Source organism: Glutamicibacter sp. MCAF14 (assembly GCF_052114325.1).
GTDB lineage: Bacteria > Actinomycetota > Actinomycetes > Actinomycetales > Micrococcaceae > Glutamicibacter > Glutamicibacter arilaitensis.
Map to the genome: position 1 here is coordinate 517,950 of NZ_JBFREO010000004.1, position 224,219 is coordinate 742,168.

The 224,219-nt window shown below is 59.7% G+C and carries 231 protein-coding genes and 1 tRNA gene (2 of these 232 cut by a window edge); 71 read left to right on the plus strand and 161 right to left on the minus strand.

Annotated features, from left to right (window positions below):
• A protein-coding gene (locus AB4Y71_RS09900) for an undecaprenyl-diphosphate phosphatase (protein WP_441720081.1) crosses the window boundary here: on the plus strand, positions 1 to 664 show its 3' portion. It extends 161 nt beyond the left edge of the window; only the last 664 of its 825 coding nucleotides appear in the window; its start codon lies off the left edge, out of view; its stop codon occupies positions 662 to 664.
• Between the two features lie 127 nt (positions 665 to 791).
• Positions 792 to 2,054, plus strand: a complete 1,263-nt coding sequence (gene mshC / locus AB4Y71_RS09905) for a cysteine--1-D-myo-inosityl 2-amino-2-deoxy-alpha-D-glucopyranoside ligase (protein WP_441720082.1) — start codon at positions 792 to 794, stop codon at positions 2,052 to 2,054.
• Positions 2,055 to 2,087: 33 nt separating this feature from the next.
• Here mshC and AB4Y71_RS09910 read toward each other — a convergent pair whose 3' ends face one another.
• Entirely contained in the window at positions 2,088 to 2,996 is a 909-nt protein-coding gene (locus AB4Y71_RS09910; protein ID WP_134780156.1) for a proteasome assembly chaperone family protein, read from the minus strand.
• A gap of 84 nt (positions 2,997 to 3,080) precedes the next feature.
• On the opposite strand from AB4Y71_RS09910, the gene AB4Y71_RS09915 reads away from it, so the two are divergent.
• From AB4Y71_RS09915 to AB4Y71_RS09990, 16 genes are all read left to right on the plus strand, one after another.
• Positions 3,081 to 3,794: an HAD family hydrolase gene (locus AB4Y71_RS09915; RefSeq protein WP_013348977.1), complete on the plus strand. Its 714-nt coding sequence runs from the start codon at positions 3,081 to 3,083 to the stop codon at positions 3,792 to 3,794.
• The gene (locus AB4Y71_RS09920; RefSeq protein WP_441720085.1) at positions 3,791 to 4,918 is read left to right on the plus strand and encodes a site-2 protease family protein; all 1,128 of its coding nucleotides are present in this window, start codon (positions 3,791 to 3,793) and stop codon (positions 4,916 to 4,918) included. The genes AB4Y71_RS09915 and AB4Y71_RS09920 overlap by 4 nt, the downstream gene beginning before the upstream one ends.
• Positions 4,919 to 4,960: 42 nt before the next feature.
• A complete protein-coding gene (locus AB4Y71_RS09925) occupies positions 4,961 to 6,022 on the plus strand; it encodes a tRNA (adenine-N1)-methyltransferase (RefSeq protein ID WP_102597648.1) in 1,062 nt (353 codons plus the stop codon).
• 220 nt (positions 6,023 to 6,242) lie between these two features.
• Positions 6,243 to 7,880 (plus strand): proteasome ATPase, encoded by a 1,638-nt coding sequence (gene arc, locus AB4Y71_RS09930; RefSeq protein ID WP_441720589.1) that lies wholly within the window; start codon positions 6,243 to 6,245, stop codon positions 7,878 to 7,880.
• On the plus strand, positions 7,877 to 9,496 hold the full coding sequence (dop, locus tag AB4Y71_RS09935) for a depupylase/deamidase Dop (protein WP_441720088.1): 1,620 nt from the start codon (positions 7,877 to 7,879) through the stop codon (positions 9,494 to 9,496). Before arc ends, dop begins: the two co-directional genes overlap by 4 nt.
• 66 nt (positions 9,497 to 9,562) lie before the next feature.
• Positions 9,563 to 9,748, plus strand: a complete 186-nt coding sequence (locus AB4Y71_RS09940; protein ID WP_013348982.1) for a ubiquitin-like protein Pup — start codon at positions 9,563 to 9,565, stop codon at positions 9,746 to 9,748.
• A 78-nt stretch (positions 9,749 to 9,826) separates the two neighbouring features.
• Positions 9,827 to 11,203, plus strand: a complete 1,377-nt coding sequence (gene pafA / locus AB4Y71_RS09945) for a Pup--protein ligase (RefSeq protein WP_134780149.1) — start codon at positions 9,827 to 9,829, stop codon at positions 11,201 to 11,203.
• Between the two features lie 118 nt (positions 11,204 to 11,321).
• A complete protein-coding gene (locus tag AB4Y71_RS09950) occupies positions 11,322 to 12,257 on the plus strand; it encodes an FKBP-type peptidyl-prolyl cis-trans isomerase (RefSeq protein WP_441720090.1) in 936 nt (311 codons plus the stop codon).
• A 16-nt stretch (positions 12,258 to 12,273) separates the two neighbouring features.
• On the plus strand, positions 12,274 to 12,669 hold the full coding sequence (locus AB4Y71_RS09955) for an FKBP-type peptidyl-prolyl cis-trans isomerase (protein ID WP_013348985.1): 396 nt from the start codon (positions 12,274 to 12,276) through the stop codon (positions 12,667 to 12,669).
• 93 nt (positions 12,670 to 12,762) lie between these two features.
• Positions 12,763 to 14,766: a helix-turn-helix transcriptional regulator gene (locus AB4Y71_RS09960; RefSeq protein WP_441720093.1), complete on the plus strand. Its 2,004-nt coding sequence runs from the start codon at positions 12,763 to 12,765 to the stop codon at positions 14,764 to 14,766.
• A gap of 3 nt (positions 14,767 to 14,769) precedes the next feature.
• A complete protein-coding gene (locus tag AB4Y71_RS09965) occupies positions 14,770 to 15,129 on the plus strand; it encodes a hypothetical protein (protein WP_134780146.1) in 360 nt (119 codons plus the stop codon).
• 32 nt (positions 15,130 to 15,161) lie between these two features.
• Complete coding sequence (gene tatA, locus AB4Y71_RS09970) at positions 15,162 to 15,377, plus strand: Sec-independent protein translocase subunit TatA (protein WP_060701596.1); 216 nt, start codon at positions 15,162 to 15,164, stop codon at positions 15,375 to 15,377.
• Between the two features lie 9 nt (positions 15,378 to 15,386).
• A complete protein-coding gene (gene tatC / locus AB4Y71_RS09975) occupies positions 15,387 to 16,256 on the plus strand; it encodes a twin-arginine translocase subunit TatC (protein ID WP_441720097.1) in 870 nt (289 codons plus the stop codon).
• A 28-nt stretch (positions 16,257 to 16,284) separates the two neighbouring features.
• A complete protein-coding gene (locus tag AB4Y71_RS09980) occupies positions 16,285 to 19,068 on the plus strand; it encodes a DEAD/DEAH box helicase (protein ID WP_441720100.1) in 2,784 nt (927 codons plus the stop codon).
• A gap of 56 nt (positions 19,069 to 19,124) precedes the next feature.
• Positions 19,125 to 20,732, plus strand: coding sequence for an amidohydrolase (locus AB4Y71_RS09985; protein ID WP_441720103.1), 1,608 nt, complete (start codon positions 19,125 to 19,127; stop codon positions 20,730 to 20,732).
• Positions 20,733 to 21,146: 414 nt separating this feature from the next.
• A complete protein-coding gene (locus tag AB4Y71_RS09990) occupies positions 21,147 to 21,875 on the plus strand; it encodes a polyprenol monophosphomannose synthase (RefSeq protein ID WP_441720105.1) in 729 nt (242 codons plus the stop codon).
• A gap of 216 nt (positions 21,876 to 22,091) precedes the next feature.
• Here the strand turns inward: AB4Y71_RS09990 and AB4Y71_RS09995 are convergent, their stop codons facing one another.
• From AB4Y71_RS09995 to zapE, 6 genes are all read right to left on the minus strand, one after another.
• The gene (locus tag AB4Y71_RS09995; RefSeq protein WP_013348993.1) at positions 22,092 to 22,439 is read right to left on the minus strand and encodes an RNA polymerase-binding protein RbpA; all 348 of its coding nucleotides are present in this window, start codon (positions 22,437 to 22,439) and stop codon (positions 22,092 to 22,094) included.
• Between the two features lie 184 nt (positions 22,440 to 22,623).
• On the minus strand, positions 22,624 to 23,562 hold the full coding sequence (locus AB4Y71_RS10000) for an SPFH domain-containing protein (RefSeq protein ID WP_013348994.1): 939 nt from the start codon (positions 23,560 to 23,562) through the stop codon (positions 22,624 to 22,626).
• A gap of 57 nt (positions 23,563 to 23,619) precedes the next feature.
• The gene (locus AB4Y71_RS10005) at positions 23,620 to 24,096 is read right to left on the minus strand and encodes an NfeD family protein (RefSeq protein ID WP_441720108.1); all 477 of its coding nucleotides are present in this window, start codon (positions 24,094 to 24,096) and stop codon (positions 23,620 to 23,622) included.
• Between the two features lie 104 nt (positions 24,097 to 24,200).
• On the minus strand, positions 24,201 to 25,052 hold the full coding sequence (locus AB4Y71_RS10010; RefSeq protein ID WP_441720111.1) for a putative RNA methyltransferase: 852 nt from the start codon (positions 25,050 to 25,052) through the stop codon (positions 24,201 to 24,203).
• Positions 25,052 to 25,693, minus strand: coding sequence for a peptide deformylase (def, locus tag AB4Y71_RS10015; RefSeq protein ID WP_441720113.1), 642 nt, complete (start codon positions 25,691 to 25,693; stop codon positions 25,052 to 25,054). The genes AB4Y71_RS10010 and def overlap by 1 nt, the downstream gene beginning before the upstream one ends.
• A complete protein-coding gene (gene zapE, locus AB4Y71_RS10020) occupies positions 25,690 to 26,742 on the minus strand; it encodes a cell division protein ZapE (RefSeq protein ID WP_441720116.1) in 1,053 nt (350 codons plus the stop codon). The genes def and zapE overlap by 4 nt, the downstream gene beginning before the upstream one ends.
• 322 nt (positions 26,743 to 27,064) lie before the next feature.
• Between zapE and AB4Y71_RS10025 the strand changes: the two genes are divergently transcribed.
• The 3 genes from AB4Y71_RS10025 to AB4Y71_RS10035 all read left to right on the plus strand — a co-directional run bounded on the left by AB4Y71_RS10025 (position 27,065) and on the right by AB4Y71_RS10035 (position 28,876).
• Positions 27,065 to 27,412 (plus strand): ArsR/SmtB family transcription factor, encoded by a 348-nt coding sequence (locus tag AB4Y71_RS10025; protein ID WP_441720119.1) that lies wholly within the window; start codon positions 27,065 to 27,067, stop codon positions 27,410 to 27,412.
• A gap of 195 nt (positions 27,413 to 27,607) precedes the next feature.
• Positions 27,608 to 28,078 carry an SRPBCC domain-containing protein gene (locus tag AB4Y71_RS10030; protein WP_441720121.1) on the plus strand — a complete coding sequence of 157 codons (471 nt, stop codon included), beginning with the start codon at positions 27,608 to 27,610 and terminating at the stop codon, positions 28,076 to 28,078.
• A 336-nt stretch (positions 28,079 to 28,414) separates the two neighbouring features.
• Positions 28,415 to 28,876 carry a DUF3817 domain-containing protein gene (locus AB4Y71_RS10035; RefSeq protein ID WP_013349001.1) on the plus strand — a complete coding sequence of 154 codons (462 nt, stop codon included), beginning with the start codon at positions 28,415 to 28,417 and terminating at the stop codon, positions 28,874 to 28,876.
• 133 nt (positions 28,877 to 29,009) lie between these two features.
• On the opposite strand, the gene AB4Y71_RS10040 is transcribed toward AB4Y71_RS10035, so the two are convergent.
• On the minus strand, positions 29,010 to 29,984 hold the full coding sequence (locus AB4Y71_RS10040; RefSeq protein ID WP_441720123.1) for an arsenic resistance protein: 975 nt from the start codon (positions 29,982 to 29,984) through the stop codon (positions 29,010 to 29,012).
• A gap of 144 nt (positions 29,985 to 30,128) precedes the next feature.
• Between AB4Y71_RS10040 and AB4Y71_RS10045 the strand changes: the two genes are divergently transcribed.
• Entirely contained in the window at positions 30,129 to 30,503 is a 375-nt protein-coding gene (locus AB4Y71_RS10045) for a DUF3054 domain-containing protein (RefSeq protein ID WP_013349003.1), read from the plus strand.
• Here the strand turns inward: AB4Y71_RS10045 and AB4Y71_RS10050 are convergent.
• Both AB4Y71_RS10050 and AB4Y71_RS10055 read right to left on the minus strand, forming a co-directional pair.
• Positions 30,492 to 31,034: a hypothetical protein gene (locus tag AB4Y71_RS10050; RefSeq protein WP_441691335.1), complete on the minus strand. Its 543-nt coding sequence runs from the start codon at positions 31,032 to 31,034 to the stop codon at positions 30,492 to 30,494. The two genes, AB4Y71_RS10045 and AB4Y71_RS10050, sit on opposite strands and share 12 nt — an antisense overlap.
• The gene (locus tag AB4Y71_RS10055) at positions 31,035 to 31,631 is read right to left on the minus strand and encodes a sigma factor-like helix-turn-helix DNA-binding protein (RefSeq protein ID WP_013349005.1); all 597 of its coding nucleotides are present in this window, start codon (positions 31,629 to 31,631) and stop codon (positions 31,035 to 31,037) included.
• 165 nt (positions 31,632 to 31,796) lie between these two features.
• Between AB4Y71_RS10055 and AB4Y71_RS10060 the strand changes: the two genes are divergently transcribed.
• Positions 31,797 to 32,078 (plus strand): Lrp/AsnC family transcriptional regulator, encoded by a 282-nt coding sequence (locus AB4Y71_RS10060; protein ID WP_041648761.1) that lies wholly within the window; start codon positions 31,797 to 31,799, stop codon positions 32,076 to 32,078.
• A gap of 87 nt (positions 32,079 to 32,165) precedes the next feature.
• Here AB4Y71_RS10060 and trpD read toward each other — a convergent pair whose 3' ends face one another.
• Positions 32,166 to 33,233: an anthranilate phosphoribosyltransferase gene (gene trpD / locus AB4Y71_RS10065; RefSeq protein ID WP_441720126.1), complete on the minus strand. Its 1,068-nt coding sequence runs from the start codon at positions 33,231 to 33,233 to the stop codon at positions 32,166 to 32,168.
• A gap of 287 nt (positions 33,234 to 33,520) precedes the next feature.
• On the opposite strand from trpD, the gene ctaE reads away from it, so the two are divergent.
• From ctaE to qcrB, 4 genes are all read left to right on the plus strand, one after another.
• On the plus strand, positions 33,521 to 34,159 hold the full coding sequence (ctaE, locus tag AB4Y71_RS10070) for an aa3-type cytochrome oxidase subunit III (protein ID WP_013349008.1): 639 nt from the start codon (positions 33,521 to 33,523) through the stop codon (positions 34,157 to 34,159).
• A gap of 76 nt (positions 34,160 to 34,235) precedes the next feature.
• The gene (qcrC, locus tag AB4Y71_RS10075; RefSeq protein WP_134780134.1) at positions 34,236 to 35,030 is read left to right on the plus strand and encodes a cytochrome bc1 complex diheme cytochrome c subunit; all 795 of its coding nucleotides are present in this window, start codon (positions 34,236 to 34,238) and stop codon (positions 35,028 to 35,030) included.
• Positions 35,031 to 35,100: 70 nt separating this feature from the next.
• The gene (gene qcrA, locus AB4Y71_RS10080; RefSeq protein ID WP_013349010.1) at positions 35,101 to 36,150 is read left to right on the plus strand and encodes a cytochrome bc1 complex Rieske iron-sulfur subunit; all 1,050 of its coding nucleotides are present in this window, start codon (positions 35,101 to 35,103) and stop codon (positions 36,148 to 36,150) included.
• A 2-nt stretch (positions 36,151 to 36,152) separates the two neighbouring features.
• Entirely contained in the window at positions 36,153 to 37,823 is a 1,671-nt protein-coding gene (qcrB, locus tag AB4Y71_RS10085; RefSeq protein WP_441720128.1) for a cytochrome bc1 complex cytochrome b subunit, read from the plus strand.
• 790 nt (positions 37,824 to 38,613) lie between these two features.
• Here qcrB and AB4Y71_RS10090 read toward each other — a convergent pair.
• The 6 genes from AB4Y71_RS10090 to AB4Y71_RS10115 form a co-directional block, all read right to left on the minus strand.
• Positions 38,614 to 39,396: a GntR family transcriptional regulator gene (locus AB4Y71_RS10090; RefSeq protein ID WP_013349012.1), complete on the minus strand. Its 783-nt coding sequence runs from the start codon at positions 39,394 to 39,396 to the stop codon at positions 38,614 to 38,616.
• A 113-nt stretch (positions 39,397 to 39,509) separates the two neighbouring features.
• Positions 39,510 to 39,911, minus strand: a complete 402-nt coding sequence (locus tag AB4Y71_RS10095; protein WP_013349013.1) for a cytochrome c oxidase subunit 4 — start codon at positions 39,909 to 39,911, stop codon at positions 39,510 to 39,512.
• Positions 39,912 to 39,913: 2 nt separating this feature from the next.
• Entirely contained in the window at positions 39,914 to 41,632 is a 1,719-nt protein-coding gene (gene ctaD / locus AB4Y71_RS10100) for an aa3-type cytochrome oxidase subunit I (protein ID WP_134780131.1), read from the minus strand.
• 2 nt (positions 41,633 to 41,634) lie between these two features.
• The gene (ctaC, locus tag AB4Y71_RS10105; RefSeq protein ID WP_134780130.1) at positions 41,635 to 42,516 is read right to left on the minus strand and encodes an aa3-type cytochrome oxidase subunit II; all 882 of its coding nucleotides are present in this window, start codon (positions 42,514 to 42,516) and stop codon (positions 41,635 to 41,637) included.
• Positions 42,517 to 42,730: 214 nt separating this feature from the next.
• Positions 42,731 to 43,105: a HesB/IscA family protein gene (locus AB4Y71_RS10110; RefSeq protein WP_441720132.1), complete on the minus strand. Its 375-nt coding sequence runs from the start codon at positions 43,103 to 43,105 to the stop codon at positions 42,731 to 42,733.
• Between the two features lie 134 nt (positions 43,106 to 43,239).
• Positions 43,240 to 44,649 carry a dipeptidase gene (locus AB4Y71_RS10115; protein WP_441720135.1) on the minus strand — a complete coding sequence of 470 codons (1,410 nt, stop codon included), beginning with the start codon at positions 44,647 to 44,649 and terminating at the stop codon, positions 43,240 to 43,242.
• 69 nt (positions 44,650 to 44,718) lie between these two features.
• Here AB4Y71_RS10115 and AB4Y71_RS10120 point away from each other — a divergent pair, with 69 nt between their 5' ends.
• Positions 44,719 to 45,312 (plus strand): DUF3043 domain-containing protein, encoded by a 594-nt coding sequence (locus AB4Y71_RS10120; RefSeq protein ID WP_441687583.1) that lies wholly within the window; start codon positions 44,719 to 44,721, stop codon positions 45,310 to 45,312.
• 368 nt (positions 45,313 to 45,680) lie between these two features.
• On the opposite strand, the gene AB4Y71_RS10125 is transcribed toward AB4Y71_RS10120, so the two are convergent.
• Positions 45,681 to 46,745, minus strand: coding sequence for a quinone-dependent dihydroorotate dehydrogenase (locus AB4Y71_RS10125; RefSeq protein WP_441720137.1), 1,065 nt, complete (start codon positions 46,743 to 46,745; stop codon positions 45,681 to 45,683).
• Between the two features lie 60 nt (positions 46,746 to 46,805).
• On the opposite strand from AB4Y71_RS10125, the gene AB4Y71_RS10130 reads away from it, so the two are divergent.
• Complete coding sequence (locus AB4Y71_RS10130; RefSeq protein ID WP_441720139.1) at positions 46,806 to 47,843, plus strand: alpha/beta hydrolase; 1,038 nt, start codon at positions 46,806 to 46,808, stop codon at positions 47,841 to 47,843.
• Between the two features lie 6 nt (positions 47,844 to 47,849).
• Here the strand turns inward: AB4Y71_RS10130 and AB4Y71_RS10135 are convergent, their stop codons facing one another.
• The 3 genes from AB4Y71_RS10135 to leuA form a co-directional block, all read right to left on the minus strand.
• Positions 47,850 to 48,656, minus strand: coding sequence for an isoprenyl transferase (locus AB4Y71_RS10135; RefSeq protein ID WP_013349021.1), 807 nt, complete (start codon positions 48,654 to 48,656; stop codon positions 47,850 to 47,852).
• Positions 48,653 to 49,402 carry a DNA repair protein RecO gene (gene recO / locus AB4Y71_RS10140; protein ID WP_441720142.1) on the minus strand — a complete coding sequence of 250 codons (750 nt, stop codon included), beginning with the start codon at positions 49,400 to 49,402 and terminating at the stop codon, positions 48,653 to 48,655. Before recO ends, AB4Y71_RS10135 begins: the two co-directional genes overlap by 4 nt.
• A 103-nt stretch (positions 49,403 to 49,505) precedes the next feature.
• A complete protein-coding gene (gene leuA / locus AB4Y71_RS10145; RefSeq protein ID WP_441720143.1) occupies positions 49,506 to 51,245 on the minus strand; it encodes a 2-isopropylmalate synthase in 1,740 nt (579 codons plus the stop codon).
• A 292-nt stretch (positions 51,246 to 51,537) separates the two neighbouring features.
• Between leuA and AB4Y71_RS10150 the strand changes: the two genes are divergently transcribed.
• Positions 51,538 to 52,719: an FAD-dependent oxidoreductase gene (locus tag AB4Y71_RS10150; RefSeq protein WP_441720146.1), complete on the plus strand. Its 1,182-nt coding sequence runs from the start codon at positions 51,538 to 51,540 to the stop codon at positions 52,717 to 52,719.
• Between the two features lie 778 nt (positions 52,720 to 53,497).
• Here AB4Y71_RS10150 and era read toward each other — a convergent pair.
• The 4 genes from era to AB4Y71_RS10170 are packed head-to-tail and all read right to left on the minus strand — an operon-like array spanning position 53,498 to position 57,242.
• Positions 53,498 to 54,460 (minus strand): GTPase Era, encoded by a 963-nt coding sequence (gene era, locus AB4Y71_RS10155; protein ID WP_013349025.1) that lies wholly within the window; start codon positions 54,458 to 54,460, stop codon positions 53,498 to 53,500.
• A complete protein-coding gene (locus AB4Y71_RS10160; RefSeq protein WP_013349026.1) occupies positions 54,453 to 55,739 on the minus strand; it encodes a hemolysin family protein in 1,287 nt (428 codons plus the stop codon). Before AB4Y71_RS10160 ends, era begins: the two co-directional genes overlap by 8 nt.
• Positions 55,740 to 55,743: 4 nt before the next feature.
• The gene (gene ybeY, locus AB4Y71_RS10165; protein WP_102597620.1) at positions 55,744 to 56,217 is read right to left on the minus strand and encodes an rRNA maturation RNase YbeY; all 474 of its coding nucleotides are present in this window, start codon (positions 56,215 to 56,217) and stop codon (positions 55,744 to 55,746) included.
• Positions 56,214 to 57,242 (minus strand): PhoH family protein, encoded by a 1,029-nt coding sequence (locus AB4Y71_RS10170; protein WP_013349028.1) that lies wholly within the window; start codon positions 57,240 to 57,242, stop codon positions 56,214 to 56,216. Before AB4Y71_RS10170 ends, ybeY begins: the two co-directional genes overlap by 4 nt.
• A gap of 293 nt (positions 57,243 to 57,535) precedes the next feature.
• Between AB4Y71_RS10170 and AB4Y71_RS10175 the strand changes: the two genes are divergently transcribed.
• On the plus strand, positions 57,536 to 58,462 hold the full coding sequence (locus AB4Y71_RS10175) for a GerMN domain-containing protein (RefSeq protein WP_441720148.1): 927 nt from the start codon (positions 57,536 to 57,538) through the stop codon (positions 58,460 to 58,462).
• A gap of 295 nt (positions 58,463 to 58,757) precedes the next feature.
• Here AB4Y71_RS10175 and AB4Y71_RS10180 read toward each other — a convergent pair whose 3' ends face one another.
• From AB4Y71_RS10180 to hrcA, 3 genes are all read right to left on the minus strand, one after another.
• The gene (locus AB4Y71_RS10180) at positions 58,758 to 59,531 is read right to left on the minus strand and encodes a 16S rRNA (uracil(1498)-N(3))-methyltransferase (protein ID WP_441720150.1); all 774 of its coding nucleotides are present in this window, start codon (positions 59,529 to 59,531) and stop codon (positions 58,758 to 58,760) included.
• Between the two features lie 2 nt (positions 59,532 to 59,533).
• Positions 59,534 to 60,658 (minus strand): molecular chaperone DnaJ, encoded by a 1,125-nt coding sequence (gene dnaJ / locus AB4Y71_RS10185; protein ID WP_013349031.1) that lies wholly within the window; start codon positions 60,656 to 60,658, stop codon positions 59,534 to 59,536.
• Between the two features lie 66 nt (positions 60,659 to 60,724).
• Positions 60,725 to 61,738: a heat-inducible transcriptional repressor HrcA gene (gene hrcA / locus AB4Y71_RS10190; protein WP_441720153.1), complete on the minus strand. Its 1,014-nt coding sequence runs from the start codon at positions 61,736 to 61,738 to the stop codon at positions 60,725 to 60,727.
• Between the two features lie 127 nt (positions 61,739 to 61,865).
• On the opposite strand from hrcA, the gene AB4Y71_RS10195 reads away from it, so the two are divergent.
• Positions 61,866 to 62,738 (plus strand): DUF3097 domain-containing protein, encoded by an 873-nt coding sequence (locus AB4Y71_RS10195; protein ID WP_441720156.1) that lies wholly within the window; start codon positions 61,866 to 61,868, stop codon positions 62,736 to 62,738.
• Between the two features lie 88 nt (positions 62,739 to 62,826).
• Positions 62,827 to 63,228, plus strand: coding sequence for a DUF4870 domain-containing protein (locus AB4Y71_RS10200; protein ID WP_193057657.1), 402 nt, complete (start codon positions 62,827 to 62,829; stop codon positions 63,226 to 63,228).
• A gap of 16 nt (positions 63,229 to 63,244) precedes the next feature.
• Here AB4Y71_RS10200 and hemW read toward each other — a convergent pair whose 3' ends face one another.
• A complete protein-coding gene (gene hemW, locus AB4Y71_RS10205; RefSeq protein ID WP_102597613.1) occupies positions 63,245 to 64,474 on the minus strand; it encodes a radical SAM family heme chaperone HemW in 1,230 nt (409 codons plus the stop codon).
• Positions 64,475 to 66,322: a translation elongation factor 4 gene (lepA, locus tag AB4Y71_RS10210; protein WP_441720159.1), complete on the minus strand. Its 1,848-nt coding sequence runs from the start codon at positions 66,320 to 66,322 to the stop codon at positions 64,475 to 64,477. It abuts the gene before it with no gap.
• Positions 66,323 to 66,434: 112 nt separating this feature from the next.
• Here lepA and AB4Y71_RS10215 point away from each other — a divergent pair, with 112 nt between their 5' ends.
• Positions 66,435 to 67,004 carry a type II toxin-antitoxin system PemK/MazF family toxin gene (locus AB4Y71_RS10215; protein WP_441720161.1) on the plus strand — a complete coding sequence of 190 codons (570 nt, stop codon included), beginning with the start codon at positions 66,435 to 66,437 and terminating at the stop codon, positions 67,002 to 67,004.
• 170 nt (positions 67,005 to 67,174) lie between these two features.
• Entirely contained in the window at positions 67,175 to 67,435 is a 261-nt protein-coding gene (rpsT, locus tag AB4Y71_RS10220) for a 30S ribosomal protein S20 (RefSeq protein ID WP_013349038.1), read from the plus strand.
• A 154-nt stretch (positions 67,436 to 67,589) separates the two neighbouring features.
• Here rpsT and holA read toward each other — a convergent pair whose 3' ends face one another.
• Genes holA through leuS form a run of 5 tightly spaced genes read right to left on the minus strand, consistent with a single transcriptional unit; the run spans position 67,590 to position 74,981 of the window.
• Positions 67,590 to 68,582 carry a DNA polymerase III subunit delta gene (holA, locus tag AB4Y71_RS10225; protein WP_441720164.1) on the minus strand — a complete coding sequence of 331 codons (993 nt, stop codon included), beginning with the start codon at positions 68,580 to 68,582 and terminating at the stop codon, positions 67,590 to 67,592.
• A gap of 34 nt (positions 68,583 to 68,616) precedes the next feature.
• Complete coding sequence (locus AB4Y71_RS10230; protein ID WP_441720167.1) at positions 68,617 to 70,884, minus strand: ComEC/Rec2 family competence protein; 2,268 nt, start codon at positions 70,882 to 70,884, stop codon at positions 68,617 to 68,619.
• A complete protein-coding gene (locus tag AB4Y71_RS10235) occupies positions 70,881 to 71,528 on the minus strand; it encodes a helix-hairpin-helix domain-containing protein (RefSeq protein WP_441720169.1) in 648 nt (215 codons plus the stop codon). The genes AB4Y71_RS10230 and AB4Y71_RS10235 overlap by 4 nt, the downstream gene beginning before the upstream one ends.
• Before the next feature lie 15 nt (positions 71,529 to 71,543).
• A complete protein-coding gene (locus tag AB4Y71_RS10240; protein ID WP_134780114.1) occupies positions 71,544 to 72,482 on the minus strand; it encodes a DegV family protein in 939 nt (312 codons plus the stop codon).
• A 9-nt stretch (positions 72,483 to 72,491) separates the two neighbouring features.
• Positions 72,492 to 74,981: a leucine--tRNA ligase gene (leuS, locus tag AB4Y71_RS10245; protein WP_441720171.1), complete on the minus strand. Its 2,490-nt coding sequence runs from the start codon at positions 74,979 to 74,981 to the stop codon at positions 72,492 to 72,494.
• Between the two features lie 288 nt (positions 74,982 to 75,269).
• Here leuS and AB4Y71_RS10250 point away from each other — a divergent pair, with 288 nt between their 5' ends.
• Positions 75,270 to 77,120, plus strand: a complete 1,851-nt coding sequence (locus AB4Y71_RS10250; protein ID WP_441720173.1) for a hypothetical protein — start codon at positions 75,270 to 75,272, stop codon at positions 77,118 to 77,120.
• Positions 77,121 to 77,210: 90 nt separating this feature from the next.
• Here the strand turns inward: AB4Y71_RS10250 and glpK are convergent, their stop codons facing one another.
• Genes glpK through AB4Y71_RS10265 form a run of 3 tightly spaced genes read right to left on the minus strand, consistent with a single transcriptional unit; the run spans position 77,211 to position 81,216 of the window.
• Positions 77,211 to 78,731 carry a glycerol kinase GlpK gene (glpK, locus tag AB4Y71_RS10255; protein WP_441720175.1) on the minus strand — a complete coding sequence of 507 codons (1,521 nt, stop codon included), beginning with the start codon at positions 78,729 to 78,731 and terminating at the stop codon, positions 77,211 to 77,213.
• Between the two features lie 17 nt (positions 78,732 to 78,748).
• The gene (locus AB4Y71_RS10260; protein ID WP_134780619.1) at positions 78,749 to 79,477 is read right to left on the minus strand and encodes an MIP/aquaporin family protein; all 729 of its coding nucleotides are present in this window, start codon (positions 79,475 to 79,477) and stop codon (positions 78,749 to 78,751) included.
• Between the two features lie 59 nt (positions 79,478 to 79,536).
• A complete protein-coding gene (locus AB4Y71_RS10265) occupies positions 79,537 to 81,216 on the minus strand; it encodes an FAD-dependent oxidoreductase (RefSeq protein WP_441720177.1) in 1,680 nt (559 codons plus the stop codon).
• A gap of 106 nt (positions 81,217 to 81,322) precedes the next feature.
• Between AB4Y71_RS10265 and AB4Y71_RS10270 the strand changes: the two genes are divergently transcribed.
• On the plus strand, positions 81,323 to 82,330 hold the full coding sequence (locus tag AB4Y71_RS10270) for a sugar-binding transcriptional regulator (RefSeq protein WP_441720180.1): 1,008 nt from the start codon (positions 81,323 to 81,325) through the stop codon (positions 82,328 to 82,330).
• Between the two features lie 9 nt (positions 82,331 to 82,339).
• On the plus strand, positions 82,340 to 83,212 hold the full coding sequence (locus tag AB4Y71_RS10275) for an alpha/beta fold hydrolase (protein ID WP_441720183.1): 873 nt from the start codon (positions 82,340 to 82,342) through the stop codon (positions 83,210 to 83,212).
• Here the strand turns inward: AB4Y71_RS10275 and AB4Y71_RS10280 are convergent.
• The 35 genes from AB4Y71_RS10280 to AB4Y71_RS10450 all read right to left on the minus strand — a co-directional run bounded on the left by AB4Y71_RS10280 (position 83,209) and on the right by AB4Y71_RS10450 (position 116,495).
• Positions 83,209 to 85,170, minus strand: coding sequence for a primosomal protein PriA (locus AB4Y71_RS10280; protein ID WP_441720186.1), 1,962 nt, complete (start codon positions 85,168 to 85,170; stop codon positions 83,209 to 83,211). The genes AB4Y71_RS10275 and AB4Y71_RS10280 overlap by 4 nt on opposite strands.
• 9 nt (positions 85,171 to 85,179) lie before the next feature.
• Positions 85,180 to 86,385 (minus strand): methionine adenosyltransferase, encoded by a 1,206-nt coding sequence (gene metK / locus AB4Y71_RS10285; RefSeq protein ID WP_441720189.1) that lies wholly within the window; start codon positions 86,383 to 86,385, stop codon positions 85,180 to 85,182.
• A 100-nt stretch (positions 86,386 to 86,485) separates the two neighbouring features.
• Positions 86,486 to 87,688, minus strand: a complete 1,203-nt coding sequence (gene coaBC / locus AB4Y71_RS10290; protein WP_441720191.1) for a bifunctional phosphopantothenoylcysteine decarboxylase/phosphopantothenate--cysteine ligase CoaBC — start codon at positions 87,686 to 87,688, stop codon at positions 86,486 to 86,488.
• Positions 87,689 to 87,785: 97 nt separating this feature from the next.
• Positions 87,786 to 88,046: a DNA-directed RNA polymerase subunit omega gene (gene rpoZ, locus AB4Y71_RS10295; protein WP_013349053.1), complete on the minus strand. Its 261-nt coding sequence runs from the start codon at positions 88,044 to 88,046 to the stop codon at positions 87,786 to 87,788.
• 8 nt (positions 88,047 to 88,054) lie between these two features.
• Positions 88,055 to 88,621 (minus strand): guanylate kinase, encoded by a 567-nt coding sequence (gmk, locus tag AB4Y71_RS10300; protein ID WP_441720194.1) that lies wholly within the window; start codon positions 88,619 to 88,621, stop codon positions 88,055 to 88,057.
• A 3-nt stretch (positions 88,622 to 88,624) separates the two neighbouring features.
• Positions 88,625 to 88,960 carry an integration host factor, actinobacterial type gene (gene mihF, locus AB4Y71_RS10305; RefSeq protein ID WP_013349055.1) on the minus strand — a complete coding sequence of 112 codons (336 nt, stop codon included), beginning with the start codon at positions 88,958 to 88,960 and terminating at the stop codon, positions 88,625 to 88,627.
• Positions 88,961 to 89,106: 146 nt separating this feature from the next.
• Entirely contained in the window at positions 89,107 to 89,949 is an 843-nt protein-coding gene (gene pyrF / locus AB4Y71_RS10310) for an orotidine-5'-phosphate decarboxylase (protein WP_441720197.1), read from the minus strand.
• On the minus strand, positions 89,942 to 93,220 hold the full coding sequence (gene carB, locus AB4Y71_RS10315; protein WP_441720200.1) for a carbamoyl-phosphate synthase large subunit: 3,279 nt from the start codon (positions 93,218 to 93,220) through the stop codon (positions 89,942 to 89,944). The genes pyrF and carB overlap by 8 nt, the downstream gene beginning before the upstream one ends.
• On the minus strand, positions 93,220 to 94,389 hold the full coding sequence (gene carA / locus AB4Y71_RS10320; protein ID WP_102597601.1) for a glutamine-hydrolyzing carbamoyl-phosphate synthase small subunit: 1,170 nt from the start codon (positions 94,387 to 94,389) through the stop codon (positions 93,220 to 93,222). Before carA ends, carB begins: the two co-directional genes overlap by 1 nt.
• Positions 94,390 to 94,896, minus strand: a complete 507-nt coding sequence (locus tag AB4Y71_RS10325; RefSeq protein ID WP_013349059.1) for a PH-like domain-containing protein — start codon at positions 94,894 to 94,896, stop codon at positions 94,390 to 94,392.
• Complete coding sequence (locus AB4Y71_RS10330; RefSeq protein ID WP_441720203.1) at positions 94,889 to 96,193, minus strand: dihydroorotase; 1,305 nt, start codon at positions 96,191 to 96,193, stop codon at positions 94,889 to 94,891. The genes AB4Y71_RS10325 and AB4Y71_RS10330 overlap by 8 nt, the downstream gene beginning before the upstream one ends.
• An 11-nt stretch (positions 96,194 to 96,204) precedes the next feature.
• Positions 96,205 to 97,167 carry an aspartate carbamoyltransferase catalytic subunit gene (locus AB4Y71_RS10335; RefSeq protein WP_013349061.1) on the minus strand — a complete coding sequence of 321 codons (963 nt, stop codon included), beginning with the start codon at positions 97,165 to 97,167 and terminating at the stop codon, positions 96,205 to 96,207.
• Positions 97,164 to 97,733, minus strand: coding sequence for a bifunctional pyr operon transcriptional regulator/uracil phosphoribosyltransferase PyrR (pyrR, locus tag AB4Y71_RS10340; RefSeq protein WP_013349062.1), 570 nt, complete (start codon positions 97,731 to 97,733; stop codon positions 97,164 to 97,166). Before pyrR ends, AB4Y71_RS10335 begins: the two co-directional genes overlap by 4 nt.
• Before the next feature lie 264 nt (positions 97,734 to 97,997).
• Positions 97,998 to 98,387 (minus strand): mycothiol transferase, encoded by a 390-nt coding sequence (locus AB4Y71_RS10345; protein WP_441720591.1) that lies wholly within the window; start codon positions 98,385 to 98,387, stop codon positions 97,998 to 98,000.
• Between the two features lie 283 nt (positions 98,388 to 98,670).
• Complete coding sequence (nusB, locus tag AB4Y71_RS10350; RefSeq protein WP_013349065.1) at positions 98,671 to 99,081, minus strand: transcription antitermination factor NusB; 411 nt, start codon at positions 99,079 to 99,081, stop codon at positions 98,671 to 98,673.
• Positions 99,081 to 99,641, minus strand: coding sequence for an elongation factor P (efp, locus tag AB4Y71_RS10355; protein ID WP_102597598.1), 561 nt, complete (start codon positions 99,639 to 99,641; stop codon positions 99,081 to 99,083). Before efp ends, nusB begins: the two co-directional genes overlap by 1 nt.
• Before the next feature lie 125 nt (positions 99,642 to 99,766).
• A complete protein-coding gene (locus tag AB4Y71_RS10360; RefSeq protein WP_102597597.1) occupies positions 99,767 to 100,297 on the minus strand; it encodes a tetratricopeptide repeat protein in 531 nt (176 codons plus the stop codon).
• Positions 100,298 to 100,301: 4 nt separating this feature from the next.
• Positions 100,302 to 101,393: a 3-dehydroquinate synthase gene (gene aroB, locus AB4Y71_RS10365; RefSeq protein WP_441720206.1), complete on the minus strand. Its 1,092-nt coding sequence runs from the start codon at positions 101,391 to 101,393 to the stop codon at positions 100,302 to 100,304.
• A gap of 79 nt (positions 101,394 to 101,472) precedes the next feature.
• Positions 101,473 to 101,961 (minus strand): shikimate kinase, encoded by a 489-nt coding sequence (locus AB4Y71_RS10370; RefSeq protein WP_134780103.1) that lies wholly within the window; start codon positions 101,959 to 101,961, stop codon positions 101,473 to 101,475.
• Positions 101,962 to 101,974: 13 nt separating this feature from the next.
• On the minus strand, positions 101,975 to 103,174 hold the full coding sequence (gene aroC / locus AB4Y71_RS10375) for a chorismate synthase (protein ID WP_441679513.1): 1,200 nt from the start codon (positions 103,172 to 103,174) through the stop codon (positions 101,975 to 101,977).
• Between the two features lie 29 nt (positions 103,175 to 103,203).
• Positions 103,204 to 104,043 carry a shikimate dehydrogenase family protein gene (locus AB4Y71_RS10380; RefSeq protein ID WP_441720209.1) on the minus strand — a complete coding sequence of 280 codons (840 nt, stop codon included), beginning with the start codon at positions 104,041 to 104,043 and terminating at the stop codon, positions 103,204 to 103,206.
• Between the two features lie 71 nt (positions 104,044 to 104,114).
• The gene (mltG, locus tag AB4Y71_RS10385; RefSeq protein ID WP_441720592.1) at positions 104,115 to 105,560 is read right to left on the minus strand and encodes an endolytic transglycosylase MltG; all 1,446 of its coding nucleotides are present in this window, start codon (positions 105,558 to 105,560) and stop codon (positions 104,115 to 104,117) included.
• 45 nt (positions 105,561 to 105,605) lie between these two features.
• Entirely contained in the window at positions 105,606 to 106,079 is a 474-nt protein-coding gene (gene ruvX, locus AB4Y71_RS10390; RefSeq protein WP_013349073.1) for a Holliday junction resolvase RuvX, read from the minus strand.
• The gene (gene alaS, locus AB4Y71_RS10395; RefSeq protein ID WP_441720212.1) at positions 106,072 to 108,762 is read right to left on the minus strand and encodes an alanine--tRNA ligase; all 2,691 of its coding nucleotides are present in this window, start codon (positions 108,760 to 108,762) and stop codon (positions 106,072 to 106,074) included. The genes ruvX and alaS overlap by 8 nt, the downstream gene beginning before the upstream one ends.
• A 19-nt stretch (positions 108,763 to 108,781) precedes the next feature.
• On the minus strand, positions 108,782 to 108,991 hold the full coding sequence (locus tag AB4Y71_RS10400) for a hypothetical protein (RefSeq protein WP_013349075.1): 210 nt from the start codon (positions 108,989 to 108,991) through the stop codon (positions 108,782 to 108,784).
• A gap of 80 nt (positions 108,992 to 109,071) precedes the next feature.
• Positions 109,072 to 109,443, minus strand: coding sequence for a DUF948 domain-containing protein (locus AB4Y71_RS10405; protein ID WP_134780098.1), 372 nt, complete (start codon positions 109,441 to 109,443; stop codon positions 109,072 to 109,074).
• A gap of 304 nt (positions 109,444 to 109,747) precedes the next feature.
• Entirely contained in the window at positions 109,748 to 109,897 is a 150-nt protein-coding gene (locus AB4Y71_RS10410) for a hypothetical protein (RefSeq protein WP_441720215.1), read from the minus strand.
• 665 nt (positions 109,898 to 110,562) lie between these two features.
• Complete coding sequence (locus AB4Y71_RS10415; RefSeq protein ID WP_441720218.1) at positions 110,563 to 111,042, minus strand: hypothetical protein; 480 nt, start codon at positions 111,040 to 111,042, stop codon at positions 110,563 to 110,565.
• Between the two features lie 442 nt (positions 111,043 to 111,484).
• The gene (locus tag AB4Y71_RS10420) at positions 111,485 to 111,730 is read right to left on the minus strand and encodes a hypothetical protein (protein WP_441720221.1); all 246 of its coding nucleotides are present in this window, start codon (positions 111,728 to 111,730) and stop codon (positions 111,485 to 111,487) included.
• A 12-nt stretch (positions 111,731 to 111,742) separates the two neighbouring features.
• Positions 111,743 to 112,681 carry a hypothetical protein gene (locus AB4Y71_RS10425; RefSeq protein WP_441720223.1) on the minus strand — a complete coding sequence of 313 codons (939 nt, stop codon included), beginning with the start codon at positions 112,679 to 112,681 and terminating at the stop codon, positions 111,743 to 111,745.
• 2 nt (positions 112,682 to 112,683) lie between these two features.
• Entirely contained in the window at positions 112,684 to 112,818 is a 135-nt protein-coding gene (locus AB4Y71_RS10430; RefSeq protein ID WP_441720224.1) for a hypothetical protein, read from the minus strand.
• Positions 112,819 to 112,892: 74 nt separating this feature from the next.
• Positions 112,893 to 113,249, minus strand: coding sequence for a hypothetical protein (locus AB4Y71_RS10435; protein ID WP_441720227.1), 357 nt, complete (start codon positions 113,247 to 113,249; stop codon positions 112,893 to 112,895).
• Positions 113,250 to 113,945: 696 nt separating this feature from the next.
• On the minus strand, positions 113,946 to 115,766 hold the full coding sequence (locus AB4Y71_RS10440) for a hypothetical protein (RefSeq protein WP_441720230.1): 1,821 nt from the start codon (positions 115,764 to 115,766) through the stop codon (positions 113,946 to 113,948).
• Complete coding sequence (locus tag AB4Y71_RS10445; RefSeq protein WP_441720232.1) at positions 115,767 to 116,258, minus strand: hypothetical protein; 492 nt, start codon at positions 116,256 to 116,258, stop codon at positions 115,767 to 115,769.
• Between the two features lie 30 nt (positions 116,259 to 116,288).
• A complete protein-coding gene (locus tag AB4Y71_RS10450) occupies positions 116,289 to 116,495 on the minus strand; it encodes a hypothetical protein (RefSeq protein WP_441720235.1) in 207 nt (68 codons plus the stop codon).
• A 29-nt stretch (positions 116,496 to 116,524) separates the two neighbouring features.
• Between AB4Y71_RS10450 and AB4Y71_RS10455 the strand changes: the two genes are divergently transcribed.
• On the plus strand, positions 116,525 to 117,073 hold the full coding sequence (locus AB4Y71_RS10455; RefSeq protein WP_441720238.1) for a DUF732 domain-containing protein: 549 nt from the start codon (positions 116,525 to 116,527) through the stop codon (positions 117,071 to 117,073).
• Here AB4Y71_RS10455 and AB4Y71_RS10460 read toward each other — a convergent pair.
• The 16 genes from AB4Y71_RS10460 to AB4Y71_RS10535 all read right to left on the minus strand — a co-directional run bounded on the left by AB4Y71_RS10460 (position 117,070) and on the right by AB4Y71_RS10535 (position 129,957).
• Entirely contained in the window at positions 117,070 to 118,263 is a 1,194-nt protein-coding gene (locus AB4Y71_RS10460) for a hypothetical protein (RefSeq protein WP_441720241.1), read from the minus strand. The two genes, AB4Y71_RS10455 and AB4Y71_RS10460, sit on opposite strands and share 4 nt — an antisense overlap.
• Positions 118,264 to 118,265: 2 nt before the next feature.
• Complete coding sequence (locus AB4Y71_RS10465) at positions 118,266 to 119,243, minus strand: hypothetical protein (protein ID WP_441720244.1); 978 nt, start codon at positions 119,241 to 119,243, stop codon at positions 118,266 to 118,268.
• A gap of 132 nt (positions 119,244 to 119,375) precedes the next feature.
• On the minus strand, positions 119,376 to 119,771 hold the full coding sequence (locus AB4Y71_RS10470; RefSeq protein ID WP_441720247.1) for a hypothetical protein: 396 nt from the start codon (positions 119,769 to 119,771) through the stop codon (positions 119,376 to 119,378).
• 346 nt (positions 119,772 to 120,117) lie between these two features.
• The gene (locus tag AB4Y71_RS10475) at positions 120,118 to 123,366 is read right to left on the minus strand and encodes a phage tail tape measure protein (protein WP_441720249.1); all 3,249 of its coding nucleotides are present in this window, start codon (positions 123,364 to 123,366) and stop codon (positions 120,118 to 120,120) included.
• Between the two features lie 23 nt (positions 123,367 to 123,389).
• Positions 123,390 to 123,608 carry a hypothetical protein gene (locus AB4Y71_RS10480; RefSeq protein ID WP_146112890.1) on the minus strand — a complete coding sequence of 73 codons (219 nt, stop codon included), beginning with the start codon at positions 123,606 to 123,608 and terminating at the stop codon, positions 123,390 to 123,392.
• 131 nt (positions 123,609 to 123,739) lie between these two features.
• Positions 123,740 to 124,393 (minus strand): hypothetical protein, encoded by a 654-nt coding sequence (locus AB4Y71_RS10485; protein ID WP_441720252.1) that lies wholly within the window; start codon positions 124,391 to 124,393, stop codon positions 123,740 to 123,742.
• A 21-nt stretch (positions 124,394 to 124,414) separates the two neighbouring features.
• Positions 124,415 to 124,633, minus strand: coding sequence for a hypothetical protein (locus AB4Y71_RS10490; RefSeq protein WP_441720255.1), 219 nt, complete (start codon positions 124,631 to 124,633; stop codon positions 124,415 to 124,417).
• Positions 124,634 to 124,724: 91 nt separating this feature from the next.
• Positions 124,725 to 125,243 (minus strand): phage tail tube protein, encoded by a 519-nt coding sequence (locus AB4Y71_RS10495; protein WP_441720258.1) that lies wholly within the window; start codon positions 125,241 to 125,243, stop codon positions 124,725 to 124,727.
• A gap of 2 nt (positions 125,244 to 125,245) precedes the next feature.
• On the minus strand, positions 125,246 to 125,464 hold the full coding sequence (locus AB4Y71_RS10500; RefSeq protein ID WP_441720260.1) for a hypothetical protein: 219 nt from the start codon (positions 125,462 to 125,464) through the stop codon (positions 125,246 to 125,248).
• Between the two features lie 12 nt (positions 125,465 to 125,476).
• Positions 125,477 to 125,899: a hypothetical protein gene (locus tag AB4Y71_RS10505; RefSeq protein ID WP_441720263.1), complete on the minus strand. Its 423-nt coding sequence runs from the start codon at positions 125,897 to 125,899 to the stop codon at positions 125,477 to 125,479.
• Positions 125,899 to 126,264 (minus strand): HK97-gp10 family putative phage morphogenesis protein, encoded by a 366-nt coding sequence (locus tag AB4Y71_RS10510; RefSeq protein WP_441720266.1) that lies wholly within the window; start codon positions 126,262 to 126,264, stop codon positions 125,899 to 125,901. Before AB4Y71_RS10510 ends, AB4Y71_RS10505 begins: the two co-directional genes overlap by 1 nt.
• Positions 126,265 to 126,464: 200 nt before the next feature.
• On the minus strand, positions 126,465 to 126,878 hold the full coding sequence (locus tag AB4Y71_RS10515) for a DUF6093 family protein (RefSeq protein ID WP_441720269.1): 414 nt from the start codon (positions 126,876 to 126,878) through the stop codon (positions 126,465 to 126,467).
• Positions 126,878 to 127,249: a hypothetical protein gene (locus tag AB4Y71_RS10520; RefSeq protein WP_441720272.1), complete on the minus strand. Its 372-nt coding sequence runs from the start codon at positions 127,247 to 127,249 to the stop codon at positions 126,878 to 126,880. The genes AB4Y71_RS10515 and AB4Y71_RS10520 overlap by 1 nt, the downstream gene beginning before the upstream one ends.
• A gap of 75 nt (positions 127,250 to 127,324) precedes the next feature.
• A complete protein-coding gene (locus tag AB4Y71_RS10525; RefSeq protein ID WP_441720275.1) occupies positions 127,325 to 128,404 on the minus strand; it encodes a phage major capsid protein in 1,080 nt (359 codons plus the stop codon).
• A gap of 17 nt (positions 128,405 to 128,421) precedes the next feature.
• Complete coding sequence (locus tag AB4Y71_RS10530) at positions 128,422 to 128,766, minus strand: capsid cement protein (RefSeq protein WP_441720278.1); 345 nt, start codon at positions 128,764 to 128,766, stop codon at positions 128,422 to 128,424.
• A 12-nt stretch (positions 128,767 to 128,778) separates the two neighbouring features.
• Positions 128,779 to 129,957, minus strand: a complete 1,179-nt coding sequence (locus tag AB4Y71_RS10535) for a hypothetical protein (protein ID WP_441720280.1) — start codon at positions 129,955 to 129,957, stop codon at positions 128,779 to 128,781.
• A 26-nt stretch (positions 129,958 to 129,983) separates the two neighbouring features.
• On the opposite strand from AB4Y71_RS10535, the gene AB4Y71_RS10540 reads away from it, so the two are divergent.
• Positions 129,984 to 130,151 carry a hypothetical protein gene (locus AB4Y71_RS10540; protein WP_441720282.1) on the plus strand — a complete coding sequence of 56 codons (168 nt, stop codon included), beginning with the start codon at positions 129,984 to 129,986 and terminating at the stop codon, positions 130,149 to 130,151.
• Here AB4Y71_RS10540 and AB4Y71_RS10545 read toward each other — a convergent pair.
• From AB4Y71_RS10545 to terL, 3 genes are read right to left on the minus strand one after another with little or no spacing between them, the layout of a single operon-like run.
• Complete coding sequence (locus AB4Y71_RS10545; protein WP_441720283.1) at positions 130,131 to 131,183, minus strand: phage minor head protein; 1,053 nt, start codon at positions 131,181 to 131,183, stop codon at positions 130,131 to 130,133. The two genes, AB4Y71_RS10540 and AB4Y71_RS10545, sit on opposite strands and share 21 nt — an antisense overlap.
• A 12-nt stretch (positions 131,184 to 131,195) precedes the next feature.
• On the minus strand, positions 131,196 to 132,728 hold the full coding sequence (locus tag AB4Y71_RS10550; protein WP_441720610.1) for a hypothetical protein: 1,533 nt from the start codon (positions 132,726 to 132,728) through the stop codon (positions 131,196 to 131,198).
• A 15-nt stretch (positions 132,729 to 132,743) separates the two neighbouring features.
• A complete protein-coding gene (gene terL / locus AB4Y71_RS10555) occupies positions 132,744 to 134,249 on the minus strand; it encodes a phage terminase large subunit (protein WP_441720286.1) in 1,506 nt (501 codons plus the stop codon).
• Positions 134,250 to 134,275: 26 nt separating this feature from the next.
• On the opposite strand from terL, the gene AB4Y71_RS10560 reads away from it, so the two are divergent.
• The gene (locus AB4Y71_RS10560; protein ID WP_441720289.1) at positions 134,276 to 134,953 is read left to right on the plus strand and encodes a hypothetical protein; all 678 of its coding nucleotides are present in this window, start codon (positions 134,276 to 134,278) and stop codon (positions 134,951 to 134,953) included.
• Positions 134,954 to 135,151: 198 nt separating this feature from the next.
• Here AB4Y71_RS10560 and AB4Y71_RS10565 read toward each other — a convergent pair.
• The 7 genes from AB4Y71_RS10565 to AB4Y71_RS10595 form a co-directional block, all read right to left on the minus strand.
• Positions 135,152 to 135,224, minus strand: a tRNA-Trp gene (locus AB4Y71_RS10565).
• Positions 135,225 to 135,629: 405 nt separating this feature from the next.
• Positions 135,630 to 136,424 carry a hypothetical protein gene (locus AB4Y71_RS10570; RefSeq protein WP_441720292.1) on the minus strand — a complete coding sequence of 265 codons (795 nt, stop codon included), beginning with the start codon at positions 136,422 to 136,424 and terminating at the stop codon, positions 135,630 to 135,632.
• Positions 136,405 to 137,049: a hypothetical protein gene (locus AB4Y71_RS10575; protein WP_441720294.1), complete on the minus strand. Its 645-nt coding sequence runs from the start codon at positions 137,047 to 137,049 to the stop codon at positions 136,405 to 136,407. The genes AB4Y71_RS10570 and AB4Y71_RS10575 overlap by 20 nt, the downstream gene beginning before the upstream one ends.
• Before the next feature lie 9 nt (positions 137,050 to 137,058).
• Positions 137,059 to 137,322 carry a hypothetical protein gene (locus tag AB4Y71_RS10580; protein ID WP_441720297.1) on the minus strand — a complete coding sequence of 88 codons (264 nt, stop codon included), beginning with the start codon at positions 137,320 to 137,322 and terminating at the stop codon, positions 137,059 to 137,061.
• Positions 137,319 to 137,582, minus strand: a complete 264-nt coding sequence (locus AB4Y71_RS10585) for a hypothetical protein (protein WP_441720299.1) — start codon at positions 137,580 to 137,582, stop codon at positions 137,319 to 137,321. The genes AB4Y71_RS10580 and AB4Y71_RS10585 overlap by 4 nt, the downstream gene beginning before the upstream one ends.
• Positions 137,579 to 138,277 (minus strand): hypothetical protein, encoded by a 699-nt coding sequence (locus tag AB4Y71_RS10590; RefSeq protein WP_441720301.1) that lies wholly within the window; start codon positions 138,275 to 138,277, stop codon positions 137,579 to 137,581. The genes AB4Y71_RS10585 and AB4Y71_RS10590 overlap by 4 nt, the downstream gene beginning before the upstream one ends.
• Positions 138,267 to 138,617 (minus strand): hypothetical protein, encoded by a 351-nt coding sequence (locus AB4Y71_RS10595; RefSeq protein ID WP_441720303.1) that lies wholly within the window; start codon positions 138,615 to 138,617, stop codon positions 138,267 to 138,269. The genes AB4Y71_RS10590 and AB4Y71_RS10595 overlap by 11 nt, the downstream gene beginning before the upstream one ends.
• 118 nt (positions 138,618 to 138,735) lie before the next feature.
• Between AB4Y71_RS10595 and AB4Y71_RS10600 the strand changes: the two genes are divergently transcribed.
• A complete protein-coding gene (locus tag AB4Y71_RS10600) occupies positions 138,736 to 138,996 on the plus strand; it encodes a GlsB/YeaQ/YmgE family stress response membrane protein (RefSeq protein ID WP_105661338.1) in 261 nt (86 codons plus the stop codon).
• A 21-nt stretch (positions 138,997 to 139,017) separates the two neighbouring features.
• Here the strand turns inward: AB4Y71_RS10600 and AB4Y71_RS10605 are convergent, their stop codons facing one another.
• From AB4Y71_RS10605 to AB4Y71_RS10640, 8 genes are all read right to left on the minus strand, one after another.
• Complete coding sequence (locus AB4Y71_RS10605) at positions 139,018 to 139,464, minus strand: hypothetical protein (protein ID WP_441720306.1); 447 nt, start codon at positions 139,462 to 139,464, stop codon at positions 139,018 to 139,020.
• Positions 139,461 to 139,622, minus strand: coding sequence for a hypothetical protein (locus AB4Y71_RS10610; protein ID WP_441720309.1), 162 nt, complete (start codon positions 139,620 to 139,622; stop codon positions 139,461 to 139,463). The genes AB4Y71_RS10605 and AB4Y71_RS10610 overlap by 4 nt, the downstream gene beginning before the upstream one ends.
• Positions 139,619 to 139,792, minus strand: a complete 174-nt coding sequence (locus AB4Y71_RS10615) for a DUF2188 domain-containing protein (RefSeq protein WP_441720311.1) — start codon at positions 139,790 to 139,792, stop codon at positions 139,619 to 139,621. Before AB4Y71_RS10615 ends, AB4Y71_RS10610 begins: the two co-directional genes overlap by 4 nt.
• A gap of 4 nt (positions 139,793 to 139,796) precedes the next feature.
• Positions 139,797 to 140,282, minus strand: a complete 486-nt coding sequence (locus AB4Y71_RS10620; protein ID WP_441720313.1) for a hypothetical protein — start codon at positions 140,280 to 140,282, stop codon at positions 139,797 to 139,799.
• Entirely contained in the window at positions 140,279 to 140,551 is a 273-nt protein-coding gene (locus tag AB4Y71_RS10625) for a hypothetical protein (protein ID WP_441720314.1), read from the minus strand. Before AB4Y71_RS10625 ends, AB4Y71_RS10620 begins: the two co-directional genes overlap by 4 nt.
• 76 nt (positions 140,552 to 140,627) lie before the next feature.
• A complete protein-coding gene (locus AB4Y71_RS10630; protein WP_441720317.1) occupies positions 140,628 to 141,026 on the minus strand; it encodes a hypothetical protein in 399 nt (132 codons plus the stop codon).
• 140 nt (positions 141,027 to 141,166) lie between these two features.
• On the minus strand, positions 141,167 to 141,637 hold the full coding sequence (locus AB4Y71_RS10635; protein WP_441720320.1) for a hypothetical protein: 471 nt from the start codon (positions 141,635 to 141,637) through the stop codon (positions 141,167 to 141,169).
• Between the two features lie 240 nt (positions 141,638 to 141,877).
• Entirely contained in the window at positions 141,878 to 142,306 is a 429-nt protein-coding gene (locus AB4Y71_RS10640; RefSeq protein ID WP_441720322.1) for a hypothetical protein, read from the minus strand.
• Positions 142,307 to 142,556: 250 nt separating this feature from the next.
• Between AB4Y71_RS10640 and AB4Y71_RS10645 the strand changes: the two genes are divergently transcribed.
• Positions 142,557 to 143,255, plus strand: coding sequence for a hypothetical protein (locus AB4Y71_RS10645; RefSeq protein WP_441720324.1), 699 nt, complete (start codon positions 142,557 to 142,559; stop codon positions 143,253 to 143,255).
• Here the strand turns inward: AB4Y71_RS10645 and AB4Y71_RS10650 are convergent.
• From AB4Y71_RS10650 to AB4Y71_RS10710, 13 genes are all read right to left on the minus strand, one after another.
• On the minus strand, positions 143,234 to 143,440 hold the full coding sequence (locus AB4Y71_RS10650; RefSeq protein WP_441720326.1) for a hypothetical protein: 207 nt from the start codon (positions 143,438 to 143,440) through the stop codon (positions 143,234 to 143,236). The genes AB4Y71_RS10645 and AB4Y71_RS10650 overlap by 22 nt on opposite strands.
• 9 nt (positions 143,441 to 143,449) lie before the next feature.
• On the minus strand, positions 143,450 to 144,079 hold the full coding sequence (locus tag AB4Y71_RS10655) for a DUF6349 family protein (protein WP_441720329.1): 630 nt from the start codon (positions 144,077 to 144,079) through the stop codon (positions 143,450 to 143,452).
• Between the two features lie 154 nt (positions 144,080 to 144,233).
• On the minus strand, positions 144,234 to 144,599 hold the full coding sequence (locus tag AB4Y71_RS10660; RefSeq protein ID WP_441720332.1) for a hypothetical protein: 366 nt from the start codon (positions 144,597 to 144,599) through the stop codon (positions 144,234 to 144,236).
• Positions 144,599 to 144,889 (minus strand): glutaredoxin family protein, encoded by a 291-nt coding sequence (locus AB4Y71_RS10665; protein WP_441720335.1) that lies wholly within the window; start codon positions 144,887 to 144,889, stop codon positions 144,599 to 144,601. Before AB4Y71_RS10665 ends, AB4Y71_RS10660 begins: the two co-directional genes overlap by 1 nt.
• A gap of 223 nt (positions 144,890 to 145,112) precedes the next feature.
• Entirely contained in the window at positions 145,113 to 145,595 is a 483-nt protein-coding gene (locus tag AB4Y71_RS10670; RefSeq protein WP_441720338.1) for a single-stranded DNA-binding protein, read from the minus strand.
• Positions 145,596 to 145,597: 2 nt separating this feature from the next.
• Complete coding sequence (locus tag AB4Y71_RS10675; protein WP_441720340.1) at positions 145,598 to 146,806, minus strand: AAA family ATPase; 1,209 nt, start codon at positions 146,804 to 146,806, stop codon at positions 145,598 to 145,600.
• A gap of 80 nt (positions 146,807 to 146,886) precedes the next feature.
• Positions 146,887 to 147,771 carry a hypothetical protein gene (locus AB4Y71_RS10680; RefSeq protein WP_441720341.1) on the minus strand — a complete coding sequence of 295 codons (885 nt, stop codon included), beginning with the start codon at positions 147,769 to 147,771 and terminating at the stop codon, positions 146,887 to 146,889.
• Between the two features lie 20 nt (positions 147,772 to 147,791).
• Positions 147,792 to 148,031: a hypothetical protein gene (locus AB4Y71_RS10685; RefSeq protein ID WP_441720343.1), complete on the minus strand. Its 240-nt coding sequence runs from the start codon at positions 148,029 to 148,031 to the stop codon at positions 147,792 to 147,794.
• On the minus strand, positions 148,028 to 148,873 hold the full coding sequence (locus AB4Y71_RS10690) for a hypothetical protein (protein ID WP_441720345.1): 846 nt from the start codon (positions 148,871 to 148,873) through the stop codon (positions 148,028 to 148,030). Before AB4Y71_RS10690 ends, AB4Y71_RS10685 begins: the two co-directional genes overlap by 4 nt.
• A 3-nt stretch (positions 148,874 to 148,876) precedes the next feature.
• Positions 148,877 to 149,023: a hypothetical protein gene (locus AB4Y71_RS10695; protein WP_441720346.1), complete on the minus strand. Its 147-nt coding sequence runs from the start codon at positions 149,021 to 149,023 to the stop codon at positions 148,877 to 148,879.
• Complete coding sequence (locus AB4Y71_RS10700; protein WP_441720348.1) at positions 149,020 to 149,223, minus strand: helix-turn-helix domain-containing protein; 204 nt, start codon at positions 149,221 to 149,223, stop codon at positions 149,020 to 149,022. Before AB4Y71_RS10700 ends, AB4Y71_RS10695 begins: the two co-directional genes overlap by 4 nt.
• Complete coding sequence (locus AB4Y71_RS10705; protein ID WP_431491257.1) at positions 149,216 to 149,500, minus strand: hypothetical protein; 285 nt, start codon at positions 149,498 to 149,500, stop codon at positions 149,216 to 149,218. The genes AB4Y71_RS10700 and AB4Y71_RS10705 overlap by 8 nt, the downstream gene beginning before the upstream one ends.
• A 15-nt stretch (positions 149,501 to 149,515) precedes the next feature.
• The gene (locus AB4Y71_RS10710; RefSeq protein WP_441720350.1) at positions 149,516 to 149,815 is read right to left on the minus strand and encodes a helix-turn-helix transcriptional regulator; all 300 of its coding nucleotides are present in this window, start codon (positions 149,813 to 149,815) and stop codon (positions 149,516 to 149,518) included.
• A 290-nt stretch (positions 149,816 to 150,105) separates the two neighbouring features.
• Here AB4Y71_RS10710 and AB4Y71_RS10715 point away from each other — a divergent pair, with 290 nt between their 5' ends.
• Genes AB4Y71_RS10715 through AB4Y71_RS10730 form a run of 4 tightly spaced genes read left to right on the plus strand, consistent with a single transcriptional unit; the run spans position 150,106 to position 153,098 of the window.
• Complete coding sequence (locus AB4Y71_RS10715; protein WP_441720351.1) at positions 150,106 to 150,594, plus strand: hypothetical protein; 489 nt, start codon at positions 150,106 to 150,108, stop codon at positions 150,592 to 150,594.
• Positions 150,595 to 150,645: 51 nt separating this feature from the next.
• A complete protein-coding gene (locus AB4Y71_RS10720; RefSeq protein ID WP_441720353.1) occupies positions 150,646 to 151,572 on the plus strand; it encodes a hypothetical protein in 927 nt (308 codons plus the stop codon).
• Positions 151,573 to 151,632: 60 nt separating this feature from the next.
• Positions 151,633 to 152,022 carry an ImmA/IrrE family metallo-endopeptidase gene (locus tag AB4Y71_RS10725; RefSeq protein WP_441720355.1) on the plus strand — a complete coding sequence of 130 codons (390 nt, stop codon included), beginning with the start codon at positions 151,633 to 151,635 and terminating at the stop codon, positions 152,020 to 152,022.
• Complete coding sequence (locus AB4Y71_RS10730; RefSeq protein WP_441720357.1) at positions 152,004 to 153,098, plus strand: tyrosine-type recombinase/integrase; 1,095 nt, start codon at positions 152,004 to 152,006, stop codon at positions 153,096 to 153,098. Before AB4Y71_RS10725 ends, AB4Y71_RS10730 begins: the two co-directional genes overlap by 19 nt.
• Positions 153,099 to 153,164: 66 nt before the next feature.
• Here AB4Y71_RS10730 and rpsD read toward each other — a convergent pair whose 3' ends face one another.
• Positions 153,165 to 153,791 carry a 30S ribosomal protein S4 gene (gene rpsD / locus AB4Y71_RS10735; RefSeq protein ID WP_102597592.1) on the minus strand — a complete coding sequence of 209 codons (627 nt, stop codon included), beginning with the start codon at positions 153,789 to 153,791 and terminating at the stop codon, positions 153,165 to 153,167.
• A 183-nt stretch (positions 153,792 to 153,974) separates the two neighbouring features.
• Positions 153,975 to 155,381, minus strand: coding sequence for a replication-associated recombination protein A (locus AB4Y71_RS10740; protein WP_441720359.1), 1,407 nt, complete (start codon positions 155,379 to 155,381; stop codon positions 153,975 to 153,977).
• 89 nt (positions 155,382 to 155,470) lie between these two features.
• Between AB4Y71_RS10740 and dtd the strand changes: the two genes are divergently transcribed.
• Entirely contained in the window at positions 155,471 to 155,908 is a 438-nt protein-coding gene (gene dtd, locus AB4Y71_RS10745) for a D-aminoacyl-tRNA deacylase (protein WP_441720361.1), read from the plus strand.
• Here dtd and AB4Y71_RS10750 read toward each other — a convergent pair.
• The 4 genes from AB4Y71_RS10750 to hisS all read right to left on the minus strand — a co-directional run bounded on the left by AB4Y71_RS10750 (position 155,905) and on the right by hisS (position 160,705).
• Positions 155,905 to 156,234 (minus strand): PadR family transcriptional regulator, encoded by a 330-nt coding sequence (locus tag AB4Y71_RS10750; protein WP_013349080.1) that lies wholly within the window; start codon positions 156,232 to 156,234, stop codon positions 155,905 to 155,907. The genes dtd and AB4Y71_RS10750 overlap by 4 nt on opposite strands.
• Positions 156,227 to 157,345, minus strand: a complete 1,119-nt coding sequence (locus AB4Y71_RS10755) for a hypothetical protein (RefSeq protein ID WP_441720363.1) — start codon at positions 157,343 to 157,345, stop codon at positions 156,227 to 156,229. Before AB4Y71_RS10755 ends, AB4Y71_RS10750 begins: the two co-directional genes overlap by 8 nt.
• Positions 157,346 to 157,493: 148 nt before the next feature.
• A complete protein-coding gene (gene aspS, locus AB4Y71_RS10760; protein WP_441720365.1) occupies positions 157,494 to 159,293 on the minus strand; it encodes an aspartate--tRNA ligase in 1,800 nt (599 codons plus the stop codon).
• An 89-nt stretch (positions 159,294 to 159,382) separates the two neighbouring features.
• Positions 159,383 to 160,705: a histidine--tRNA ligase gene (gene hisS, locus AB4Y71_RS10765; RefSeq protein ID WP_441720366.1), complete on the minus strand. Its 1,323-nt coding sequence runs from the start codon at positions 160,703 to 160,705 to the stop codon at positions 159,383 to 159,385.
• A gap of 143 nt (positions 160,706 to 160,848) precedes the next feature.
• On the opposite strand from hisS, the gene AB4Y71_RS10770 reads away from it, so the two are divergent.
• Both AB4Y71_RS10770 and AB4Y71_RS10775 read left to right on the plus strand, forming a co-directional pair.
• Positions 160,849 to 162,207, plus strand: coding sequence for a DUF349 domain-containing protein (locus AB4Y71_RS10770; RefSeq protein ID WP_441720367.1), 1,359 nt, complete (start codon positions 160,849 to 160,851; stop codon positions 162,205 to 162,207).
• Between the two features lie 66 nt (positions 162,208 to 162,273).
• Complete coding sequence (locus AB4Y71_RS10775) at positions 162,274 to 162,891, plus strand: hypothetical protein (protein ID WP_441720369.1); 618 nt, start codon at positions 162,274 to 162,276, stop codon at positions 162,889 to 162,891.
• A 28-nt stretch (positions 162,892 to 162,919) separates the two neighbouring features.
• On the opposite strand, the gene AB4Y71_RS10780 is transcribed toward AB4Y71_RS10775, so the two are convergent.
• The 9 genes from AB4Y71_RS10780 to pdxT all read right to left on the minus strand — a co-directional run bounded on the left by AB4Y71_RS10780 (position 162,920) and on the right by pdxT (position 172,568).
• Positions 162,920 to 165,187 (minus strand): RelA/SpoT family protein, encoded by a 2,268-nt coding sequence (locus AB4Y71_RS10780; protein ID WP_441720371.1) that lies wholly within the window; start codon positions 165,185 to 165,187, stop codon positions 162,920 to 162,922.
• 240 nt (positions 165,188 to 165,427) lie between these two features.
• Positions 165,428 to 166,396 (minus strand): protein translocase subunit SecF, encoded by a 969-nt coding sequence (secF, locus tag AB4Y71_RS10785; RefSeq protein WP_102597584.1) that lies wholly within the window; start codon positions 166,394 to 166,396, stop codon positions 165,428 to 165,430.
• Positions 166,389 to 168,131 carry a protein translocase subunit SecD gene (gene secD / locus AB4Y71_RS10790; protein WP_441720372.1) on the minus strand — a complete coding sequence of 581 codons (1,743 nt, stop codon included), beginning with the start codon at positions 168,129 to 168,131 and terminating at the stop codon, positions 166,389 to 166,391. Before secD ends, secF begins: the two co-directional genes overlap by 8 nt.
• 60 nt (positions 168,132 to 168,191) lie before the next feature.
• The gene (gene yajC, locus AB4Y71_RS10795; protein WP_013349089.1) at positions 168,192 to 168,602 is read right to left on the minus strand and encodes a preprotein translocase subunit YajC; all 411 of its coding nucleotides are present in this window, start codon (positions 168,600 to 168,602) and stop codon (positions 168,192 to 168,194) included.
• A gap of 187 nt (positions 168,603 to 168,789) precedes the next feature.
• Positions 168,790 to 169,839: a Holliday junction branch migration DNA helicase RuvB gene (gene ruvB, locus AB4Y71_RS10800; RefSeq protein ID WP_013349090.1), complete on the minus strand. Its 1,050-nt coding sequence runs from the start codon at positions 169,837 to 169,839 to the stop codon at positions 168,790 to 168,792.
• Between the two features lie 27 nt (positions 169,840 to 169,866).
• Positions 169,867 to 170,484: a Holliday junction branch migration protein RuvA gene (ruvA, locus tag AB4Y71_RS10805; RefSeq protein WP_441720373.1), complete on the minus strand. Its 618-nt coding sequence runs from the start codon at positions 170,482 to 170,484 to the stop codon at positions 169,867 to 169,869.
• A gap of 107 nt (positions 170,485 to 170,591) precedes the next feature.
• Complete coding sequence (gene ruvC / locus AB4Y71_RS10810) at positions 170,592 to 171,191, minus strand: crossover junction endodeoxyribonuclease RuvC (RefSeq protein WP_134780089.1); 600 nt, start codon at positions 171,189 to 171,191, stop codon at positions 170,592 to 170,594.
• A 3-nt stretch (positions 171,192 to 171,194) separates the two neighbouring features.
• A complete protein-coding gene (locus AB4Y71_RS10815) occupies positions 171,195 to 171,953 on the minus strand; it encodes a YebC/PmpR family DNA-binding transcriptional regulator (protein ID WP_013349093.1) in 759 nt (252 codons plus the stop codon).
• A 3-nt stretch (positions 171,954 to 171,956) separates the two neighbouring features.
• Positions 171,957 to 172,568, minus strand: a complete 612-nt coding sequence (gene pdxT, locus AB4Y71_RS10820) for a pyridoxal 5'-phosphate synthase glutaminase subunit PdxT (protein WP_013349094.1) — start codon at positions 172,566 to 172,568, stop codon at positions 171,957 to 171,959.
• A gap of 157 nt (positions 172,569 to 172,725) precedes the next feature.
• On the opposite strand from pdxT, the gene AB4Y71_RS10825 reads away from it, so the two are divergent.
• Both AB4Y71_RS10825 and AB4Y71_RS10830 read left to right on the plus strand, forming a co-directional pair.
• Positions 172,726 to 173,559 carry an aldo/keto reductase gene (locus AB4Y71_RS10825; RefSeq protein WP_441720376.1) on the plus strand — a complete coding sequence of 278 codons (834 nt, stop codon included), beginning with the start codon at positions 172,726 to 172,728 and terminating at the stop codon, positions 173,557 to 173,559.
• 44 nt (positions 173,560 to 173,603) lie between these two features.
• Positions 173,604 to 174,239, plus strand: coding sequence for a DUF6226 family protein (locus AB4Y71_RS10830; RefSeq protein WP_441720378.1), 636 nt, complete (start codon positions 173,604 to 173,606; stop codon positions 174,237 to 174,239).
• Between the two features lies 1 nt (position 174,240).
• On the opposite strand, the gene AB4Y71_RS10835 is transcribed toward AB4Y71_RS10830, so the two are convergent.
• Positions 174,241 to 175,443, minus strand: a complete 1,203-nt coding sequence (locus AB4Y71_RS10835) for a CapA family protein (protein WP_441720380.1) — start codon at positions 175,441 to 175,443, stop codon at positions 174,241 to 174,243.
• Between the two features lie 76 nt (positions 175,444 to 175,519).
• Between AB4Y71_RS10835 and AB4Y71_RS10840 the strand changes: the two genes are divergently transcribed.
• Both AB4Y71_RS10840 and AB4Y71_RS10845 read left to right on the plus strand, forming a co-directional pair.
• On the plus strand, positions 175,520 to 177,532 hold the full coding sequence (locus tag AB4Y71_RS10840; protein ID WP_441720382.1) for a M3 family metallopeptidase: 2,013 nt from the start codon (positions 175,520 to 175,522) through the stop codon (positions 177,530 to 177,532).
• A complete protein-coding gene (locus AB4Y71_RS10845; RefSeq protein WP_013349100.1) occupies positions 177,532 to 178,299 on the plus strand; it encodes a GNAT family N-acetyltransferase in 768 nt (255 codons plus the stop codon). The genes AB4Y71_RS10840 and AB4Y71_RS10845 overlap by 1 nt, the downstream gene beginning before the upstream one ends.
• A gap of 74 nt (positions 178,300 to 178,373) precedes the next feature.
• Here the strand turns inward: AB4Y71_RS10845 and AB4Y71_RS10850 are convergent, their stop codons facing one another.
• Together AB4Y71_RS10850 and AB4Y71_RS10855 are read right to left on the minus strand one after the other, a co-directional pair.
• Positions 178,374 to 178,934 carry a dihydrofolate reductase family protein gene (locus AB4Y71_RS10850; RefSeq protein WP_441720384.1) on the minus strand — a complete coding sequence of 187 codons (561 nt, stop codon included), beginning with the start codon at positions 178,932 to 178,934 and terminating at the stop codon, positions 178,374 to 178,376.
• A 462-nt stretch (positions 178,935 to 179,396) separates the two neighbouring features.
• Entirely contained in the window at positions 179,397 to 180,266 is an 870-nt protein-coding gene (locus tag AB4Y71_RS10855) for a helix-turn-helix transcriptional regulator (protein ID WP_441720386.1), read from the minus strand.
• Positions 180,267 to 180,926: 660 nt separating this feature from the next.
• Here AB4Y71_RS10855 and AB4Y71_RS10860 point away from each other — a divergent pair.
• On the plus strand, positions 180,927 to 181,262 hold the full coding sequence (locus tag AB4Y71_RS10860; protein WP_441720388.1) for a hypothetical protein: 336 nt from the start codon (positions 180,927 to 180,929) through the stop codon (positions 181,260 to 181,262).
• 48 nt (positions 181,263 to 181,310) lie between these two features.
• Entirely contained in the window at positions 181,311 to 182,054 is a 744-nt protein-coding gene (locus AB4Y71_RS10865; protein ID WP_441720594.1) for an MFS transporter, read from the plus strand.
• A gap of 844 nt (positions 182,055 to 182,898) precedes the next feature.
• Here the strand turns inward: AB4Y71_RS10865 and pdxS are convergent.
• The 4 genes from pdxS to AB4Y71_RS10885 form a co-directional block, all read right to left on the minus strand.
• On the minus strand, positions 182,899 to 183,801 hold the full coding sequence (pdxS, locus tag AB4Y71_RS10870) for a pyridoxal 5'-phosphate synthase lyase subunit PdxS (RefSeq protein WP_013349103.1): 903 nt from the start codon (positions 183,799 to 183,801) through the stop codon (positions 182,899 to 182,901).
• A 579-nt stretch (positions 183,802 to 184,380) separates the two neighbouring features.
• Complete coding sequence (locus tag AB4Y71_RS10875; RefSeq protein WP_013349104.1) at positions 184,381 to 184,947, minus strand: HIT family protein; 567 nt, start codon at positions 184,945 to 184,947, stop codon at positions 184,381 to 184,383.
• 23 nt (positions 184,948 to 184,970) lie between these two features.
• On the minus strand, positions 184,971 to 186,986 hold the full coding sequence (gene thrS / locus AB4Y71_RS10880; protein WP_013349105.1) for a threonine--tRNA ligase: 2,016 nt from the start codon (positions 186,984 to 186,986) through the stop codon (positions 184,971 to 184,973).
• Positions 186,987 to 187,094: 108 nt separating this feature from the next.
• Positions 187,095 to 187,742, minus strand: a complete 648-nt coding sequence (locus AB4Y71_RS10885; protein ID WP_134780081.1) for a helix-turn-helix domain-containing protein — start codon at positions 187,740 to 187,742, stop codon at positions 187,095 to 187,097.
• A gap of 79 nt (positions 187,743 to 187,821) precedes the next feature.
• On the opposite strand from AB4Y71_RS10885, the gene AB4Y71_RS10890 reads away from it, so the two are divergent.
• From AB4Y71_RS10890 to AB4Y71_RS10905, 4 genes are all read left to right on the plus strand, one after another.
• Entirely contained in the window at positions 187,822 to 189,300 is a 1,479-nt protein-coding gene (locus tag AB4Y71_RS10890; protein WP_441720390.1) for an MFS transporter, read from the plus strand.
• A gap of 117 nt (positions 189,301 to 189,417) precedes the next feature.
• Positions 189,418 to 190,059 (plus strand): hypothetical protein, encoded by a 642-nt coding sequence (locus AB4Y71_RS10895; RefSeq protein ID WP_441720392.1) that lies wholly within the window; start codon positions 189,418 to 189,420, stop codon positions 190,057 to 190,059.
• On the plus strand, positions 190,060 to 190,185 hold the full coding sequence (locus AB4Y71_RS10900) for a LuxR C-terminal-related transcriptional regulator (protein ID WP_441720394.1): 126 nt from the start codon (positions 190,060 to 190,062) through the stop codon (positions 190,183 to 190,185).
• 373 nt (positions 190,186 to 190,558) lie between these two features.
• On the plus strand, positions 190,559 to 190,999 hold the full coding sequence (locus tag AB4Y71_RS10905) for a VOC family protein (RefSeq protein WP_013349109.1): 441 nt from the start codon (positions 190,559 to 190,561) through the stop codon (positions 190,997 to 190,999).
• Here AB4Y71_RS10905 and AB4Y71_RS10910 read toward each other — a convergent pair whose 3' ends face one another.
• Both AB4Y71_RS10910 and AB4Y71_RS10915 read right to left on the minus strand, forming a co-directional pair.
• Positions 191,000 to 194,455 carry a DNA polymerase III subunit alpha gene (locus AB4Y71_RS10910; protein ID WP_441720396.1) on the minus strand — a complete coding sequence of 1,152 codons (3,456 nt, stop codon included), beginning with the start codon at positions 194,453 to 194,455 and terminating at the stop codon, positions 191,000 to 191,002.
• 37 nt (positions 194,456 to 194,492) lie between these two features.
• The gene (locus AB4Y71_RS10915) at positions 194,493 to 194,807 is read right to left on the minus strand and encodes a DUF6504 family protein (RefSeq protein ID WP_013349111.1); all 315 of its coding nucleotides are present in this window, start codon (positions 194,805 to 194,807) and stop codon (positions 194,493 to 194,495) included.
• 471 nt (positions 194,808 to 195,278) lie between these two features.
• On the opposite strand from AB4Y71_RS10915, the gene AB4Y71_RS10920 reads away from it, so the two are divergent.
• From AB4Y71_RS10920 to AB4Y71_RS10930, 3 genes are all read left to right on the plus strand, one after another.
• Complete coding sequence (locus AB4Y71_RS10920; protein WP_287041885.1) at positions 195,279 to 196,364, plus strand: S-(hydroxymethyl)mycothiol dehydrogenase; 1,086 nt, start codon at positions 195,279 to 195,281, stop codon at positions 196,362 to 196,364.
• Entirely contained in the window at positions 196,364 to 196,993 is a 630-nt protein-coding gene (locus tag AB4Y71_RS10925) for an MBL fold metallo-hydrolase (RefSeq protein ID WP_441720398.1), read from the plus strand. The genes AB4Y71_RS10920 and AB4Y71_RS10925 overlap by 1 nt, the downstream gene beginning before the upstream one ends.
• A gap of 96 nt (positions 196,994 to 197,089) precedes the next feature.
• Entirely contained in the window at positions 197,090 to 197,602 is a 513-nt protein-coding gene (locus tag AB4Y71_RS10930; RefSeq protein ID WP_013349115.1) for a hypothetical protein, read from the plus strand.
• Here the strand turns inward: AB4Y71_RS10930 and AB4Y71_RS10935 are convergent.
• Positions 197,599 to 198,327 carry an SOS response-associated peptidase gene (locus AB4Y71_RS10935; protein WP_102597574.1) on the minus strand — a complete coding sequence of 243 codons (729 nt, stop codon included), beginning with the start codon at positions 198,325 to 198,327 and terminating at the stop codon, positions 197,599 to 197,601. The two genes, AB4Y71_RS10930 and AB4Y71_RS10935, sit on opposite strands and share 4 nt — an antisense overlap.
• A gap of 127 nt (positions 198,328 to 198,454) precedes the next feature.
• Here AB4Y71_RS10935 and AB4Y71_RS10940 point away from each other — a divergent pair, with 127 nt between their 5' ends.
• Positions 198,455 to 198,733 (plus strand): glutaredoxin domain-containing protein, encoded by a 279-nt coding sequence (locus AB4Y71_RS10940; protein WP_013349117.1) that lies wholly within the window; start codon positions 198,455 to 198,457, stop codon positions 198,731 to 198,733.
• Between the two features lie 55 nt (positions 198,734 to 198,788).
• Here the strand turns inward: AB4Y71_RS10940 and AB4Y71_RS10945 are convergent, their stop codons facing one another.
• Positions 198,789 to 199,526 (minus strand): lipoate--protein ligase family protein, encoded by a 738-nt coding sequence (locus tag AB4Y71_RS10945; protein ID WP_441720400.1) that lies wholly within the window; start codon positions 199,524 to 199,526, stop codon positions 198,789 to 198,791.
• Between the two features lie 95 nt (positions 199,527 to 199,621).
• On the opposite strand from AB4Y71_RS10945, the gene AB4Y71_RS10950 reads away from it, so the two are divergent.
• Entirely contained in the window at positions 199,622 to 200,236 is a 615-nt protein-coding gene (locus AB4Y71_RS10950; protein ID WP_013349119.1) for a uridine kinase family protein, read from the plus strand.
• On the opposite strand, the gene AB4Y71_RS10955 is transcribed toward AB4Y71_RS10950, so the two are convergent.
• Together AB4Y71_RS10955 and AB4Y71_RS10960 are read right to left on the minus strand one after the other, a co-directional pair.
• Positions 200,233 to 201,051: a thioesterase family protein gene (locus AB4Y71_RS10955; RefSeq protein WP_102598387.1), complete on the minus strand. Its 819-nt coding sequence runs from the start codon at positions 201,049 to 201,051 to the stop codon at positions 200,233 to 200,235. The genes AB4Y71_RS10950 and AB4Y71_RS10955 overlap by 4 nt on opposite strands.
• Positions 201,052 to 201,124: 73 nt before the next feature.
• A complete protein-coding gene (locus tag AB4Y71_RS10960) occupies positions 201,125 to 201,700 on the minus strand; it encodes a helix-turn-helix domain-containing protein (protein WP_013349121.1) in 576 nt (191 codons plus the stop codon).
• 74 nt (positions 201,701 to 201,774) lie between these two features.
• On the opposite strand from AB4Y71_RS10960, the gene AB4Y71_RS10965 reads away from it, so the two are divergent.
• Both AB4Y71_RS10965 and AB4Y71_RS10970 read left to right on the plus strand, forming a co-directional pair.
• Positions 201,775 to 202,692, plus strand: a complete 918-nt coding sequence (locus AB4Y71_RS10965; RefSeq protein WP_441720402.1) for an NAD(P)/FAD-dependent oxidoreductase — start codon at positions 201,775 to 201,777, stop codon at positions 202,690 to 202,692.
• Positions 202,693 to 203,387: 695 nt separating this feature from the next.
• Complete coding sequence (locus AB4Y71_RS10970) at positions 203,388 to 203,591, plus strand: cold-shock protein (protein WP_013349123.1); 204 nt, start codon at positions 203,388 to 203,390, stop codon at positions 203,589 to 203,591.
• A gap of 361 nt (positions 203,592 to 203,952) precedes the next feature.
• Here AB4Y71_RS10970 and AB4Y71_RS10975 read toward each other — a convergent pair whose 3' ends face one another.
• The 8 genes from AB4Y71_RS10975 to AB4Y71_RS11010 form a co-directional block, all read right to left on the minus strand.
• The gene (locus AB4Y71_RS10975) at positions 203,953 to 205,224 is read right to left on the minus strand and encodes an MFS transporter (RefSeq protein ID WP_441720404.1); all 1,272 of its coding nucleotides are present in this window, start codon (positions 205,222 to 205,224) and stop codon (positions 203,953 to 203,955) included.
• Between the two features lie 1,004 nt (positions 205,225 to 206,228).
• Complete coding sequence (gene nrdF, locus AB4Y71_RS10980; protein ID WP_013349127.1) at positions 206,229 to 207,203, minus strand: class 1b ribonucleoside-diphosphate reductase subunit beta; 975 nt, start codon at positions 207,201 to 207,203, stop codon at positions 206,229 to 206,231.
• A 214-nt stretch (positions 207,204 to 207,417) separates the two neighbouring features.
• The gene (nrdE, locus tag AB4Y71_RS10985; protein WP_441720406.1) at positions 207,418 to 209,556 is read right to left on the minus strand and encodes a class 1b ribonucleoside-diphosphate reductase subunit alpha; all 2,139 of its coding nucleotides are present in this window, start codon (positions 209,554 to 209,556) and stop codon (positions 207,418 to 207,420) included.
• Positions 209,553 to 210,038, minus strand: a complete 486-nt coding sequence (gene nrdI / locus AB4Y71_RS10990) for a class Ib ribonucleoside-diphosphate reductase assembly flavoprotein NrdI (protein WP_134780616.1) — start codon at positions 210,036 to 210,038, stop codon at positions 209,553 to 209,555. Before nrdI ends, nrdE begins: the two co-directional genes overlap by 4 nt.
• 41 nt (positions 210,039 to 210,079) lie before the next feature.
• Positions 210,080 to 210,310, minus strand: a complete 231-nt coding sequence (gene nrdH, locus AB4Y71_RS10995) for a glutaredoxin-like protein NrdH (protein ID WP_013349130.1) — start codon at positions 210,308 to 210,310, stop codon at positions 210,080 to 210,082.
• Positions 210,311 to 210,823: 513 nt separating this feature from the next.
• Entirely contained in the window at positions 210,824 to 211,561 is a 738-nt protein-coding gene (locus AB4Y71_RS11000) for a YggS family pyridoxal phosphate-dependent enzyme (RefSeq protein WP_441720408.1), read from the minus strand.
• A 75-nt stretch (positions 211,562 to 211,636) separates the two neighbouring features.
• Positions 211,637 to 213,361 carry a ubiquinone-dependent pyruvate dehydrogenase gene (gene poxB / locus AB4Y71_RS11005; RefSeq protein WP_013349132.1) on the minus strand — a complete coding sequence of 575 codons (1,725 nt, stop codon included), beginning with the start codon at positions 213,359 to 213,361 and terminating at the stop codon, positions 211,637 to 211,639.
• Positions 213,362 to 213,523: 162 nt separating this feature from the next.
• Positions 213,524 to 214,285, minus strand: coding sequence for a YggS family pyridoxal phosphate-dependent enzyme (locus AB4Y71_RS11010; protein WP_134780071.1), 762 nt, complete (start codon positions 214,283 to 214,285; stop codon positions 213,524 to 213,526).
• 89 nt (positions 214,286 to 214,374) lie between these two features.
• Between AB4Y71_RS11010 and AB4Y71_RS11015 the strand changes: the two genes are divergently transcribed.
• Positions 214,375 to 214,734: a cupin gene (locus AB4Y71_RS11015; RefSeq protein WP_102597566.1), complete on the plus strand. Its 360-nt coding sequence runs from the start codon at positions 214,375 to 214,377 to the stop codon at positions 214,732 to 214,734.
• On the opposite strand, the gene AB4Y71_RS11020 is transcribed toward AB4Y71_RS11015, so the two are convergent.
• Positions 214,731 to 215,792 carry a PLP-dependent cysteine synthase family protein gene (locus AB4Y71_RS11020; protein ID WP_441720410.1) on the minus strand — a complete coding sequence of 354 codons (1,062 nt, stop codon included), beginning with the start codon at positions 215,790 to 215,792 and terminating at the stop codon, positions 214,731 to 214,733. The genes AB4Y71_RS11015 and AB4Y71_RS11020 overlap by 4 nt on opposite strands.
• A gap of 60 nt (positions 215,793 to 215,852) precedes the next feature.
• Between AB4Y71_RS11020 and AB4Y71_RS11025 the strand changes: the two genes are divergently transcribed.
• Positions 215,853 to 216,659, plus strand: coding sequence for a hypothetical protein (locus AB4Y71_RS11025; RefSeq protein WP_441720412.1), 807 nt, complete (start codon positions 215,853 to 215,855; stop codon positions 216,657 to 216,659).
• A gap of 99 nt (positions 216,660 to 216,758) precedes the next feature.
• Positions 216,759 to 217,106 (plus strand): hypothetical protein, encoded by a 348-nt coding sequence (locus AB4Y71_RS11030; protein WP_013349137.1) that lies wholly within the window; start codon positions 216,759 to 216,761, stop codon positions 217,104 to 217,106.
• Between the two features lie 64 nt (positions 217,107 to 217,170).
• Here the strand turns inward: AB4Y71_RS11030 and AB4Y71_RS11035 are convergent, their stop codons facing one another.
• A complete protein-coding gene (locus tag AB4Y71_RS11035; RefSeq protein WP_441720414.1) occupies positions 217,171 to 219,687 on the minus strand; it encodes an esterase-like activity of phytase family protein in 2,517 nt (838 codons plus the stop codon).
• Between the two features lie 93 nt (positions 219,688 to 219,780).
• Positions 219,781 to 220,155, minus strand: a complete 375-nt coding sequence (locus AB4Y71_RS11040; RefSeq protein ID WP_441720416.1) for a hypothetical protein — start codon at positions 220,153 to 220,155, stop codon at positions 219,781 to 219,783.
• A 30-nt stretch (positions 220,156 to 220,185) separates the two neighbouring features.
• Between AB4Y71_RS11040 and AB4Y71_RS11045 the strand changes: the two genes are divergently transcribed.
• Positions 220,186 to 221,868 (plus strand): ABC-F family ATP-binding cassette domain-containing protein, encoded by a 1,683-nt coding sequence (locus tag AB4Y71_RS11045; RefSeq protein ID WP_441720418.1) that lies wholly within the window; start codon positions 220,186 to 220,188, stop codon positions 221,866 to 221,868.
• Here AB4Y71_RS11045 and AB4Y71_RS11050 read toward each other — a convergent pair.
• Together AB4Y71_RS11050 and AB4Y71_RS11055 are read right to left on the minus strand one after the other, a co-directional pair.
• Positions 221,865 to 222,485: an AmiS/UreI family transporter gene (locus AB4Y71_RS11050; RefSeq protein WP_441720420.1), complete on the minus strand. Its 621-nt coding sequence runs from the start codon at positions 222,483 to 222,485 to the stop codon at positions 221,865 to 221,867. The genes AB4Y71_RS11045 and AB4Y71_RS11050 overlap by 4 nt on opposite strands.
• Before the next feature lie 99 nt (positions 222,486 to 222,584).
• A protein-coding gene (locus AB4Y71_RS11055; protein WP_441720422.1) for an FAD-dependent oxidoreductase crosses the window boundary here: on the minus strand, positions 222,585 to 224,219 show its 3' portion. 90 nt of this gene lie beyond the right edge of the window; 1,635 of the gene's 1,725 nt are visible here — the last part of the coding sequence; its start codon lies beyond the right edge, outside the window; it ends in the stop codon at positions 222,585 to 222,587.

The window sequence follows — 224,219 nt, forward strand, 5'->3', positions numbered from 1 at the left end:
CGCAGTGATCGTCTTCTTCTGGCGTGACATCGTGCGGATCATCGGCGCATGGTGCAAGGCATTGGTCGGCAAGATCCCGCATTCGGACCCCGACGCCAAAATGGGTTGGCTGATCATCATCGGCTCCATCCCCATCGCGGTGCTGGGCCTGCTGCTGGAGGACTACATCGATACGAACTTCCGTTCGCTGTGGATCGTAGCGACCACACTGGTGGTCTTCGGCCTGATCCTGGCCATAGCCGACCACTACGGCAAGCAGCAGCGCACCTTGGACAAGCTGACCGTCAAGCACGGCATCTTCTACGGCCTGGCCCAGGCCATGGCACTGATCCCGGGCGTCTCCCGTTCCGGTGGCACCATCACCGCAGGCTTGCTCATGGGCTACACCCGTGAAGCAGCGGCCCGCTATTCCTTCTTGCTGGCAATCCCCGCAGTCTACGCCTCGGGCCTGTACAAGCTGGTGAAGTCCTTCGACGAACCAGGGGTGTACACCCTGGCGCAGACCGGTGTGGCTACCGCCGTGGCCTTCGTTGTCGGCTTCCTGATCGTGGGCTGGTTCCTGAAGTTCGTTTCCAACCACTCCTACAGCTTTTTCGTTTGGTACCGCATCCTGCTGGGTCTGGCGCTATTCGTCGCACTGGGCTTGGGCTGGGTGGCAGCCTAAAAGCAAGCTTCCAAGATGTCCGTGGAACACTTCACGGACATCTTCTGGTTAAAGGGAATAAACCCAGCCCTGCTTCACTTGGAGTTAAGGGAAGTAATACGTCGCATCTGCGAAAGGATGTTCATAAGTGCACGCGTGGAAAAACCCTGAGGTACCTCAGGTGGCTGGTTCGGCACCAACACTGGAACTTTTCAATACCGCCACCGGAACCCAGCAGGTAACCGCGCCAGCGGACCAAGCTGCCGCCCCGGCAAGCATGTACGTCTGCGGCATCACCCCGTATGACGCCACCCATATGGGCCACGCCGCCACCTACGTCACCTTCGACTTGGTGCAGCGCACCTGGCGCGATGCCGGACGCTCGGTGGCCTACACCCAGAACATCACCGATGTCGATGACCCGCTGCTGGAACGCGCCGAGGCCACCGACGTGGACTGGCGCGAGCTGGCCGAGTCCCAGATCCAGCTCTTCCGCGATGACATGGAAGCACTGAACGTCATCCCGCCGCAGAACTACATCGGTGCCGTGGAATCCATCCATTGGCTGGTCCCGGTTGTCGAGCAGCTGCTCGAAGCGGATCTGGCCTACGTGGTTCCAGCAGGTGCCGACGGGGTGGAAGGCGATGTGTACTTCGATACCATGGCCGCGCAGAACGATGCCTGGAAGCTGGGCAGCGTCTCGAACTACGACCGCGAAACCATGCTCCGCTTCTTCGCTGAACGCGGCGGAGATCCACAGCGCGCCGGCAAGCGCGACGCGTTGGATCCGCTGTTGTGGCGTGCCGCGCGTGAAGGCGAACCGTCATGGGATGGCGGCAAGCTCGGTGAAGGCCGTCCCGGCTGGCACATCGAATGTTCGGTCATTGCCCGCAAGACCCTGCCGGCCCCGTTCACCGTCCAAGGCGGCGGCTCTGACCTGATCTTCCCGCACCACGAATTCTCCGCCGCGCACGCCGCTGCCGGCGATCATGCCGAACTGGCCCAAACCTACGTGCATACCGGCATGGTGGGCCTGGACGGCGAAAAGATGAGCAAGTCGCTGGGCAACCTGGTGCTGGTCTCCAAGCTGCGCGCGACCGGGGTGGAGCCGGTGGCCATCCGCGCCGTACTGCTCTCCCAGCACTACCGCACCGACTGGTTCTGGACCGACGAGCTGCTTGCCGGCGCACAGCAGCGGGTAGCCACCTGGCGCAAGGCATTGGAATCTGCCAGCATGCAAGACGCCCAGCAGGTAATTGCAGGCATCCGCGAGCACATGGCCAATGACCTGGATGCGCCTTCGGCGCTGAAGGCCATTGACCAGTGGGCAGCGCAGCCTGCCAGCTCGCAGGGCGAAGGCACTGCGGCGCTGCGCGATGGCATCAACGCACTGCTGGGGCTCAAGCTCTAAGCATCTGGCAAAAAGTGTTCACGGGGTTCGGCTTCAGATATCGAAGTCGGACCCTGAGCCGTCTTTGCGGTACTTGCCGCGACGGCGCAGGTAGCGCTCGAACTCGCGGGCGATGGACTCGCCGCTGGCTTCGGGCAGCTCACTGGTATCCGTAGCCTGCTCCAGCTGCGCAACGTACTTGGCCACGTCCGGGTCCGCTGCCGCCAGCTCATCGACACCGTGCTTCCAAGCCAATGCGTCTTCGCGCAGCTTCTGGTCGGGCACCGAGACCGGGATGATCTCCTCGAGCAGCTCGATGATGGCTAATTGCACCCGCGGGCTGGGGGACTGGGCCACATAGTGGGAGAGCTGCGCCCAGAGCGAGAGGCTGGGAATCCCGTACTGCTCAAACTGCACGCCGAGCACCGAAGGGATGCCCGTGGGTCCCTCATAGGTCGAGGCGCTGATCTTCAGATGCGCTTGGAGGCGCGGATCATCGCTGGCCAGCGAGGTCGGTACCGGGCGGGTATGCGGTACATCGGCCAGCAAGGCGCCCAAGGTGATCACCGCATGGGCGTTATGGGTTTGGGCTTCCCTGATGATCCGCGAGCAGAAAGCCTGCCACTTGAACGTCGGTTCCACCCCGAGCACCACCAATAGGTCAGCTGCCGCGTTGGGCAAGAGGATCTTGTAGATCTCGGTGCGCGGCCACTGCACTTCCCGCCCGGTTTCGGTGCGCCGTGTCGTGGGCCGGGTGAACTGGTAGTCGTAGAAGTCGTCTTCGCCCACGGTCGCCACATGCTCATAGGCATTGGATTCCAGCAGCAGGCGGACCGCATCAGTGGCCGCCGAGCCGGCATCATTCCACCCCTCGAAGGCAGCCAAGACGATGGTGGGACGGATCTCATGCTGGGTCTTGGCGATATAGCTGTTCAGCGTCGGGGCGTGGTATTCCTCGTTCATTTCAAGACTCCTTAGCAGCACTGGAGCTCATCGGCGTGGCTAGCCGAAGCGGCTTAGCCCCACTCTTCCATCTAGAATGGACTCATGCCAAGCACCAGTTTTGACTTTGACGCCGGAAGCGAGAGCCCCGTCCCACACGCTGTCCTGTGGGATATGGATGGAACGCTGATCGATACCGAGCCCTATTGGCTTGCCGCCGAAGACCAGCTGGTGAGATCCCACGGCGGAACCTGGAGCCATGAACAGGGACTGGCACTGGTCGGCAACGCCCTGCCAGATGGCGCCCGCGCCCTGCAGCAAGCCGGCGTGAAGCTGGAAATCCGAGAAATCATCGACTGGCTCTCCGCGCAGGTTGTCGCAGGCATCCGCCGCGAAATTCCGTGGCGCCCGGGAGCGAGGGAACTGCTGGCCGCCTGCAAGGAAGCTGGCATTCCCCAGGCCTTGGTGACCATGTCCGAGCGCAGCATCGTCGATGAACTGATGCTCAACATCCCTGCCGGCACCTTCCAAGCCAGCGTCACCGGCGAAGAAGTCGAGCAGGGCAAGCCGCACCCTGAACCTTACCTGGCCGGCCTGGAACTGCTCAGCGAATACACCGGCCGGGACCTGGTACCGGCCAAGTGCATCGGTTTTGAGGATTCGGTGCCCGGCATCGCTTCGGCCTCGGCGGCCGGATTGCATGCGGTGCTGATTCCCAATGCCACCGATCCCGGAGCGGGCAATTGGCGCCGGATCGACAGCTTGGAATCCGTAGATGTGCAGGAAATGACTCGATGGTTGGTGCAGGTTAGCGCGTGAGCGACACTCAAGAAAAGTCCCCGGGAATCAAGCTGGGGCGTATCGGCGGAGTTCCGGTCTACCTGTCCAGCTCGTGGTTCATCATCACCGCGGTGATCACCTTCAGCGTTGGCATGCAGCTGGCGCGCGGGGGAGTCATCCCTCCGCTGAACGCCTACCTGATGGGCCTGTCCTGTGCGGTGGCCATAGCCGTGGCAGTGCTGATCCACGAGGTGGCGCACGCGATGACCGCGCGCGCCTTCAAATGGCCTGATGCGCACATCGTGCTCACGCTCATGGGCGGGCACACCCAGTTCGGTTCCTTCAAAGCCAAGCCCGGCGCCTCGCTCTGGGTGGCCCTGTCCGGTCCGCTATCCAACTTCGTCCTAGCCGGCCTGGGTTGGCTGGTCATGGAGAACATCCAGCTTGGCGTCTACCCGAACCTGCTGCTGGACTTCTTCGTCTACGCAAACCTGCTGCTCGGCGCCTTCAACGCACTGCCCGGGCTGCCGCTGGATGGCGGGCGCCTGGTGGAGTCGATCGTCTGGAAGGCGACCGGCTCGCAATTCAAGGGCACCATCGCCTCGTGCTGGGTTGGCCGGGTCATTGCCGTAGGGATCGTCTTCTACTTCGTGCTGCTGCCATTCTTGCGCGGGCAGCAGCCGCAGATCATCACCGTGGTGGTCGGCATCATGGTGGCGATGTTCATGTGGCAGGCCACCACGCAGCTGATCGGTCACTCCAAGATGATGCTGAACCTGCCTACCGTGATCGCCTCGGATCTGATGAGCCCGGCCTCGGCCATGGTCTCCCATGCGATGGTTTCCGACGTGCTCAGCCGCAAGGCCGCCCGCGGGGGAGAAATCATCCTGGTTGATCCCAAGGGCATGCCGGTAGGCGTGATCGATGCTCAGGCCTTAGCCAAGGTGGATCCACGCCAGGGCGGCAACGTGCCGGCCTTGGCCGTCTCCCGGGCCTTGGGTCAAGGCGCCATTGTGGCCGAGGAATCAGATGGCCGTGCGCTGATCGACTACTTGGCCAGCGTTGAAAGCGCCGAATACGCGGTAATCAGCGCCAGCGGCCACATAGTGGGCCTGCTGCACCAGCGCGAGATCATCAAGGCCGTCACCGGCCGCCGCAAGTAAACTTTAAACAGACTTCAAAGCACCAAGAAAAGGATCACATCAGTGAGCGAAGCTAAGAGCCAGGCACCCCACGGAGCGGCAGCCCGCCGCGGCCCATTCCGTGTAGGGGACCGCGTGCAGCTGACCGACGAGAAGCGCCGGATCAACACCATCACCTTGCAGCGCGGGGGAGAGTTCCACACCCACAAGGGCGTGCTGCCGCACGAGGAGATCATCGGCCTGCCTGAAGGTTCGGTCATCGAAAATAACGACGGCGTCCGTTACCAGGCCCTACGCCCGCTGGCCAAGGACTTCGTGCTCTCCATGCCACGTGGTGCGACCGTGGTTTACCCGAAGGACGCCGCGCAGATCGTGCAGTTCGGCGACATCTTCCCCGGCGCTCGCGTCGTGGAAGCCGGCGTTGGCTCCGGTGCGCTGTCCATCTCGCTGCTGCGCGCGGTCGGCGATGAAGGTTTCCTGCACTCCTTTGAACGCCGCGAAGAATTCGCTGATATTGCCCGCGGAAACATCTCGACGGTATTCGGCGGCGAGCACCCATCGTGGAAGATCTCCATCGGAGACTTCCAGGACCGGGTCGTTGAGCTCGAAGAACCGGGCAGCATCGACCGCGTGGTGCTCGATATGCTCAGCCCATGGGAATGCCTGGATGCGGTAGCTACCGTGCTGGCTCCGGGCGGGGTTTGGACCAACTACGTTTCCTCGGTCACCCAGATGTCCCGCGTGGTCGAAGCGATTCGCGCCTCGGGCCAGTTCACCGAACCTGAATGCTTCGAAACTCTGGTGCGTGGCTGGCATGTGGACGGCTTGGCAGTCCGACCGGATCACCGCATGGTCGCACACACCGCGTTCCTGATCACCTGCCGCCGCCTGGCGGACTCGGCCGATGGCATCCCCAAGGCCAAGCGCATCAAGGAGCACTCCTACTCGGATGAGGATTTGAGCGCCTGGACCCGCGATCACTCCGAAGAGGAGTGGACCGCCGAAGCCCTGGGCGAACGCGGCCTGTCGGATAAGAAGCTGCGCCGCGCCGCCCGCGATGCAAACCAGTCGGTACGGGTGCGCGCCGGCGAAGAAGGCACCGAAGACGCTGGAGCCGAAGCCTAAACGGGACCATGGTATTGGGAATTTTGTGTCTCAATATATGACATCAGGCCCCGGGTGTTCTGCGCTCGGGGCCTGCAGTTCCTAGGATGGAAGTAAGCCGGTGCGCCACGCACCGCAAAAAACCTCATCGGAGCAAAAACCGCTCTCGGTGACGTTGGATGTTGGAGGTTGGAACGTGAACGAAAATCGCGAGGCAGAGGAATTAGCCCAGCGGCTGCAGATGACCGAACGTCAGGTCAACGTGCTACGCGACAAGAATCGCAACCTCGACAAGCAACTGGCCGGGATCAGCGGGAACAACCAGCGCCTGGTCGCGCTGCTTGAGACCACTCGCGAACAGATCATCAACCTGAAGTCCGCGCTGGAAAAAGACGGCGATACCCCCTTCAGCCACGGCACCATCGTGGCCAAACACCTGCGTAAGCACCCTGAACCGGGGATGGGCATTGAATCCACCGGCGCCCAGTCGCTGGACGTGATCTATTCGGGACGCAAAATGCGCGTTTCGCTCAGCCCGTTGCTGGACTTCGACAAGCTGGTCATCGGCCAGCAGGTGCTGCTCAATGAAGCACTGGTCATCGTCGCAGCCTTGGGCTTCGAAGAAACCGGTGAACTGGTCACCGTCAAGGAAGTGCTGGAAAACCACCACGCGGTAGTCATGGCCCGCGCCGATGACCAGCGGGTCATCGAGCTGGCCGGACCGTTGCGCGAGATGCACCTGCGCGTCGGCGACCAGCTGAGCATCGACGGGCGCACCGGTATGGCCGTATCCCGCGTGCAGCTGACCGACATGCAGTCCCTGGTGCTCGAAGAAGTCCCGGATATCGCGTATTCGGACATCGGCGGGCTGAACTCCCAGATCGAAGCCATCAAGGATTCGGTGGAGCTGCCCTTCACCCACCCAGAGCTCTACCGCGAACACGGGTTGAGCGCGCCCAAGGGCATCTTGCTCTACGGCCCTCCAGGTTGCGGCAAGACACTTATCGCCAAGGCCGTGGCACACTCCTTGGCCCAGCGCGTGGTCGAACGCAAGGAAGGTACCAATAACCGCAGCTACTTCCTGAACATCAAGGGCCCGGAGCTGTTGGACAAGTACGTCGGTGAAACCGAACGCCATATCCGGCTGATCTTTGCTCGCGCCCGCGAAAAGGCCTTGCACGGGGACCCGGTCGTGGTGTTCTTCGACGAAATGGAAGCATTGTTCCGCACCCGCGGCACCGGTGTCTCTTCGGATGTGGAAACCACCATCGTTCCGCAGCTGCTGGCTGAAATCGATGGCGTGGAGCGCCTGGACAACGTCATTGTCATTGGCGCCTCCAACCGCGAAGACATGATCGATCCGGCGATCCTGCGCCCAGGACGCCTGGATGTGAAGATCAAGATCCGCCGCCCCGATGCCGAAGGCGCAGCAGAGATCTTCAGCAAGTACCTGACCACCGATCTGCCGCTGCACCCCGAGGAGCTGGCCGCGGACGGCGAAGATGCCCGTGCCACCATTGAACGCATGATCCGCGGGACCGTGCAGGCGATGTACTCCACCGAGAAAATCAACGAGTTCCTGGAAGTCACCTACATCACCGGGGCCACCGAAGTGCTCTATTTCAAGGACTTCGCCTCAGGCGCGGTTATCCACAACATCGTGGACCGGGCCAAGAAGCATGCCATCAAGGCACTGATCACCGAGCAGCAGCGCGGCCTGAAGATGGAGTACCTGCTGCGTGCGGTACGCGAAGAATTCGCCGAACACGAAGATATGCCCAACACCACCAACCCGGATGACTGGGCCCGTATTTCCGGACGCAAGGGCGAACGCATCAGCAATATCCGTTCCCTGGTCAACCAGCAGGCCAGCAAATGAGCGCGCGTCGGCTAGTCGGTCTGGAAACCGAATACGGAATTATCCGCCCAAGCATGCCGAAGGCCAATTCCACGGTGCTTTCGGCGCAGATTGTCGATGCCTACGCTCAGCTGGTTGCCGAGCAGGACTCGGCCGCCAAGGCCGCCCGCTGGGACTACACCGACGAGTCTCCTTTGCAAGATGCCCGCGGCTTTGCCATGGATCGCGACCAAGCCCACCCCAGCCAGCTGACCGATGTTGAACCGGGGCTGGAGGACGAGGAAGGCATCTGGACCGCCGAGTCCATTGCCTTGGATGACAATGACGCGCATGTGGGATCCACGCTCTACCAGGAGAAGGATTCCACCGATGTAGTGATGAATATGGTGCTGGGCAATGGCGCGCGCCTGTACGTGGACCACGCCCACCCCGAGTATTCCAGCCCCGAATCGATGACTCCGCGCGATGCGGTGCTTTGGGACCAGGCCGGCGATGAGGTGATGCGCCGGGCAGCTGCCACCGCGCAGCGCCTGGGCAGCGGCGAGCTGCTGCTGTACAAGAACAACACCGATAACAAGTCGGTCTCCTACGGGTCGCATGAGAATTACCTGATGCCCCGCGATGTCGAGTTCTCCTCGATTGCCAGCGGGCTGACCCCGTTCTTCGCCAGCCGGCAGATCTTCTGCGGGGCCGGCCGCGTGGGCCAGGGGATGCTCAATGAGCGTGCCTCCTTCCAGATTTCCCAGCGCGCAGACTTCTTCGAAGCTGAAGTGGGCCTGGAAACCACGGTGAACCGCCCGATCATCAACACCCGCGATGAACCGCATGCCAATTGGGATAAGTACCGCCGGTTGCACGTGATCATCGGGGATGCGAACCTGGGCCAGATCTCCACGCTGTTGCGGGTGGGCACCACCAATTTGGTGCTCAGCCTGATTGAGGCGGGGATGGCTCCGCGTTTGGAACTGGAAGAGCCGGTTGTTGCACTGCAGCAAATCAGCCACGACCCGACCTTGAAGACCAAGGTCCGGTTGCGTGGCGGAGTTCAGCTGAGCGCCATCGAAATCCAGCGCCATTACCTGCAGGCGGCAGAAAACTATTGTGCAGATCGTGGCATCGATGATCCAGATACCACCGAGATCCTCAGCCGCTGGGTCGAGATTCTGGATATGCTCGAGCGTGATCCGATGGAAGCAGCGGACCAGGTCGACTGGATCGCCAAATACAAGCTGATTACTTCCTTCACCGCGCGCCACCAGCTTTCGCTTGCTGATCCGCGCGTGGCCATGATGGACCTGCAATGGGCTGACCTGCGCACCGATAAGGGCCTGTACTACCGGATGGCGGAACGCGGAGCGATCCAGAGCCTGTTCAGCCAGGAACAGATCAACCAGGCGGTGGCCAATCCGCCGGAGGATACCCGCGCCTACCTGCGCGGCATGACCCTGCAGCGCTACGCGCCCTTCGTGGTGGCGGCGAACTGGGACGCACTGTCCTTTGCCGTTCCCGGGGCTCGCAAAATCAGCCGGTTCCACATGCCAGAACCGCTGCGCGGAACCCGGAACCAGATTGGCGAGCTCTTCGAGGCGCAGCTGGAGATTGCGGAATTTATCGACGAATTGGCAAGGCGTCGCTAATCGGCGCAGAATAGGCATGAGTCCTGGTGCGTAATTCCGGGACGCACTACTTCTTAGGAGAAAACGATGACTCAGGAAAGCTTCTCGGCTCGCCGCAACACCCAGAACCAGCAGACCGAAGCAGAACAGGTCCAGGTGAACACCACCGGCCAGTCCGCTGGCGTCGATGATCTGCTCGATGAAATCGACTCGGTGCTGGAATCCAACGCTGAAGAGTTCGTTCGCGGTTTCGTGCAAAAGGGCGGCCAGTAAGCCCAACGGGCTGAAAGCATTGAAAGTCGAGTTCTGCCTCAAAGGCGCAGAACCGCAGTTGAGGGGAAGTAGCTACGCGTGGATCGCAGAATTTTCGGACTGGAAACCGAGTTCGGACTGAACTATGTCCCGTCCGATGGGCGCCGTTTGACCCCGGAAGATGCCGCACGGCACCTGTTCAAGCCCGTGGTCAGCTGGGGACGCAGCTCGAACGTGTTCTTGGAGAACGGTTCACGCCTGTACCTGGACGTGGGATCGCACCCGGAGTACGCCACCGCGGAATGCGACCAGCTCGAACAGCTGATTGCCCATGACCGCGCCGGCGAGGTGTACATGCTCGACCTGGTCGACCAGGCCGAAGACCAGCTGGCAGAAGAAGGCCATGAAGGCCGGATCTACATGTTCAAGAACAACGTGGACTCGGCCGGCAATTCCTATGGCTGCCACGAGAATTATCTGATTCCGCGCAAGATCGAGTTCAAGCGCCTAGCTGACATGCTCATCCCATTCTTGGTCACCCGCCAGATCTTGTGCGGTGCCGGGCATCTGGTCACTGACGACCAGGGGCAGGTCAACTACGCGTTCTCCCAGCGTGCCGATCACATGTGGGAAGGCGTTTCCTCAGCGACTACGCGTTCACGTCCGATCATCAATACCCGCGATGAGCCGCATGCTGATGCCGAATACCACCGCCGGCTGCACGTGATCGTGGGGGACTCGACCATGAGCGAGACCACCCAACTGCTCAAGATCGGCGCCACTGACCTGGTACTGCGATTGATCGAATCCGGCGAGATCTACCATGATCTGCGGCTGGAAAACCCAATTCGCTCCATCCGCCAGATCTCCCATGATTTCACCGGCCAGAGCGTAGTGCGGCTGATGGGTGGCGACGAGCCGACGGCCTTGCAGATCCAATGGATCCTGTTTGAATCGGTTAAGGAATTCATTGCCCGACATGGCGCGCACCATGATCAGGTCGATACGGTCTTGGAACTGTGGGAACGCACGCTGAACGCGGTGGAAACCCAGAACTTCTCCCTGATCGACAAGGACATCGACTGGGCGATCAAGCACAAGCTGCTGATGGGCTATGCACAGAAGAACTCCCTGGAACTCTCAGCTCCTCGACTGGCACAGCTGAACCTGACCTACCACGATATCGACCCGCAGCGCGGTTTGTTCCACCTGCTCAAGCGCCGCGGGCTGGCTACCTCCGTGGTCTCGGACGCGCAGATCCTGGACGCGGTAAATAATCCGCCGGCCACGACACGCGCGGCGGTGCGCAGTAAATTCATTCGTGCGGCCAGGGCCAATGGCCGACGCTACAGCGCCGATTGGGTGCACATGAAGTATGAGGACGGTCCGGGCGGCATTGTGCTGTGCAAGGACCCGTTTGCAACGGTTAATGCACAGGTCGACGAGCTCATCGAACTCATGGGACAGCAGCTATAGCTAGCTGAAAACAAGTATTTACACAGCAAAAACCTCTAAGCTGGACGCAGAACATTGCCCGCGGTTTCCATCAGCGGCGGCAATGCATTACCAGCTAGTCCAATCGGAAAGAAGATTCGTGCGAAAAGTTTTGGCAGTATGCGCCACCGCGTCCATCCTTGCTCTGGCGTCCTGCGGTTCGGGTTCGTCATCCCTGAGCGACATTGACGTCAAGCCAGCAGCAGATAACAAGACCGCACCGGAGGTCACCTTTGAGGCTCCGCTGCTGACTGAGAAGGCAGAAGCCGTCACCGTGGTCGAGGGGGAAGGCGCCGACATCAAGGAAGGCGACACCATCCAGATCCAGTCGGGCCTGTACAAGACCATCGACGGCCTGCTGACCAACGAAAACTTCACTGCAGAACCAGCCCCCATGAAGGTGGACGCAACGCTCAAGGAGCAGATGCCTGAGCTGTACGAAACCCTGCTCAAGTCCCAGATCGGCGACTGGATCGCCTACGCGGCTATCGAAGGCGTCCAGCAGGCTGATGGCAGCGTATCCGAACCAGCAGAAGGTTCGCGTGCCGAACGGTTGATCGTGATCAATATTGCCGATTCCAAGAGCCCGAGCAAGGCACTGGGCAAGGAAGAGGTCCAGAAGCTCAAGGACGAGGGCAAGCTCCCAACCGTGAAGACCGGCAAGGGCGAACCGAAGATCACCATCCCGAAGGACACCGAAGCTCCAGCAGGCCTGGCAGTGGACGTCCTTGAAGAAGGAGATGGCCCAGCGGTTGGCGCAACTTCCAAGGTCACTGCCCACTACCACGGCGTGCGTTGGGAAGACGGCAAGAAGTTCGACGGCAACTTCGGCAGCAAGGAAGGCTTCGAAGCCGATATGGCTGGCGGAGTCATCGAAGGCTGGCTGCAGGGCTTCCAGGGTCTGAAGGAAGGCAGCAAGGTCTTGCTGACTATTCCTACCGACCTGGCCTACGGTGAAACTGCCGAAGCCCAGGGACGTCCTGCAGGACCACTGGTCTTCTACGTAGAATTAGACAAGGTAAGCGAAAGCAAGTAACAGAAAGGCCGTGACTATGTCGTTCGGAGAACGCAACTACGACCGCACCAAGCCAGAGATCGATTTCCCAGGCACCGACGCTCCTGAAGAACTGGTCATCACCGACCTGGTCGAAGGAACCGGCGCTGAGGTCACTCCCGGCACCACCGTTGAGGCACACTACGTCGGTGTTGCCTGGTCCACTGGTGAAGAGTTCGACTCTTCCTGGGGCCGCGGACAGACCCTCGACTTCCCAGTGGGCGTCGGAATGGTCATCCAGGGTTGGGACCAGGGCCTGTTGGGCATGAAGGTCGGCGGACGCCGTCGCCTGGATATCCCATCGCACCTGGCCTACGGCGAACGTGGCGCCCCAGGTGCCATCGCCCCTAACGAAGCACTGATCTTCGTTGTAGACCTGATGGGCACCAAGTAATACTTAGTGCTGGCAAATGGCCCCGATAAATAATCGGGGCCATTGCTGTCTTAAAAGTCATCCTTATAGCCAAAAGTTGGTTAGTGTAGGCACGTGAGCACAAAGCAATCCTCGGGACCCAGCAAAGCAGAACGCTTGACCAGCCTGATTTATGCGCTGGCAACGACTTCTCGGAAGTTCAACGCTAAGCGCATCGGATCATATTTGGCGCCAGAAGGTTCCAAAGAGACACGTGAAAAAGCGTTGGATCGTCTTAAAGACGACATCCGCAATGACTTTGGCCTGCAGCTGAACAAAGAAGTGATCGATGATGTCACCTACTACAGCATCGACACCACCGACTGGTTCCTGCCTCCGGTGGAATTCAGTCCTGCCGAAGCTGGTCTGGTGGCCTTGGCTGCAAGCCTGTGGAAGGACACCAAGCTGCAGTCCTTGGGGCTCAACGCCGCAGCACGAGTGACCGGCCACGAAGGCGATACCTCACCGGTGGCATCCCTGGCTGGCTCGCTGGTCCCGCGCCTGTCCCTGGATGAACCAAACTTCCGCGAGTGCGCACTGGCAGTGTTCAACCACAACACGCTGAAGTTCGACTACAGGTCCTCCAATGGAGCACCGAGCCAGCGGATCGTGGACGTGTGGGGGATCGGGCAGCGCTACGGCAACTGGTACTTTACCGGCTATGATCACACGCGCCAGGACACCCGCGTCTTCCGGCTCTCCCGTGTGCAGGGAAAGTTCGTCAACTACCGCCATGGCTCCGGGGCTTCGGATCCGTCGTACCGTTCCCGCCCTGGAGATTTCGACATGACCAAGGTCTTGCAGGACTTCGATCTGCAAAATCCAGGCTTAGTGGTCACGGTCAAGCTCCTTGGCGAAGAAGCCATCCCTTTGCGCGCCCAGGCCGTGAATGGACGCAGCGACCAGGATGAGCTGCAGATCGGCTACTCGGATCCGCATTCCTTTGCCCAGCAATTAGCCGGTTATGGTCCAGCGGTTAAAGTGCTGGACCCTGGCGAACTGGTCAACCAGGTGCGCCAGATCCTTGGCGACGCGCGCACCGCGCAGCTTGAACAGAGCACGAAGGATTCCTACGCCGATACCAAATTCCGACCTCACCGAGCTACCGGTCGTGGAACCACAACGACTCAGGTCATGCGAAATATCGACATGATCCAGTACGTGCATGCCCACGGGATCGTAGAAGTTGAAGAACTGGCACAACGCTATTCGATGACCGTGGCCAAGGTCCGCGAAGAGCTGGCCATGATCATGATGTGCGGTGTTCCGTACGGCCAGCACGATGAGCTGATTAACGTCAACGATGGCGACGTGGAATCCGATACCGTCACGATTTCCAACGCGGCGCTGCTGGCCGAGCCGCAAAAGCTCGCCCCACTGGAGGCCGTAGCCATCCTCGGCGGCCTCAACGCCCTTGCCAGTATTCCTGAATTCGAGCACCAGCAGGTACTCAACGCCGCTTTGGCCAAGGTCAATTCCGCAGTAGCACGCTTTGACGGGTGGAACGGTGCGCTGGGATTCGCCTTGTCCAAGGCGCGTGAAAACGACATTCCGCAGCAGCTGATCCAGGCGATCCGCGCCCAGGAAGTGGTTCGCATTGATTACTACTCGGCCAGTTCGCGGACCCACCAAGAACGCGATGTGGAACCGATCCGGCTCATTGAAGATGGTGCGGTTCAGTATCTGCGTGCGTGGTGCCGGAAACGTGAGAGCTTGTTAACTTTCCGGGTGGACCGGATGTTAAGCGTGGAAAATGCAGGTGAACAATTCGCGCTGGCAGTGCGGCATGAAGACCAGCAAGATGTGCAGATTCGATACGAGTCGAGCGCTGATGATCTTGAGGTCATGGTGCATGTTGACGCGGAATTCTTGCCAGTTATTGAAGCTTTCCACCCGCTTTCCTGGTCTGCGGGAAAGGTCGGGGCGGGCTATTTGGCCAACGTCCGTTTCTCCGATCACCAAGTAGCTGCGCCGCTGGTGGCTCGCCATAGCGGTAAACTGACAGTGGTCTCTCCTGACGCTACGCGCGAACACGTAGTGAACTGGTTGGACGAGGCTATCCGATTGTATGAGGATTAATAGATGCTTCCTTGGTGGTTCTGGGTACTTTTGTGGACTGTACTCGTTTTGGCGACGGTACTCGTAGCGGCCCTTGCCGGCTTCCGCTTGTTCAAGCGGGGCATGGCAGTAGTTGAGGGCCTTGGCGATGCCGCTGATCACATCAGCGCCGGTTTGAGCCAAGAAGGCACCGTTGTCCAGTACGCACCGAATCCACGGCGCTACCCCCACGGGACCGATGCTACGCATGCAGATCCGGAAGAGATCAAAATGCTTCGCGATCAGGGAAAAGCCGAAAGAATTGAGGCGCGTCGGGTACGTCGCGTCACACGTCGCGCAGAGCGCGGCCAAGCTCAGAACATGCGCGACCTACGGCTGTTCTGACGTAGACTTTATACAGAGAGAAGGGAATCCACATGGGTGGCTTACAGGGATGGCATTTGGTCATCATTATCGTACTTGCACTTCTGCTTTTCGGCGCTCCAAAGCTTCCAGGTTTGGCTCGCTCGATGGGCCAGTCGTTGCGCATTTTCAAGTCCGAGGTTCGCCAGATGAAGGACGACGATCCTAAATCGGAAACCGTTGACGGCACCGTCAACGAACAGAACCCCAACGAAAAGAACAACTCGTAGACCTCTTCAGTGGCAACAAATAAAGACAAGACCCCTCGCAGCAAGAAGAAGCGGGTCAAGGACGCAGAAGGCCGGATGGCTCTTAAAGAGCATCTGATCGAAGCACGCAACCGTTTATTCAAGTCGCTCATTGCGCTGACCTTGGGTACGATTGCCGGCTTCTTCGTCTATGACTGGCTGCTTGCCTTGCTGATCGCGCCCGTGAAAGCGGCAGGCGGATCCGTAGTATTCACCGCGGTGATGTCTCCCTTCGACATCATGATCAAGGTGGCGCTATTCGTCGGCCTGATCGTTTCCTCTCCGGTGTGGCTCTATCAGCTGTGGGCATTTATCGTTCCAGGGCTCAAGAAGAACGAACGCCGTATGAGCTACAGCTTCGTTACTGCCGCCGTACCGCTGTTCCTTGGCGGAGTCGCGATGGCTTACTTCGTCTTGCCTTTCGCACTGGAATTCTTCATCAGCCTGTCGCCGGAGAATTCAGATAACCTGCTGAACATTTCCGAGTACCTGCCATTTATCATCCGGCTGCTGCTTGCCTTCGGGCTGGCGATGCTGGTTCCGGTTTTGATGGTTGGCCTGAACTTGGTCGGCATCCTGCCGGCCAAGCTCATCTTGAATAATTGGCGCATTACCGTCTTCCTCATCGCTTTGGTTGCCGCGATGGCAGCACCAGGCGGCGACGCGATCACGATGTTCGCGCTGGCCGGACCACTGTTCCTGACCTTCGCCGCAGCCACCTTGATCTGCCACTTCAACGACAAGAAGCGCGCAAAGAAGCTGGCAGCCCAGGAAGCTGAAAATGAGCGCCTGGCAGCAGGCGGCGTTGCAACAGACATCGACGCTCCGAGCACGATTGACGAACCAAAATCCCAGCTCTGACACAGGGCGAGAAAGTGAACGACCACAAGTGACTTCACCCGCGGAACGCTACGCGAATTCCAAGGCACAGCAGGTCGAAAACGGCACTGCACTTCCAGACTTCCGCGCAAGCCTCTCTTTCGACTTGGATCCATTCCAAGCCGAAGCTTGCCAGAAAGTCGCCGAAGGGCATAGCGTGCTGGTTGCCGCTCCTACCGGCGCCGGCAAGACCGTAGTTGGCGAGTACGCCATCTACCAGGCGCTGCGCGAAAACCGCAAAGCTTTCTACACCACGCCGATCAAGGCACTGAGCAACCAGAAGTATTCGGAACTGGTCAATCGCCATGCCGCCCAGAAGGTCGGGCTGCTCACCGGTGACACGTCGATCAACTCCGAAGCCCAGATCGTCGTGATGACTACCGAAGTACTGCGAAATATGCTGTACGCCGACTCCCAGACTCTGGATGGGCTCGGCTACGTGATCATGGATGAGGTCCATTACCTCGCCGATAAATTCCGCGGTGCCGTCTGGGAAGAAGTCATCATCCATCTGCCCTCCAACGTGCAGATCATTTCCCTCTCCGCCACCGTCTCCAACGCCGAGGAATTCGGCGGCTGGCTGGACACCGTGCGCGGTCAAACCGACATCATCGTTTCCGAGCATCGTCCGGTACCGCTGTTCCAGCACGTAATGGTGGGGCCGAACGTCGTGGATCTCTTCGCTGAAGACGTCGCCTTCGACAAGGTGGCAGAAGACGTTTCCAAGGCATCGGTCAACCCCGAACTGCGCAAGCTCGTGCGCACCCACAACTCTGGCGGACGGGTCCAGCGTGGCCGCGGGCGCGGCGGACGCGGTCCTCAACGCAGCGCTGGCATGGGCCATCGCATCAACCGGCCATCGGTTATCGGAAAGCTCGACCGCGCGGGTCTGCTGCCAGCCATATTCTTCATTTTCTCCCGCAAGGGCTGCGATATGGCGGTACAGCAGTGCGCCATGGCCGACCTGCGTCTGACCACCAATGAAGAAGCAGCAGAAATTGCCCAGGCGCTGGATGAGGTTGCCTTCAGAATCCCCAGTGAAGACCTGGACGTGCTCGAATTCTGGTCGTGGCGCGATGGTCTGGTTCGAGGTTTCGCCTCACACCATGCCGGCCTGCTGCCGATCTTCAAGGAGATCGTCGAAGACCTCTTTGCCCGCAACCTGATCAAGGTCGTCTTCGCCACCGAAACCCTGGCACTGGGCGTGAACATGCCAGCACGTTCGGTCGTGTTGGAAAAACTGGTCAAATTCAATGGCGAATCGCATGTCCAGATTTCTTCGGGGGAGTACACCCAGCTCACCGGGCGTGCCGGGCGCCGAGGCATTGACGTGGAAGGCCACTCAATTGTTGTGTGGAATCCGGATCTGGAACCGGAAGCGTTGGCAGGCCTGGCCTCAAAGCGCACCTACCCGCTGAATTCTTCTTTCCGTCCGACCTACAACATGTCGACCAACTTGCTGGCGCAGTTTGGGCGCGAGCAGACACGCCAAATTCTCGAGTCCTCCTTTGCCCAGTACCAGGCTGACCGCTCCGTGGTGGGCATGGCCCGCCAGGTTCGATCCAAGGAAGAATCCCTGGCCGGATACGCAAAGTCGATGGAATGCCATCTCGGTGATTTCACCGAGTACCTCAAGCTCCAGCGCAACCTGGCGCAAGTGGAAAAGAACGCCGCCAAGGACCGCCGCAATCAACGCCGTTCGGCGGCCGAGCAATCCTTGCAATCGTTAATCCGCGGTGATGTCGTGGATCTGCCAGGAGGCCGCCGCTTTGGGCGGGCCGTAATTGTGGAGCTGGATAAGGCGATGTACAACCCTCGCCACACCGTGCTCACCGAGGAAGCCCAGCTGCGGCGGATCTCCACCGATGACCTCAATGGTCCGGTGCAGATCGTTTCGCGTATCAAGGTCCCCAAGGGCTTCACCGGACGTGCTCCCAAGGAACGCCGTGACCTTGCCTCGTCCTTGCGCAATGCGATCTACGAGTCTCGTCCGCCGCGCCAAGATGCCCAGAGCTTCGACTTTGAGGGCACTGACTCTTTCGAGCGCGAAATCAACGAGATACGCCTTGAACTCAAGGATCACCCTTGCCACGCATGTTCGGAGAAAGACCAGCATATGCGCTGGGCGGACCGGTATTGGAAGCTGAAGAAAGACACGGAAAAGGCTCGACGTGCCATCCGTGGACGGACCAATACGATTGCCACCCAGTTCGACAAGGTCTGCAAGGTGCTCGAGCAGTTCGAATACCTGGTGCCTGCCACCGATGGTGAAGACTTCGAGCTGACCGGCTCGGGCCGCCGCTTGCGCCGCATTTACGGCGACCGCGATCTGCTCACCAGCCAGATCCTGGAAACCGGAAAGCTGACCGCGCTGAACGCCGAAGAGCTGTGCGCAGTGGTCGCCAGCCTCGTCTACCAAGCCCGGCGTGATGGGGACCGCGCCGATCCGAAGATGCCGACGAGCAAGATTGATGAGATCTGGAACAGCACGATCAAGATCTGGGGCGAACTGTCGGATGCCGAAGAAGCCTTGAACCTGGATCCGACTGCTCCACCAGAATCCGGGCTGATCTGGCCAATGTACAAGTGGGCCCGCGGCTCGAGCTTGAACAGCGCACTGCGCGGTACCGACCTGGCACCCGGCGACTTTGTGCGCTGGGCCAAGCAGGTTATCGATACGCTGGATCAGTTTGCCAAGAATACTGACCTTCCGCCCTTGCTGGTTCGCAACGCCTACAAGGCTGTTGACCAGATCAAGCGCGGGGTCGTCGCGTACTCGAACGTGCTGGACTAACCAGCAGCAGCGTTCGAAGAACTTATTAGTCAGTGCACGAGAAAAGGGAGACGCTGATGGCGAAAACACTCTACCGAAACGGTTCCATCTACTCGGCAGCCGATCCATTCGCGACCGCAATGGTCGTCGATGGGGACACCATCGCCTGGTTGGGCGGAGAAGACGCTGCCGAACGCCATGCCGGCACCGTAGATGAAGTCGTTGACCTCAATGGTGGGTTGGTCGCCCCGGCCTTCGTTGAATCCCACACGCACCTGGCGGCTCTGGGACGCACGCTCTCGGGTGCTGACCTCGGTGCAGCATCTTCGGCTTCCTCGCTGCTGTCCCTGGTCGCCGAGCATGCGCAGAACTCCACTAATATGGTACTGGCCCAAGGTTGGGACAACTCGGATTGGGCCAACCAACAGCTGCCGGCTGAAACCGATCTGACCAGCGCAGCTGGCGGCCGAGGCTACTACCTGGCTCGCCGAGATGTGCACAGCGCACTGGTAAACCAAGAATTGCTTGACCTGCTGGATCTGGGCCACCTGACTTCGGGCACGATCGCAGGGGCTGACCACGATGCGGTCCGCGAGGCCCTGACCAAGACCCAGAAGGCCGAACAGGAATACCAGCGTCTTGCTCTTGAGCACTATGCCTCCCGAGGCTTCGCAAGCGTTGTCGAGATGGCGGCCCCGCACCTGGAGGGCCGTGAGGCCCTGGACCAGTTGCTTTCCATCGACAGCCCCAAGTTGCCGCAGGTCTATGCCTACTGGGGAGAGCTGGTGGCCGATGCCGATCATGCTCAGGAGCTCGCCGCTTCGTTCCCTGCAGGCAAACTGCTGGGCTTGGGCGGAGACCTGCGGGTGGACGGCTCGCTGGGCAGCCACACCGCCTACCTGCGTGAGCACTACAGCGACAAGCCAGGGCAGCGCGGCACCCTGTACCTGAACCGTGAAGAAATCGCGGCTCATCTGGTCGCGTGCAGCTCCCGCGGAATCCAGGCTTCGTTCCATGTCATCGGAGATGGCGCCCTGGACGAGGTGCTGGCAGGGTTCGACCTGGCTGCCGAACAGATTGGCATCGCCAAGCTGCAGATGTGCCGTCACCGCCTGGAGCACGTGGAGATGGTTGACGAAGCTTCACGCGCGCGCCTGCTGCAGTACGCCATCATGGTTTCCATGCAGCCGGTCTTCGACCAAGCCTGGGGTGGCTCGAACGGCATGTACATCCAGCGGCTAGGCGAGGAGCGTGCCGCGTCGATGAACAACCTCTCGGCCATGCTCTCCGCGGGCGTGCCCATGGTGCTCGGCTCTGATGCACCGGTCACCGAGGTCGATGGCTGGCAGGTAGTTCGTGCCGGCATGAACATGAACAACACCGATGCCCGCATCTCCGCTCGTGCGGCCTTCCTGGCGCAGACGCGTTCGACCTATCGAGCCATGGGGGAGATGAACCCGTACGCGGGGCAGCTGGTCATTGGAGCGCCGGCAACTTTTGCCGTGTGGACTGCCTCTGAACTTGCTGTGCAAACGCCGGATGTGCGGATCAGCTCTTGGAGCACCGACGCCCGCGCAGGCACCCCGATGCTTCCGGTTGTTGATCAGGAGATTCCGCAGTGCTTGCGTACCGTACGCGCCGGCGTCACCCTTTTCAATGCTCTTGAACCAAGCGAATCTGCCTGAAGTCAAACAAATGCTCAACAAGCAAAAGAAATTCACTAATTTTGCCCTGACTTGCGGACTCTAGGTAAAGCGTGAAGTCATTTGATGGTTGACAGCGTAGGTGGGTAAGCGACTAGGCTAGCCTAGGAGCCTCTTCGAGAGGCACAAACATTGCGTTGGAAACTTCGCAATTTGAACAACGATCCTCAGTGACCTTAGATAACATTCTGTGCGCCTTGCGGTGTGCAGAATAGGGCCGAAGTCACTGAGGATCGTTCGTTAAAGCGGTGTCTGCAGTTCGCCGGCTGGTAAATCATGACTATAATTTGAGTTTGGACTAACTCTTTTCTGGCTCCGGAATCCGGCAGGACAAATCCGAAAGTATCCGGAGCAGACGAGAAGCTTTGTGTTGTATACCAAGAAAGGTGCCGCCGCGTGCGCGTCATTACAATCATTCCGACTTACAACGAACTGGAGTCGCTCCCGCTGACCGTTGGACGCTTGCGTACCGCAGTTCCTGACTCGGATGTATTGATCGTCGATGATAACTCGCCAGACGGCACCGGTGAACTCGCAGACAAGCTGGCCGCAGAGGATTCGAACATCCATGTGTTGCACCGTACCGGCAAGGATGGCTTGGGCGCGGCCTATATCGCTGGTTTCGAATGGGCGCTTGTCCGCGATTACGACGTGCTGGTAGAGATGGATGCCGACGGCTCGCATATGCCGGAACAGCTGCCACGCCTGTTGGAAGCCAGCGCTGCTGGCGCCGACCTGGTGATCGGTTCGCGTTGGGTCAAGGGCGGCGAAGTCGTGAACTGGCCACTGCTGCGCAAGATCATCTCCCGTGGCGGCAGCTTCTACTCCCGCACCATGCTGGGCTTGCCGTTGCGCGATATCACCGCCGGTTACCGCGCCTTTAAGCGCGAAACCCTCGAAGCTATCGACTTTGATGCTGTTGAGTCACGCGGCTACGGCTTCCAGGTGGACATGACCTTCCGTGTAGCCATGCTTCGCAAGAAGATCGTTGAAGTTCCTGTTACCTTCGTCGAGCGCGAATTGGGCGCCTCGAAGATGAGCGGAAACATCGTTTTTGAAGCAATGTGGAATGTCACCCGCTGGGGCCTAGGTGCCCGCTGGAAGAAGCTGACTTCCAAGAAGTAGACCTAAACTTATTTCTCTGGCGTGCAACGATCTTTCGTTGCACGCCAGATGAATTTAACCGCGATGTTATTTCCAGTGGGGGGAGAAGCACCCACAGGCTAAGCCAGCAGCAGATTAAAAGGGTGAGGGCTGGGTTGATAATCAATGGTTATCAACCCAGCCCTCACCCAGTCCCAGACGGCCATGCTAGAGCAGCCAAGCCGTCAACGCGGGATATTAGACAGCGTCTCCACGTGCAGTGCGTAGCTGCTGCAGGCGGTCTGCCAGAGTCTTTTCCAGTTCCTCTTCGGAACGGCGCTCAAGGAGCATGTCCCAGTGGGTACGAACAGGCTTTTCATTTCCTGGCTCTTCGGCCTTTGCCTCGCCGTGGACGAGCTTAGCTTCCTTACCGGTCTTGGTGTGCCAGATTGCTGGAATTTCAGCTTCAGCTGCAAAGACGACGAAGACGGTCTCGCCCTCTTCGGTACGGTATTCCACACGCTGACGGGCAGCCGGCTCCACACCTGCCTCAGATTCCATGCTCTGTGCACCCAGGCGCATGCCTCGTAGGCTGCGATCGCTCATGTTTTCCCTCCGCGATGATTGAAGAATTCGCTACACGTACCAACGTTTGGCACTCGGAAATAATTCCCTCCGACTAGAGGGGAAGATAATCCTTGGTACCAAAACATCCATTATACGCGTCTGCGGCGAGGTGCATTGTATGCACCTCGCCGCAGACGGCTATTCGGTTCTGAACCGGTGGCTGCTACAGGCCGTTTTCAGGGGCCGATGGAGCCTCGGGAGCTGCAGGCTTGCTGCTAGCTCCGGATCCACCCAGTGCGCCGCCGATGCCCTTGAGCGCCTCGGTCAGCTCGCTTGGAATAACCCACAGCGTGTTCGAGGTGCCCTCAGCGAGCTTCGGCAGGGTCTGCAGGTACTGGTAGGCGAGCAACTCCTGGTCCGGCTTGCCGGCGTGAATTGCATCGAAAACCTTTTGAATTGCTTGCGCTTCACCATCTGCGCGCAAGATCGATGCCTGAGCATCACCTTCGGCCTTCAGGATCGAGGACTGGCGTGCGCCTTCGGCGGTCAGAATCGAGGACTGCTTGACACCCTCGGCGGTCAAGATTGCGGCACGGCGATCACGATCGGCGCGCATCTGCTTTTCCATCGAATCCTGGATGGAAATCGGAGGATCGATAGCCTTCAGCTCGACGCGTGAAACACGAATGCCCCACTTGCCGGTAGCCTCGTCCAAGACTCCGCGGAGCTGTCCATTGATCTGGTCGCGACTGGTCAGGGCCTCTTCCAGATTCAGGCCACCGACGACGTTACGAAGCGTAGTGGTGGTTAGCTGTTCAACAGCCTGGATGTAGTTGGCGATCTCGTAGGTCGCCGCACGTGGCTCGGTGATCTGGAAGTAGATCACGGTATCAATGGAAACTACCAGGTTGTCTTCGGTAATCACCGGCTGAGGTGGGAAGGAGACAACCTGCTCACGCAGGTCCAGCAGCGGCAGCAAACGGTCCACAAACGGGATCAGGATTGTCAGGCCGGGATTTAGGGTTCGGTTGTACTTGCCGAGGCGTTCAACGATGCCAGCACGTGCCTGGGGCACAATGCGCACGCTGCGCAGCAGGACGACAATCACGAAGATTGCCAATACGACAAGCACAATAGTCAAGCCAAAACCATCTGATTTCATGGTTTGTACTCTCTTTCCTTGTGCAGGGGTGATGAAAAATTGGGTGCGTCAGACTAACTAGCCGTCGGCAGGGTCAGGAGACTTCGCTGTCAGGTAAGCGGTGGCTCCATCGATGCGTGAAACTACTGCGTACGTACCCGGATTCATGCTTGGAACATTTGCGTCGGCACGAGCAGTCCAGATCTCTCCACGGATCTTGGCCGAACCAGACATGCGCGAAGTTGGTTCAAGAATGAGCGCATCCGCACGGATGAGTCGTTCGATGTTGGTGCGGAATCCCTCGGGAGATTTCCGTAAGTGCTTGAGCGCGATAGGCCGGACCAAGAAGATCATTAACAATGAAATGAGGCAGAAAACAAGGACCTGCAGCCACATCTGACCGTTGAGCAGTGCAACCGCTACTCCACCTAGGGCGCCAACGCCGAGCATGATGAAGTAGAGATCAAGTGAGAGCATCTCGATGATCGCCAGCAGTAAGAACAGTGCCAGCCAGATCACCCAAGCGTTGCTGATGATCCATTCAGCGGTTGTCATGGCATCCACCTAAATTCTGTTAGGACACTAGCCAGTTATAACTGGCCTTTCCTACATTCTGCCGTAGAGAGCACGATAACGGTGTAGTCATTTTGGGGTATTTTCTAGGCCTGCGGAACAAATGCATGTACGCCAAAGGAGGCTGTTACCTGCTGGGGACCTAGTGCTAGGGCTTGCTGCTCTAGGGTCTCGGGGGAGAGGTGATGTCCGGCTGGCCCCATAAACGCAAGGTTAAAGAGATCTTCGCTCTGCAAGTCCATCTGGTAAGACAACTTCAGCGATTCGACATGTCGCAGTCCTTCGGCTCCAAATTTTTCTGCCAGTGCCGCTTGCTTTCCATCGGCGACGGAGAGCATGCCTAATGGTTCAATGACCTCATTCAGGTGGTCGGGTTCACCGGTCACTACCAGGCACAGTCCGTTGGGCCGCAGCACACGGCGGAACTCTGCCGGGTTATGCGGAGCGAAGCAGTTCAGAACCACATCGCGGGATTGATCTGCGGTCGGCAGCTTGCGCCAGACATCCCACACGACTGCCAGGGTTGCCGGAACCTTGGCCGCCTTGCGCATGGCGTAGCGGGAGATGTCCAGAGCCAAAGCATCGTGGCTTGGAGCAGGGGAGTGCTCCAAGATCTTCTCGAGGTAATAGCCGGTGCCGGCTCCCGCATCCAAGACATCGAGGGTGGAAGCCTCATGGTGATCATTGATCAGCTTAGATAAGGCCAAAACAAGTGGTTCGTAGTGTCCCTTGGACTGGAACGCATCACGGGCCTGGACCATGGCCGAGGTGTCTTCGAGGAAGTTGGTGCCCTTGCCGGTGAGGAAGTTGAAGTAGCCCTGTTTGGCGGTGTCAAAGCGGTGGCCGGATTCGCAGTTCAGGCTGCGGCGAGGCGTTTCATCCAAGCTCAGAGTCTGCTCGCAGACTGGACAGGTAATCGTCGTGGTGCCAGATGACATTAGAAGTTCAGAACCTTCTGTGCTGTTGCCACATCCATGCCTTCATGGCGCCACAGTTCAGTCTCATCAATCAGTGAGCGGGTTTCGGCCTTGTCGATGTACACGGTGCCCGACAGGTGGTCGGTTTCATGCTGCACAATGCGTGCCTGCCAGCCAGAGAAGCTTCGGGTAATTTCTTGCCCGTCGCGATCCTTGTATTTAGCACTGATGTCGGCAGGACGGGTCACGACACCTTGGAACCCGTCAAAGGACAGGCAGCCTTCATAGAAGACTGCCTCGCGCTCGGAAGCGGACACGTATTCCGGGTTGAAGATTTCAAAGTATTCCAGTGGCTCGCGCTCACGCATCGTGGCTGCTTCCTCGGGAATCGGATACAGATCTTCAAGTACGGCGATCTGCAACGGGATGCCTACCTGTGGCGCTGCCAAACCAACTCCAGGCGCGTCATACATGGTCTGGCGCATGGCCTCCAAGAGTTCCTCAAGCAGATCCGTTGGCAGCTGATTCTCATATGCCACAGCCTGCTGCCGCAGAACCGGATGGCCTAGCTGGACAATGGGCAATACGAGGTTTTCATCAGCACTGGACAAGACGTCGCGGACAATCGTCTCGATATCCTGTGCGGTGTACTCGGTATTCATGAGGAAGCGCTGGTCCGTTCGTATTCGTTGAGTTGCAGTTGAGCCAGACGCGAGGTGAGCCGGGCCTTTTCAGTATCGTGCAGCATATGACCTAGGTCGCCCAGGTTGTCTGCGGCATACAAATGAACTTCCACGTTCTTGTCGTAGAAGATATCGATAAGGTTCGCCAGGCGACGTTCCTCATCCATTGGCATGTTGGTACTAGCTGGAATCCCGGTGACATGCCAGCAAGAGTATCTTCGTGCCAATTCCAGATAGTCAGCGGTATTGCGTCGAGTTCGACAGATCTGCTCGAAGCTGATCCAAATAGTCTCTGCGTTCAGATGCACAGGACCGATCTCGTCATAGCCGATCTGGATCATCGTATCGTGTTCTGGCTGCGCAGCCGGAGTCGCGAAGAGGTTCAGGCTGCCCTTGCGATAGCCTTCGAGCACCTGTTGGGGATCAGCATCAAGTTGCCGGTAATCCACCTCATGATCAAGCGCGAAGATGACGAAGTCATTATTGATGCGATCGATCGTTGGCTGAACGAGATGATGGAACGTGTCATCGTCCAACAGTTTCTCCGGACCATAGTTGGACGTGGTGATCAACTGGATCCGGTGTTCCGCACAATGCCGGACGAGCTTGGCCATGAACATGGCATCACCTGGTTCGCTGCAATGGAACTCGTCGAAGACCAATAGTTCTAATCCAGCGAGTTCGCGCTCAAGTCCTTGCGCAAAGATTGCACCCAGACGCTGGCCGGGGATGCGATTGGCGGGGGAGTTCAAGCGCTGGAAGAACTCGTGGAAGTGATAGCGTGCCGTGGTAGCAGGCCGCATCAGCGATACCAAGGTATTCATGATCAGGGTTTTGCCACGGCCTGGAGGTCCGTAGATATAGATTCCCGGGTGTGCGGCCGACTTCGACTTGCCCAGGCAGCGATCAAGGATCTCAATGAGCTCACGCTGAACAGGGTCAACCTGAATGTGTTGCTGCTCGAGTACTGCGGTAATTTTCTGAGCGTACTTATTCCTATCTGGAATGCGCAGCAACGGGGTAGTCATATCTAAATTTTGCCATCGACCAGGAACCTGACCAATCTACTGTGATCTGATCGCCATCAAGTCAGACCACTGGTAGACACAACAACATTCGTCTTCTGCGGCTAAACGCCTAGTCATGAACGATTTACGTTCTTTCCAGTCGGGTGATTTATCCAAGGGGAGTGACGTAGGCAAAATCTGCGCGGACGGTTATTCCATGGGAATCTGGCGTATACCTATCGCTTTATGTCGATCCGTGGCCATAATGGACACACCCACAGGGCTGGACCATACGGGATGATCTGCAGCGAAGCAGGTGAAGTTCGGAGAGGGAGTGCGTGAGATGACCAGCGAATTCATTGCCCACGTGGCTGAAGATGAGATCGTCTCCAGTGATCTTTTGGACATGTCAGTAACCGTACTTAAGACATTGTCAGATCCGGCGCGACTTCAGATGCTTTGGGCATTATCTACGGAGGATCTTTCCCTGTCGGATTTGGCTCAATTAGTTGGCGTGAGCTCAACTGTTGCCAGCCAATTGCTGTCCAGGTTGCGAACTGCCGGTGTACTGCAAACCAGAAAGTCTGGACGCCACGTCATCTATTCCATGCATGATGAACAATCACGCGAGTTCATTAGGCAGACGTTGGACTTCGCCAGTCATCGGCTGGAATTACAGGACAAGGGGTAGTTGTGATGTGGCTAGAACACGCGGTAATCAGGCACTTCTGCTCAGGTCGACAGTAAGCCGATAATCTACATTATGTAAAGTAATGGAAATCTGAACCTCCTCCGTGCGCTTGGAATGCCTTGAATACAGCAGAGTGCGTGCAGCTGTTGACCACGAGCGTGTACCCCGCGAACGAAGCTAGTTAGTCTGGTGCCTATGCCACTGCTCCGCAAAAGTTTCGACGTCCCATCTGGCACAGTCTGCCTGCAATGGACACTTGATGCATCCAGTGGCCTGATCTGGCGTGCGCTCACTGGCATTGAACCGTTGCAGCGCTGGCTCGGAACGCTCCTGAGTGGAACCTTCAGCATTGGCTCAAATGTCGAGATTGAGCATGCGCAAGACTACGTCTGCACCAGTCAAATCATCAGCTGCGAGCCTGGCCAATCACTCGAGATGACATGGAAATTCCCCGATGAGGATCCTTCCCAAGTCTCGTTCACCATTGAATCAACGGCTGGTTCACAAACACTGACCGTGCAACACATCGGTCTTACCAAAGAGGTGGGCGAATACCTCACGGGGTGGCAAACCCACCTCCTATACCTGGAGGATTTCCTGTACGGCACACCCAGACCGATGTCAGACTTCTGGGCTGACTACGAACGGTTGAAGAACACACCTTAGCCCGGGTTGCACTCCCCTTATTTATCAGGTCCTGATAACCAGCTATGTGTTTCTGACCTTGAATCTGCCACCATCAGCAAGGACTAGCCCTATACATGCGCGTGTGCTGTCTGGCAATCTGCTTGGGCCAGGTCCACTCTAGGATCTACTTCGCGCATAAGCTATTAATCTATTGAATCGTTGAGGTGTTTGTTGGACCGTGGTCCCTCCATACACCCTTAGATTGCGCTTATGAGCAGTCCGGCTCGTTTCGCCGAGTTCGTTGGTCAGCAGATAGGCTAGTTGCTGGCTACTATATGGTTCACTCCCCTAGTTTTCCAAGGATGCAATCCCCTAATGACTCCCAGTTCTCTCTACCGTACTGTCGCTCGCGCCGAAGCAGTCACGTGGACGATGCTCATCATCGCGTTAATTCTCAAATATGGTGTCAAGATCGGTGACTGGCCAGTGTCCATTGCCGGCTTCATCCACGGCTTCGTATTCCTGACCTACGCAACGATGGCCGTTCTGATCGGCATGAACCAGCGTTGGCGTAAAGGCTTGATCGTCGGCGCTGCAGCAACAGCTGTTGTACCGTTCCTGACGATTCCTTTCGATAAATGGCTCGAGCGCAACGGGAAGCTTGAGGGGCCTTGGCGTACCGCGGCCACCGATCACCCTGATGATCGCAAGTGGACGGACGCCACTATGCGTTGGCTCGTTGCCCGTCCTTTGCTCACTACCGTGCTGCTCTTCATCGTGATCGTCGCGATCTTCGCAACCATGCTGGTCGTTGGTCCTCCTGGCGGAGAACACTAGCCACAGGCTAGCGGTCCCCTTCAATGGGTGTGAAATAGTCCTGCTGAAGGTCCAAGAACAATGGCCTGTCCAGGTACCGAATATCGGTGCCTGGACAGGCCATTTGCGTATCTCGAACCAACAGCCTGCGCGGTCAGTTGGATTTCTGCCTGATCAATGCAGGAATGAACCTAACCATCAGAAGCATGCCGAGCAGTTCAACAAGCGTTTGGGTGACCACAACGGTGGAAGCGAAAGCCAGTTCGACAGGCAAAGCCAATGCCAACGGCAGGACGACCAGGGAATTCCTCGTCACGCCACTGAAGGCAACCGCTCGCAGTGACTGTATGCCGAGCTTGAATATCCGCCCAATGGCCCAGGCGATGAACGCCATGAGCAAGATGAACAGCGCAAAAATCATGATGGCTTGGAAAAGGCTGCTTATCTGGGCGGCCACACCGTGGATTTGCGAACCGACGACACTGAACAAAGTTCCCATCATCAGGGGAACCATCAAGTAATCTGCCCAGTCCCCCACCACAGCAAATTCCGAATACTTGCGCGTAATCATCTGGGTGATTGCCGCGGCCGCCAGGGGAAGAACGATCAACCCCAGCAATGAGCGCACAAACGGTTCGGGTTCGATCAATCCGGTGGTCGCCGGGCCGGCAAAAAGATAGATGAAAACTGGCAGAAGCAGTACCTGCAAAACTAGCAGCAACGGAGTAGCTGCAAGTAGCTTGTGGCTATCTCCGCCAGCAAGACCTGTAAACACGATGACATAGTCAACGCACGGGGCAAGAAGGACCAGCAGGACCCCGAACAGCAGTGCTTTGTCGTGGGCGATGAAGCGGGTTAGAGCGAACACGACCAGAGGTACTGCCACAAAATTGGCGAGCATCAGGGCGCCCATGAAGCGAATGTCACCCAGTGCACCGGCCAACTTGGTCAGCGGCATGCTCAGGAACGTCGCATATAACAGCAGCGCCAGAAATGGATTGATCGCAGACTGCAGTGCCGGAGCAGCGGCTGGTAGAGCCAATCCGGTCAGAACACCAGTGGCAATAGCCAGGAGATAAAGCAAGATTTGGTGCGATTGCATCCTTGCGTACCCCGGCCAGCTGTTCATAGCTCCAATGCTAGGTGAAACGGGTGTCGGATCCTTAACCGCAGGCATGCTGCCACGGTGGACTCCCGTCCTGTGCGCGAAGAGACACTGCTAAGCAGAGCCCGCAGTTCTTCATCGGACTACGCGGAAACCTATGATGAGTACATGAAGGAAAGTATTCAAAAGTGGCCGCTCTGGGCTGCCATCGATTTGGTTCTGATCATTTTGTTCGCGCTGCTCGGACGCCGTGAACACGAACATGCGTTGAGCATTGTCGGCATCTTGATGACCGCGCTGCCGTTTTTGATTGCCTACGTGATCATGACCTTGCTCTCCAAGCCGAACAAGACGATCAATAAGCTCTTCCCTGTCGGACTGCTCGTATGGATCGGCACTGTGGCCTTGGGGCTGGCACTGCGCATAGCTCTTGGCTCCACCGCAGCTGTCCCGTTCATCATCGTCGCTTTCCTGGTGCTGGGCGCATTCTTGATGGGACGCCGCTTAGTCACCTCGCTCGTTGCCCGGAAGCTAAATAAGTAGCAGACCCAGCCCGTAGGAACCGGCTGCCACCAGGCCGCTGGAGAAGGTCCCCAGAATGAACTGTTCCGCCGCGCGGTGGTTCTTCAATTCCGAGAACCGTCCAAGCCCCTTCACGGCTAGCACGATGGCGATGCCTTCCGGCCAGCCTGCCCAGAGGCTTGCCACGATAGCGGTGCGTTCCAAGAGTCCGATCCACAGTCCACCACGCAGTGGCGAAGGGTCGGACTCTTCTTTAGCGAGCTCGACATCGTTTTTGGCAGCGAGCCGGAAAACGAGTTCAGTAAAGGGGCCACCGAAACTAATGGCGAATATGGAACTCAGGGCGATGGCGTAGACAGGCGCCAGCGGGCTCTGCTCCACCGCAGTCTGCGAAGCAGCTGCCAGCACGGCAGCGAGCAGGGCAAAGAAACCAGCCCCGACGGTGAGCCATTCGCGCGCACGAGCGCGTTTACCCATGGCATAGCCAAGGTAGGCACCGACGCACGCGATAACGGTCGCTAGGCTCAGACTCCCCCATGCGATCCAAACCATCTACTGCTCCTTAAGCATATTCAGCTGACGATTCAGCGACTTGGCAGCTTCATCCATCATCCGGTTCGCTTCAAACCATAGCGCCGCGGACAGACGAGAAGAGACAGCTTGCTGGGTGATTCCCAATTCTTTGGCAATCTCTTGCTGGGTCATGCCCTCATCGGCCAGGGTGCCAGCTTCCCACGCTGTGGCCCGGCGCTTGGAGACTATGCAAGCGGTCAATTGGAGCTCTGCTTCGAGCCGGGTAGCTTCATGCGATGGACCGTGGACCGCAAGGTGCGCATTGGTGTTCTTTGCGCGCTCTACCGCGACGCGGGCAAATTCAAAGGCCGGGCCGCGGCCGGCACGCGTTTCCTCAGGTAGTGGAGTTTCAACTTGGCCGAAGCCCAGTCCGACACTCCAGTCCCCCGAAGCTGCCATCATCACTGCCAAGCGAATGGCTTCATTCGCGTCATCCAAGACAGCCTGGACTTCGTCTCCGGCCGTACGCTGAAATGGACGAACCACGGATACCGTGGCGTTGGCTTGCTTGACTAGGGCCTCCACCTTGTCTTCAGTGGAACGGGAACGGCGCTGGTCAATGGTCAAGACAATCATGGAACAATTATAAAACATTGTAAGACTCGATACAAATTAGAACCATTGTATATTGCTAAGTCGAGTGATTTTCCCATGCCTCTGATCTTCTGCTTTTCGACTAGAGTTGAGTACAGATCAACCGTCTCTTGGCAGGCGATAAGTTAGAACGGAAAGGGCACAGTGATGGTCACCGCATTCGTCATGATTCAGACGGCAACTGACAGTATCCCAGAGTGCGCACAGCAGATCTCTGCAATCTCGGGTATCAGCGAGGTGTACTCGGTCGCTGGCGACTGGGATTTGATTGCAATTGCACGAGTTAACAAGCACGAAGACCTGGCTGAAGTCATTGCGAACAAGCTATCCAAGATCCAGGGCATCCGCGGCACCCAGACGCATATCGCGTTCCGCGCTTACTCCGAGCACGATCTTGAAGCTGCTTTTTCCCTCGGACTAGGCGACTAGCAACAAGTACAAAAGCTAAAGCCGGCCTTTGGTTCACGATTGTAAAGTCGTGAACCAAAGGCCGGCTTTGTTGCCAGCCAGTTGGGGTTACTCCCCTACGATTGCCTGCGTGGTTGATGCCCAGGAATCCAAGGTTGCCTTCGCAGCTCCTGAATCAATGGACTGAGCTGCCTTCTCAATGGCCAGGCGCATGCGATCTTCGAAGCTACCTTCAGCGCCATTGGCGTAAGCGACCATTCCGGCTGCCGCATTGAGCAGAACGGCATCGCGTACTGGTCCGGTGGCTCCATCGACAATCTCGCGGACAACGCCTGCGTTATGTAGGGCATCGCCACCGCGTAGATCGTCGAGCGTCGCCCGGGCAATCCCCACGTCTTGGGCGTCAAAAGTGAATTCAGAGACTTTGCCGTCGCGAACTTCCCACACACGGTTAGGCGCGGTCGTGGTCAATTCATCCAGTCCGTCGTCCCCGCGGAATACCAGTCCACGCACGTTGCGGCTTGCCAAGACGCCGGCCATGATCGGTGCCATGGTCGCATCGGAGCAGCCGATCGCTGAAGCGCTTGGCAAGGCCGGGTTGGTCAATGGGCCCATGAAGTTGAAAGCGGTTGGTACGCGCAATTGGCGTCGCGCACCGGCAACGTGGCGCATAGAGGGATGGAAGACGTTGGCGAAGCAGAACGCAATTCCAACCTTGTTGTACACCTCTACAAGGCGCTCAATTGGTACTTCCAGGCGGACCCCCAATGCTTCGAGGACATCGGCGGAACCGGACGACGAAGAGGAGGCTCGGTTCCCGTGTTTAACGATGTTCACTCCGGCGCCAGCGCAGACCAGAGTGGACATTGTCGAGATGTTGACGGTGTTCTGACGGTCACCACCGGTGCCAACAATGTCTAAAGTTTGTGCATCAATACTCAAGGGGCGCGCATTTGCCACCATGGAGTCCACCAGGCCTGTCAATTCGGCGACGGTTTCGCCCTTGGAACGCAGTGCAACCAAGAAGCCGGCAATCTGTACGTCGCTTGCCTCGCCGGACATGATCTCATTCATTGCCCAAGCGGCCTGTTCGCGGCTGAGATCGCCACCGGTAATCAGGGTGGCCAATAGATCTGGCCACGTCGGGAACTTTTCGTTTACAAGGCTCGTTGACACATGAGAAAGCCTATCGAGATACCTGCTGGCTGACCCAATTCATGTCGTTAGATGATGTGGCTCAGATCGCTAAAAACGCCTTGTTTCTAGGGTTAAATAGGCCACATTTGTGTTGCGTATATGAATGTTTCGTAAGACTCGCCGGTTCAAGCTCTACGAATTGTAGAAAGAGTTTTCTCTGTACTTCCGCATGTTTCCGCGGATGTTGCCAGCATGTGGCGCAAAAAACCTCCACGAACCCGCTTTTGCATTGGTATCTGAGGGGCATTTAGAGACATAATGTCAGTGTGACAACTGCGACTCATGCCCCAAATACGACGGCGCCACATGCGCCGAACCGCCCAAACATGGTGTCGGTGGGAACGATGGTGTGGCTCTCCAGCGAGCTCATGTTCTTCGCCGCCCTCTTCGCCATGTACTTCAGCCTCCGGGCTGCCGCGCCCGAACTCTGGGCGAATGAAACTGCCAAGCTCAACGTACCGTTCGCGCTGGTTAACACCATCATCTTGGTGTCCAGCTCGTTCTCGTGCCAGCTAGGCGTGTTCCGTGCCGAAGAATTCAAGCCTCGCCGTACCGGTGGGATTTTCAACTTCAAGGAATGGGGAATGATTGAATGGTTCATTCTGACCTTCTTCCTTGGAGCGATCTTCGTTTCGGTCCAGGCCTACGAATACGCTGTCCTCGTTAGCGAGGGCGTGGCATTCAACTCGAACTCCTACGCTTCGGCCTTCTACATTACGACCGGCTTCCACGGCATTCACGTCGCTGGTGGTCTGATTGCATTCTTGCTGATCATTGGTCGTGCGATGCTGGCTAAGAAGTTTGGTCACTTCGAAGCAACCGGCTCCATCGTTGTGTCCTACTACTGGCACTTCGTTGACGTTGTTTGGATCGCCCTGTTCGCGATCATCTACTTCTTGAAGTAGCAACTTGAATTCATTAGTTGCCTCAACAAGAAGTTCGGCAACACCACACCAAAGAAACTAAGTGAGGAACCAGCAAGTGAAGGCTCTTTCGAAAAAGCGCCGCCACCCGCTCGCCGCTGTGGCCCTGCTTCTGTTCGGATTGCTGATTACCGGCAGTCTCTACACTGCAGCGGGTAACATCAGCGAAGCTAAGGCAGCTGAGACCACTACGGCATCGCAGGCCGATGTCGAAGAAGGTCAGAAGCTTTTCGTCGCCAACTGCGCTACTTGCCACGGCATGAATGCTGAAGGCTCCGACTCCGGTCCATCGCTGATCGGCGTAGGCGCGGCTTCTGTTGACTTCCAGGTCGGCACCGGCCGTATGCCAATGCAGATGCAGGGCCCACAGGCCCAGGTCAAGCCAGTACAGTTCGACGACGAGCAGATCTCCCAGCTGGCAGCGTATGTCGCTAGCTTGGGTGCAGGCCCAGCGATCCCTGATGAGGAATACCTGGACACCACCCAGGGCGACGCCGCTCATGGCGGCACCGTCTTCCGTGTGAACTGCGCAATGTGCCACAACGCGGCTGCTGCCGGTGGCGCACTGACCCGCGGTAAGTTCGCACCAACCCTGAGCGGTGTATCCGAAAAGCACATCTACGAAGCGATGGCTACCGGCCCACAGAACATGCCCGTGTTCAACGACTCGAACATCACCCCTGAAGAGAAGCGTGACGTAATCACCTTCTTGAAGACCATTGAAGCCAATGGTTCTGCTGGCGGTGCAGCCCTGGGCTCCTTGGGTCCAGTTGCTGAAGGCCTGTTCACCTGGACCGCAGGTCTGGGTATCATCATTGCCTTCACCATTTGGTTGACCTCGCGTCCTTCCTAAGGCAAACCACGGCCCCGGCCGTAACCATCACTACGTACATAAATTCCTAACAGAAGGATGAGAGAGAAACATGGGCGACCATAGTCACGGCAGTCCCGAAAACTCGGGCACCGTTGCTAAGGCTGACGATGTAGCTCAGGATCGTTTCCCAGATCCGGGCCTACCACCGCATCGTCCGCGTCTCGCAGACCGCGATCCGCGCGCAGCCAAGCGACATGAGCGTCAAGTAGCGCTCCTATTTACCATCTCCATCATCGGCACGCTCTTCTTCTTCGTGGCCTACTTCGTCCTGGGCCACCTGGGCGAGATGACTTTCGCTGAACTGCGTGTGCAGAACGCTGCACTGGGACTGGGCACCGCCTTCGCGATGCTCGGTATCGGTGTAGGTATTGTTCACTGGGCCAAGACCCTGATGCCGGATCACGAGCTCATGGAAATGCGCCACGAGATCCGCTCGGAAGAAGATCGCCAGGATGCCGTTGAGATCATCGATACCGTACTCGAAGAATCCGGCATCAAGCGTCGTCCGCTGATCCGCAACACCCTGATTGGTGCCATCGCATTGGCTCCAATTCCGGCAATCTTCATGTTCCGCGATCTGGACCGTACCGGTAACACCGCGCACCAGATGATCGATTCCCTGCGCCACACCATGTGGGACAAGGGCATCCGTCTGACCCGCGACCCATCCGGTACCCCGATCAAGGCTTCGGATGTGCAGATCGGTTCCGCATTCCACGTGATTCCAGAAGGTCTGAACGAGACCGAGCACCCGCTGAACGAAAAGGCCAAGGCCGTTGTTCTGCTGATGCGCATGGATCCAGCGGAAATGCAGATCTCCGAGGGACGCGAAACCTGGAACGTTGACGGCATCGTCGCCTACTCCAAGATTTGCACCCACGTTGGTTGCCCGATTGCCCTGTACGAGCAGCACACCCACCACCTGTTGTGCCCATGCCACCAGTCGACCTTCGACCTGACGCAGGAATGCAAGGTCATCTTCGGCCCAGCTGGTCACGCACTGCCACAGCTGCCAATTACCGTGGACTCCGAGGGCTACCTGGTAGCTCAGAGCGATTTCCATGAGCCAGTTGGCCCGTCCTACTGGGAGCGTGGTTAATCATGACGACGACTAACGAATACCAGGCATCGACCGCTACCGGTCGCATCGCCAACTTCGTGGATTCCCGCGTCGGCGCTTCGGGCATGGTCAAGGAATTCGGTCGTAAGATCTTCCCTGACCACTGGTCGTTCATGTTCGGCGAAGTGGCAATGTACACCTTCGTACTGCTGCTGCTCTCGGGCACCTTCCTGACCTTCTTCTTCGATCCGTCGATGGCTCACGTCATCTACAACGGCTCGTACGTACCGATGAAGGGTATCGGCATGTCGACGGCTATGGCCTCGACCATGGATATCTCCTTCGACGTACGCGGCGGCCTGTTCATGCGACAGGTACACCACTGGTCGGCACTGCTGTTCGTTGCTTCCCTGTCCGTGCACATGCTGCGCGTATTCTTCACCGGCGCATTCCGTCGCCCACGTGAACTGAACTGGGTTGTCGGCGGCGTGCTGCTGATCATGGGTCTTGCTGCTGGCTTCACCGGCTACTCCCTGCCAGATGATCTGCTTTCCGGTAACGGTCTGCGCATTATCGATGGCGTCATGAAGGCACTGCCTATCGTTGGCACCTACCTGTCGATGTTCTTCTTCGGCGGCGAGTTCCCTGGCGATGACGTGATTCCGCGACTGTACTCGTTGCACATCATGATTGTTCCTGCGGTCATCATCTTGCTGATCGTTGTGCACCTGTTCATGGTCGTGACCCACAAGCACACCCAGTACCCTGGCCCAGGCCGCACCAACGACAACGTTGTTGGCTTCCCTGTTGGTCCGGTATACGCAGCTAAGGCCGGTGGATTCTTCTTCATCGTCTTCGGTATCGTGGCATTCATCGCTGGCGTGTTCCAGATCAACCCGGTATGGAACTACGGTCCATACGACCCATCCCCTGTTTCGGCTGGTACCCAGCCGGACTGGTACATCGGTTTCGTTGACGGCGCTCTGCGCTTGATGCCTGGTTACCTGGGCAACTTCAGCTTCGAGTGGATCATTCCGTTCCCATGGGGCGACAACACCCTGGTGATGTCGGTCCTGCTGCCAGCTCTGGTTCCTGCAGGCGCACTGTTCGCAGTGATGTTCGCATGGCCATGGATCGAACGTTGGATCACCAAGGACAACCGCGAGCACCACTTGCTCGATCGTCCACGCAACGCTCCATTCCGTACCGCGGTTGGCGCTGCCGGCGTAGTCTTCTACTGCGTCATGTGGGCTGCGGCATCCTCCGACTTGATCGCGACCCACTTCCATGTGTCGCTGAACGACGTCACCTACTGGCTGCGTACGCTGTTCTTCCTGGGCCCAATCTTCGCTTTCTGGTTGACCCGCCGTATCTGCCTGTCGCTGCAGCGCAAGGATCGCGAGATCGTCTTGCACGGCCGCGAAGCCGGCATCATCCAGATGTCCCCTGAGGGTGGCTTCTCGGAGAAGCACGAGGAAGTTGACGTTTACAAGCGTTACCTGCTGACCAACTACGTTGATCGCCAGTACATTCCGGCTCAGCCTGATGCCGCAGGACACGTCTCCGGTTCGGAGAAGCGTCGTGCAGCAATCTCGAAGTTCTTCTTCGAAGATCGTGTTGCCCCAGTTACCCCATCGGAGCTGGAAGCTGCTCACGCAGCCCACGGCCACCATGAGGTCGAGGGTGACAAGCAGGACGCAGTTCAGAAGTAATCTCGACTCGCGTTAGTCACAAAAGGAGGGACACACCGCAAGGTGTGTCCCTCCTTTCGTGTATCCATCCACTGTTAGGCATTACAAGCTCCGTCGGAAGCCCTGCAGTGGCGTAGCTGAACTTCGTGCTCAACTCTGGCTAATCCATCGCCTCAGATCAGCTCCCAGCGCCGCCTCTTCTTTACACGCCGGTTCCAAGCACCGCGGCCACCCCATGTCATTGCTCGAGAGCCAACCAGCTTCCCTGTACAAATCGGGCTGAGACATCTCCAACCCCCGAATGAGGGCCGCACATAAACTTGGTTTTTGTCCAGGCGTTGGATCGAGCCTTTCCGGCTAGGCGGCCCCCCTATGCACGCGTTGCTTGCTGGGCGCGACTACCCGCAACACAAACGCAGCGGGAGCCAGTAGTGCGATGTCGGGCAACCCGCGTTGCCGGCTCAGTTCAGAGCCGCAGGCAGAAGCAGCATGATCTAGGCGCCAGTTTGGCCGACGCGTTGGGATGGCCGGATCAAAAGGCATCGGTAATGGGGCCATCTGCCTGCTCCGTGGCACACCAAAGAAGGCCCGAGGAATCTATGAGCTCGCGACCACTGCCCGAGGATAACTAGCATTCAGTGAGCTGCAGCTTTGTGCGGTGAGACCGCAACCAGTGAAGTGCGCCAAGGTCGAGGCAATTAGAGTACAGGGAAACATCGCAGGGCAAGTGGCTTAGGTGGATAAGACAGCTCACTCCCCTGTTCTTCGCCCACCAGAATCCCTTGTGGAGCACTCTAAGAGCTGGGCTGGCCTAGAAGGTGTCTGTGTACCGCGGAGTACGTGTACCCACGCGCTGCAGCGGCACGAAGAGCTTGTAACGGTCTGAACGGTAGAGCGACACCGAGTAGTCGGCTAGGCGGTCGCCAATGTAGGCGTACCGAGTGATCTGTAGTAGCGGGAAGCCCGGTTCGACTCCCAAGAGCACCGCCTGTTTTTTGCTGGCTGCCGTGCTTTCCACTTGGTCCTCGCCCCACTCGAGCAAGATGCCATAGCGTTCGTGCAGTGCCTGGTAGAGCTTTGAGGGCGGTTCGCCATCCACGAAGCCTGGCACAAGGTCCGCGGGCATGTAGTTCTCATCCAAGCTCATCGGAGTGCCATCGGCCAGCAGCAGTCGTTTGAACTGGACCACGGGAGTGCCCTCGTCCAGCATCAGCTGCGAAGCCAGGCTCGCCCCTGCCTTGATCTCAGCAAATTCCAGCACATGGGCATCGGGAACCATGCCACGGCGCATCATGTCTTCAGAGTAGGAATGCAGGCGAACGCGCAGATCCAGTTTTTCGGGCACGACGAAAGTGCCGATACCCACTACGCGCTTGAGCACCTGTTCATCGACCAGGGCGTCGATGGCCTGGCGGATGGTCTTGCGCGCTACCGAGAAGTGTTCGGCCAGCACGCGTTCTGGTGGAAGCTTGTAGCCCGGTTTGCACGCTTCGCGTGCGTGGGTTTTCAAGATCTCCCGAATCTGGCGGTACTTGCTTTGCTTGCTTGTGGGATCAAGGTGCGCCTGGACATCTGGCTGCGGTGCGTGGCGCATGGTGCTTCTCCTCGAGCTAAGTTTCTTCACGGTTCGCCGTTGCAGAAAAACCGTTGTTAAAAGACTAACGGGGTGGCAAGCAAAATTGCTTGCCACCCCGTCAGGGTTACTGCTTAGTGAGCGTGATCGCCACGGCTGTATTCGTAAACCCAGCCGGTAACGCCAACGACTGCCAGTCCGGCGCCGATGAAGAAGACCCACCAGCCAACAGCCAGGCCAAGGAAGCCAATTGCTGCAGCCGAAGCCAGGACCAATGGCCACCAGCTCCATGGGGAGAACATTCCGATATCACCGGCGTTCTCGTGGATTTCGCCATCCACGCGGTCTTCTGGACGATTGCCAACGCGCTTGGCGGTGAACAGCAGGTAGCCGCCAACCATGAGGCACAGGCCAACCAGCATCAGCAGTGCTAGGAAGCCAACCCATTCGTTCCAGTTGGTCATGTAACCGTAAACGATGGCTACAGGAGTGAAGAAGAAAACTCCACCCAGGAAAATCCAGGATTCAACCTTCATCGTTACACGTCCTTTTGATCAGCTGGTCCGAAGATCTTCGCAACAGGTGCTTCCGGAGTAATACGTCCGGTCAGCTCCGGGTGGTGCAGGTCCAGAGCTGGACGCTCCGAACGGATGCGAGGAATCGAGTGGAAGTTGTGACGTGGTGGAGGGCAAGAGGTTGCCCACTCCAGCGAAGCGCCGAAGCCCCATGGATCGTCAACTTCAACCTTCTTGCCGTTACGGTGGGTAACCCACACGTTCCAGAAGAATGGAATCATCGATGCACCCAGGATGAATGCGAACACGGTCGAAACCTGGTTCATGGTGGTGAACCCGTCTTCTGGCATGTAGTCAGCGTAACGACGTGGCATACCCATGACGCCCAACCAGTGCTGGATCAAGAAGGTGCCGTGGAAGCCGATGAACAGCAACCAGAAGTGGATCTTGCCAAGGCGCTCGTTGAGCATCTTGCCAGTCCACTTTGGCCACCAGAAGTAGAAGCCAGCGAACATTGCGAATACCACGGTGCCGAAGACTACGTAGTGGAAGTGAGCAACCACGAAGTAGGTATCCGAAACGTGGAAGTCCAGGACAGGAGCCGACAGGATAATACCGGTCAGGCCACCGAACAGGAAGGTGATCATGAAGCCCATGCTCCAGAGCATTGGGGTTTCAAACGTGATCGAGCCGCGCCACAGGGTACCGATCCAGTTGAAGAACTTCACACCGGTTGGAACTGCGATCAGCATGGTCATGAAGCCGAAGAACGGCAGCATTACCGAGCCGGTGACGTACATGTGGTGTGCCCACACGGAAACCGACAGTGCAGCAATCGAGATGGTAGCGAAGACCAGGCCCTTGTAGCCGAAGATCGGCTTGCGGGCGAACACTGGGAAGATCTCAGAGACGATGCCGAAGAACGGCAGCGCAATGATGTAAACCTCTGGGTGGCCGAAGAACCAGAACAGGTGCTGCCACAGTACGGCGCCACCGTTATCAGGATCGAAGATGTGCGCACCGAAGCGGCGGTCGGCACCCAAAGCGAACAGCGCAGCTGCCAGCGGTGGGAAGGCCATCAGGACCAGCAACGAGGTGATCAGGGTGTTCCACGAGAAGATCGACATGCGCCACATGGTCATACCAGGGGCACGCAGGCAGATGATCGTGGTGATGAAGTTGACGGCGCCAAGAATGGTACCGAAGCCCGACAGTGCAAGGCCGAAGACCCAGAGGTCTCCACCAATACCTGGCGAGAAGGTGGTGTTCGACAGCGGAGCGTAAGCGAACCAACCGAAGCTAGCTGCACCCTGAGGGGTCAGGTAGCCGGCCAGAGCGATCATCGAACCCAGCGAGAAGAACCAGAAAGCCAAGGCGTTCAGACGTGGGAAGGCCACATCCGGGGAACCAATCTGCAGAGGCATCATGACGTTGGCGAAACCTGCGAACAGCGGGGTTGCGAACATCAGGAGCATGACAGTGCCGTGCATGGTGAACAGCTGGTTGTACTGTTCCTTGGTCTGCAGGATCTGCATACCTGGTTCGAACAGCTCTGCACGAATCAGCAACGCCATAACGCCACCGACGCAGAACAGGATGAACGAGCTGATCAGGTACATGTACCCGATCTTCTTGTGGTCGGTCGAAGTGATGTAGTCGACGAACAGACGACCCTTGGACTTCGGCACTACGGCTGGGGCAATCGACTTTGCGTCGTCAGTTGCATATTCAAACGTTGTCATGATTACTCTCCTTCCCCGTGCTCTACTACTACTCCGTTGACGACGTCAGGCTGACGATCGTACTCTTCACCCAGATGTCCATCTTCCATCTTGGCCAGCTGAGCCTTGAATTCAGACTCATTGACAACCTCGACGTTGAAGAGCATCTCCGAGTGGTACTCGCCGCAAAGCTCGGCGCACTTACCGTCGTAGCTACCCTCAACCTGTGGAGTCAGGTAGATGTAGTTGGTCTTGCCCGGGATCATGTCCAGCTTCTGCAAGAAGGCTGGAACCCAGAAGGAGTGAATGACGTCGCGGCTATTGAGCTCCAGGGTGACCGACTTGCCAGCTGGCAGGTACAAGGTTGGCAGTTCTTCGCGAACGCCTTCCGAGCCATCGGTGTTCAAGTGAGCCTGTTCGCCCGCGTAGTACTTCTCAGTGCCCTGGTAGCTGTAGTTGAAGTCCCAAGACCACTGCTTGGCTCGGACGTCTACTACAACCTCAGAATCAACAGGGGTGTTGATCTGCTTTTCCAGGTTGTTGTTAAAGCTAAAGAAGACCAGAACAAGGACCAAAGGAATGGCCGTGTAGAAGATCTCCAATGGCAGGTTGTAGCTCAGCTGACGCGGGTAACCCGTATCGTTCTTGCGGCGGCGGTAGGCGATGACGCACCAAAGCATCAATCCCCAGGTCAATACGCCGATGACGATAACAGCGATCCACGAGTTAACCCAGAAATCCTGAATTGCGCCCGTGTGGTTAGTGGTGTCACGCTCCACGTTTGGGAGCCAACCGCGTTTTGCCTCCGCTGAACATCCCGTCAGCAGCAATGCGCCAGTGCCGACTAAAGCCAGTACTTTGGCTTTAGCGGACCCACGACTGCCGGTTCGGTCTTGCGAACTCACAGACGGCCCTTCCTCTTTGTTGGTGCAGAATGTGGTCTTCATAAGTCACCTCGTGGTTTAAACGAGTTGCACGGTGAGGTGGCTCACGAAGGGAAACATAGTTTTACTACTTAATGTAGAGCTTACCCTCTTTGGGGTCAGAATGCCGAAAAACGCCGCTGTACTAACGAGAAATTTCTTCAACGTTTGAACAGCGGCGTTAGTTCCCTACGGCCTAGTGGAAGGAATCTCCACAGGCGCAGGATCCGGATGCGGCAGGGTTGTCGATGGTGAAGCCCTGCTTCGAGATGGTGTCCTCGAAATCGATCGAGGCACCTGCGAGGTAAGGGACGCTCATCTTGTCAACGATGACCTCAACGCCATCGAACTCGCGGACTGCGTCACCTTCGAGCATGCGCTCATCGAAGTAAAGCTGGTAAATCAGGCCCGAGCAGCCGCCTGGCTGTACGGCAATGCGCAGACGAAGATCATCGCGACCTTCCTGTTCCAGAAGTGAGCGCACCTTCTCGGCTGCCACGTTGGAAATGTTTACCTCGTGGGTTGGCACCTCGGTTGGGTCGCCCTTGGTCTGTTCAACAGATGCAGTCATGATTTTCCTCCCATACTGCTCGATGCGGTACCAAGTTCCAGCTTTGTTACTGCAACTGGTACCCCTGTTCTTACTTCTATCCTACGTCGCGAAGCCTAGGATTTCTCCCCCTGCGTCACGTCGTATGACGCGGCTCATAGTCCTTCGGCGTTAATTCTGGCCAGCAGCAACGCTTCAGCCTCAATGGCATGCTGGAAGTCACCTAAATGCAGCGACTCATTTGCCGAGTGCGCCCGGGAATCGGGATCCTCGACGCCGGTCACCAGGATCTGTGCCTTAGGGAAGACTTCGAGCAAATCACCGATGAATGGAATCGATCCACCTAGTCCCATGTTCACTGGAACAACACCCCAGGCTTGTTCCAATGCCCAACGTGCGGTGTCATTTGCCGAAGCGTCAAGGTCAGCCTTGTAGGCATTGCCTGCTTCGGTAGCGACAAACTCAACTTCGGCACCGCGAAGGTCAACATTCTTCACATGTGCCTCCAGCGCCTTCAACGCCTCGGCCGGGTTCTGCCCTGGTGCCAAGCGCATCGATACCTTGAAGCGGGTAGCCGGCAGCAAGGTGTTCGACGAGTGATCAACACTAGGGATATCCATGCCAATCACGCTGAGCGCTGGTTTATTCCACAAGCGGTCGGTGATCTTTCCGGTGCCTGCGAGTTTGAAGGAGTCCAAAACACCTGAATCCCGGCGGAATTCAGCTTCATCAAAGTCAACTTCGGCCAAGTCGTTGGCAACCAGGCCGGCGACGGCAACCGAGCCATCTTCGTTGTGGAAGCTGGAAATCAATTTGGCGGCCATGATTGGCCCATCGAGTACCGGCCCGCCGAACATGCCGGAGTGAACGGCGTGGTTCAGCGAACGAACGGTGATCTCTGCTGCACACATGCCGCGCAACGAGCTGGTCAGGGCCGGGGTGCCTACGGACCAGTTGGACGAGTCGGCAACGATGATGACATCTGCGGTCAGCTTGTCCTGATGGGCCTCGAGGAAGTTGCGGAACGAAGGGGAACCCGCTTCTTCCTCCCCCTCGAAGAAGTAGGTGACACCGACTCCGAAGTCGCCAACCAGATCCAGCACGGCGCGCATTGCTGCGATATGAACCATGATGCCGGCCTTATCGTCGGCAGCTCCACGGCCGTACAGCCGGTCCCCTACCTTCGTGGCTTCGAATACCGGGGTGTTCCAGTCGGCTTCATTGCCCGGAGGCTGCACATCGTGGTGCGCGTACAGCAAGACCGTTGGCTTGCCCGGTACTGCCTTGCGCTGCGCAACGACAGCCGGTGCGCCCATGGCGCCGTTGTCTGCTGGTTCGCGCAGGATTTCCACGGTCTCCATGCCTGCGGACTTAGCCAATTCAGCTACGGCTGCAGCGGATTTCTCCAGGTTCTGCGGGTCGAAGGATTCCCAGGCAATGCTTGGGATTGCGACCAAAGCGGTGAGCTCCTCGAGGATCTTCTCGAAGTTTGTTTCGATGTGGCTTTTTAGCGCTGTGATATCGACACCGTTTGCAACTGCGTCGAAGGTAGTATTTTTGCTCATGTCTTCAGCCTAGCAATTCCTCGCGTATCGAATGTCACGCGGCTAACTTTTTCCAGCTAGAATAGAGGGGTGTTTGGACGTAAGAAGGATGAATCTAAATCCCCCGTAAATGTAGAGCCTGTTCAGCAGGCTCCGGAAACTACCGATGGCCGCAAGTCCGGTCCAACGCCCAAGCGCAGTGCGCAACAGGCGAACCGTCAGCGCCCGTTGGTTCCTACCGATCGCAAGGCTGCGAAGGAAGCCGAGCGTCAACAGCGTATTGAAGCGCAGAACCGTTTGCGCATAGCCAACGAAACTGGCGATGAACGTTACCTGATGCCACGTGATAAGGGCGAACAGAAGCGTTATACCCGTAACTTCATTGACTCCCGCTGGATGTTTGGCGAGTTCATGATGTTCATCATCTTGGCATTCCTGGTCATTTCATTGACCTTCCAGCGCAACCTGGAGATCCAGATGTTCGTGCAGGCTGCCCTGTGGGTTGTCATTGCATTGATCATCATTGAAGCAATCGTTACCACCATTATCTTGAAGAAGCGCCTGGTCGCTAAGTTCGGTCACATGGAAAAGGGCGTACGCATGTACGCAGCAATGCGCGGAATGCAGTTCCGCAAGTTGCGCCTTCCGAAGCCACAGGTCAAGCGCGGAGCGAACATCGACTAGTTCCGCCTAGGCTCTGAAAAGGGGCAAGCTCACACCTGAGCTTGTCCCTTTCTTAATTTAATCCGTATGCCAAATACAGAGCTTAACTCTTGTATTTGGGGTTACAAATCTTTTGTTCTTCAGGCGGGTGCTCCCGCGTCGGACGAGAATTTTACGTCCGCGGATCTCTTACCTTGGCCTTGTGGAGCTACTTACAAAGCTTGGACCTGTCATCACGCCTTCATAACTCCTCCGCCCCTACCCCACCGACGCATCTTATTCAGGATTACAGCGCGCGTTAGGCAGCTGAACCTCTTACGAGCCAAGCGCTTAAACAGATCAGGCCCCGAGTACTAGGTACTCGGGGCCAGAACTAAAGGCATTGCATCCTAGAGCAGGCGTTCCAATTCCTTATTGATGGAACGAGCCCAGAATGGACCTTCGTAGAGGAACGCGGTGTATCCCTGGACCAAATCAGCACCAGCATCCAAACGTTCTTTGACATCCTTGGCGTTTTCCACGCCGCCAACGGCAATCAGCGCCATCTCGGATGGAACCAGGGAGCGCAGCTGGCGCAGTACTTCGAGCGAACGCTGCTTCAGCGGAGCGCCGGAAAGTCCTCCTGCTCCGATTTCTTCAACCTTCGATGAGTCGCTCGTCAACCCTTCACGGCCAATGGTCGTGTTGGTGGCAATAATTCCGTCCAGCTTCAATTCGATAGCCAGTTGGGCCACGTCTGCGACGTCTTCATCGCTCAGATCTGGTGCGATCTTCACCAGCAGCGGGATGTGACGGCCTGCCACGGTGTCGGCAAGCTGGCCGACTTCAGAAAGCAATGGGCGCAGAGTCTCCACGCTTTGGAGCAGTCGAAGCCCTGGGGTGTTCGGGCTCGAAACATTGACCACCAAGTAGTCGGCGTGGTTCGCCAAGTGGCGGGTCGAGGTCAGGTAGTCCGCCACAGCGTCCTCGAGCTCAACGACCTTGGTCTTGCCGATGTTCACGCCGATCACTGGACGTGTTCCGGAATAGTCCTGATTCAGTTCCTGACGCGCCCCGGCAACGCGTGCGGAGACACGTTCAGCGCCCTCGTTGTTGAACCCCATGCGGTTGATGACCGCGCGGTCTTCAACGAGGCGGAAGAGCCGTGGTTGCGGATTGCCCGGCTGCGACTGGCCGGTCACGGTACCGATCTCCACGTGGCCGAAGCCGATGTCGCTCAAGGCGAGGATGCCGGTGGCACCCTTGTCGAAACCTGCAGCCAAGCCAAAGGGTGAAGGGAAATTAATGCCCATGACGGTGCGCTGGAGCTTGGGAGCCGGAGCAAAGAACTTGCGGGCTGCCTTGGTCAAACCTGCGCGTTGCGCAATCTTGATGGCATTGAAAGCAAAATGATGAGCTTGTTCAGGATCCATTTTGGTGAACACGTGCTTGAAGACCAGTGGGTATATGCGCATGTAATCATTTTCCCGTGAAGAACCCGAAACAGACAACTTCTGATGGGTAGTATGCAGGATATGAAGGAGCCGATTTTCCCAGGAACCAACTCGTGGCCAGACTTTTTACTCTCCAGCGAGCCAAATGAATGGGTTCAAGATCCACTGGGCAAGGACTTTCAGCACCAGACTTTGGACTTCGGCACGGATGCCGAGGGGCCGGCAGTTGCCACGCTGGTTCGCTACCGCCCCACCGGCTGGCGCAACAGGCTTGGGCGCAAAGCCCAGGGAGTGGTGCTGAGCATCCACGGGTGGAGCGACTACTTCTACAATCCGGAGCTGGCCTCTTTCTGGCACCATCACGGCTACCATTTCTATGCGCTGGATCTGCGTCACCATGGTCGCAGCCTGCGCACCGAACATGAACTGCCGGGCTACGTCGATGATCTTGCCACCTACGATGAAGAGCTCAACGCGAGCATGGAGATCCTGCGTGCGGCTCATCCCGGACTGCCAGTAGTGGCCCAAGGCCACTCCACCGGTGGCCTGGTGCTCAGCCTCTGGCTAGCTCGGGTCAAACCCGATATCAAGGCATTGGTATTGAACTCGCCCTGGCTGGAATTCCAGGGAACGGCTTTCTTGCGCATTCCTATGCATGGGCTGATGGAAGCGATCACCCGCACCAACCCGCGGCGCAAGCTTTCCGGACCGGAATTCGACCATTACTGGATGTCGCTGAGCGACCAGGCGCACGGCCAATGGGACGTGCACCGGTTGTGGCGCCCGAGGATCGCCTTCCCCAATACCGCAGGGTGGCTGAAGACAATTTTCGACGGCCATGCGCAGGTGGCCAAGGGGCTGAAGCTACAACTGCCGATCTTCGTCATGACCTCGGACCGTACCCATATCGGCACCACGTACTCCCCCGATATGCAGCACTGCGATTCGGTGCTCGATGTCCAGCTAACTCGCCTGAGGTCCCTGAAGCTAGGAAGTTTCGTGACCCTCTGCGAAGTGCCCGGGGCCATGCACGATGTCTTCACCTCGGCCGAACCGGCGCGTGCGGCAGCCTATCGGGACCTGCACCTGTGGCTGCGGATGGTCGGAAGCACGCGCTGAACCTGCTCAGGCCTGCGGCTTGTCCACCGCGCCACCGTAGCGGCGATCGCGGCGGGCATATTCTTCTACGGCCCTGAACAGAGTACGGCGGTCAACATCTGGCCATAGTTCATCTAAGAACACCATCTCGGCGTATGCCGACTGCCACAGCAGGAAGTTGCTGGTGCGTTGTTCGCCGCTGGTGCGCAGGAACAGGTCAACGTCCGGAAGCTCTGGTGCGTGCAGGTACTTGCCGATGGTCTTCTCGCCTACCGAGCTGGCCCGCAGCTTGCCTGCTGCTACGTCCTTGGCAATGGCACTCACGGCATCGCCCAGTTCGGCACGGCCACCGTAGTTCACGCACATGGTCAGCTGGCAGCCCTGGTTATCTTGGGTCAATTCCTCAGCGGCACGCAACTCGTTGATGACCGACTTCCAGAGTTTGGGCTCGCGGCCGGACCAGCGGATGCGCACACCCCAGGAGTTCAAGGTATCGCGCTGGCGGCGCAGCACGTCACGGGAGAAGCCCATGAGGAAGCGGACTTCCTCAGGGCTGCGCTTCCAGTTCTCGGTGGAGAAAGCATAGACCGAGACGTATTTGACGCCCAGTTCTACCGCTCCTGCCATCACGTCAAGCAGCGCTGCTTCCCCGGCACGGTGGCCCTCTGTACGCGGCAGGCCCCGCTGGTTGGCCCACCGGCCATTGCCATCCATGACGATAGCGACGTGTTCCGGTACCAGCTCGCGGGGAATAACTGGCATCTGCGGGTTCTGCGGATGCGCGAATGGTGCGACGGGGCCGCGACGGCCGGTGATCTTAGGAAGCTTCTTCAATTTCTCTCCACAAGACGTAGTGAATTTACTGCACGTTCCAGGTGCCACTGAAGGTAGTTGGCAACGATATCTGCTGCTTGCTTGCGTGCTCGCGGGCCGGCCTCGGCCACCGTGGCCCAGTCCCCCTCGAGCAGTGCCTGCAAATATCCAATGGTGATCGGGTGCGGCGATAGCGAGCCCGAGGGACGGCAGTTGGTGCAGACTACCCCGCCGAGCTGGACATGCGCCGCCTGGTGCGGTCCGGGGGCGCCGCAGCGCACGCAGCTGGTAAAGGATGGTGCCCAGCCAGCCACCGACAGTGCCCGCAGGATATAGGAATCCAGTACGGCACCGGAATCGACCCGCTGCTTGGACAGAAGTGCGATCGCACCGTGGAAGAGCTGGTACTGCTGCTGCGTGGAATCGCTTTCGGCCTCAAGCAGCTTTTCGGCAATCTCGGACATCGCATTGGCCACCGTGTAGCTGGGGTAGTCCATGACCAGCAGCTGGCCATAGGAATTGCGCAGCTGGGCTTGGGAGACGATGTCGAGGTTGCGGCCCATGACCATCAGTGCGTCGACTTCCATGAATGGTTCAAGCGTCGCGCCCATCCTTGAGGAGGTGCGGCGTACGCCCTTGGCTACGACGCGGACAATCCCCTGGGGCGTGAGCAACGTGATGATCCGGTCGGCTTCGCCCAGTTTATGGGTACGCAAGACCAAACCACGGGTGTGGTAGCTCTTGGAAGCGAAACCTGATCTGGACACGGATAATATTCTCCCACCTTTGCTCCGGCAGAACGCAAAACGCCACGGCCAGCGAGGTGTGCTGGCCGTGGCGTTTTGCAAGCATCAGGCTTGCGGTGATGCCTTACTTGCTGTCGCGAATAGCGCGGTTGACGGCCGAAACCACTGCCTTTAACGCCGCGATGTTGGTGTTGGTGTCCAGGCCGATGCCCCACAGGATGCGATCGCCCACAGCACACTCGACGAATGCGGCCGCGCGAGCGTTGCCGCCCTCGGACATGGCGTGCTCGGTGTAGTCCAGCACGCGCAGGTCTACCCCGTCATCGTTGAGCAGCTTGACCAGTGCGGAAACCGGACCATTGCCCTGGGCGCTGCGCTCGTGCGCCACGCCGTCGATGATCAGCTTGGTATCGAGCTGGAACGAACCGTCCTCTGCCGAAGCCGCAGTAGCCGAAGCAATTTCGTAGTGGCCCCAGGTTTCCAGGCCCGAGCCCTCGGCTGCTGGCAGGTATTCGTCCTGGAAGACTTCCCAGATGTGCTGCGAGGAAATCTCGCCGCCCTCGGTGTCAGTCTTGCGCTGGATGACCCCGGAGAACTCGATCTGCGCACGACGCGGCAGATCCAAGTTGTAGTCGTTCTTCAGCAGGTAGGCCACGCCGCCCTTGCCGGACTGCGAGTTCACGCGGATCACGGCCTCGTAGGAGCGGCCGATGTCCTTCGGATCGATCGGCAGGTACGGAACAGCCCAGACCAGGTCGTCGACTTCCTTGCCTTCGGCACTGGCCTTGGCTTCCATCGCTTCCAGGCCCTTCTTGATCGCATCCTGGTGCGAGCCGGAGAAGGCGGTGAAGACCAGGTCGCCACCGTACGGGCTGCGTTCTGCCACCGGCAGCTGGTTGCAGTACTCGACGGTGCGGCGGATGTGGTCCATGTCGGAGAAGTCGATCTGCGGATCGATGCCCTGGCCGAACATGTTCATGCCCAGAGTCACCAGGTCCACGTTGCCGGTACGCTCGCCGTTGCCGAACAGGCAGCCTTCGATGCGGTCCGCACCAGCCAGGTAGCCCAGCTCGGCGGCGGCCACACCGGTGCCGCGGTCGTTGTGCGGGTGCAGTGAGAGGATGATCGAGTCGCGGTTGGCCAGGTTGCGGTGCATCCACTCGATGGAGTCGGCGTACACGTTCGGGGTGGCCATTTCCACGGTGGCGGGCAGGTTCAGGATCATCTTGTTTTCCGGAGTCGCCTCCAGCACCTCGGCCACGGCCTCGGAGATGCGCTTGGCAAAGGCCAGCTCGGTGCCGGTGTAGGACTCCGGCGAGTACTCGTAGGTGATCTTGGTGCCGGTCAGCTGCTCTTCGTACTTCTTGCACAAGCGCGCGCCCTGGACTGCGATGTCCACGATGCCGTCCTCATCCTGGCGGAAGACGACTTCGCGCTGCAGGATCGAGGTGGAGTTGTACAGGTGGACGATGGCCTGCTTGGCGCCTTCCAGCGCCTCGTAGGTGCGCTCGATCAGGTGCTCGCGGGACTGGGTGAGCACCTGGATGGTGACATCATCGGGAATGCCGCGCTCGATCAGCTGACGGACGAAGTCGAAGTCGGTCTGCGAGGCGGATGGGAAGCCCACCTCGATTTCCTTGAAGCCCATTTCGACCAGCAGGTCGAACATCTTGTGCTTGCGCTCGGGGCTCATCGGGTCGATCAGCGCCTGGTTGCCATCACGCAGGTCGACGGCGCACCAGCGCGGAGCCTTGGTGATGTACTTCTCGGGCCAGGTGCGATCGGGCAGATTGACGTCGATCTGGTCCTGGAATGGAACATACTTGTGGATTGGCATGTTCGAAGATTTCTGCATGTTCTGCATTTCGGTGGGTCCCCTAGACAAAAATAGTGCTTAGTTTGTGGGGCCAGACAAGAGCTACTCCGCGACGAGGGGTCGGCCTGTAGACCACTAACGGTCCTTTGGATCCTCGCAGCGGCTGAGTAGTAGTAGAAGCTCGAAATGCACGAGTTGAGCATAACACCGTGCTTTGGAGGCAGGTGAAACTTGTTGCAGATTCATGTCACATTGTGGACAGATACGCTTCGCGCGATGGTGGACAGGTGCCCGCAGCGGGCCAAGAATGGGAGCATCGGCTGCGATCAGGAGGTCCGTCATGAAGGCCATTATTATCGGCGCGGGGATCGCCGGGCTCGTGGCGGCTCGGCAGCTGGGCCTGGCCGGTTGGCAGGTCACCGTGCTCGAGCGGGCTGAGGCGCCGCGGCCTGACGGCTACATGATGGACTTCTTCGGCCCGGGAGTCGAAGCCTCCGAACGCATCGGACTGCACCCCTACCTCGCTAAGGCCGCCTACCGGGTTCAGGCCGCCGAATATGTGGACGCGCACGGTACAACGACAGCCAGCCTCGATTATGAGAAGTTCTCGCAGATTGCCGGGGGCAATGTGCTCACCTTGCTTCGCCCGGAGATGGAAGCTGCGGCTCGTGCCGCGCTGGACGACGTGGAGCCGTCGCTGATCAGCCTGCACTACGGCGTGCAAATTGAACAGCTGGAGGCGACCGGACAGCAGGTGAAAGTGCAGCTTGCCGGCTGGTCCCAACCGATTACCGGTGACCTGCTCGTGGGCGCCGATGGGATGCACTCCACGGTCCGCGCTGCGTTCTTCGGCCCCGAGGAAGCGTACCTGCACCACTTGGGCATGCGGGCCGCGGCCTTCATCGTCCACGAGCCGGACCTGAACCGACGCTTCAAGAATCGGTTCGTGATGACCGATACGGTGGACCTCGCCGCGGGTATCTATGGGCTGCGCACGCAGGAAGTGGCCGCGTTCTTGGTGTACCGCCAAGATACGGACACACCGCTGGGCACGACCAGGGATCGCCTGCGCCATGTCTTCGCCGGGTGCGGCGCGCACGTGGACCGGTTGCTGGAGCTGTGCCCCGAGGAACCCTATGACGATTCGGTCGCCCAGGTACTCATGGATTCATGGTGTGCCGGTCCCGTGGTGCTGATCGGCGACGCGGCTGCCGCGGTCTCGTTGCTGGCCGGGCAAGGCGGGGCGATGGCCGTATGCGCCGGCGCCGCATTGGGCGATGCCCTGGGGTCTGTTACCGAACCGCGGCAACTGCCCGCTGGCCTGGCCCGGTACGAGGCGCTCATGCGGCCCAAGATTGCCACCGCCCAGGCTTCGGGCAGGCGGGCAGCCAACAAGTTTCCTGCCGCGCAACCGGCCAGCCCTGTGGTTGCGGCGCAGCATCATCAAAGCGACCAAGCTGCCCGGGATCGACCGGCTGGTGGCGCACCAGATCATCAAGCGCTTGGCGAAGTAGACGGGTAACGACGCCCGTCCCCCGGAACCGGTCGGGTTTTCGAGGGACATGCACTGCGCTGACGCTTTCTAGGCGCGCTGGGCTAGGGATTGTCTATATCTCAGTCTCGGTGCAATCGGTTTGTCGCTTGTTGTACGACTTCGAATATTTACGGCGAAGAACTACGGAAAAGAAAACTACGAGTCCTATTGTGATCAATATGGGGATGACGTAGAAAACGATCAGCTCAATCGCGGTCGGCACTAACGGATTCATTATTCTAGACACTCCATCTTCCTGCGCAGGAACTGAATTCGATGCTTGCTTTGACGATCATCATGATCCTCTGTTGACGGAATTACAAAAAATACACTAGTCGGAGTGCCTCTGGCGAACAATCATACTTTAGTAGCAGATGAGCTGCCTGACTGTGCACAGCAAGTCGGCACCGAAGTCTTGCGATCCGCTCCTCCACTGGTATTCGAACCCTGTTTGGAGTTGCTCTTCGGCTCTGGTTCTCCTAGTAGGCTGCGTCGTGGTAATGCATGCGCATCTTTGCCTCGGCTACTTCCGGATCCGCTGGGCACCGGCCATGTTGAAGCAGACCTGCATTCTCACAGGGCAACGGCGGCTTCGGCATTTCCGACTTTCTTTGGAACCTGATGTCCTCGACATTGCTGGTGACCGGCTGGTAAAGGCGCTGCCTACATCCTCAATGACGACGGGCCAGTTAAACCGGCTCGTCCCCCGCAACAGTTCCAGTTGCAGGGGACGAGAAGAGCGTCGGCTCGAAGCTGAATCGATGGGCTAGAAGCCGAGGCGGCCAAGCTGCTTCGGGTCGCGCTGCCAATCCTTGGCGACCTTCACATGCAGGTCCAGGTACACCTTGGTGCCCAGCAGCTTCTCGATGCCCTTGCGGGCGTTGGTGCCTACCTCGCGCAAGCGGGAACCGCCACGGCCAATGATGATGGCCTTCTGGCTGGAGCGCTCAACGAACAGCGAGACGTGGATATCGATCATCGGGTTGTTTTCGCTGCGGCCCTCGCGCGGAACCATCTCTTCAACAACTACTGCCAGGGAGTGCGGCAACTCATCGCGCACGCCTTCCAGCGCAGCTTCACGGATCAGCTCGGAAACCATCTTGGCTTCTGGCTCATCGGTCAGTTCGCCGTCCGGGTACAGTGGCGGGCCCTTGGGCAGGTGCTCGACGAGCACGTTGGCCACTTCTTCAACCTGGAATTCCTTCACTGCGGAAACCGGGACGATCGCGGAGAAGCCGTTCTCGCCGAAGGTCTGGGTGCCCATTTCGGCTACGGCGATCAGCTGCTGTGCCAGCTGTTCGCGATCCACCAGATCCGCCTTGGTGACCAGGGCGATGATTGGCTTGCGCTGCAGCTGTGCCAGCTGGGTGGCGATGAAGCGGTCACCCGGGCCGATCTTCTCATTGGCAGGGATGCAGAAGCCGATTGCGTCGACCTCGGAGAGGGTGTCTGCAACCAGGTCGTTCAGGCGCTGGCCCAGCAGGGTGCGAGGGCGGTGCAGTCCGGGGGTGTCCACCAGGATCAGCTGGGCGTCCTCGCGGTGCACAATGCCGCGAATGGTGTGGCGGGTAGTCTGCGGCTTAGCCGAGGTGATTGCGACCTTCTGGCCCACCAGGGCGTTGGTCAGGGTGGACTTGCCGGCATTCGGGCGACCTACGAAAGAGGTGAAGCCCGAACGGAAGCCCTCAGGCCATCCGCTTGATGCAAGCAGGTTGTGGTTTTCACTCATGTGAGGAATCCTCGTCGTTCTCAATATGGTCGGATGCATCTGTTTCCAGATGCTCTACATGGATTTTTCCGATGCGGTTGCGGCGGCCAGCAAGGGCCACCACGGTAAGGCGCAAGCCGTGTACATCAGCAGTGGAACCGAGCACCGGTACCGATTCCAAGGCCTTGGAAAGCAGTCCGCCGACGGTGTCGACATCCTCTTCCTCGATGTGCATGTCAAAGTGGTCGGCGATATCGTCGATAGATGCCGCGGCCACGGCGAAAAGCGAACCATCAGGGTTCTGGATCAATTCGGTCCTCGAACGATCATACTCGTCATCAATTTCGCCGACGATTTCTTCGAGCAGGTCTTCCAAGGTCACTAGGCCCGCAGTTCCCCCATACTCGTCGATGACAATCGCCAAGTGGATGGATTCTTGCTGCAGTTCCTGCATCAAGTCGGCAGCCGACTTCGATTCAGGTACAAAACGCACCTTGCGCGCCAGCTGCGCGAGGTTCTCTGCTTGCTGCAGGCCGTGGATCTCGCGGATCAGGTCCTTGAGATAGATGATGCCCTGGATGTCATCGGTGTCCTCGCCAATCAGCGGGATACGTGAGAAGCCGGAAGCGATGAACAGGTCCATCGCACTGTGGAATGAATGGTCTGCATCCAGTACCACCATGTCGGTGCGCGGCACCATCACGGAGCGGACGCTGGTTTCTTCCAGGTCGATCACCGAGGAGATCAGTTCCGCGGATTCTTCGTCCAGGTCCTCGCCTTCCGAAGCGCGGTCCACCAGATCACGCAGGCGTTCCTTGCCCAGGTAGCCATCTTCATCCACACCGCCGGGGCTGAGCGCCTTGGCAATGGAAGCCAGCCACGTGGTGATGGGCCCGAGGATCAGGCGCAGGAAGCGCACCAGGGTGGCGGTGGACTGCACGACTTTCTGGGCGTTGGAACGGCCGTAGCGGCGTGGCGAAACGCTAACCAGGACGAATCCCAGGGCGGCCATGGCAATGGTGGAGATCATGCCGATCAGCCAGACGTTCTCCAGCCACTGCGAGACCAGCAGGGCCACGGCCACGGCGGACGCGGTTTCGAACCAGATACGCCAGAACTTCACCGACTGGGCGTGGGTTTCGGTCTCATCCAGGATCGCCGAGAGCGATTTGGAATTGGACTCAGCACGCAGGCGTTCTGCCGCATGCCTTGATAATGCGTAGAAGGCTGAGTCTGCGGCGGTCAGCACGGCCGAGAAGGCCATGAAGACGAGGGCGAGAATCAGCAAAACTATTTCCACTGGGTTATTCCACCGTTTCCTTCGGCGCTGGGCGGCCGGTGTAGGACTCCAGAAGCTGTCGCTGCAAACCAAACATCTCTTCTTTTTCTGCTGGTTCCATGTGGTCGAATCCCATCAAGTGCAGCAGGCCGTGCGTGGTCAGCAGAAGGATTTCATCGTGGGTGCTGTGCCCGCCGGCTTTGGCCTGGGCTTCGGCGACGGAAGGGCAGATCACGATATCGCCTAGGATGCCGTTCTCCCCCGGTGCCCCGGCGGTCCCTGGACGCAGCTCGTCCATGGGGAAGCTCATCACGTCGGTGGGGCCTTCGAGGTCCATCCACTCCACGTGCAGTGCGCTCATGGCATCTTCATCGATGAAGACGACCGAGACTTCGGTTTCAGGATGCAAGAACATGGCCTGCAATACCGACTCGGCCAAGGCGTTGACGTCTTTGAGGTCGACCTCGTAGTCGGTTTCGTTATTTACTTCAATGCTCATTTGCTGCGCCGTCCCCGGTTGTGTTCTTTGCGTCGGGTGTCGTCCCAACGATCGTAGGCTGTGACGATGTCGGCAATCAGCCGGTGCCGGACGACATCTGAGGAGTCCAGGCGGCAGATGCTGATGTCCTCGATGCCTTCGAGCACATCGCTGGCCATGCGCAACCCCGAGGTCGCATTATTCGGCAGGTCCACCTGGGTGACATCGCCGGTGACGACCATCTTGGAGCCGAAACCCAGACGGGTCAGAAACATCTTCATTTGTTCGCTGGTGGTGTTCTGCGCTTCATCCAGGATCACGAACGCGTCGTTCAACGTGCGCCCGCGCATGTAGGCCAGCGGAGCGACCTCGATGGTTCCGGCTTCCAGCAGCTGCGGAATGGTTTCGGGATTGATCATGTCGTGCAACGCGTCGTAGAGCGGACGCAGGTAAGGGTCGATCTTCTCGGTCAGCGAGCCAGGCAGGAAGCCCAGCTTCTCCCCCGCTTCAACGGCAGGGCGGGTCAAGATGATGCGGTTAACCTGTTTGTCCTGCAAGGCGGCCACAGCCATGGCCATGGCCAGGAAGGTTTTGCCGGTACCTGCTGGGCCGATGCCGAAGGTAATCGTCGAGTCCTCGATGGCGTCGACGTAGCTCTTCTGGTTCACGGTCTTGGGCCGGATGGAACGTCCGCGGCCCGAAAGTATCTTCAACCCCAGAACGTCGGTCGGCGCATCCGGGTTACCGGCACTGAGCATCTTGATGATCTGCTCGATCGTTTCGGCACTCATGCGCGAACCGCGGGAGGCCAGCGAACGGGCTTCTTCGGTGACGCGCTGGGCCTTGCGCACTTGCTGCGGTTCGCCGACCAGAGCCAGTGACTGGCCATTGGGACGGAAGCTCACCTGCGGGTATGCGCCGGAGAGAATGCGCAGCAGCTCGTCGTTGGGACCTAGCGTGGCAATCATGAGCTCAGCTGTATCGAAACTGATGGTCAGCGAAGCGGATCCGTCCGCTGCTTTCGCGTTATTCTGTTCAACCTGCATGCAGTGCGTGGCGCCCCTTTACGAGCTTTGAAGTGATCGAGATTAGTCCTGCTTGCTATTCTATCCAGTTGCAGGCCAATCCGGAGATAATTCAGGTCTCAGCGTAAGCGAAAATACCTGAAAGTAGCATTGAATGCTACTAATCCGAGCAAGTCGCGAACATATAGATTTGGTTACGGATTAGTAAGTGGGCCCATTTTTCTCCTGTTCGGCCCTTTCAATATGGCAAGCTGGAAAGCGGTTCTAAAGCCTTTGGGGCCAAAATAGCCAGAATCACCACGGATTGGTACGCATTGCAGTCAAGGAACAAGCAGAAGATTTCGCGCCGGATCGGCGTTGTCGGAATCACTGCCGCGCTCGTCGTCGCCGCAGGCTGCGGTCTGACGAATCGCGAGAGCTCCTATGAGATGCCTACCAGCGCAGCAGCTGAAACGCTGAACCTGCCCGATGCAACTGATGCTGGCGAAGATGTCGCGGTGTCAACCAAGCTGCCGGTCTACTGGCTGGAAAATACCGAATCCGGCGTGTTCTTGTACCGCGAGTACTTGCAGGACAAACGCCATCAGGAACCCATTGGCGATGCAATCTGGACGCTGCTCTCCGCAGAGCCAACCAAGCCCAAGCGCTACACGCATTTGAAGCCCACCGATGAAATCGGTGTCTCCATCAATCAGTCCAACGTGATCACGCTGGATCTTCCCGCCAAGGTCTTCAGCGCCCATCTTGACCAGGGCCTGTCCGAACGCGCCATCCAGCAGCTGGTCTTCACCGCTACGGCAGCTGCTTCCAGCACCGGCCTGCTCGCAGGCGATGGTGCTCCAACGGTGCGAATCCTGGTCGACGGGCAACCTAACGCCACCGTGTTCGATGACTACCAGCTCGCAGATGTATATGAGCGGGATCCCGAGTTCATCGCTCCGATCTGGATCATCGATCCGCAGTACGGTTCCACCGAAGACGCGGGATCGATCAGGATTCATGGCCGCACCACCCAATTCGATGTTGGCACCTTCTATTCCTTGCAGCGCAAGGATGCCGACGGCAAGCTCTCGGTGATTACCGCCCAGAAGCAGGTCAATCCCGGACAGATCAAGGAAGATGGATCGTTCATCCTGACCACCGAATTGAAGGCCGGCTCTTACCTATTGACTTTCTGGGGCGTCGAATCTGAATCTGAACATCAGGTCGGCAAGGTCACCAGTAACTTCAAGCTCGAGTAGCACAGCCATGCGTCATATTCTCCGATGCCTCTTGAGCGTGACTGCCCCTAGCTAGCTGTCCGATGGCACGCCTGGCTTGATGGCTGAAGATCACCGCTCGATCGGTTTGCTCAGCGCCAGTCCCCGAAAATGCAGTGGCTTGCAGGAACCCCAGAGCAGATCCGTGCTGAATCTGCACCTCGTCATTTGCATCAAACCTGTGTTCTCGGCCAGACGCAGTAAAAAGAAAATGCTCCGCAACAGCTCTGCACTGACGTGCATTCGAGCTCTTGCGGAGCATTTTGAACTTTGCGTCCTAGAGTTCGCCGATCAGGTGCCTGATCAATACCAGCGCGGCAGGTCCTGCGGTTGAAGCGCGCAGCACATGCTGGCCCAGCAGGGCTGCATGGGCTCCGGCATCAATGAAGGACTGCAGCTCCGTGTCGGAGATGCCGCCTTCTGGTCCCACGATCACGATGACTTCTTGCCCAGCGTGGGCCCTCGGCAGCCAGGAAATAACCCGCTCGGCTACCGAATTCTCTGCCTGCTCGTGGAGCACCAGAACCAGCGCCCCGTAGGCCACGTCGGCTGCAATCGCCTTAGCCAGCTCCTTGGAACCCAGCGGAGCAAGCACCTCGGGCTCGTAAGCCCGGCGGGACTGCTTCTGAGCCGAACGCACCTGAGCGCGCCATTTGGCCATGGCCTTGTCGACCTTGGCAGCATTCCAGCGCACGATCGAACGGTCAGCCTGCCACGGACGCACAGCCAGCACACCCAGCTCCACGCCGGATTCCACGGCCTGCAGGTCGCGGTCGCCCTTGGACAGGGCCTGGACCAGTGTGACCGGGTGGTCGCTGATCGCTTCTTCGGTGCGTCGCAGAACCTTCACTGACAATAGGTCCTTGGCGGTTGCGGTGACCTCCACGGTCAGGCGCAGGCCCTTGCCGTCAAGCAGATCCAGATGCTCGCCGGCGGTGACACGCTTGACGGTGACCGCGTGGTGCGCCTCGGCGCCAGCCAGTTCGAGGATGTCGCCAGGAGCCGCCTCTTGAGCCTGCTGCCCTTCGATGACGAAGCTATGGTTGCTCATGCTTAGCGCTGGTTCAGCTTCTCACGCAGGCGGGAGAACATGCCGCCGGTGTGCTCGACACGACCAGCTGCCATTTCCTCGCCACGCAGCTTAGCCAGCTGCTCGAGCAGCTCGCGCTGTGCAGCATCGAGCTTGGTTGGGGTCTCCACCTGCAGATGCACGATGATGTCCCCGCGCTTGCCGCCACGCAGCCGTGGTACGCCAAGCTCGGACAAGGTGACGGTATCGCCATCCTGGGCTCCTGGCTCCACGTTGATGCGCTGCTCGCCGTCGAAGGTTTCCAGCTTCAACTCGCAACCCAGTGCGGCGGCGGTCATCGGCAGGCTCATCTTGGCGTGCAGGTCGGTGCCGGCACGCTCGAAGACCTTGTGGCGGCGCACATCGACCTCGACGAACAGGTTGCCGTTAGGGCCGCCACCCGGGCCGGCCTCGCCCTGGCCGCGCAGCTGGATACGGGTACCGGAGTCAACACCGGCAGGCACGTTCAGCGACTTGGATACATGCTCTCGCACGCGGCCTTCGCCGTTGCACTCCAGGCATGGATCAGGGATGGTGGTGCCGAAACCGCCGCAGGCAGCACAGGTTTCCACGGTCATCATCTGGCCCAGGAAGGAACGTACCGGACGCTGGACCTGGCCGGCGCCATGGCAGATGTCGCAGGTGACCGGGCTGGTGCCCTCACGGGTGCACGAGCCGTTGCAGGTCTTGCAGGTAACCGCAGTTTCCATTTCCAACGGGTAGACGGTGCCCTTGACGGCATCTTCCAGGTCGATGGTGATGGTGATCAGCGCATCGCGTCCCGGCTGGGTACGCGAGGCCGGGCCCTGGGCTCCGCCGCCGCCAAAGAACTGCTCGAAGATGTCGCCAAAACCGCCGAAGCCCTGGCCGCCACCGCCGAAACCTGGATGGCCATTGCCATTTTCGTCGCCCGTGGTGTCGTAGTTCTGGCGCTTGGTCTGGTCGGAAAGGACTTCGTAGGCACGGGTGACCAGCTTGAACTGCTCTGCAGCATCGTCGCTTGGGTTTACATCCGGGTGCAGCTTACGCGCCAACTTGCGGTAGGCACTCTTGATTTCCTGCGGGGTCGCGTCCTTGGCAACGCCTAGGGTCTCGTAATGCGAGCTCACGTTATTCGCCGTGTCCTTTCCTAAGAAACTTGAAAATCGGTAATACCGGGCCAGTGCCCAGCGAGGCTAGTTAGCCAAAATCTTCGACAGGTACCGTGCCACTGCCCGCACCGAGGCCATGGAGGTCGGGTAGTTCATCCGGGTGGGGCCCAGCACGCCGAGCTTGTTGCGCACGTCGGTGCTGTACGTTGTGGCAATCACGGCCGCGTCGGAGAGCTGCCCGTAGTGGTTCTCCGTGCCGATGGCCACGGCCACGCCGCGCGAATCCGCTTCCAGCTCGGAGAAGAGCTTGAGCAGCACTACCTGCTCCTCCAGTGCTTCAAGTACCGGGGTGATGCTCAGCGGGAAGTCGCCCTCCACACGTGCAAGGTTGGCGGTGCCGGCCATGATGATGCGCTGGGCGTTGGCCGCCTGGGCCATTTCCTCCAGCGCGCCGAAGACCTGCTGCACCAATGGTTCGGCCTGGTGTGCCGGACTGACTTCGGTACGGTTGAGCCTGTTGGCAAGTTCTGCCAGCTGCACTCCCCCGAAATTATTGAGCAGCCACTGCTTCAAATCGTTCAACTCGTTATCCGAGTACGAACGCTGCACCGGCATCATGCGCTGATCCACCGTACCGTTGGACGCGATCATCACCATCAGCACCTGGGTGGAGCCGAGGCCTACCAGATCCAGGTTCTTCAATGAGGCGGTGTCGTAGTGCGGCACCTGGATCATCGCCACCTGGTTGGTCAATCGGGCCAGCAGCCGAACGGTGCTCTTGAGCATTTCATCCAGGTCCGTGGAGCTGTCCAGGATCTTGTTGATGGCGTCACGTTCAGCCCGCGAAAGCGGCTTCAGCTCGCCGATCTCATCGACAAAGCGGCGGTATCCCTTTTCGGTGGGAATGCGTCCAGAAGAAGTGTGCGGGGCTGCAATGAGCCCTTCTTCTTCCAGCAAGGCCATGTCATTGCGGATGGTCGCTGCGCTGACCCCGAGGTTGTGCCGATCCAATAAGGCCTTGGAACCCACCGGCTCGCGGGATTGGACGTAGTCCTCCACGATGGCGCGCAGAACGTCTAAACGTCGTGGCTCTGTCATCACAGCACCTCCTTGGAATCCTCGTGCCCGGCTTTGGCACTCTAACCTGTCAAGTGCCAAGTCTAATACGTTCAGCTGTTGCTAGCATTGGATTTCGAGCGTATTCGATCACAGCGAAAGGCAGTACGTGACTAATTACTCCTGGGGACCGCAAGATCTCAGTGCACCGGCACCGAAAAAACTCCGCCAGGTCCCCGTCGAGCGTGGCATGGTTCTTGAAGACGCCACCACCGGATGGGTGGGAGAAGTCATCCGTACCGAAAAAGCCGGCGGCATGCGGGTGATCGTGCTCGAAGACCGCCACGGCAAGACACGCTCCTTCCAAGCCGGGTTCGGCTTCTTCCTCGAGGGTGAAGCTGTGGAAATCGTGGAACCGGTAGCCAAGGCCGCCGCGCCGAAGAAACTGGTCTCGGCCTCAGGCTCACGGGCAGTATCCGGGCTGAAGGCCCGTGAAGCTCGCGCCAGCCGCATCTGGGTGGAAGGCAAGCACGATGCTGAATTGGTTGAAAAAGTTTGGGGCCACGACCTGCGTGTCGAAGGCATCGTTGTGGAGCCATTGCACGGCGTGGACGATCTAGCAGGGGCGATCCGTGACTTTGCGCCTTCCGGGCAGCGGCGTCTGGGGATCCTGGTGGACCATCTGGTCGAAGGCACCAAGGAGTGGCATATCGTGGCCGAAGCAATGAAGGTTCCTGGGGCGGCGCAGAACGTGCTGATCCTCGGCCACCCGTACATCGACGTCTGGCAGGCGATCAAGCCATCCACCCTGGGCATCAAGGCGTGGCCGGTGATCCCCAAGGGCACCGATTGGAAGACCGGGGTGCTCAAGGCCTTCGGATGGCCGCATGCTACGGCAGAAGACATCGGTATCGGCTGGCAGCGATTGCTGTCCACGGTGCAGCATTACGGACAGCTTGAACCGCAGCTTCTGGGCAGGATTGAAGAATTGATCGATTTTCTCACCACCGAAGATTACGGTTTCCTAACGATTGACCAATAGTTAGACATTAGTTGGTGAATCTGCCTCGTCTGCTAGATGGTGGTCGCTATGATAAGAGAGACCACACTTAGCAAGACAAGGAATAATAGTGACATCACGCCAGACGAAACCATCGGAGAACGCACGCTTCGAAGGTTCCAAGACTTCTGCGTTGCCGCTGACTCCTTCTGAAGATCGCCAGTGGGCAACAATAGCCCACTTCGGCGCGATCTTGGGTTGCGTCCCTTCAGCGATCGTCTTTGCAGTGTTCCGCGACCGCGGTCCGTTCACTGCACAGGAATCCAAGGAAGCGTTCAACTTCACGTTTCCACTGACGATTCTTGCCATCGTATTCAATGTGCTCATGATCCTGCCATTCATCGGCTGGCTCTTCGCAGTCCTGGCGGTAGCGTTATGGGTCTTTATGACAGTATCGGGCGCCCTCGCAGCCATTCAGGCCAACAAGGGACGCCCTTACCGTTACCCGCTGAATCTTCGTCTAATGAAGTAGCAGCGGCTATTCAGTTCTAGAAATCGAGAAGTTCTCGCACCACGAGGTCGGCCAAGAGCCGGCCTCGTTGCGTTAACACCAAAGTGCCGGCAAACGCAGCCTTAGGTTCAATCAGCTCATCGGCAATCAAACCGGCAACCTTCTTGCGTCCGGTCTCCTCCAGCTCACTGATCTGCATTCCCGAACTCAGTCGGGTCAACAGCATGGTGCGTTCAAGCTGGACGGCCTGTGCATCTGGATATTCCCGTCCGTGCCCAGGTGAGATGCCAGCGTCGATGCGCTGCTGGTACGCAGCAGGATGCTTCACATTCCACCAGCGCAAACCGCCAACGTGCGAGTGCGCGCCAGGGCCTGCACCCCACCAATCCCCGCCCTTCCAATAAGCAATATTGTGCTGGCAGGCATTGGCTGGCTTCTTCGACCAGTTGCTGACTTCATACCAGGAGAAACCGGCAGCCGCGAACATTTCGTCAGCCAGCTGGTACTTCTCAGCATGGTCGTCATCATCAATGTTCGGCACTTGGCCACGGCGGATCTGCGCGGCAAGCTTGGTGCCTTCCTCGATGATCAGCGCGTAGGCGGAAATGTGGTCCGGTTCGTAGCTCAGCGCGGCTTCGATGCTGGTGCGCCAATCTTCCAGGCTCTCCCCCGGAGTGCCATAGATCAAATCGACGCTGACATCCAGGCCTGCTTCGCGGGCCCATGCTACTGCTTGCGGAACCCGTTTCGGATCGTGGGTGCGCTCCAACACCTTGAGGACGTGCGGCACTGCGGACTGCATGCCGAAGGAGACGCGAGTGAAACCACCGTCAGCCAATTCCTGCAGGGATTCACGAGTCACCGAATCAGGGTTGGCTTCGGTAGTGATTTCCGCACCGGGCTTCAGGCCGAATTCTTCACGAATCTGCCCGAGCACCGAAACCAAATCACTGGCAGGCAGCAACGTGGGGGTTCCCCCGCCAAAGAAAACGGTTTCAATTTCACGGTGCGGCTGGCCCGAACGGTCCATCACTTCGCGGGCGAAGCTGATTTCCTTGCTGACAGTGGCAGCGTAGGTTGCTTGGCTGGAGCCGGAGCCCAGCTCCGTGGCGGTGTACGTGTTGAAATCGCAATAACCGCAACGGACGGTGCAGAACGGAATATGCACATAAAAGGACATGGTCCGCCCCGCTGCCTCATGCGCGCATGAGGCAGGGAGCAGACCATCGGCCGGAGCCGGATCGCCGTCAGGCAGAACTGAAGGCATTTACTTCTTTTTCGGCTCGTCGGTGGACAGTGCGGCAATGAAGGCTTCCTGCGGAACCTCCACGCGGCCGACCATCTTCATGCGCTTCTTGCCTTCCTTCTGCTTCTCGAGCAGCTTGCGCTTACGGCTGATATCGCCGCCGTAGCACTTGGCAAGAACGTCCTTGCGGATGGCTCGGATGTTTTCACGGGCGATGATGCGCGAACCGATCGCTGCCTGGATCGGAACTTCGAACTGCTGGCGAGGAATCAGCTCGCGCAGCTTCGAGGTCATCATGGTGCCGTAGCTGTAGGCCTTGTCGCGGTGCGTAATCGCGCTGAATGCATCGACCTGTTCACCCTGAAGCAGGATGTCGACCTTGACCAGATCGGCAACCTGCTCGCCGTCGGCCTTCCAGTCCAGCGACGCGTAGCCGCGGGTCTTGGACTTGAGGTGATCGAAGAAGTCGAACACAATCTCGGCCAGAGGAAGGTGGTAGCGCATTTCAACACGGTCTTCGGAGAGGTAGTCCATCCCGCGCATGGTGCCGCGGCGGGACTGGCACAGCTCCATGACCGAACCGATGAACTCACTTGGCGCAAGGATGGTAGCGGCAACCATTGGCTCATGAACTTCCAGGATCTTGCCATCCGGGAATTCCGAGGGGTTGGTCACCGTAATCATCTGCTTGTCTTCGCCCATGACTTCGTACACCACGTTCGGTGCGGTCGAAATCAGGTCCAAGTTGAATTCAGATTCCAGGCGCTGGCGGGTGATTTCCAGGTGCAGCAGGCCCAAGAAGCCCACACGGAAACCGAAGCCCAGGGCCACGGAGGTCTCTGGTTCATAGGTCAGCGCAGCATCGTTAAGCTGCAGCTTGTCCAGTGCGTCGCGCAAGACCGGGTAATCAGTGCCGTCCATCGGGTACAGGCCGGAGAAGACCATAGGCTTGGCCTCTTCGTAGCCACCCAGGGACTGGGTAGCTGGCTTGAGGAAATTGGTGACGGTATCGCCGACCTTGGACTGGCGCACGTCCTTCACGCCAGTGATCAGGTAGCCTACCTCGCCAACACCCAGGCCCTTGGTTGGCTCAGGGTTCGGCGACGAAACGCCGATCTCCAGCAGTTCGTGGGTAGTGCCGGTGGACATCATCTGGATCTTCTCGCGAGGAGAGAGATTTCCGTCGACAACACGAACATAGGTGACCACACCGCGGTAGGTGTCATACACGGAGTCGAAAATCATCGCACGGGCCGGGGCCTTCGCATCGCCTACAGGCGGTGGCAGCTGCTTGATGACTTCATCGAGCAACTCTTCAACGCCCTCGCCGGTCTTGCCCGAAACCTTCAAGACCTCTTCTGGTTCGCAACCGATCAGGTTGGCGATCTCAGCTGCGTACTTCTCCGGCTGGGCGTTAGGCAGGTCGATCTTGTTCAGCACAGGGATGATCGTCAGATCGCCCTCGATAGCCAAGTACAGGTTTGCCAGGGTCTGCGCTTCGATGCCCTGAGCCGCGTCGACCAGCAAAATGGCGCCTTCGCAGGCGGCCAGCGAACGGGAAACTTCATAGGTGAAGTCAACGTGCCCCGGGGTATCGATCATGTTCAGTGCGTATGGGGTGCCGTCTTCGGCTCCCCATGGCATGCGAACTGCCTGGGATTTAATGGTGATGCCGCGTTCGCGCTCGATATCCATGCGGTCGAGGTACTGTGCCTTCATGTCACGGGCAGCGACAACGCCGGTCAGTTGCAACATCCGGTCGGCCAGAGTCGACTTACCGTGGTCGATATGGGCGATGATGCAGAAGTTACGGATGAGCGACGGATCGGTCGCGGCAGGCACCGGAGCGGTGCGGGCCAATGGAGACACCTAAACAGACCTCACTAGCTGACTAAAAGACATAGTTGGATTAGCTTCCATTCTGTCATGATTTCCGCGTCATCTCATATTTCGACAGCCTGAAACTGATAGTTTGTCGTGCATGGCACTGAATCCACAGAAGATATTTAGCATCGTCATGCGCGTGGTCAAGGAGATCAACAAGGTCCGCGCAGGTTCCACCGGCAATCGACCAGCCAGCAACCGCGGGGGCAGCAACCCCCGAAGCACAGCTTCCCACGGCTCGTCCTCACACGCCGGGCGCGGCGCTTCAGCGGGCACCGGCTACCCAGGTGATTACCGTGGCGGGATTCACTTCGAGTACAACCCTTCGAAGGACGGCAATGCCGACCCGGGAGAAATCGTGTGGACCTGGGTCCCCTATGAAGAGGACTACTCGCAGGGCAAGGACCGCCCCGTATTGATCGTGGGACGCGATAACGGATGGCTGCTTGGCTTGATGCTCACCAGCAAGGACAAGAACAATTCGGATCAGCACAACCCGAATTACATGGATATCGGCACCGGCGATTGGGACCGCGAGCGTCGCCCGAGCGAGGTCAAGCTGGATCGCATCATTCGAGTTGATGAGCAGGCCGTACGCCGTGAGGGCGCGATCTTGGATCGGGCGCGATTCTCGAATGTGGTGAACGTCCTAAACGAACGCGCATAAGCACTCGTTGCCAGCTTCCTTATCTGATAGTGTTAATCCTTGTGTGTTGCGCAGGTTGGGCAACACGCCCCCTTCGGGTCGCCATAGGTGCCCCACACCGCTCAGTCGATGGCCTGAAGGATGAACCCTCTACCGACCGTATAAAACGATAAACGAGAGAGTTTATTAAAGTGGCTAACATCAAGTCCCAGAAGAAGCGTAACCTGACCAACGAGAAGGCACGTCTGCGTAACGTAGCTGTCCGTTCCGAGGTTAAGACCGTGATCCGTAACGTCAACGAGGCAGTAGTCTCCGGTGACAAGGAAAAGGCAACCGAGGCATTGCGCCTGGCTGGCAAGAAGCTCGACAAGGCTGTAAGCAAGGGTGTTCTGCACAAGAACAACGCTGCTAACCGCAAGTCGGCTATTGCCAAGAAGGTTAATGCCCTCTAAGCCGAGCTTAGACTTCATCATCTCCCCCGTACTCATTGAGTGCGGGGGTTTTGTTTTGCCCAGAAACCCTTGATATACGCTTGAAGTGTGAAACGGCAACGGGCACGCACGAAAGATTCGTGCGCACCCGTTACCTGTTGCCAGTCGGCAAGACTCAGCGTCGTGGAGCCTTGCCCGCGATGAACATGATTGCATGTTCCAAGGCGTATCCCGGCGAACGGCTGCCGCCCTTGACCATGCGGTCCGTATTGGCGATTTCCTCTACGCACAGCGCAAGATCCCCGCGTTTCCAACCACGTGCCTGCTGCTGCGCCTGCTGAACCTGCCAAGGCGCCATGCCCAGCTCAGAAGCTAGGGAAGCAGCTGGCTCGTTGACCCCAGYGACCTTGGCTATCTGCCGCACCTTCATCGCCAAGGTGGCCACAATGGGAATCGGATCCGTACCAGTGCTCAGCGAATGGCGCAGCGTGCGCAACGCCAAGACTGCATTGCCGGAAATCGCGGCGTCGGCAACCTTGAACGCGGTCGCTTCAACACGACCACCATAGTATTTGTCGACCATATCCTGGTCGATCGTTCCGGTGGTGTCTTGGATCAGCTGGGAGCAGCTCGATCCCAGCTCGGCCAGCGAATTGCCTACCGCGGCAACCAATGCTTTGACCGCATCGTTGGTGATTCGACGCTTAGCGGATTTGAACTCGGCCTGGACGAAGTCGATCTTCTCGGCGTCCTTCTTCACCGGCTGGCAGTTGACGATCAAGGCGCCTGCAGCTTTGATCGCGTCGAGCAGCTTCTTGCCACGGGTACCGCCGGAGTGATGCATGATCAGGACATTCTCTGGCGCCTGGTCCTTCAGGTAGGCCAGCGCATCCTTGAGGAAGTATTCGTTCATGTGGGCCAACTCGTGGACTTCGACCAAATTGGCGCTGGAGAACAGCGACGAGCTGGTGGCCAGCAGCAGTTCACCGGGTTCGTACTTGGCCGCGTCCAGGCGGGTATGCTGGATGTCTTCGCGCACGGCTGCTTGGGAACGCAGCAGTTCGAAGGCACGGGAGGCCAGATAATCTTCTGAACCGCTGAGCAAAATCAACGGTTGCGGGCTGAGCTCCCGCCATGAGATACCGGGATTTGCTTGGGCGCGTGCCATCGAACTCCTTAGTGCATTGGTCGATATACCGATCCTACCGAACTGGAGTACCTAGTGAGGTACCCAGAACACCCTCAGTGGTAAATGTGAGCAGGACGGTACCGGATTGATCGGTCCGGAAAACCTCAGCCCCGATCTGCTTCGCCACTTCCAAGGTCTGCGGATGCGGGTGTCCATAGCTATTGTCTTCGCCCACGGAGATCAACAGCACCTGCGGATGGATCTGCTCAAGAATTTCGGTTCCACCGTTACGCGCCCCATGATGGGATGCCTTCAAAATCGCCGCGGGTCCTTGCGGATGCAGCTTCAGCAATCGATCCATCGCCTCGGTTTCCATATCGCCGGCGGCAAAGAAATCGACGATTCCGTTCTTTGTGGCAAAGCTGAAGCGCAGCACCAACGACGTATCGTTGGGTTCGGCAAACTGCGCGAACTTCGCCTCGGGTCCGATCACTTCAAAGCGTATATCCCCGGCAACTTGCTGCGTTCCCGGTTCCAGCACCTGCGCACCGGGCCACAGTTCCAGATCGAAGCCGGTGGATACCAAGCGCTCATCGATCTGCACGCCAGAATCTTCCAATTCCTCGACTCCACCGAAATGATCGTTGTGCGTATGGGTAATGAACACCTTGCTCAATGACTGGATCCCCAGCCGATCAAGGCATGCCAGCAGTCCACTTTCCGGTGGGCCGGTATCAATCAGCCAGCCGCGGGCATCACCCAGGTTGATCACGAAAGCGTCGCCCTGGCCAACATCGCACATGGCAATACTCCACTGCGGGGGCACCTTTTCGCGGTAGAACAACGTCGCAGGCAGCACCAGCGCCAGCACGCAGACCAGAATCGCTCCCAGCACCCCCAGAGCGACCTGGCGTACCCGCAACTTCTCGGTCTCCCGCCCCACAATCAGCAAGGTGCATAGCACCACTGCGAGCATCACAGCCAAGATAATTCCGCCCAGTCCCTCGGGCCAGGGCCGGGCAGCCCCGGGCAGTCCCGAGGCGACATGGGCAGCTTTGCCAATGGCTTCAGCCAGAAGGCCCGGCACCCAGATCAAGACGCCGGAAAATCCCGGCAGCGGCGTGCACAGCAGCAGGCACACCATGCCCACCGACGTAATCAGCGGCAACAGCGGAGCCACCAGCAGATTGGTGGGCAGCGAGTACAAGCTGAAATTCGAATTCAACGCAATGATCACCGGCAGGCAGGTGAATTGCGCCGCGCAGCAAATTGCGGTCAGCTGGGCAAGCCACGATGGGAGGAACTGGGCAAATATTTCGGTCAGCGCCGGTGCGAGCATGATGATGCCCAAGGTCGCCAGCACCGAAAGCGCGAAAGCCGGTTCAGCCCCCAGAGAGCGATCAGCTACCAGCAGCACCGTGCCGGTCAGGCACAGGATTCCCAAGGAGCCCTGGCCTCGTCCCAGCAGTACCGAAATCACCGCGATGCTGCCCATCAGGCTGGCACGAAGGACACTGGGATCTGGTCCGACAAACCAGGTGAACAGCCCCACCACGCCGATCGTCAAGATCGCACTTGGCGCCCGTGGAACGCTGAACAGCCGGAAGAGCACCAGCACGATCGCTGCGATCAGCGCGATATTCGATCCGCTCACGGCTGTCAGGTGGCTCAGGCCGCTGGTTTTCATGGCATCGCCCAATGCCTCATCCTGCCCCGAGCGATCCCCGTAGAGCATGCCCGGAAGCAGTGCCTGCGCGTTGTCCGGCAACTGCCCCAAGCTGAGCACGAACCGTTGTTTGAGGAAGTCGGCGGCCGTAGGTTCAACCCAGGATCTGACCTTCGGCTCGCTGGCGGCCCGGGCCCACCAATCGAAGGAACCTGCCTGCGCTGCGTCCAAATCGAGGATCACCTCGAATTCCCCGGCATGAGCGGGCAACCCGTACTCAACGCTCAGGTACACCGGCACCTGGCATTGCACCCACCGGTCCTGGTTCCAATACCGTTGGATTTGCGCTGGACCGGCCGCCGACGCGCCCCCTTGCGCTGATGCCGGATCCTGGAAGCTGACCACGGCCCGGCGCTGCTGCTCGCTACCGGCTGGCAGCTGGCACGGCGGGTTGGACAGCCCCAGCATGCTCACGGCAATCAGCCCGAGCAGCAAGATCAGCGGACCGCTAAACCACGGTGCTGAATGGGCCTGGTCATGGCGGGCTCGAAGCAACAGTGCCAGCAGCAGCACAAGCAGCGCGAGCGAACACCACAACACCCAGGCCGGCAAGGTGAAATAGGCGGCGACCCACGCCCCGGCCAACAGCCACAGTCCGCGGAAGTCGGTGTTCACGGGACCACCAGCTCACTGAGCTGGGAAAGCAATGCCGGGCCGATGCCGGATACCGCGTCCAACTCTTCCACAGAGGTAAACGGGCCGTTCTTACTCCGGAAGTCGATGATCCGCTCAGCTAAGGCCGGGCCGATTCCCGGCAGCTCTTGCAGGGTTTGGGAATCAGCGTTGTTGATCGATATCTTCGAGCTGGAGGGCGCTGGTTGGGCTGAAGGCAGTTGTTTCCCCGGTGCAGTGCCGGGCAGGATGACCTGCTGTCCATCGACCAGCTTGGCGGCCAGGTTCACCAGCTGCGGTTGCGCGTGCTTGGACAGTCCGCCGGCAGCGTCCACAGCATCGGTAATCCGCGAGCCTGCTGGTAGCTGGTATACCCCGGGCTTCTTGACCGCACCGACCACGTGCACCGTTACCCCGGGGCCGGTTGTGGTCGGCGACGCCGGGGTTTGCAGCGGATCGCGAGTCGGTTCGGAGACCAGCGGAACAGTTTCCAATTCCTGTGCCACCGGTGGCGGGGCGAGCAGGATGGAAATCGCAATCCAGGCGAGCACCACAATGACCAGCACCAGCACGGCCACGCGCGAGACCGCAAACCTGAGGCGACCGGGACGTGGCGCGTACTTGCTGAAGAAGTCGTGGCGGCCCATAGGCCACAGTCTGCGCTATTGGTGCTTTTCGGTGTCCAGGAATGATGCCGGTTGTGGATTCAGCGGGGCGGCGCACACGGCAATCACGCCCATCCCGGTATGCGCGGCGAGCACCGCGGGCAGCGATTCGACGACCACCGGGCCGGAGCTGAATGGGGCCAGTTCGGTGGCGATCTCCACGGCCAGTTCTTCGGCGCCAAAATGCATGACCCCTAAGCGCACCTGGCCGGTGGCTTCGCGGGCGTCACGCAAGGCCAAGGAAACCAGCCGTGCGGTGGCGCGAGCGAAGGAGCGCGGCTTTTCCAGGGCGATAATCGCCCCGTCGCTGATCCCGAGGATCGGCTTGACGTTCAGCAAGCTGCCCAGCACCGAGGACAGCGCGCTGATCCGCCCGCCGCGGCGCAGCTGCTCCAAGCTGGGCACCGCGAAGTAGACGGTGTTGGCGGTAGCGGTCCGTGCGATCTGCTCGAGCATCTGCAGCGGCGCGCCGGCGGCCCTGGCCTGCAGCACATCGGCCACGGCAAAACCCTGCGGCAGGCAGACGGTGTTCGAGTCGATTACGGTGATCGGCGCGTCAAAACTGCGGGCAGCCAAGCGGGCGGCATCCACGGTGCCCGACAGCGCCCCGGACATGTGGATGGAAATGATCGATTCGCAGCCTGCATCCAGCAACTGCCGGTAGGCGCGTTCAAACTCTCCGGGGGCCGGGCGTGAAGTTTTCACCGCCTTGCCCATGGCCAGGCCCATCATCAGCGCCTGCAGGTCCTCGCCATGCACGTGGTTGTCAACGATGATCGGGATCGGCACTTGGATGAAGTCCGGCAGTGCGCGCAATTCCTGCGGCAGGCACGAAGCCGAATCGGAAACTACCCCGATCCGGGTACGAGAAAGCCCGCGCGGGGCCAGCCACTTGGGCAGCCAGCCCGCGCGCGAGCTTTTCTGTCGTTCAGTCATGAGCTGAGCTTACGGGGCGGGAACCACGTTCACGAGCTTCGGCGCACGCACGATGACCTTCAGCGGTTCCTTGCCATCGAGCATCCGGATCACCGACTCATGGGCCAGGGCCTGCTCGCGCAGTTCGTCCTCGGTGATGTCTACCGAAACTTCCAGGCGGGCGCGGACCTTGCCCTTGATCTGCACGACCGCGGTGATGGTGTCATCGACCAGCAGCGACTCGTCCACTTCTGGCCACGCACTGGTGACCACCGATGGTGCGTAGCCCAGGGCTTCCCACATGTCCTCGGCGGTGTACGGGGCGAACATGCTCAGCAGCTGGGCGACGACGGTGGCCGCTTCGCGTACTGCCGGGTCGGCTGCGCCGGCACCGGAGTCGATGGTCTTGCGGGTCGCGTTGACCAGCTCCATCGTCTTGGCGATGACCACGTTGAACTTGCCCGAATCCAGCAGCTGCGCCGATTCGTGCACGGTGCGGTGGGTGACCTGGCGCAGTGCCTTGTCCCCGGCCGCGTAATCCGCTCCGGCTTCGCTGGTGGTGTCCTGGGCGATGCGCCAAGCGCGGGCCAGGAATTTCTGCGAACCCGATGGGGACACATCGGCCCAGTCCACGTCATCCTCCGGCGGGGAAGCGAAGATCATGGTCAGGCGCACGGCGTCCACGCCGAACTTGTCCAGCTGCTCGCCTAGGTCCACGCCGTTGCCCAGCGACTTGCTCATCGCCTTGCCGCCGTTCAGCACCTGGCCCTGGTTCAGCAGCGCGGAGAACGGCTCGGTCGCGTCGATCAGGCCCAGGTCGTGGATGACCTTGGTGAAGAAGCGCGAGTACAGCAGGTGCAAGATCGCGTGCTCGACACCGCCGACGTACTGGCCCACCGGCATCCAGTCGCGTACTGCCTTCGGATCGAATGGCCCTTCGGTGTAATCCGGGGAGACGAAGCGCAGGAAGTACCACGAGGAGTCCACGAAGGTGTCCATGGTGTCGGTGTCGCGCTTGGCATCCGCCCCGCACTTAGGGCAAGCCACGTTGACCCATTCCTCAGCTGCGGCCAGCGGGCTGGTACCCTTGGGAGCCAGCTGCTCGCCGCGCAGGTTATCTGGCAGGCGCACTGGCAGCTGGTCATCGGGAACCGGAACCTCGCCGCAGTCAGCACAGTGGATAATCGGGATCGGGGTGCCCCAGAAGCGCTGGCGGGACAGCAGCCAGTCGCGCAGGCGGAAGTTGATGGTGTGCTTGCCGGTGCCGGCAGCTTCCACGATCTCAATGGCCTTGGCGATCGCCGCACTCTTCTCCAGTCCGGTCAGCTCGCCGGAGTTCACCAGCTGGCCTTCCCCGGCGGTGGCGGTACCGGTTTCGTTCGGGTCCTCTTCACCGGTGTCCACGACCACGCGCACTGGCAGGTCGAAGGCGCGGGCGAAGTCCAGGTCGCGCTGGTCGTGCGCAGGCACGGCCATGATCGAGCCGGTGCCGTAGTCGGCCAGCACGTAGTCGGCAGCCCAGATCGGCAGCTTCTCCCCCGAGAGCGGGTTGATGCCGTAGCGGCCGGTGAACACACCGGTCTTCTCGCGTTCGGTGGACTGGCGCTCGATTTCGCTCAGCGCCTTGACCTGCTCCTGGTATTCCTCCAGGGCGCCGCGGTGCTCATCGGTGACCAGCTCGCCGGCCAGCTCCGCATCGGCGGCGACCACCATGAAGGTGGCGCCGTACAGGGTGTCCGGGCGGGTGGTGAAGACCGGGATCTGCACCGCAGGCTTGGCGTCGGTGCTTTCGATCTCGAAGGTCACCTCGGCCCCTTCGGAGCGGCCGATCCAGTTCTTCTGCATCAGCAGCACGCGCTCAGGCCAGTGGCCCTTGAGCTGGTCCATGTCTTCAAGCAGGCGATCTGCGTAGTCGGTGATCTTGAAGTACCACTGGTTCAGCGACTTCTTGGTCACCGCGGTGCCGCAACGCTCGCAGGCGCCGTTGACGACCTGCTCGTTGGCCAGCACGGTCTGGTCCTTCGGGCACCAGTTCACAGGGTGGTCCTTGCGGTAGGCCAGGCCCTTGTCGTAGAACTTGTTGAACAGCCACTGGGTCCAGCGGTAGTACTCGGGATCCGAGGTGTGCAGGCGGCGATCCCAGTCAGCGGAGATCGCGTAGCGCTTGAAGCTGGCAGCCTGGGTGTCGATGTTCTTGTAGGTCCACTCCGCAGGGTGCGCGTTGCGCTTGATCGCGGCGTTCTCCGCAGGCAGGCCGAAGGAGTCCCAGCCGATCGGGTGCATCACATCATAGCCGCGCAGGCGCCAGTAGCGTGCGACAACATCGCCCATGGCGAAAGCCTCGGCGTGGCCCATGTGCAGGTCGCCCGATGGGTACGGGAACATGTCCAAGACATAGCGGCGTTCGCGGCTGCCATCATCGGCGGGCTTGAACACCTTTAGTTCGTCCCACACCGGAAGCCACTTGGACTCGATGTCCTTGAAGTCGTAGGTCCTGGGTTCGTTCGTCGATGATGTCACGCTGCTCTTCTCACACCTTTGCGGAAATATTTCCGATAGGAAAAACTTGCTATTGGTTCCAGACACAACAAAAGCCCCCAAATTTACACTCGGGGGTACGGCCAGCAGGCCGCGCTTAGACTAGGTTGCGCTGAGAATTCATATCGCGATTCTATCGCATATCCCCTGCCCACGCGCGCATCGGTGAAGCGCAAGATTGGACACAGCGGCCAGCACCACGCTTGAGCGCTTATCCACATCCGGTCAGGGCGCCGCATCAAGCCGTTTGCAGTGTTCGATCATGGTGCCATGAGTACGCCGCATTTGATCGCCAGCATGCGCACCGCGTGTTCGGCAGCACTGCACTTCGGGCCCCAGCTGTCCGGGGCCGTGCTGCTGCGCCTTGGCTATCTGTGCCTGGCGCTGTTCACCGCCGTGGGCAAGGCCGTGCACCAAAGCGGGGATCCGCGCTTGGTCCTGGCGCAACTGCAGCTAGTCGAGCGGTTCTCGCAGCAGCTTCATCGCGACCAGCTCGCCGGAGCCCTTGATGCTCAAGCCAGCGGCGCGCACGCGCTGAGCCTGGAAAGCTACGCCGCACTGCGCCTGCCCGAAGATGATCCCCACGCCATCACCGATGACCTCTTTGCAGGTCCACCTCCTGTGGTCCAGGGACGCAGCTGCTATAAGAACGCGGAAGAGCTGCTGGCAGCCTGGCTGGGTATCGCCTACTTCGAAGCCCAACGGCGCATCGCCGACGCCCACCTGCTCATTGGCCGGCGCACACCCGATGGCAGCATCTGCGCACCGCGCTTCACCGAACTCGCCAAGCTCTATGACCAGGGCACCGCCAGCCGCCGCGCCATCGCCAGCGCGGCCCGCCGCTTGGAAAAGCTCGAGCCGCAGGACACCACTTTCGAGGGCACTGCTACCGAACTGGTGGCCCATGGGGACGATGGCCGCACCTTGGATGAATTTGCGGCGCAAACGCTGAAGGATCTGGGCCCCAGGGCGGCTCAGAAGAAGATCAATTCCGCCATCAAGACCTACAAGCAAACTCATGGAAAGCAGCTGCCACCCAAACTCGGATTCTTCCCCGGTCCGGTGGTAAACGGCGTGCACTTCTTCTCCCTGCGCACCAACGCAACCGACGCGCAGCTGATTCAGTCTGTATGCTCCCAGTCCGGCAATCCACGCACCGAAGCCGGCCGCGCTGATCGCCAGGCATCTCAAGAGCAGCCCGAGGGCGCCGGTGAGGATATTGAGCAGAACGACGAAGCTGAAGTTGGCGCACAACAAGATTCCAGCTCGGCCAGCCAGGAGCCAGGCCCCGTACCGGAGTGGTTGCGCAGCGAGCAGCCTATGCCACCGTGGGCCGCAGAAGAATCAGAGGACGACTCCGACGAGCCCGACGGCGAAGAACACCCGCCCAATACTGAAGCGCACGATGATCCAGCCGCCGAACCTGATCAGCCCCTTCGCCGGCTGAACGCATTCATGGCGCTGCTGCGGGCCCCCTTTACCGGCGGCAAGCGAAAGGTCATCATCCCCAAGTGCGTTGTGTATCTGTGGCACGCTGACCTGCAGAACTTGGCCGATGCACACGGAATGAGCTCCAACGGCGTGGAGATCCCACCCGGAGAACTGCGCCAGCTGCTGGCGCGGGCAAATATCATCCCGGTGGTCCTGGGCGGCAACAGCCAGGTGCTGGATATGGGCCGGCGCATGCGCTATCACCAAGGGCCCATCCGGGAAGCGATCCTGGCCCGGGATCGTGGCTGCATCGTGCCCGATTGCACTGCACCGCCAGATCAAGTTGAAATGGATCATTACCTCAAGGCCTGGTCTGATGGTGGAGAGACCAGCGTGTACTCCGGTGCGGGCATGTGCACCAAAGATCACCACAAGCGCCATGCCGGCCAGCTCAAGGTTCTCGATGTCGACGGACTTCCCCACGTGCTTTTGCCCGAACACCAGGACCCCGAACAGATTCCGCGGCGCAACACCTACTGGGATGCGCGGCAGGCAGGCGAATCCCCCGCCCGCACTAACTCAGCTACGTGCGATTCTTGCAACGGCACCGCCCCTACCGGTGCTCCTAAAGCGCATTTCCCGGGGTCCGACGATGATAACGAGGATCCGCTGGCGTCTGACGGTGCCTGAATCCGACTCCGGGTTAAACCGCAAACGCTCGAACCACCATCACGGTGATTCGAGCGTTTGCGGTTTTCAGCGGATCAGCCCACCAGCGGCCTAGGCCTTGGTGTCTTCATCGACCCAGTCGAAGGTTCGGGTAACAGCCTTCTTCCACAGGCGCAGGCTGCGCTCACGCGTAGCCTCATCCATGGCTGGCTCCCAGCGCGTATCCTCGGACCAGTTCGCTTCCAGCTCGCCCAGATCCTTCCAGAAGCCAACGGCGAGACCTGCAGCATAGGCGGCACCCAGCGCGGTGGTCTCGGTGACCTTCGGACGGACCACTGGTACGCCTAAGATGTCGGCCTGGAACTGCATCAGCGCTTCATTGGCGACCATGCCGCCATCGACCTTCAGCTCGGTCAGTGGAACCTCGGCATCGGCGTTGACCGCATCCAGAACTTCACGGGTCTGGAAAGCCGTAGCCTCCAAGGCCGCACGAGCGATGTGGTTCTTATTCGCAAATCGGGTCAGGCCCACGATCGCGCCGCGGGCATCCGAACGCCAGTACGGTGCGAACAGCCCGGAGAAAGCTGGAACGATGTACACGCCACCGTTGTCCTCGACCTTGGCTGCCAGCTCCTCGATCTCCGGAGCGCTCGAAATCATGCCGATGTTATCGCGCAACCACTGGACCAGGGATCCGGCCACAGCGATCGAGCCTTCCAAAGCGTAGACCGGTGCTTCGTCACCCAGCTTGTAGGCCATGGTGGTCAGCAGGCCGTTGGTCGAGTTCACGATCTCGGTGCCGGTGTTGAAGATCAGGAAGCAGCCGGTGCCGTAGGTGTTCTTCGCGGTACCTGCGGTGAATGCCGCCTGGCCGAAGGTTGCAGCCTGCTGGTCACCCAAGATGCCTGCAACAGGAACCTCGCGCAGCAGCTGGTTGGTGTGCACGGTTCCGTAGACCTCGGAGGAGGAACGGATTTCTGGCATCATCGAGCGCGGCACGCCGAAGTCTGCCAGGATCTTCTCGTCCCACTGCAGGGTCTTCAGGTCCATGAACAGGGTGCGGGAAGCATTGGTCACGTCGGTGACGTGCACGCCGCCGTCAACGCCACCGGTCAGGTTCCACAGAACCCAGCTGTCGGTGGTGCCGAAGAGCAAGTCTCCGGCTTCGGCACGTTCGCGAGCATCTTCGACATTGTCCAGGATCCACTTGATCTTGGTACCGGAGAAGTAGGTGGCCAGCGGCAGGCCCACGGTCTGCTTGTAGCGTTCAAGTCCTTCATCGCCAGCCAGCTCTTCGACGATGTCCTGGGTGCGGGTGTCCTGCCAGACAATGGCGTTGTAGACGGCCTCGCCGGTGTTCTTATCCCATACCACCGCGGTTTCGCGCTGGTTGGTGATGCCGACAACCTCAATGTCGTGACGGGTCAGATTGGCCTTGGACAGCGCCTGGCCGATCACTTCGCGTACATTGTTCCAGATTTCAGCTGGATCATGCTCGACCCATCCGGCGGCTGGGAAAATCTGCTCGTGTTCCTTCTGCCCTACCGAGTGGACCTCACCGGCATGGGTGAAGACGATCGCACGGGAACTGGTCGTTCCCTGGTCAATGGCAATAACGAATTTTTCACTCATGATTCACTACTCTCCTTCTAGAAGATTGCCGCGGCAAGCGCGCCGCCGACGATACCGCCGATTGCTGGGCCAGCTAGTGGAACCCAGGAGTAAGCCCAGTCCGAACCGCCCTTGCCCTTGATTGGGAGCAACTGGTGCGCCAAGCGTGGAGCAAGGTCACGGAATGGGTTGATGGCGTAGCCGGTGGCTCCACCAAGGGACAGGCCGATGGCAACAACCAGCAATGCTACGGCCAGTGGGCCCAGCTGGTGCGGAGTCTTGCCCAGGCCAGCGATCACGAAAACCAGGATGAAGGTACCGAAGATCTCGGTGACCATGTTCCATCCGTAGGAGCGGATAGCCGGACCGGTTGCGAAGACGCCCAGCTGGTTCCCGGCATTCTGCGGGTCATCAAGGTGCTTCTTGTAGGCCAGCCAGACGCCCACGGCACCAAGGAATGCGCCGATGAACTGCGCCAGGAAATACAGCAAGGTGTTGGCCAAGGTGATGGCAACTCCCGGAGCGTATTCGGTGACGTCGCTATTGACCATCAGGCCCAAGGTCACCGCAGGGTTCAGGTGCGCACCGGAAATACCGGCAACCCACACGCCGCAGTAAACAGCAAAGCCCCAGCCGAAGCTGATGGACAACCAGCCAGCGGCGCTACCTAATGTGCCTTTCAAGGCGACATTGGCGCAGACGCCGCCACCCATCAGCAATAGTACGAAGGTGCCGAGCATCTCGGCGAAAAACACGTGAGTGGACATCATTGACCTCTTAGGTGATTTCAACTGCCGGCAGCAATTTGCCGCCGACCAAGAGCAGATTAATCCAGGAGAACTCCGTGGGCATCTGCAAGGACCGAGACAGAATGGTCGATCTCGGCTTGGATCTGGGACTTGTCCCAGCCCATCGGATCAGCGAGGCAGTTGGCGACCTCGATCACCAAATTCTTTGTTACCAGGCCACGGAAGGCCAGGTTGGTGCGGCGGATGAAAACGTCGATCAAGCGGCCGACCTGCTCGTTGTTGGCCATGTAGGCCAATTCTTCGCAGCTCAGTTCCTTGGTGTGCTCCAGCAGGGTCTCGTTCTCGCCGATGGCCTCGAGCAGCGCGTCGGCGCCGGTTCCATAGCGTTCAAGCAAAATGCGCAGGCGTTCGCGTCCGGCACGGCTTTCACGTGCTGCGAACCAGGCGGCAACTTCGCCGTCGTTGCGTGGGAAGTTCTTGCCGCCGCCGATGGCCACCCCGGCGGTGGACTTCACTTCGCGGGCGCCCAGGAATTCCAGGGCCTTGCCGCCCAGGTTTTCGCTCAGTGCGCGGAACGTGGTCCACTTGCCACCGATCAGCGAAAGCATGGTGGTGGTGTCTGTCAGGCGGGTTTCCTTGATCTGGTAGTCACGGGATACGAACCCTGGAGCGGTATCGTCGTGGCTTGGGAGCGGGCGGACGCCGGAGAACTTGTAGACGATCTGCTCTTCGGTGGCCTTGATGCCCGGGAAGACGTGGTGCACCAGGTCGAAGAAGTACTCCACTTCCTCATCGGTGCATACCGCTGGTTCGTTCATGTCGTGCTCGAGGTCCGTGGTGCCTACCAGCACGCGGCCTAGCATCGGGTAAATCAGCACGATGCGGCCATCTTCATGTTCGAAGAAGATCTCACGGCCGCCGGTAGCGGCAAGCAGTTCCGGGTGGTCCAGCACGATGTGCGATCCCTTGGTGCCACCAGTCCACTTGGTTTCGCGTCCCAGATCCTTGTTGGTCATGTCGACCCATGCGCCGGTTGCGTTGATGATGACCTCGGCGTCGAAGTCGAATTCTTCGCCGGAGAGCACGTCGCGCAGCTTGGCGGTGCCTGATTCGACTCCGGTCAGCTCAACGTAGTTGCTGGCTCGTGCCTGGTCGTTGGCGTTCAGCCCTTCGCGCAGCACGTCCAGGGTCAGTCGTTCGGGGTTGTGCACCGAAGCGTCGAAGTAGGTGGCGGTGTACTTCACGTCATCGCGCAGTTCCGGCAGATCTTCGCGGGCGGCTTTGCCGGCCTTGAAGTTGTGCCAAGGGGTGTTGCGTCCGCCGATGCCAGCGAACACGTCATACATGATCAGCCCGGCCTTGATCAACGCTGCGCCGCGTTCGGTTGGCTTGCCGGACTTGTGGGTCAGGAAGCGCATCGGTGCGCTGAGGATGCCCGAGAAAGTGGAGAAGATCGGGATGGTGGTCTGCAGCGGCTTCACATAGTGCGGAGCGATTTCCAGCAGCGAGTTTCGCTCCTGAACGGATTCATGAACCAGACGGAACTCGCCGTTTTCGAGGTAGCGGATGCCACCATGGATCATGTGGGAGCTGGCGCCCGAAGCGCCCTGGCAGTAGTCGCCCCGCTCGATAAGCGCCACATCAATCCCCTGCATGGCAAGGTAACGGAAGGTTGCAACTCCGTTGATGCCACCGCCAACAACCAGAACCTTCGCCTGCGGACGTTCACGCAGTTTGGCTAGCTGTTCCCGAATCACGATTTGTGCCCCTTATGTAACTAATGAATAAGTCTGAAGCTAGTCTTGTTACTAAACGGCAAATCGGTCAAACAAAATGCACAAACGTGCAGAAGTGGTCTGAATCATGATGAAATCTTCATCCGGCGGCACATATAAGCGGGGGCTGACTGGCACATCCGTGCAGAGCACCCCGAAAGCCAAGGACGCGCTGCGCGCCGCTCAGCTGTACTACCTGCAGGATATGAAGATGGAAGTGATCGCCAAGGAGCTGGGAACATCGCGCTCCACAGTCTCCCGCCTGCTATCCCATGCCAAACGCACCGGCATGGTTTCCATCAGCATCTCCCCCAGCGCGAACATGTCCGCACTGCTGGGAAACCAGCTCTCCGAGCACTACGGCGTCAGCTTCAACGTGGTGCCCACCGACGGGAATATGGATGATTCCGAATTGCTCGCCCGGGTCGCCGCGCACGCGGCCTACCTGCTGGGCGGCATGGTTTCCTCATCGATGACCGTGGGCGTTGCATGGGGCTCGACCATGCAGGCTGTGTCCATGGCGTTGGGCTCGCACCCAACCCACGACACGCAGATCGTGCAGCTGAACGGTGCGGCGAACCCGGTAACCAGCGGCGTGCGCTATGCCAACGACATCCTCACCCGCTTCGGCCAGGCATTCACCGCCCGCACCGAGCAGTTCCCGGTTCCTGCCTTCTTCGACCGCGCCTCCACCCGTGAAGCCATGTGGCAGGAAACCTCCATCCGCCGCGTGCTGCAAGTGCAGAAGGAAATGAACCTCGCGGTCTTCTCCTTGGGATCGGCCGGCTCCGCGGTGGCTTCCCAGGTGTACCGCGGCGGCTACCTGACAAAGGCCGAAACGCAGGAACTGCACGAAATCGGCGTGGTCGGCGATGTGGCCACCGTGTTCTTCGACAAGGACGGGAACAGCTCCAATATTTCGCTGAACGCCCGTTCCACCGGCCCCAACCTCGAAGCCCTGCTCAAAGTGCCGACACGTTTTTGTGTGGTCGCCGGACGGGGCAAGCTGCAAGCCGTGCGCGGTGCGCTTAAAGGCGGATTGATTACCGATCTGGTGATCGATGAAGGTACCGCACTGGCACTGCTGGACGGGTAGGGTTAAACCATGGCCGCACGAGAACAACTAGTGACCACCCACCATCTGAACGGTGCTGAAATTCGGGTCTACACCCACCTGGCCCAACAGCCTTCGCAGGCAGTGATCTACGCGGTGCATGGATTCCGCGGAGACCACCATGGACTGGCGCGCATCGTTTCGCACCTGGCGCACTACACGGTGATCGTTCCCGACCTGCCAGGTTTTGGCTCGTCCACCTCCATGGCGGACCTGGAACACGACGTGAACGGCTACGCGGCCGTGCTCGCGCAGCTCGCCCAGGAACTGCAGCTGGATTCTTCGGTGCACCTGCTGGGGCATTCTTTCGGCTCGATCGTAGCGGCCAAGCTGGCAACCACGCGCAGCTTCGCTTCGCTGATCTTGCTCAACCCGATCTCCGAGCTGGCCTTGGAATCAGACCAGGCGCTGCTGGCCAAGCTCACCAGTGGATACTACGAGGTATGCGCCAAGCTGCCAGCACGTATCGGCGAACCACTGCTGCGCTCGAAGCTGTTCAGCGACGCCATGAGCCTGGTGATGACCAAGAGCAAGGATCCTTTAACGCGCGCCTATGTGCGCGATCAGCACCGCGCCTACTTTGGCGGTTTCCATTCCCGTGCCACCCTGGCCCAGGCCTATCGTGCCTCGATCAGCGCTACTGTCGGGGACTACGCCCCGCAGCTCGACTTGCCCACGCTCATGGTCGGCGGAATGCAAGATGAACTGGGCACCCCGCAAACCCAGGAGGCCTTGCGGGCCCGCTTCGCCGATGCGCACCTGGTGATGCTGGAGAATGTCGGGCACCTGATTCATTACGAGAAGGCACCGCAAACCGCCGACGCGATCGAGAACTTCCTGCAGAAGCTGGCTGCCAGCTCCTAGAGCGCGTCGTCCGGATCGATGGCGATATTCACGACCGGGTCCTTGGCTGCCGACATGCTTGCGCGCAGTTGGCGCAGGGCCTTGGTTACTGCCGGTCCGTCGGCGTAGGAGAAGAACAGCACGTACCGGTGCTGCGCTGGCGGCCCGTCAATGACCGTGGGCCCGTGTACTTGCACGCACTGGCGGGTTTCGGGATCCAGGTTGGCGATGAGCCGTTCGGCTCCCAGCCCGGAAATGACCGCGCTGCGTACCGCCGGGGGCAAACCCACCTCCCGGCGTTCGGCCAATTCGCGTTCGGCAAAGGATGCCGGGTCGTAGCGCACCAGCGCGGCCCCGGCAGGACTTGGATTTCCGGTCAGCACCACTACCCCGCTGGAGCGGGCCATGGAGGCGGCGGTGAACCAGCGGGCGATGACTTCTTCGGCGTTGCGCAGCGAATCGTGGGCCAGCATCTTGTCGGCGTCAAGCAGCAGCACGGCGGCGTATCCGGATTCAGCAAAGGGTTCGACCCCTGGTGTTGCGACCACTAGAGCCGGTTTATCAGGGATTTTCTCCACCGGTTTAGCTCCGGTTGATGAAATAACGCTGACCTTGGGGAATGCTAGGCCAAGTTCTTCGGCCGTGCGATCGGCTCCGATGCTTGCGGCGCGGATCCGTGAAGAAGAGCAGTTCACGCAACGGTAGTCGTGGTACTGCTCGCCGCACCAGCGGCAGGCCACATGCGAACCTTTGCCTGCGATATGCAGCGGCCCTTGGCACAGCGTGCAACGGGCCAAAGTGCGGCAATCCTGGCAGGCCAATGCGGGCATGAATCCGGTGCGCGCCACCTGGACGAGCACCGGGCCGGTTTCCAATGCCTTGGTGGCTTCGCGCCAGGCCAAGGAGGGAATGCGGGCGCGGGCCAGCACCGGGTCGCGTTCAAGTTCGAAATCATTGGTGGTGGCCACGATACGTGCAGTTTGGGCACGCAAGATATCGCGTGGGACCTTCAGCTCAGTGGCCCAGCCGGTGGAAACCAAGCGCTGGGCTTCAACCGAGCGCGATGGCGAGGCGATGAGCAGCGAAATGCTGGCCAGGGTGCTGCGCAGCAACGCGACCTCGCGGCTGTGCTGGTAGGGGGCGCGCTGTTCGCGGTGCGACTGGTCGGCATCCTGCCAGAGAATGATCAGTTCCAGGTCCGGCACGTGGCACAGGGCTGCGGAGCGGGTGCCGATCACGATCTGCACATGCCCGCCGATGGCACGCAGGAAATTGCGGTAGCGCGGAGTCGGTCCGTCATCGGCCTGCAACTGCGCGTAGGAGTCAGCCCCGAAGTGCTCGTCCAGATAGCTGCCCAGCAGCAGCAGATCGCGCTTGTCGGGCACCAGCAGCAGTACGCGCTTGCCACGCTGCAGCACCGGGCGGGCCGCGTCCATCAAGAAGCCAGGCCACGCTCCGTAGAAGTTCGGCACCCAGGTAGCTACCGCGCGGAAGCTGCGCCCATCGACCCAAGCCTGCAGCGCTTCTGGCCCGTGCTCGTAATGCTCCAGCTGGTTCGGTGCCTCGGGAAGTACCGGGCTGATGGTAGCCAGCTCTTCTTTTTCGACCTTGGCGGCGCGGGCGGGCACGGCCAGACGCACCACATCCCACAGGGTTCCGGAGTAGCGCGTGGCGATTGCTTGGGCTGCTTCAACAATTTGCGGATACAACGCCACCTGGGTGCTGACCAGCTTTGCCAGCGGGCGAAGCTTCATTTCCGGGGCGTAGTCTTCAAGTACTTCCACGATGAACCCGGAGAGCTGCTGCGGGCCAAAAGGCACTTTCACGCGCACCCCGGCCACGGCGTCCTGGGTCATCGAGGGCGGGATCTCGTAGTCGAAGAAGCGGTCCAGATGCGGGACCGAAGAATCAATCAGCACCCGAGCAACCCGCTTGAGGCGGGCCGGTTCGGGTGCTGAAATCAGGGCATCTTGCTGCACTGAATGATCCTAGGCGTTAAACCAGTTGCGTAGTGCGTCCACGCGGTCCAGCTTCTCCCAGGTGAAGTCGTTGTCCTCGCGGCCGAAGTGGCCGTGGGCAGCGGTCTTGCGGTAGATGGGGCGCTTCAAATCCAGATCTTCGATGATGCCCAGCGGGCGCAGGTCGAAGACTTCGTTGATGGCCTTGGTGATCTTGGCTGGATCTACGGTCTCGGTGCCGAAGGTCTCCACATACAGGCCCACCGGGCGCGCAACGCCGATCGCGTAGGCTACCTGGACCTCGGCACGGCGTGCCAAGCCAGCGGCTACTACGTTCTTGGCGACCCAGCGCATGGCGTAGGCGGCCGAACGGTCGACCTTGGAAGGATCCTTGCCGGAGAACGCGCCGCCGCCGTGGCGGGCGAATCCACCGTAGGTGTCCACGATGATCTTGCGGCCGGTCAATCCGGCATCGCCCACTGGACCGCCGATGATGAACGGACCCGATGGGTTCAAGATGACCTTGGTGTTCGAGGTATCCAGGCCCGAGCGCTCCAGGATCGGAGTGACGACCTCTTCGTGCAGGTCGGCCTTCAGCGTTGCCAGCTCGTATTCGGCGGCGTGCTGGCTGGAAACGACCACGGTGTCCACCGAGACCGGCTTGTCGCCGTCGTAGCCGATGGTGACCTGGGTCTTGCCATCCGGGCGCAGCAGCGGCATGCGGCCGTTCTTGCGGACCTGGGTCAGGCGCTCGGAGAGGCGGTGCGCCAGGAAGATCGAGGTAGGCATCAGCGAATCGGTTTCATCCGAGGCGTAGCCGAACATCAGGCCCTGGTCGCCGGCGCCCTGCATGTCGCGCGGGTCCTTGGCGGTGCCTTCGCGGGACTCCAGCGAGTTGAAGACGCCGTCGTGGATTTCCTGGGACTGCTGGCCGATGGACACGGACACGCCGCAGCGCGCCCCGTCGAAGCCGTTGGCCGAGGAGTCGTAGCCGATGTCCAAAATGGTCTTGCGGACGATCTCAGGGATCTCCACATAGCCGTTGGTGGTCACCTCTCCGGCCACATGCACCAGTCCGGTGGTGGTCAGGGTCTCGACGGCGACCTTGGAGTCCGTGTCCTGGGCCAGCATGGCATCGAGGATCGCGTCCGAAATCTGGTCGCAAATCTTGTCCGGGTGTCCCTCGGTCACGGATTCCGAGGTGAAAAGACGAAGTTCAGGGGTTGTTGAAGTCACCGTATTACTCTATCTGGTCTGGTGGACCGGTAAGCAGATCTGGTACGTTTCGTGACCAAGCACCGCATGGCGCAGCTCACTTTGTTACAGCTGCATGACTTTATATTGCGTTTGAGATCTGCTCGATGACCACGCGGGCCACTTCGAGCTTGGAGCCGGAGGATTCGACCGCGGCGCTTCCATCGGCGAAAAGCACGTGGATGGCGTTGGTTTCCTGCCCGAAGGTCAGCGACGCTCCCACCTCGTTGACCACGAGCATCTCGCAGCCCTTGCGCTCCAGCTTGGCCTGGCCGTATTCCAGCACCGTGCCCTGCTCGTCCCCGGTCTCCGCGGCGAAACCGACAATGAATTCGGGCAGTGCCGGTTCATCCTTGCGAGCTGCGACTATGTCGGCCAGGATGTCCGGGTTGCGCACCAGCTCGATCACCGGAGCCGAATGCTCGTCGCGCTTCTTGATCTTGGAGTTTTCGATGGTAGCCGGACGGAAGTCGGCGACCGCGGCGTTCATGATCAGCACATCGTTGCCTGGCGCGTGGGTGAAGACCGCTTCGCGCAGCTCCAGGGCGCTGGAGGCGTGCACCAGCTGCACCCCATGCGGGGCCGGCACTTCCAGATGGGTGGCGATCAGCGTGACCGTTGCACCGGCATCGCGGGCGGCCTGGGCCAGAGCGACCCCTTGGCGGCCTGATGAGCGGTTGCCCAGGAAGCGTACCGGATCCAGTGGCTCGCGGGTGCCGCCGGCAGTGATCAGCACCTTGGTGCCGGCCAACAGCGGTTCACTGAGCAGATCCTGCACGGAAGCAAAAATTTCTTCGGGTTCGGGCAGCCGTCCCGGCCCCGAGTCCTTGCCGGTCAACCGTCCCGATGCAGGTTCGATTACCCGCACCCCGCGATCGCGCAGGGTGTGCACATTGGCCACCGTCGCTGGGTGCTGCCACATTTCGGTGTGCATGGCCGGAGCCATGACGACCGGGGCGCGGGTGGCCAGCAGCGTGCCGGTGAGCAGGTCATCGGCCAACCCTGAAGCGGCCTTGGCCATGATGTCTGCGGTGGCAGGAACGATCATCACCAGATCGGCCTGCTGGCCCAGGCGGACGTGATTGACCGTATCGACCGCGTCGAAGACGTTCGAGGTGACCGGATTACCCGACAGGGCCTCCCAGGTCGCATCGCCTACGAAGTTGGCGACGTTTTCGGTGGGGATCACGTCGACGTGGTGCCCAGCTTCGCGCAGCAGGCGCAGCAGGAGCACTGACTTGTAGGCGGCAATACCGGCTGAGACGCCTAAGACGATTCGCTTCACGAAGTTCTTCCTCGAGTATTCGGTGCGGGAACAGTTGGGTTCTGGAAAGGTGCTTAACGAAAAAGAAGGCGCCCGCTTCGGGGCGCCGACTTTTCGATTAGTCTTCGATGACCTCAGCTGGAGTTACCTTCAGCAAGCTGTCGTCCAGTTCGCGCAGTGCGATGGTCAGCGGCTTCTCGTTCAGCTTGGTTTCCACCAGTGGGCCAACGTACTCGAACAGGCCTTCATTCAGCTGTGCGTAGTAGGCGTTGATCTGGCGTGCACGCTTGGCTGAGTTCAGCACAATGGCGTACTTCGAGTCGTTGGTCTCAAGCAACGAGTCGATCGATGGGTTAATGATTCCCTCTGGGTTGGACACAGGACTCCCTATTTGTCGTTCTTTAGCCCCATGAGGGCTACAAGCTCTTCGGCGGCACGTGCGACATCGTCGTTGACGATGGTCACGTCGAATTCAGATTCCGCTGCAAGTTCTAGTTTAGCGGTTTCTAGGCGGCGCTGCTGTTCTTCGGCCGTTTCAGTGCCGCGTCCCACAAGTCTGCGCACCAATTCGTCCCACGAAGGTGGGGCCAGGAAGACGAATTTTGCCTCAGGCATCGACTCCTTGACCTGTCGCGCGCCCTGCAGATCGATTTCCAGCAGGACCTTTTTGCCCTTCGCAACAGCATCTTCAACCGTCGAGCGGATCGTGCCATAGCTGTTCTGGCCATGGACAACGGCCCATTCCAGCATCTGGCCTTCCTCAACCAAGGCTGGGAAGCGCTCGGGGCCCACGAAGAAGTAGTGGACGCCGTCTTGCTCACCCGCTCGAGCGTTTCGGGTCGTTGCCGACACCGAGAGCCAGACATCTGGATAATTATCGCGGATGTAGGTAGAGACTGTGCCCTTACCTACTGCCGTGGGGCCGGCTAGAACAGTTACCGACGCAGCGGTCATTGACTACACTTTCGTTTTTGGCGGGCTTTGCTTGAAGTGCTCGGTGATTGCGGTGCGCTGTTTGCGTCCCAGTCCGCGCAGTCGGCGGGAAGGGGAAATGCCAAGACGTTCCAGCAAATTTGCCGCGCGTACTTCACCTACGCCCGGTACCGATTCCAGAAGATCCATGACACGCATGCGTCCCACGGCTTCATCTTCGTATACCAAGTCTAGTACCTCGGTGATGGAAATCTTGCCGGCACTGAACTCGGCCTTGATTTCCGCACGACGAGTGCGTGCGGCCAATGCCTTGGCGCGGGCGCGGATACGATCTTCGTCAGAGAGTTCTCGCAGTACCATCGTTCAGCCATCCTTCAGTTGTAGTGGACTAAGGCTTATGTTGAGAAACATAGCGAGCTAACGCTGCTTTTGCAAGACTAAACGCGTTGTGGCTACTAGAAACTCTAATGGCCACAACGCGTTTGTGTCACTTATTCAGTTTTTTGCTAGCGAGCTGCCAGCAATTCGTCGCGTACCCTAAGGGCCTTTTCGCGAAGAGCTGCCGTGCTTGGACCCTCTTTAAGAATGTCCCGGCTGCTTGTGCCCAACACCTGGCCGTAGCTGGAGGCGAATGACTTGGCAATATCTGCGGCCGTCGCCCCCTGCGCACCGAGTCCGGGAGTCAGCAGCGGAGCCTTGCTCGCTGCCAGATCAATTCCGAGTTTCGCCGGCGCGTCCCCGATGGTTGCTCCGACGACCAACCCAACGTGTCCCAAATCTTCTGCAGCGGCATTATCCGCTGTGACTTGGTCAATAATTGATTTAGCAACCGAGTTTTCACCACCTACGTGCTGGACGGATGGCCCTTCCGGATTGGAAGTCAGTCCCAGAACGAACACTCCCCTGCCGGTGGCAGCCGCCAGATCCAAGGCCGGACGCAGCGATTCATAACCCAAATATGGGCTCAGCGTCACTGCATCGGCAGCCAGTGGCGAAGCATCATCGAGCCATGCCGTAGCGTAAGCGGCCATGGTCGAACCGATGTCCCCGCGCTTGGCATCAGCCAGCGTCAGCAGTCCTGCAGACTTCGCGGCACTCAAAGTTTCTTCCAAAGCGGCAAATCCCTTGGACCCGAATCGCTCGTACAAAGCGACCTGGGGCTTGAGAATTGCCGCTGCACCGGCCATCGCTTCCACGACGGTCAGTGAGAAAGATCGCACACCCTCGGCCGTGTCCTCCAGCCCCCAGGCTTCCAGCAACGCTGGGTGCGGGTCGATCCCCACGCACAGCGGGCCGGAAGCCTGCATGGCTGAACGAAGCCGTTCTCCAAATGGGATGGGCTTAGGCATTGCGCGCCGCGTTGAGGTTCGCGTCGTGCACCTGCAAGCTGGTGACGTCCCATTCGTATTCGCGCAGGGCGTCGATCGCCTGCACCGAAGCGTTGAACTCTGCCACGGTGGTGATCACCGGGGTGCCAACCGAGGTCGCAGCGGCGCGGATTTCGTAGCCATCGCCACGTGCGTCCGAGCCCGAAGGGGTATTCAGGATCAGGCCGATCTGGCCATCGATGATCAGATCGACGATGGACTCGCCTCCTTCGTGCAGCTTGCCGACCACCTGGGTCGGGATGCCGTTGCGGCGCAATACTTCTGCGGTGCCGCCGGTGGAGATGATCTCGAAGCCCTGGTCAGCAAGGTGCTTGACCGGAAGCACGATCGAGCGCTTGTCGCGGTTGGTGACCGAGACGAAAACCTTGCCCGAAGTTGGCAGCGGGTTGTTCGCGGCAGCCTGCGACTTGGCGAAAGCGGTGTCGAAGTACTTGTCGAAGCCCATGACTTCGCCGGTGGAGCGCATTTCTGGGCCCAGCAGCGAGTCAACGACCTTGCCCTCCGGGGTGCGGAAGCGAGCGAATGGCATGACTGCTTCCTTGACCGCGATCGGAGCCGAATCCGGCAGGTGCGCGCCGTCGCCAGTTGCTGGCAGGTAGCTGCCGCGCAGTTCGGCCAGGGTCTTGCCCACGCCGATCAGTGCGGCGACCTTGGACAGCTGCACGCCGGTAGCCTTCGAGGTGAACGGCACGGTGCGCGAGGCACGCGGGTTCGCTTCGATGACGTAGAGGATGTCCGAAGCCAGTGCGAACTGGATGTTGATCAGGCCGCGTACGCCTACGCCTTCGGCGATGGCACGGGTTGCTTCCTTCACGCGGTCGCGCACATCGGCGCCCAGGGTGATCGGAGGCAGGGTGCACGCCGAGTCGCCGGAGTGAATGCCGGCTTCCTCGATGTGCTCCATGATGCCGCCGACGTACAGGTCGGTGCCGTCGAACAGGGCGTCGACGTCGATCTCGATGGCGTCTTCCAGAAAGCGGTCCACCAGTACCGGGTGGTCCACGGTGATTTCGGTGGCGTTGGTGATGTAGCGCTCGAGGTTGGCCTCGTCGTACACGATCTCCATGCCGCGGCCGCCCAGCACGTAGGAAGGGCGCACCAGGACCGGGTAGCCGATGGAGTCGGCGATGGCCTTGGCATCGGCGAAGGATACGGCGGTGCCGTTCTTCGGTGCGATCAGCCCGGCGTTATCCAGCACCTGCTGGAAGGCGCCGCGGTGCTCGGCCAGGTCGATGGCTTCTGGCGAGGTGCCCAGGATCGGCACGCCAGCGGCCTTCAGATCGGCAGCGAGCTTCAGCGGGGTCTGTCCGCCCAGCTGGACGAAGACGCCCAGCACGCCGCCGGTTTCCTCTTCAGCGTGGATGACTTCGAGCACGTCTTCCAAGGTCAGCGGCTCGAAGTAGAGGCGATCGGAAATGTCGTAGTCGGTGGACACGGTTTCCGGGTTGCAGTTGACCATCACGGTCTCGTAGCCCTCGGCACGCAGTGCCATCACCGCGTGCACGCAGGAATAGTCGAACTCGATGCCCTGGCCGATGCGGTTCGGACCGGAACCGAGGATGATCACGGACTTCTTCTCGTGGCGTCCCAGTTCGGTTTCTTCATCGTACGAGGAGTACATGTACGGGGTGAAGGCCTCGAACTCGGCCGCGCAGGTGTCCACGGTCTTGTAGACCGGGCGCACGCCCAGCGCGTGGCGGATGCCGCGGATAACAGCCTCGGACTTGCCGGTGAGCTGAGCCAGCTGGGCATCGGAGAAGCCGTGGCGCTTGGCTTCGCGCAGCACATGCTCCGGCAGGTGCTTGTTTTCGGCCACCAGCTGCGCGACCTCGTTGATCAGCTGCAGCTGATCCAGGTACCAAGGGTCGATCGCGGTGGTTTCGAACAGCTGCTCGATGGAGACACCGGAGAACAGCAGGCGCTGGACCAGCGAGAGGCGCTCGGTCGAACCCTTGACGATCGAGGCCAGCACGGCTTCGTGCTCGGACTCCGGGATCGGCTCGAAGGACAGCTCCGAACCCTTCTGCTCCAGGGAGCGCAGGGCCTTCTGCAACGCTTCGGTGAAGTTGCGGCCCAGGGCCATTGCTTCGCCGACCGACTTCATGGTGGTGGTCAGGGTCCGGTCCGCAGCCGGGAACTTCTCGAAAGCGAAACGCGGAACCTTCACGACCACGTAGTCCAGGGCCGGCTCGAAGGAGGCCGGGGTCTTCTGGGTGATGTCGTTCGGGATCTCATCCAGGGTGTAGCCTACGGCCAGCTTGGTGGCGATCTTGGCGATCGCGAAGCCGGTGGCCTTGGAAGCAAGTGCCGAGGAGCGCGACACGCGCGGGTTCATCTCGATGACCACGACGCGCCCGGTGTCCGGCTCGATGGCGAACTGGATGTTGCAGCCGCCGGTGTCCACGCCGACTTCGCGGATGACCGCGATGGAGATGTCGCGCAGCTTCTGGTATTCGCGGTCGGTCAGGGTCATGGCCGGGGCCACGGTGATCGAGTCGCCGGTGTGCACGCCGACCGGATCGAAGTTCTCGATGGAGCAGACGACCACGACGTTGTCGTTCTTGTCGCGCATCATCTCCAGCTCGTATTCCTTCCAGCCCAGGATGGACTCCTCAAGGAGCACCTCGGTGGTTGGCGAGTACTGCAGGCCGGCGCCGGCGATGCGGCGCAGGTCTTCTGGGTTGTAGGCCATGCCCGAACCCAGGCCGCCCATGGTGAACGAGGGACGCACGACGACTGGGTAGTTCAGCTCTTCGACGGCGGCGAAGGCTTCGTCCAGGGTGTGCACGATGACCGAGCGGGCCGATTCGGCGCCGCAGCGCTCAACGACGCCCTTGAACTTCTCGCGGTCCTCGCCCAGCTCGATGGCTTCGATGTTCGCGCCGATCAGCTCGACGTCGTACTTTTCCAGCGCGCCGGACTTGTCCAGTGCGATGGCAGTGTTCAGTGCGGTCTGGCCGCCCAGGGTTGGCAGGATCGCATCCGGGCGTTCCTTGGCGATGATCTTCTCGACGACCTCGGGGGTGATTGGCTCGACGTAGGTGGCGTCGGCGAATTCCGGGTCGGTCATGATGGTGGCCGGGTTCGAGTTGACCAGGATGACCCGCAGGCCTTCCTCCTTCAGCACGCGCAGGGCCTGGGTGCCGGAGTAGTCGAATTCAGCGGCCTGGCCGATGACGATCGGACCCGAACCGATAACGAGAACTGATTTCAGATCGGTGCGCTTAGGCATTACTTGCTGTCCTTTTCTGCGGCGGAATCCAACGCGGTCATGAAGCGGTCAAAGAGGTAGGCGGCATCGTGCGGGCCGGATGCTGCCTCGGGGTGGTACTGCACGGAGAAAGCCGGGATGTCCAGGCAGGACAGGCCTTCGACCACGTGGTCGTTCAGGGAGTAGTGCGAAACCTCGACCTTGCCGAAGCGCTCTACCGGTGCGGTCATCGTGCCTTCGATTGGCGCGTCGACGGCGAAGCCGTGGTTCTGGCTGGTGATCTCAACCCGGCCGGTGGACTTGTCCATGACCGGCTGGTTGATTCCGCGGTGGCCGAAGCGCAGCTTGTAGGTCTCGAAGCCCAGGGCACGGCCCAGGATCTGGTTGCCGAAGCAGATGCCGAAGTACGGCATGCCTGCATCGAGCACCGAGCGGACCAGTTCCACCTGTGCGGTGGCGGTGGCCGGGTCACCAGGACCGTTGGAGAAGAAGACTCCGGATGCGCCGGTGGCCTTGATGTCTTCCAAGGTGGCGTTGTAAGGCAGCACGTGCACGCGCAGGCCGCGTTCGGCCAGGCGGTGCGGGGTCATCGACTTCATGCCCAGGTCGATGGCGGCCACGGTGTGCTTGGCCTCGCCGGTGTAGCCGTGGTCGACTGGCTCGACGATGTAGGCTTCGGAAACCGAAACCTCGGCCGAGATGTTGCGGCCGGCCATCGATGGCTGCGCCTTGACGGTCTCGATCAGCTCGGCGTCGGACTTCGCGGCGTCGTCGCCGGAGAAGATGCCGGACTTCATGGCGCCTGCTTCGCGCAGGTGGCGGGTCAGTGCACGGGTATCCACGCCCTGGATGCCGACGATGCCGTATTCGACAAGTTCTTCATCCAAGGTGCGTTCGCTGCGCCAGTTGCTCGGTCGTCGGGCCGCGTCGCGGACCACGTAGCCGGCGGCCCAGATGCGGGTGGACTCCGGATCTTCCGAGTTCACGCCGGTGTTGCCGATGTGCGGGAAGGTCTGCACGATGATCTGGTGCGCGTACGACGGGTCAGTCAGGGTTTCCTGATAGCCGGTCATGCCGGTGGTGAACACGGCTTCGCCTAAGGTGGTGCCCACGGCGCCATAGCTGCGTCCGCGGAAGATGCGGCCATCTTCAAGTACCAACACGGCTGGTAGGTTGCTCAGGGAATTCACTTATTTGTCTCCTGCTCGGCTTACGTCGACGTGCGACGCCAGCAACTGATAAATCTTTGGGGTGTCTTCGGAGTACCGCGGGCGGAATCCGGTGTCGAAGGTGAAGCCATCCTTGGTCCAGGTGATCACGATCAGGCCGTTCTTTTCCACGACCTTGCCGACCATCCCGTTGCTTCGCTTGACCTGTACGTACTGTTCCCACGGGATATGCACATCGCGTGCTCCGGATCGGATCAGGTGGATCCCGGCGCGCCCCAGTTCCAAGGTGGCGTTGGTGCGCACTCCCAGGTCGTGGACGGCGATGCGGGCCAGCCAGTCATCGAATTCGGTGGTGACCACGTACATGCCGGCGAAACTGTGCTCAGCCTGGTCCTCGAACGCCGCATAGGGCTCGGGGATCTGGGACTGGCGGGCCTTGAGGTTCCGCCATCCGACCAGGATCAGGGTGATCGCCAGGACGATCGCGAAGATCGTCCACAGTACCGGGGTCCAGGCTCCCTCAGGCATTGGCTGCCCTCGGGGTTCCCAGCTTGCCATCCAGTACGGTGGCGTGGCCGTGGAAGAAGGTCGCGCGCACCGAACCTGGCAGCTCCATGCCGGCGAACGGCGAGTTGCGGCCCTTGGTGGCCATGGCCGATGGATCCACGATCCAGCGTGCTGCCGGGTCCACGAGGGTCAGGTTGGCCGGTTCGCCCACGGCGATCGGGCGGCCCTGGTCGGCTACGCGGCCGATCTGCGCCGGAACTTCCGAGGTGATCCGCGCAACCGCGTCCCAGCCCAGCAGACCGGTTTCCACCAGGGTGTGCTGCACGATGGACAGTGCGGTTTCCAGACCGGTCATGCCCATGGCGGCAGCGCCCCATTCGCAGTCCTTGGCTTCGGAAGGGTGCGGCGCGTGGTCCGTGCCGATCACGTCGATGGTGCCATCGGCGACGCCGTCGCGCAACGCCATGACATCTTCTTCGCGGCGCAGCGGCGGGTTGACCTTGAATACCGGGTCGTAGGTGCGCACCTTTTCGTCGGTGAGCAGCAGGTGGTGCGGGGTGACTTCGGCGGTGACCTGGATGCCGCGGGCCTTGGCCCAGCGGATGATCTCTACCGAACCGGCGGTGGACACATGGCACACGTGCAGGCGGGCACCGACGTGCTCGGCCAGCAGCACGTCGCGGGCGATGATCGACTCTTCGGCCACCGCTGGCCAGCCTGGCATGCCCAGGATCGAGGAGACTTCGCCCTCGTTCATCTGGGCGCCTTCGGTCAGGCGCGGTTCCTGTGCGTGCTGAGCGATGACTCCGTCGAAGGCTTTCACGTATTCCAGGGCGCGGCGCATCAGCAGCGGATCCCAGACGCAGATGCCGTCATCGGAGAACATCTTCACCTGGGCGCGCGAGTCGGCCATGGCGCCGATTTCACTCAGTTGCTTGCCGGCCAGTCCGACGGTGACTGCGCCAACCGGGCGGACATCCACCCAGCCTGCAGCGCGGCCCAGTTCGTAGACCTGCTCGACGACGCCGGCGGTGTCGGCTACCGGGGTCGAGTTTGCCATGGCATGCACGGCGGTGTAGCCGCCCAGGGCTGCTGCCTGCGAACCGGTTTCCACGGTTTCAGCATCTTCGCGGCCTGGTTCGCGCAGGTGGGTGTGGGTGTCGACCAGCCCGGGCAAGAGCACGAGATTCTTCGCGTCAATCACCTGGTGCTGGTCGGTGGCTTCAATGCTGCCGATCTGCGCGATCTTGCCGTCGACGATGAGCACGTCGGTTGGTTCGCCGCCGAGGATGGATACCTGCTGGATTAAGTAGTTCATGGGTTCTTCCTTCAGATCAGGTCGCCGGAGAGGAGCATGTAGAGGCTGGCCATGCGCACGGCCACGCCGTTGGTGACTTGGTCGAGCACGGTGGATCGCGGCGAGTCGGCGGCTGCCGAGGAGATTTCCAGGCCGCGGTTCATCGGGCCCGGGTGCATGATCAGGGTTTCGGCGCCCGAGGCGTCCAACTGCGCCAGGCGTGCATCGTCCAGTCCCCAGTAGCGCGAGTATTCGCGGGGGTTCGGGAAGTACGCGGCGTTCATGCGCTCGCCCTGCACACGCAGCATCATCAGCGCGTCGATGCCCGACGCGATGACTGCGTCCAGGTCGTAGCTGATAGTGCATGGCCAGGATTGCGCGCCGAAAGGCAGCAGGGTCGGCGGGGCGACCATGGTCACTTCAGCGCCCAGGGTGTTCAGCAGCCACAGGTTGGAGCGGGCCACGCGCGAATGCAGGATATCTCCGACGATCGCGACCTTCAGCCCGTCCAAGCCGCGGCCTACCGGGCTGGTTCCCTCGCGCAGGGCCACTTGGCGGCGCAGGGTGAATGCGTCCAGCAGCGCCTGGGTGGGGTGTTCGTGGGTGCCATCCCCGGCGTTGACGATCGGCAGGCCGATCCAGTCGGTGGCTGCCAGGCGTGCAGGTGCGCCGGAGTCCGGGTGGCGGATGACTACCGCGTCGGCTCCGATGGCCAGCAGGGTCTGGGCGGTGTCCTTCAGCGATTCGCCCTTGGACACGCTCGAGCCCTTGGCGGAGAAGTTGATGACGTCGGCGCTCAGGCGCTTGGCGGCCGCTTCGAAGGAAATGCGGGTGCGGGTGGAGTCCTCGAAGAAGAGGTTCACCACGGTGCGTCCGCGCAAAGCTGGAAGCTTCTTGATGGCACGGGTTCCCGATTCGCGCATCTGTTCGGCGATATCGAGGATTCCGATGGCTTCTTCGCGGCTCAAATCCGCGGTGGACAGCAGGTGTTTCACGAGGCGCCCTCGATTACTACTTCGTTTTTTCCGTCGATTTCTGCCACGTGCACGCGGACCTTTTCGCTTTTCGCGGTCGGCAGGTTCTTGCCTACGTGATCGGCGCGGATCGGCAGTTCGCGGTGACCGCGGTCAACCAGCACGGCCAGGCGCACGATGCGTGGGCGGCCCCAGTCTGCCAGGGCGTCCAGTGCGGCGCGAATGGTCCGTCCGGAGTACAAGACGTCGTCCACGAGCACGACGACTTTGCCGTCGATCCCGCCAGCAGGCAGGCGTGTTGGAGCCGGGGTGCGGGTGGTGGAGTGGCGCAGATCGTCGCGGTACATGGTGATGTCCAGCTGCCCTACGAGAGTTGCAGGATCCAGATCGCCGGGGGCGGTGGCTGCGATGCGCGCTGCCAGACGTTGAGCCAGCGGGTATCCGCGGCTGGGAATGCCCAGCAGCACCAGGTCGTCGGTGCCCTTGTTGGCTTCGATAATTTCGAAGGCTACGCGAGTGAGTACACGTTCGATGTCTTCGCCGGTAAGTACCGTGCGGGCGGCATCTGGCACTGAATTTTCATCCATGCTGTGCACCTCTCCCTTCTCCGCCTCACGGGACGGGATTTAAAGGAATGTTGCTATCTAAAATTAGCACGAGCGCGAGCCGATTCCCTAGCGGAAACCTATGCATGGCACTGAATAGCCAGTGGGATCGCTCACAAGTATTCATTGGCCGACCGCCACCATCGGCAGAACCATGCACTTCCCGCCATACTCCCCGGCAGCAGGCTCGTTGCTGTTGCGATCGACACATCTGCAATGTGGCGTATTCGCGGGTTTGATGCGCCGCTATTGGCCCACGCGCCCGTTGAGGCATTCGCGCAGCAGATCGGCATGCCCGCCGTGCCGGGCGTACTCCTCGATGCGGTGGACCATCAGCTCGCGTACCACGACCTGCTCCCGCCCAACGCGCTGGCCGAGGTCCTCGAACGCCTCAAGGAGCAGGTCGGTGGCCTGCTGCTCGCGATGCAGCACCACAAGCGCTTGGGAGACCTGGGCGTCATCGGGTCGCTCGATGTCGAAATCCGAGCCCGGCGGGCCGTAAATCCTGCCTTCGGGCTCGCCCTGGCTGATCCAGTTGCGCCAGTCCCGCTCCACTTCGCCCAGATGGCGCAGCAACCCCAGCAGACTGAGCGTCGAGGGAGGGACCGATCGTTCCGCCAGTTGCCGCGCGTCCAGCCCCTGGGCATTTGAGCTCGATGGTCAGCCGGTAGTCGCGCAGAAAGCGCTGGCAGGTGGCCCGTTCCCCCACCGGATCGGCTTCGCCCGCTTCTCGGGGATCCTGGGCGGGGTCCAGCCACATGTCGGGAACTAGTACGGATTCGCTCCAGCGTTCAGGCACCTGGTTCATCCAGCCATCATTACCGCTGCGCCAGCGCAGGGCAATGCCGGAGCGCAAAAAAGCCTGGGCCGGAACCCCGTAAAGGGGTTCCGGCCCAGGCTCGGAATGAAGAGGATCGAATTAGTCGACCAGGGTGTCCTTGACGCTCTGGATGCGACCCAAAACGCCATTGACGAACTCTGGAGATTCATCGGTGGACAGCTCCCGGACGTTCACCACGGCTTCTGCCACGGCTACTGCATCGGGAACGTCATCGTTGTACAGCAGCTCCCAGACACCGATGCGCAGTGCGCTGCGGTCAACCGCTGGCATGCGCTCGATGGTCCAGTCCTTGACGTAGCTTTCGAGAACTTCGTCAATGCGGTCCAAATGGGCCATGACGCCTTCGATGATCGTCAGCGAGTACTCGTTGAGTACGATGTCCGAGTTTTCCCGTCGCGAAATGGCTACAGCCAGCGGATTAACATCGCGAGCTTCAGCCTCAAACAGGAATTCCAGGGCTCGACGACGGGCTTTGGCGCGTGCTCTCACTAGTTGACACGACCCAGGTAATCGCCGGTACGGGTGTCAACCTTGACCTTGGTGTTCTGCTCAACGAACAGTGGAACCTGGATTTCCTTGCCAGTTTCCAGGGTTGCTGGCTTGGTGCCGGCCGACGAGCGGTCACCCTGCAGGCCTGGCTCGGTGTAGGTGATTTCCAGGATGACCGAAGCTGGAAGCTCCAGGTACAGTGGGCTGCCATCGTACATTGCGATGGTCAGTTCCTGGTTCTCCAGCAGGAAGCCCGCTGCGTCGCCAACGGTGGTGCCGCTAACGGTGAGCTGGTCGTAGTCTTCCAGGTTCATGAAGACGTAGTCTTCGCCATCCTGGTAGAGGTACTGGTAATCGCGGCGGTCGACGGTTGCCAACTCGATCTTGGTGCCAGCGTTGTAGGTCTTGTCCAAGACCTTGCCGGACATGACGTTGCGCATCTTGGTGCGAACGAATGCGCCGCCCTTGCCTGGCTTGACGTGCTGGAAGTCAATGATGGTCCAAAGCTGGCCATCGATCTTGATGACCTGTCCATTCTTGATGTCAGTTGTATCCGCCACGGTTCCTCAATCCTCTATTTTCGCCAGCTAGCGCCGGCATTATCAAAAATCCATCTACAAGTTTACCCTACACGCCATGATGCTGTCAGGGTTCTGCACGGTGGTGCGCGTTACTGCGCTGCGCGTTACTGCGCTGCGCGTTCCTCGGCAATTTCCAAGCAGGTGCTTGCCGCGTTGATCAGGTACGCGTCATCATCCAATGCGATGCGCAGCTCCATTGCCTTGCGGAAACGGGTCGCTGCGGCCTTGAAATCGCCCTTCGCGAAGAAGGAGAGGCCAGCGTGGTGGTGCATCAGCGGCTCGTATGCGGTTCCGGCGAATTCCTCGGCCAGCTTGCGCAGGCGGTTGATCGCGCGATCAAAGTCACCTTGCATGCGGGTCAACTCGGTGTCCAGCACGCGCAGGTGCGCGTTGGTCGGCTCCACGAAACGTGATTCAGCGATCAGCTCGCCGGCCTTGGCCAAATCTCCGCGGGCCAGCAGGACCATCACCTGGTCAGTTGGGGAACCGACCTGCAGCTGGCGCTCGGCTGCTGCCTCATCGGCGATGTATGGCTTCAGGGTCTGCGGATCGATCAGCACGCCGTCAACCGACGTGCCGACGCCTTCGCGGTTTACCGATGCGACGTCAATGGCGTATGCGGTGTAGTCAACCATGGAATTACTCCCCGATTTCCTGGTAGGCGGCGAAGAGCAGCGAATTATCGGGGACTTCGTAGATGCGGGGCTTGCCGATGTCTTCGAGCACGACGAAGCGCAGCTGGTTGCCGCGGGCCTTCTTATCGCGCTTCATTCCATCAAGCAGAGCTGACCAGCGGTCATTGCGGTAAGTGGTTGGCAAGCCCAGGGACTTGAGGATCGCCACGTGGCGATCGGCCACCGCATCGGAGGTATAGCCCACCGAGCGGCCCAATTCAGCGGCGAACGCCAGGCCGATGGATACGGCCGCGCCGTGTCGCATCTGGTAGCGCTCGGACAGCTCAATGGCGTGAGCCAAGGTATGCCCGTAGTTCAGGAATTCGCGGTCGCCAGCTTCCTTCAGGTCGTGGGAGACCACCTCGACCTTCACGGCGATGGTGCGTTCAACCAGTTCGCGCAGGCGGTCGCTGGTTGGGTTGATGGCATCTTGCGGATCTTCCTCGATCAGTTCCAAGATGCGCTCGTCGGCAATGAAGCCGCATTTGATCACTTCGGCCATGCCGGTGACCAGTTCGTTCTTCGGCAAGGTGGCCAGTGCGTCCATGTCGGCGAGCACGGCAGCTGGCGGGTGGAATGCGCCTACCAGGTTCTTGCCTTCTGCGGTGTTGATGCCGGTCTTGCCGCCGACGGCAGCGTCGACCATGGCCAGCAGCGAGGTGGGGATGTGGATGACCTTCACGCCGCGCAGCCAGGTGGCCGCAACGAAGCCTGCAAGGTCGGTGACAGCGCCGCCGCCGACGGAGATCACGGCGTCGGAGCGGGTGAAGTCGTTCTTGCCCAGCACTTCCCAGCAGAAGGAGGCAACCTGGATGTGCTTGCCTTCTTCAGCATCCGGAATTTCTGCGGTGAGCGCTTCAAGTCCGGACTTTGCCAGTTCGTCGCGCACGACGTCGCCGGTGGCGCGCAATGCCCGGGGGTGGATTACTAGGACTTTCTTGACCGCTGGGCCAAGCAGTTCGGGCAATTGGCCTAAGAGGCCGTTGCCAACCAAAACAGGGTATGACTCCCCTGGGGTGCTTCCGGTGACCTTCATAGTGGTCGGTGCGATAGGCATCAGTCTAGTTCCTCCTGATGGTGCTGATCTGTCTAGCGTACGCGCGAGCTTGGCCAGAAGTTGCATCTCGTGAGGCTAATCACAGCTGGTCCAACTGCCCCAAAACTTCTTCGACAATTTGCAGAACGGACTTTCCGTCGACGATAACATGCACGTCAGCAAGCATTTCGTAGATGGCGCGACGTTTTTCATAAACTGCGATCCAGCTATTGAGCGCTTCGTCACCTGCCAGCAGCGGGCGGTGCCCATCGCCCTTGATGCGTTCGGCGGCGGCCGCCTCTCCCAGCTCCAGATAGATCACCGTGCCGCGTGAGAGCAGCTGCTGGTTCTCTTCACGCAGCACTGCGCCTCCGCCAGTGGCAACCACTCCGGTGCGCAGCCGGCACAGCGCTTGGACTTCAAGATCGCGGAAATGCGCTTCGCCGTGCTCGGCAAAGATCTGGGCGATGGTGCCGTGATGGGCCACGATCGTCGCATCAGAATCTGCAAAGCTGGTAGAAAGGGCCGAGGCCAGTGACTTGCCCACGGTGGACTTGCCACTGGCCATCGGACCAATGAGGTAGATCATTGCAGCGCGCTTTCTAGACGCCGGTCGAACCCAGGTTGCCCGGGATGTTCGCCAGGTAGGAGTCAATGTTGCGCTTGGTTTCAGCCACCGAGTCACCGCCGAACTTCTCCAGCAGTGACTGGGCCAGCACCAGCGCGACCATGGCTTCAGCCACGACGCCAGCTGCTGGCACCGCACAGACATCCGAACGCTGGTGGTGCGCGGTGGTGTCTTCGCCGGTGGCGGTATCCACGGTACGCAGGGCACGTGGAACGGTGGCGATCGGCTTCATGCCTGCGCGTACGCGCAGCACCTCGCCGATGCTCATGCCGCCTTCGATGCCGCCAGCACGATTGGAATTGCGCTTGATGCTGCCATCTTCGGCGTGCACGATCTCATCGTGCGCCGCCGAACCGCGGCGGGCGGCGGTAGCGAAACCGTCGCCGACTTCTACGCCCTTGATGGCCTGAATGCCCATCAGGGCTGCGGCCAGGCGTGCGTCCAAGCGGCGATCCCAATGCACGTAGGAGCCGATGCCCGGAGGCAGGTTGTAGGCCAGAACCTCAACGACACCGCCCAGGGTCTCCCCTGCCTTATGCGCATCGTCGACTTCGGCAACCATGGCTTCGCTGGTTTCCTTGTGGAAGCAGCGCAGCGGATCGGCATCCAAGGCGGCAACGTCGGCCGCGGCAGGGATCGGCGCGTCAGCCGGTGCGGCGACAGCGCCTACGGCGGTGGTGTGCGAAACCAGTTCGATGCCCAGGTCGTTCAGGAACCGCGAGGCCACGGTGCCCAAGGCGACGCGGGCTGCAGTTTCACGGGCGCTGGCGCGTTCCAGGATCGGACGGGCGTCCTCGAAGCCGTACTTCTGCATGCCGGTGAAGTCGGCATGTCCTGGACGCGGACGGGTCAGCGGAGCATTGCGTGCCATCGAGGCGAGCTCATCGAGATCCACCGGGTCCGCGTTCATGACGCGTTCCCACTTAGGCCATTCGGTGTTGCCGATTTCGATGGCTACCGGACCGCCCTGGGTCTTGCCATGGCGGACACCGCCAAGGAAGGTCACCTGGTCCTTTTCAAACTTCATGCGTGCGCCGCGGCCATAGCCCAGACGACGACGTGCCAGTGCCTCCCGCACTGCTTCGCTATCCACCGATACTCCGGCGGGTAGTCCTTCAAGAATTCCAACGAGTGCCGGGCCATGCGATTCGCCCGCGGTCAACCAACGCAACATGTCATCTATTTTGCCATGACACGAAGTAATTACTGGTGTCGGGCCAGACCCAAAGAGTCATACATCGCATTTGTGACGTCCATGCGACGTGATTCATCCCAGCTGCCGGAGGCAAATAACCGGACCTGTTCCACCGCTTGGTGCACCAGCATGTGCAGTCCGGAAATCACCGTTCCGCCCCAGACTTGTGCCAAGGCCGAAGGCCACGGATCGTAGGCGACATCCAGCAGGATTCCGCTTCCGGCACCGATTTTTTCCACCCATGCGTCGGCGGCACGCGGCGGCAAGGTGGAAAACACCAGCGGCATGGCACCTAGCGTGGAGGCCATGGCTGTGTCGATGGAAGAAATTTCGCGGACGCTGGTTTGCAGGCCCAGCGCCTTAGCCAATTGAACGGCGTAGGTGGCGCGTGAAGCGGAGCGCACGATCAGCGTCAGTTCCTTTACACCCAACTCTGCGGCGGCCTCGATGGCAGCCAGTGCGGTATTGCCCGACCCGAGGATCATCGCCTGGGTGCTGCCGGTGAGCCCGAAATCGGCCAGGGCCTGGACCAGGCCGTCGATGTCGGTGTTCTCCCCATAGAGCGTGCCGTCTTCGCGCGCCACGATGGTGTTCAGCGCACCCAGGCGCTGGACCCGGGCCGAAAGCTCATCCATGTGCGGGACGAAGGCATCCTTCAGCGGCATGGTGACCGAGCAGCCGACCCAGTTTCCGTCGCGCAGGGAACGGGCATGGGCCTTAGCCTGGCCAGGTTCCATATCGATCGCGCTGTAGCTGATGGGTGCTCCGAGCAGCTGGTAAGCCGCCCGGTGCAGTACCGGCGATTTGGAATGGCTGATGGGGTGGCCCAGGACTGCTGCCTGCTTCATGAAGTCTTGCACTTTCTGCTGTTGGTTAGCCGCACGCTGGGAAGAGAACTGCCAGGCACATCGAATCGGCGCTAGCAGACATCCGGGTTCTGGTCGCACCAGGCACGGAATTCGGCCTGGTTGCGCAGATGCTCCTGGTAGTTCGAAGCGAACTTCGTTTCACCGGTTTCGATATTAACCGTCACCCAGTAGTAGTAGTCGTTGTCTTCGGGATGCGCTGCGGCTTCGATAGCTGCGTTTGCCGGCGAACCCAATGGGGTCGGTGGCAGTCCTGCATGCTCGTAGGTGTTGTACTTATTGGACGCGTCGGCCTTCTCTTCGGGGCTGAACTGCAGCGAGTAGCGCCCCAGACCGTAGATTACCGAGGAATCGACCTGCAGCAGGCCGTGGGTTTCCTTGTTATTAGGGTTCAACCGGTTTTCGATCGCGCCGGCCACCGTGGCGTAGTCCGGGGTCCGCGCCTCGGCCTGCAGGATCGAGGCGACCTTCAAGATCCGGTAGCCCTCGTCCAGGTCGGTGATGCTGGACTGTTCCAAGGATGCCTTGGTGGACTTGACCAGTGTGGAAAGGACCTCTTCGGCGCTGGTGTTCAGCTTGAAGCGGTACTCCCCTGGGTGCAGCCAGCCTTCAAGGTTGGGTACGGAGCCAGGCAGGTCGAACTTTTCCGGCTTGTTGGCCAGTGCGGTCAGTTCCTTCTCCTTGAGCCCGGAGCCCTTGGCGATCTCGGCGATCGCGGCTTCAAGGCGCATATTGGCTTTCAGCCCGATGTAGAAGACCTTGTCCGGACGCTGGTCGATGAGAGCCGAGGCGGCCTCGGCCGCTGGCATCTGCTTCTTGAGCAGGTAGGTGCCCGGGTGGATCAGCTTATTTTCGGAGTCCGAGTCTGATACGGCATCGGAGAACAGCTTGTCGCTGGCGACCACGTCCAGCTCTTCGAGCTTGCGCGAAATGATATTCACGCCCCAGCCGTCTTCCACCGTGAATTCCACGGCAGCTCCGCCTGGACCCGGGTAGTCATCGGGGTTGAACTGCTTGAGTACTGATTTGAGGAAGTACGCCGAGCCGGTGACGACCAACGCGAAGATAAGCACGGTGGCCAGCATGACCAGGTTGCGCCTGCGCTTGGTGCGCTTGCGCCGCTTGGCCTTGTGCGGATCGAGGTTCTGCGCATCAGCTTCCTGGCCCAGCAGGCCAGCGGGTGCGGCCTGCGCGTATTGCTCATCGGCGGCGTCGTGCTCCGCTGGGTACTCGGGTTCCGGCTTGTGGTGGCCGGGCTCGTCCAGGGTTGGGGCATCGGGCTGGGCGGGGAGGAATCCGGTATCGGTTCCTTCCCCGTCCGCAGCTACCGGTGCGTGTGCCGGGTCCGTGGAGGCAGCAAGAGTTTGAGTGAAGTCTTCGCTGCCGGTCACTTCCGGTTCAGAGGGTTGTTCGATTTGAAAGCCAGTGCCGGCGGCAAAGCGATCATATAGCGCGCGATGCGTTTCGCGTTGCCGATCATGGCGGGCTTCTTCTCGCATCAACTCTCGTTTCTCAGGTCGGTGTGGTGTTCCAGCCCTGGTGGGCTAGCGCAGCACAATCCGGCTGGCTTGTACGCGAACGTTGTTACGCCGCATTTCCAGCACTTGCTGCAGAATCTCCGTGGCTGCGACCTGGTCTACCACCTTGCGGTGGTCTTCCATCTTCTTGCCCGAGGCGTGCAGCGCGCGGTGCGCGTTCACGGTGCTCAGGCGTTCGTCGACCATGAAAACCTCAAGCTCGATATTAGCGCTTGCAGCTTCTTCCGCCAAGGCAATTGCGTAGTCACGTGCCATTTTAGTGGATTCAGTCGAGTTTCCGGCCAGGGATTTGGGCTCCCCCACGAATACCTCGGTGACGCCGCGGTCGGCAATGATGCGCAAGAGCATGCGGCGATCCGAGTTCTTCTTGACATCCCGACGCAGGGTCATGACCGGGGTGGCCAGAATCCCGGAGGGATCGGATGCGGCGACGCCGACGCGGGCCAGGCCCACGTCGACGCCGAGTGCAACATTAGCCATTGGCCAGTGCCGCCTGGATCGCAGCCAGTGCGTCATCGATCTTCGATGCGTCCTGGCCACCGCCCTGGGCCATATCGTCCTTGCCGCCGCCACCGCCGCCAAGCACGCCGGTTGCGGTGCGCACCAGTGCGCCGGCCTTGAAGCCGTTGGCGCGGGCCTCGTCGTTGGTCACTGCCAGTACCAGCGGACGGCCGTTGGCCACGCCGATCAGCACGATGACCGCAGCTTCCGAACCCAGCTTGCCGCGCAGGTCCAGTGCCATGGTGCGCAAGGCATCAGCCGAGTCGATCGCACCGGCATTGTGCGCCAGCAGCCGGGTGGAGCCGATGGTGACGACCTTCTCCAGCAGGGCTGCGGACTGGGCGAGCATGGCCTGGCTCTTGAGCTCGGCGATCTGCTTCTCTGCGGCTTTCAGCTTGGCAACGGTGTCGTTCACACGCTCGGAAACCTGGCTGGAAGGAACGCGGAAGAGGCCCGAGAGCTCGGAAACCAGCGCACGCTCGGCGGCTCCGTGGCGGAATGCTTCCATGCCCACCAGGGCTTCGACGCGGCGGTTGCCCGAACCGACCGATGCTTCGGAGAGCAAGGTCAGCTGGCCGATGCGGGCGGTGGTGTCCACGTGGGTACCGCCGCACAGCTCGCGCGACCAATCGCCGTTCATCTCCACCACGCGCACGTCGTTGGAGTACTTCTCGCCGAACAGGCTCATTGCGCCCAGCTTTTTCGCCTCGGACAGGGCCATCTCGTTGGTGACGACCTGGTAGTTCGAGGTGATTGCGAGGTTCACGACCTCTTCAACTTCGCTGCGTGCCGCGGCGGAGAGCGCCTCAGCCCAGGAGAAGTCGAAGCGCAGGTAGCCGGCCTTGTTGAAGGAGCCAGCCTGGGTGGCCGTTGGGCCAAGCAGTTCGCGCAGTGCGGCGTGCACCAGGTGGGTGGCGGAGTGCGCCTGTTCCCCGGAGCGGCGGCGCATGGCGTCAACCTGGGTGCGCACCAGTGCTTCAGCAGGCAGTTCGCCTTCGTGCACGATGACCTTGTGCACGTTCAGGCCTCTGACCGGGGCCTGCACGTCGGTAACTTCCAGGACAAAGCCGTCACCGGTGATCAGGCCGCTGTCGCCTGCCTGGCCGCCGGACTCGGCGTAGAACGGGGTTTCGTTGAGCACCAGGTCGATTTCCTGGCCCTGCTCGGCGAATGGCACAAGCTGGCCGTCGCGGATGATGCCGCGGATCGAGGATTCGCCTTCGAGGGTGTCGTAGCCGGTGAAGTGCACGTTGCCGGCCTCGGCCAGCTTGTTGTACACCGACAGGTCGGCGTGGCCGGCCTTCTTGGCCTTCGCGTCCTTCTGGGCACGCGTGCGCTGCTCGTTCATCAGCTCGCGGAAGCGCGGCTCGTCAACGGACAGGCCAGCTTCCGCAGCGATCTCCAAGGTGAGGTCGATCGGGAAGCCGTAGGTGTCGTGCAGGGCGAACGCGTCGTCGCCCGAGAGGTTCTTGCCCTCTTCCTTGGCGTGGCCCAGGGCCTCGTCAAGGCGGGTGGTGCCCGAAGCGATGGTGCGGCGGAAAGCGCGCTCCTCGGCGTAGGCGATGCGGGCGATGCGATCGAAGTCGGCCTCGACTTCAGGGTAGACGCCCTTCATTGCGTCGCGGGAGACCGGAAGCAGCTCTGGGAGCACTTCGGAGTCCACACCCATCAGGCGCATGGCGCGAACGGCGCGGCGGATCAGGCGGCGCAGCACGTAGCCGCGGCCTTCGTTGCCCGGGGTGACCTGATCGGAGATCAGCATCAGCGAGGAGCGGATGTGGTCGGCGATCATGCGCAGGCGCACGTCGGTGGCGTGGTTCGGGTCAGCTGGATCTTCGGTGGAGGTGTAGGTGACGGAAGCCAGTTCTGCGGCCTTGTCGAGTACCGGACGGACCTGGTCGGTCTCGTACATGTTCTCCACGCCCTGCAGGATCATGGCCAGGCGTTCCAGGCCCAGACCGGTATCGATGTTGCGCTTTGGCAGTTCGCCAGCCACATCGAAGTCGGTCTTGGAGCGTACTGCCGAGAGGCGGTACTGCATGAACACGAGGTTCCAGATCTCCACGTAGCGGGTTTCGTCGACCGCTGGGCCGCCTTCCATGCCGTAGGCCGGGCCGCGGTCGTAGTAGATCTCGGAGCATGGGCCACCTGGGCCAGGCTGGCCGGTGTTCCAGTAGTTGTCTTCCTTGCCGGTGCCTACTACGCGCTCGGCAGGCATGCCGATCTCGTCTTCCCAGATGCGGCGGGCTTCGGTGTCCTTCTCGTCGCCGTCTTCGTAGACGGTGACCCACAGGCGTTCCTTGTCCAAGCCGTAGCCGCCATCTTCCAGCGAGCTGGTCAGCAGCTCCCAAGCGAAGTGGATGGCTTCCTTCTTGAAGTAATCGCCGAAGGAGAAGTTGCCGCACATCTGGAAGAAGGTGCCGTGGCGGGCGGTCTTGCCCACCTCTTCGATATCTCCGGTGCGGATGCACTTCTGCACGGAGGTCGCCCGCGAGTACGGGGCTTCTTCACGCGCGGTGAGGTAAGGGATGAACGGGACCATGCCGGCCACCGTGAACAACAGCGAAGGGTCGGCCGAAACTAGCGAGGCACTGGGTACCGCCGTATGGCCCTTCGAGACGAAAAAGTCGACCCACCGACGGGCAATTTCCTGCGTTTTCATCGTGTTACGGATGATCCCTTCACTTAGCGGCGTCCACGCCCAAGGCGGAACGTAATTCTTCTTCGCGGGCGGTCATTCCCTGATGGAAGGCCTCCCAGTATTCCGAGGCACGGTCGGTGAACTTGCCGACCTGGCGGTTCAGTGCCGCCCCGGATGAAACTTCAGCGTATTTCTTGGACGCGAGCACACCAACGCCCACTCCAATCGAAACCCACAAGAGCTTTTTCATTCTAGTCTCCTTGGCGGCCAGCAGTTGGCCGCATCCTATTCAGCGCGCCGATACGTGTTCGATCAAACAGCGTTGCGTCCTTAGCGGCTACGGCGAGCCTTGCCGCTTGGCTTGGTGTTCATCGCGACCTTCACGCCTTCGGTGAAGGCAGCCACCTTGATCAGCGGCTTGCCCACGGTAGCGGCTACCAGCGAGGACAGCGCGGAAACATTCGCGGTGGTGTCAGAAACGTTGTTCGTGATGACATCGACCTTCTTGAGCTGGTCGTTGGTGGTCGCCACGGTGTTGGCGACTTCGCCGATCAACGGAGTAGTTCCGTCGGCCAGGTCCTTGATCGATTTGCGCAGCTCGTCGAACACCTTGCCCAACTTGATGATCGGCACTGCCAGCAGCACAACTAGTACGACAAACGCGGCGGCGGCGATGAGCCCTGCAATATCCGAACCCGACATGTGCTTCCTCTTCTGCTATGGGTTTTTGGTGCCAGTCCACCTTATCGAAGTCAAAGCCGATTTAGGTAGTTAAGCGACAAGCCCGCAACCGGATAACGGTTGCGGGCTTGGAACTAGCGCACGGATTTAGCGTGCGTAGTCCGACACGTATTAAGAGGTATAGGTGCTGTGGCCTGCATTGATGCGGAAATCCGGGGCAGAACCTTGATTTCCTCAGGTGGTCGGAATTGTCTCAGTACAGTCATTTCAAGCCTGAATCAATGGTCTACTGCAGGCCAACCGCCACAGAACCGCCACAACTCCCCTACCGCTCCCGATCCACCATGATGCTGAGACGCACGGCCCCTTCGGGCACTAAATCGAATGCTTGGTCTCGGGCTGTTTCGTAGTCATCGCCGATGACTGCCACGGCGCCGGGCACGCCGTCCTGCAGGTAATTCACTGTTACTTCCACAAGGCGAATTCTATCGGGCTTCTTGTTGGTAGACGGTCCATGGGTCTGCCCGGTATTTGATTCTCTCGTCTTCGACTTGGTGCCAGTCGTGGTCGTCTTCGTTTGAGAGCCAGATGCTGTCCGACCGTCGTATGCGTATGGCGGTGTCGGTCGGTATCCATGCGACTTCGAGTTGCCCGGTGGTCACGTAGTCGAGAATCTTGATCGGATACTCAATGAACACTTCCCCTGGGATCCAGCCAATAACCCGCGCATGGTACTTCCCTAGGTCTGGACAGGTAACTTGCACGTAAGGTCTGCGCCTCGGTTCGTACCGGCTCATACACTCGAAACGCGGATCCCGTTCAGTCATAAACTAATTGTGCCTTAACGCAGAAAACTGCCCCACCCTCGCAATGAGGATGGGGCGGAATTCGGCTAATCCTTTTTTCCTTGTTTACGAAGGAACAAAGCAATGAGTGCCACGAATTCAGCACTTATTATCGTAACTGCGACGCCGGACGCTCCAAAGAATAGTGATAGGACACTACCTCCAATAGCCACGGATGAAATACATCCCGCCCATATCTGGCCGCGCATCCAATAGTCCCAACGACGGTTCTCGATCGCTTGGTCGTGAACCATTGTTTCGTATTCCATCTGCTGATCGTGAGTGCGTTTCAATGCTAGCTCTCACGCCCGTGAGTATAACGTCGGTAACTTTCACGACGCCTTGCAATTCGCTTCGCTGTTTCTTCCTCTGTTGATTTCGTGGGCTTTTCGGACCCTAAAGTCAGAACAGACGATGCGCTATCAAAAAATAGCGATACTTTTTCTCGCAGTGTCAGCGAGGGCAATTTCACCTGCCCCAACATATCAGCGCTCCTGACTCTCTGGTTGGCGCCAGCAACAACTTCTACTGCGCCCCGAACCGCAGCTTGCATTAGACCACTGGTGTCGATGAGGGAACGGGCAACAAACATACCAGACACTTCAGTTAGAGAAACCGCCACTCCGGCTAATCCGTCTGTGTAAATCTTTGCCGGTGTAGAGGAAATCCTGAGATCTTGCTGATCAGATTCTGCCGTCGTATGCACAGTAACCCCACTTCCTCGGAGGTGGGTATGGCGTGGAATGTCTGCCATTGACACGTCCAATACGCTCATGATTCTTTGCCTCCCGACATTAGCCCTGCAAACGACTCCATGAATTCTTTATCGCCCGCGACCCCGATGTTCCTGAACTGGCACCTGGTGAAAACGCAATTTGCGAATCCTACAGCCCCTACGATAGTTGACCGGCCTGCATGCACTTCCCAAAGTACGTCCTTAAGTTCACCCTCGAAACCCGACGAGAAGATACCCGTCTCACCTATAAAAGTGATGACAGCAGGCCCCTGCATAATGCAATCTTCGAAGTGCGTGTCCATGATTGGATTAGAGGTTAGTGCCAGGTCAGCAACTTTTAGCACCTGAGACTTTACTACGTTTGAGCTTGCCATGGTTATATCATGCCTGATCGACCTGTGTGCGGACTACAAATTTTGTCTATATTGCTAGAATCGCCAAAACTGCCCCACCTTCGCATGAAGATGGGGCAGTTCAGTTTCTACTCGTTGGGTGGTTCGACGTTCTTCTTCGCCAACGCCGCCTGCAGCAAACCTGCTACGCCGGCAAGGGCGGCTACCGCCCAGCCGAGCAGTGCGATGAATTCGGTCACCTGGTCTTTGGTGATGAACCCAAAGGTGATAGCAGCGGCGACGATCACGCCGAAGATCACCAGCGCCACCGTGTAGATGCGTTTGCGGGTTGCCGGGTCGCTGAGCCCGCTACCTTTTGCTTCGTACTTGCCCATAGCTGGGCCTCCTTAGTTGTTGTCGTTGAGCCAGCGCTGGATGGCCTTGCCGGTTTCCTTCAACGGCTTGCCGTCCAGGCGCCACTTGCGGGTGTCGTAGTAGACCTTGCCGCGGTGGCCCAGGTCGTCGGCCAGCATGCGCTGGAACTCGACCCAGAACCAGTAACCGTCGGCGCCGTCCTTCTTCAGCGGGGTGCCCTTCTTGACACCGCGGGCAGTGAACGGGGTCTTGAGGTAGTAGCCGTTGCGTTGCATCAGCGTCATGGTGTCGGTGATGGTGAGCTTCTCGAACTTGCCGTCCCACTGCTTGTTGAGGCCGTTCACGACGTTCTCCAGCAGGATCTGCAGCGCACCGACCTCCCAGGACAGGAAGTTGCCGTTGATCTTCAGATCGGCGTAGTTGTCCGGGAAGTTCGTGGAACCGTTTGGAACGTTGGTCGGCGACTGGTCCTTGACTTTCGGACGCGACTGGACCGGGACAGGCTTGCCGGTCAGTTTTCCGCCCAGCTCGCGCTCCCACAGCTCGATGGTGTCGTCCTTGTCGCGGCGTGCAGCCGACCAGGAGAACTCCACGTGCAGGTGGTCGGTGTGCGGGTTCACGCCGGTGTAGTTATACCAGCCCTTGTTCTTGTATCCGCCGGAGAAGATCTTGCGGTTGAAGATGATGCACTGAATGCCGAGCTCCTTGGAGTTCAGTCGCAGCTGCTCGGCGAACTCTTCGAAGATTTCGATCTTGTCGTACCATCGCAGGCCGAAGTCCATGGCACGGCCTTCGCCATGCAACGAGGTGGTGCTATTGGATCCGCGCACTGGCCGGCAGTTGTAGATGCCGGAGTTGCGGCCGCCGAGCTCCTTGTACTTGGCCAGGAACCAGGCCATGGCACCGAGTGCGCCCTCAGCTGGCCCCTTGGTGCAGGACTTCGCGCCGGTGTATCCGTTGTAGATCGCCATGCTTACTTGCCTCCTAGTGGCTTGATGCCCTTGGCCGGGGCGACGTAGTCCGGGTGGTTCGGGTCGGTGATCTCTTCGGGGTTCGGGTCTTCGTAGTCGTCCTGGTCGATGGCTTCCATCGGGTTACGGTCAGACATGGTGCGTTCCTTTCCGGTTTTAGGTATAAGAAAAGCCCTGACCGGATTGGTCAAGGCTTGGTATTCGGGTTGGGCTATTCGGTTGGTGTTTTGTGGTCTTTGGGTTGTGTGTAGCGTTCGTGCAGTTCGGCGATCTTGTCCGACTGGACATCAAGTTGCTCGCCCTGCTTTGACTGCTTTTCTTCGACCCGCTTCACCGCGTCTTTGAGGCTAGATCCGTGGTTGGTTTTTACCTCGTGCTCAATGTGGGCCACACGCACCATGAGTCCCGGCCTGCCGGGAACACCCGGTCGGTCTGGTTCGCCCACTACGTCATCAACGAAGTGGCTCAGCTTTCGAGCGACAGGCCACGCGACTTTGATCAGCCAAGCTAGTGCCCCCGCCAGGATGATGATGATCGTGACGATAAGGTTTGGGAGCCAATCAGGCATGGGCGACACCCTTCGGCGAGAGTGGGATGGGCATGGGGTCCTTTCGGAAGGAACATAGAGGGTGAATTTGGAATATTAGGAAAGGTCCAAGTTGACGCTAGAGTCAGAGAATGGAAGATAGAGGGAAACAGATTTATGCAACGTTAGGTGGAGCCTTGTTTGGGCTCTCCTTGGGCATATTCGGAAACTGGCTCCAGCCAGGTAGTATGACGTGGGTCATGGTAGCTGCCATTACGGGAGTAGCTGGATTATTGATCATCTGCGGCTCTGCTTTTAGGTGGCCGTTGCCGGGCCTCAACAGCCATCGGGCTCTGCTATCCAAAGAAAGTTGCAATTTGAGCGAGGATATTCTCCACTGGCTCGACAGTAGAAACGATGCCCAACCGAACTTTACGGAATCCGATTGGGATGATCTCAATGGACCTGCCATGGCTTTCCATAACGGCACAGTCGCTCGATGGCAAGCCAGGTATGGCACGAAGGCTCTAGCACTCCACGACAAGCTTCTGAAGGCTGGAGCACCTCCAGCTCGAGAAGTACCTAGAGAACGTTTTGAGTTTCCAGCGAACGAATTGGGAATCAAGGCTATTTCACACGCATTGGTTGAGATGAGTTGTTCCCTCGAATCCCGATCACGCCCACGGAAGGCATAGAAAAAGTGCCTCCGTGGGCGGTGCGTCAATACAGCAGAGCTTGCTACACCGTGTAGATCTTGGCATCGGCGACCGTCGCACCCGTGACCGACACAGTCGGAGTTAGGGACGCGGCATCCAGCGGGATCGTGAACGGGACGAACACCTTGCTCGTTCCGCCAGCCAGCGTGACCGACTTCGAGATGGGCTGCCCTGTCCCGGAGATCGACACCGTCGCGCTGCCGGTCCCATCGAAGGTGACCTCCAGCATCCTGGTGCCGCCTAGAGTCTCCGCCATCCGCGAGAGCTGGATGGCCGTCCCCAACGCTCCGACACCGCTCATGAGCAACGGTCGGTACTCGGTGCCCGCCTGGGCGAAGCACAATCCCGCAGGAGACAGGATCTCCAGCTGGCCAGCGTCCCGCAGCCCGGCTACGTGAGCGAGCATCGCCTCAAAATCCGTAGTCGAGAGGTAACCGGCCTGGTCCAGGTAGTTGGGGTGCAGCATGAACCGCAGGCCATGACCTGCCGGCAGTGCCGACACATCGTCTTGGAACGATGCCAGCGACCGCTGATCCAGGGTCACGTGCGAAACCCCTACGGGGTTACCCCCGTCCAAGGACCGGTAGATTCCGGGAATGTACCCTTCCAGCATGCCGTGATTCGCCATGGTGATCTGCCCCGCGTAGGTATCGGTGTACTGCGAGTACTGATCAAAGCCGGAGAAGCCGTCATACCCGCCAGCCGCCAGCCCCGGCGGCGACCAGCCGGTGACAGGGATGCGTGGCATGGCCACGGCCAGCCTGTCACGTGAGCCGACGATCTGATCGGTGATCGCGGCGTTCCCCGTGGCGTCCAGGTGATTTCCGCCATGGTTCCATACCTGCCCCCCGGTGCGGATCGCATGATCCTGCAGCTCGGTGGGGGTGAGCGTGTCATCGCCGATCCCGAAGTTGTCGGCGTTCATCGCATTCGACCAGGGGATGCCGTACTTCTCCAACAGCGGCAGCACCTTGCCGGCAAAGTCCAGCAGATGGTGGTCGAACCGGAACGAGGCCACCTTCCGGTTCCCCACCCCCACGATGCCCGCGTGCCGGCGCCGCTCCCGCATCGCCAGGACACTGTGCCGGTCAGCGGCCTGCCCCGCGGTTATCTCCCGTGGCACCAGACGAATCGAAGCCGACTTGGACGGGTCCCCGGTCCAGAACGCGTTCTCCGAATCCCCATCGATGTACTCCACCGGCAGCACCGCATTCGGACCCGAATAGAGAGCGGCCTTGCGGAAGTAGATGAAGTCCCCGGCTTCCGGATAGGTGAGCCCGAACCGTCGGAAGGTGATCATGATGTCGATATGCGAGACGGCGCCATCCGTGGGTACCACCCCAGCACACTCAAAGGTGAGGACCTGGTCTGGTTCGATATGCAGCTGGCCAGAGGTTGCCAAGGTGACCGCGTTGACGAACGCGGTACCATCCCATTTCCAACCGCGAAGGTTGAGTGTTGCGGACATCTTCTGCGTCGGCATCGCCCGGACCTCCACGCGGGAGGACACGTTCTGCCCGGGATCCACATACGGTTTGGACGATGCATCATTATCCAGGGTGGCCAACGGGTAGATCGAGGTGCCTGCGCCACCTTCCGCAATGGCGCGGCCCCACGGTCCCGGCGCGGTGGACAAGGTGACGTTGCCGCCCAGCCAGGTCGTGGCGGCATCCGCTGGTTTCGGGTCCATGATCCCGTTCTCCAGCCGGGTCCCCTGCTCGGTCGCGGCTTCCTCCATCGCATCCAGACGCCGGTCGATCTGCGGGTTCATATCCCCCGTAGCGCCCTTGGGACCCTGCGGCCCGGTCTTCCCTTCAACGTCACCGATCTCCACCCATGTCATTTAGGGCCTCCATTCATACACTTTGCCGGTGTTCGCCGGGTCATCAGGATCATTAGGGTTCTGTTTCAGCCACAGGTTCGATTTCTGTTGTGGCTCGGTCAGGGACACCCACCAGAGCTTCTGGTTAGTTCCTCCACCACCACCGCCAGATACCCCGCCGGCGTTATCTATGAGCTGGTCCAAGGTGCCGCCAGCTGAAGGAACCCGGATTCGCCATCCCGGAAAATCAATGTCCGGGCTTTTACCGTCTACCCATTCGGCGCGCAGCGTGTACCAGCAGTCCGGCAGCATCACCGTTGTCGCCACCAGGTCCGCAAGGAAATCCCCATTCGACGCTGGCGTTATTCTGATTTCGGCCGGTGGGTGGATCGTTCCCGGGGTCGTAGACGAGGCCTGCACCATCATCTGATTCGGTGTGAAAACGAGCAGGATCTGCCTGTTGCCCATCGTGATACCTAGAGCGTCTTTGACGTTTCCACTGACCGGTGCCATGGAACCCCCTTAACTAGAAAACCCACCGTGCTAAGCGGTGGGTTGTGCGAGTTGTGCTTGAAGTTTGAGTTCGGCCCTGAGCTTCTTCAGCTCGAACCCCTGCGCATCGAGCTCCTGCCGGTACTCCTTGATCACAGACTCTGCCCGGAATACTTGCCGGCGCAGGTTCTCGTTTTCGAGTCGAAGTTGCTCCAGTTGGTCGTCTATTACAGGTTCTTGATCTTCATGATCTGCCATTTATCGGCTCCTTCGAATAATGTGTGGGTATGCGCCCAAAACTTATTGCCCTCATTGCTGTACCCGCTATCGCCCTCACGGGATGCGCTTCCGGAGACGCGACCTCGGAACCGACAAAACAATTGACCACCGCTGAATCCACTGCCCCGGCTTCATCCACCGAAGCTGAAATCATGGAAACTGATGTGAAGGCCAAAGCCCTCACAATGGAAGTCACCCCAACTGAGACATCCGCCCCAGAACCGGTCAAGGCCCAAAAGAACAAAAGTTATGCAGAACAGACTGCGGACTTCATATCGTTCATAAATCCAGAATTTTCAGGATGGTCCGGCGACCTGCCCCCGGAGTCCGAACTGATAGCCGCAGCGAAACTCGTCTGTAATCAGCTCAGCGACGGTGTGCCATACGAGCGCGTGGAAGCAATCCAAGGGAGCGTCTACAAGTTCACCAAGGAACAAGAAGAGAAGCTGAATCCGGCGGAAAAGCATGCCCTCATGCAAACACCGCTGTACGAGAACAACATGAAACTGGTAAACGCCGCATCGTCCGCGTACTGCCTTGAACTTCGACTGCCCTAGATCATCAATAGTTTTTCGATAGCTTTGACTCGCTGGTGAAGAAGCTCTGTTCTGGCCATGGCGAGGCGGTCATACATGACACCCTCAAGATCGCCCTCCGGGGTGAACGTGTTGAACGCATGCCCGCCCGCAGCGTAAACGTCCTCAGCTATAACACCGGGGATACGGTAAACCGCTTCGCCACGCTCGACCTGGCCGGCGTCGAGCCAGTCCTTGATCGGTATATCCAGCAAAGTGGCAGGCAGATCCATGGCCTGCTGGTCAAGCTTGAACCGGCTTGCCGACGTCGACTTGTAGAGAAACCCGTCACCCTGAACAAAAACGTTGCCCGGGCTACCAGTCGTCGGCAGACCAGGCATGACCACATTCCCCACGAACCTAGCCGTACTGGCGACTTCCAACTGCCCAGTAACCCACACCTTCGGTGCCGACAGGTCGATCGCTCCGGCGCGGGCAACAACTCGTGAAGTGCCTGCATAGTTCAAATCAGCGTAAGAGCCATTCAGATTTACCGACGATGTACTCGAACTTGATAGGCCAATACTGTCCACACCGTTAGCGGTCAGCCAACCACTTGGTGATTGGATCATCCGTGGCGAGACTGGGTCAATAATCACGTCGCCAAACGTTGCTTTGCCGGTTGGTTCAATCGTCGTTTCGCCGGCAATGAGTCGCCCACCGGACTCAACGTTTAGATCGTTTTGGACATGCAGCGTACCGTCAGAATCAATGCCGAACGTCCCGAAGTCCGCTGATCCGTCTGGGCGCAGCTCGAACAGACCGGCCTGCATGGTTCCATCCGATGCGATACCCAGGGCACCGAATTTCGCGCTGCCATCTGGGTAGATCAGCGAGTCACCTGCCTTGAACTGGCCCCCAGAGATTATCTCGAAGTTGCCGGCCACGTCAGTCGGCCCAGTCAGGTGGTTCACGCCCGATAGGTTGTTGACTCCGGAAAGGTTCGTGACTCCGGAGCTGTTTAAAGTTCCCGTCACGTCTAGCAGGCCAGTAACCCGCTGCGTTCCAGCGACACCGAGGAACCCGTCAATGTTGACGTTGGATCCCTCGGCCCAGTGCGTGTTGCCGCGTTCAACCGTTGTGGACGAAAGGTCGGTCTTGGTGCCGTAGTTCCGTTCCTTGCGGTTCTTCCGGGTGACGTTCTCTCCGGTGAGGTCAACGACTCTTGCCACTGCTAACCTCCCTTGGGTTGGAACTCGATCTTTACGAAGTCACTGTCGATGTCGCCGGAGTACTTGAGCACTCGCCATTCGCGCCAACCCGTAGTGAAATACGGGTCATCGCGGATATACCAGCGGACAATCGTTCCAGGCCGTAACTCCCACAGGTTCCCAAGGATCGGCGAGTCAAGCTTCAGTTCGAAACCTGCCTGACGTACTGCCTGATTATTCGCCACAAGTGCAGATCCTGCATGGTCGTAAAGCTCAGGACCCTTCTTGATGTTCTTGAACTGCTCCACCCGTTCCAACGCCGGATAATCAGCGATGTTCGCTGACTGCGACTCACGGACCAGCATGCCAGGACTCTTTGCAGTCTTCTTGCCTGATCCTTCACCGACTGCGAACATCTGTGTTGCCACGTCGCGAGCGTCAGTCTTGATCCACAAACCCTGCGCCGGGGTTTCAGGAGCTGAGAAGTTCACCTCAATAGTGTTCAGTGAAAGATCGCCCGTGCGCAGTGTAAAGCGGATACCGCCGGCGCCATCCCACTCAGGACGGAAATCAACATCTGGCCCATCGGACAGATCCATGATTTCTTCCATGGCCGACAGTGCCGTGTCCATGTTGTACCCGTTGTAAGTGCGGGAACGTCCACCCGTGTAGTCGTCCTCGTAAACCATCGGTACACCACGACCAGTGCCAGCTACAGCGAGTTGAATGATCCGCTTCACGATAGTGTCGTACTCCAAACCGGAATACGTTTTCTCCCAGTTCACGATGTCCTCAGTGCGCACCTCACTGATCAGGCGCGCATCCCACAAAGACCAAATATCCTCGTGAGTAAGGTTCAATTGCTGGGTGTCGCGCTCATAGTGCGCTTCCCAGATAATCCCCGCATAGACCACCACGTTGTCGTAATCCACGACGATGGCGCGCTGCCCAGGATATGAATCATTCAGCCCGGCGACTGCTGCCACGTCTGGGTCAGACAACACCAGAGACGAAGTCCCACCGGCACTGTGATTGAACGTCCGCTCCCACGACGTGGACTCCACCTGCAGTTCTACCCGGTCAGCCCACGTCTTCGAGGAAACACTCCACACCCGGTAACCCACACTGGCCTCCTAAATGTAAGTGTCGCTGTATTTCGCAGTGAACAGGCCCGCGGTAATGGTCATGTTCTGCGGCAGACCAGGATTGACCGGAGAGAAGTTCGCCGTAGACAATCCGCCGCGAACCACTGCACCGCCGGCCCGCAGAATCCCAGTCCTGAAATCAATCGTGTGCGGCGAACCCGAAACGAGAGCCTGAGTAACTACCACCGACTTGCCGTTCAACGTCAGCGTGTAACCATTCGCTGATGTACCAGTCACCGTGACTACCGGCCACGCAGGAACCGTGCCACGGTGGAATAAAGCTGCAGGAGTGCTAGCAGACCCAGCAACCGTGTACGACTCGCCATACTTGAACGGGTCAATCGCTTCCAGTGGGATTTCGAATTGCAAGAACGAGTCGGTCACGAATCTAGTAGTGATCCGCGACCCTGGTCGGGGGTCAACTGTAGCCCACTGTGTCGGCCCATGACCCCGAACCAAGAGCTTCGACTGCCCACGAAATGCCAAGCTAGTGATGATTCCAGCCGCCTGGTGCAGGTAGTCGTGGTTCTTTGAGAGGACACGACCTGAGATGTTGATTTCCCGTGGCCCGTAAAATAGTTCGGTTCGGAAATCTCCATCGCCGCGTGTCCTCTCAGCGCGTTGCTTACGAGGTGTAGGGCTGTCCCACCATCCTTCAATGGGTCCGTTGACTTTCCATGCCCCGTTTCGGTCTGCCCCGGTAAGGGGTGTTCCTCCGAGGGTTATTAGCTCAGATGCCAAGGTTCATACCTACCCCTCTTGTTGCTCGGCGGAGTTCTTCACGGAATCCGGCTACGGCACGGTCTGCGTCGCCTGCGCCGTCTACGGTTACGTAGAGGGTCAGATACGTGTCACCGCCTCCACGGGCAGTGACTGCGTTTCCGCCTACCTGTCCCCCGCCGGCGAAGCTGGCGAGGTGCTGCACGGACGGGTCGTCGGCATTGATTGCGCCAAGTACTCGGTTGTACTTGTTGGCTGACGTTGCGCGGATGATCCACTCTTCGTCGTCCACGTTCGCAATCGGTCGACCCTCGGAAGTCACGCCGAGGATCATGTCCCTGCCGAGCCCGGTGCGAGGCAGTTTCCCGCCGTCCTCGTAGCCAGGCAAACTGATTTGCCCGCCACGATAGTTGCCGGTCAGCCCACCCGCACCGCCACGGTGCACCGCTGATGCACCCGAGTCAGTGAATCGGGTGCTTACTGCGATGGTTGCGAATCGGGTGCGTGCCGCGTTTCGAAGTTCTTCTTCTGCGGCACCGGTGATAGCTTCGGCGGTGATCTTCGCGACCCGCTTTTTGGCTGCAGCCTCGTCGATCTTCTTGCCGGTTGCGTCCGTACCCGTTTCAGATACTTCGATTCGGCCGTCGGGTAGCTCAGAGACGATGTAGCCGAGAGCTTCCAACGCAGCCAGCACTTCTGGCGAGTTCTCTGTGATGGTTACGTTGCCGTCCGGAGTGGACTGCACGAGCTCGTGAATCTCAGTGAGCTTCCCCGCCACCGAGTCAGTGTTGGAGTTGAACTGTACGTACACGCTGCCTGGTATCAGTCCCAGCTGGTCTGCGTAGGCTGCAGCTGCTTCTTTGCTGTATCCCATCGCAGTTGCCTGCTTGATGAAGTTCTCCCGGCCGTGCGCGATCTCTTCGGACATTTCAGCGGTGGTCGCACCGGCTTCACGCATCGGGTCAATGACCGCGAGCGTACTGGATGCGATACCGTCGAGCGCCGACGAACTAGCAAGGTACTTCTCTGAGGACTTGTCGAACGCTTCACCGTTCTTGTCGACAACCTCACCGTTTTCCTTGATGGTCTTAGTTGCCGAGTTGATCGATTCCTGCAGTCGCCGGATCGCTTCGTTCTCACCAATGATGACCATGCCAGTATTGACCAGCGAGTCGTACCATTCATCAACAGCTTCGGCTGCTTCCTGCGCGGCCTTAGCCGCGTTCTCGTAGGCTGTCTTGGCTGTGTTCGTGCCGTCCGCGGCTGCTTCGCCAGCTGGCAGGCCTTTGAGCATCGCCTCGACAAGGCGTTCCTGCGATACCTGCGTTTCACCGTTAGCGGTTAGCGCTTCGTAGGCGGCGTCCCGGTACTGCGGGAACATGTCCATAACGTCTTTGACATCAGCACCGCGTTCGGTGGCCGCTGCCATGACTCGTCCGAAGCCGGCGGCCGCGTCGTCGAACTTTCCACCACTGGTCAGTTCAACGAGGGCAGCGTCCACCTCGCGCATGTTCTCTCGGACAACCTCGGATCCGGACTCCACGCCGGGGAGCCAGGTTCCTAGGAAATCATTGAAGTTGTCGAACCCGGAGGTGTTGAACAGTCGGTCCATCGCTGATGCGAGGTCGTTGACGGCCGTTGGTGCACCGCCGAGACCTGAGCCTCCGCCGGTGACCACGCTGCCGTTGAACACTTTGTCGAGCGCTTTGAAAGCTTCGTCGCTCTTGCCAGCGATGCCGTCCAAGGCGTTGACGATCTCCGAAGACTCGATCTGCTTGTCGAACTTTCGGCGAGAGTCTGAAGCCAGCGCTGCGGCGCTCGCAATCGCGGTGTAAGCCGCTGCTACGCCGAGTGCGCCCTTCTCCATCTTGGACATCGACCCGACTGACTTCGGGCCTTCCTTGATCAGGTCGCGCAGCCCGGTCACCGTGTCCACTACGCCTGGCACGATCTTCATGAACGCGCCAGCTGCTAGGGTGCCGACACCTGCGACGGTGGCAAGGATCGTCAAGGCGCCTTGAACTGGTGCTGGCAGGTCGGTAAACCATCCAACGAGGTCAGCTACACCTTCGGCCATGCTTGCAATGACAGGGAGCAGTACGGCTCCCGCGTCGATGCCTGCGTCCTTGATGTTGTTCCAGGCGACTTTTACCTTGGATTCAGCGGTGGCGTAGCGTTGAGCGGCTTCGTCGGCCAACGCCGAGTTTTCCTCCCACGCCTTAGCGCCGAGTTCCAGCGAGTCGGTGAGCAGGTCACCGGAGTTGGCGAGGGCCAGCATGACCTGCATTTCTTCGGTGCCCTTGATGCCCATGTCTTTGAGCGTGGCGGTGAGGTTTCCGCCGGCGGCGTTGGTGCGGTCGATGCCTTCAGCGACGAGCTGCAGGGCTTCCATTGGGGAGCTGCTGAACTTGCTCGCGAATTCCTCAGCCGTGGTTCCTGCTACTCCTGCGAATGCTTCAAGTGATTCTCCCCCGTCATCAACGGCGGTGCGCATCTTCAAAAGCACGCGGGTTGCTACGCCGCCGCCGAGCTCAGCACGCACACCCATGGATGCCAGGGTGTTGGACAGCGCCAGCACGTCAGCTTCGGAAGCGCCCAGCGATGCGGCGGCACCAGCGATGCGCTGGGCCATCGACAGGATCTCAGCTTCAGTGGAGGCACCATCGTTACCCAGTGCTACCAGTGCGGAGCCAAAGCGTTCCACGCCTTGCGCGCCTTCGCGTTCCATGGTGCCCATGACGTTGGAGATCTGCGCAATGTTCGTGGCAGCGTCTTCCGCGGTCAGGTTGGTGGTTTCGCCGAGGTCGATCATGGTGGCGGTGAAGCCTAGAACGTCGTCGCGGGCCACGCCCAGCTGACCGGCGGCCTCGGCCACGCCTGCAATCTCAGCGTGCGTGGACGGCAGTTCCTTGGCGAGGTCACGCAGCCCATCGGAGAGCTCTGCATAGCCCTCTTCGGTGTCGTCGATGGTCTTGCGGACCCCAGCGAATTGGGACTGCCAGTCCATGGCTGCTTTGGCTGACAGGACAAGCCCGCCGGTGATGGCGGTGCCGGCGCCGACCATGGTGTTGGCGACTTGGCCCCACGCTTTTTCGTGCTGGTTCGCTACGTCTACCAGGCGGCCTATGCCGGACTGGGACTGTGTGCCCGCGTCTTCGGTCTTTTTGGCGGTTTCCTTGGCTTTTGCGGAAACCCGGTCCATGTCCTTGATGAACGCACCGATTTCGGCGCTAACAAGAACTCTCAGCTTTTTGTCCACCGCTGGGCGCCCCCTTTATTTAGTTATCCGTCAAGATGGGTGTCTTTCAGGTGGAGTTTTTGGCCTGGCCATGTGGTGCGGTTCTTGTTGGATGTGAATGTTTCCAACGCTTCGCAGCCGTGGCACATGGTGTCGTCGTGCACTTCGAACCGTCCGACGTTGTCGTCCCCGCGGGTGATGTGCGCGGGTAGGCCGCAGCCGGAGCAGATCGTTTTCAGGTATTTCGTGTATGCGATCTGCATGATTTTGTCTTGGTCGCAGTACGTCCCGTCGTCTTCCCGTACGCCCAGGAGCACGGTGACGGGGATGCGGCAGTCCCGCGCTGTTTCCACCAGGTCGAGCAGGTGGGCCCAGCGCGGGGTTCCGAGGGCTTCTACGATTTTGGGACGGTCACCTCGGGGATGTCCTGGGTGGCGCGTGCGTTCGCATCTGAAAGCAACCGCATTTGTGCTTCTCCGAGCTTCTCGTAGAGGGTGCGGGCCTGCTCTAGGTCTAGGCTGACCAGTTGCCCCTTGTTCATGAGTGTGGTGGATGCTGCGATGATGCGGAGCCGAGATTCACGCTCAATGAATTTCCGGGTGAACTCGTTGACGTTGACGCGCACGAGGGCGTTCACGTCGGCATGGATTTTTACTTCCATGCGGGCCGCGGTCTTGCGCGCTTCGTTCTTGCCGAGCTCAGCCTGCTTGTCGATTTCCTTGGAGCACTCGGTGAGGACGGTTTCCCGGATGCCGGCAATTTCAGCGTCGGTCAGTGAGGTGACGCGAAATATCTTCTTGGATGCGTGGATCCGCAGTTTCAGTTCGTCAATCTCAGCGTCGATTGCGGCGTTCGGGTCACTGTTCCCGCCGAGGGCTTCGTCGCCCTCGGGGACTTCTTCCACGGGCTGTTTCTGTGCTTCGAGTGCGTCGATTTCGGCGATCAGGTCGAAGCGTGCGTACAGGTTGACGTTATGGACAGTGCGTTCGCCCATGGCCAGCCACTCGTCGAGGTCTAGCTCTGCGTTGGGGGTGATGTTCTCAGACATGGTTTGACTCCTACTTGGTGGTTACTTGACTTGCAGTGTGTAGCAACGGCGGTCGAAACCTTCGAACGCTTCGTTGATGACCCGGGCCCCGGTTTCGTCGCGCACGTACTCTATGACGCGGATACGATCTGCCGTCATGTTGATCGACACTGTGTTCTCTGGGTTCAGCCCAAGTGCTTCAACGGCTGCTTTCAGCTGGTCGCGGGATACTGTGCCCTCGTAGTGGCGTTTCTCAGCCATGGTTGACTCCTAATATTTTGGGTGACTCCAAAGGGTTTAGAGTCCGGGTAAGCGCGGGAGTCAAACGCGCCCACCCGGACTGGTCATATGGTTACGCCGCAGCAACCACGGCGCGAGGCGCGAAGGACTGCGGAGCGAACGACTGGTTGAACTTCTCGTACCCGGCGGTGGCCGGCGACAAGGTGCGTGGCGACAAGGTCAGGACCTCCATTACGGCGACTTCATCACCAGCTGACAGTGGAACCTCGGATGGGTCTTCACCGTCAGCGACCTGGCCGATACGCTCAACGAGGTACCCCCCGATGCCCTTGTCGGTGAACGTGGTCCACGCGATGTCTTCGACAGCGTCCTTGAAGCGGAACATGTCGAAGCCAGCTTCGACGGTGTCCATTCCTGGGGCGCCGGCTTCGATGGAGTCGCACGGCGACGGGTCGGTAATCACGGCGGTGCCGGTGATGCCGAACTGGTAGTTCGCCACGGTCACCAAGCAAGTGAGCTGAATACCAGCGGTGACTTCGGCGACCGTTGGTGCGTTCTTGTTAGCGATGGTTGGTACCCACCACAGGGCGCGGTTGTTCATGTTGAGCATCTTTGGACCCTTGGCGGCCATAGCTACTTACCTTCTTTCGAGGATGGGACTGGTGCGAGGTTTGGGAAGCGGCCGTCCAGCCAGGTTTCTGGTACTGGGCGGCGCACTACCTGCTTGGTGTTGGTGTCGTATACCTTGACCTTCTTGCGCGGGTCGTAGACGCGGTCTGGTTGTGCTGGTTCGGTGATCCGGGCTACCACCGCGGGGGTGGCTGGCTCGGTGACCTGTTTAGGGGTTGCCACGGTGGGCCTCCTTTAGGTGGTGGTGAGCCGCCACGAGAGCGGCAGGAAAAACCGGGCTGGTGTTGCCTGGTCGTCTTTGATGGGCACGGCTACACGGAACGCGTCGGTGTCTACGTGCAGCCGGTGGTTACCGATTCGCGTGTTGGTCAGCGCGGCGGCGACTATTTCTGCGCATTTGCGTGCGTGGCCCGGCGTGGGTCCGACGCAGTTCGTCTGCGGTGCCCAGTCATGCACGAGGGTGTCCGTCATGCCAGTCAGATCTGGGTCGCCGATGTCGGCCGGGATTCCAGCGAAGAACAAAACGTATGGAAGGACGTATCCTGCGCCGTCGGTGGGGATCTTGCCCGGGATGTACCCGTCATATGCCCGGCCGCCAAGGTCTGGGATAGCTTTCAGCCTGGCTTCGAGCTCAGCACTGAATTGTGTTGCGTCCATCAGCTGTTCACTGCTTTCTCGATGATCTGCGCCATCGCCTGCTCGAACGCGTCAGCATGCTTGTCCGCGGCTGGTCGCATGAACGGTTGAGGGGCCATACGGCTGGTACCGAATTCGAGGTACGGGCTGTAGCTGGCGGATACCACGACTTCAGCGGAAGGTGAGTCCTGGCTGACATTGCGCAGGTCTGAGGTTTTGATTCCAGAGCGGAGGAAGCCGGTGTCCACCGGGGCCAAGGTCTTGGCTGTGCCCTCGATGTCCTTCGCGGTTTTCTTGACCACGACTTTCGCCAGCTGGCCGACCACCTTGGGAACAGTTCCGAGTTCCACGCTGAGGTTGCGTAACTCTGATGCGTCAAAGCTCATGGTGTGTCCGCCCTTCGATAGGCTTTGATCATGAATTTGAAACAGGCTCACACGCTTCTATGTATCGGCGCGATTGTTTTTTCCATACTTGGCATATCCGGGTACGCAACTAATCAGCCATCGTTGACATGGTTCTTAGCGCTCGGATTTGTTTGTTTAGTGTCCGCGATTGCCGTCAAGGTTGCTCGTACACGTAAGCGTTAGGGGTTCTGCTGGGTTTGGTTTTCCCATGCTAAGAAGTCGTGCGCCCAGAGTTCAGAGCCGGTCATGCGTTGCTTCAGGATGTACTCGGCGCCAGCGCTGGTGACGATGTCGCCGCGCTCCCCCACCCACAGGTCGGGCAGGGTGCCGTCGTATGGGAGCTGTATCAGGTACTGGCGTGACTCGGTGGGCTGGCCTGCGAGGTCTGCGGCTTGTTCTCGCTTCAGCTCTTGGATGCGAGCCTTGCCAGCCCATAACCTGGTGCGTCCTGTCCAGCCTTCGAGCAGAGGGAATGGTGCAGGGCCGTCAGTGACGCGTTCGATCACGCAATCAGCGGTCATGCCGCCCGCTGCGACTGGCCGGTGATGCTCGGACCAGCCGTCTGGAATGATTTTGGTTCCGGGGAACGGCATCAGAACACCCTCCATTCCTCAGCTTCGAGACGGCTACGACCGGTCTCGATGATTTCAAACGTTCCACCCAAGGTTGGGTCGTTGTCATCGGCCTGGGTGCGTAGGCCTGCAGCGAGTTTGCGGAGCGACTCAGCCACTGCAGGGCCGTCGCTGGTCAGGTCTTGCGTGCGGATCTTCTTCGATACCAACACCTCGGACACTGCGATAGCTTCAAGCGCGTCAGCAGCTGCCCGGTAGACAGCCCAGCGTGCGCCCTCTTCCCAGCCCTGCATCTCCAAATAGGTTTGCAGTGTCGGGTCGTCGATCAGTGGTGGAGTGGCCGTGTCTGCGATCAGTACGCGTACCTGTCGGATTGCTGCTTCGTAGTCCATGACCACCCCTTGAAAGTGTTTGGGTACAGCTGAGGGGCACCACCAGTCGGTGATGCCCCTCAGTCATTGGTTTTGCTAGGCTGCGCCCTTGGACGCGTAAACGCCGGTGGTGAAGCCCTTGTCGATGCCGTAGACATCGCGGCCACGGAACCAAATGCCGTCGTCTGGGAACGAACCAGCGTCGAATGGAACAGCGCCACCGCCAACGCGGTTGCCCTGATCATTCTTGACGCGGATGTCCACTACTTCCTCGCCCGAGAGCAGGGTGCGGATGATTGCAGGCAGGTCCGAGGAACCTGCAGGAACCAGCGCCCAGCCGGTGGACTGCGCAGCGCCGAGGCGCTTGCCAACGGCACGCGATTCCAGCGGGGTAACTACGCCCTTGAATGGGTTCTGCACGCGGGTCTTCGAGGTCTTCGACCCGTCGGTTACCTGCATTTCCAGTTCGTACGCATTCAGGACGCGCAGAACTTCGGAGCGCAGACCCGAAGAGTGAATCAACACGAGGTTGGACACATCTACGAGGTCGCCACGGTGGTCTTCCTTCTGCGCCAGGGCCTTGATCGCAGCATCCAGTGCGTCAGCGCTGAAAGCTGCGGTATCGACGGTGCCGAAGAAGGCGGCGTTCCAGTTGCCTGCAGTTGCGTCCACCAGCAGGTCAGCCACACGGCTGTTCTGCCCCTTGACGGAACCGTCACCCAACTTCGCTGGGAAGTTGGCGAGGGCGGTGAAGTTGCGGGAGCGGTAAAGCTCCCACGACAGGCCGTAGGCCTTACCGTGCTTCTGGTTGCCGTGGGTCAGTTCGGTTTCGTTCAGCGAACCGGCCTTGTACTCTTCGAGTTCCTTAACGGTCTCGAATTCGTCGCCGCCCCACAGGTCGATCAGCTTGTGACGATTGAAGTCGTCAACAGTGACGCTGGTGAGGATCGGCTCGAATTCCTTGACCGCAGCCTTCTGCGCGGCAACAGCCTTCTTGGTGAAAGCGTCACTGAGCAGGACTGGGAAGTCCGAAGTGGTGAATGCTTCGAGCAGGCGTGCCTGAGCGAATGGATCCGCGCCGGTGCGACCTACACCGAACAGCTTGGCGGCTTCGTGTACGCGCTCTTCGTGAGAGGATGCGCGGCGGAAGCCTTCCTGTGCAATTTCGTGGGTCATGGTGTTGACTTCCTTTCTTAGGCGGTTGCGCCAGCGGTGTAGCCGAGCGGCACGACCTCAACGGGTGCGGTGCCGGTGGTCTTCGTTGCGAGCGCTACGCCCCAGGGGGTGTTGCCGGTCGCGGTAGCGGTCAGGGTGCCAGACGCGTTGATGTAGACCGGAAGGCCTTCAGATGCGAGCGCGCCAGCTACTGGCACGTCCCACGATCCGTCCAACCAGATGGTGACCTTTTCGCCGGACTTGGCGTCGATCTGGGCTACGCCGCTGATCTGTCCGACCTGTACTGGGTCACCGGACTTGATATCGCGGGGCGCGGTGACGGTGATGTGTAGTGCGTTGGTGTAACGCTGGTTCTTTGCCACTGTGTTGCCTCCTTAGAGTGCGTTGATGATGTCTTCGTCGGAGACGGCGGTCTTCGACTCGGTGACGGTGGTGGAGCCGAGGCCTCGTGGCTGTCCTGCGCCCTGGTCGGCTTCGGTCTTGGCTGCTGCTTCCTGAACTTCGGTGCGGAACTTGTCCGCGTCGAAGTCTTCCGGTGTTGCGGCGGACTCGGCCAGTCGGGTGTAGAGCGCTGGTGCATCCTCACCGAAAGCCTCGGCGACGATGCGCTTGGCTTCCTTGACTCGGTTTGCGGTGGCTTCGGCTGCGCGGTCGGCGGCTTCCTTGGCTCGTGCTTCCTTTTCGGCCTGCAATTCTGCTTCCAGCGCGGTGACCCGGCCGGCGGACTCGCGGAGCTGGGTCAGTTCCGCTTCCTCAATCTGGGTGGTTGCCATGGTGGCATCCTCCTTCTCGTTTTCGGTTACCCCGGCCGGAGTGGCGGGGAGAATGACGGGGTCATATTCGACCCGGCGGCGAACCTCAACAGGTTCCCCGGAGAGCGTGACGTTGACACCGGTCAGCTCGTAGGCTTGCCGGAAGTACTTGTCGCCGATTTCGTAGTAGACGTAGGTTTCGTCGTGGTCGGACACCCATGCGTAATCGTCGTGTGATCCGCGGATGGCGGCTTGCAACCACATGCGCACGTCGCCGGCGGTGGCTTCGGCAATGATGGACCGGGATTCGATGACCCGAGCGGCTTCGAGCACTTGCTCGATCTTTCCGCCACGCCCTGCCACGGTCACGAGGTCGGCACGGTTGAACGGGTTGGGAATGATGCGTTCCACGATCTTTTTACCGGATTCGTTCACGCTGATTTCGGCGCTGGCGAAGATGCTCGCACCGATGTGTTCGTGGAAGTCGTCTACGAGGTCACGCCATGCGGAAGCAACTTTGGCTTCAGCCTGCAATGCGCCGCCTTCGCCAACGTAAGCGTCTTCTTCCAGGACAATTGCGAGGTTCCGCAAGGACCCTTCGGGGCGTTCCATCATCTCGGTGGGGGTGTCGTGGTCGATCATGCCCAGCGTGCCACGCGGGAATGCACGCTCTGTGGCGGCAGTCGCCAGTACCTCGGGCGTGTAGTCGCCGCTAGATCCTTGTCCGGGGCTGATCAGAGTCAGCAGGATACGGCCTGGGCCGCGGCGGGTAGCTGTCGCGGATTCGCGGATGTGTTTCATCTGGTGGATCTCCTAAACTGGTGTCCATGAGTGCTGACGACGCGAATGACACCCCGGGCGAGCCGGGCGCTTGCCCTGGCCATGAGTGGAAGGTGGGACGCGTTTTCTTGCGTCCTACGGGTGGTTCGATGTCCGTGGTGTGCAAGTGGTGCGGGACGGTGGATTATTACCCGTCAGCCAGCGATGGCACCTAGTAGGTCTTTCACCGGTGTCTGGATGTAGGAGTCTCGCCAGCCGTCTGCGGTGCGGAGCGTGGCGAGGTCTTCCCAGCCGATCTTGCCGTCGTTGAGCAGCTGCAGCCGGGTTGGGCCCATGATCGATAGTTTCGAGTCGTCGGTCAGCCCGTCGTACCAAGCTCGTGCATCGGGGAAAGCATCGGTGGGCTCTTCAAAGTCGAAGCCGAGCTCTTTCCATGTTTTGGTGACGTCGATGCGTGCGCAGCGGCCGTTCTGGTGGTCTTCGGGCCCGAACTGGTCTACCGGGTACAGGGTGCCGTGCTTGGACAGGCAGGATGGGCAGGTGCGCCGATCCAGGGTGCATTGCCATTTCCAGCCGGTCAGCAGCTCTCTGTTCTGCTTCGCGGAGGTGAGCGACCCGTTTCGGTGGGCGTCCAACATTTCGGTTCGTGCGATCCGTGTAGCCCGGGCTAGTCCACCGTTGAAGTGTCCTTCGGTTGCGCGGATCAGTTTGCGGGCGACCTCGCGGGGGTTGTCCCCCACTGCGATACCGCGGACCAACTCTTTACGCATCGCCGTCACAACCCACCCAGCGAGAGGCTGGGTTGCCGAATGAATCTGCTGGGTTGTTCGCAGAACGATCGCATCTAGCGCGTCCGGCGCTGGTGCGTCCAAGTTGAAAGCAACACCGGCGCCTTCGGGCGGCAGCTGTGTGCGGAGGATCGCTTCATGCGACTGCACCGCGTCCAGGACCGCGTCAGCGAGACTGTTCTCGATGACTTCGTTCGCGCCCCGCGTGAGCTCGTTCAGCACCGTGCGGGCTTGCCGTAGGGCTGCCTGTAGTTTCCGGTTGCGTGCGACTACTGCACGAGGTATCCGGTCAGGCGCACCCTGCAACAGGTCCAGCAACGCTTCGTTGAACAACGGGGTGAGCGTATCCCACGCCTCAACCCAAGCCATTGTGAGTGCTACGGCTTGTTCATCGGTCATCCGTTGCAAGCGCCGGCGGGTGTCGGCGGCTATCAGCAGGGTTTCATCTGTGACAGCCACCAACATCACCACCTATTCTTGTCCCGCCCGGTACGCGTCAGCCGCGGCCTGCCCGGCTACCACGAGCGGGTCGAGGAAGTTTCCTTCATCATCGGTCAGCTCTTCCAGCCACTCGTCAACGTCACGCACACCCAGGGCGCGCATGATCATCTCAGCCAACAGCAGTGGCGGGATGTGCCCGTCTGCCTTCTCCAAAGCGTCCATCATGGTCTTCGGATCAACCTTGGTGATGTCAGGGAACGCGATGGTGAGCGTCCGGTCATCCTCATTGGTGAGCGCCGTTTGGAGCCGGTCGCCGTCTCGCACCGTTTTGCCTTGGCCACGCAGCACACCACGCGGTGCGATGACTGCTTGGTCGATGACGTAGCCGAGGATCTGCCGGCGCGCTTCACGCCAAACTTCCTGGCGACCTTGCATCGTCAGGGTGGTTGGGAAGTCCAGTGTTTCCGCTACAGCTCGTGCGCCGGTCTGGCCAGGATCCGCTAGGAGCATGGTCACCGGGATACCCAACGCTGTGGCGACCATCGCTGCCAGTGGTTTCGCAGAGTCAGAGTCGATGGTGGCGCCGGTCTTCGGCACCGCTTCGAGTTTCGAATCGTCGGTCGCGTTGCCGCTGCCGCCTGGGGCCATGCTCTCGATCTTCTGCAGCTCACGACGACCTGTCGCTGCGGTACGCTTCCCGCTCTTGCCGACGCGCTGCCAAACGATCTTGGACAGGGCGTTCATCATGATCGCCCACGCTTCAAGGAATTCCTTGTACCCGCGGGCCCACGGCAGGGCGGCGAACGCGTCGCCGATGCCGTATTGCCAGCCGGTGAGGGCGTTGACCTTGATATGGTAGATCGGTGCATCCCAGATGATGTCGTGGCCGGCACTGTTCGGGGTGGCCCCGTATCGGCGTTGGCGCATCTGTGGGCGGTAGTCGTACCGAGGGTGGTAGGTCGTGACCTCTTGCTCTCTGCCGGATGCGTCGCGTCGGTTCCAGACCCGCTTGTAGTAGCGGACGCTCAAAGAGTCTTCTGGGTCGGTGATCTGCTCTTGGATTTCCTCGAATGGGATCACACGGGGCTTCACGCGTCCGGTGAGTGGGTTGGTGAACAGTGCGAAGAACACGTTGCCGTCTGTGCCGAGGGCTAGTTCGTTGCGTGCCTGCGCTTCGGATCCTGCGAACACTTCCCGTACTTCCGGGTCATCCAACCAGGTCTGCACGAGGTCGTTGACGCGTTCACCGGTAGCGGTGGTGCCAACGCCTTGCCCGAACACGTACGCTGCACGCAGTTCCAGGCCGCGCTTGATCAGCGGGTTAGCGATCGCATACACGCGGCACAGCTCAGCGTTGCGGCGGCGTGCTTCGGGTGTGAGTTCGCGTTGCCCGTCCTGCAGGATCCGTTCCCAACCAGCATCTTCACGTGCCAATGACAGCTGGGCCATGGACTCGGTCAAGGTTTCTAGCTTGTGCTCTAGCGAGGACACGGTGCCTACTGGGACGCGCTCGGTTGTGTCAGCTTCGGCTAGTGGCGCCCAATCTTTGAGGTTCAGATCCACACGGCACCACCATTCCTAGTAGGGCGACAGATAGTATCCGTCGGTTTCGAGTTGGTCATATTCATCCGGCTGCACAAGGTCATCCCCCAGCCCGTCGATGCGGTGCAGGAGCAACTGATTCACTGCTTGGGACATGGTGTCCAGCTGGTCATCGTTTGCGCCTGCAGGGAAGGACAGGGCTTCTTGGGTGAAGTGTTCCACCCAGGGGCAGAGCGTCGTGGATGGCAGGACGATGTTCTTGGAGAACGCCAACGGGCTGACAGCTGACACGCGAGCGTACTTGGAGCCGACTGGTTCGACTGGGATCAGCCCGATCACTGTTTTCTGCAGTGCGTTCATAACCGCGGGCCCGTTGGCTTTGTCTTCCACGAGTTTGGCGGTTGCTTCGGGCCACTTCGCTGTCATGGCTTCGATGGCTTCGCACGTTTCGTTGAAGTTCATGCGCCGGCGGACTTGGTCGAGCAGGTACGCGGTGTTGCCGACGCGCAACCAGACTTGTCCCACGACGTAGTCGCTGGTGTTCTCGCCCTTGAACGCGAGGTCCCAGGACTGTATGAGTTCATGGTCGTCACGGTCGATGCCGGGCACGGTGTGCCGTCCGTCAGCGTGTTCGATCCACATAGGTTGGTCGTAGCGGGCCCACTCTGTTGGGAGTACGCCGCCGTCGTCCAAGGTTGGGTTGCCCTGGTAGAGGGATTGCCATACCTTGGGCCCGACAGAGACTTTGATCTGTTCCCACTGGTGTGGGGTGCGCTGTCGGGCTGATTCGAGCCATTCGCCGGGTTTACGGTCGAGGGGGTCGTTTTCCACGGCTTCGGCGGGGATGTTGAGTACGGTCCAGCGGTCAGCGTCTTCACCGGAGAGCAGGCGGCCGGCTAGGTCGTCAGCATGCCAGCGGGTGAGCACCAAGATTACTGGTGCGCCGGGGGCGAGTCGGGTGATGCCGACTGATTGCCAGAAGCCCCATGCTTGTTCACGATAGGTTTTCGAGTACGCCTGTTCAAGGTTGCTGATGGGGTCGTCGATGAACAGTGCGTCAACGGCGCGACCGGTTAGGCCGCCGCGGATACCGACCGAGCGGACGCCACCCTTTTTCCCGTCGAGCTTCCAGCGTCGTGCAGCTCCGTTGTCTTTGGCGACGCGCAGGCCGAGGTCTAGGGTTTCGTCGTCGCCGTCGTTGGATGCGATGTGGTTTCGGATGTTGCGTCCGAACTCGTCGGCGAGATCCTGGGCGTAGGAGACGATGGCGATGCGCCGGTCTGGGTTACGGGTCAGGAACCAGAGGGGCCCAATAGTTGTGACGCGAGTGCTTTTGCCTTCCTGGGGTGGCAGGTTGATGATCAGGCGGTCAATCTCCCCTGCCTCAACCTTGACCAGGTACTCGTCGATCAGATCCAGTGCCGGGGTCTGCAGCGTGGTTGGTTCGATGGCCTTAGCCAGCTGGCCGGGAGTCTCCCAATCATGCTCTGGTATCTCGAAGGCTCGGGCCGCGTACTCCGCCCAGTCATAAGCGGCAGACACGGTGGGGCCCCCTATATGATTCTTTTATGCCTAAGAAACCTGAAAAGAAATCTGAGTCTTCCTTCGATAAAAAAGTAAAAACTCGAAGAAACTGGTCTATTCTCGCTGGCGGACTTCCCGTCTTGGTCGGTCTAGTTCTTTTGGCTGTTGCGGCATTTAGATTCTGGACTGTTGAGCGTGGAATCGGGCTGGTGGCCCCCGCTTGTGCATTGTTAGCTGCGGGAGTTGCTTCAATCGTCGCGACCTTGGCGGTTATATCTTGGGCCGAACAGCGTCAGCGTGACCGTGAAGTTAAATTGTATGAACACCGCGAAAAGATTTATGAAGCGATCACACAGTTCATGGTTGCTAGATTTATGGACGAGGGGTACAACGCAGCAATCGATGGACAACTACGCGCAGCGGTCGCACTTTGGGGTTCGGCCGGATCAATCAGTGCCCTAGCCGGGTGGCAAGAGGGGCTGACCAAGATCATTGAAGACAACGAGGAACAAATGAAAAAGGTGGGATCGCCTTCTACGACCCGTCGAATGCTGTCGGAGCAAGAGCAGCACACTGCTCTCCGTCTTTTTGGTCAAGCGGTAAACGCTATGAGGCTTGATTTAGCGCCAGAAGATACCGAAGAAGTACCGACTTCGGTACTTCTTCGGTCCGTTTTCAATCAGAAGATACCGGACGACTTTAATCTTGTGAGCAAACCCTAGGCTAGCTAGACGGCGGCCCTGGTCCGCGTTGCGCGCTCAACGTAGTTGGTTGCGGTGTGTTGTGTCGGCTTGTTGGCCGCCGTCAAGCTTGGTGGGGCAGGTACTGGTACCCGTTCGAACTTCTACAGTTTCGGATCATGCCAGCCCTTAGCGCCCGTCACGACTATCTGAGCCGTGCGGGTTAGCAGGAACCCCTCGCGCCACCGGCAGGACTCGAACCTGCTACCTGCGGTTTTGGAGACCGCCGCTCTACCTGTTGAGCTACGTTGACTGGTGGTCCGCTTCAATTCGGCGGGGACCATGCCGCCCCGCCCGTGCGTTGGCGGGTTTCTACCGGCCATGAGCAAACCGGTATCGTGCGCTACTCAGTCGTGAGCTGGCGGGGACATACCCGGTAGCGCTCCCCCGGGCTCGTGCACCTGGGGGCTATTTAGTTATTGGTGCCGAGACTGGCGCGGGTCTTGGTGTCAGACCAAACAGGATCAGTGTTTGACTCACTCGCCGCGATATCGGTTTGCAGCAGATTCCAGTTCGGCACCGGTTTTGCCCAACTATGGGGGTATGGGCAAATCTTTGGGTTATGAGAATAGCTTTCGGCAATCCCGTACTTACACTGCTCCGATCTTGATTTCATCCTAGGGACAAACCAGCCATAAATCAACTTCTGGTTGGTGATTCACCACTTGTGAAGCGGTATTGACTTTAAGACAAGGACCACGTCCGCTGGCGAGTGGCCCTCCTGCCGTGTTTTCACGTCGCATCTCGGGGCGAGTTTTCCTCGCTGCGCCCACTTCTTGGCACGTTCGTATTTTATTGGGTAGCCGGCGGCGTTGAGGGCTTTCACAACAACGCTGAGTGGTGCAACGTGGTGCCAGGCTTGGGCGAATCGTTCGGTGATGCGGTCGGTGAGGTCGTGTTCACGGTGGCATTCTTTGCAGCGTCCGATGGTGGCTGTTTCGTGGCCTTCGACGGTGCCGGCGCATTTGGTGACGGTGCCGTGTTCGTCGAGGTCGAGTGCCCCGCACTCCCCGAGTGGGCGTTTCTGGATTGGCCGGTCAGCTGCGGAGATGACGCGCCGTTCAAGGTCGCGCAGCTCTTGGTAAAGGTCGGCGACGTACTCGCGTTTGCGCATGTGGTGGGCCATGGCGCGTAGGTATTCGGCAGCGTGGAACGTGGTGGTGAATATCCGCAGGTGCTTTGGTTCCTCCCGCCCATTGACCCAGTGCGCCAGCTCTGTCAGCCGGCGTTCGTACTCTCCGAGCCGTTCGGCCATGTCCAGATTCAACGGCGCACCAGGCGCTGACGTACCGGCTGACCCGACACGGGGCTGCACACCCTGATTCGCCAACGTCGCCTGCGCGGTCCGCAACGTCGCCGGCACACGATCCAGGACGGCACGGAACCGAGTATCGCAATGAATGCACAAGTGCAGGCCCTGTGCGGTGCTGTACTCACAAATTAAGCAAATCATCTCTTCGCATCAACTCCTTAACTAACGATTCATCAAAAATCTTTGGGTAAGTATCTATTAGTTGCGCTGTGTAACGTCCGATTTCCAGAAGCACCTCTTCAACATCAGATTCCCCTTTGTGAAGCGAGGTCATGACGTCGTATAGAAAACTTACTGAACGCCTATGCGCAAGAAATGCTTCCATAGACGCGATTCCCACATTGTCTCGATTGTCGAATTCAATTTGCCCAAAATGCTTGATAGTCATAGTGAAGTACGTCAACTGAGACTGATGCGACTGCAAGCCCATTGTCATTTCCAAACGAGTCTGGGCCATCCGAAGTCGATCGACAAGCGGAGTCAGAACGTGTTCTTCCGCACTGTTAGCGTGAAGAATCTCTTGGTGAAGTGAAACAAATTCATACACCGCCTCCTGAACCTTGTCGGAACGCAGATGTTCGGCCCGCGCCTGAATTTCGGCTTGGAACCTCTTTTCTGTTCTATTCGCATCCTCCTGCATCTGCTCTAACGTCCCCTTGGCCTTGTACCAAGCCATGAATGCTCCGACTACAAGCCCTAGCGTTGCAACCGCAGTTAAGAGCGTCCCGGCCATGACCCAGAACTGAATGGAGTATTCGCTAATCATGCTCTTATCCTATTCGTCTTGGTCGATCACACTGCGGTGGAGGTTCAAGCCTGGTGGGGTGTCGGTGCCGGTGATGGTGACGTGGTCATCGAGCTGCACGAGGTAATGGCCACTGTCTTTACCGGCGATGATAGTCAGGTCGATGGGGCTGCAGTCGATTGCGTCGATGTGTAAGAGCTCCCCAGTCACAGTCTTGCCAGTGTCCGTGTCAGTGACCGTTACCGTCTTACCGATGTCGACGGGCGCGAGGTACTTGGCTTCGCGGGTAATCATGGTTTGTCCTCGATGCTTTGGGTTTCTGGGTTGTAGTAGACATCCGGCATGGCCGTGGGTTTGATGTACTCGCTGATGTCTACTGCTTCGTTGAGCTCAGCAACGGCGGGCGGTTGCTGGTTGGTGTGCATGCGTTCCATTTCTGCTTTGACCCATGCCCGGATCATGCGCTCGTCGAGGCTGGGCTGCAGGGCTACGACGGCCAGGATGGTGATGGTTGCGACCACACAGAACACAACAAGCACATCATTGGGTGTCATGTCGTGCCTCCGGTGAGTTGGCGTAGGGCGTTGGGGACGATGGTGGGGAGCATGTCGGCCTGCAGCTTGGACAAGTTCAGCTGTGCGAAGATCTGCTTCAACGCGACTACAACGAGGTCTGCTTTCTGCTCTTCCAGTTCGATGCGCCGCTGCTCGATACCGGCCTTGAGCGCCATGGTGGTGAGCTTGGCGAAGTGCTCGCGCTCTTTCGTGTAGAGCGTGTACCAAGTGTTGAACCCTGCCTCTTGAACGGTCATATCAACGGGCCCTTGGGCACCGATACCAACCTCAGTCTTTGTAATCCCCCATACAAGCTCATTAGGTTCAACCTCAGCGACCTTGGCCCGGAGCCATTGGACGTGTGCGTAGCTGATCCTGATTTCTTGCAGGAGCGCTTGGGCGGGGTCGATGTCTGGGTATTTTTCGGTGATGCCGAGCGTGCCTATGGCGTGGTTCAATTCTTGTTCCGCGATCCGTTGTTCTGCCGCTGTTTTGGCTTTCGGGCTGTTGCCACCGTGCCGGCCGCACCGCACCCCACCTGGCACCGGTGAGGATCCACAAGCTTCATCTTTCCCGCGCTTCTTCGCCCCGCAGATCAGCTTCCCGTCACGCTCCTGCCCCGGGGCGTAGGTGGGGTCGCCTTTGTATCGTTTGATCGCTTTGCCCAGGTTCTCAGCGGTTACTCTAACAACCATTGACTGATTCCTCCTTGTACTGGTTGGCGCGGGCAAGCATGACGTTTTCCATTTCGGTCACACGGTTGGAGCAGTGCCTGAAACGGTATTCCTCGTGGCGTAGCAGGAGGTCGGTTTGCCAGCGTGCTTCAGCGTGAAGCGCATCGGCTGCATCCTTGCATGCTTCTGCTTTCGCTTCGGCGCGCACGGTTTCAAGCCAGCGATTGAAGTTATCTTCAGCGACGTTTCTACTAAGCCCAAGATGTTCCTTTCGCAGGCAGTAGGTCATGCGAACACTTTCCGTATCCGGCGTGTATTCCCTGCCGCGGGAGGTGGCATCGTGCTTCTCATTAGCGCTCATTGGTGTCATCTCCTATGTTTTTGATTAGTAATTCCTGTGCTCCGACCTGTATTGTTTTCCCTTGTGCATCTCAGTCCTGATGCTGAACGAAGTCACTCGATCCCAACAGGAGGAAGTTATGGGTTTCATTGGTTGGATTGTTTTAGGTCTTATTGCTGGTGCGATCGCTAAGGCGATCAAGCCTGGTGAGCAGGGTGGCGGCTGGCTCGCTACCCTGGTGCTTGGTGTTGTTGGCGCTATCGTAGGCGGGTGGATTGGATCCGCGATCTTCGGAGTCGGAGTAAACGAATTCTGGGATCTGTCTACATGGTTGCTGGCCATCGGCGGCTCGCTGATCGTCCTCGTTATCTGGGGACTGATCACACGCAAGAAGGCGTAATTTGCGCGACAGAACGGGGTCTTACCTTTCGAGGTGAGGCCCCGTTCGCCATGCCTGGGCATCGTTCACCTCCGGTCCGTCAGTAACGGCATGGATCGAGTAGAAGCGCCACCAGGCTGTCCTGCCGTCGTTTGCCGCGTCGTCCTCTTCTTCAGCTGTCCGGCACATGCTCTGGTGTGGCCCTGTCATGGATTCAATGGCTGATTCGATACTCGTGTGGAGTTCACCGTCCCAGTCAATCGCGTTGGTTTTCTTGTCGACGATGATGTACCCGCGAACTTCCGGCTGTGCGACGGCGAGGACAGCGCGTGCGTTGCCCCGGTAGTGCTCTTTGCTAGTTTCGGTGAGGTCTTCCCAGTTCGGGGGTTCCGGGCATTCCAGCGTGGGCGTGTGGTACTTCCGTTCACGCATGAACAACGTTTTCGCGCCAGTTTCGATCGCGTCCGGGTTTAGCGGGGGCTGGTTCACTTGGCGTCTCCGTTCAAGTGGTCGTCTGGTGAGTCGAGGTCTCGGGCGCGGTTTGCGTTCTGAATGACTATCTCGATTGCGTCCTTGAATGAGATTCCCTGGTCAATCGCCACCTGGGCGATGAATGCGGACGTGCGCCCGAAAATGTTGAGCTTCACTTGTGTTCTCCTTGGTTGGTTCGTGCCATACGGTCGGCGTAGGCGATAGCTTCAGCGTGGGTGGGGAAGGCTTCTTCGTAGGTGGTGTCTGCGTTGTAGACCAGCCAGTCGAAGTCGTACTGGTCTCGAATTACTTCCCATCTGCCAAGAACTGGCTCTCGATCGCTCATCCGCTCATCCACGGGTATCACCGTCCAGGGCGCGGAGGAGTGCTTCACGGAAAGGGCGGTCATTCGTTGCCCAGCCTGCTGCGACCTCCCGCGCTCTTGCGACGGCCTGTTCAGCCTGTTCGAGGCGGTCCTTCATTTCTTGCGCCCGCTCCCACACAACTTCCCAGTCGCCATCTCCGTCTTCCGGGATGATGTCCTGCGAGTTGGTCAGTTCAACAAGGTTCTTACCGTCACGCTCGATGATTGTTCCAAGCAACCGGCACGAACGCTCAGCCTTTTCAGCGCGTGATAGAGCGTTTTCTTCCCGGCCCTCCGCGTTGATCTTCGCGCTGTCGGCTTCGTCAAAGTTCTGCTCAGCCCGCACCACACGTTCAATCAGCAGGCGAACCCGGGTTGGTGTGAAGATGTCGATGTGTTCACCGTCAGCCCACGCTTCACCCGCGTTCTCTGCGACGGCCAGCATCTTCAACAGGTCTGGTTCCTGGGTCATTTCGCACCGCCAGCGTGGGCTTCGTATACCCGGGCGACGCATTCCGCGAGTGGCGCCGAGGCTGGGTGGTCTGGTGCGTGATCCGATAGGATCGGGTGGGCTTCAAGGCATTCGCGTAAGTCTTGTTCGAACTCTGGGCTGGTGCCGAACATTGAGGCTTTCACCTCGTCGATGGCGACAGGTGCCGTGTCCGCTACGCGGTCAGCCGGCGCACAACCGGTCAATAGGATCAGGGCGGCCGTGACGGCTACCAAGGATTTCTTGTACATGATGATTCCCCTCCCCCGCGCTCAGATGGCGGGGTGATCATTGTGTTTCTGCTGCTGGTTGTCAGACTACCGTCTGTTAGTTGGTATAGCAACCATTGTGAAGCGGTTCCAGATTTTTGATAACTAGCACCAGCTTCTCGGTCCCGTACCCGCCATGATGGATGAACGGCCCCGCCAGATACTCGCTGGAATCATCAGGGATAAGCCCATAGTCCGTGACCAGCCCATCAATCACAGGCTTCAACGTCGGCATCAGATTGTGCGGGTCGTACCGCCGGCGCGAGTTCTTCCACACGTACGCGTCAACCTGCACCCGCTGCAGCCCTTTCGGCAGCTTCTGGTGTCGAGCCATGATGTGCGCTCCGTTGCGCCAAGCCTTCACGAGCTTCGCCTGGGGCGCCCAGTGGCGCTTGTCGTTGGCGTTGATCCAATTCGCAAGCTTCGGAAGTTCCAACCGGAATTCGCCGGAGGGCACAGAATCCATTTTGAGAGCCTTTCAGGAGGTTGAACGGGGAAACACCCGCCCAGGGTGTCACAATCACGCCTAGGCACGATTTCTGCCCGAATAACGGTGGTTCACCGTCTGTTGGTTGGTGTTGGTTGCAAATAAAAGTTTTAGAATGGGGCTACGCCCCGGGTTGTTTCGGATGCTTCAACATGGCTCTCGGGGCTTTTGAGTGCTTGGAGCGCTTGTTTGACAGCTTGGGCTCCGAAGGCGTTGGGTTTGCCTGCTGGGTGGATTCGTTTGCCGATCATGGTTTCTGGTCTTTCGCCGAGGAGGATGTCTGCTTGGCAGCAGCGGCAGGTGTGTGCGTCTTCGCCTGCGTGTTCTTCGCATGGCGGGTTTTTTGGTCGTTTGGTGTTTCTGCCGAGGTTCCAGTGTTTGCCGTCGAGGAAGATCACGGTGGGTGATTTGATGTCTGGGTTGTTGGCTGCTCGGATGGCGACTTCTGCGATGTCGCTGAACGGGTGGGTGGTGGTGCGGTGTTCGTAGAACAGGTCAGTGAGCTGTTGTTGTCGCCAGTCGCCTGGGCGGATCATGGCGAGGAGGTTGGCGAGGGTGATGGCTTGTTGTTCGGTGATCATTTTTTGGGTGTCTCCTTTCGGTCGAGCGTTTTGGTGTCTCACGTTTAAGTACTGAACGATCGACGATTTTCTTTAGCGATTTCTTTTAAACTGAACCAAGAGTGTCCGTAGGTTTTGCCACCTACGTAAGTAGGTTCTTAACTTCTTAAGTTCTGCCACTGTGTTTGCTAGTTGGCGACTTGGGGTTTTGCGTCTAGCTAGAGTGGCATTTGCTAGAATTTTGCTACTTTTGCTATGCGGTTAGAACGGTGGTTCTTCTGGGATGACTTGGGAATTCACTTGTTCCTTCTGGTCTTCTTGGCAGTACACACAATCTGTAGCAAAAATGCCCTTGTTTTTGTGGTTCTTCGTGTGCCCTCCGCGAGCTCCTGAAATGGCTCGTTTTTTGGATAGTTCGTGGACGGTTTGGTGCTTCTCGTAGTCATGGATTCGGTAGGTTTTGGGGTCTTCCTTGACGAGTAGTTTCCCGTCGGTGAGTTCCTTCAGTGCGGCCTTTCCGCGTTGCTCTGCGATGCGTGCTGATACTTTGCCTCCGGAGCGTTGTTGGGCTGCTCGGAGCATGAGGGCGAGGTGCAGGAGGATTGCTTGGTCGCTGAGTCCGTCGATTTTCGGGTTGTCGAGATAGTCGATGGAGAGCTTGATCCAGGGTCGTTCGTCCTTGGCGCTCATTTGTCCTCCTTGCCCATCCTGATCTGCCGTGTCCAGTGCCAGCCGCCGGCGTGTTCGTAGTATCGGACGCGTTCGGCGGCTCCGCGTTTCTCGGCGATGATCTCGGCGCGTAGCTGTTTCGCGGTGCGCTTGTCTGGAGCCCAGACCTTCCTGCAGCCCGGGTCCGGGCATTGAGGTCTTGGCGAACGGTGTGGGTGTGGTTGCGCGGTCATGTTCACCAACACCCCAGTTCATTGGATATCGTGTTGTCATGCATAATCCGGCGACTGCGCTTATCGAACTTTTTGATTCGTGGAAAAAGGGGCAAACTCCTTACCACGCAAGAGACATGGGAAACTCGGGCATGCGGCACCATATTGACGCGATGCGACATATCACTGACTGCAACAAAATTCTGGATATTGCCGAAACGCAAGGTAAGAAAGTCGCCGTCCATAGACGTGCGATGATGCTCGCGGGGCAGGCAGTTTTGAATTTCCCCTATAACTGGGGCGGAGCTGACACTTCGAAACCATTCACGGACCATCTGAGGGACTCCGTAGAAGGTGTCGAATCGTTCATAAGCACCATGAACTACTCTTCGTTGAACGCGACGGTTTCGACTGTACGAAGCGCTCTGGACCAAGTCATTGAGCTCCTGCGTCGAGATACAACATTGAATGCCGACATTCGTGGCCATGTCTATCGGACAGTTCAGGTGCTGCGACAGTACATCGACGATGAAGAGTTTGTTGCTGGTGCTGATTTTTCTGAAGCCCTCTATAACCTGTGGATTGCAACTAATGCCGCCGCAGGCGCAAGCACTGACGAAGATCTCCGGAAGAGCTGGAGGGAACGCTCCTCGGACTTTTGGAGGGAGACGCGAGGTGGACTGGCTGCTTCCATACCAGCGAACGCAATTGCGCTGTCTCAGCTGGCCATCGCTGTTCAGTCGGTCTCGGGCGGATAACTGTCGAACAAGTCGAGCTGCTCCTGCTCGATCAATAATTCGACCTGCGAATAAGCAAATGTCAGCGCGAGGACGTTGTGCTGGCCTGCCACGGTTCGATCCAGGTCGGCTATTTTTCGGGCAAGGGACACCAATAATCGATATATGGCCTGCCTCTGGTCCGGATTCATATCTGCGTAATTCATGATTCAGACTCATTTCTCCCCCTTCGGGTTGTGGTGTTTGCAGTCCCGGATGATTCCGACTTTCACGCCTCCGAATGGTTCGGTGCCGGGTACGTGGCGGGTGCCGTATTTGGTGTTTCCTCGGCAGTCGCGGATGGGTGCGCCTGGCGTTTTGAATTTTTCTGGGTAGTTTTCCGGGTAGTTGTATTTGTACGAGTATCCAGACGTTTTGGATTCGAGTACTGGCAGTTCGCGCCACCCGGGCCAGCATGCGTCCAAGTGCGCTTCCCACGCTTCGTTTTCTTTCCCGTAGATCCCAGTCCACGTCTGGCAGCCGTGGCAGTACACGCGGTACACGTACGTTCCGACGCAGTAGCATTCAATGTCGGAGTGGTAGTTGCACCGCAGGTTGGCGCTGAATCCTTCGGCTACATGCTCGGATCCTTTGCCGGATGCGGATCTGGTCTCCCAACCTCGGTATGGACGCCAATTGCCTTTCATGACGTGGTGGTCTCGGTAGTGGGCTTCGCGCCGTTCGTACATGGCCTGCAGGTCGCCGGGGTGGGTGAACGTTCCCGCGTCCGGCATGCTCATGATGATGGTCGGGGGCTGGTGGTTGAGCAGGTCAAAGATGCTCAGCTGCCCTTGGATGGCGATCATCGTCGGGCTCCCTTGCTTTCGAGTACGGCTTGCGCTCGGACAAGCTCTTCAAACGTGAGCTTCTCTCGCACTGGCTGGCCCCCGGTGTGGCAGGAGCACTGCCCCTGGCGGGCACATGAGTAGGGTGTCCAGCAGCATGACTTCTTGCAGATGTTCACGATGCGTTCTCCAACCAACCGTCGGCCTTGGCGAACTTCTTGCAGTCCTTGCAATACCATTCGTCTACGCCTGAACGTTTGGTACCTTCCACTCCGCACCGTTCACAGGAGCGAACGGCGTTTGCCGCCATTACTTGGACTGGTTTGAATTCAACGACGCGAGATTCAGCAAGCACGACGAACTCCGCGTCGCTAGCGCCGGGCACTTCTTTGCCCTCGCGGATCATCACCGTAGGTGATCCAACAGTGATAACCCCGTGCCGGCGGGCGACCTTCGGCAGATCCTCGATCGCTTCGGCTTTCAAATCCTCGTACGGGACGCTCGTGTCCACGACGGGCCAGACTGCCTGGAAGATGCTCATTAGGCTGCATCCTCTGCGTCGGACACTGCAGCGTGGTTGTTGATGCTGTCCGGGATGAAGCCGAACCAGTCAGCGATCAGCTCGTTATATTCGTCGTACACGGTGACGTATGGGAATGAGCCAATAATTCCCTTCTCGTTGGCGCGTTCGCGGATGGCTTCGGCTAGTTCTTCGTTGCCTGGTGAGAGTGCGTTGATTTCCTCGAACTGCACGCCCTTCTTGCGGAGTTCGATCTTGGTCATGTTGCACTGACCGCACGATGGCTTGCTGTAGACGGTGACGATACGCATTGTTTCTCCTGAAAATACTGATGGTGTTGGGGTGGCCTGGTCCGACTGCTGGCCAGACCACCCCGGGGTGTTTACTGCGGGTTACTGCCTTGGCGGAATCTCATATATGAGTGAGCACTTCTTGCAGACAAGCCACCCGCATAAACGCTTCCTGCAATGCGAGACTGAATGGTTTGCTGCTGGGCGCTTGCAGCGCGGGCAGACGATTATCGTTGCCATGGGTTTAGAACGGTGGATCCTGCGCTGGCGGGTTGCCCCATCCCCCGCCGCCGGTGTTGTTGTTCCAGCCGGCCCCCGAACTGCTGGCTGGGGCTCGACCTGCCGCTCCTTCGCCGTTCCCGCGGGCGCTGCGAGTGACCTTCGCGGACGCGTACTTCAGGGACGGACCAATCTCGTCCACTTCCAGCTCCATGACAGTGCGGCGCTCACCCTCCTTGGTGTCATAGGCACGGGACCGCAGCCGCCCCTGGGCAATAACACGCGTACCCTTGGTCAGGGTCTCGGCCACGTTCTCGGCAGCTTCGCGCCACAACGATGCGCGCAAGAACAGGGCTTCCCCGTCTTTCCACTCATTGGCCTGCCGGTCGAACGTGCGAGGGGTCGAAGCGATCGTGAAGTTAGCTACCGCGCTACCGGACGGCGTGAACCTCAGTTCCGGGTCTGCAGTCAGGTTCCCAATCACGGTAATTACAGTCTCGCCAGCCATGGTTAGGCCACCTCTCCGTCGATGATGGTGTATGCGTCTTCGATGTCATCGCCGACTACTTCGAGCCAGATCTGGTAACCGTGCTCCTGCGCGGTTTCCTCGATCAGGGCGAGGCTGTCGGTGTCCAACAGGGAGCCGTCCTGGATACGGATGACCTTGAGCTTCGGGTTCAACGCGATGGCCATGGCCATGGACACCCGGATCTGCTCGGCACTGGATGCCTGCTTGAACGGGACACCCTGGTAGGTGACTCCTTCCTCCGTGAAGCCCAGCCCGTCGACAGGGAACTGCGCTGCGGCCAGCCCGTCGGCCTTGGTCTTGGCGATCTGGTCGAGCTTCGCGGTGAGCTGGTTTGCTTGACCCTTGGCCGCCTCGAACTGGAAGGACAGTGCACCGCGTTCCTGAGCCTTGCGCACAAGCCGGTTCGTTTCCTCCGCACCATCGATCTGGGCTTGGATCGCAGTGAGGTCGATTGACTTGGCGTCCGGGTCCACGCTTGCCAGTGCTTCAGATAGATCGTTCTTGGCCTTGGCCAGCTGTTCTTCCAGCTGCTCGATCTGCGCTTGCAAAGATTCGACGAACTGCTGGCTCCGCTGAAGAACTTCGTTCTTGTTCCGTGCCTGGTGGTATTCGCTGAGCAATCCAGAAACGGAAACTTCTGCGGATGGCAGGTCTACAGGCAGTTCGCCGTGCTGGGCCAGTGCAGATTCGAATTCCTTCACCCGACGGTTCACCGCGGTGCGTTCTTCGAACACCTGCTTGCGTTCAGATTCCAACTGGTCAGGACTGAACGGAAGATCCACGAGGTCCAGCAACTGGGCCAGCTGCTTCTTGTCATCCAGCAGAGTGAATGCGAGCGGATCCATGGACAGGTTCCCGACCAATTCGTCGAGCTTCGCCTGCGCCTTCGGGTACTTCGCCCCGTCCTTGCTGGTTAGAGTGAGGCGAGATCCGGATGGGGTGAAGACCCGGGTGACAGTCAGTTCCTCAGTTTCGAGAACAATCTCGGCCCGGTCTTCCCCGTCGCGGATCGGCTTCGGGGTGGTCTTGGAGTTCGCTCCGCCCAGGGCTGCAGCGATGCTATCGAGCACTGAGCTCTTGCCCTGCCCGTTCTTCCCAGCAACGATGACCAAGTTGCCGTCCGGATCCGGCTTGATTTCCACATGCTTGGCACGCTTGTAGTTCGTGGTGGTTAGGCTGATGACCTTCATGATGTTTGACTCCTACTTGTTGTTGGTGGGTGCCGGGCCCCCAAGACTGGGCACCCACCGGGTTTGGTTAGATGTTGCGGTTAGGCGAACTTGGATCCGGCATCGACGATGCGGGACACCATTTCCTGCGGCGCACCCTCGGCCACGGCACGGTTCCAGAGGGTGAGCAGTGCGTCACGGCTGGTGCTGGCCTCGGCAAGTTCGGCTTCCCAATCGGTTTCCAGCACGGCGGCCGGGCCGTCCTCTTGGATCTCGCCGGTGGCTTCATCCGCAATCGGTTCTGGTGCTGGGGCGGGGCGCGCCGGACGCTCCGCGGCCTCCGCTTTCTTCTCGGCAGGTTTACGGGTGAGCTTGCGAGTCTTCACAGGAGCTTCGGCAGCTGCTTGCTTCTCGCCCATGTCTTCCAGTTCCATTTCCTCGGCGCTATACGGCATACCAGCAAGCACGTCTGGTGCGATGGTTCGGCAAGCTTCCGCCTGCGCCTTCGCGGTCAGCATCGCAATCGGGTCGGACTGGTACTTGCTGTTGCTGGTGTACCCGGCGGTCTTGGCCCGGCCAATAGTCCAGGTAAATTCCTGCCAGCGATCCTGCCCCTTGCGGCGGCCGGACACAGTCACAGATTCTGGGGTGGCTTCCGTGCGGACCACTTCGTGTCCCTGAGCCATGACCAGCGCGGTCATCGTCCGGGCGTACAGTGCTGGGCGGCCGTGGACAACGAAGATGTTCGACAGTGCGTTCATCGGGTCAAGGCCGAGGCTCTTGCCGGCGAGGATCGCAGCTGCTGCGGCTTCCGGCTTCCCCATGAAGTCCTTGGGGACGAAAGCGGTCTTGCACAGGGCGGTTCCTAGCTGGTGTGCGGCGCCCAGTTCGGCGGCCCATTCGGCGAGCTGGATGGTGCCAGTGCTGGTTGGGAGGTTGGTCGGGGTGGCGACTTCGCCTGCGGGGTTGAACGGTTGGATGCTCATTGTTTGACTCCTTGTGGTGGTTAGGCGGCGCGGGTTTGGCGTGCCCGGATTTCGGTGATCATGTCCTGCAAGACAGTGACCAGGGTTTCGGCGTTCTCGACTGGGATGATGACTTCAAGATCTGGTCGGTCGCGCTTGTGGAGCTTCCCCCATACGGGGTGCTGGTCCGTGGGTTCCATGTCGACTGCGATCGCATCGTCCTCGTAGTAGAGGGAAAGCTCGCTGTGCTGGACTTCGCACTCAAACTTGTAGGCGCTCATGCTGCTACCTTCATTTCGGTTGGTGGGTTGATGGGTTCGAGCTTCTGCTTGCCCCGCGCTTTCGCGTCCTCATGGACTGCCTTGGCGTGCAGGAACTGCTGGAAGTGTTCATCGATCGCCGCCGGCGACGTAGCCAGCGGGTAAAGGCTGGTGCCCAACGGTGAACCGTCATACCTGGCGTTGATGCCCTCACGGTCCATTGGGGTGACGTGGGCGACGTAGGTTGCGACTACCTCCGGCATCGGGATTTCCTTAGTGCCGTCCATGTAGAACTCGGCCCGGGAGTACGCGGCGGTCTGCAAAGCGGTTTCCATGTACACGCCCTTGGACGTTTTCAAGTCGATCTGGATCACCTTGCCGGCATCGATGTCCGCCTGGGACATGAGCAGTGGCGACGTAGCCAAGAGGTCGACCTTGCCCGAATACCAGTGCTCACGATTTCCCAGCACCACTTCCACCAGCACGGGGGTGATCTGCCAGCGGTCGAGGAAGTCCAAGTAGCCCTCGATGAACCCGATAAGGTCTTCTGGTGCGTCAACTTCACCGGTAGTTGCGAGCTTCTCCGCGAGGTCGTGCACCTCGGTGCCACGCTCGGCAGCGCTGTCGCGTTCCTGGTTCGGAAGTAGCTGCAGGAACTTGATGGACTGATCCCGGTCGCCGGCCAACAGTTCGGCAACTTTGCCTGCGTTGTCCGGGTCGGTAACGAACTTGGCGACCACACCCGGCGCCCACCAAATCAGTGCTGGCTTCGGGATACCGCCACCCAAAATGGTGGTGGCACCGCTGACTGGTTTTCCATCCAGCTTGTAACGGTGCGATGCTTCGTTGAATACGAGCGACATGACCTATGCCCCAATCTGTGTCTTGATGAATGCTTCGAACAGGAACCCGGCACCGCACAGGGCACCGATTCCCAAACCGGCCAGGCCGACCAGTACCCGCTCCCCCAAACTGGTGAGCTTCAAACCGTTGCGTTCCATCCACCGGCTCATGCTGCGCGCTCCTGCCGGCGCAAGAACCGTTCGATGCTGGACTCACGAACCTTCCATGTGCCGTGCCGGTTAGCCGACGAGAACTTGATGCCGACCAGGTCGCCTCGGCGGAGCATCTGGCGGACTGTTTCCGGATGCGAACGGAGTCGTTCAGCGGTTTCCGGGACTGTGAGCAGTGGGTCTGGGTTTGGTTTAGCCAAGTTGATCCCTCCAGGTCTTTCCGATCCATTCGTATTGGTGTCCGCCGTTGCGGGATTTCATCCGGCTGGTGGCGTTGGCGTTCTTGGTGATCCATCCGCGGCGTTGGGCCGTGGTGAAGATGGCGCCGACCATGTTCTTGTGTGGTGCTGGCCGTTTCATTTCTGTGCGGAGGTCGTCTGCTGTGAACCGCCGGCCCTGCGTGGCCCAGCGTTCAACGATGTCCAGTGCGTCTTCGCGCCAGTTCAGATCTTCGAGTGCCATTGGTTGTGCAGTCACCGGCGTGTCCTTTCGTTAGGCGGCTAGGGTCGCTTGACGCTGGTTAGTTTGCCGCTTGTCAGTTGGTTCTTCGGGTAAAAAAATTACACTTATCGGTACACCCAAGGCTGCGGCGATACTTTCGGCGGTATGTGGTTCGCAGGACTTCTTCCGTCCTGAGGTCAGGTGGTTGATGAAGCTGGGGTGCACATTGGCCTTTTCAGCAAGATGCCGCTGGGATATCTTTTGCTCGATCGGCTTACCGGCTCTATAAGCTTCCATGTCTTCTTTCGTGACAACGAACGCTCGCAGGAGGTCGACTGATTTGAGTCGCATATAGCTTCCTTTCGCATATCGTTTGCGCTGTTTCCAGGGGGACATTTGCGATCCTTTCGAATGTGCCGGGTAGGCATCTTTTTGTTTTCTGCTGCAAAAACAGTATTGCCTACCGGTAGGCGGTGTGTCAACAACCCACAAGCGTCATTCGTCAATAATTCTTGTAGTTCCACGAGAAACCGGCAAGTAATTGGTAGGCACGAACTAGAATTTTGAGTACCGCCTACCGGTAGGCATGACGCCATCCGGCACGTTTGAAGTCGATAGCCACTGAAGGAAAACTTGAAGTCATGGACAAAAACCAAGCCGAAAACTTCCAGCAACTAGTTCTGCGACTCAAGGCAGACAAGAGCTACGACACCATCGAAAAGTTGGCGGGCGGAGCGCCAACTAGCAGATCCCTTCAGAAGTTGGCGACGAAGGGTTTCACCCGAATGCCGGACCCAGAGACTTTTCAAGGCCTTTCCCGTGCCCTCAATGTTTCACAAAGGGACCTAGTTCTAGCGGCCGCCAGAACCCTAGGCATATACATCGAGGCAGAGAATCCTTCCGATCTAACCCTTATTGGCGCCGGTCGCTTGCCAAACGAGTCGCAAGAGTTGCTCCGCTCCACATCAAGGGAACTTCAAAGGTGGATGGACCGCAGCCAGGCCGAGGACGCTAGAAAGGGATACGAGGGGTCCGCGGATGCGTATGTGCATGAGCTGTTCCCGACTGAGCGCATGGCCGCCGACAAAGGCGAGTCCAACATCGATCCAGAACAGCTACCGGAGAGCTAGCCATGACGCTAGCTGACCTATCCTGGGCCCTCACGTCAGTATCATGTAGCTATGGCGAAAAGGCGGAGAATATTGGCTGACAATTCAGTCCGCATCACCTTCAAAGGCGATGGAGTGACCGATGGCTCCATTGATGCACGCCAACTCGGCCAGTCACTTATCGGATTAGCTGACACATTCCAAACCGCCAGGGCAATAACGGCCGATCAAGAAGCTCCCAAGCTGGCCGCAAAGATTACCGCTACCGGGGCCGGAAGCTTCTGGGTCGACATCACCCTGGTAGCCGAGTCCGGTGCAGTCCAAGCGGTATTAGACACCCTCAGCGGCAAGGTCGCTACAGCGGCCATCAACCTGCAAGAAATTCTTGGTTGGGTTACCGCTGCTTACCTTTTCATAAAAAACAAGAACGGCCGCCGAGTCGTTGCTTCCAAAGAGCTGCCTGACGATCCAGGGAACGTTGAAGTAACACTGGATGATTCAACGACCTCCGTCATTGCTTCAAAGGTTTACGACTTGATCAAAAGTGCCGAGTTCCAAAAGGCTGCCAAAGAGTCGGTCAAGGCACTCACTCAGGATGGAGTGGACGAAATCCGCATCGAACCGCGTGATTCCTCCGACTCCGAGGATCTTGTTTCCATCAAAGCCGAGGATTACAAAGCCTTCACACGCATCGACAACGAACCTGTTGAGCTCATCAACAGGACCGATGAAATGATCGTTTCGCCGAACTCTGTTAGCTTCATTGGCAAGCAGTGGCAACTAAATGACGGCGAAGCTAGTTTCTCTGCTGGGATCGAGGATCAAGATTTCCTTGACCGAATCAGCAAGGGTGCTCTGCGCATCGGTGGAAACGATATGTTCAAGGTTCTACTGCGCACAGAGCAGCAGATCGCGCCTAACGGGAAGCTCAAAACTATTCGAACAGTTGTTCAGGTTTTGGACGTAATCCGAGGTGGTACCCAGGGTGAACTTTTCTAGGCAGTAACTAGTAGTTCATTGAACTCTAAAGTGTCGTAGTTTGCGTTTATCTTCGAAAGTATGTTCGAAGAAATACTTTCACGCATACGACCGCGAATCATAGAAACCGCCCTCCCCAACAATCTTTGGGGAGCCTATGACGTCGTCACCCACACCATCTTGTTGCGGCCCAGACTGGCACCCATCCAGCGGCGCTCCACACTCTCTCATGAGACCGCACACGCCCTCCTGCAACACGAGGGCTACTCCCCACGCCAAGAACGCGTTGCAGAAGAACTCAGCGCCTCCTGGCTAATACACCACGACCAGTTCACCCAAGCATCACTTGTCTACGGGACTGCAACAGCCCTAGCCCACGAACTCGACGTGCTGCCCCGAGACATCCACGCATACATGCGCCTACTAAAGCGCACCCAAAAACAGGAGACACCATGGCGACCGGAAGAGTAAACGACCTCTGGCACCGTAAAGACCGAACCAGAACCACCAGATACGGCAAGGGCAAGCGCTGGCAAGCCGTCTGGACCGACGGCACCGGCAAAGAAACCAAGCGCTCCTTCGACTACAAGGACGCCGCCCAGGCGTGGCTCGATAGCAAGACTACCGACCACACATTGAATCCTCACGGGCTCAAAGCAGACATGCTGTTCAAGGACTTCTGGGCTAAATGGCGCCAGCAGCAAACACATCAGCGCCCCAGCTCGCTGCGCATGATTGACTCCGCTGGCCGCAAAAGGATCCTGCCATCGTTCAACGAGAAGTACCTGACCGAAATCAAGCGAGAGGACGTTCAGGTAGTCATCAACGCCTGGACGGCAAGTGGGCTCGCCCCATCCACTGCCAGGCTCTACTACACGTACATGCGTCAGGTATTCAAGGAAGCCGTGTTCCAGCGGATCATTCGAGAATCACCATGCGTGAAGATCAGCTTGCCGCAGGTAGAGAGCAAGAACTTTCAGTTCAGCAAGGAGACCCTTGAACAGCTCATTTCGATTGTTCCAGAACCATATGCGACAGCGATGCGTGTCGGGGCCGCCACGGGATTGCGTCCCAGCGAGCTCTTCGGATTGTCTAAGCAGGACATTGATTTCCCGAACAGCGTCATTCGCATGACTCTTCAGGATTCTAGCCGTCGAACTGGTGAACTGGTGCGTGGCCCGCTCAAAACTAAGTCCTCAAGGCGGAGCGTCAGTTTCGGGCCAGTGATGCGGGATATTCTACTTACGCTCTGCAACGCTGCAGGGCCGGAAGGCCGGCTATTCCATACGGCTGGTGTGGTGCAGGTCTGGAAGTATGAAGCGGTATGGGTGAACGCCCGCAAGAGTTTGCCGGAGATCGGTCCGGGGTGGCACCAGCTGCGTCACTATCATGCGAGTGTGCTGATCTCCCACGGCTTCTCACCGGTGGCTGTGGCAGCTCGCCTGGGGCATAAGGACGCCAATGAAACATTGCGGACTTACGCGCATATGTGGGACAGTGACGGGTCCGCGATGGCAGCTGTGGCAGATACAGTTGCGGCGGCCTAACTAGGTTAGACCGCCACAAAACCGCTACAGCTAAGCTGATTCCCTTTGTTTATAAGGGATCAGGTATTAGCGTGCGTAGTACTCGACCACGAGGTTCTCTTCGCAAGTCACTGGGATCTCTGCACGCTCAGGAGCGCGCAGGAAGGTAGCCTGAAGGGCTTCCAGCTTTACGTCCAGGTAAGCTGGAGCGGCTGGGAGCACCTTCGAGTGCTCGCCGGCTGCAGCCATCTGGAATGGAACCATCTTCTCGCTCTTCTCGTGTACGTGGATCAGCTGACCCGGCTGTACCTTGAAGGACGGACGGTCTACACGCTGGCCGTTGACCAGGATGTGGCGGTGCACAACCATCTGGCGTGCCTGCTGGATGGTGCGGGCGAAGCCTGCACGCAGAACCAGGGCATCCAGACGGGACTCGAGCAGAGCCAGCAGGTTGCCGCCGGTCTCGCCGCCGAGGCGCTTAGCTTCCTTGAAGGCGCTGAGCATCTGAGCTTCGCGGATGCCGTACTGGGCACGCAAACGCTGCTTTTCGCGCAGACGTACTGCGTAGTCGCTGTCCTGCTTCTTACGGGCGCGGCCGTGCTGGCCTGGACCGTATGGACGGCGCTCCATGTACTTTTCAGCTTTCGGAGTCAATGCAAGGCCGAGCGCACGCGAGAGGCGTACGGTACGGCGGGCACGGGCGTTAGCCATAATGTGTCCCTTTCGATTAGCGACGGTATCTACTGGCCTCCAGGTGGGAGAGTGTGTGGGCGTCGCGTCCCTGCTTCACTTCAACTCCGTCGCACAACCGATTATTCGGTTGCCAGATGGAGCTTGCCAGCCAAAGATCAAGTTTACACGATACGGCAGCAGCTTTAACTGAGGCTTAGCGCACAATCAGCGCTTGGGCTTGGAGCGCTGCCGATCCTTGCCCCGGACGATCTCGCGCAGCCTGGCCAGCCTGGTCTTGATGCCTTTCTCGGCTCCATTCTCGGTCGGCGTGTAGTAGTCGGTGCCCAGCAGGTCATCGGGCAGGTACTGCTGGGTGGCGATCGAGTGCGGTGCATCGTGGGCGTAGATATAACCCACACCGTGGCCCAGCTGCTTGGCACCGGGATAGTGCGCGTCACGCAGGTGGTCGGGAACCAGCGAGCCCTTGCCCTCGGACACGTCGGCCAGGGCCGCATTGATCGCGTTGTACGAAGCGTTGGACTTCGGGGCGGTCGCCAGGTGCACGGTGGCTTGGCCGAGCATGATCCGCGCTTCGGGCATGCCGGTCAGCTGCACTGATTGGGCGGCGGCGACGGCCACGGGAAGTGCGGTGGGGTCGGCCATTCCGATATCTTCGGAGGCCGAGATCATCAGCCGGCGGGCGATGAACCGGGGGTCCTCCCCCGCTGAGAGCATGCGCGCCAGGTAGTGCAGGGCCGCGTCCACATCGGAGCCGCGGATGGACTTGATGAATGCGGAAATGATGTCGTAGTGCTGGTCGCCGTCCTTGTCATAGCGCTGGACCGCTTGGTCCATGGCCAGCTGGACGTGATCCGCGGTGATCTGCACCGGCGGGGCCACGCCAGCTCCGGCGGCGTTCCAGGCCACTGCCCCGGCAGCTTCCAGCACGGTCAGCGAGCGGCGGGCATCGCCCTGGGCCAGTCGGACGATGGCATCACGCTGCTCCTCATCGAGGATCACCTGGTCGTTGAAGCCGCGTTCGTCAGATACGGCGCGTTCAAGCAGGGTCGACAGGTCACCGTCGGTCAGCGGACGCAAGGTCAGTAGCAGCGAACGCGAGAGCAGCGGGGAGATCACCGAGAAGGACGGATTTTCCGTTGTCGCAGCCACCAGCACCACCACGCGGTTTTCCACCCCGGGCAGCAAGGCATCTTGCTGGGCCTTGTTGAAGCGGTGGATCTCATCGAGGAACAAAACGGTGGTGACCCCGCGCAGGTCGCGGTCGTCCTTGGCCTGCTCGATGACCCGGCGTACGTCCTTCACCCCGGCGGTGATCGCCGAGAGTTCGACGAATTTGCGGTCGGTAGCGCGGGCGATCACATGGGCGATGGTCGTTTTGCCGATGCCCGGAGGCCCGTAGAGGATCACGCTGGCCGGACCGGCCAAGCCGGTCTCCGGGTTTTCGGCAAGCTGGCGCAAAGGTGAGCCGGGACCGAGCAGGTGCTGCTGGCCTACCAGTTCGTCCAGCGACTTGGGACGCATGCGCACCGCAAGAGGCGGACGCGGCCGGTTGACTTGGGGCTCGCGTGCTTCGCGCGGATCATCGGACAGGGAATCGAACAAATCGCTCACCTGCTAAGCCTACCGATATTCTGGGAGTTGCGCGGTGCATGCCAACACGCCACCGCCGACACCTATTGCCTCTTGAAAGGACTTGCTCCATGCGCGCCGTCGTCCAGGTCGCCAGCACCGCCCACGTCGAAGTTGGAGGGGAGATCACCGGCCGGTTGGACTCCCCCGGGCTGGTGATCCTGCTGGGCGTGACTCACGATGACGATCAGGCCACCGCGCGCAAGGTCGCCCAGAAGATCTGGCAGCTGCGCATTTTGGAGGATGAAACCTCCGCTGCCAGCATTAATGCCCCGCTCTTGGTGATCAGCCAGTTCACCCTCTACGGCTCGGTGCGCAAGGGGCGCCGGCCTTCGTGGTCCAATGCGGCACCAGGGCCGGTGAGCGAGCCGTTGTACGAATACTTCGTGGCTTACTTGCGGGAACTGGGTGCGAGCGTTCAGACCGGCGCATTTGGCGCGATGATGAATGTCTCGCTGACCAATACCGGTCCGTTCACGATGATCGTCGACTCGGCAGACCTCTCCTAGCGGCCGGTGCTCTGTACCAGTTTGGTCAGTTGCTCGAAGCTGGCTCGTTGCTCGGCTAGTTCTACCCGACCGGCGGCGGCTAGTTCATAGACCTTGCGCCCCGGCCCGCCTTGGCCTTCTTGCCACCGGGTTTCCACGAGACCCGCGGCTTCCAGCTTCGCCAATGCGGGGTACAGCGTTGCGCCTTTGAGCGGGCCGAAACCGCGTTCTTGCAGGGACTTGGACAGGGCATAGCCGTGAGCGTGGCCATTGGAGAGCTCAGCGAGCAGGAGCATCGGGAGCATGGCACGTTGCCAGCTGCCAGGAAATGGCGAGTCCTTACTCATCGCGGCCTTCTTCCATACCGCGGACTTTGGCGCGCCTTTCATCAAGCTTGGATTCTACGTATTCTGCGCGATTCGCCGGGCGCAACTCGTAGAGGGTCACCGCAACAAAAATCAGAAGGCATGCCGCGAAGAAGATATCCCATCCGCTGCGGTCTGGGGCGATCGCCTCCGGCACGAGGCTGAAGCTGTAGAGGCCCACTACGGCTAGCGGTAGCAGGCGGCGTAGCAACCAGCGTCGCTTCAGCGCTGTGCCGGTGTTCACTGACAGGCCGATAGCGAATTCGCCCGGCGTGCCGAACTCTTGCGCAATGCTGGCCCCGCCGCCCTCCATGCTCATATTCGACCAGTGCTCGCGGGCAGGTTCCAGAGCGGACGCCGCTTCCCTGCTTCGCATTCCGTAGCGCCCGCGCAGCAATCGAGTGGTTTCGGCAAACCACGCTTCTGGATCCGTGAAAGCGCAGGCGCCACCGCGTACTGGTTCAGTCTCATCATTCCATGGCAGCCAGAACACACCGACAGCCAGGGCGATGCCGAGAATCGGCGCCAGCCAATTGGGCAGCGGCATGGCCTCTTCACCGCCGAATACCGCGATCAGTACGGCTGCTGCGATGGAAACCGCAATTCCGGACAACCCCAGCACCCATGATCGCGCGAATTTGCCTTTCAAACGGTAGAACCACCACAGGTGCACGGATAAGGCGATTCCCGTGCCTGCAGTCAGGGCCGCCAGTTGCCAGAAGTGCCACGAGTTCGACGTCCATCCGTCGCGGAATCCGACCCACGTGCCAAAACCGGTGCACAGCAGGCCAACAACGAGCCCGAGGCCAGCCAGGAGCAGCAAACTGCTGTTGATCGGCATCTCCGAATCCGCAAGCTGCTGCGGAGTCAGGCGCGCGAAAGCCCGGGCTTCGCCGAATTCAGCGGGATCACCAAAGAGTTCTTCTGCGCTTTGCCCGCTGTCGCGGATCGCATCCAGCGCTTTGCCCAATTCCGCTGCGCACTGGGAATCGTTCAGCTCCTTCCACCACATCGCGATGTTGAAGTCCTGCGCCCATTGTCGGTCGCTTTCAGGGTAGAGCTCGATGATGTCATTGGGTTCTGCCGAGGCCAAGTGCTCTCCTGGGATCTAAAAATCTAGGTTGAAAACCAACCTAGTATTAAAACCAGCTTTAATCTACTTTTTAGCCTATTTCATGCAAAAAAGTAGCCGGATCGAACGCATGAATACGTTCAATCCGGCTACTTGAAGCTGCGAAAGCCTACTTGGTTTCAGCCTTGGCTTCGGTCTCTTCGGCCTTCTTCTTCTCAGGCTTGAAGTCGATGCCTGCTTCCTTGCGCTGCTGCGGGGTAATCGGCGCAGGAGCGGCGGTCAGCGGATCGAATCCGCCACCGGTCTTCGGGAAGGCGATGACGTCGCGGATGGACTCCGAGTTGGTCAGCAGCTGCAGCACGCGGTCCCAGCCCAGTGCGATGCCGCCATGTGGTGGGGCCCCGTACTTGAAGCCTTCAAGCAGGAAGCCGAACTGGGTGTCAGCCTGCTCCTGGGTCACGCCCATGAGCTTGAAGACGCGCTCCTGAACGTCGCGCTGGTGGATACGGATCGAACCGCCGCCGATTTCGTTGCCGTTGCACACGATGTCGTATGCGTAGGACAGTGCCGAAGCCGGATCGGTGTCGAAGGTGTCCATGAACTCTGGCTTAGGGCTGGTGAACGCGTGGTGCACAGCGGTCCAAGCGCCAGCGCCCACGGCCACATCGCCCGAGGCAACAGCGTCCGACGCGGCTTCGAACATTGGTGCGTCGACGATCCAGACGAAGGCCCAGTCGCCTTCCTTGATCAAACCGGTGCGGTGGCCGATCTCGACGCGTACCGCGCCGAGCAGGGCACGGGATTCGTTCTTCTTGCCAGCCGAGAAGAAGATGCAGTCGCCAGCGCTTGCGCCGGTAGCTGCGGCCAGGCCGGCCTTCTCTTCATCGGACAGGTTCTTGGCTACTGGGCCAGCCAGCTCGCCATCTTCCTTGATCAATACATAGGCAAGGCCCTTGGCACCGCGCTGCTTGGCGAATTCCTGCCAGGCATCCAGGGTGCGGCGAGGCTGAGAAGCGCCGCCAGGCATGACTACGGCGCCGACGTACTCGGACTGGAAGACCTTGAAGGAGGTGTTCGCGAAGTACTCGGTCATTTCGGTCAGTTCCAGGCCGAAGCGCAGATCCGGCTTGTCCGAACCGTACTTGGCCATGGCCTCCGAGTACGCCATGCGGCGGATCGGGGTCGGCACCTGAACGTCGATCAGGTTCCACAGTTCGGTAACCAGCTTTTCGCCCAGCTCGATGATGTCATCTTCTTCGACGAACGAAGCCTCGATGTCCAGCTGGGTGAATTCCGGCTGGCGGTCCGCGCGGAAGTCCTCATCACGGTAGCAGCGGGCGATCTGGTAGTACTTCTCGAAGCCGCCGACCTGCAGCAGCTGCTTGAACAGCTGCGGGGACTGAGGCAGTGCATACCAGCTGCCCGGGGCCAGGCGTGCCGGCACGACGAAGTCGCGGGCGCCTTCCGGGGTGGAGCGGGTCAGCGTCGGGGTTTCGATCTCGATGTAGCCCTGGTCGTGCAGCAGGTTGCGTGCCACGCGGTTGGCTTCGGAGCGCAGGCGGATGTTGCGGGCCGGGGTGGGGCGGCGCAGGTCCAGGTAGCGGTGGCGCAGGCGCGCCTCTTCGCCGACCTCGACATGCTCGTCAACCTGGAATGGCAACGGTGCGGCGGTGTTCAGCACGGTCACGGTTTCGGCGATGACCTCGATCTGCCCGGTAGGCAGGTTCGGGTTCTCGTTGCCCTCCGGGCGGCGCTCGACGGTGCCGAGAATCTGCAGCACGAACTCATTGCGCAGCGGATGGAAGTCCTCTTCATCGCGCACGACCACCTGGGCTACGCCCGAGGCATCACGCAAATCCAAGAAGGCGACACCACCGTGGTCACGGCGACGTGCAACCCAGCCGGTGAGGGTGACCTGCTGTCCAATGTGCTCGGCGTTCAAGACGCCCAGCTGATGAGTGCGTAGCACTACGATCCTTTCGGTCGGTTGGGAAAGTTTCTCCCCATGAAGTTTAGTGCACCATAACTAGTGCGGGTGCGGGCGGCGAAGCCCGAAAACTAGCTGACGGCGATCTTCAGGTCCGCTTCGGCCGGCATCCAGCTGGCTGGATCGGCGCTGACCTGCTCGCCGGAGCGGATGTCCTTGACCTCGTGGGTGCCATCGGCGTGGGTGAACCACACGAACGGAATCCCGCGGCGATCAGCGTATTTGATCTGCTTGCCGAACTTCTCCGCGCTGGCTGCCACCTCGCAGGCGATGCCGCGCTCGCGCAGCGCCGAAGCGACGTCCTGGGCTTCGTGCCAGGACTCGTCGTTGGCCAAGGTGACATATACCACCGAAGGCACCGAACGGCTGGCTGTGACAACCTCTTCGGCCAGGATGCGCGAAATCAGGCGGGTCACGCCGATGGACAGGCCAACACCCGGGTAGTTCTTCTTGCCCTTGGAAGCCAGCGACTCGTAGCGTCCGCCCGAGCAGATCGAACCCAGCGATTCGTGGCCCACCAAAACGGTTTCGTAGACGGTGCCGGTGTAGTAGTCCAGGCCGCGGGCGATGGACAAATCAGCCATCACCTTGCCCGGGGCGCGCTTGGAGGCCGCCTCGATCACCTGGGACAGCTCATCCAAGCCGGTATCCAGCAGTTCGTGGGTGACGCCCAGTGCGCGGACCTGCTCAACGAAGGAGGTGTCCAGGGTGCGGATCTTGGCCAGGGCCAAGGCTGCGGCAGCCTGTTCGGCGGTGGCGCCGACTTCTCCAACCAGGATCTTGGCTACCGCGTCATCGCCGATCTTCTCCAGCTTGTCGATGGCGCGCAGCACCGCATCCGGGTCTGCCAGGCCCAATCCGCGGTAGAAGCCTTCGGCCAGCTTGCGGTTGTTCACGCGCAGGCGGAAGTCGCCGATCGGCAGTGCCGAGAGGGCATCTGCGATGGTTAGCGCCAGTTCCACGTCGTAGCTGAATGGCAAGGTGCCATCGCCGACGACGTCGATGTCGGCCTGGGTGAATTCGCGGAAGCGGCCATCCTGCGGACGCTCGCCACGCCAGACCTTCTGCATCTGGTAGCGGCGGAATGGGAAGGCCAGGTGGCCTGCGTTCTCCACTACGTAGCGTGCGAAGGGCACGGTCAGATCGAAGTGCAGGGCCAGCGCGTTGGGATCGTTCTTGTCATCCTCGGCGGCCAAGCGGGACAGTCCGTAGACTTCCTTGTCGATTTCGCCCTTGCGCAGAAGCTGTGCACGGGTTTCCACCGCACGCGTCTCGATATTGGCAAATCCATGCAGTTCGAAGACGTGGCGCAAGGTATCCAGCACGTGCTGTTCAACAGCCCGTTCGGCTGGAAGCCATTCTGGGAAACCTGATAGTGAGGCCTTGCGTGCCATGAAACTCCTTAGTGCAAATTGGGCTACCTATCCATCTTATAGCCCGAAACCCAAGAAACCTGTGCACGTCGGCTTACTAAGAAGCGGAGGTCACAGGTAGAGTTGGCTAAAGCAAGTGCTCGTAAAGTGAAAGAGTTTCAGCGGTGACCACCAGTCAGCAATCCGACGACAGCCCGAAGACCCCATTGCCACAGGCCCAGAAGCCTGCCGCAAAGCAGGTTGTAGCGCCAAGCGTCGCACACACCACTCCCCTTGATGAAGCGGCCAAGTTTGCCCGCGTCACCGAGGATGGCCACGTCTTCGTCATCATCGATGGTGCCGAGTCCCCCGTGGGCCAATACCCGGACGCCACGCAGGAAGAAGCCCTGGGCTACTTCGTGCGCAAGTATGACGATGCGCTCTCGCAGCTGATGCTCCTGGAACAGCGTGTTGCGGCCAAGGCACCGGCCAATGAGCTCAGCAAGGCTGTCCAAGCACTCTCGGCCACCGTGGCAGAACGCCACATGGTCGGCGACATTCCAGCGTTGGAAACCCGCCTGGAAACTGTTCGCGTCGCCATTGAGGCGTTGACCACCGAACAGCGCAAGGCCAATGACCAGGCGCGTGCCGAACAGCTCGCAGCCCGCGAATCCATCGTCGAACAGGCTGAAGCCCTGGCCGGAAAGCGCCCGGAGCAGATCCAGTGGAAGACCGCGTCGGCTGCCATGAACGAACTCTTCGAAGCGTGGAAGGGCTCGCAGCGTTCGGCTGTTCGCCTGCCTCGCGCTACCGAAGATGCCCTGTGGAAGCGATTCCGCAGCGCACGCACCACCTTCGACCGCCACCGCCGCGCGTACTTCTCGCAGCTGGACTCGACCAACGCGGCTGCCAAGTCCGTGAAGGAAGAGCTGATTGCCCGCGCCGAGGCGCTGCAGGAGTCCACCGATTGGGCTGCTACCGCCGCCGAGTACCGCAAGCTCATGGATGAGTGGAAGAAGTCGCGCCGTGCTTCGCGCAAGGACGATGACCAGCTGTGGAGCCGTTTCCGTGCGGCCCAGGATGTCTTCTTCCAGGCCCGCGCTGCAGCGAACGCCAAGATCGATGAAGAGTACTCCCAGAACCTCGTGGTGAAGGAAGCCCTGCTGGAAGAAGCCCGCGCGCTGCTTCCGATCAAGGATCTGGCTGCCGCGAAAAACAAGCTCGATTCGATCCGCACCCGTTGGGAAGCTGCCGGCAAGGTGCCACGCAACGACCTGCAGCGTATCGAATCGGCACTGCGCCAGGTTGAGGACGCCGTCAAGGGCGCCGAGGACGAGCAGTGGCGTCGTTCCAACCCGGAGACCAAGGCCCGCTCGAACTCGATGCTTTCCCAGCTCCAGGACACCATCTCCGCACTGGAAGATGACCTGGAAGCGGCCAAGGCCAAGGGCAATGCCAAGCAGATCGCAGCAGCCCAGGAAGCACTGGATGCTCGCCGCATGTGGCTGAGCACCTTGGAGAAGTCGGCAGCCGACTTCCAGTAAGTAATCCACAGATCGCTTGCACACCGCCAACGCGGCGGCGCGAACTGGTTCAGTAGCTCTATGGACATGAGAAATACCCCAGCTACCGAACCTCGCGCCGCCGCGTTGCGTATTCCCGGGGATCTTTGGATCGCCGGCGAGATGTTCACCCGCAATGAGCTGCACGCGATGGCGCACAACGGCCTGTTACACGAGGTCCTCGGTGATTATTACGTGCCCGGCAACATCCGCCTCAATGCTTCGCTACGGGCGCGGGTTGCCGCTTTCGCCTGCGGACGCGAACTATCAAATGATGCGGTGCTGGCCCGACAGACCGCAGCCTGGATCCATGGCCTGCTGCCTTCGGTCTTCACCTTGTGCATCTACACGAGCAATTACCATCGCCCGTTTTATCCCGGGCGGGGCCTGAAAGCAGAGTTTTCCCAGGTCCGGGTCCCGGATACGCAGATGGTGTTCCGCGGACGCGTCAAGGTCACCAGCGCATTGCGCAGCGCCTGCGATTGCGCCAAATTTGATCCGCTGCCAATCGCCAGCCGCGTGCTAAGCATGACGATGTCCTTTGAGGACCAATACCTGAATTTGGATACGATCAGGCAGGCTCTTGAGCTCGACGCGCCCTCGCCCGAGCGCTCCCGTGCCCTGCGCCTGGTTCAATCCTTCACCGGTACAGCGCAGGCGGCTTAGGCCACCTGCGCACAGCCAAGGTGGGAAATTACCGGCGGGAGCCTGCGGTGGTGCGGTAGACGTCGTAGACGCCATCGATCCGGCGCACCTGGTTCAGCACGTGGCTCAAGAACTTCGGGTCGCCCATTTCGAAGGCGAAACGGGAGATCGCCACACGGTCCTTGCTGGTCTGCACACTGGCCGACAGGATATTCAGATGGCTTTCAGACAGGATCCGGGTGACATCGGAAAGCAATGACTTGCGGTCCAAAGCTTCAACCTGGATCTCCACCAGGAAAACTCCGTGGTGCTTGGTCGCCCACGAGACATTAACGATTCGATCCGGCTGTTCAGAGAGCTGAGTGAGGTTCAAGCAATCGGTGCGGTGGATCGAGACGCCGGCTCCACGAGTCACGAAGCCCAGAATCTCATCTGGCGGCACCGGAGTGCAGCAACGTGCCAGCTTCACCAGCACATCGCCAAGCCCCTCGACAATCACACCGGCGTCGTTGCCCGTAGCCGGGCTGGGAGCTACCGGACGGACCAATGCCTCTTCATCGACCTGTTCGGCTTCTGGAGGGCCAATCAGAGCCGTTAAATGCTCAATGACGTTCTGTGCACTGGTATGCCCATCGCCGACCGACTGGTACAGCGCCGAAATATCGGTATGGTGCAGCTCGTTGGCGACCGCGGTGAGCAGGTCGTGGGTCATCAGCTTCTGCAGCGGAAGCTGGTTGCGGCGAAGCTCCTTGGTCAGCAGCTCCTTGCCCTTTTCAATGGCTTCTTCGCGGCGTTCCTTGGAGAAGTAGCCGCGGATCTTGGCCTTGGCACGAGGGGAGCGAACGAAGTTCTGCCAATCCTGGGATGGACCAGCACCCTCGGCCTTGGAGGTGAAGACCTCCACCACATCGCCCTGCTTGAGTTCGGTATGCAGCGGCACCAGTTTGCCGTTGACACGCGAGCCGATGGTCCGGTGCCCGACATCGGTGTGGATCGAGTAGGCGAAGTCCACCGGTGTTGCCCCAACCGGCAGCGACATGATGTCGCCCTTGGGGGTGAAGACATAAACTTCTGCAGAACTGATGGTGTAGCGAAGGCCGTCCAAGAATTCCTCGGAGTCGGCCGTATCTGCCTGCCATTCCATCAGCGAACGCAACCAGTCCATATTCTGCTCCGGGGAGAGCATGGAGTTATCGGTCTGTCCGTGCTTGTACTGGAAGTGCGCGGCCACGCCGTATTCGGCGCGTACGTGCATATCGTGGGTACGGATTTGGATCTCGACTGGCTTGCCTTCAGGTCCCATGACCGTGGTGTGCAGCGACTGGTAGAGATTCAGCTTCGGGATGGCGATGTAATCCTTGAAGCGGTTAGGCAGCGGATTCCATTCGGCGTGCACCACGCCCAAGGCGCCGTAGCAGTCCTTGACGGAGTCCACCAGGATGCGCACACCCATCAGGTCATGGATGTCATCGAAGTCTTTGCCGCGCACGATCATCTTCTGGTAGATCGAGTAATAGTGCTTAGGCCGGCCAGAGACCGAGGCCTGGATGGCAACATTGCCCAGATCCCCGGAGAGGGTCTGGCGGATCGCCGAAAGGTACTTCTCGCGTTCCGGGGTGCGGTCCCCCACCATGCGCACGATTTCCTGGTACACCTTCGGGTGCAGGGCGGCGAAGGAGAGGTCTTCCAGTTCCCACTTCACGGTGTTCATGCCCAGGCGGTGTGCTAGCGGAGCAAAAATTTCCAGTGTTTCCTTCGCCTTGCGCGAGGAGGATTCCGGAGAGACATAGCGCCAGGTACGCGCATTGTGCAGGCGGTCGGCGAGCTTGATCAGCAGCACGCGGATATCGCGGGACATGGCCACGACCATTTTGCGCACGGTTTCGGCCGGCGCTGCCTCGCCATAGGTGACCTTATCGAGCTTGGTCACGCCATCGACCAGCATGGCGATCTCTTCGGAGAATTCTTTTTTAACCGATTCCAGGGAGTAGTCGGTGTCTTCAACGGTGTCGTGCAGTAGGGCCGCGGCAAGGATTGCGCCGGTCATGCCCATTTCAGCCAGGATCGTGGCTACGGCGACCGGGTGGGTGATGTACGGGTCGCCGCTCTTGCGCTTTTGGCCCTCGTGGTATTTTTCGGCTACTTCATAGGCGTGGACCAGCAGGTCCAGATCTGCCTTCGGATGCTTGGACTTGACTGTACGCAATAGCGGTTCAAGAGTGGGCGAGGTACTCGGGGTGCTTCCCCGGCCCGCAAAGCGCACCAAACGAGAGATAGAGCGTCGTTTCGAATTGTTCAGGTTAGGCGTATTTGCCATGCCCCGCTCCTTCCCGTTGCCGCCGGATTGCTCTCACGGCTTTCACCAAGCCCTCAAGAAAATCCAGCGGTAGTTTATGGCAACTTGTTCCCTGGTTGCCGTGCACTTGAAAACACCTTCTTTAGTTCAATCGTTATAGCACGTTAGCGCGGTGACAACTAATTACGCATCTTCACGCTTAAAGAATTTTGGTGCCCCCAGCAAGAGCTAGGGGCACCAAAATCGGATCTTCAGATCAGGCTAGGCAACTGCCATTTTCTGGTTGTGCGCTACCACGTCTTCGTCCTTGTGGCGTAGCCAGTGGAACATTGGCGCTTGGACGAACAGAGTCGACAGGGCCGAGACGATAATACCGACGAACAGTGCCAAGGACAGATCCTTGAGCGTACCGGCACCTAGCAGGTAGGAACCGATGAACAGGATCGCAGCCACTGGAAGCACTGCAACAACCGAGGTGTTGATCGAGCGGACCAGGGTCTGGTTCACTGCCAGGTTCACCAGCTGCTCGAAAGTGCGCTTGGTCTGCTGCGTGTAGTCCTTCGTGTTTTCGCGGACCTTGTCGAAGACCACCACGGTGTCATACAGCGAGTAGCTCAGAATCGTCAGGAAGCCGATGATCGCACTTGGAGTGATTTCGAAACCGGTCAGCGAGTAGATGCCTGCTGTCACGACCACCACGGCGATCAAGCCGACGATGGCCGCCAGCGACATCTTCCAGGTTCGGAAGTAGGCTGCCATCAGCAGGCCAACCAGAACCACGAACACTACCAGGCCAACCAGGGCCTGGCGCGAAACATCTGCGCCCCAAGTCGGACCGATGAAGTTACTGGTAACTTCATCGCTGGTGACCCCATAGTTCTTCGCGAGCTGGTCCGCGATGGCCAGGGTCTGATCATCGCTCAAACGCTCGGTCTGCACGCGCATGGTGCCCGGTGCAATGTTGGTTACGGTAGCTTCGGAGCCTGAAGCTACCGACGTGACAGTTTTTTCACCGATGGAAATATCGGTGTTCTGCACGTCGGACACGGTGAATTCGGAACCGCCACGGAAGTCGATGCCAAGGTTGAATCCGCCCTTGACCACTGGCACCAGGATGGACAGGATCACCAGGATGCCGGCAATCAGGAACCATAGACGGTGCTTACCGGTGAACGGGTAGGAACGCTTGCCGGTGTAGAGCTCATTGCCCCAAGTCACTAGCTTATTCATTGTTCTCCTCCTGGGCCTTGGCCTGCGTGCTGCCAGGCTTGTCCGCGACAGCGGAGTGTCCGGCCTGTGCACGGCGGCGCTCGGCAATCGTCATGCGCTTGGCGGCTTCAACAGACGCCTTGGCATTCTTCTTGCCCCGGTTGGCCACAACGTTTTCATCGAAACGGCGAACCTTGCCTGCACCTTGGTACAGCGGCTTGACGCCAAGCAGCGATGGATCCATGCCCGAAAGCGGGTGGCCATTGGCGAAGAACTTGGTGCGTGCCAGCAGAACCAAGGTTGGGTGGGTCAGACCGTAAACGACCACGAGGTCGATGATTGCGGTCAGGCCCAGGGTGAAGGCGAAGCCTCGCACGTTGCCCACAGCCACGATATACAGGACTACAGCGGCCAAGACGTTTACGGCCTTGGAAGCCAAAATGGTGCGCTTAGCGCGCTTCCAGCCAACGTCCACGGCGTTTGCCAACGGACGTCCTTCGCGCAGCTCATCACGAACACGCTCGAAGTAGACGATGAACGAGTCGGCGATCAGGCCAATGGCCACGATCAGGCCTGCCACGCCTGCTAGCGATAGGCGATAGTTCATGCCCCAGCCCAGCAAGACCAGGCAGAGGTAGGTCAGCACACCGGAGACCAGCAGCGAAGCGATGGTCACCAGGCCCAACGCCCGGTACTGGAACAGCGAGTAGATGAACACCAGCACCAGGCCGATGACGCCGGCGATCAAGCCTGCGGTCAGCTGGTCAGCACCAAGGGTTGCCGAAACCTGGCGCTCGGACTGGATATCGAAGCTGATCGGCAAGGCACCGTATTTGAGCTGTTCAGCAAGAGCCTGCGAGGATTCCTGAGTGAATCCACCGGAAATCTGCGGGCGGCCATCGGAGATCACCGCATTGGTGGTTGGCGCCGAAATGGTTTCGCCATCAAGCACGATGGCGAACTGGTTCTGCGAACCCTGCAGAGCAATCAGGCGCTGAGTGGTATCGGCGAAGATCTTCGTGCCTTCAGCATCGAATTCGATGACGACAACCCATTCACCGGTAACCGAACCATTGACGCCGCGAGCGAGCTGCGCATACGCGTCCTTGATCTTATCGCCGGAGATTTCCTGAGGGCCGAGGATGTACTTGACACCCATGTCCGTATCGCAGGAGATCATTGGCTTGGCTGGGTCTGCAGCGTCGCCGCCGCGGTCCTTGAGCTCGGTTTCGCAGTCGTAGCCTTCAAATTCCTGGAAGAGCTCTGGGGTGATCCAGTTGGTATCTGAAGGGTTCTCTGGCTTGCCCTCAGGCTTTGGCAGGTCCTTCTCCGGAGTGCGATCTTCCTTAGGCGTGGCTGCGTAGCCACCGGTGATCAGCACCGGGCGGAACTCCATGTTGGCCGAAGCCTGGATCAAATCGCGAGTGGTCTGGTCCGGGGCGCCCGGCATGGAGACCACAACGTTGCGACCGGACTGGGTGGTGATTTCCGATTCGGATACACCGGAACCATCCACACGCTGGCGGATGATCTCAACCGCTTGGTCCAGTTGTTCTTGGTTGATTGCTTCGTCGCCCTGGACCCGAGGGGCCAGGATCATCTCGGTGCCGCCTTCGAGGTCGAGGGCGAGCTTCGGTCCCCATCCGGTTTTACCGTTCGCTGCACCAGCTACCAAAACGCCGGTTGCGATGATGAAGACGATCAGCAACCATAGCAACGCTTTGCGCGCCTGCTTAACAGGTCTGATTGATGACATCTAATGTGCTTTCTCGTTTGAGTGGCTTGGCCTGCAGGCCACCGCTAGGCTGCCCGGAGCTTAGGCGTTGCGCTCGTCCTTGCCCTCGTCGTTCAAGCGACGCAGGGACTCTTCCGGGGTTTCGGTGGTGCTGGTGGACTCTGCAACTTCACCTGAGGCAGCTGGGGTTGCTGCGTCCTTGTCCAGGAAGGTGGCGATGGCCTGGCGGTGCAGGTTCAGCACAACGCCGGGTGCTACCTCGACCTGTACGCGATCCTCAGCGTCAACGCCGACAACGGTGCCGTAGATGCCCGAGTTGGTCATCACCTTGGCGCCTGGCACGGTGTTGTTCTTCAGCTTCTCCTGCTGTGCAGCCTGCTTCTTGCGGCCACGGAACATCATGAAGATCAAGACTGCGAACAGTGCGACCATCAGGATCAAGGATGGGTTGAAGCCGCCACCTGCGGCCTGAGCGATTACGAGGGGATTCACGTAGTTACCTGCTAACGATTTGTTGCGATTTGATCTGAAATTCTGGGATGCCATTACGCCATAAATGGACGCGCAACAGCAAAGACGCCCTACCCCACCCGAAAACGGGCATAGGTCAGGCGTCTTTAGTCTAGTGCGTCACGGTGTACCAGCAGACCATTTACGCGAGCAGTGAAGTTATGCTTGCCTAATCCTCATCATTTTCATAGGTTTGCGCACTGGCGAAGATGGCATCTTTGGGCATGGCCAACCCCAGATGCTCCCAGGCTCCTGGCATGGCGATGCGGCCGCGCGGGGTCCGGCCCATCAGTCCTTCGCGCACCAGATATGGCTCGGCCACAGTCTCCACGGTTTCGGTTTCTTCGCCTACGGCGATGGCCAGGGTAGATAGGCCCACCGGCCCCCCGCCGAACTTGGTGCACAAGGCTTCAAGCACGCCACGATCCAGGCGATCCAGCCCGCGGGCGTCTACCTCATACATGTCCAAGGCGGCAGCGGCTGCCTTGGCATCGATTTCTTCAAGCTTGTGCACCAAGGCCCAGTCGCGCACACGGCGCAACAGACGGTTGGCGATACGCGGGGTACCGCGGGAGCGTCCGGCAATTTCGGTGAATGCGGCCGAGGTGACCGATAAGTCGAGCATCATCGCAGAACGGCGCAGCACCAGTTCCAATTCCTTGACAGCGTAGAACTCCAAATGGCCGGTGAAGCCGAAGCGGTCTCGCAGGGGGCCGGGCAGAAGGCCGGCGCGAGTGGTTGCCCCGACCAAGGTGAAAGGTGGAAGTTCCAACGGGATGGCTGTGGCGCCAGCTCCCTTGCCCACGATGATGTCCACGCGGAAATCTTCCATGGCCATATAGAGCATTTCTTCTGCCGGCCGGGACATGCGGTGGATCTCGTCGAGGAAGAGCACTTCGCCCTCGCTCAAGGAGGAGAGAATCGCAGCTAGATCACCAGCATGCTGGATAGCTGGGCCGGAGGAAATACGCAACGGGGCATTCATCTCCGCAGCGATGATCATCGACAAAGTCGTCTTGCCCAGGCCTGGAGGGCCCGAGAGCAAAACGTGGTCGGCGGTGCGTTCACGGATTTTCGCTGCTTCAAGCACCAGCGAGAGCTGCTGGCGAACGCGCGACTGGCCCACGAAGTCGTCGAGGTTGCGCGGGCGCAGGGCCGCTTCAATGACGCGTTCCTCGGGTTCGCTGCCAGCGCTGGTGAGCCCGGTGGAATCATTCATGATCAGATTGTTCCTCTCGCAGACCGCTTAGGCGCGGGTTCCGCTAGACATGCTGCGCAATGCGGCACGCAGGATTTCGGCGACATTGCCAGCGGCAATGACATCCGGGTCAGCCTTGGATAAGGACTTCAAGGTTGCGGTGGCGTCCTTTTCGCTCCAGCCCAGGCCGGTGAGCGCTTCGATCACCTGTGGCTCCCAAACGCTCACGTTGCCACCGCCGGAGGCTGAAGGAACAGGGGCGCCGGTTGGCACCAGCTTGCCGTTCAATTCCAGCACAATACGGCTTGCGCCCTTGGGACCAATGCCAGAAACCTTGGTGAAGGCAGCGGTGTCCTTGGTGTTGGCCGCGATGCGGACCTCTTCTGGAGAGTGCACCGCCAAGATGGCCAGACCGGTACGTGGACCAATGCCTGAAACGGAGATCAGCACCTCGAAGACATCGCGTTCCTCAGCGGTAGCGAAGCCGAAAAGGGTCATCGAGTCTTCGCGCACCACCATGGAGGTGAAAACCGTGGCTTCCCGACCTGCATGCAACGCAGATAGCGTCCCCGGGGTGGCGTTGACCAGCATTCCGAAGCCGTTGACGTCAATTACCGCGGTGTTCAAAGCAACCGTTTGCACGGTGCCGGTCAATGAGCTGATCATGCCACTCCTTGGGATATATGTTCGATCAAACCCAGTTTATCGAAGATACCTACGAATATCGATCCATCTGGCCCGCCGGTGCGTCGAGACCGCTGTCCCGAAGGTCGTTAGCGTCGAACCGCGCGCCGTTTCGCCGAAGCTTCAGCGGCAATCCACGCCTGCTGCGCCGCAGTGAGCTGCGAAGAGCCTCCCGCAGCAGCAGCCGAGGCTGACGCGTTGGAACCGCTCGCGGCTCCACGCCAACCATGGGTGATGGCCAGCGCTACAGCATCAGCGGCATCCGCTGGCTTGGGCGGTTCATCGAGCCGGCAGATCTTGGCGACCATCTTGCCAATGGCCACCTTAGTAGCCTGCCCAGAGCCGGTAACGGCCGCTTTGACTTCGGTCGGCGTGTGCATTGCCACGGGGATCCCGCGACGGGCAGCGGCGGTGATTACGACGCCGGTAACCTGCGCGGTGCCGATCACCGTGGAGACGTTCGCCGAGGCAAACACGCGTTCCAAGGCCAGCACATCTGGCTTATGCAGGTCCAGCCACGCATCGATCGCGTCCGCGATCTTCAATAGCCGGGCATCGAGCGGAGTGCCCGGCGGGGTGCCGGCGACGGTGACGTCCACCAGCGAAACTTGCCTGTTTGCAGCGACGTCGACCACGGCAAGACCACAGCGGGTCAAACCGGGGTCGACGCCCACAACACGTAAGGCCAAGCCTTACTGCTCTTCGTCCAGCGCGGCGCGAACCTCATCGGACAGATCGGCGTTGGTGTAGATGCCCTGGACGTCGTCCAGTTCTTCCAACGCGTCGTAGAGCTTCAGGAACTTGCGGGCACCGTCTACGTCCAGATCGACCTTCATGGATGGAATGAATTCCATTTCGTCGGATTCGTAGGCGATTTCAGCTTCGTCCAGAGCAGCCGCGACAGCACGCAGATCCGAAGGATCGCAAACGATGGCGAAGTTCTCGTCCTCGTCCATGATCTCGTCGGCACCGGCATCCAGTACGACCATCAGCAGGTCGTCTTCGGTCAGCTCGCCCTTAGGCAGGCGGACAACGCCCTGGCGGTTGAACAGGTAGGCAACCGAACCCGGGTCGGCGATGGTGCCGCCATTGCGGGTGATGCCCACGCGGACCTCGGATGCCGCACGGTTCTTGTTGTCGGTCAGGCATTCGATCAACAGAGCCGAGCCCTGTGGGCCACGTGCTTCGTAGATGATCTCGGTGTAGTCGACGACCTCACCGGTCAGGCCGGCACCGCGCTTGACTGCACGGTCGATGTTGTTGATCGGCACGGAGTTCTTCTTGGCCTTGCTGACAGCAAGTTCCAGTGCTGGGTTGCCGGCCATGTCGGCACCGCCGGCACGGGCAGCAACTTCAATGCCCTTAATGAATTTAGCGAAGGCCTTGGCGCGCTTGGCGTCGATCGCAGCCTTCTTGTGCTTGGTAGTTGCCCATTTGGAGTGGCCTGACATGCTTTAAGCGTCTCCTCGCGTGAGATTGATGAAATATTGATGGATAGCAGTGCTGCCGGTGACTTCCGGGTGAAAGCTAGTTGCCAACAAATTTCCCTGGCGTACTGCAACAATTCTACCCTGTTCGCGTTCCGACCTCGCTTGGACGGTGCTGATCACCTGGACCCCTGGACCGATTTGCACGGCTTCTGGTGCGCGGATGAACACGGCTTCGAGGTTCTGGCCGTTGAAGTCCAAGCGGTACTCGAATGAATCGACCTGGCGTCCGAAGGCGTTGCGCTTCACCGTCATGTCGATACCGCCGAAGCTCTGCTGAACGGCGCCATCGCGTGAGATTGCGGGGTTTTCGATGCGATCTGCCAGCATGATCATCCCGGCGCAGGAACCATAGGCAGGCATTCCGCCGGCGATGCGTTCCTTGATGGGCTCCGCTAACCCGTAATTGCGCGAAAGCCTGTCGATCACCGACGATTCGCCCCCGGGAATCACCAGCGCGTCGACCTGCGCCAGTTCCTGGATCGTGCGCACCATCTGCGCTGGTTCGCCGAGCCGCTCCAAGGAGGCCAGATGTTCGCGGAAATCCCCTTGTAGAGCGAGGACGCCTATGTTCGGCATGGTTCTAACCTTCATGGTGTTCGGTGGTTGGCTGCACGGAAAGGCGCCGAAATAACGTTAAACCCACGGAGCCCATGCGCCGGTTTTGTGTCCCGGTGTGTCGCGGATTCTTCGAAGCCTCCTGCCCGCCGGCGATCATTCTTGGTAGGTTCAGGACATGATCTCCGATATTTCTTCTCTCGAACTTGCCGGTGGCGTGAGCATGCCTTCGATCGGATTGGGCACTTGGCCCATGCGCGGACAGGAAGCGGCTGATGCAGTGCTCTCTGCACTGGAAATCGGCTACCGCCGTATCGATACAGCCGAGAACTATCGCAATGAAGATGCCGTAGGCCAGGCGTTGGCCAGCAGTGGACTGGATCGGGATGAATATTTCGTCACCACCAAGTTCAATAAGCAATGGCATTCGGCAAAAGGCGTGCGCCAGGCGTTGGAGAACTCCTTGGCACGCTTGGGCCTGGAGCATTTGGACTTGTTCTTGATCCACTGGCCCAACCCCGAGCAGGGCACCTACGTTGAAGCCTTCACGGAGCTGGGCAAGCTTGTGGAAGAGGGCAAGATCCGAGCCGCCGGCGTTTCGAATTTCAAGCCCTACCAGCTGCAAAACGTCTTGGATGCCGGTCTCGTGCCAGCGCTAAACCAGATCCAGATTGACCCCGAGCGGCAGTGCATCCAATGGCAGGGATTCAACACCGAGCATGGTGTGCGCACCGAAGCGTACTCCCCCTTGGGCCGGAAGCAATCGGACTTCCTTTCACATCCAACCCTTGCCCGTATCGCCCAGGCGCATGGAAAGAGCAGCGCCCAGATCACCCTGCGCTGGCATGTCCAATCCGGCCGAGCGGCAGCACCTAAATCAGCCGACCCGCAACGGCGGGCCGAGAACTTGGATGTTTTTAATTTCCAGCTGACCCAAGAGGAAATGGCAGCCATCAACGCCATGGATACTGGTGCTGGCCCGTTCACTGATTCTGACGAGTTCGGACACTAGGCCTCATCTAATGCCGGCATCTCAAAGGCAAGGAGAACCAGGTCATGCTTCATGGCTACCAGCGTCCGGAAATCGAATGGGCAGATTACTTTGACGAGCACGGCACGCTGATCCCCTACGGACAGCGCTGGGATGGGCTACCTCAGGCGGAGAGTTATTCGGTTACCTCGCACCCGCAACGCTTTGCCCCGGTGAAGCTGGTTGCCCAGGCGTTGCTGGATTGGATGCAAGGGAATTTTGAGGTGCGCTGCTTTGAAGATCCCGAGCTTGCCAGGCAACTGCACGTTGATCCAGGCGAGGTGGTGAGCTCTGTTCGGATCATTCCGGCAGATTCACGATGTGCTCCTGCAGGCATAGCCATCACCACTTTTCCCGGGGTTCTTTTGGAACTCGGGGCGCTGTACCAAGCGGTATTTCCCAATTGCGGTTGCGTCGGATGCGACGATGATGTCCTCGAAATCCTTGATGAACTAGAGAACCAGGTGGGGTCCGCCGTCTGCGGCGCTTTTGTCGAGATCCTGCAGAACGGCACGGGCCGACTTGTGCAACGTTTCGATTCTGCGGAGACGGGATTTGCCGAGCAGGCTAGCGCCCTCGACGATATTTCACCGGCACGGCTAGCCAGAGCGCATGCAATCCTACCGCCAAGCGGCGTGTGGGCACCCTGGCCCTTGCGCTAGATCAGTCCAGCGTCCATTCTTGGAGGCCGTCAGCGAATGCCCCGTAGGCATCCACGGTGGCCATGGTGCGTTTCAATGAGGCTTTCGCTTCGGCTTCCGGAATGCATCCAGCAGGATCGAAGACTTGGCACCACGCCACAGGCTCCTTCGACAGCTGGTGCGGAACCCAACTCAATTCGCTGACGTCCCATTCACCGGGTTCTTCCTGGGTAAACGTTGCCTTTACGCCGATGCCTTCGCGATTGAGAATGGTCGGTGTGGCATGCTTTGCCACCGAGTTTCCCAGTCCGTAGACGATCCAGGTACCCTTGTGTTTCTCGATGGGCAGGACCGAGTGGGTGTGGTGCATGTAAATGAAATCGAAGACACCGGATTCGGCCAGCTCCCGGCCAAGCCTTTTTTGGGATGCCGTCGGTTCAGTGGAGTATTCAGCCCCATCGTGCACCGCGGCCACGACAATCTCCGCTCCCGCCTTGCGTGTGGCCTTGCCCCGGGCGATGAGTTCCTTCGCATCCACCCCGGTATCTACTTGCCAGTCCGCTGCCTCCGGCAAGCCGTTGAGTGAATAGGTGCTGGTCACTACCCCGAGCTTCACGCCTTCTACGTCCAGGATCGAGGGCTTTTTGGACTCTTTTTCGGTGCGGTAGGATCCGGTGGCGAAAAGCTCGTTCGCTTCCAGCGCGTCAAGGGTTCGCTCGACTCCAGCGGTCCCGGCATCGACGGTGTGATTGGTGGCGGTGGTGCAACCGTCATAGCCAATGGCTTCGAGCTCGCCCAGGATCGCTTCTGGAACCGTAAATCGAGGGTAACCCGAATAAGGCGGCTCTCCAATTGGTGTTTCCAGGTTGCAAAGCGCCGCATCGGCGTCCTGCACGTAGGGAGCAAGCCGTGCAAGCAACGGACCGAAATCGTAGTCTTCTCCGTTGCCGGATTCCGTGCCAGCGGCTTGCTTCGCCTCATCGAGCAGCTGCGGATGCAGCAGCACATCGCCGGTAACCATCAGTGAGAATTCCGCAGGTATCTCAGGAGTTGCCGGAGCACTCGATGCCGGTTGTGGTGAGGCAGGGGTGATTGCTTCGGCCGAAGGTGCGGAAGCCGATGGCTGCGCGTTGTCGCTGGGAACTGCGGCGCAACCGCCAATCAGCAATGCAACTAGCAGAGTTGAGCCAAGCGGAAGAAATGCGGGCAGTGGACGTTGGAGCATGCATCGAGCCTAGCTCAGCTTGGTATCCGGGGTGTAAATGCAAGCTAAATCACGTTTTCCATGAAAACCTAGCCCTATGCAAAACCCGCTTCTGACTCCCAGCACTAGGCCTTACCAATGGCCAGCTTTCGACCAGCTAACCGCTGAGCATTATTTGGAGGCGGTCCAGCTTGGCGCCTCCGAACAGCTTGACGAGCTGCAGCGCATCATTGATGATGCCCAGGCACCCACTTTTGAGAACACCTTCCTTGCGCTGGAATCCAGCGGCCAGACCCTGCGCCACGCTCTCATGACCTATTTTTCCGTGATTTCAGCTCACGGAACCGATGAGCTCCGCGTGGTCCAGTCTGAGATTTCTTCGATTTGGAGCAAGCAAGAAGACGCAATTTACCTAAATCAATCCTTGTATTCACGTTTACAAGCCTTAGATCTCTCCGGGTTGGAGGGCGAAGATGCCCGCCTCGCAGACCAGACCTTGAAGAATTTCCAATTGGCCGGTGCAGGTTTGGCAGACACCGACAAGGAGAAACTCAAGGAACTAAATGCCAAGCTTGCTGAACTCTCCACCCAGTTCGCCAACCTCGTCCTGGAAAACCAGAATGCGCATGCGGTGCATTTCGAGGATGCACAAGAGCTGGCAGGGCTTTCCAGCCAAGCAATTGATTCAGCTGCTCAGGCGGCCAAGCAGGCAGGCCACGCTTCGGGTTACCTGCTGACCTTGGTCTCACCCAGCCAGCAACCAGTTCTTGAGTCGCTGGATTCCAGCGAGTCACGCCGCAAGGTGTTCAACGCATCGCTGAGCCGCGGCACCGAAAATAATCCAACCATTCATGTAGCCGCAGAAATGGCACAACTGCGTGCCGAGCGTGCCGCGCTGCTCGGTTTTGCCAATCATGCAGAAACCGTACTCGCGCAGGCAACAGCTCCGTCCACCGTTGCAGTAGCAGAGCGCTTGGCCGAGCTCACCAAAGCTGCCACCGCCAATGCGCGCAAGGAAGCTGCAGTGCTCAGCAGGGTCGCTGGCGCTGAGATCAACGCATGGGATTGGAAATACTTCTCCAACAAGGTGCTGCGCGACGAGTACTCCGTGGATTCCGAAGCTCTGCGCGATTACTTCGAGCTGGATCGGGTGCTGATTGATGGCGTCTTTGCCACGGCAACCAAGCTCTTCGGCATCACGTTCACCGAGCGTTTCGATCTGCCTACCTACCACGATGACGTCCGTGTTTTCGAAGTCTTCGATGCCGATGGAACACCACTGGCCATCTATACCGGCGACTTCCTGACGCGTGATACGAAGAAGGGCGGGGCGTGGATGACCAGCCTGCGCGATGCCTCTTCCTTCCTCGATGAACGTCCGATCGTCACCAACACCTTGAACATCACCCCGCCTGCGCCGGGCAATCCCGTCCTGCTCTCCTTGGACGAGGCCAATACCCTCTTCCACGAGTTCGGCCATGCGCTGCACGGCATGTTCTCCAATGGCAAGTACGCGTCGCTTTCCGGCACCTCGGTCCCCCGCGACTTCGTGGAATTCCCTTCCCAGGTCAATGAGATGTGGATGCTTCACGAGGATGTCGTCTCCGGTTACGCCGTCCATCACCACAGCGGTGAAACGCTGGACGCTTCGCTAATCGAAAAGATCCGCGCGGCTTCGCTTTGGGGCCAGGGGTTTGCAACGACCGAGTACCTGGCCGCCAGTGTCCTTGACTGGGAATGGCACACGATCAGCGCTGGCACCGTTATCGATGACCCGCTGCAGTTCGAACAGGATGCCTTGAAGCGTGCCGGTTTCGACACCGCCATGATTCCACCTCGCTACCGCACCGGTTATTTCCAGCACATTTTCGCCAATGGATACTCCGCTGGCTACTACTCCTACATCTGGAGTGAGGTGCTCGATGCCGACACTGTGCAGTGGTTCGAGGAAAATGGGGGCTTAATGCGCGAAAATGGTAATCGGTTCCGTGAGGAACTGCTTTCGCGCGGTAATACGCGCGATCCCCTAGAGTCCTACGAATTATTCCGCGGCCGCACCGCATGGGTAGAACCGCTGCTGCGCCGTCGAGGATTGGTGAACGCAGAATAATGACGACTATTGCCTCCGCACAGGAAGCACTGAGCCACTGGCATCAGGCATTGGCAGTTGCCACCGGCGGCAAGATCTTTACCACCCACGGCTGCTCGTGGGTTTGGCAGCCGGTGCGCAAGCGCTTGATCTTGCTCTTCCCTGAGCAACCTGAACAAGCAGGACTGCGCCCTGCGCTGGCCGAAGGGCAGCGTCTGGGCGCACGTCGGGTGGAAGCATGGGTCAATTCCGGGGCTCACTCCCATGAGTTGAAGGCCGCTGGCTTCTCCGATAATGCACAGGTGTCTTGGCATGCCGGTCCGCTGGCTATCCCGATGGATCGCTGGGCCGGCAAGATTCGCCTAGGCACCAATGTGCCTGAAGCATCAGGGGCTGATGCTGCCGAGTTGAATGTGACCAACCTGTGGCGCGAAACCAGTTCCCAGCTCTCCAGCGGCCACCCCGCCCTGCGACGTGTCGAACATGCTGTGGCGCGCACTGAAGAGGGCGAGATTGTCGGCCGTGGCTTTGCCCAGCAGGGTTTGAATGGCCAGCTGATGATTCATTCGCTCGCGATCGGCAAGGGCCACCGCCGTCAAGGTGCTGGCACCGCATTGCTTCATGGTCTCTCCCGCTCCATGATCAATCCGCTCTCGCCACCAGATGAAGAAGTTCCCCAGGAGCTCCTGGCGGCGGCGACGCCATCAAGCGCTGACTTCTTCAGCGCCAACGGGCTGAAGCTCTTGGGCCGCGGACGCCACATGGTCCTGCGCTCATGGGATCAGTAGACAACATTTAATAGTGAGTTGAATCTGCCGGCCACAGGTATTCCTGTGGCCGGCAGATTCGATTGAAAAAAGGTTCACCGTGAGTCGCGCACTCGGTAGGCGAGGCGGGCAAAGGGTCCGGCCTTGTGCGCCTGGACCAGTTCAAGGCGTTCGCTGCCAATATTCCGAGGCAGCAATTCAGCTCCTCTAGCTAAAGCCACGGGGGCGATGGTCAATGCCAAAATGTCGATGGCACCGGCATCAAGGAATTGTCCCAGCAGCTCTCCACCACCAAGCACCCAGATATTCTTGAGTCCCGCGGTGCCACGAATTTCCGGCAAGAATTTTGCAACTGGGCCGTTGACCAGGCGCACATCTGCGCCGTCGGGAATGGGCAGATCCCTTGAAGTAAAGACATAGGTCGTGACTCCTGGATAATATTCCTGCCACTTGTGCGGATTTTCCATGAGCTGTTCATTGTCGATCAACCACATATAGGTGTTTGCGCCTTCGACGTGAACGCCAACATTCTTGGGCAATAAGTCCGGGTCGGGTTCCCGTGCTCCCGGCACGTCAAAAAGCCATTGCAACCCATGGTTCTCGTCGGCCAAATAGCCGTTGAGCGACACCGCGGCATCGAAGATAATTTCGCTCATGGCACACAGTCTGCCACACGAAAATTCTCGTGGGCTCCGGGAGCAGTAATGCGCCAGTCGCACCACCCGGGACACCGAGCAACCGGATGCCGGGGCTCCGCTGCTCGGCACGGACGCCAACGGAAGAAACGTCCTCGCGTAACAGCAAGAACAAGGGCCCCAAAATGACATCATAATTGGAACTGCAGCCTCAAAATCGGCTACACGAGATATAGATAATCTGAAATTTCCAAGGGCCAGCGACCAAGATTTTCAGTGTCTGCTTCTTTCCCATTTCAAGTAGGCCCTGTACGCCCTGCAACCGGCATTTCTGGGCGATGGCGTTCTTGCAGGACTTCTCATTCCGGTTCTCGGGCCCTGCCCGTCGTTGCAAAGCGACTTGGCCCGAACCAAATACGACTAAGCGGCTCTGCCTTGACCCCTCGGCAGTGTCCCGGCCTGCTTGCTGCGGTAGGTGTGTTGCTAGGATTCCCGTGCCAGAGATCCCAGAGCGGGTTTCGCGAATTCAGTGGCGGCCCACGAGGCAAGCAAGCTCAACGCCTCTTCGGATTTTGAACCTGGCTCGGCGGAGTAGATGGTCAAGGTCAGGCCAGGCTCCGCTGCCATCTCCAAGCCCTCGTAGGCCAAGGTGAGTTCACCAACGACCGAATGGTGGAAGGTTTTGGATCCAGTGCCGTGATGGCGAACGTTGTGTGCTCCATAACGTTGTCGGAATTCCTCGGAGCGGGTGCTGAGCTCCCCGATAAGGTCGTGCAGTTCCTTGTTGTGCGGGTCATGCGAAGCTTCAGTGCGCAGGATCGCGACGGTCACTTCGGCGAAGAGATCCCAATCCGGATAGAAGTCGTGTGCCCTGTCGTCTAGAAACGTATAGCGGGCGATGTTCGGTGGCTGCCCGGGCATCAGGTAGACATCCTTGTAGAATGCGCGCGCCAGGGAGTTGACAGCAAGGATGTCCATGCGGCCATTGCACACGAATGCCGGTCCAGCGGTGATCGCGTCCAACGTCCATTGCAGGGACCGTTGCGGGATCCAAGTCTTCGAATTCCGGCGCCGAGGCGGTCTGGCTACCGGGCTGGCCGCGTGGGCGAGATCAAACAGGTGCGCCCGTTCGTCATCGTCAAGACGCAGTGTCTTGGCGATGGCATCCATGATTTCCGGTGAGGCACCACTGATGGACCCGCGTTCGATGCGTGTGTAGTATTCGACGCTTATGCCGGCCAGAGTTGCTACTTCGCTACGACGCAAACCCTTGACGCGCCGGTTCGAGCCCGTAGGCAGACCCACTTGCTCCGGGGAGATCTGCGCCCGGCGTGAAAGCAGGAATTCGCGCACCTCGTCTCAATTATCCATACTCCCACGGTAGACCAACCCTTTTGAATATGGGAGACCCTCGGGATACCTCCCTCTGCAGTGACGTTCATGCTGATGGAACCGGATCGTGTCGCAGTGATGAAGGGCAATCGGCTCCCAAGGAACACCTCCTTCACGGGCTCATATATGGCGGCAGCACGTTGCTCACCACAGGTTGGGCACCATCTTGGCATCGTACGATTTTCCGAAACTAGCAGCATTCGCCGCAGGCATTGAGCACAGCAAGGCCTGCGGAAGTCTGGTCTCTTTTTTCATAGTTGATTTCGCGAAGCTCGCACCCCGAACAGGTGCTTCAGTGCCGCATCCTCCCGGTTAGTTGCACAGCCTTCAACCGACAACGTCCAACGCGCATTTGGCCCGCCGATGGTCCGCAGGCAGCAAATGCTTCGCCGCTTACCCCTCTGACAAAACCAGGTACGCTAATTCCTGGAATCGTTGGCAATGGCTGTCTGTGCCGGCTGTCAGCCCAGCTTGTACGTCGGGACTGGGGGTCCTTGGCCGTACCCCTTTTAACAGGGACTCCCCCATGACCTGAATTCGGTGTTGACTGAATAATGGGCGGCCAATATTACTCGCCGCAAATCTCATCCATCCCGGCGATCAGGAAGAAAACCCACCATCTTGAATTCAGAAACCATGCCGTCGGACAATGGCAGTGCGAATTCCACTGCAGCGACTGCTCACGGCAAGTTAGCCCACGACAAGACAGTGCTGTCCTCACCGGATATCCAGGCGGCTCCAGCGGGGCGTGGTCTGCCCTTGCCTGCGCTGTTGGTCATGGCGTTGATGGGCTTCATCCTGATCGCCACCGAAACGATGCCAGCCGGACTTTTGCCGCAGATTGCTGCCGGCGTGATTGTAGTCGAAGGGACTGCTGGACAGCTGGTCAGCGCCTATGCCTTGGGCACTGTAGTGCTCACGATTCCAGCCATTGCGCTCACCCGCGGCATGCGTTGAAAACCGGTCTTCCTGATCGGCATCCTGGGATTCCTCCTTGTTAACACCATCGCCGCGTTCTCCCACGATATCTGGCTGACACTGGCCGTCCGTTTCGCCGCCGGCGCGTTCTCCGGACTGCTTTGGGGAATGCTTGCCGGTTACGCCCGTCGCATCACCGCCCCGGAAATGACTGGCCGCGCCCTCGCCATCGCCTCCATCGGAACACCGCTGGGGCTAGCTGTCGGGACTCCGTTTGGTTCCTGGCTCGACTCCACTTTCGACTGGCGGTGGTCATTCGGGGCACTGAGCCTGCTGACCTTGGCGGCTCTTGTCCTGGCGTGGCTGCTCGTCCCCGATGCCCCTGGCCAACGGGCTGAATCCCAAATCCCCATGCTCAAGGTCTTCGCCATCCCCGGCGTGTCTGTGATCCTACTGGTCATATTTGCCTGGATGCTCGCCCACAACACCTTCTACACCTATATTGCCGCGTACCTGCGCTCGGCCAACAATGTCCTCGCAGTCGATGTCGCGCTCGTAATATTCGGGTTGTCCGCGCTCATCGGGCTCTGGATTACCGGCATTGGTCATCGACCGCGCACCCCGGCTTCTTGTGCTGGCCAGCCTTTCGACATTCTTGACCGCCGGCGTGGTCTTCTTCTCCGGTGCGCAATCAATCGTTGCAATCGTCATGGCCCTCATCCTTTGGGGAGTTGCCTTCGGTGGTGCGGCACCACAATTGCAAACCTTCATCAGCGATGCCGGCGGAGAGAATGCCGACGTCGCGAACTCGCTTCTGGGCGTTGCAATTAATGTCGCGATATTCTTCGCAGGTGTCCTGGGCGCAGTGTTGATCTTCAGCTTCGACGGAATGGTCCTGCCGGTCCTCATGATTGGCCTCGCCGCAGCGGCATTGGCCGTCGTCTTCACCGCACGCCGCGCCGCTTTCCCCTCCCATCGCTAACCTAGCTGCGGCTCAGCTTAGGAGCACAGAGTCCCCCCGGAAAGGCCGTATGGGCCTGTAGCCGGGGTCAAGATTAGCCCGGCAATGCTTCCTGCCCTACCCAGGGGGATCTGCACCTCGGGGTTCCATCCAGCGAAAGCATCCCGACTGCTCCGAGCGCGTCCTGAGTGACGTTTTGGATGTGCTCACCGGGCGTTCGAAGAAGATTCGAAGCCGCCTCGATCACACAGTGAACACCATGGTCCGGCAGGTGGCGAACCAGTGGCCGGGTTCAGCGCGCAGGTGGTTGTGGTTTAGGCATGGACTTCCGAACCAATATGAGTGCCCTGCTGCATGCCGGGGCCTGCGGTCGTCCCGAGCCTTGGCACCCGCTCATTGCGTTTGAGGTAGTCTGGCCGGGCTGTGGAACCCTGCCCACCAGCCTCGCCAGTAGCCGGTACGTATTCGTTCGGCCGCCAGGCTCCAAGACCGATCTGAGGGACCAGCAGCGCATTGCGCCTCCCCCTGATCATTGCGCCTGCAATAAGTCGATATACGCTGCTTTTGAAAACACTTGGCCTAGAAGGCCAGATCACGGTCCTTCGTTGCAGCTCGTACCGGAGGGAAATCTGGAAGACCAAATGCACCAAGGCCGAAGACGCGGACTGTTCCATCCACTTCTTCGGCCTCGGCACGGGCTACTCAGGGCAGTTTCTACCAGCCGCGCTCCGAGAGGCGGTGAGGTACCGGCACGTCGGCAACATTGATGCCGACCATTGCTTCGCCCAGGCCACGGGAGATCTTGGCCAGTTCATCTGGGTTGTCGAAGAAGGTGGTGGCCTTCACGATGGCTTCAGCGCGCTGAACCGGGTTGCCGGACTTGAAGATACCCGAACCAACGAACACGCCGTCGGCACCGAGCTGCATCATCATGGCTGCATCGGCAGGGGTCGCAATGCCGCCCGCGGTGAACAGGACAACTGGCAGCTTGCCGGTGTGGGCAATTTCCTTGACCAGCTCGTATGGTGCCTGCAGTTCCTTGGCGGCCACGTATAGCTCGTCTTCTGGCAGTGCCGAGAGCTTGGCGATCTCTGCGCGGATCTTGCGCATGTGACCGGTTGCGTTCGATACGTCGCCGGTGCCGGCTTCGCCCTTGGAGCGGATCATCGCCGCGCCCTCGTTGATGCGGCGCAGCGCTTCGCCGAGGTTAGTGGCGCCGCAAACGAATGGGACGGTGAATGGCCACTTGTCGATGTGGTTCTCATAGTCCGCTGGCGAGAGCACCTCGGACTCGTCGATGTAGTCAACGCCGAGGGACTGCAGGATCTGCGCTTCGACGAAGTGGCCGATGCGGGCCTTGGCCATCACTGGGATCGAAACTTCGGCGATGATGCCATCGATCATGTCCGGGTCGCTCATGCGCGAAACGCCGCCCTGGGCGCGGATGTCGGCTGGGACGCGTTCGAGCGCCATGACGGCTACGGCGCCGGCATCTTCAGCGATGCGCGCTTGCTCCGGGGTGACCACGTCCATGATGACGCCGCCCTTGAGCATTTCGGCCATACCGCGCTTGACGCGTTCCGAACCGATGACGGAGTTCTGGTTGTTCGTAGACATGGAGGAATGGTTCCTTTCGACACTGCGTTGATTCGCTGCATGCCCGGAAATTCAGGGGTTTTAGCGAGGTGGTACGCCAGTAATCGTAGGATCGGTTTCGATTATTACCTCGCGTGTTGCGTCATATTGTTACACCAGTCGACAAGTCACCCTAACAAGGGTTAGTGCGTAACATAGTCTTTCAAAATGAATCCCCAAGTCAACACCTAGTTTTTCGCTTAGTCGAGGGTTTTTTTCCAGTTCCTTTCAGGAGCAGGAATTTCTTGCGTCGTCAACTCGCCATAATCAACTTTCACCCGCTCGGCTAGAGTGCAACGCATCATTTGCTCGCGCAACCCTAAGCCGGATTTCCGGCATGCAGCACCGCCCACCGTGGCAGGCATCTGCGCCACATGCCCGAAAGCACTGCTGCTGACCGGGATCCGGGAATGGACCGCAGACCTTCAAGTAGTGGGACAGTTCCTTCAAGTAGGAGATCTCTCGACCCGAAGGCTTCCGGCAGTCCCGTTCAAGCCCGCTTAAACGACGCTGGGCGGTGGAACATTTCCATGTTCCACCGCCCAGTCAGCTGTTTCCAGCCTAGCTTGGGTTTTCGCTATCCCATGCCTCAGCAATCGCTTCGCGTACCTCGGAGAGAGTCTGCGGAATTGCCTTGGTCTGGGCGATGATCGGGAAGAAGTTCCCGTCGCCATTCCACCGCGGCACGATATGCTGGTGCAGGTGCGCGGCAATGCCCGCTCCCCCGGCTTCACCCTGGTTCATGCCCAGGTTGAACCCCGCAGGATTCGAGACCTTGCGCAGCACGCGCATGGACTGCTGCGCCAACGCCGCCATCTCGGCCGTTTCCTCCACCGTGATATCGGTGTAGTTGGGCACATGGCGGTACGGGCAGACCAACAGGTGGCCAGGATTGTACGGGAAGAGGTTCAGGATCACGTAGCAGGTTTTGCCACGATGGACGATCAGCGCCTCTTCATCAGTACGCCCGGGACCGGCACAGAATGGGCAGCTGGCCTCATCCTTGACCTGATCCTGCCCACCCTTGATATAAGCCATCCGGTAGGGAGTCCATAGGCGCTGGAACGAATCCGGCACCCCGGCGAGCTCGAAGTCGTCGGTAACGGACCGGTCTGCTTCTTCCTGCATGCTTGATGGACTCCCTATCCGTACTAGTTGTTGTTGTCGCGGCTCTTGATGGCTTCAACGATGCGGGCTACAGCATCGTCGACTGGCACCTGGTTTTCCTGGCTGCCATCGCGGAAGCGGAAGGACACGGCATTCGCATCGGCATCTTCGCCACCGGCGATGAGCACGAAAGGAATCTTGTCCTTGGATGCGTTGCGGATCTTCTTCGGGAAGCGATCCGAGGAATCATCCAGTTCCACGCGCACGCCGGCGGCCTTGAGCTTGGCGACCACCTCGCCGAGGTAGTCGTTGAAGGCTTCAGCCACAGGGATTGCACGAACCTGCACCGGCGAGAGCCATGCTGGGAAGGCACCTGCGTAGTGCTCGGTGAGCACGCCCAAGAAGCGTTCGATGGAACCGAACTTCGCAGCGTGGATCATCACCGGTTCCTGGCGGGTGCCGTCGGCTGCCTGGTACTCCAAGCCGAAGCGCGCTGGCTGGTTGAAGTCGTATTGCACGGTGCCCATCTGCCAGGTACGGCCGATGGCATCCTTGGCCTGGACCGAGATCTTCGGGCCGTAGAATGCAGCTCCACCTGGGTCGGCAACCAGTTCGACACCGGATTCGGTGGCGACGCGCTCGAGCACGGCGGTAGCTTCGTTCCACTGCTCATCCGAGCCGATGAACTTATCCGATTCCGGATCGCGGGTGGACAGCTCCAGGTAGAAGTCATCCATGCCGAAGTCGCGCAGCAGCGAAAGCATGAAGTTCAGCAGGTGCTCAACCTCGGCAGGAGCCTGTTCCTTGGTGACGTAGGAGTGGCTGTCATCCTGCGAGAAGCCGCGAACGCGGGTCAGTCCGTGGACTACGCCGGACTTCTCGTAGCGGTAGACGTGCCCGAATTCGAACAGGCGCAACGGTAGTTCGCGGTAGGAGCGTCCGCGGCCGCGGAAGATCAGGTTGTGCATCGGGCAGTTCATGGCCTTAAGCCGGTATTCCTGGCCCTGCTTGGTGATGTTGCCGTCTTCGTCGCGCTCTTCATCGATGTGCAGCGCTGGGAACATGGTGTCCGCGTAGTACGGCAGGTGGCCCGAAGTGTGGAAAAGCCCATCCTTGGAGATGTGCGGGGTGCCTACGTACTGGAAGCCTTCTTCTACGTGGCGATCACGTACGTAGTCTTCCATCTCGCGCTTGATGATGCCGCCCTTGGGGTGGAACACCGGCAGGCCCGAGCCCAGTTCATCCGGGAAGGAGAACAGGTCCAGTTCGGCGCCGAGCTTGCGGTGGTCGCGGCGCTCAGCCTCGGCCAAGCGCTCCTGGTAGGCCTTCAGGTCGTCCTTGGTTGGCCATGCGGTGCCGTAGATGCGCTGCAGCTGCTTGTTCTTCTCGCTGCCCAACCAGTAGGCGGCGGCCGAACGGGTCAACGCGTACGCGTTCTTGATCAGCTTGGTGTTAGGCAGGTGCGGGCCGCGGCACAGGTCCTTCCAGACCGTCTCGCCGGACTTGCGATCCACGTTGTCATAGATGGTGGTTTCGCCGGCAGCAACCTCAACGGTGACGCCTTCGCCTGAAGTGTCCGCGGAGTCGGCCTTGGCCAGCAATTCGCATTTGTATGGCTCGTTGGCCATTTCCGCCTTGGCTTCCTCCGGGGAAACTTCGCGGCGGACAAAGAGCTGGTTCTGGTTGATGATCTTCTGCATCATCTTTTCCAGCTGCTTGAGGTCTTCTGGGGTGAACGGGTCCTCGACATCGAAGTCGAAGTAGAAACCGTCGGTGATGTATGGGCCGATTCCTAGCTTGGAATCCGGGCGCAGCTGCTGTACAGCCTGGGCCATCACGTGCGCGGTCGAGTGACGCAGCACCTCCAATCCTTCTGGATCGGTGATGGTTACGCGGGTGACAGTGGTTCCGGCTTCCAGTTCGCGGGCCAGGTCGCGCAATACGCCATCGACGTGCATAACAACCACGTCTTTATCATTGGCAAAATGCTGCAGACCGGTCGTTCCCGCGTCCACCTGTACCTGCTCGCCGTCAATGGTGAGAGTCAGCTGCTCGCTCATGAGATCGGGTTCTACCTTTCAATCTGTGATGGCTTCATAGCTTGTGGCATACCTTGGCCACAGCCAGCCAGAATCAAGTTTAGTTCAGGACCCCGCTCTGGCGCGCCCTCACATCGGGTTTTGCGGTGATTGATCCGCCTCGTGTGACTGGTTCAACAGCGATTCCGCGTTGATCAGCGTCATCACGTGCCAGACTTCGCGCTCTTCGGCCGCCTGGGAGCTTTGGACCTTGCCGTTCTTCAGGTCCTCGCGGAACGCCGGAATGACCTTGCTGAAACGGAGTATCAGCTCGCGCTTTTCATCATCCGTGAGCATCAGGTCACTGGTCATCAGCTGGGCCTTGGGCTCTACGGATTCTTCGCCCGCGTACTGCCGCTGCCCATGGACCATGGCCGCCTGCAGGCGTCGATGCTCGTCATGGACGACTTGACTCAGGTAGGCATCCATAGCCACACCCTGAGGGTCGTCTTCCCGCTCCTCCACCTCGCCGGTGGTGTAGCCATCGGCTGTCGGTTTCCATACGCGGTCGCGCTTGTCGCGGGCCAGCTCGGGATCCTCGGCAATCATCCCGGCCTTGGCCAGCTCGCGCAGGTGGAAGCTGACCTTATTGGCAGGAACATCGAGTACTTGAGCCAAGTCTGCGGCACGAGCGGACTCCATTGCCGAAAGCGTGTTGAGGATTTGCCTGCGCAACGGGTTGGCAATGGCTTTTAGCATCGGTGTGGTGAATGTGACCAGCGACTCTTTCTTGCTCATTTGCACAGCATAACAATCCCCCAACTTAAATTGCGCAAATTCCATTGCGCAACTTTATTTGCGGGTTACAGTTGGTTTCATGGACACCACCCAGCACAAGGATTCGCATCAACAGGCGGAAGCAACCAGCACCGAGCTGCTGCCACCGCTGCGCCGCCAGCGCAATTACCGCATCTGGTGGCTGGCGGATACCTCGGCGCTGCTTGCGGGCGGCATCTACGGATTCATCCTCCCTCTGGTTTTGCTGGCAACCACCCACTCCCCTGTATTGGCAGGTACGTTGGCCGCGGTAGGCATGGCCGCCAGAGCAAGCCTGACTCTCGCGGGCGGCTCCATGTCCGATCGCGCCGACCGCGCCCGGATGATGCTGCTCAGCGGTCTTTGCGGAGCAGCCTTGAGCGCAGCTCTGGCAATCGGAAGCAGTATTGGCTCGCTTTCGGCTACCGTGCTTTGCATCGCCCACGTCTTGATGGAACTTCGCGGCGGCTACTTCGGCTCAACAACAAACGCGGCGCTGAAGGACGTGGTGCATCCCAAGCAGCTGGGGCGGGCTCTGGCAGCTAACCAAGGCCGCGATTCAGTTCTGATGCTGGGATCAGCTCCCCTCGGCGGGCTGCTGCTCGGCTTGGGCGGTGGAGTTGCCTTCATAGTGGTGAGCGCAGTGAACCTTGTTGCAGCTTTTGTGGGCCTGGCCTTGCGCGGTCCCCTTCGCGCCGCCAGTGACGAAACCCGCAAGCGTCGTGACGATGCCGCACACAGTGGTGAATCGGTGGCTCATGGAATCCTTGCCGGGATGCGTTGGTGCTTCTCCCGTCCGCAATTGCGTTCCCTGCTGATCCTCATCGCCATCGTCAACATCGGGGTCAACGGACTCATGACGACCCTGCTTTACGGATTGCAGCAGCGCGGCGAAGCCCCCTGGATGATTGGATTGATTTCTACGTTCATGGGTGCCGGCATGCTGCTCGGATCCCTGGCCGCAACTTCGCTTATTGAGAAATTCCGCACCGGGCTCTTGGCTTGCACCTGCCTCAGCGTGCTGGGCGGGGCTATGTTCCTGATCGGGTTCAACACGAGTTTGCCCTGGATGGCAACCATGCTCTTGCTGAGCTTCCTCAGTGTTCCTGCATTGAACGCCGCGGTGGCAGGCTACTTCATGGCTGTCATTCCGCAAGACATGTCCGGCCGGGCCAGTTCCCTGATCACCTTCATGGCACTTGCCGCCATGCCGTTGGCGCCACTGGCCACCGGCGTCGGGTTGGAATCGCTCAACATGGGACCAACGCTGACGCTCTTCGGCTTGCTGGTCGCGCTAGCTGCGGTGGGAGCCTGGCTCTCGCCGCACATTCGGAACATTCCCGGAACGCAGTCGTGGGCATCGGTCGCCGTTTCCGGGCCAGCCGAACCGAGCATCCCTGCCCACAATGCGAGCACCCGCGGTTCCCGCCCACCGGTACGTCCGCGGCAGCATCACAGCCAATTCCCATCACCGTACGGCCATGAACCGCACACCACGCAGCATCAACTGCCACCCACCGAGCAGTGGAACTACCTATAGCCGCGAGCTGAGAATGCTCGCAAGGCTTCAGCGGGGACCGCCGCCTGCGAGTACCCTATTGCTACTGGGCGGCGCCGCTTCGATCTTTCCAAGGCTTGGTCCAGGGAAGGGTCATTCATGGCTGGTATCAACGCGTTACGCGCCCTGTGGCTGTCAGCCGGCGCAGAGATTTTGCATGAAACCAATCCACTTATCGGCCGGCAGATCCTCAATGATGCACTGCTGCGTTCGTTGCGGGCCTATGCCGGATCCCGCGTGCCCCTGCCTGGCGTCAGCGGTTCAGGAACGATTGGCCTGTTTGGAGAATACCCGGCGATCGATCCAGAACTGCTGAAAATGGCCGCCGAGCAGGCACTAACCGATCACCCGCTGATTGCCTATCACAACACCATCGCCGACCCCGCGGTGATGACCTTGGAACGGGTAGGCGAACTTGGGTGGCGGCTCTCGGAGGAAGCAGCAGATATCATCGAGCGGCTTGGCATGCGCACCAATCAGATCTCTCTTCCGATCACCGTGCCCGGAAACGGCGCAACCACCTATGCGCTGGTAAGCGAGGATCCCTATACCGAACGGGATATCAACACCGCGATGCAGATCCTCCCGATGATTTCCGGGTTGGATACGCATCTGGCCCTGCTCGAACTGCTCAGGCCGGCAGGCCCCCTGGACGGCTCTGCCCAGGCACTGACCACCCGCGAACAGGTTGTGCTCAAGCTGCTGGGCGAAGGAAACACCGCGAACTCCATCGCTGCGTAGTTGCGGATTTCCCCGCGCACTGTCCACAAGCACCAAGAGAACCTGTACCGGAAGCTGGGCGCGGTAGATCGTCTCTCGGCTGTCCTGCGCGCCCAGCAATGCGGATTGCTCGCCACGCCCCCATGATCTGTCCGTGGCGCGCGACCCCAGGGCTTTGCCTCCTGCGAGTCAGAAGCAGCAACCCCGTCGCCGACTGCATCGGCGAAGACCGGTCTGCACAGGGTCTGAGGACCATCGAGATGGTTCTCGACATCGCTAGCGGCATAGGCGACCCCCGCCAGAATCCAGCACGTCCATCTCGGCATTCTCATGAGCGTTCGAGCTGTTCGACGGCAGCAGCAAGGCTTTTCCAGCCGCCGTCATTGATTCTTTCCAATCTTCGACGGCGCATCGCACCGCCATGCTCCAGTCTGCCCCGCACTTACTCTGCCCGCTATACGCAGTGATGCGTAGCGCCGCATCCCTTTCGCAATCCCCGCCATCGGCATAGGCTCGAGGCATGAACAAGTCGACCCCACCGGTCATCAGCGCCATTACCCTCGGCGTGCGCGATGTCGGTGCTTCAACCAAGTTCTACACCGAGGGGCTGGGCTTTGAACTGGTCCAGCCAGCCCATCCGGAAATTGCCTTTGTCCGCGCTGGATACGGCTTGATGCTGGCACTGTGGGATATCAAGCAGATGCCCTCCGAGTACGGCAATGTAGGCCACGGCGAATCGGCGCCTCCAATATCCTTGGGCCACAATGTCCACACCGATGCAGAGGTGGATCACCACTACCGGCGAGCGCTGGATGCGGGAGCAACTTCGGTTTCCGAGCCTACGGTGCAGCCGTGGGGCGGGAAGAGCGCCTGTGTGGCGGATCCCGACGGTTTCCGCTGGGATTTCGTGCACAATCCTTCATTCGTGATTGACGCCGACGGGCATATTTCCTCGGTCTAGCTACGCGCCGCGCTGGTCCAGGCCTTCAGCCTCCATGCGCTTGGCAAGCTGCGCGACAGATTCGAGCTTCCCGGCTTCCTGTCCCAGCTTCGGCCTATAGCTTGGCTGCGGACGGCTTGCCGCTTCGAGGTATCCGGCCGCAGGCAGCGTCTCGGGCTGGTGCAGGTCCCAGGCGTTCAGCGCTTGCAGGGAAATGCCGCGCGGTCCGGTACGCCGGGTTACCCCGTGGATGAGCAGCATGCGGGTGGAGAAGAGCAATGGTCCTGTGCGCTGCTGGGTGTCGTCGAAGAAGGTGGCGTCAATGCAGCCGCTTCCGTCATCCACGGAAATGAACACCACGCGCTTGCCTCCCCGCATCGGCGGGGTCTGCGTGGCAACGCGTACCCCGGCAACGAGCACCTCGGTTCCGTTGCGCAGGTGCAGCAGCTCGGCCGCTTGCGTGATGGTCAGGTGGGCTAGGCGTTGGCGGTATGAGGTGATCAGGTGCTCGCTGGCATCCAGATGCATCAGGTCCAGTTCGTTGCGCACGATATCTGCCGGGTCCAACTGCTTTCCGGTTTCGGCAATATGCTCGATTCGTCCGAGGTCCAAGGCAAGCTGGCCGGGTCCGGGGCGGTATTTGGCCGGCAGGGAGCTGTGCGACATGGATTGGGTGTGGGCGATCGTGTCAGCGCGCGAGGTTCCTGTCAGCAGGGAATCGAACACTCCGAGTGCTGCAAGGTTCTGGTAGGTGCGCCGGGACAGCCCTGCACGGGCGCGGACATCGGCCAGGTGCTCATAGGGTTGTCCGGCAACCAGTCGCTGCACTTCGCGTTCGCTCATCTGGTGGATGTCGCGGAAGGCCAGGCGGATGCCGTAGCGTCCGGGGCGCTGGGATCCAACGGCGCGAGGTACCGCAGGCACAGCAGCCGGAGCATGTTCGAAGATGCGTTCGACTCGATAGTGCCCGGTGGAGCGGTTGATATCCAGCGGAAGGATCGGAACGCCCATGCGCCGCGCTTCAGAGACCAGCAGCCGCTTGGGATACATCCCCGGGTCATGTTCCCAGATCCCGGCAAGGAAGGCCTCGGGGTGATGGGCCTTGAGCCAGGCAGAATGGTAGGTGGGTACGGCAAAGGCCGCCCCGTGGGCCTTGCAGAAGCCGAAGGAGCCGAAGCCGGAGAGCACCTCCCATACCTTGTCGATGGTTTCCTGGGCATAGCCGCGCTTAGCCGCTTCGGTGCGCACATAGCGTTCCACTGCGGGTTCCTTCTCGGGGTCCCCCAACAGACGCCGGTAGACATCAGCCATGCCCAGCCCGCAACCGGTGAGCACATGCAAGATGCGCAGCACCTGCTCATGGAAGACTGTCACCCCGTGGGTTTCGGCGAGCGCGGGAATCAAATCCGGGTGCAGGTATTGGGCGGGAGCGAATCCGTGGCGGTGCTCCAGGTAGGGCTTGACCATATTCGATTGCATGGGACCTGGACGGAACAGGGAGATGTCGATGATCAGGTCGTTGAATTCGCGCGGGGCGAGCTTGCCGACCAGTTCGCGCTGCCCTGGGGATTCGATCTGGAAGCAGCCCAGCGTATGGGTGGAGCGGATCAATTCGAAAGTCGGTTCGTCATCCAGCGGCACCCGGGCCAGGTCGATCACCCCGGTGGCGGAAATGTAGCTGTCATCGACATGCCCTCCGGCGCGGGCCGCTGACCGCTTGTCCGGGTGCATCCGGGCGATCTCCTCCAGCGTGTAGGCGATGGCCGATTGCATGCGTACCCCCAGCACATCCAGCTTGATCAGCCCCATGAGGTCCATGTCGTGCTTGTCGAACTGGCTCATCTGCAGCCCAATGCCCGAGGGCTGGACAGGGGTGCGGTCCAGCAGGGACGCATCGGAGAGGATCACCCCGCAAGGGTGCATGGAGATATGCCGGGGCAGCCGGTCCAGGCGTTCGGTGGCGTCAATGAGGATATCGAGCTGGGTGTCGTCGGTAATGCGCTCAGCCAAGGCGGCCAGTTCGGGTTTCTCGCTCAGTGCTTCACGGAAGGAGGAGGCGGAGAAACGCCAGAGCTGCTTGGCGATCTCATCCACCTGCTCTTGCTCCACCCCGAGAGCCGCTCCGGCATCGCGCACTGCTCCGCGGGCACGGTAGGCGTTCTGCATGCTCATCAGGCTTACCCGTTCTTCACCGAAGCTGGAGAAGATCTCGCGGTAGATCTCGTGGCGGCGTGCGGATTCCACGTCAATGTCGATATCCGGCAAGGTGGTACGGGTATCGGAGAGGAAGCGTTCGAACACCAGGTCGTGGGCCAGCGGATTCACTTGGCTGATGCCCAGCAGGTAGTTCACCAGCGAGGAGGCACCGGAGCCGCGGGCGGCTACGCGGATCCCCATGCCGGTGATCAGCTTGACGGTTTCGGCGACAGTCAGGAAGTAGCCGGCGAAATCCAGCCGGTCGATCACCCCGAGCTCCAAGGCAAGGCGTTTTTCAACCACACTGCGCTTCTCAGCGCCCAATAGCCCAGGCACTGCCCCATGGACACGCTCGGTGAGTTCCTGCATGGCTGGGCGGCGCAGGCCAATGACCTTAGCTTCGGGAATCACCGGTTTCTTCCATCCAAGATCAGCCACCGGGTCTACTGCGGCCCATTCGGCGAGCGCTTCGGTTTCGCGCAAGAGCTGGTGCGCCCAGCTTTTTTCGGTGGCCTGCCCGATTTCCTTGGCCAGCTGGCGCATCTGCTGCGGGGTTTTCAGCCATCCTTGGCCGTTGGGCTGGCAGGAGTCCAGGTTCTTCAGGCTGTGCAGGGCGCGTGCGGAGTCCAGGATGTCTGCGGTGACCGCTCCGTCGGGGTCTACGTAGCGCACGGCATTGGTGAGCACGGCCTTGATCCCCCGCTCGTGGGCGTAGCGCAGCAAGCGGGCTGCTTCACCGAGGCTGTAGCGCGATCCTGGGCTGGAGAGATATGTGGCGATTTCCACGCGCAGCATTTTTCCCAGCCGTTTCTTCCAGCCAGCGAGCAAGGCGCGGGCTTGGGTATAGCTGCCCTTGAGGATTGCGCGGGACACGTCTGATTCGCCGCCTAGCAGGAGCACCAGGTTTCCGGCAGCAGCCAAGTGCGCCAGTTGCTCAATCCTCAGCCCCGGAACGCCATGCGCAGTACTGTGCGCGAGGGTGATAGCTCGGCATAGCGCCGCATATCCGGCACCGTTGCAGCGTCCACGGGCCAGCAGGATAATCCGCCCATGGGTGTCGCCGTGGGTATCGAGCACCGCAAGGTTCACTCCGAGAATCGGGTCCAGTCCTTCTGCCATGCACGCCGCCACATGCTTGACCGTTCCATAGAGTCCATCGCGGTCGGTGAGCGCGAGCATCTGCGCGCCCTGCGCCTTGGCCGCCTGGGCCAGCTGCTTCGGGTGCGAGACCCCGTAATGGGCACTGTAGGAAGAACTGACGTTCAGGTGGGTGAAGCTCATGGAGGTCCTTCGAAGATATGTTCGCCTTCCCGCGTTCTCAGGCGCTGCGGGCCAGGGTTTGGTGCACTCGCACCAGTCGCCACCGTTGGGTTTGCGCATCGAAGCTCACATCAACACTGTGCACCTCTTGGGATCCGCGCACCGCAACCAGCTGCAGGCGCCACATCTCATAGTCGGCAATTCCAGCACCAATGCCGCGCGGGATCCGCAGGTTCTCGTCCCACCATTTGCGGCGTTCGAACCAACGCTGAGGTTCGGCAACCAGACGGTAGTCCCGCCCCCGCCATTTCACGCGCAACGGCATTCCATCCGTTGCGCGAGCAACCTCGATCGACTCGGTGAATATCCCCACGAGCGCACTCCTTACTAGGTGAATCCATTATATTCGAACATGTGTTCGAACGATAGTTACACTAGTCAGTTGCACCGACAGTTAGATGCGCGCTCGATACTCGCAAGGAAACTCCGACCGAGGGAGGGAAGCTGAATCTGACCTGCCGAGGCTCGCAGCTGCGCAAGGCTCAGTGCGTAAACCCGGCGGAACGCTGCACTCCAAGACGTTGGCATGGGCACGCTATGAAAGACGCTGACTCAAGGCAAACTTCGTGCGGGCGATCAGCTCCGCTGCCGGTGCTACTCTCTTGCTTGCCGGAACCTGATGCCGCATGCGTCATATTCAACGCCGGTGGAACCCGCCAAAACCCTGACCGAATTGGCCGTGCGCGAAACTTCCTGCGTCATGGGTCGCCCAATACTCGATTAGCGCGCGGCACACCGATAGTATCGAGACAGTAACAGCCGATACTTTCAGGAGCTTATTTCCATGTCCCATAAGGTCAAAGCCGTCATTTCGCGCGCTAAGGACGCACCTGTAGAGGTCGTCGACATCATCGTCCCGAATCCAGGACCCGGAGAAGTCGTCGTTGACGTGCTGACCACAGGCGTCTGCCACACCGACCTGCACTACAAGCTCGGCGGCATCGGCGATGAATTCCCGTACCTGCTGGGCCACGAGTCCACCGCAGTAGTCAGCGAGATTGGCGAGAACGTCACCAACGTCAAGGTGGGCGACCGCGTCATCCTGAACTGGCGCGCAGTGTGCGGCCAGTGCCGCGCGTGCGCCAAGGGCGAGCCGAAGTACTGCTTCAACACCTTCAACGCCACCCAGAAGATGACCCTGGAAGATGGCACCGAGCTCTCACCTGCACTGGGCATCGGGTCCTTCGCCGAGAAGACCCTGGTCCACGCAGGCCAGTGCACCATCGTTGACGAAGATGCCGATCCAGCTGCCGTAGGCCTGCTCGGTTGCGGCATCATGGCCGGCATCGGTGCCGCCATCAACACCGGCGAGATCAAGCGCGGCGAGTCCGTAGCCGTGATCGGTTGCGGTGGCGTGGGCGCTGCGGCAATTGCCGGCGCACAGCTGGCCGGGGCGACCACCATCATCGCGGTGGACGTGAACTCGGACAAGCTGGAAGGCGCCAAGAAGTTCGGCGCCACCCACACCGTGGATTCCTCCAAGGTCGATGCAGTTGAAGCCATTCAGGAACTGACCGGCGGCTTCGGTGCCGACGTCGTGATCGACGCAGTGGGCCGCCCGGAAACCTACAAGCAGGCCTTCTACGCCCGCGACCTTGCCGGCCGCGTCGTGCTGGTGGGCGTGCCTACCCCGGAAATGAAGCTCGAGCTGCCACTGCTCGATGTCTTCGGCCGCGGCGGTTCGCTGAAGAGCTCCTGGTACGGCGACTGCCTGCCGAGCCACGACTTCCCGATGCTCGTCGAGCAGTACAAGCTGGGCCGCCTGGATCTGGATTCCTTCGTCACCGAGCGCATCAAGATCGATGAAATCGAAGAAGCGTTCAAGAAGATGCACGAAGGCACCGTGCTGCGTTCGGTGGTGGAGCTCTAATGACCGCCCGCATTGAAAACGTCGTCACCTCCGGCACCTTCTCGCTGGATGGCGGCACGTGGGATGTCGATAACAATGTCTGGATCATCGGCGATGATTCCGAGGTCATGGTGATCGACCCGGCCCACGATGTTGGCAAGATCCGCGAGGCTGTCGGTGAACGCGAAGTGATGGCCGTGCTGCTCACCCATGGACACGATGACCACATTCGTGCCGCCGGAGAATTCGCAGATGCCGTAGACGCTCCGCTGTTCTTGAACCCGGAAGACCGCATGCTTTGGGAAGCTGTCTACCCGGAGCGCGACGTGGACGCAGAAATCAGCGAAGGCGACACCTTCACCATCGCCGGTACTACGCTCACCGCCCTGCACACCCCTGGGCACTCGCCTGGTTCCACCTGCTTCTACGCAGAAGACCTGGGCGTGCTGTTCAGCGGTGACACGCTGTTCAACGGCGGCCCTGGCGCTACCGGCCGCAGCTACTCCAGCTTCGAGACGATCGTTGAATCGATCCGCACCAAGCTGCTGGATCTGCCAGGCGAAACCGTGGTCAACACCGGCCATGGCGATGCCACCACGATCGGTGCCGAAGCACCGAATCTGGATGAATGGATCAAGCGCGGTCACTAAGCACCACGCATCGAGCGGCAGCAGGCCTTTAGGGCCGGCTGCCGCTCGTGTTTAAAGTTGATGCGCAAAACATCTGATGATGGCAAGATTAAATACATGCCTTCAGATAAACGCTACAAGTCCGCCGCTGCCTTATTCCTGGGCGCGGCAGTATTCATCATCGTCGGCATCGTCGTGCTGTGGTGGGACAGTCAGCAAGAAGTAGTTTTCTACTCTGGATCCTATGTACCGCTGGTCGAAGACTCTGAAATCTACTTTGGCCCGGGTCCCACCGAAGTTCTCGGTTGGGTGCTGGCTTTGCTCGGCGTTGGAGCGCTTGGGGTTGCCAGCGGCTTATCGCTTCGCCAGCTCACGCGGTTCAAGGCCTGGTTCCTGATCGCCGGATTATTGCTGGCAGCTGGTGGTATCGCAGCACTGGTATGGGACTACAACCAGGTTCGAACCTTCGGCTGGTTCGCCTATGCGCCGCTGAGCGAAGCGGAATTCGCTCCGGCCAGCATGGCCAGCGTCATGGGAAAGCTGGGGCTTGTGGCAGGAACCTTGCTGGCCAGCAGCTATCTGGGATTCCGGTACCATTCCAAGCCCAACGGCTCAGCCATCCGAGGCTAGAACAATGAGTTGCTGTGCTCTTCGATGAGCTCGGGAGAATTATTGCGCACGTTGCCCACTGCGGTATCGACCTCATGCATTCTCCAAGTGGAAGCCACATCAAAGGCTTGGGCACGGATCTGTTCAATGAGCCCTTCGCCGTCTTCTTCGGCGGGGTTCAGCCAGCGGCCCATCATCTCCTGATCCAGCGGAATCGGCAGACGATCATGCAGGCCAGCTAGTTCACCGAGCACTCCGGGTTCTTCTGCCGATGGTGAGTCCATGGTCATGATCGAGGTCGACAGGACCCAGGCGCCGTCCTCGTCTTTCCACCATTCATAGAGTCCGGCGAAGAAGATCAGCTTCCCATCCTCGCGATGCACGTAGAAGGGACGCTTCTTGCTGCCTTCTTTCTTCCACTCGTAGTAGCCTTGCACCGGCACGAGCGCACGACGCTTCTTCACCGCCGAACGGAACGTCGGCTTGGTGCTGGCCGTCTCGCTGCGTGCGTTGAAGGCACGCACGCCTACGGACAGTTCCTTGGCCCAGCCTGGCACCAAGCCCCAGCGGGCCACGTGAATCTGGCGATGCAGCTCATCGTCGATCAGCCGCTCGAGCACGATCGGCACGTCGGTGGTCGGAGCGACGTTCCACGACTGCCGCAGTTCCAGGTTGGCGTCGGCTTCTGCCTCGGCCTCGGCTACCAGATCGCCGATGGCCTTGGCCATCACATACCGTCCGCACATCGCCTGCCCCTTAAGCTTGGACCTCTAGGAAAATCTGCTCCCAGTCTAGCGAGCGGGCGCAAAGAAATCAGTGAACTTTTTCCGCCTACCGGGGAACAAAGCGAACAGTGCTGCCGTTACACCAAGTATGAGCAACGAATTGAACCTTGACCAGTATGTACCCGCTGCAGGCGGAGTCACCATGTTCACCACCAGCTGGTGCGGCTACTGCCGCAACCTCAAGCGTCTGATGGATCAGAAGGGTGTTGCATACACCGAGGTGAACATCGAGGAAGTTGAAGGCACGGCAGAGATCGTCGAGTCCTTCAACAACGGCAACCAGACCGTACCAACCCTGATCTTCCCTGACGGCACCGCAGCGACCAACCCACGCATCGAAGAGGTCGTTACACGCGTCGGCGCCTAGTCCCTTCACCAATGAATCGGCACCTGCTGGTGCCGATTCATTGCTTTAAGCCCGGTTAGAGCCCAATCAGCGTGGCGTGCTCACGGTATTCTTCGAGCAACGCAGCACTAAACGCTTCGGTGGTAACCCCGGTAAGCAGATCATTGGCCGCGCCTACCGTCGTTGGATCCATCGCCACGCCCATGGCCTGGTAAACCCCGTCCAGCACCTGGCGCAGCGAGGCGGAACCCTCCACCACGAATACCGAGGAGAACAGCCACGCGCCGGAAACCACACGCTGGGCCGTGCCGACCAGTTTCACCGGAAATTTTCGCGGCGAACTCTCATCGGGGGTTCCGTGAACCGAATGATCCCCGGGGCAGTATTCCCCCGGAATTGGCCCCACCTGCGCATTGACGCCAACTCGCTGGAAAGCATTGGCATACAGCTGCGCGAAAGTTTCAAAACGGATCTGCTGGCGCATCACCGAACCATCCTCAGGCTCAATGTGATCGACGATCAAGGTGCCACGGTGATAGGCCGCAGCCCGACCGCCAGCTTTGCGTACCAAGGGCGCGAAGCCGTGCTGTTGGGCAACTTCTCTCGCCGCTTCGTATCCAGCCAGTCGTACATCTCGCTGGCCGAAAGCCAAGGTGGGGTCCGGCCGGTAAATCCGGAGCAAGGCTCCACGCTCGCCGGATTGCACTTGCCTCAGCAGCTGCACCCCGCGTTCCAAATCAGCCGACGGGTCACCGCTAGGATCTTCGATCACTACTGACAACGGCTTATCTGACTGGGGATTCCACAAACTCATAAAACTGAGTCTAATTCAGCATTTGGTCCCAGATGGATTAGATGTCACAGCACTTGACTGCCCCTGCCCAGCTTTTCTGGGCCATAATAAAAAGCGTGCCAAATTCTTCGACCCCTGTCATCCTGATCGGCGGACCTTCAGGTTCGGGCAAGTCCTACCTCGCCTCGCGATTCGGCCGACCCCACCTGCCGCTTGATGAGTTCTACCGCCAGATCAGCGAAGACGGGGAATCCTTCGCCTTCCCGCGAACTGCATACGGTGAGATCGATTGGGATCATTCAGCGACCTGGAACAAGGAAGCCGCGCTCCAGGCCATCGATGATCTGCTGGAGCACGGCACCACAATGGTGCCTAACTACTCGATCGCTACCTCAAGCTACGACGGGCACCGGGAAATCACCTGTATCGGTGGTCCCATCGTGGCCGAAGGCATCTTCCTCTACGAGATCCTTGAGCCATTACGAGCCAAGGGACTGAACGTTCAGGCCTACTATGTCGATGAACCTGCACTAGTCACCGCACTTCGCCGCTTTGTCCGCGACGTGGCGCAGCGCCGCAAGCCAATCCTGTTCTTGATCAAGCGCGGCTACGCACTTTTCCAAGCCCACGGAGCAGACCGGGAAAAGTACCGCCAACGCCAGTTCATTTTGAAGTCGAAACCCGAATTGAAGAAGCTTCTGGCTGGGCTGCATACCTCGGCACCGAATTAGCGAGAACGCACCGTCAAGATCTGTTCAGCGCGCCCGAAAGGGCCAGTGGCATCGTGCAATACCGTCGAGGTCAGGCCGATTCCATCAGTACCGAAGCTCTGCTGGACTTCAAGCCCCAGCCACTTGCCGACAGGCCGCCGGTACATGTGGATTTGCAGGTCCACATTCGGATAGATCCAGGTTCCCTCGCTAGGATTCACCCGGGGCACCACTCCATTAGCGGTGTCGATCATTCCCACAAGGCTGGACATGTCGCTCGCATCGTTGGTGTCAACCAGGGCATAGGGAGTTCGCAGCCACGCGAAACCGCGTCCTGGACGGAGCTGCTCATTGGCACGCATCTCGATGGACTTGATGTAGCCGCCGGGCCATTGCTCGCTGATAGCTTGGACAGCACAGGTTTCAGGACCGGGAATTGACCGGTCCTCGATCCCAGCTACTTCGTTGGTGTCGGCCGTGATAACTCGCCACGCGCGGGCCACAATGCTTGTGCGTCCCTTGGCCGTCATTTCAGCTTCGATCAGCTCAATGGTGCGGCCAGGGCGGACCATGCGTGTGGTGATCTCAAATTCTCCGGCGTGAATCAAACCGTGAATCTCATAGCTGATCCGGGCGATGCGCATATCTTCGCGAGGCTCGAAATTTTCCAAGGCGTAAGCCAAAATTCCCGAAGCAGGCCCCATGTGCTGTTCGTGCGGGTTCCAAGCTCCTTGGGAATGCCACGATGAGCGGAAGCGTCCTTCGCCGAGGGATTCAAAATAGAAATCGCCGTCAGCCAGGACCTTTTCTAGCTCTTCATTGAGCTGGTGTGTCATCATTGCCCTCCTGGCATCACAAAGGTATTTACTCTGATCTCAGGTTATCCAATGAGTAATAGAAATCACTAAACTACTTGGCTGTGTCGTGTTCATGTGCCCGCTGACCAGCGTTATCCATAATTCCCAGCACCTCAGCTATGCCGCCAACGGCCCACAACGCATGCGGTGTCATCGTGTCGAACTGTGCCGACTGCCCTGCCTTCACGTGATAGATCCGCTCACCGAGCTTCAGCTGGATTTCACCAAGCAGCACGGTGAACCATTCCTTGCCAGGATGGATCCGCAGCTCGGTGGGCGCAGGAGCCTTTGACGGATCGAAACGCATTTTCGAAACATTGACGCCGTTAACCGCGTCTTCCGTAGAGAGCTTCCACATGGTGATTCCGGGCATCGAAATTGGCTCAGGACGAATGATGATCTGCGCTTCAGAGGTCGATACCAGCTCATCAAGACTGGTGTTCAAGGCCTTCGCAATCGGAATCAGCTGGTCCAGTGCGATACGGCGGCTGCCAGTTTCAATCCTGCTGAGCGTAGAAACGCTCATTGAGGCCTTGGAAGCCAGCGACTCCAGCGACCATCCCAGATTTTGCCGCAGGTTTCTTATGCGTTGGCGAATGACTTGATCTACTTCGAATTCTTGCGTCATACGCAAATCATAGTTACTGACGCGCAAAACATCGATAGTTTTGAGCCAACGCCACAATAAACACTGGAGGAGCAATGGAACATTTTGAAGCAATCGTCATTGGCGGCGGAAGTGCCGGGCTGGCCGCAGCAGTCGCCTTAGGCAGATCGAGACGCACCGTGCTAGTCATCGATGAAGGAAATCCACGCAACGCGAAGGCCTCGCATGCCCATAACATCTTGGGGCAAGAAGGAACCAACCCAATGGACCTTTTGGAACGAGGACGAGACGAAGCCCGGCATTACGGCGCTCGGATCATCGAGGGAAAGGTGGACACCCTCACCGGATCACTGGATACAGGCTTCACCGTGACGATGACTGAGCGATCCTACAGCGCCGAACGGATCGTTCTAGCTACGGGCCTCATTGATAATTTGCCGGAAATACCTGGATTGGCTCAAGCCTGGGGCAAGAGCGCTATTCACTGCGCCTATTGCCACGGATGGGAAGTTCGGGATCAAGAGCTTTTAGTTCTCGGCATCGGAGCCATGAGCAGCCATCAAGCAATGATGTTCAGCCAGCTGAGCTCGAAAATCACTTTCATCAACCACAACTCCAGCGCACTAGCTGAAGAGAACCGGGCAACCCTGGAGGCCTTGGGCATTCCTGTCCTGGAACAGTCGGTGATAGCCGTCGAATTCGACGATCAAGGCACCCTCGCCTCGGTACTGCTGGCAAACAATCAGCGGCTCAACGCCGAAACGCTAGTGGTTGCAACCCACATGCAGGCACAAGCTGCCCTCTACGAATCACTCGGTGGAAGCCTCGCCGAAAACCTGTTGGGGACGTATATCAGCGTTAATGAAATGGGCGCTACGGAAGTCGCAGGCATTTATGCTGCAGGGAATGTCTGCAATCTGGGGGCCATGGTTATGGCAGCCGCCGCATCGGGAACGATCGGCGGAGCTGCCATTAACGCGGACCTGATTAGTTCCCAACTTGCCACCAGCTAAGCAATAAAACGTTGGCATCCGCTTGCCCCACCCGGGCCAATAATCGTTGGGTTCGGATGGGGCAAGTGGCAACACGTGGATGGTTTGGAAGGCGCGCATCAATTTCGAAAAAAATAATTTCTACATACCCCCATGTCAAAGGGATTTAACTGGCGCATCGCGGCATTCTCAATGCCCGCAAAACACCTACGTAGCACTCATCACTCCCCACAGGCCAGCGATCGATGGTACGCTTGATTTGTTACCTCAACGGTTACAGGTGTGAGTCCCCGCCAGTAACCGTTAGCAGTAGGATTTGTAGCACAGCCAACAAATCGTCTGTGCTTTACAAATCGGTTCACCGATCTTTAGATCGAATGAACTCCTATCGAAACGAATTCTTCATCTTCTCTTCTTCACTGCAGATACAACATCTCGACGACTCTGTACGTCACAATTCTGTGGATTCCTTGTTCTACTCCGCTAGCGTGGGGTCATTACCCGTTAGCAGCCTGGATTCCGACGATGTTTAAGCAAGTGCAGCGACACCCGTTTTGGCCGATACCGGCAAAATCAGTATTCGATTCTCCGTATCGACGGCAGGCGAATCGTTCTCGGCAGCTCTGCACGAGGTAACCCCTAAATTTTCCGATTCGGAACTTCGGATCGGCAACCAGGCCACAACGTGGCCAATCAATAAATAAGGATATAACACTATGGCCACTGGCACCGTGAAATGGTTCAACGCTGAAAAGGGCTTCGGCTTCATCGCTCCTTCGGATGGATCGGCTGACGTCTTCGCACACTACAGCGCAATCCAGAGCTTCGGTTTCCGTAGCCTCGAAGAGGGCCAGACCGTTGAGTACACCCTGGAAGCTGGTCCAAAGGGCCCACAGGCTACCAACATTCAGGCTCGCTAAGAGACTTTCTTCAAAGGTGTAGTTCCCCGCAAGGTTGGAGCTGCACCTTTGTTGCTTTTAACCGGCTGCCAGTAACAGCCCATCTCGCAGTCGGTATCACCAGCGTGGCAATGTTGCCGGGGATCACTGCAATCTGCGTCAGCGCTTAGCCCGTATCCAGACGCTGAACACAAATCGCGCCAACGCGAAAACGCTGGTGGTCCTGCAAGACACCAAGCACGCATTTGAAAACTGCTGCCGGCCCATTTTCTACGCGCGAGCAGTTAACCGGCGGTCTCCCCCACTGATGCTGCATAGCGGTCAATCTTCCATAGGCCCGCTTTGCTAGCATAAATGTCCGCATCCATTTGAAGACAACTAGCTACCCGTGGAAAATATGAGAGCTGTTGGACTTCAAATTCACGACTATCATGACCATCGCGCAGATCAGCAACACCACTGCCAGTCCTTGGAATCCGACGGCACCCAGAATTGGACCGGCACAAAGACCGCCGATTACACCAGCTAAATTCATGCAGAGATCCGAAGTACCCTGCAGCTGCGGGCGCTCTGCGATTCCCACTGCCCCGGTAATCATCGTTGCACCAGCCACCGTTGCTGCCGACCATCCAAGTCCCAAACTCAACAGGGCCAACGTGGTTACGGTATGGCTCTGGCCGTTGCTCCACACCAAGACACTTGCGGTAATCAGCAATGCCTGCCCGGCGAAGATAATGGTGCGCGGACCGGCCTTATCCGTGAGCCAGCCGAATACCGGTGACAGCGCGTACATCCCAGCAACATGAATTGAAATCGTGATACCGATTAGCGTTAAGCTAGCGCCTTGGTGCTGCATATGGATCGGCGTCATTGACATCAAGGACACCATGTAGAGATGTGTTAATGCCACAGTGAGCACCGCACGTCTGGCTATGGGGGTGTTTTTTAGAATGCTCCAACCTCGCCGGCGAAGCTGGGTATTATCCGCTTTCACGGCTGCTTGGTGCTGTGCCACTTGCAAGGGATCCGGACGCAGTCCCAGCCAATAAACAAACACGCCAATCAGCTGCGCGCACATGGCGATGAGAAAGCCACCGGTAAACGGCGGAAGACTGATGAATCGCGCAAGCTCTTCGCCCGGTTCAAATAAGTTTGGACCTATCACAGCGCCCACCGTTGTTGACCACACCACAACTGACAGGTCACGCCCTCGCGTTGTTTTGGTGGATAGGTCCGTAGCTGCAAACCGCGATTGCAAGTTCATTGCCGAGCCAGTTCCCAGAACCAGCATGCCCAGCAAAAGCAAAGGCCAGTAGCGGAGAAATGCGGAAGAAATAATAATGACGACACCGCTGGCTGCAATTAATGCGCCTGTTGAGAGCGAAATACGCCGACCGAACTTCTGCGCGAGAACCGCCAGTGGCAGAGCCATGATGGCAGCACCTAGCGTATTCATGGTTGCAGCCATACCGGCCAACTCGTCAAGTCCCGAAATGTCTACGATCAGCAGCGATCCTAACGTTAGGGTTGCACCGCTACCTAATCCCCCGAGAATCTGGCCGGCAGCAAGAATCGAAATCGATTTGCGCCGAATACGAGTAATCTCCCGGTCACCCAGCGAATTACGTTCATTGGATGAGGCTTCGATCTGCACAGTTGCTCCCGCACTCGCCTAGTTTCACTTACCGTCTAAGTATCTACTAAATGCTGCTTGGGATTATCCTTTTCCGCCATGCATGACGTTGACCCCGTCCAAGCGGGGCCAACGCCAGCATGGCTTGGCAGGAATTCCTGATTCAATATCTAAGGTACCCGCCGTAGTTCCGGGACCTCATCATTCGAGTCTCAAATCAGGCCAGCATATCGCTCCGTCTGTTCAGCGCTCAGTCCTGTTTTAACCTGACAGCTCAGGTCATCGACGAGTATTTCTGTTACACCGGATTCAGGACCGTCCAGTGCCTGGGATACGACGTGGAAAGCTGATGTCTTTTCACTTTCCAGTGCAGCTGACTCACCGCAACGTCAATCATCAATTTAACTACTGAGATGGGAATCCGCGCGACCAGCTTTTACGCGGCTTTCGGGAACAACGAGAGCTCCTTAGAGTAAGCAAGCGCTGTACTATGCCGAAGTCTCTAAAATGTCACCACTGCGATCGCCCAACCAACAACCAGCGAATCTGTAGCCAAATTGCTTCGAATTAGTTCCGAACGCCTATGTCGATGAAGCGACCCCGCCCGGAAGCCTGCTCATCTCCGAGCCACGTCTATCAAGCAAGCGAGAACAGCTGGCCAGAACTATAAGTGAACGGCTGGGGCAAAGAGTTGAAGAAGACGAGCTCTTACCTGAGACAAACACCGGTAACTTGGCTTCTTCCATTCTTGCGGTAGCTCTAGGCATGTCTCGACGCGCTTGCGACGATAGAAAATGTGGGGATCTGATTTCCATTGCCAATACCGCCATGGCAGCAATTCCACTGGTCAAATAGCTGCTCTCTTCAACGGCCAGCACACTTCGTTCGCACAAGGCAATGCACGATGTCCCGGAACCTGCCGCTGCACGGTCTTTCGAAAGTGGTTTAAAGACAAGAAGACCACGGACTCAATATGGGTCCATGGCCTTCTATTCATCAGCAATCGAGATGAAGATTCTTTAGAATTAGAAATCCCAGTCTTCGTCTTCGGTGTTTACTGCCTTGCCGATTACGTACGACGAACCGGAACCAGAGAAGAAGTCGTGGTTTTCGTCAGCGTTCGGGCTCAATGCAGCCAAAATCGCAGGCGAAACGTCGGTTACGGTAGATGGGAACATCGCCTCGTAGCCCAGGTTCATCAAAGCCTTATTGGCGTTGTAGTGCAAGAACTTCTTGACGTCCTCGGACAGGCCTACCGGATCGTAAAGATCGTGGGTGTACTGAACTTCGTTTTCGTACAGTTCGTACATCAGCTCGAAGGTGTAGTCCTTCAGCTCCTGCTTGCGCTCTTCGGTCTCGTTTTCCAGACCCTTCTGGAACTTGTAGCCGATGTAGTAACCGTGAACGGCTTCGTCGCGGATGATCAGGCGGATCAAGTCTGCGGTATTGGTCAGCTTCGCATGCGAGGACCAGTGCATTGGCAGGTAGAAGCCCGAGTAGAACAAGAACGATTCGAGCAGAGTCGAGGCGATCTTGCGCTTCAGTGGATCTTCGCCGTGGTAGTAGCTCTCAATGATCTGGGCCTTCTTCTGCAGGTTCACATTTTCAGTGGACCAGCGGAAGGCTTCATCGATTTCCTTGGTGGAGGCCAAGGTCGAGAAGATCGAGGAGTAGCTCTTTGCGTGCACCGATTCCATGAAGGCGATGTTGGTGTATACGGCTTCTTCGTGCGGGGTGAGCGCATCTGGAATCAGCGAAACAGCTCCAACGGTACCCTGCAAGGTATCGAGCAAGGTCAGACCGGTGAAGACGCGCATAGTCAGCAGCTTCTCGTCTTCGGTCAGGGTACCCCACGACTGGATGTCGTTGGACAGCGGCACCTTCTCCGGAAGCCAGAAGTTATTGACGAGACGGTTCCAGACCTCTACGTCCTTGTCGTCCTGGATGCGGTTCCAGTTGATTGCCTCAACCTTGTTGGTGAGCTGAATCTTCTCGGTCATTGCCCCTCATCGAAAAGCTAAATCGTGTTAAGAACTTTGCCTACAACTCTACCGTTGTTTTCAACGGCACCTGCTCAGCAAGGCCCTAAGTTAATCTCGGATCGCTAACACGATCCGAGGTGGTTTTGATATGCAACAGCTGCCGCTGGACGGAACCCCACGGCAGCTGTTGCGTGAAGCCAAAGACCGGCAAGCCGGTCAATGACTCAAGGTCTTACAGTGCGCAGGAAACGCAGCCTTCAACTTCGGTGCCTTCCAGCGCGAGCTGGCGAAGGCGGATGTAGTACAGGCTCTTGATGCCCTTGCGCCATGCGTAGATCTGAGCCTTGTTGATGTCACGAGTGGTGACGGTGTCCTTGAAGAACAAGGTCAACGACAGGCCCTGGTCCACGTGCTGGGTTGCCGCAGCGTAGGTGTCAATGATCTTCTCGTAGCCGATTTCGTAAGCGTCTTCGTAGAAGTCGATGTTCTCGTTGTTCATGTAAGGAGCCGGGTAGTAAACGCGGCCGATCTTACCTTCCTTGCGGATTTCGATCTTCGCTGCGACCGGGTGGATCGAGGAAGTCGAATTGTTGATGTACGAGATCGAACCGGTAGGAGGTACTGCCTGCAGGTTCTGGTTGTAGATGCCGTGCTCCATAACCGAAGCCTTCAGCGCCTTCCAGTCTTCCTGGGTAGGAATATGCATGCCGTCGAACAGTTCGCGAACACGTTCGGTTGCTGGAACCCATTTCTGATCGGTGTACTTGTCGAAGAACTCACCCGACGCGTACTTCGAGTTCTCGAAGTTATCGAAGGTCTCACCACGCTCCATGGCGATCTTGTTCGATGCGGTCAGCGCATGGAACAGAATCGTGTAGAAGTAGATGTTGGTGAAGTCGATGCCTTCTTCGGAACCGTAGTAGATGTGCTCACGAGCGAGGAAGCCGTGCAGGTTCATCTGGCCCAGACCGATAGCGTGCGACTTGCGATTGCCATCAGCAATCGAAGGTACCGAAGCGATGTAGGACATGTCCGAAACTGCGCTCAACGCACGGATGGCGATATCTACCGAAGTAGCCAGATCCTTGCCGTCCATGGCCTTGGCGATATTCATCGAACCGAGGTTGCAGGAGATGTCCTTGCCGACGGTCTTGTAGCTCAAGTCATCGGAGAACTCGGAAGCCGAGGACACCTGGAGGATTTCCGAGCACAGGTTCGACATGGTGATGCGGCCAGCAATTGGGTTGGCCTTATTCACGGTGTCTTCGAACATGATGTACGGGTAACCGGACTCGAACTGGATCTCTGCCAAGGTCTGGAAGAATTCGCGTGCGCTGATCTTGGTCTTCTTGATCCGCGCGTCATCGACCATGTCATAGTACTTCTCGGTGACGGAGATTTCGCTGAACGGTACGCCGTAGACGCGTTCAACGTCGTACGGGCTGAACAGGTACATGTCTTCGTTCTTGCGAGCAAGTTCGAAGGTGACATCCGGAATGACAACACCCAGGGACAGGGTCTTGATACGGATCTTCTCGTCAGCGTTTTCACGCTTGGTATCCAAGAAGCGGTAAATGTCTGGGTGGTGTGCGTTCAGGTAAACGGCACCGGCACCCTGACGTGCACCGAGCTGGTTTGCGTAGGAGAAGGAATCTTCAAGAAGCTTCATCACTGGGATGACGCCGGAGGACTGGTTCTCGATCTGCTTGATCGGAGCACCGTGCTCGCGCAGGTTGGTCAACGACAGCGCAACGCCGCCGCCGCGCTTGGAAAGCTGCAGCGAGGAGTTTACGGCGCGGGCAATCGACTCCATGTTGTCTTCAATGCGAAGCAGGAAGCAGGAGACGAGCTCGCCGCGCTGAGCCTTGCCGGCGTTCAAGAACGTTGGAGTTGCAGGCTGGAAACGGCCTTCGATGATCTCATCGACCAGGTGCAGAGCCAGCTTTTCATCGCCACGTGCCAGGTGCAGGGCAACCATGCACACGCGGTCTTCGTAGCGTTCCAGGTAGCGCTTACCATCGAAGGTCTTCAAGGTGTACGAGGTGTAGAACTTGAAAGCGCCCAAGAAGGTTTCAAAACGGAACTTCTTGCCGAAGGCGTGCTTGAACAGATCACGGATGAAGTTCATCGAGTACTGGTCGAGGGTTTCACGCTCGTAGTACTCGTGCTTCACCAGGTATTCAAGTTTCTCATCGAGATCATGGAAGAACACGGTGTTGTTGTTCACGTGATCCAAGAAGTACTGGCGGGCAGCATAGCGGTCCACCTCAAACTGAATCTTTCCATCTGGACCGTAAAGGTTCAGCATGGCGTTCAGATCGTTGTAGCTCAAGCCCTGGAACTGGGGTGGAAGCTCCTTTGAGCTCTTCATCGTTGCTGCCGGTTCTGCGACGCTGGTGTCCAAAAGGTTTCAAGCCCTTCTTTGACTTTGAGAACATCTTCCGAGGTTCCCATGAGTTCGAATTTATAGAGGACGGGTACGTTGCATTTCTGCGCAATGCGTTTTGCCGCAATGCAGTAGTACGCGCCGAAGTTTGTATTCCCCGCACCGATCACTCCGCGAAGATTTTCTCGGTTCTGCTCGACCTGCAGGAACTTCATGATCTGCGGCAGGATCGAGCGCTTGCCATGCTCTCCTCCATACGTGGGTATGAGCAAGACATACGGTGCGGTTGAGATCAGTTGCGGCTCGGTCGCGAAGACCGGGATCCGAGCCACATCCATCTCAAGTTTGTCCACGAACCTCTTGGTGTTCTCCGAAACCGAAGAGAAATAAATCAGCTTCGAATCGGTGAACTGCACCGGGTTCTGGGCCTCAGCATTTGGCCTGTCGGCAAGCGCTGTAGGTGGCATTGCTTTTCGCCTCCACTGCAAGCGAGCGGATGGAGTTTTTACTAGTTGGCTGGAGCCAGCAGTTCGATCTTGTCTGGGCGGAAGCCCGACCAGTGATCGTCATCGGTGATTACGACAGGTGCCTGCATGTAGCCCAAGCCTCGAACGTGCTCCAGTGCTGCCGCATCCTGAGAGATGTCTACCTTGTTGTACTCGACACCCTTCTTATCCAGCGCGCGGTAAGTAGCGTTGCACTGAACGCAGGAAGGCTTCGTGTAAACCGTGATGGCCATGTCCCTGATCCCCTTTGGAAAGTCTTTGTTTCGGCTAGGTTCCCGGTTTTTCCGAAATCTCCTAGCCATCCTCTCGGATGCCTCAAAACCACTGTTCGAGGTGCTTCTGGTGCGAGCCGCACCAACGGGTTCAATACTACATCTTGTGTTTGGCCGGTCAAGCGGCCACAACATGATGTATTACAAGTATGTCATTCATCCACTGGGACGTCCACAGGATCTGTGGATATTAACCCCCGTTTAAACCGCGATTTCTCGCGGACTGGCGACCTTTGTCCACAGGTTGGCAGAAGTCGCTTGTGGGTTAAAAATTCTTCTTGTGAGATGTTCGTCGGCGTGTTCTGCACCCTTCATCTAGTTCCGGGTACACGGCGTGCACCACTACATGTAGTGTCCGCCCACGAACAGACAGTTTGGGAACGGCAGGACCGCTTGTGGAGAACGCAGACAGCGAGCAGCCGGTAAATCACCAGCTGCTCGTGGCTGCTAAGCCCAAGTGGCGCCCAGAGGCTCTTAGGCCGGGTAGCTACGGGCTCCGAAGATACCTTGGCCAACACGAACCACAGTGGCTCCCTCGGCGATGGCCAGCTCGTAATCGCCACTCATCCCCATGGACAGATGCTGGAAGCTCGCAGGAGCATCCTGCTGCAACCGGTCACGAGTTTCGCGCAGCAAGGAGAAGCTGGCACGAACAGCGGCCTGGTCCGTGGTGTTTGCAGCCATCGTCATCAGGCCCACCGGCGTCAAGCGATCCAACGGCGCCAGGGAACCGAGCAGGCTGGCAGCGTCGGCCGCTTCAATGCCGGACTTGCTTTCTTCCCCCGAGGTATTGACCTGGATGAAGACTTCCAGTGTCCTGTCTTCCAATTCCAAACGCCGCTGCAAGGTCTCGGCGAGTTTCAACGAGTCCAAAGCATGGAACTCGTCGGCGAACTTCGCCACGAACTTCGCCTTATTGGTCTGCAACGGTCCGATAATGGCATAGCGCAGGTGCGGGAACTGCTCGATAAAGTGCTCGTACTTGTCCTGGGCTTCCTGGACCTTGTTCTCCCCCAGCGTCTCTACGCCGGCAGCAATCGCCAACGCCAGGCGATCGGTGTCAATGGTCTTGGTGACCGGAAGAAGCCGAACCGAGTGCCGATCGCGGCCGGCCACCTCAGCAGCCGCAGCGATCTTCTGGTTGACCGCAGCCAGATTGCGGGTGAAATCTTCGGTGGTGGCCGCATGCGCTGCGGCAGGTTGCGAAGTCAAAGCGCCAACTTTCTTGATGTCACAAAATTGTTGCTGGTGCCGTTGGCACCAGCAACAAGCATAGGCATAAAGGAACTAGAACATTTGCCGCCAATTGGTTTTCGCCAGATCCAGCAGCTCATCGCCGCGTCCGGAAAGCACGGTACGAATGGCATACAGGGCAAAGCCCTTGGCCTGTTCCATCTTGATTTCAGGCGGCATGGACATCTCCTGCCGGTCAGTGACCACATCCAGCAGTGCCGGCCCGTCGTGCGCCAGGAATTCTTGGACGGTGGCTTCAAGCTGCGCCGAGTCATCCACGCGGTAGCCCTTGAGCCCCGAAGCCGTCGCTACCGCGCCGAAGTCCGGGTTGTGCAAATCGGTGGCATAGGTGACGAACCCGGCGGCCTTCATTTCCAGCTCGACGAAGTTCAGCGAGGAGTTGTTGAAGACCACGATCTTGATCGGCAGCTTGTTCTGCGTGGCGGTGAGCAGTTCACCGAGCATCATCGCCAATCCGCCGTCCCCGGCAAAGGCGATGACCTGCCGCTGCCGGTCGATCGCCTGGGCTCCCAGGGCATGGCATAGTGCGTTGGCCATCGAACCGTGGTTGAAGGAACCGAGCACCCGGCGCTTGCCTGTCATGGTCAGGTAGCGCGCCGCCCAAATCACCGGCGAGCCGACATCGGCAGTGAAAATCGCATCCTCGGCGGCGTACTGGTCGATCAGCCGGGCCAGGTACTGCGGGTGGATGGCTGCCCCGGGCTTGGAAGGCGTAGCCAGTTCATCGAGCTTGGTGCGCGTCTTGCGGTAGTGCTCCACTGCGGTCTCCAAGTGCTTGCGCCGGGTCTGCACCGGCAGCAAGGCGGTCAGCGCCGCGGCCGTGTCCTTTACGGTGCCCACCAGCGGAATATCCACCCGGGTGCGCTTGCCGATCTGCTCCCCGCGGATATCCACCTGGATGATGGTGGCGTCTTGCGGGTAGAACTGCTGGTACGGGAAGTCGGTGCCCAGCATCAGCAGCACATCGCACTCTGCGATCGCCTTGGCGCCGGAAGCGAAGCCCAGCAGCCCGGTCATGCCCACATCGAAGGGGTTGTCGTATTCGATGTGCTCCTTGCCGCGCATCGCGTGCACGATCGGTGCGCCGAGCTTGTCGGCCAGCGCAATCACCTCATCGTGGGCCCCGGCGACCCCGGCACCTGCCAGGATGGTGATCTTGCGCGATCCTTCCAGGATTTCGGCGGTGCGCTCAAGCTCTTCTTCATTAGGCAGCACGCGCGGGTTGGTTTTGGTGATCTTCTGCGTCGGCGTGCGTTCCATCTCGGCCAGGGCCACATCCCCGGAAATCACCAGCACGGCCACCCCGCGCTTCTCGATGGCCTCGCGCATTGCAATGCGCAGCATCCGAGGCATCTGCTTGGGATCGGAGACCTGTTCGGCATAGACCGAGCAGCCACGGAAGACTTCCACCGGGTGGGTCTCCTGGAAGTAGTTGGAGCCGATCTCTTCGGTAGGGATATGCGCAGCGATGGCCAGCACCGGAACGCGCGAACGGTTCGCATCGTACAGGCCGTTGATCAGATGCAGGTTGCCCGGGCCACAGGAACCCACGCAGACGGTCAGCTCCCCGGTAATTTCAGCTTCGGCGGCCGCCGCAAACGCAGCGGCTTCCTCGTGGCGGTGGTGGACCCATTCGATCCGCCCGTTCTCCCGCAAGGAATCGGTCAAGCCGTTCAGCGAGTCCCCCGGGATGCCGTAGATTCGGCGCACTCCCTGGGTATCGAGCTGTTCAATCAGGTGGTCGGCTACGGTAGGCAAAACATTCCTCCTGCACACAATATTCCAGTGGGTCTACTGTTCACCCTACTGCGCCATTCCCCCATGTGTCATGCATTTTTGCCACTTCGCAGGGTTCTTCGGCCCACACCAGCACGTGGTGCGAAGAACACCGGCAAGCCGACGCCTAACCATCCCTGCCGGCTACGTGGCGAACCCCGGCCAGTAGTGCGAATCGGGCAGGGCCCGCGCCCCGAAAATCCCCTGGCCCACGCGCACCACGGTTGCCCCTTCGGCAATGGCCAGCTCGAAGTCACCGCTCATCCCCATGGACAGTTCTTCCACGCTGCCCAGGTCCAGTTCGCGCAGCTCTTGGCGCACGGCAACCAGCTTCCGGAAGCACGCGCGCACCAGTTCCTGCTCGGGAGAAAATACCGCCAGGGTCATCAGCCCTTTGACCTGCAGACGTTCGAAGACCTGCAGCTGCTTGAGGAATCCAGCCGCCTGCGCCGGTTGGATCCCGAACTTGGATTCTTCACCGGAGGTGTTGACCTGGATGAAGACCGGCAAGATCCGGTCCTCGACCTCCAGCCGGCGCTCCAAAGCCTGGGCCTGGCGCAGATTATCCAGCGCCTGGAACTCATCGGCGAAGCGGGCCACATACTTGGCCTTATTGGTCTGCAAGTGCCCGATCACCGAGTACTTCAGCTGCGGCACATCCGCCAGCTGCTGGGATTTCTCCCACGCTTCTTGCACCTTGTTCTCACCCAGCCAGCTGACCCCGGCCTCAATGGCCAGGCGCAACCGCTGCGCCGGAACAGTCTTGGTCACCGGCAGCAGCCGTACGCTGCCAGCCCGCCGGCCAGCAGCAGTTTCAGCCGCGGCGATCCGCGCCCGGATCGAGGCGAGGTTGGCCGCGAAATCGGCCCGGGTCCGCGCATGCGCTGCGGCTGGATTCTGGTTCATCAGCACTCCTTCATCGATCCCATCCTAGGCACGAACCTGCGCGCATTGGATAGGCTGGAAGCTGCAGCACCAAAGACCAAGGAGTAACAATGCCCGAACCGCGCCGCATGGCCAACACTACCGAACTGGCCGCCGGAGAAACCAGCGGCGCAATCTGGAAGCTGGAACCGGAGCAACGCGATCTGGATGCCAACGTCATTTCGCTGGCACCCGGAGAAGAAATCGGGGCGCACCAAGGGCCGGAACTCGATGTGCTGCTGCATGTCTTCGCCGGCTCAGGCACGCTGCATACCGCCAGCGGCAACATCGACCTGGTCATCGGCGACATCATCTACCTGCCAGCCAGGTCCCAGCGCCACTTCATCGCCGGCGCGGAAGGCCTGGGCTACTTCTCGGTGCACCAGCGCAAGAAGCGCACCGGGCTGATGCCCACCCTGCGCAGCAGCTAGTCCCAGAGCCCGGTCTGCAAGAAGCGCTCCAGCTGGGCGGCATACGGAGCCAAATCCAGGCCCTGCTCGGTGACCCACTGCTGGTTGTAATAGGTGTTCGCGTAGCGCTCGCCGGAGTCGCAGATCAGCGTTACCACCGAGCCCTGCTGCCCGCGTTCGAGCATCTGCGCGATGATCCCGAACGCTGCATACAGGTTGGTTCCGGTGGAGCCGCCGGCAAAGTAGCGGGTTTTGGCGCGCAGCAAATGCATGGCCGCCAGCGAGGCCGCATCCGGCACCTGCACCATGTGGTCGATCACCCCGGGCACGAAGCTGGGCTCCACGCTGGGCCTGCCGATCCCCTCGATGCGCGAACCCTTCCCCGTGGCGTACCCCATGTTCCCCGTGCGCCACCCCTCGTAGAAGGAGGATCCTTCCGGGTCGCCCACGCAGATCTTGGTCTCATGGCGCTTGTAGCGGGCGTAGCGCCCGAAGGTGGCGCTGGTGCCGCCGGTTCCTGCACCGACCACGATCCAGCTGGGGATCGGGTGGGCTTCGGCGGCCATCTGCGCGTACACCGACTCGGCAATGTTGTTATTCCCCCGCCAGTCCGTGGCCCGCTCGGCGTAGGTGAACTGGTCCAGGTAGTAGCCGCCGGTTTCTGCCGCCAGCGCGCGGGCCGCCTCATCGACCTGGCCGGCCGCATCCACCAGGTGGCAGCGCCCGGCGTAGAACTCGATCAGCTCGATCTTCTCAATGCTCGTGGTTTTGGGGACCACGGCGATGAAATCCAGCCCCAGCATCCGCGCAAAGTATGCCTCGGAGACGGCTGTCGACCCGCTGGAGGCCTCTACCAGCGTGGTGCCCTCGGTAATTTTTCCGTTCACCAGCCCGTAGAGAATCAACGAGCGCGCCAGCCGGTGCTTGAGCGAGCCGGTGGGGTGCACCGATTCGTCCTTCAGATACAGTTCGATCCCCCAGTGCTCGGGGAGTTCGAAACGATGCAGGTGTGTGTCGGCGCTGCGGTTCGCGTCAGCTTCGAGCAGGGAAATGGCACGGCGTATCCAAAGATCAGTCATGGCACCACTCTAACCGTGGCGGACCTATTTAGTCCCTGCGTCCGTGGTAACTTCAGAATCGTGAAACGTAGGCTGGTTACCGGCGCTTATGCCGCCTTCATCTTGCTCGGTTTGGGCTGGGCCGGATGGGCCGCGCTCTCGACTGCCGGGCTGGAAACGATTGCCGGCGGGTGGCTGGGCCCGGATGCCACCGTCACCTCGGTACCGCGCTTAGGGCAGCTGCCCTGGTTCGCGCTGATGATCGCAGTCGCGTTCTATGCGATCTGGCAGGCCGTCGCCGCGCAGCGCGGGATGCTGCACCGGTCGCTGCGCCCCTGGGTACTGGCCGCGGTGCTGTGCAATGCCCTGTGGGTGGCGTTCTTGGAGCGCGACCGCATCGGCGCCTCGCTGGCCTTCGGCATCATGCTGCTGGCGGTGCTGGTGCGCATCGTGGTGATGATCGCCAAAAGCCAGTTGCTGCAACAGGTGGACCGATGGATCACCCGTGCCAGCTTCGGGCTGTTCACCGGGTGGCTCTCGGTCATCGTGCTGACCGAAGCCGTGGCCTTCTGCGCGGTCTCCGGAGCCGATTCCAGCACGCTGATGTTCAAGGGCGCTTGCGCGCTGGCCGTGCTGCTGCTGGCCTTGTTCTTGTGCGCCATGAGCTTCAAGAACCCGCTGGGCATCTACCTCAACGCCGGAGCCCTGTGGGTGATCAGTGCAATCATCGTGGACCGCTACACCGGACACGCTAACTCCCCGGCATTTGCCACGGTGCTTTCGGTGGCCGCAGTGCTGATGTACGCGTGCCTGTTCAGCGCAGTGCGCACCCGGATCCGTGCGCTGCTGGCCCGCCGCGATTCCCAGCTTCCTCCCAGTTCGCAGTGAGCGCAATAGCAGGTTCTTGAGCGCCCACCTCGCTCTGGCTAGGCTGGGGGTTGAGACCTCAAGGTCCATCAGACTCAAGGTCCATCAGAGAGGAACAACATGTCGAAGACTGCCAAGAGCTTGAAGCAAGTTGAAAAGTCGCTGGCGAAACTCGCCAAGACTGCCAAGGAAGAGCTCCCCAAGGAAATCCGTGGCGGCTGGAATGAGGCCGTCTCGGGTGTGAATACCGATGCGATCAGCAAGGCCGGAGCCAACCTGATTGAAAACGTGGGAGGAAACTCCAAGGCCGCCAAGCGTGCCCGCGCCTCCGTGGAAAGCGCCGTGCAGGCCGCGCAGAAGAACCTGGCCTCCCAGGACAAGAAGTCCTGCAAGAGCGGGAAGTTCCTGCTCATCTCGCTGGTCCTGGCCGCAGTTGCCGCGGTCGTGATTTCGCAGAAGAAAAACTAGCTGACCGGCAAGGCGCGGCACCCAACTGGGTGCCGCGCCTTTGTTGCATTCCGGGTCCCGCCGGCTACTTCATCCGGGTTCGCGCGGACTTGATGGCCGCAGCTGCACCGAGCAGGGCGATCACCGCACCCACCGGAATCAGCCACAGGCTTCTGGCACCGGTCTCGGCCAGATCCTTATCTGGCTTCGCCTGCCGGTCGATATCCGAGATGGCCTGCGGGTCGATCGGCGCCGAGGGTCGGGGTGCGTGCGGCTGTCCGGATTTTTCGGCGTCCTTGCCGGATTCTGCTTCCGAGTTTTCGCTGGGCGCAGGTTCTGCACTCGGCTTATCCTCTGGTTCCTCTTCCGGCGCCGGGGTTGGTGCGGCAAGGTCGAAGAGCTCAGCTGCCGCGCCGAGGTTCGCGAACACGGTTTCGCCACTGGCCTCATCCACCGCATCGTTATCGGTCACCACGTGGACCCGACCGCCGGCCACAGCAAGCCCCTCCAGTTTTTCCTGGGTCCACCCGTTGGTTTCGCGCAGCACCGGCAGCACATCGACGGCCAGTTCCTTGCCAACCAGCGGCACTTCGCGCTCACTGCCTGCCGGAAGCGCGAACTGGTATACCGCCTTGCGCTTGGTTTCCGGGCCCGCCAGGTTATCGCGTTCGATCACCGCGTAGGTGCCATCGGGCAGCGCGGTAATTTCCGACAGCCCGTTCCATGCACCATCTTCGGCCGCTTCAAGCTGGTAGCCGTACCAGTTGAACTGGCTGGTGTGCGGCAGATACCGGCCCACGCGCACAAAGTCCTCGCCGGGCAGTTCACGCTGCAAGGCGAAGACTACTTCTTCCTGCGCTCCGCTTGCGCGCACGGCGACACCTTCCAGGCCGTGCTTGCCCAGCTGGTCGACTCCTGGCAGCGCGATTTCTTCTTGCACTGCACCGGCGGAGTCGATGCGCACCAGGAGGTTCTCTGCGCCGGTCTCCCCTTCATGGGCAGCCCAGAAACCGCCCTCGGCACGTGCGGCAATGCCTTCCAGATCCAGTTCGAGGCTGGCTCCGGTCACCGGCATCGAGGATTCCACCACGCCGCCCTCGGTGCGCAGCGTGTAGATCCGCGGCGCGTAGGCGTTGTCGCTGACGGCAAAGAGCCGCGAATCATCAGCGGGGTTTGCCGACAGGCCACTCAGCGCACCAAAGGGCACCGGATCCGCGTCGTCCGAGGACAGCTGCGGGAATTGCGCCTCGTTGGCGCCGAAGGAGTACAGGGCTACGGTGGAACGCACCTCGCCCTCATCGGTTTCCGAGGAGATGGCCAGCAGGTTGCGTTCGGGGATCGGCAAGATGCCTTCCGGGCCGTTGGTGGTCGGCAGCACCTGAACGAAGCGCGGGTCCGATGGGTCGCTCAAATCGTAGACGGCCACGAAGTTGCCGCGTTCGGAGGCCACGAAACCGTAGTCCACGCCGTCGAATTCGGCGATGGCCAGCCCTTCTGGCTCGACACCCTTCTTGCCGGAGCGATGCTCCGGGTACAACCCGTGGGACAGCGCGAGCTGCTCGAAGCTGTTCCCGGCATCCCACACCACCTTTCCGGTGGCCGCATCGAAGATGCTGAACCCGCGGCTGCCGCCCTTCCAGTCCCCTTCATTGGCGGTAGCCAGGTAGCCTTCGCCCAGCCAGCTGATGGCATCGGGCTCGCGGGGAATCTGCGACAGCGATCCGCTGGGGTCAAGCACTCCGTCTTTTTCGGTGTGGATCCCTTCCAGATCCACGGCCCCGGTGCCAAAGGCGCTGGTGATCTTCCCTTCAGCCAGGTCGATCAGCACCACGCCGTTGTTTTCCTGCAAGGTGACCGCCAGCTGGTTCGCGGCGTTGATGCTCACGTATTCGGGTTCGGGGTCTTGCGGGGTGTCCAGCCCTGCATCTTCCAGCATCGGCAGTGCAACAGGTGCGGTGCGGGTTCCGGCGCTCAGCGGTACCTCGCGCAGTGTCCAGCCTGCAGGCTCCGCGCCGTCCAGGTCCATGATGGCGATCGATCCGGCCGGGGCATGCGGCAATCCGCCGTCCCCAGCGTCCTCGTCGCGCTCATTTTCAATGGCGATGCCGGCGTAGGCGCCGTCAGCGGAGATCGCGATGGAATCGGGCTGGCCGGGCAAATCGAAACTGTGCACCAGCGTGCGATCGGCGATGCTCACTACGTCCACCCGACCGGAGGGATCGCTGTAGCTGGCCGAGGTGTTGACCACGACGAACACGTACTGCCCGTAGGCGGCCACGCTGGTTGGCTCATCCTCGGCGCTGCCCAGCTGGTGCAGCCCCAGCAGGCCCAGGCCCTGCGGCTGCGCTGGGTCGGAAATGTCCAGGAAGCCGATGCTGCGCGAGAGGGCGTCGGAGTAGATCAGCGTGTTGCCGTCGGCCGACACGGTGGAAATCTCGGCAGCGGTGGTGGAGGCCGCGCCGTCTGGATGGTTCTGGTAGACCGGGTAGGTGGCCACCCGTTCGAAGTATTCTCCCGAATCTGCGATGGCTGCGGCCGGCGTCAGGCTCGCGGCAATGGCTGCGGCCAGGAATGCCGCACCTTTGATGGATTTGCGATGCACGTTCTTCTCCCTGCTGGATGATGACTCCCCCACAGTTCCAGCATCATCTGGCCAAAAGGTTAACGCCGGGCAACGGCTTAGGGCGGCCGGACGTTACCCATCCCAGTCGGCCAGCGGCGGCAGGCTTCGGGCATCGACTTGAAGCGTGGCAATGATCCAGTCGTGGTCGAAGTCCGTGCCCGCCGGCACATGCACGGTGTCCTGCACGCGTACTTCGTCGGCAAGCCCTGAGCTTCCGGCCTGCCCAGCACGCACCCGGTCCCGATACTGGATGCGCGCAACAAGTGCGGGCACTGCGGCCACCGGCACCCCGGTGCCGTCAAAGGTGCCATGGTCATCGAGCTCGAAGGTAATCGCCCCTCGTGAATTGCGCACCTGGGCCAGCTGCCAGCGCACCTGATCGCCCACCGAAAATCCCTCGTGGCAGCAGGCATGCAGCCCTCCGTAGATTTCGACCCTGATCAGCATGTTCGACAATCTACCCGATAGGATGATCTGGTGGCCCATATTGACCTGACAGACATCCAGTACTTCCTCTCCGACGGTACCCAGCTGCTGGGCGGGGTGAGCTTCAAGGTCACCGCCGGTTCCAAGACCGCGCTGATCGGACCCAACGGCACCGGCAAGACAACGCTGTTCAAGATCATCTCCGGGGACCTGAAAGCCGATGAGGGGTCGATCAACCGCACCGGCAGCCTGGGAATCATGCGCCAGTTCGTCGGCCAGGTGCGCGATGATTCCACGGTGAAGGACCTGCTGCTGTCCACCGCGGCCCCGCAACTGGCCCAGGCCGCGGCGAAGGTCGCCAAGTATGAAGCGGCGATGGCCACCAGCGAGGACGAGAAAGTCCACATGCTCTACGCCGAAGCGATCATCGAATGGGGCGATGCCGGCGGCTACGAGTTGGAAACCACCTGGGACAAGGTCTGCATGGCCGCCCTGGGCATCGAATTCGACGCCGCCTCCGCCCGGCTGGCCCGCACCCTCTCCGGCGGCGAGCAGAAACGCCTGGTGCTCGAAGCCCTCTTCGAGGGCAATGACGAACTGCTGCTGCTGGATGAGCCGGATAACTACCTGGATGTCCCGGGCAAGCGCTGGCTCGAAGAGAAGATGCGCCTCTCGCCCAAGACCGTGCTGTTCATCAGCCACGACCGCGAGCTGCTGAACAATGCCGCCACCCGCATCGTCACCCTGGAGCCGGGGCACGGCGGGGCGACCGCGTGGATCCACGGCGGCGCGTTCGGCTCCTATGTGCAAGCCCGCCAAGAACGCAACGAGCGCTTCGAGGAGCTGCGCAAGCGCTGGGACGAAGAGCATGCCAAGCTCAAGGAACTGGTCAATATGTACAAGACCAAGGCCGCGTTCCGCTCCGATATGGCCAACCGCTACCACGCGGCGACCACCCGGCTGGAAAAGTTCCTTCAGGCCGGCCCTCCGCAGGCGATCCCGCTGGAGCAGAACGTGCAGATGCGGCTCAAGGGCGGGCGCACCGCCAAGCGCGCGGTCATCGCCGAGAAGCTGGAACTGGCCGGGCTGATGAAGCCCTTCAACGCCGAAATCTGGTTCGGCGACCGGGTGGGCGTGCTGGGCTCCAACGGGTCGGGCAAGTCGCACTTCCTGCGCCTGCTGGCCTCCGGCGGCACCGACCCCGAACGCGAGCACCTGCCGGTCTCCGACGTGGTGATCGCCCCGGTGGAACATGCCGGCACGGTGAAGCTCGGTGCGCGTATCCGCCCTGGCTACTTCGCCCAGACCCATACCCGGCCAGACCTCTTTGGCCGCACCCTGCTCGAAATCCTGCACCGCGGCGACGAGCACCGCTCCGGGATGCCGCGCGAGGCGGCGGCCGGTGCGCTGGATGGCTATGGCCTGGCCGCGCAGTCCGAGCAGAAGTTCGAATCGCTTTCCGGCGGCCAGCAGGCGCGCTTCCAGATCCTGCTGCTGCAGCTCTCCGGTGCCACCTTGCTGCTGCTCGATGAGCCCACCGATAACTTGGATCTGCATTCGGGCGAAGCGCTGGAACGGGCCATCGATGCCTTCGAAGGCACCGTGCTGGCGGTGACCCACGACCGCTGGTTCGCCCGCGGCTTCGACCGCTTCCTGGTCTTCGGCTCCGACGGCACCGTCTACGAATCCGATGAGCCGGTCTGGGACGAGGCCCGGGTGCAGCGCAAGCGCTAGGCTGCCTCCTGCATGGAGCGCCAGGTGCTGCGGGCTTTCCAGGAGCTGAATCCGGCGGCCGCGGCCAGCACGCAGAGGGCGGTCCAACCCGCAGCCGGCGACGTGGACCACCGCTCGTTCTGCGCGAACAGCGCCGGGATGGTGCTGCTCGGGATGCCGGCGCTGAGCATCAACCATGCGGTGGCCACGGGCACCTGGACCGGGCCGAGCCGGCGCAGCCCCAGCCCGTCGGAGAGGAACAGGCCCAGCCACATCAGCGCCCAGGCCAGCCAGATGACCGCGAACAGCGGGTCCGGGCCGATGGACAGCATGCTCTTGTAGAGCGCGATCGCGGCTACGAACGCGCTGAACCAGCCCAGCGCGGTCGGGTCGAAACCGAATAGGGTGTTGAACCCGACCAGCAGATAGGTCATCCCGAACAGGTAGCTGGGCCAGGTGGCATTGACCAGTGCGATGTCGCTGCCTGCCTGGCTGAGTATCAAGGTCGGCAACATGATCTGCAGCGCGCCGACCATCAGGTTGAGCACCGCCGCCGAACGGGCCGGAATCCGGCCCAGCCCCACCAGCGCATTCACACTCAGAATCAGTCCTACGAATACGAGCCCCACATGGGCCATCCCATCCTCCACTCGCGAAGGGCACCCACGCCTGGCCGGTCGCCCACTGAGCTCAGTTTCAGCGCAGCCGCCGGGCCTTGGCAAGTTCGCACCGGTTCATTACTCCACGAGCTTGCCTGCCTGCGATACCTCGGAGATCAGCGCGGCCACTTCTCCAGGCACCTCGGGGATCGGCTCACGGGTAATGCCCTCGGGCGACCAAATGAGGTTCACCTGCAGCTGCGGATCGGGGTGTGGATAGTCGCTGCGGTTATGGCAGCCGCGGGTTTCCCGCCGCTCCAACGCTGACTCCAAGGTGGCGCGCGCGGCCAGCGCCGAAGATTTCAGGTCGAAGGCGTGGCACAGATCCTGGTAGCCGGCGATGTCCGGGTGGATGCCCACCCGCGCCATCCGCGCTTCGACCTCTGCCAGCTTCTCCAGCCCCAGCTTCAGCCCCGCCTCCTCGCGCACGACTCCGGCGTGCTGGGTCATGATGTCGCGGATCGCCCGCTGCAGGGACCGGACATTTTCCTGCCCGTCGGCGGCCAGCAGCCGGTCCACTTCCCCGCGGGCCTTCTCGATGGCCGCCTGCGAACGGGGCTGGGAAGTGAGCGCACGCGAATACCGGGCAGCTCCCTGCCCGACGATCCGGCCGAAGACCAGCAGCTCGATCAGCGAGTTGCCGCCCAGCCGGTTGGCCCCGTGCAGGCCCGAGGAGGCTTCGCCGATCGCGTACAGGCCCGGTACTTCGGTTTCGTGGGTGAGCGGGTCCACCTGCACCCCGCCCATGGAATAGTGCGCCGTCGGGGCGATCTCGATCTTCTGCTCGGTGATGTCCAGCATCTGCTCCTCGAGCAGCGTCTGGTAGACCCGGGGCAGCCGTTCCATGATGGTGGCCCGGGGCAGGTGCGAGACATCCAGCCAAACCCCGCCCTTGGCGGTGCCGCGCCCGGCGGCAATCTCGGTGTAGGCGGCCAGGGCGACCCGGTCGCGGGTGGACAATTCCATGCGCTGGGGATCGTAGCGCTCCATGAAGCGTTCGCCCAGGGCGTTGGTCAGGATCCCGCCTTCGCCGCGGGCCGCCTCGGAGACCAGGGTCCCGGCCACCGATTCGGGTTCGATGATGCCCGAGGGGTGGAATTGGACGAGCTCGACATCGCGCAGCCGGGCACCGGCCTCCACGGCCAGGCGGAAGGCGTCGCCGGTGTTCTCGTCGCGCCGCGAGCTGCTGCGCCGCCAGATGCGGGTGTGGCCGCCGGCGGCCAGGATGACCGCGTCGGCATGGACCAGGTACCCGGTGCCATCGTTGACGTCGAAGCCGTAGGCGCCGAAGACCCGCCCCTCGGCCACCAGCAGCTTCGTGATGTAGACCGAGTCCAGGATGGGGACCTGCAGTTGCTGCGCCCGGCGGATCAGGGTGCGCTGGATTTCCAGCCCGGTGTAGTCCCCGGCGAAAGCTGTGCGGCGGAATTTGTGGGCGCCGAAGAAACGTTGGGAGATCCGGCCATCGGCTTCGCGGGCGAAGTTCATGCCGTATCGCTCCAAGTCCTCGATGCCGCGGGCAGCACCTTGGGCGACCACCTGGACAGTGCGCGGGTCGGCCAGGAAGTAGCTTTCCTTGATCGTGTCAGCGGCATGCTGCTGCCAGCTGTCCTCGGCATCCATCGTTCCCAGTGCTGCGTTGATGCCGCCGGCGGCCAGCGAGGTGTGTGCGTCGTGGCGCGGGCGCTTGCCTACGGCCAGCACGTCTGTTCC

What these genes read in the sequence shown, in the direction of transcription:
- AB4Y71_RS09910 (WP_134780156.1), bottom strand. Translation starts at nt 2,996, where the DNA reads ATGAACGAGGAATACCACGCCCCGACGCTGAACAGCTATATCGCCAAG.
- AB4Y71_RS09915 (WP_013348977.1), top strand. Translation starts at nt 3,081, where the DNA reads ATGCCAAGCACCAGTTTTGACTTTGACGCCGGAAGCGAGAGCCCCGTC.
- arc (WP_441720589.1), top strand. Translation starts at nt 6,243, where the DNA reads ATGACCGAACGTCAGGTCAACGTGCTACGCGACAAGAATCGCAACCTC.
- dop (WP_441720088.1), top strand. Translation starts at nt 7,877, where the DNA reads ATGAGCGCGCGTCGGCTAGTCGGTCTGGAAACCGAATACGGAATTATC.
- AB4Y71_RS09940 (WP_013348982.1), top strand. Translation starts at nt 9,563, where the DNA reads ATGACTCAGGAAAGCTTCTCGGCTCGCCGCAACACCCAGAACCAGCAG.
- AB4Y71_RS09955 (WP_013348985.1), top strand. Translation starts at nt 12,274, where the DNA reads ATGTCGTTCGGAGAACGCAACTACGACCGCACCAAGCCAGAGATCGAT.
- AB4Y71_RS09965 (WP_134780146.1), top strand. Translation starts at nt 14,770, where the DNA reads ATGCTTCCTTGGTGGTTCTGGGTACTTTTGTGGACTGTACTCGTTTTG.
- tatA (WP_060701596.1), top strand. Translation starts at nt 15,162, where the DNA reads ATGGGTGGCTTACAGGGATGGCATTTGGTCATCATTATCGTACTTGCA.
- AB4Y71_RS09985 (WP_441720103.1), top strand. Translation starts at nt 19,125, where the DNA reads ATGGCGAAAACACTCTACCGAAACGGTTCCATCTACTCGGCAGCCGAT.
- AB4Y71_RS09995 (WP_013348993.1), bottom strand. Translation starts at nt 22,439, where the DNA reads ATGAGCGATCGCAGCCTACGAGGCATGCGCCTGGGTGCACAGAGCATG.
- AB4Y71_RS10000 (WP_013348994.1), bottom strand. Translation starts at nt 23,562, where the DNA reads ATGAAATCAGATGGTTTTGGCTTGACTATTGTGCTTGTCGTATTGGCA.
- AB4Y71_RS10005 (WP_441720108.1), bottom strand. Translation starts at nt 24,096, where the DNA reads ATGACAACCGCTGAATGGATCATCAGCAACGCTTGGGTGATCTGGCTG.
- AB4Y71_RS10010 (WP_441720111.1), bottom strand. Translation starts at nt 25,052, where the DNA reads ATGTCATCTGGCACCACGACGATTACCTGTCCAGTCTGCGAGCAGACT.
- def (WP_441720113.1), bottom strand. Translation starts at nt 25,693, where the DNA reads ATGAATACCGAGTACACCGCACAGGATATCGAGACGATTGTCCGCGAC.
- zapE (WP_441720116.1), bottom strand. Translation starts at nt 26,742, where the DNA reads ATGACTACCCCGTTGCTGCGCATTCCAGATAGGAATAAGTACGCTCAG.
- AB4Y71_RS10025 (WP_441720119.1), top strand. Translation starts at nt 27,065, where the DNA reads ATGACCAGCGAATTCATTGCCCACGTGGCTGAAGATGAGATCGTCTCC.
- AB4Y71_RS10030 (WP_441720121.1), top strand. Translation starts at nt 27,608, where the DNA reads ATGCCACTGCTCCGCAAAAGTTTCGACGTCCCATCTGGCACAGTCTGC.
- AB4Y71_RS10035 (WP_013349001.1), top strand. Translation starts at nt 28,415, where the DNA reads ATGACTCCCAGTTCTCTCTACCGTACTGTCGCTCGCGCCGAAGCAGTC.
- AB4Y71_RS10040 (WP_441720123.1), bottom strand. Translation starts at nt 29,984, where the DNA reads ATGAACAGCTGGCCGGGGTACGCAAGGATGCAATCGCACCAAATCTTG.
- AB4Y71_RS10045 (WP_013349003.1), top strand. Translation starts at nt 30,129, where the DNA reads ATGAAGGAAAGTATTCAAAAGTGGCCGCTCTGGGCTGCCATCGATTTG.
- AB4Y71_RS10050 (WP_441691335.1), bottom strand. Translation starts at nt 31,034, where the DNA reads ATGGTTTGGATCGCATGGGGGAGTCTGAGCCTAGCGACCGTTATCGCG.
- AB4Y71_RS10055 (WP_013349005.1), bottom strand. Translation starts at nt 31,631, where the DNA reads ATGATTGTCTTGACCATTGACCAGCGCCGTTCCCGTTCCACTGAAGAC.
- AB4Y71_RS10060 (WP_041648761.1), top strand. Translation starts at nt 31,797, where the DNA reads ATGGTCACCGCATTCGTCATGATTCAGACGGCAACTGACAGTATCCCA.
- qcrA (WP_013349010.1), top strand. Translation starts at nt 35,101, where the DNA reads ATGGGCGACCATAGTCACGGCAGTCCCGAAAACTCGGGCACCGTTGCT.
- qcrB (WP_441720128.1), top strand. Translation starts at nt 36,153, where the DNA reads ATGACGACGACTAACGAATACCAGGCATCGACCGCTACCGGTCGCATC.
- AB4Y71_RS10090 (WP_013349012.1), bottom strand. Translation starts at nt 39,396, where the DNA reads ATGCGCCACGCACCGCAGCCAGATGTCCAGGCGCACCTTGATCCCACA.
- AB4Y71_RS10095 (WP_013349013.1), bottom strand. Translation starts at nt 39,911, where the DNA reads ATGAAGGTTGAATCCTGGATTTTCCTGGGTGGAGTTTTCTTCTTCACT.
- ctaD (WP_134780131.1), bottom strand. Translation starts at nt 41,632, where the DNA reads ATGACAACGTTTGAATATGCAACTGACGACGCAAAGTCGATTGCCCCA.
- AB4Y71_RS10110 (WP_441720132.1), bottom strand. Translation starts at nt 43,105, where the DNA reads ATGACTGCATCTGTTGAACAGACCAAGGGCGACCCAACCGAGGTGCCA.
- AB4Y71_RS10115 (WP_441720135.1), bottom strand. Translation starts at nt 44,649, where the DNA reads ATGAGCAAAAATACTACCTTCGACGCAGTTGCAAACGGTGTCGATATC.
- AB4Y71_RS10125 (WP_441720137.1), bottom strand. Translation starts at nt 46,745, where the DNA reads ATGCGCATATACCCACTGGTCTTCAAGCACGTGTTCACCAAAATGGAT.
- AB4Y71_RS10130 (WP_441720139.1), top strand. Translation starts at nt 46,806, where the DNA reads ATGAAGGAGCCGATTTTCCCAGGAACCAACTCGTGGCCAGACTTTTTA.
- leuA (WP_441720143.1), bottom strand. Translation starts at nt 51,245, where the DNA reads ATGCAGAACATGCAGAAATCTTCGAACATGCCAATCCACAAGTATGTT.
- AB4Y71_RS10150 (WP_441720146.1), top strand. Translation starts at nt 51,538, where the DNA reads ATGAAGGCCATTATTATCGGCGCGGGGATCGCCGGGCTCGTGGCGGCT.
- era (WP_013349025.1), bottom strand. Translation starts at nt 54,460, where the DNA reads ATGAGTGAAAACCACAACCTGCTTGCATCAAGCGGATGGCCTGAGGGC.
- ybeY (WP_102597620.1), bottom strand. Translation starts at nt 56,217, where the DNA reads ATGAGCATTGAAGTAAATAACGAAACCGACTACGAGGTCGACCTCAAA.
- AB4Y71_RS10170 (WP_013349028.1), bottom strand. Translation starts at nt 57,242, where the DNA reads ATGCAGGTTGAACAGAATAACGCGAAAGCAGCGGACGGATCCGCTTCG.
- AB4Y71_RS10180 (WP_441720150.1), bottom strand. Translation starts at nt 59,531, where the DNA reads ATGAGCAACCATAGCTTCGTCATCGAAGGGCAGCAGGCTCAAGAGGCG.
- hrcA (WP_441720153.1), bottom strand. Translation starts at nt 61,738, where the DNA reads ATGACAGAGCCACGACGTTTAGACGTTCTGCGCGCCATCGTGGAGGAC.
- hemW (WP_102597613.1), bottom strand. Translation starts at nt 64,474, where the DNA reads ATGCCTTCAGTTCTGCCTGACGGCGATCCGGCTCCGGCCGATGGTCTG.
- AB4Y71_RS10215 (WP_441720161.1), top strand. Translation starts at nt 66,435, where the DNA reads ATGGCACTGAATCCACAGAAGATATTTAGCATCGTCATGCGCGTGGTC.
- AB4Y71_RS10235 (WP_441720169.1), bottom strand. Translation starts at nt 71,528, where the DNA reads ATGGGCCGCCACGACTTCTTCAGCAAGTACGCGCCACGTCCCGGTCGC.
- AB4Y71_RS10240 (WP_134780114.1), bottom strand. Translation starts at nt 72,482, where the DNA reads ATGACTGAACGACAGAAAAGCTCGCGCGCGGGCTGGCTGCCCAAGTGG.
- AB4Y71_RS10250 (WP_441720173.1), top strand. Translation starts at nt 75,270, where the DNA reads ATGAGTACGCCGCATTTGATCGCCAGCATGCGCACCGCGTGTTCGGCA.
- glpK (WP_441720175.1), bottom strand. Translation starts at nt 78,731, where the DNA reads ATGAGTGAAAAATTCGTTATTGCCATTGACCAGGGAACGACCAGTTCC.
- AB4Y71_RS10260 (WP_134780619.1), bottom strand. Translation starts at nt 79,477, where the DNA reads ATGTCCACTCACGTGTTTTTCGCCGAGATGCTCGGCACCTTCGTACTA.
- AB4Y71_RS10270 (WP_441720180.1), top strand. Translation starts at nt 81,323, where the DNA reads ATGATGAAATCTTCATCCGGCGGCACATATAAGCGGGGGCTGACTGGC.
- AB4Y71_RS10275 (WP_441720183.1), top strand. Translation starts at nt 82,340, where the DNA reads ATGGCCGCACGAGAACAACTAGTGACCACCCACCATCTGAACGGTGCT.
- gmk (WP_441720194.1), bottom strand. Translation starts at nt 88,621, where the DNA reads ATGACCGCTGCGTCGGTAACTGTTCTAGCCGGCCCCACGGCAGTAGGT.
- mihF (WP_013349055.1), bottom strand. Translation starts at nt 88,960, where the DNA reads ATGGTACTGCGAGAACTCTCTGACGAAGATCGTATCCGCGCCCGCGCC.
- pyrF (WP_441720197.1), bottom strand. Translation starts at nt 89,949, where the DNA reads ATGCCTAAGCCCATCCCATTTGGAGAACGGCTTCGTTCAGCCATGCAG.
- carB (WP_441720200.1), bottom strand. Translation starts at nt 93,220, where the DNA reads ATGCCTAAGCGCACCGATCTGAAATCAGTTCTCGTTATCGGTTCGGGT.
- AB4Y71_RS10325 (WP_013349059.1), bottom strand. Translation starts at nt 94,896, where the DNA reads ATGCCTGAGGGAGCCTGGACCCCGGTACTGTGGACGATCTTCGCGATC.
- AB4Y71_RS10330 (WP_441720203.1), bottom strand. Translation starts at nt 96,193, where the DNA reads ATGAACTACTTAATCCAGCAGGTATCCATCCTCGGCGGCGAACCAACC.
- pyrR (WP_013349062.1), bottom strand. Translation starts at nt 97,733, where the DNA reads ATGGATGAAAATTCAGTGCCAGATGCCGCCCGCACGGTACTTACCGGC.
- AB4Y71_RS10360 (WP_102597597.1), bottom strand. Translation starts at nt 100,297, where the DNA reads ATGGTTGACTACACCGCATACGCCATTGACGTCGCATCGGTAAACCGC.
- aroB (WP_441720206.1), bottom strand. Translation starts at nt 101,393, where the DNA reads ATGCCTATCGCACCGACCACTATGAAGGTCACCGGAAGCACCCCAGGG.
- AB4Y71_RS10370 (WP_134780103.1), bottom strand. Translation starts at nt 101,961, where the DNA reads ATGATCTACCTCATTGGTCCGATGGCCAGTGGCAAGTCCACCGTGGGC.
- aroC (WP_441679513.1), bottom strand. Translation starts at nt 103,174, where the DNA reads ATGTTGCGTTGGTTGACCGCGGGCGAATCGCATGGCCCGGCACTCGTT.
- AB4Y71_RS10380 (WP_441720209.1), bottom strand. Translation starts at nt 104,043, where the DNA reads ATGAAGCAGGCAGCAGTCCTGGGCCACCCCATCAGCCATTCCAAATCG.
- mltG (WP_441720592.1), bottom strand. Translation starts at nt 105,560, where the DNA reads ATGCGAGAAGAAGCCCGCCATGATCGGCAACGCGAAACGCATCGCGCG.
- ruvX (WP_013349073.1), bottom strand. Translation starts at nt 106,079, where the DNA reads ATGGCTAATGTTGCACTCGGCGTCGACGTGGGCCTGGCCCGCGTCGGC.
- alaS (WP_441720212.1), bottom strand. Translation starts at nt 108,762, where the DNA reads ATGAAAACGCAGGAAATTGCCCGTCGGTGGGTCGACTTTTTCGTCTCG.
- AB4Y71_RS10400 (WP_013349075.1), bottom strand. Translation starts at nt 108,991, where the DNA reads ATGAAAAAGCTCTTGTGGGTTTCGATTGGAGTGGGCGTTGGTGTGCTC.
- AB4Y71_RS10405 (WP_134780098.1), bottom strand. Translation starts at nt 109,443, where the DNA reads ATGTCGGGTTCGGATATTGCAGGGCTCATCGCCGCCGCCGCGTTTGTC.
- AB4Y71_RS10415 (WP_441720218.1), bottom strand. Translation starts at nt 111,042, where the DNA reads ATGAGCGTATTGGACGTGTCAATGGCAGACATTCCACGCCATACCCAC.
- AB4Y71_RS10420 (WP_441720221.1), bottom strand. Translation starts at nt 111,730, where the DNA reads ATGGGCAAGTACGAAGCAAAAGGTAGCGGGCTCAGCGACCCGGCAACC.
- AB4Y71_RS10425 (WP_441720223.1), bottom strand. Translation starts at nt 112,681, where the DNA reads ATGGCGATCTACAACGGATACACCGGCGCGAAGTCCTGCACCAAGGGG.
- AB4Y71_RS10430 (WP_441720224.1), bottom strand. Translation starts at nt 112,818, where the DNA reads ATGTCTGACCGTAACCCGATGGAAGCCATCGACCAGGACGACTACGAA.
- AB4Y71_RS10435 (WP_441720227.1), bottom strand. Translation starts at nt 113,249, where the DNA reads ATGCCTGATTGGCTCCCAAACCTTATCGTCACGATCATCATCATCCTG.
- AB4Y71_RS10440 (WP_441720230.1), bottom strand. Translation starts at nt 115,766, where the DNA reads ATGACATGGGTGGAGATCGGTGACGTTGAAGGGAAGACCGGGCCGCAG.
- AB4Y71_RS10445 (WP_441720232.1), bottom strand. Translation starts at nt 116,258, where the DNA reads ATGGCACCGGTCAGTGGAAACGTCAAAGACGCTCTAGGTATCACGATG.
- AB4Y71_RS10450 (WP_441720235.1), bottom strand. Translation starts at nt 116,495, where the DNA reads ATGGCAGATCATGAAGATCAAGAACCTGTAATAGACGACCAACTGGAG.
- AB4Y71_RS10455 (WP_441720238.1), top strand. Translation starts at nt 116,525, where the DNA reads ATGCGCCCAAAACTTATTGCCCTCATTGCTGTACCCGCTATCGCCCTC.
- AB4Y71_RS10480 (WP_146112890.1), bottom strand. Translation starts at nt 123,608, where the DNA reads ATGCAGATCGCATACACGAAATACCTGAAAACGATCTGCTCCGGCTGC.
- AB4Y71_RS10485 (WP_441720252.1), bottom strand. Translation starts at nt 124,393, where the DNA reads ATGTCTGAGAACATCACCCCCAACGCAGAGCTAGACCTCGACGAGTGG.
- AB4Y71_RS10490 (WP_441720255.1), bottom strand. Translation starts at nt 124,633, where the DNA reads ATGGCTGAGAAACGCCACTACGAGGGCACAGTATCCCGCGACCAGCTG.
- AB4Y71_RS10495 (WP_441720258.1), bottom strand. Translation starts at nt 125,243, where the DNA reads ATGGCCGCCAAGGGTCCAAAGATGCTCAACATGAACAACCGCGCCCTG.
- AB4Y71_RS10505 (WP_441720263.1), bottom strand. Translation starts at nt 125,899, where the DNA reads ATGGACGCAACACAATTCAGTGCTGAGCTCGAAGCCAGGCTGAAAGCT.
- AB4Y71_RS10510 (WP_441720266.1), bottom strand. Translation starts at nt 126,264, where the DNA reads ATGAGCTTTGACGCATCAGAGTTACGCAACCTCAGCGTGGAACTCGGA.
- AB4Y71_RS10515 (WP_441720269.1), bottom strand. Translation starts at nt 126,878, where the DNA reads ATGCCGTTCCCCGGAACCAAAATCATTCCAGACGGCTGGTCCGAGCAT.
- AB4Y71_RS10520 (WP_441720272.1), bottom strand. Translation starts at nt 127,249, where the DNA reads ATGGACTACGAAGCAGCAATCCGACAGGTACGCGTACTGATCGCAGAC.
- AB4Y71_RS10525 (WP_441720275.1), bottom strand. Translation starts at nt 128,404, where the DNA reads ATGACCCACGAAATTGCACAGGAAGGCTTCCGCCGCGCATCCTCTCAC.
- AB4Y71_RS10535 (WP_441720280.1), bottom strand. Translation starts at nt 129,957, where the DNA reads ATGAAACACATCCGCGAATCCGCGACAGCTACCCGCCGCGGCCCAGGC.
- AB4Y71_RS10540 (WP_441720282.1), top strand. Translation starts at nt 129,984, where the DNA reads ATGAGTGCTGACGACGCGAATGACACCCCGGGCGAGCCGGGCGCTTGC.
- AB4Y71_RS10560 (WP_441720289.1), top strand. Translation starts at nt 134,276, where the DNA reads ATGCCTAAGAAACCTGAAAAGAAATCTGAGTCTTCCTTCGATAAAAAA.
- AB4Y71_RS10570 (WP_441720292.1), bottom strand. Translation starts at nt 136,424, where the DNA reads ATGATTTGCTTAATTTGTGAGTACAGCACCGCACAGGGCCTGCACTTG.
- AB4Y71_RS10575 (WP_441720294.1), bottom strand. Translation starts at nt 137,049, where the DNA reads ATGATTAGCGAATACTCCATTCAGTTCTGGGTCATGGCCGGGACGCTC.
- AB4Y71_RS10580 (WP_441720297.1), bottom strand. Translation starts at nt 137,322, where the DNA reads ATGATTACCCGCGAAGCCAAGTACCTCGCGCCCGTCGACATCGGTAAG.
- AB4Y71_RS10585 (WP_441720299.1), bottom strand. Translation starts at nt 137,582, where the DNA reads ATGACACCCAATGATGTGCTTGTTGTGTTCTGTGTGGTCGCAACCATC.
- AB4Y71_RS10590 (WP_441720301.1), bottom strand. Translation starts at nt 138,277, where the DNA reads ATGGTTGTTAGAGTAACCGCTGAGAACCTGGGCAAAGCGATCAAACGA.
- AB4Y71_RS10595 (WP_441720303.1), bottom strand. Translation starts at nt 138,617, where the DNA reads ATGAGCGCTAATGAGAAGCACGATGCCACCTCCCGCGGCAGGGAATAC.
- AB4Y71_RS10600 (WP_105661338.1), top strand. Translation starts at nt 138,736, where the DNA reads ATGGGTTTCATTGGTTGGATTGTTTTAGGTCTTATTGCTGGTGCGATC.
- AB4Y71_RS10615 (WP_441720311.1), bottom strand. Translation starts at nt 139,792, where the DNA reads ATGAGCGATCGAGAGCCAGTTCTTGGCAGATGGGAAGTAATTCGAGAC.
- AB4Y71_RS10620 (WP_441720313.1), bottom strand. Translation starts at nt 140,282, where the DNA reads ATGACCCAGGAACCAGACCTGTTGAAGATGCTGGCCGTCGCAGAGAAC.
- AB4Y71_RS10625 (WP_441720314.1), bottom strand. Translation starts at nt 140,551, where the DNA reads ATGTACAAGAAATCCTTGGTAGCCGTCACGGCCGCCCTGATCCTATTG.
- AB4Y71_RS10635 (WP_441720320.1), bottom strand. Translation starts at nt 141,637, where the DNA reads ATGATCACCGAACAACAAGCCATCACCCTCGCCAACCTCCTCGCCATG.
- AB4Y71_RS10640 (WP_441720322.1), bottom strand. Translation starts at nt 142,306, where the DNA reads ATGAGCGCCAAGGACGAACGACCCTGGATCAAGCTCTCCATCGACTAT.
- AB4Y71_RS10645 (WP_441720324.1), top strand. Translation starts at nt 142,557, where the DNA reads ATGCATAATCCGGCGACTGCGCTTATCGAACTTTTTGATTCGTGGAAA.
- AB4Y71_RS10650 (WP_441720326.1), bottom strand. Translation starts at nt 143,440, where the DNA reads ATGAATTACGCAGATATGAATCCGGACCAGAGGCAGGCCATATATCGA.
- AB4Y71_RS10655 (WP_441720329.1), bottom strand. Translation starts at nt 144,079, where the DNA reads ATGATCGCCATCCAAGGGCAGCTGAGCATCTTTGACCTGCTCAACCAC.
- AB4Y71_RS10660 (WP_441720332.1), bottom strand. Translation starts at nt 144,599, where the DNA reads ATGAGCATCTTCCAGGCAGTCTGGCCCGTCGTGGACACGAGCGTCCCG.
- AB4Y71_RS10665 (WP_441720335.1), bottom strand. Translation starts at nt 144,889, where the DNA reads ATGCGTATCGTCACCGTCTACAGCAAGCCATCGTGCGGTCAGTGCAAC.
- AB4Y71_RS10670 (WP_441720338.1), bottom strand. Translation starts at nt 145,595, where the DNA reads ATGGCTGGCGAGACTGTAATTACCGTGATTGGGAACCTGACTGCAGAC.
- AB4Y71_RS10675 (WP_441720340.1), bottom strand. Translation starts at nt 146,806, where the DNA reads ATGAAGGTCATCAGCCTAACCACCACGAACTACAAGCGTGCCAAGCAT.
- AB4Y71_RS10680 (WP_441720341.1), bottom strand. Translation starts at nt 147,771, where the DNA reads ATGAGCATCCAACCGTTCAACCCCGCAGGCGAAGTCGCCACCCCGACC.
- AB4Y71_RS10685 (WP_441720343.1), bottom strand. Translation starts at nt 148,031, where the DNA reads ATGAGCGCCTACAAGTTTGAGTGCGAAGTCCAGCACAGCGAGCTTTCC.
- AB4Y71_RS10690 (WP_441720345.1), bottom strand. Translation starts at nt 148,873, where the DNA reads ATGTCGCTCGTATTCAACGAAGCATCGCACCGTTACAAGCTGGATGGA.
- AB4Y71_RS10695 (WP_441720346.1), bottom strand. Translation starts at nt 149,023, where the DNA reads ATGAGCCGGTGGATGGAACGCAACGGTTTGAAGCTCACCAGTTTGGGG.
- AB4Y71_RS10710 (WP_441720350.1), bottom strand. Translation starts at nt 149,815, where the DNA reads ATGCGACTCAAATCAGTCGACCTCCTGCGAGCGTTCGTTGTCACGAAA.
- AB4Y71_RS10715 (WP_441720351.1), top strand. Translation starts at nt 150,106, where the DNA reads ATGGACAAAAACCAAGCCGAAAACTTCCAGCAACTAGTTCTGCGACTC.
- AB4Y71_RS10720 (WP_441720353.1), top strand. Translation starts at nt 150,646, where the DNA reads ATGGCGAAAAGGCGGAGAATATTGGCTGACAATTCAGTCCGCATCACC.
- AB4Y71_RS10725 (WP_441720355.1), top strand. Translation starts at nt 151,633, where the DNA reads ATGTTCGAAGAAATACTTTCACGCATACGACCGCGAATCATAGAAACC.
- AB4Y71_RS10730 (WP_441720357.1), top strand. Translation starts at nt 152,004, where the DNA reads ATGGCGACCGGAAGAGTAAACGACCTCTGGCACCGTAAAGACCGAACC.
- dtd (WP_441720361.1), top strand. Translation starts at nt 155,471, where the DNA reads ATGCGCGCCGTCGTCCAGGTCGCCAGCACCGCCCACGTCGAAGTTGGA.
- AB4Y71_RS10750 (WP_013349080.1), bottom strand. Translation starts at nt 156,234, where the DNA reads ATGAGTAAGGACTCGCCATTTCCTGGCAGCTGGCAACGTGCCATGCTC.
- hisS (WP_441720366.1), bottom strand. Translation starts at nt 160,705, where the DNA reads ATGGCACGCAAGGCCTCACTATCAGGTTTCCCAGAATGGCTTCCAGCC.
- AB4Y71_RS10775 (WP_441720369.1), top strand. Translation starts at nt 162,274, where the DNA reads ATGAGAAATACCCCAGCTACCGAACCTCGCGCCGCCGCGTTGCGTATT.
- AB4Y71_RS10780 (WP_441720371.1), bottom strand. Translation starts at nt 165,187, where the DNA reads ATGGCAAATACGCCTAACCTGAACAATTCGAAACGACGCTCTATCTCT.
- secF (WP_102597584.1), bottom strand. Translation starts at nt 166,396, where the DNA reads ATGAATAAGCTAGTGACTTGGGGCAATGAGCTCTACACCGGCAAGCGT.
- secD (WP_441720372.1), bottom strand. Translation starts at nt 168,131, where the DNA reads ATGTCATCAATCAGACCTGTTAAGCAGGCGCGCAAAGCGTTGCTATGG.
- ruvB (WP_013349090.1), bottom strand. Translation starts at nt 169,839, where the DNA reads ATGAATGATTCCACCGGGCTCACCAGCGCTGGCAGCGAACCCGAGGAA.
- ruvA (WP_441720373.1), bottom strand. Translation starts at nt 170,484, where the DNA reads ATGATCAGCTCATTGACCGGCACCGTGCAAACGGTTGCTTTGAACACC.
- AB4Y71_RS10815 (WP_013349093.1), bottom strand. Translation starts at nt 171,953, where the DNA reads ATGTCAGGCCACTCCAAATGGGCAACTACCAAGCACAAGAAGGCTGCG.
- pdxT (WP_013349094.1), bottom strand. Translation starts at nt 172,568, where the DNA reads ATGCCGAACATAGGCGTCCTCGCTCTACAAGGGGATTTCCGCGAACAT.
- AB4Y71_RS10825 (WP_441720376.1), top strand. Translation starts at nt 172,726, where the DNA reads ATGATCTCCGATATTTCTTCTCTCGAACTTGCCGGTGGCGTGAGCATG.
- AB4Y71_RS10830 (WP_441720378.1), top strand. Translation starts at nt 173,604, where the DNA reads ATGCTTCATGGCTACCAGCGTCCGGAAATCGAATGGGCAGATTACTTT.
- AB4Y71_RS10835 (WP_441720380.1), bottom strand. Translation starts at nt 175,443, where the DNA reads ATGCTCCAACGTCCACTGCCCGCATTTCTTCCGCTTGGCTCAACTCTG.
- AB4Y71_RS10840 (WP_441720382.1), top strand. Translation starts at nt 175,520, where the DNA reads ATGCAAAACCCGCTTCTGACTCCCAGCACTAGGCCTTACCAATGGCCA.
- AB4Y71_RS10845 (WP_013349100.1), top strand. Translation starts at nt 177,532, where the DNA reads ATGACGACTATTGCCTCCGCACAGGAAGCACTGAGCCACTGGCATCAG.
- AB4Y71_RS10850 (WP_441720384.1), bottom strand. Translation starts at nt 178,934, where the DNA reads ATGAGCGAAATTATCTTCGATGCCGCGGTGTCGCTCAACGGCTATTTG.
- pdxS (WP_013349103.1), bottom strand. Translation starts at nt 183,801, where the DNA reads ATGTCTACGAACAACCAGAACTCCGTCATCGGTTCGGAACGCGTCAAG.
- AB4Y71_RS10875 (WP_013349104.1), bottom strand. Translation starts at nt 184,947, where the DNA reads ATGCAGGAAGAAGCAGACCGGTCCGTTACCGACGACTTCGAGCTCGCC.
- thrS (WP_013349105.1), bottom strand. Translation starts at nt 186,986, where the DNA reads ATGAGCGAGCAGCTGACTCTCACCATTGACGGCGAGCAGGTACAGGTG.
- AB4Y71_RS10885 (WP_134780081.1), bottom strand. Translation starts at nt 187,742, where the DNA reads ATGAGCAAGAAAGAGTCGCTGGTCACATTCACCACACCGATGCTAAAA.
- AB4Y71_RS10890 (WP_441720390.1), top strand. Translation starts at nt 187,822, where the DNA reads ATGGACACCACCCAGCACAAGGATTCGCATCAACAGGCGGAAGCAACC.
- AB4Y71_RS10895 (WP_441720392.1), top strand. Translation starts at nt 189,418, where the DNA reads ATGGCTGGTATCAACGCGTTACGCGCCCTGTGGCTGTCAGCCGGCGCA.
- AB4Y71_RS10905 (WP_013349109.1), top strand. Translation starts at nt 190,559, where the DNA reads ATGAACAAGTCGACCCCACCGGTCATCAGCGCCATTACCCTCGGCGTG.
- AB4Y71_RS10910 (WP_441720396.1), bottom strand. Translation starts at nt 194,455, where the DNA reads ATGAGCTTCACCCACCTGAACGTCAGTTCTTCCTACAGTGCCCATTAC.
- AB4Y71_RS10920 (WP_287041885.1), top strand. Translation starts at nt 195,279, where the DNA reads ATGTCCCATAAGGTCAAAGCCGTCATTTCGCGCGCTAAGGACGCACCT.
- AB4Y71_RS10925 (WP_441720398.1), top strand. Translation starts at nt 196,364, where the DNA reads ATGACCGCCCGCATTGAAAACGTCGTCACCTCCGGCACCTTCTCGCTG.
- AB4Y71_RS10930 (WP_013349115.1), top strand. Translation starts at nt 197,090, where the DNA reads ATGCCTTCAGATAAACGCTACAAGTCCGCCGCTGCCTTATTCCTGGGC.
- AB4Y71_RS10935 (WP_102597574.1), bottom strand. Translation starts at nt 198,327, where the DNA reads ATGTGCGGACGGTATGTGATGGCCAAGGCCATCGGCGATCTGGTAGCC.
- AB4Y71_RS10940 (WP_013349117.1), top strand. Translation starts at nt 198,455, where the DNA reads ATGAGCAACGAATTGAACCTTGACCAGTATGTACCCGCTGCAGGCGGA.
- AB4Y71_RS10945 (WP_441720400.1), bottom strand. Translation starts at nt 199,526, where the DNA reads ATGAGTTTGTGGAATCCCCAGTCAGATAAGCCGTTGTCAGTAGTGATC.
- AB4Y71_RS10955 (WP_102598387.1), bottom strand. Translation starts at nt 201,051, where the DNA reads ATGACACACCAGCTCAATGAAGAGCTAGAAAAGGTCCTGGCTGACGGC.
- AB4Y71_RS10960 (WP_013349121.1), bottom strand. Translation starts at nt 201,700, where the DNA reads ATGACGCAAGAATTCGAAGTAGATCAAGTCATTCGCCAACGCATAAGA.
- AB4Y71_RS10965 (WP_441720402.1), top strand. Translation starts at nt 201,775, where the DNA reads ATGGAACATTTTGAAGCAATCGTCATTGGCGGCGGAAGTGCCGGGCTG.
- AB4Y71_RS10970 (WP_013349123.1), top strand. Translation starts at nt 203,388, where the DNA reads ATGGCCACTGGCACCGTGAAATGGTTCAACGCTGAAAAGGGCTTCGGC.
- nrdF (WP_013349127.1), bottom strand. Translation starts at nt 207,203, where the DNA reads ATGACCGAGAAGATTCAGCTCACCAACAAGGTTGAGGCAATCAACTGG.
- nrdE (WP_441720406.1), bottom strand. Translation starts at nt 209,556, where the DNA reads ATGAAGAGCTCAAAGGAGCTTCCACCCCAGTTCCAGGGCTTGAGCTAC.
- nrdI (WP_134780616.1), bottom strand. Translation starts at nt 210,038, where the DNA reads ATGCCACCTACAGCGCTTGCCGACAGGCCAAATGCTGAGGCCCAGAAC.
- nrdH (WP_013349130.1), bottom strand. Translation starts at nt 210,310, where the DNA reads ATGGCCATCACGGTTTACACGAAGCCTTCCTGCGTTCAGTGCAACGCT.
- AB4Y71_RS11010 (WP_134780071.1), bottom strand. Translation starts at nt 214,285, where the DNA reads ATGAACCAGAATCCAGCCGCAGCGCATGCGCGGACCCGGGCCGATTTC.
- AB4Y71_RS11015 (WP_102597566.1), top strand. Translation starts at nt 214,375, where the DNA reads ATGCCCGAACCGCGCCGCATGGCCAACACTACCGAACTGGCCGCCGGA.
- AB4Y71_RS11020 (WP_441720410.1), bottom strand. Translation starts at nt 215,792, where the DNA reads ATGACTGATCTTTGGATACGCCGTGCCATTTCCCTGCTCGAAGCTGAC.
- AB4Y71_RS11030 (WP_013349137.1), top strand. Translation starts at nt 216,759, where the DNA reads ATGTCGAAGACTGCCAAGAGCTTGAAGCAAGTTGAAAAGTCGCTGGCG.
- AB4Y71_RS11040 (WP_441720416.1), bottom strand. Translation starts at nt 220,155, where the DNA reads ATGCTGATCAGGGTCGAAATCTACGGAGGGCTGCATGCCTGCTGCCAC.
- AB4Y71_RS11050 (WP_441720420.1), bottom strand. Translation starts at nt 222,485, where the DNA reads ATGGCCCATGTGGGGCTCGTATTCGTAGGACTGATTCTGAGTGTGAAT.